The following is a 229504-nucleotide window of genomic DNA, read 5'->3' as shown; positions in this document are numbered from 1 at the left end:
GGCACTCCATCGCAGGCCTCGGTGAAATTCACCGCTGACTACATCAAGGCCTTCGACATCGAGACCGCCAAGGCCAAGGATTCTGCCGCCCTGATCGCGGCCATGAAACAGCGTTATCCCACCCTCGCCGACGAGAGCTCGCTGGAACTGAGCGCCAAAGTCGCCAAGGGCGAAATGAAGTGGTGATTGGTTTGAACCCTTAACCCTGTTGGAGAACGTCATGAGCAAGATCGCAATCATTGGGGCCACCGGCCGTGCCGGTAGCCAACTGCTGGAAGAAGCGCTGCGCCGTGGGCATAGCGTCACCGCCATCGCCCGCAACACCGACAAGCTGGGCGTACGCCCAGGCGTCACGGTCAAGCAGGTCGATGCCCTGGACGCCGACGCCCTGCAACACGCCATCAGCGGCAGCGACGTGGTGATCAGCGCCGCACACTTTGCCACCTTGCCTGCCAGCGCCGTGATCGGCCCGGTGAAAAAGGCCGGGGTCAAACGCCTGCTGGTGGTGGGGGGTGCAGGTTCGCTGCTGCTACCGGACGGCAGCCGCGTCATCGACAGCCCGGGCTTCCCGGCAGAGTACAAGGCCGAAGCCAGTGCCGGGGCTGAATTCCTGGAAACGTTGCGTCAGGAAAAAGAGCTGGATTGGACATTCCTGTCGCCCTCTGCCCTGTTCGATGGAACCGAGCGCACCGGTAAGTTCCGTCTGGGCCAGGATGATCTGCTGGTGAGCAGTGACGGTAACAGCTCGATCAGTTTTGCCGACTACGCCATCGCCATGATTGATGAAGTTGAAACACCTAGACACTCGCGTCAGCGCTTCACCGTTGGCTACTGACACCACGCGGTAAAAAATGTGGGAGGGGGCTTGCCCCCGATAGCCATAGGTATCTACACAACTGTGTAGCAGCCGACGGTAACCACGATGCGAAGCGAGCCGCTCTTGATCTTGATCTGCTTTTGATCTTGATCTGCTTTTGATCTTGATCTTAGGCGCCCCGTCAAACCACGCTGGCCGGAATTCGACGTGGATTTGGGGGGTAAACCGGCAGGGATGCCGGTTTAGCCGCCTCGCGCCATGGATGGCGCGTGGCGGCGGCCCCCCAAATCCATGTCGGATTACGGGCACACCGAGCCTAGGCGAGGTGCCGAGTGGTGGGGCAAGAGCCCCCGGTGTCAGGATAGTTGTCGCCTCTCCTGATTTACCCCCAAAAAAGCATACCGAGGGCGGAAAGAGACAGGTTGTGACGTACTATTCACCCGAACGTAAAGCCACATTGCTTAAGATGTTGCTTCCCCCGCTGAACCTGACGGTAGCCGAAGTTTGTCGCCGTGAAGGGGTCAGCGATGTATCGCTGTATACCTGGCGCAAGATGGCCAGTGTCCAAGGAAGCAAAGTGCCAGAAGATATATCGCTTTCTGATAAATGGTCTGCTGAGGCCCGGTTGACCGCTGTCATTGAAACAGCCAGCCTGACGCAACTTGAATTAGGTGAGTACTGCCGTCGAAACGGCCTTTACCCCGAGCAGATCAATGCTTGGCGTCAAGCCTGTATTAGCGGTCAAGAGGCGGTGCAGATCCAAAAAATGGCTGACCATGAGCAGACGCGTAAAGACAAAAAACGCATCCTGGAGCTGGAGCGCGATCTGCGCCGTAAAGACGCTGCATTGGCCGAAACCGCAGCGTTGTTAGTGCTGCGAAAAAAGCTCAACGATTACTGGGGGACCGACGGCGAGGACAACTGACTTCTTTGCCGGAACGGCAGTTGTTGGTGGGTTGGTTGATTGAAGCCATCGTCGCAGGCGCCCGAAAATTACGCGCTTGCCAAGAGGTTGGACTGTCGCTGCGAACCTTGCAGCGCTGGACTCAGGCGCCAGAGTTACAGGCCGATGCGCGCACCACCACCTTGCGGCCCAAGCCGCGTAATGCGCTGAGTGAAATTGAAAGACAAGCCATCGTAACCCTGTGCAACAGCCCGCTATACGCCCATTTACCTCCCAGCCAGATCGTTCCGCGCCTGGCAGACGAAGCACGGTATCTGGCGTCGGAAGCTACGTTTTATCGCATCTTGCGAGCAGCCGGCCAACAACACCACAGAGGTCGTAGTCGACGACCTCGGCGCGTAGTAATGCCGACAACGCACGCAGCTCAGAGGCCTAATCAGGTGTGGTCGTGGGACATCACGTATCTTCCTTCGCCCATACGCGGTAAGTATTTTTACCTGTATTTGATCGAAGATATTTACAGCCGCAAGGCGGTAGGTTGGGAAGTTTATGATGAAGAAAGTGGTGAAAAAGCTGCTGCGCTGTTGCAACGTAGCGTGATCAATGAGAAGTGCCTGCGTGAGCCCTTGGTATTGCACTCTGATAACGGAGCGCCAATGAAATCGGTGACGCTGTTAAGCAAAATGTATGAGCTGGGTATCACGCCTTCTCGCGGTCGTCCACGTGTAAGCAATGACAACCCGTATTCGGAATCACTGTTTAGAACATTGAAATACTGCCCGCAATGGCCCTTGGAAGGCTTCGCCAGCTTAGACGCTGCACGGACTTGGGTGAGGGATTTTATGCGGTGGTACAACAGCGAACACAGGCACAGCCGGATCCGCTTCGTCACCCCATCAGAGCGCCATGGAGGGAAAGATCATCAGATACTGGCGCTGCGTCATGAGCTGTATGAGCGGGAGCGCCGGAAAAGACCTGAACGGTGGTCAGGACAAACACGTAACTGGGAACCAGTAGGAACGGTGCTGCTGAATCCGGATAGGGAACAGCAGACCGAACAAAAAGCGGCATAGCAGACGGTTGACGCGACAACTACCTTGAAAAACGCCGAGAGCCCTTTGGTTACTTTGGGGCTCTTTTCCAAAGTGACCCGCCGTCAGGGCGGAACCAATAGCCGCTGTTACCGCAGGAATGGATATGTACTCGGTCTGATCCAACATCCTGGTCGGCCCTGAGGCCGCCATCGGGAGCAAGTCGAATCGTCGCACCGCCCCACCTTTGGACCTTCAGTGCTGTGACTGCTGTGCCTGGCTGACCAGCCAATCCATCAGGGCCAACAAGCCAGCAGAAGGCACTTTCCCCGGCGGATACACCAGGTAATAGCCCATCCCCGTCGGCACCCGCAATTCAAACGGCATCGCCAGGCGCCCGGCCTTCAAGTCCTCGCCGATCAACGCACGATCACCGATCGCCACGCCTGAACCTTGTGATGCCACCGTCATCGCCAGGTCCAAAGTTTCGAAATGAGGCCCCTGGCTCAGGTGACTCAAGTGCGTACCCGCCGCCTTCAACCACAACGCCCAATCGCGCTCGTCCCGCGTGGGATGCAACAGCACTTGTTGCTGCAGATCAACCGGGGTGTGCAAGCCTGCCAGCAACGTCGGCGCGCAGACCGGGGTCAGTTGTTCGTCGAACAAATGCCGTGCCTCGGCGGCCTGCTCGGCGATGGGTGCGTAGATCACCGCCGCGTCGAATCGCTCGCGATGAAAGTCCACGGTATAGGCCACGGTGGTGGTGAGTTCCACCGGCACATCCGGGCGCTCCTTTTGCCATTGCAACACGCGCGGCAGCAGCCAGCGTATGACGCAGGTGGGCGCCTTGAGTTGCAGGACCTCGCGGCGCCCGCCGATTTGCTCCACCGCCTCGTTGATCAAGCCGAACACCTGCTGTACCCGCAACGCCCACTCGCGCCCCTCCTCGGTCAGGCTCAAGCCCCGAGCCTGGCGCAGGAACAAGGCATAGCCCAACTGGCTTTCCAACCCGGCGATCTGCCGGCTCACCGCCCCCTGGGTAATGTGCAGTTGCTCGGCGGCACGGGTGAAGTTGCAACACTGGGAAGTGACCCAGAAGGTGTGCAACGCGGGCAACGGTGGAAGGCGTTTCATCGCGGTTTAGCCATGACGTGAGGACATGGCGAGTATGACTTTTTATCGATTGTTGCCGCTACCGGCCTGCCGCTCCAATAGCGTCTCGAATCCATCACAAGAGCGACCTCTATGGCGACCTGCGGCGAAGTGTTGGTCAACCTCCTGGAAAGCTACGGCGTGGACCAGGTGTTCGGCATCCCCGGCGTACACACCGTGGAGCTGTACCGTGGCCTGGCGCGTTCCAGTATCCGTCACATCACCCCGCGCCACGAACAGGGCGCCGGTTTCATGGCCGACGGTTATGCGCGCACCCGTGGCAAGCCCGGCGTGTGCTTCATCATCACGGGCCCCGGCATGACCAATATCACCACGGCCATGGGGCAGGCCTATGCCGACTCGATCCCGATGCTGGTGATTTCCAGTGTGCAGGCGCGCAGCCAACTGGGGGGCGGGCGCGGCAAGTTGCATGAGCTGCCCAGCCAGAGCGCGCTGGTGGCAGGCGTGGCGGCCTTCTCCCATACACTGATGTCGGCGGCAGAATTGCCCGGCGTGCTGGCGCGGGCGTTTGCGCTGTTCCAGGCCGGTCGGCCGCGGCCGGTGCATATCGAGATCCCGTTGGATGTGTTGGTGGAGAACGCCGATGCCCTGCTGGGCAGTGCACCGGTCAACGTGGCCCGCGCCGGCGCGGCACCGGCGACGGTCAGGCAGATGAGCCGCTTGCTCGCCGCCGCCAAGCGCCCGCTGATCCTGGCCGGTGGCGGTGCTATCGATGCAGCGCCAGAACTGGCCCGCCTGGCCGAAACCCTCGGCGCCCCCATGGCCCTGACTATCAATGCCAAAGGCCTGCTGCCTGCCGCACATCCTTTGTTGCTCGGCTCGACCCAAAGCCTGGCGGCCACCCGCGCCCTGGTCGCCGAGGCCGATGTGGTGCTGGCCATCGGCACGGAACTGGCGGAGACCGACTATGACGTGACCTTCGCCGGCGGTTTCGAGATTCCCGGCGCGTTGCTGCGCATCGATATCGACCCGGACCAGACCGTACGCAACTACCCACCCCAGGTAGCGCTGGTGGCCGACGCGACAATCGCCGCCGAGGCCTTGCTCACCGAGCTGAACCGCCAGCCACTGCCACCGCGCCACGCCGAGTGGGGCGCAGCACGCGTCGCCCGTTTGTGGGCCGAACTGGCGCCCACCTGGGATGCCGCCACCCGCGCACAAACGCTGCTGCTCCATACCGTCCTGGAAGAGCTGCCCGGCGCCGTGCTGGTAGGCGACTCCACCCAGCCGGTGTACAGCGCCAACCTGACCCTGAACCTCGACCACCCACGCCGCTGGTTCAACTCCTCCACCGGCTACGGCACCCTCGGCTACGCCCTGCCCGCCGCTATCGGTGCCTGGCTGGGGCGCGGCGACGGGCAACCGGTGGTGTGCCTGATCGGCGATGGCGGCCTGCAATTCACCCTGCCGGAACTGGCCAGCGCCGTGGAAGCCCGCATACCGGTGATCGTGCTGTTGTGGAATAACCAGGGTTATGAAGAGATCAAGAAGTACATGCTCAATCGCGCCATCGAGCCGGTGGGCGTGGACATCTACACCCCGGATTTCATCGGCATCGCCAAGGCAATGGGGTGCGCGGCAGAAAGCATCGATGGCATCGAACAACTGCGTGCGGCATTGCGTGCGGCTGCTGAGCGCCCGGGGCCGACACTGATTGAAATCGATCAGGGGCGGTGGCAGCAGGCGAACATTTGAGCCGTGGATCACGCCAACCACCCTGTCGATTCTGACAGTAGACGCACGAGTACGACCCCGTAATATCCAAGCCATGCACAACGTTGATGCACAAGGAGGCTGCATGGCTAAGGCATCGATATTTTCCGGCAACCTGGTAGTGATTGGCTTTGGCTCGATCGCCAGGGCCACACTGCCGCTGTTGCTGCAACAGGACACACTGATCCTGCGCACCATCACCGTGATCGCGCCCGTACTTGACCAGACATCATGGTTCGAAGCCCACGGCATCACCTTTATCAAGGCGCACTTGGACGAGGACAACTACGAAGCCTTGCTGGATCGGTATATCGACCCCGGCGACTTCCTGCTCAATTTATCCGTGGACGTCAGTTCCATCGCCCTGATGACCTATGCCGCCAATGCCGGTGTGTTGTACCTCGACACCTGTATCGAACCCTGGGCCGGTGGTTACACCGACCCGACACTGTCGAGCGAGCAACGTACCAACTACGCCTTGCGCCAGCAAATGCTCAAGTTGCGCAAGAAACTCGGCAAGGGGCCCACGGCGGTGGTGGCCCATGGCGCCAACCCCGGGCTGATCTCACACTTGCTCAAGGCGGGACTCATGGGGCTGGCAGACGAACTGAAGCACCCAGTACCCGTCGCCAACGCTCACGTGGATTGGGCACGGCTGTCGATGCAAATGGGGGTCAAGGTGATTCATATCGCCGAGCACGACACGCAGCGCTCCACCCAGCCCAAAAAAACCGGAGAGTTCGTCAATACCTGGTCGGTCGACGGTTTTATCAGCGAAGGCGGACAGCCGGCAGAGTTGGCGTGGGGGACCCATGAGAGACACTGGCCGCCAAATGCGCGACGTCATCGTAACGGTGAAAAAAATGCTATTTATCTGGATTGCCCCAGCGCGACGGTGCCGGTCAAGACCTGGACACCTGTAGAGGGTAGCTGCCTGGGCCTGTTGATTACCCACCATGAAACCTGTTCATTGGCCGATTGCCTGACGCTGCGCGAAAACGGCCATGTGATATATCGGCCCACGCTGCACTACGCCTACCGCTGTTGCGACGACGCATTGTTGTCGATCCACGAATTGATCGGCAACAACTGGCAGCATCCGCGCAGCAAACGGGTAATGGGCCATGAAGTGGCCGACGGCGGCATTGATGCGCTCGGAGTATTGCTCATGGGGCATGCATTGAATGCCTATTGGTTTGGCTCAATGCTGTCGGTTGACCAGGCGCGGGCCCTGCTGCCGTTCAACACGGCCACCAGCCTGCAAGTCGTCGCGGGGGTGTTCGCGGGAATGGTCTGGGCGGTGCGCAACCCCGACCAGGGCATTGTCGAAGCCGAGGATATGGACCATACGCATGTCCTCGACGCGGCGTACCCGTACCTGGGCCTCGTGCTTGCCCGGCAGACCGACTGGCGGCCGGCCATTACGGCCCTGCCGGACCAACGCGACGGCATTGAATACCCGTGGCAATTTGCACAGTTCACAGAGGCATGAATCGTTTTTTTCAATAGCCCCTGCGACTTTCTGATTTGCCCTGCTTCCCCATCCGTGGCCTGATTCGCCCTTCTTCACTCAAGGCAGGCCCATGGAAAACGTTCAGGCAAAACCCACCACCGCCGTCTGGCTGATGATCAGCGTGGTGCTGGTCGCCCTTAACCTGCGCCCGTCGATGGCAGCCGTGGGGCCGTTATTGTCGTCGATCCGCTTGGATGTGCCGTTGAGTTTCAGCAGCGCAGCCTTACTGACCATGTTGCCAGTCATGGCCATGGGCCTGGCAATGTTCTTTGGCATGGGCCTGGCCAAGCGCCTGGGCGAGCATCGCAGCATTGTGCTGTCGCTGCTGGTGATTGGGTTGGCAACCTTGTCGCGGTTGTTCCTGGATTCGGCATCGGAGCTGATCGTCAGCGCCATCGCAGCGGGTGTCGGCATTGCGCTGATCCAGGCGTTGATGCCGGCGCTGATCAAGTCGCGGTTCGGCACTAATGTTTCGTTATTCATGGGCCTGTATGTCACCGCGATCATGGGTGGCGCAGCGCTGGCGGCCTCGTTCTCACCGTTTGTACAAGTGCAGACCGGCAGTTGGCGCATCGGCCTGGCAATCTGGGCAGCGCTGGCGTTGCTGGCCCTGGTGTTCTGGTATGCCCAGCGCGCAGTGTTGCCGGCTTTACCCCAAGCCGGTTCAAGCGCGCAGGCCTCCTTTTTCGGCAACCGCCGCGCCTGGTTGCTGGCGATCTTTTTCGGCCTCGGCACGGCGTCCTACACCTGTGTGTTGGCGTGGCTGGCGCCGTATTACGTCGAGCAGGGCTGGAGCGAACAGAATGCCGGCTTGCTGCTGGGCTTCTTGACCGCGATGGAAGTGATCTCGGGCCTGGTCACCCCGGCCATCGCCAACCGCCGCCAGGATAAACGCGCGGTAGTCGCGGTGCTGCTGGTGCTGATCATCCTGGGGTTCTGCGGCCTTATCCTGAGCCCCGGACATTGGAGCCTGCTGTGGCCATGCCTGCTCGGCCTGGGTATAGGCGGCCTGTTTCCAATGAGCCTGATCCTGTCTCTTGACCACCTCGATAACCCGCGACGCGCCGGTAGCCTTACCGCGTTTGTACAAGGTATTGGCTACCTGATCGCCGGCCTGTCGCCACTGATCGCCGGCATGATCCGCGACCAACTGGGCAGTTTTGAATGGGCCTGGTGGTCATTGACGGCGGTGATGGTGGTGATGGTGGTGATCGTCATACGTTTCGACCCGAAGCATTACGCGCGACATATTCATTAACACGCTCAACATCAACGCTGTTACGGAAAAGACAGAATTGATGTTATTACATTGATCGATGCTGACGCCTGAGCGATAACAACAGGCCCGTTGGCCTGACGCTGACCTATCAGCGATATTTGTCTAGATATACCTGTGTCATAGAACGGTACGTCAGTCTATTGTCACCTGCCCCCCCGTGAAGATGGCTCATTAAATGACCGTCTCCACTGATAAGGTGGTCGTCACCGTTCTCACCGTAGGCATGGCCGCCCTTCTTACCTAAACGCACAGTGTCATTGCCATTACCAGCCCTTACCCTGGGAAAGGTGGAACCACCGGTTGACACGCTATCATCATCGTCCCCCGTATTAATGAACGCCATGACATCAACATCATCGTCTATTTTGACGTTGTCATTTCCAGCCCCCGTATTGATTGTCAACAGGTTATATTCGGGCACTCGACCAAACTTAAACCCATACAACTCCCCATTAATGTCAGCAACAGTCCTTCCTTGGCGATCTTTGTAGATATGCACATTATCGTCGCCGCTCCCGGTATTAATTGTCACTTCAGTCCCAAGAAGATTTCCGCCCGCATCCGGCATTTCAAGCGATCGAACGCTGACGTCCTTGTTCTTGACTTCCGTAATAACATCAGTTGGTCGTACATAGGGAGGAGGGACAGGCAGCCCCGTTACATTAAACATACTAAAACTCCTTCTTCAAACAACCGTAAAGTTAAACGCTAAAAATCTAGCCGCGTCAAATAAGTGGCTATTGCATATCAGCGGTTCCATCTACGCCTGTTACATGAAATTTATCGGTAGCAATGCCCAAAAACATTCCTACGGGCAGCCTCAAGTCGCATTAAACAAATTATTTGTCCCACGCAAAACATAGAAATTGCCTACAGATCTTTCTATTGGTACGCTCGTTCCGTTAAGCTTTTAGCCTTGTCGTGCGCTGCCTCAGTGCCAAGGCTTATCGGACGGAACGGATGTTAAACAGTAATTTGCTCAGAAAGCTCGATATGCAAGACTTGATGGTGTTTATCGCCGTCTACGACCAGAGCAGCGTTACCGATGTATCCGAGACGCTGTTCGTCAGCCAGTCCACCGTGAGCTATAGCCTGAAGAAGCTGCGTACCAGCTTTGAGGATGAGCTGTTTATCAACACGCGGGCGGGCATGCGTCCCACGTACAAGGCCACCACCATGTACGGGCATGTGCAGAAGATCCTGGAAAGCATCAACCTGTGTCACGCTGGTGGCCAGGCTTTCGACCCGACCCAACAGGCGGTGACCTTCAATGTGTGCGCCCCGGAATATTTCGAACAACTGATCCTGCCGCGCCTGCTCAAGCACTTCGACCGCGCCGACTTGCCGGTGATCGTCAATGTGCAAAAACTGGAAGCCGATATCCCCGCCGACGATCTGCGTGAAGGTCGCCTCGACCTGGTGATCTGCTTCGGTCCGCACTTTCACCGCGCGCATAAAGACTTCAAGACACAGATGCTGCTCGAAGACGACCTGGTCTGCGTATTTGACCAACGCTCGGCGCCCCGGGAGCCGGCGTTCAGCCTGCAATCCTACGTTGAGCGACGCCATGTATTTCCCACGCCGTGGACTTCCGACACCAACATGATCGACGGCTGGCTCGCCCGCCAGGCCCGCAAGCGCCAAGTGATCGCGCGGGCCAACAGCTACAGCGCGGCGTTAAAGATGATTGCCGGCACCGACTTCATCCTCACCCTGCCCCGTCGCGTGCAGAAATTGCTGGCACCGGCGCCGGCGTTCGGTGTTTGCGAAGCCCCGAATGGCTTGCCGGGTTTCACTCTGGATATGCAATGGAATGAAACCAGTGGGCAGGACAGGGCCAATACCTGGTTTCGTGAGCAAGTGGTGAGGGTGTGTGAGGAACAGAGCCTTTTGTAGGAGCGAGCTTGCTCGCGAAAACTCGCAGGCGCCGCGCTCATTCAGGAATCCCGAGTTAACGTTGACGCTTTTCGCGAGCAAGCTCGCTCCTACATTGCACCTGCAGGCCCTCGGTCGCTCATGAATGCCTCCAGCCGCGAGCGCATCCAGCGCTCCGCCGGGTCAGTGTCGACATGGCTGAGCCAGACCATCGACAAGTCCAGGGTCGGGGTCTGGAACGGAAACGGCTCGCAGAACAGGTTCCCGCTGGCGGCCATGGCCTGGGCAGTGTAGTCCGGCAGGCTGGCGATCATATCGGTGCCGGCAAGCAACGCCGGCAGCGAGCTGTATTGCGGCACCGAGAGCACCACATGGCGCTTGCGACCCACCTCCGCCAGCCACTCATCGGCAAACCCGGCCACGTTGGCGGTGTGGGACACCAGCACATGGGGCCGTGCGCAATATTCGTCGAGTGTCAGCGGCGTATCCGAGGCATCGGCGCGCAGCAGGCACGGGCGGATATGCCGCAACAGCTTACGCTTGGCGTTTGCCGGCAGGCCGCGGGTCTGGGTGATGCCGACGGTGATATCGCCGGAAGCCAGCAGGTCGGGAATACGCCAGTAATCCACATGCTGTACCACAAACACTACCTGGGGTGCTTCCTGGCGCAAGGCTCGCAGCAACGGCGGCAGCAGGCCGAACTCAACGTCGTCGGACAGGCCGATACGAAAGGTCATGGTGCTGATAGAGGGGTCAAAGTCGTGGGTCAGGCTCAGGGCCGATGACAGCGAATCCAGGGCCGGCGACAGGTGCTGGATAATTTCCTCGGCGCGGGCCGTGGGTTCCATGCGATGGCCGACGCGAATAAACAGCGGGTCATTGAACAGGGTGCGCAAGCGATTGAGGGCCGAACTGATAGTCGGCTGGCCAAGAAACAGCTTCTCGGCCACCCGCGTCACATTGCGTTCGAGCATCAGCGCTTCGAAGACCACCATCAGGTTGATGTCAGCCTTGCGTAATTCATTGCGATTCATCGGCGCCTGCCCCTTTCTCCAAGACAAGCCGCAGTTTAGAAAGGCAGCGGGGCTGCGTCTATGTGCGCACTGTTCATCCGCAGGCTTTGGGACTATAAATCAGCTCTTGAAGGTCACAGGTACACCGCCGTGCTGGTCATTTTCGCCTTAAGCATCCTGCTCAGCGGGGTTTTGCTCTGGGCTATCAAATTCATCGTCCACCCCACCGCCAGGACTTTGCTACGCGTTTTTGTCGGTTTATGCCTGGCGGCGGTGGTGGCTTACCTGGTGCTGGCTTCCGGGTTTCCGACCTCGTTGCTGGTGTGAGGAGCCTCCTGGCCCTGGCGCAGGCGTAATGCCGACACTGCGGCCACCACCAACACCACGGCAATCACTTTCAAGCCGTTCATGGCATTACCGGTGCTCATCTCAATGGCGCCCATCACCGACGGCCCGACAAAACCGCCCAACAACCCACACGCGTTGACGAAGCCCAATCCGCCCGCCAACGCCACGCCTTTGAGGCGCGAGGCCGGGTACAGGAACACGATCGACTGCACCACGAAGAACATCACCGCCGACAAGCAAAAGCCCAGCAGACTGAACACCGGCCCCGACACCGACGCAATGCCCAGTCCCAGCGCCATGGTCAGCAGCCCCGTGACCAGCAATCGACGGCAACGCCCGGGGGTGGTGGCAAAGCGTGGGATCAGTACCGCACCGAGTGCCGCCGCTATCCACGGCAACGAAGTCAGCAGGCCGACGCTCATGGTGCTCAGTTCACCGTATCGGCTGATGATGCTCGGCAGGAAAAAGATCACGGTATAGATGGTTATCTGATGGCAGAAGTACACGAAGATCGCTAGGAGAATTTGCGGTGTCAGCCAGTTTTTCAACGAATGACCGCCCTCCCCGGCACCTTCCTCGGTTTCAACAGCGATCCGTTGCTCGATGCCGCGCGCTTCTTCGACCGACAGCCACGGCGCCTTGCTCGGGCGATCCGGCAACTTGCGCCACACCACCCAGGCAAACGCCACGGCGGGCAAGCCTTCGAGCAGGAACATCCACTGCCAGCCGTGCCAGCCGAGCAGGCCGTCCATGCGCATCAAGGCCGCGCCCACCGGGCCGCCGATGATGTTGGCAAAACACACGCCGAGCAGGAAATAACCCGTGGCTCGCGCCCGCTGTTCACGGTTGAACCAGTAGGTCAGGTACAGCATCACCCCGGGAAACAACCCGGCTTCGGCGATGCCCAGCAACAAGCGCAAGACATAGAACGAGGTTTCGCCCTGCACAAACGCCATCGCCGCCGAAATCAGGCCCCAGGTCACCATGATGCGGGCGATCCAGAAGCGCGCCCCGACTTTGTGCATGATCAGGTTGCTGGGAATTTCCGACAGGGCATAGGTCAGGAAAAACAGCCCGGCGCCCAACCCGTACGCGGCGGCGGAAATCCCCAGATCGACGTCCAGATGATGCTTGGCCAGGGCGATGTTGGTACGGTCCAGGAAGCTCAGGATGTAGGCGATGATCAGCAGCGGCATCAGCTTGGCGAACATCAGTTTGTTCAGGGCCTGCGGTTCGCGGGCCGGGGTAGTGGTATTCATCGGGCACTTCCTCTTGGCGCCCCGCCAGGCTGGCTGGGGGGCGCATCAATGTTGTTCTAGGGTTCCAGTTGTACGGCCATGGCCTGGGAACGATGGGAAAACAGTTGCAGCAACGCGCCGCCCAGGGCGCAACCGGCCATCACGAAGAAACACACGGTGTAGCCATGCAAGGTGCTCCAGCCACCGCCCATGGCGATCAGGCTGCCCATCAATACCGGCGCCAGGCCGCCGCCGATAAACATCGCGGTGGTGATGATGCCGTTGGCGGTAGAGGTGGCCGAGGGCTCGGCCGAATCGCAGGCCACGGCGTAGTAGATCGGCCATACCGCATTGGCCACCAGGCCGAACAGCAATTGCACGACGATGATCAGGGTCAGGGTATTGGCGAAATAGAACGCACCGACACTCGCCGCCATCCACAGGCCGCAAATGATCAGCGTGGTGCGCCGGCCAATGATGTCCGACAGCGACGGCCACACCAGTTGCCCGAGAATACCGGTGAGGGTGAACACCACGCTCATCCCCGCCGACTCCGCCAGCGACAGCCCGACGATGTTGTAGAGGTAGGCCGGCAGCACGATATTGACGCCCATGTACACCACCTGGGTGAGCAGGGTATTGCCCGCCGTCAGCGCGATATTGCGGTTGCGCAAGGTCGCGACAAAGGTGCGCCAGGCCTCGCCCTTGACCGTACTGGCTGCGGTATTGTTGGGCGGGGTCATGCCCTTGGCGGCGATGTCGACATACAGCGCGGTAATGCGCTCGGCCGTGGAATACCGCGCCCAGAAGATCATCAGCGGCAAGGCCACCACAAAGGCAAAGAAGAACACGTAGCGCCAGTTGTCCTCGCCAAACACCGTGATGACAAAGCTGGCGACGATGCCGCTGAGCATCGCGCCAATCGGGTAGCCGGTATGGTGCGCACCCAGGGCAAAGCCACGACGCTCCACCGGCCACCATTCGGCGGTATTGCTCACGCCCACCGGTTCGCCCCAACCCGCCCCCAGGTTGACCCCAACCCGCAAGGCGATAAAAGTGGCGAGGTTACCGCTCAACGCCTTGAAGCCGGACAGGAACGAGATTGCGGTGTAACCCAGCACCAGCGGCACCTGGAAGCGCGCACGCTTCCAGCCGCCACCGTAACGGTCGCTCCACATCGAACCGGGAATGTCCAACAGGGCCAGGGCGAGCATCACCACCGTAGCCACACTGCCCCATTGATCGGCGGATAAATCGAAATGCTTGGAGATGGTCGGCCCCAGGCGCAAGACGATCTCGCGGTCGTAGGCGTTGAGGATCCAGATCATCCAGCAGACCAGCAGCGATACCCAGGAATGCCGGTGGATATTGCGCAGCGACGCTTTCTTTAAACTTGCCATGGGCCTCTCCAGGCGCGCGAGGGCGCGCACTGATACAGGTTGCGAAAGGAATGTGCCTTGTTGAAAAAAACGCGCTAGCTGGCGAACCGTCGCTCGGCTATTCCTTGCACGCCCAGACCGCTGATGGCGAATAACGCACCGCGCTGCTGGCCGTCGCCTGGGAAGCGCGGCAGCGGTGGCTTGGCCATTGAAGTCACAAACAGGGTGTCGAGGTTGGGTCCGCCGAAGGTCAGGCTGGTGACCTTTTTCACCGGCATCTGGATGATGCGGTCGACGTGGCCGTCGGGGGTATAGCGCACCAGTTGCCCGGCGTAGACCAATGCCTGCCACAGGCACCCCTCGGCATCCACGGTGCACCCGTCGGCGGCGCCACCGCTGCTGGTGTCGACCTTGGCGAACGTGCGACGGTTGCTCACGCTGCCGCTGGTACTGTCGTAGTCATAGGCCCAGATTTCGCCGGACCAGGTATCGCAGAAGTACAAGGTTTCCCCGGATGGGCTCCAGCACGGGCCGTTTGAGACGATGATGCCTTCGTCCAGGGTGTGCAGGCCCAAGTCGGCATCCAGGCGGTAGAGCTTGGCGCTGGCGTTATCCTCCAGGGTGTCCATGGAGCCGAAAATGAAACGGCCCTGGCGATCGACCTTGCCGTCGTTGAGGCGGTTGTTCGGTAGATGGGGTTCCGGGTCGATGACCAGCGTGAGGTCGCCGCTGTTCAAGTCGAGGGTGTGCACGCCATTTTGCAGGGCGACGATGGCCGTCCTGCCATCCTTGCGCAGCGCCATGGAGCCGATCTTCTGGCCAACGTCCCAGGCGCGCAGCTCGCGACCGTCATCGGTGCAGCGCAGGATGCGGCCGTCGGCACTGTCGATCCAGTACAAGCGTTGTTGTTCGACGTCCCACACCGGGCCTTCGCCCAGGGTGGTCTTGACGTCCACAAGCACTTCGATACGCATGGTGTTATCCCCTTATTGTTGTTGTGCGGGATGCCGGCCACGCCAAGACGCGGCCGTTCTTTGGATAAAAGAGCAGGGTTAAAAATTGACCTGGTCACGCCCCTTGAGCCCGAGGATCTCCCGCGCTTCATCGGGGGTGGCCACCCGATGGCCCAGGGCTTCGACCACCGTGCGGATGCGCCTCACCTGGTCGGCATTCGACGCTGCCAACTTGCCTGGGCCGTCCCACAATGAATCCTCAAGGCCAACACGGGCGTTGCTGCCCATGGACAGGCCCATGGTCGCCAGCGGAATCTGCCCACGCCCGGCACCGAGGATCGACCACACGTAGTCGTCGCCAAACAGGCGGTCGGCGGTACGCCGCATATGCGCCAGGTCTTCCGGGTGCGCGCCGATGCCGCCTCGCAGGCCGAACACCGACTGGATAAACAGCGGCGGCTTGAGCAGGCCGCGCTCCAGGAAGTGGGCGGCGGTGTAGAGATGGCCGATGTCGTAGCACTCGATTTCAAAACGGGTGCGGTTCTCGGCGCAGGCATTGAGGATGTGGGTAATGTCGCGGAAGGTGTTGCGAAAGATCCGGTCGTCACTCTCCTCCAGGTAAGGCCGCTCCCAGTCGTGCTGGAATTCAGTAAAGCGGTTAAGCATTTCGTACAGGCCGAAGTTCATCGAGCCCATGTTCAGCGAAGCCAGTTCCGGCTTGAACTGCATCACCGGCTGCAGGCGTTCTTCCACGCCCATGGTCGGTGCGCCGCCGGTGGTGATGTTGATCACCACGTCGCTGGCCGCCTTGATTTGCGGCAGGAATTCGGCGAACAGCGCTGGATCCTGGCTGGGGCGACCGTCAAGTGGGTCACGGGCGTGCAGGTGGACAATCGCTGCGCCGGCTTGCGCGGCACCTATGGCGGCGTCGGCAATTTCCTGCGCGGTAATAGGCAAGTGCGGTGACATCGACGGCGTATGAATGGCACCGGTAACGGCGCAAGTAATGATGACAGGACGATTTTTGGACATGACGATTCTCCGACTTTTATTCTTATGAAAAAAATCCTGGGTACAGCGCGATGTGTTCTTCCTTGGCCTATAGGTACTCGACGTTACCGTCGACACTGATCGCCTGGCCGGTCACGTTGCGTGCGGCGGGCGAACAGAGGAACAAGGCCATGGCTGCCACGTCTTCGGCGGTGACCATGCGTTTGAGGGAAATTTTGTTGAGGTACTCCTGGCGCATTTCGGCCTCGGGCACGCCAACCTGTTCAGCGCGGGCGCGGATCACGCCGTCCATGCGCGGGCCTTCGACAATCCCCGGCAGCAAGGCGTTGACGCGGATGTCGCTTTCGCCCAGCTCCGAGGCCAGGGATTTCATCAGCCCGACAATGGCCCATTTGGTCGCCGCATAAGGGGTACGCCATGCGTAGCCGAGGCGCCCAGCCACCGAGGCGATATGCAGCAAATGGCCGTGGGACGATTGCTTGAGCATCGGCACCGCGTGGTGGGCAAAGCGGTATTGCGCAGTGAGGTTGATGTTGATCGTGGCTTGCCATTGCGCGTCGCTGATCGTATCAATCCCACCCGTCGGCCCGGCGATGCCCGCGTTGTTGACCAACACATCCAGACCACCGAACTGCTCGCCCTGCACCTTGAACACCGCCTCGATCTGCGCGGCATCGCTGACATCGGCGCGGGTAGCGACGGTGCCCGGATATTTATCGCGAAACGCCGCCAGGGCCGGCTCACTCACATCACACACATGCACCTGGGCGCCGGCTTCCAGATACGCCGCGGCCAACACTTCGCCGATGCCGGCAGCCCCACCGGAAATCAACACACGTAACCCGGGATAAGGCTGCAGCCGTTGTAGGACACTCATGCACGTTTACCTCCTGAAACAGACGACCGCGCGCGGTCGTTCTTGACGAGCAGGCGCGCCAGGGAATCGGCTGCCTGCATGATGTCATCGGTCACCGCTGCCCGTGCGCCGGCGCCATCGCGGGCGGCCAGGGCGTCGACGATGCGCGTATGCGCCTCCATCGAGCGTTGCAGGTGGGCTTTATCCGGGGCGACCAGGGCAAAACACGGGCCCATGTGCAGCCAGAAATTCTCCACTGCGGCCATGGTCAATTCGGCCTGGGCCACCGCATAAATGCGCCGGTGAAAGGCGAAGTTGGACCACAGGTAGCGGGACACGTCGACCTCATCGGCGGCATGTTGCATCTGGCTGCACAAATCGGTGATTTCATCCAGATCGTGTTTCTGCAGGAGCAGCACGGCCTTTTCCGCCAGCAAACCTTCAAGCGCCACCCGCGTATCACGAATTTCACGCAGACGTTCGACCGTCATCAGGCGTACCCGCAGACGGGAGGTTTCGGTGACTTCAAAGGCGTTTTCGGCGCTCAGGCGTTGCAGTGCTTCGCGTACCGGCATGGGGCTGGAACCCAGGGCTTCGGCAAGACCGCGGATAGTGAGTTTCTGGCCGGGTTGGAAGCGGCCACTCATCAGCGCTTCGCGGATCTGGCGATAGACCTGGTCTTGCAAGGTATCGCGTGACACCTGGCGCAGGGTGGGCAGGAGGAGCGGACCATCAGTCATGAGGCAAAACCTGTGTTGTGGTTCTTATGGCCCCAATATGTGATCACAAATCAAATATGTCAAATGGTTTCCCGTTGAAAGAGTACACATGCGAATGTGGGAGGGGGCTTGCTCCCGATGGCGGTGTATCAGCTAACACAGGGTTGACTGACACACCGCCATCGGGAGCAAGCCCCCTCCCACAATTTTTTTGTCCGCGTTGTTAACGAGGTTCAGCGCTTGAGCGGACGCTCCTGGTCACGCTCTGAAAGCTCCGTTCCATCATCGGGGTGCTTCCAGGTCTGCGGTTTTTCTTCCTCCCGCTGCCGGGACTGTTCACGCGTTTGTTCCTCCGGTCTTTTCTGTTCGTTACTCATTCCCACCTCCCTCCATAAGATTGGTCACACCTCCCAGCATAGAACAGGCCGGTTTTTTTGGAGGGAGACCGCCAATTGATAGCCCGCACACATTAATCCATCCAAATTTGTCACTTATCATTTCTAAATGTGTCAGCCACTATCCCAAGTCTTAAGCGAAACAAGCACTTTAAAAAGAACGCTGGAGACACAAAACCATGACTAGCCCTTCCCGGCCCGACGCTGCCAGTTCGAAAGTGGGCGCGGTATTGCGCGTTACTTCGGGCAACTTCCTCGAACAGTTCGACTTCTTCCTGTTCGGTTTCTACGCCACCTATATCGCTGCCGCGTTCTTCCCGGCGGCTAATGAGTTTGCGTCATTAATGATGACCTTTGCCGTGTTCGGCGCGGGTTTCCTGATGCGTCCCCTGGGCGCGATCATCCTGGGGGCCTACATTGATGATGTGGGTCGCCGTAAGGGCCTGATTGTGACCTTGGCGATCATGGCCAGCGGCACCCTGCTGATCGTGCTGGTGCCGGGTTATCAAACCATCGGCCTGTGGGCCCCGGCGCTGGTGCTGGTGGGCCGCCTGCTGCAAGGCTTCTCCGCCGGTGCGGAATTGGGCGGTGTGTCGGTTTACCTTTCCGAAATGGCCACGCCGGGCCGCAAAGGCTTCTACACCAGCTGGCAGTCGGGCAGCCAACAGATCTCCATCGTGGTGGCCGCCGCGCTGGGCTACGGCCTGAACGTGTGGATGGAGCCGGCGGTAGTAGCCGATTGGGGCTGGCGCATTCCGTTTGCCCTCGGCTGCGTGATCATCCCGTTCATCTTCGTGCTGCGCCGCAACCTGCAGGAAACTGAAGAGTTCGCCAACCGCAAGCATCGCCCAACCATGCGCGAAGTGCTGGCGACCCTGGCCTCGAACTGGACCATGGTGATTGGCGGCATGCTGATGGTGGCCATGACCACTACGGCGTTCTACCTGATCACGGTGTACGCGCCAACCTTCGGCAAGACCGTTCTGCACCTGAGCACCTCCGATGCCCTGCTGGTGACGCTATTGGTGGCTGTGTCGAACTTTGTCTGGCTACCGATCGGGGGCACCCTGAGCGACCGCTTCGGCCGCAAGCCAGTACTGGTGGCGATGACCGCACTGACCTTGATCACCGCCTACCCGGCATTGTCGTACGTGGTCAATGCACCGAGCTTTGTGCACATGCTCGAAACCCTGTTGTGGTTCTCGTTCCTGTACGGCATGTACAACGGCGCTATGATCCCTGCGCTGACAGAAATCATGCCAGTGGAAGTGCGCGTGGCCGGCTTCTCCCTGGCCTATAGCCTGGCAACGGCGATCTTCGGGGGGTTCACGCCGGCGATTTCCACCTGGTTCATTCACATCACCGAAGACAAGGCATCGCCGGCTTACTGGATGATGTTCGCCGCGCTGTGCGCCCTGTGCTCCACCCTGGCGTTGTATCGCCGCGCCAATACCCGTGGTCAAGTCATGCAGGAGGCTGTGCAATGAAGCTTTTCAATACCCTGGCCGCACTGGCCCTCCTCGGTACCCTGACGCTGGCGGCCCAGGCCGAAGAACTCAAGGTAATGACCTCTGGTGGCTTCACCGCTGCCTACAAGTTGCTCGGCCCGCAATACGCCAAGCAAAGCGGTGACACCCTCGACACCATCCTCGGCCCCTCCATGGGCAAGGCGCCGGAAGCGATTCCCAACCGCCTGGCCCGTGGCGAACATGCCGATGTGGTGATCATGGTCGGCTACGCACTGGACGAGCTGATCAAACAGGGCAAGGTCGACCCCGCATCCCGCGTCGAACTGGCGGATTCGCGGATTGGGCTGGTGGTGAAAGAAGGCGCGGCGAAACCTGCAATCAATACCGATGCCGAACTCAAGGCCGTGCTGAGCAAGGCTAAATCCGTGGCGTATTCGGACAGTGCCAGCGGTGTGTACGTCGAGAACGAGCTGTTCAAGAAACTCGGTATGCCGGCCAAAGGCACCATGATCGAGCGTGTACCGGTGGGCGAACAGGTGGCCAAGGGTGACTACGAAGTCGGCTTGCAACAGGTGGCTGAATTGTTACCGGTCAAGGGTGTGACGTTTGTCGGCAAGATTCCGGAAAACGTGCAGTCGGTGACACGCTTTGCGGCGGGCATTCCGGTCAACGCCGAACACCCCGACGAGGCCAAGGCGCTGCTGCAGTTCATGGCCTCGCCGCAAGCTCAACCGGTGGTGCAATCCACCGGCCTGGACTCGGTCTCACGCTGACCGAAACGGCATTTCCCGCACCAATCGCTCCAACTCCAGCGCCGCTGGCGGCAATGTCCGCCCGCGGCGCTTGATCAAGCCTACGTTGCGCATCACCTGCGGCTCCACCAGGGGCACACTCACCAGGATCGGGTGCTCACACGCCGGCATCGCAATCGACGGCACCATCGCCACGCCCAACCCCGCCTCTACCAGCCCGATCATCGTGGTCACGTGGTGAGTCTCGCAGATACTCGGCTTTTTCACGCGCACGCCACGCAGGGCCTGGTCGAGCAGGAAACGGTTGCCCGAGGTTTTGTCCACGGTGATGTAGTCGTGTTCGTAGGCTTCGGTCCACGTCACGCTCTCACGTGCGGCCAGCGGATGGTCACGACGACAGGCGAGCACATAACGCTCCTGCAGCAATAGTTCGAACTCCACTTCATCGGCCAGACTGCCACTGAAACTCACACCAAAATCCGCTTCGCCACTGGCCACCGCATTGCTCACCTCACCAGCACTGGCATCCAGCACCCGCAGGCGAATCTTCGGATACAGCTTGTGGAATTCGGAGATCACGTGGGGCATGAAGTAATACGCGGTGGATGGCACACAGGCGATGGTGACGTTGCCCATGCGCGTCGACGCGACGTTACTGATGCCCATCAGGGCGATGTCCAGGTCATCGAGCATGCGCTCCACCTGGGGCAAGAATGCACGACCGACCATGGTCAAGCTGACCCGGCGCGTGGTGCGCTCGAACAGCTTTACATCAAGGGCAGATTCAAGCTTCTCGATACGCCGGCTGAGGGCCGGCTGCGAGATACGGATGGCCTCTGCGGCGCCACGAAAACTGCCCTTGTCTACCACGGCGCGGAAGGCTTGGAGGTCGTTGAGGTCGAAATTGATGATCACGGGAGACAGGCCAAAGTGGTCGGGATGGCGAGCATTATCGTATGGGAGCCGATGGGATGCCATGCGAGCCGGAGCCGGTTTGCCGAGATAACCCTGTTACAGATATCAAGTCATACATTTCAGCAGCTTATCGGCCACCTACGGCCACGCGGTCGCCAAAACGGGTCAATACTTGCGGCCTGACCCACACAAATGGAGACGCAGCCACTTATGCAAACCTACCCCTTCTGGATGGACGACGAGGCGCCGGATATCGGCATTGATCAGTTGCTTCTTGCATCGCGCCAATGGTCAAGTAGGATTGAATCCTACTCACTTCTGGCGGACATCCCAATGCGCTCAACCCAGCAAATGAGCATCACCTTGCCCCTTGAAATGGCGGCCCTGGTCAAAGCCAAGGTGGCTGCCGGCGAATATGCCAGCGAAAGCGAAGTGATTCGCGACGGATTGCGGGTGCTGCTGGCACGTGACCGTGCCATGGAAGATTGGCTGAGGGACGAAGTCATCCCGGCAGCGACCGCTCTTGAGGCACAGCCTGCGCGCGGGTTACCCGCAGAACAGGTTCGCGAGCATATGGCAGCCAGACGTCAGCGCAAAGGCACCGGGAACGCGTGAGCTACTCGGTAGTTTTTTCGCCTGAAGTCCTGGCGCAACTCGATGCCCTTGAAGACTACATCAGCGATGTCGGCTCCTCCTCGGTAGCGGCGCGATTTATCGACAACCTCGTCAACTACTGTGAAAGCCTTGGCCTGTTCCCCTTGCATGGCGCGCGCCGTGACGACCTGCTTACCGGCTTGCGCATCATGCACTATCGTCGCAGCACCATCATCGCGTTCAGGGTGAGGCCTGAATGCGAAACGGTGTCGATAGTGGGTGTGTTTTATAGCGGGCAAGACTACACGGCATTGTTGTAGGGTGAAGGAAGCGAGCGCCCACTGACGGATGAGAAGCCTGCTGAAAACTGATTGGCAGGCTTTTAGCGCTTAATCGCCTGATAACTTCTCCCAAGCCGCTGGCGCACTGAAAAACGCCTGCGCATTACTGTCCAGCGTCTCCAGGTGATACCCCCCCTCCTGCACGATCAAGCACGGCAACCCCAGCCCTCGAATGCACTGCCCCAGCCGCGCAAAGCCTTCCCGCGTCACCGCGACCTTGCTTTGCGGGTCCAGCTCATAAATATCGAAACCCAGTGACAACACCAGCACATCCGCCGAGAAGTCCTTCACCGCTGTCAGGGCCAGTTCCAGCTTTTCGAAAAACAGCGCTTCGCTGGCACCATGGGGCATGGGCAGGTTGAGGTTGAATCCTATGCCTGCGCCATCGCCTTTTTCCTCGGCAAAGCCGGCCACCCCTGGATAGAAGTTAGTCGGATCGCCATGGATAGACACGTAGAGCACGTCATCGCGCTGGTAGAAAATCTCCTGGATGCCTTGGCCGTGGTGCATGTCGGTGTCGAGCACCGCGACGCGCTGCAAGCCCTGACGCAACGCTTGCGCAGCCACCGCCGCGTTATTGATGTAACAGAAGCCGCCTGCCGCATCGAAGCGGGCGTGATGACCCGGTGGGCGGCACAAGGCGTAGGCGGCAGGTGCACCATCGAGGATGGCCTGGGCAGCGGCAACGGCGCTTTGGGCTGACCAATACGCCGAGCGCCAGGTCAGCTCACCGATCGGGCAACTGCCATCGGCCAGGTAACGTGCCGCCTGGGCAAGAATGCCGCGCAGGGCGTTTGGCTCGCGTACGAAGATGTTGGACATGACTTCGTCGCCCCAGTCTTCGGGAATTTCCTTCCAGCGCTGGTGAGCCTCCTGGAGAAAATCCAGGTAAGCCGCGCCGTGTACGGCGAGCAGCGGCGCCATGCCGTAGTCGACCGGTTGTTGGATATCAAAGCCCAGGGTTTGCGCGGCCAGCAGCAAATTGCGCGCACGCTCGGGGACCTCCTGTGGCGTGCGCATCTGGCCACGAGAGTAGTAGCTGCGTGGGTGATGCAGCAGTTGTTCGGGATGAAAGAATGTACGCATAAGAATATTCCTTACTGAACCTGGCCGGCGCGTTTCAACACGGCGTTGAGCAATACATCAGTGCCCTGGCGCACGTCTTCAGGCAACACGTCTTCGGCTTCGTTGTGGCTCAGGCCACCGACGCAGGGGATGAAGATCATCGCAGTCGGGCAATAGCGCGCCAGGTGAATGGCGTCGTGGCCGGCGCCGCTGACAATGCTCTGCTGGCTGTAACCCAAGGCGTCCACCGACGCTTGCACACAGGCCACGCACTCAGCATCGAACGGCGTGGCCGGGCTGATCCAGTGCGGTGTGATGGTTACGCTCAGGCCACGGTTGTCGGCTATCGCCTGCAGGCGTGCGCGCACTTGCTGCTCCATGGCGTCGATAGCGGCGTCGCGGTGATGGCGCAGATCCACAGTGAAGTCGAGCACACCAGGAATGGTGTTGCGCGACGACTTGGCGATGTTCAGCTCACCCACGGTGGTCAGGCCATGCGGGGCAAAATCGGCAGCGAGATTTTCCAGAGCCTGGATCATTTTTGCGGCGCCGTACAACGCGTCTTTGCGCAACGCCATCGGCGTGGTGCCCGCATGGGCTGCCATGCCTTCGACTCGCACATCGAGCCAACGAATCGCCTGGCCGCCGGTCACCACGCCGATGGTTTTGGCGTTGTCTTCCAGGATCGGGCCTTGCTCGATATGCGCTTCGAAATAGGCGTCCACCGCCCCACCCAATGCACGCTCACCGTTATAGCCGGTGGCGCGCAACGCCTCGGCCACGCTGATGCCATCGCCATCGGTGGTCGCCAACGCCTTGTCCAGCGCGAGGGTGCCGGTGAAGACCGCCGAGCCCAGCATCGCCGGGGTGAAACGCGCGCCTTCTTCGTTGGTCCACACCGCAATTTCCAGGGGCTTGCGCGTCTGGATGCCGTGGTCGTCGAGGCTGCGGATCACCTCCAGGCCAGCCAATACGCCGTACACGCCATCGAAGCGCCCGCCTTCGGGCTGGGTATCGAGATGGCTGCCGATCATTACCGGGGCGGCGTCATTGTCGGTACCCGCGCGACGGGCGAACAGGTTGCCGATGGCATCCACGCTCAACGTCAGGCCAGCGGCTTTACACCAGTGACTGAACAGCTCGCGACCGGCCTTGTCTTCGGCGCTCAACGCCAGGCGGCAGCTGCCGCCGCGTGCGGTAGCGCCGATCTCGGCCATGGCCATCAGGCTGGCCCACAGGCGCTCGCCATTAATCTTCAACATTGCTGACTTCCTCAACTGTGTGCCATTTCCAGGCGGTGGGCCGTAGCATGGCGGCGGGACAAGGCCAGCACGCACACCAACGAGACCGCCGCGATCACGCTGTAAAACACTGCCATCGGCCACCATTGACCTTGGTACTGATGGGCCAGCCAGGTGCCGATCAACGGTGTCAGGCCACCGGCCAACGCACCGCATACCTGATAAGCCAGGGAGATCGCGGTGTAGCGCACGCGCGTTTCAAACAGGCCGCTGACAAAACCTGCAATGACGGCGTAGAACGACGCCATGCACACCACCGCCAGGGCAATGCCAAGGATGATCAAGGACGCCTGGCCGCTGCTGACCAATACGAACATCGGGTACGGCGAGGCCATTGCCAGCACGCACATGGCGCACAGAAACCGCGTAGCGCCGACCTTCTCCGCCACCCAGGCGGCCAGTGGCTGAACGCAGAACTGGATAATGGCAACGAAGAACAGGCATTCCAGAATCAACGAGCGCGGTAGGCCCAATTGTTGAGTGGTGTAGGCAATCATGAAGGTGTTGGTGAAATACACGCCGGCAATCCCCAACGTGTTGGCGCCAATGCACAACAACAGTGGGCGCCAAGCGGTTTTCAGCACTTCCAGCACGGGGGCTTGGTCCTTCTTGATCGCCCGCGCTTTTTCCGCCAGGGCTTTGTCTTCGAGGAACTCCGGCGACTCGTTCACACCCAAGCGAATCGCCAGGCCAACGACCAACAACAAGGCACTGGCCAGAAAGGGCAGGCGCCAGCCCCAACTGAGCAGGTCTTCTTCGGGCAAACGGGTCACCGCACTGAACGCCAGCAGGGAAAGGATCAAACCCGCCGGGCTACCCAACTGCGCGAAGGACGCAAAGAAGTTACGCCGCCCCTTTGGCGCATGCTCGCCAGCCATCAACACCGCCCCGCCCCACTCGCCACCGACCGCAATGCCCTGCACTACCCGCAGCAGTATCAGCAGCACCGGAGCGGCAGCACCGATCTGTGCATAGGTCGGCAACAGGCCAATGCACACCGTGACCACACCCATCATGACCAGGGTGATCACCAGGGATTTTTTGCGGCCGATACGGTCGCCGATATGGCCGAACACGATGCCGCCCAATGGCCGGGCGAAAAAGCCTACGGCGAAAGTGCCGAACGCAGCCATGGTGCTGAACAGCTTATCGTCGGATGGGAAAAACAGCTGACCGAACACCAGCGCCGCAGCGGTGGCATAGATGTAAAAGTCGTACCACTCGATCATGGTGCCGATAAAAGCGGCGGCCGCTGCACGGCGGGGCTGCGGCGAAGCGGAAGGCTTCATGGGGCTGGCTCCTTTGGTTATTTTTTTGGCAGGAGAAGGTCGAACCGGTGCGCTCTGGTGGCGCTTGTTAAGCCCGATTTTTCGGCTCCGGGCTATGATTAGTCAATTTTCTATTTATTATCTTGATTATAAATCCTGCTTATTATCGAACGACACCATGCCCGAATCCCGTCGCGATATTCATCCGCTGCTCAACGACCGCCTGGACTGGAACCTGCTGCGCACCTTCCGCGTGATCGGCCAGGAACTGAGCATCAGCCGCGCCGCCGCGCGCCTGCACCTGACGCAACCGGCCATCAGCCAGGCGCTCAAGCGCCTGGAAGAGCAACTCGACTGCCAGCTCATCGTGCGCCGTGGCCCGCGCTTCGTGCTCACCGAGGCGGGTGAACAGATCTTCGCGATTGCCGGTGAGATGTATGGCCAGGTGTCGCAGATGAGCAACGCACTGCAAAAGCCCGGTGATGAAGTGATCGGCAAGGTGCGTTTGCTGATGATCAGCCGGATTAATTGCGACACTTTCGATGACTTCCTCGCGGGCTTTCATCGCGACCATCCGCGGGTCGATCTGGAAGTCGAAGTGATGCGCAGCTCCGACATCGTCGCCGCCCTGCTGGAAAAAACCGCGACCCTGGGGCTCAGCCTCAATCGCCGGCCGCAACCGCGCCTGGAACAGCATCTGTTTCTGCGTCAGCGTTATGCGTTCTTTTGCGGAAAACATCACCCATTGTTTGGGCGCAAAGGGCTCGCCGAGGGGGATTTGCAGTCGGAAAACTTCGTGAGTTTTACCAGCGACCAGATTGGCGGGATGCTCTCGCCGCTGACGATTTTCCGTGATCAGCAAGGGTTCAGCGGACGGATCGTGGCGTCATCCTCCAGCCTGGAGGAAGTGCGGCGTTTGGTGATCGCCGGGTTTGGCTTGGGGTGTTTGCCCATTCATGTGGTGGCGCAAGATGTGAAGGACGGGCTGCTGTGGCGGTTGCCGCCGGACGAGGGGATTGCGGATGTGGATATTCACTTGCTGTGGAACCGGGAGCAGAAGATGAGCCGGGCGGAGGGGGTGTTTATTGAGTGTCTTTTGGGGCGGTTGGCGCATTGAATGAATAGGCGGACTTCCCGTCACATCGATAGCACTGATGATTACTATCGAAACGAGCGCCTGAACGCTTGCCGCTACTGATTCCTATAATCGCTCCAAATTCCCTCCCCGCCTGGCTTCAGGCGGCATTCCTCTCGGAACCCAATCCCATGCCAAGCGCGAGCCAGGCCCCTAGCGGGCTTCCCGAACATAATCAACAAAGCGTCAAACAGCAGTGGCTGGCGATTCTTTCGGTCGCCGTGGGTGCCTTCGCCCTGGTGACCAGTGAATTCCTGCCGGTGGGCGTACTCAACGACGTCGCCAGCGATTTGGGCATCAGCGCCGGCCACGCCGGATTGATGGTGACATTGCCCGGCATCATGGCCGCCCTCGCCGCGCCGTTTCTGTCGGTCAGCATTGGCGCCATGGACCGTCGCTATCTGCTGATTGGCCTGACACTGGTGATGATCATCGCCAACTCGGTGGTGGCCTTTGCCACCGATTTCAGCCTGCTGCTGTTCGGCCGCGTATTGCTCGGCATCAGCATCGGCGGCTTCTGGGCCACGGCCATTGCCCTCAGCGGGCGGCTGGCGCCCAAAGGCGTTGGGGTTGCGAAAGCCACCTCAATTATCATGATGGGCGTGACCCTGGCCACCGTCTTGGGCGTGCCGGTGGGTACATGGCTCAGCGGTCTGATGGGCTGGCGCATGACCTTCCTGGTCACGGCGTTGGTGGGCATTCCGGTGCTGTTGGCGCAGATCTTCCTGCTACCGCGACTGACCCCGGAAAAGGCCATTGAGATTCGTGACTTGCCAGCGTTGTTTATCAACCCACAGGCGCGAGTCGGCTTGATCGCGGTATTGCTGATCGGCCTGGCGCACTTTGCTGCGTATACCTATGTCGCGCCCTTCTTCAAAAACAGCTCCGGCTTTGACGGCCCGACAATTGGTTCATTGCTGCTGCTCTATGGCGTAGCCGGGGTAATGGGCAATGTTTTTGCCGGTTTCGCCGCTAACCGCAGTGTACGTCACACCCTGCTGCTGGTTGCTCTGATGATTGGTACCAGCACCGCACTGTTCCCCTACTTCGCCACCGGCCTTTCCGGCGCCTCGATGTTGATCGCACTCTGGGGTTTCGCCTTCGGCGCCTTCCCGGCCTGCGCCAGTATCTGGATGTTTGTGGTGGCGCCCAAGGATGTAGAGCGCGGCATGCCACTGTTTGTGGCGCTGTTTCAGGTGATCATTGCGTTAGGCTCGTTCTTTGGCGGACGCATCGTCGACCAGATGGGCAGCTCGGTGTTGTTGAGCCTGGCCACGGTGTTGGTAGGGTTCGGGTTTGCGACCGTGCTGGTGTTGGGGCGCAAGGTCAGTAATAACCTGGTGGCACAGCCTGCCTGACCGGGTTGTATGCGCAAAAAAGCCTGCTGAGCGTTGAGTTCAGCAGGCTTTTTTCGTTTCAGGGAGCAGGTATTTATTTGGCCGTGGGGAAATCACGCTCGAGGACAGCATCCACCAAGGCTTGCGCGTTCTCGATCAATTGAGCCAGGGCCATGATCACGGGCGACTGCGTGCTGTCTGGATCTTCGGCGCATTGGTAGGCGGTTTGAAGGGCGGATGAGAGGATTTCGGTGGCGTTGGTGAGGGCTTCTTCGGTGCGGACATCATCGGCTACGCAAAAGATTTTGCGTGCTTGCCCTTCGGTAGAATCAGCGGTGCTCTTCTTCATGATGTAACTCCACGTTATGAAAAGAAGCTACCACTCCCTGCTGTCAAACAGGATTGGGTGGCAGCTGTACGCGGGTTGACAGACCGGAAACGTGGAAACCCGGCGCACCCGAAGATGCCCCACGCACAGCCGCCATAACAAATGGGCACAGACAGACGCCTGGAACCAGTTTGGGGATGCACAGAGATCGCACGTTATTCGGCCTGTCAAAACCGGTCGCCATGAGGGCGACGGCGGAAGGTTAGCGCCCTACCCTAGCCAACGCAACCCTGCTCGAAAACTGCCGAACCTGCATAGCGTAAGCACCTGTTTCGGAAACGCTTGGTAACCAGAATCCCCACCAGGAACCTTGTGTGCATAAGCCTGCAAGCTAGCCTCAAAAGGTCGCCGCCGTGGCGACATACTGTCAAGGGTGCTGATATGCCAACGAGATATCGCGATGCGGTCACAGGTGAATACGTAACAGAGCAAGAGGCAAAGAGAAGACCAAGGGAAACGGTGAAGGAAACCGATAAAAAGCGCCCGGCAAAGCCGACGGCCAAGAAATAGGATTAACAGATGAGAGCGACTGCCGTATGTCCAGACAGACTTGCCAATGAGACCCGATTGCTCCAATGTAATGACCAACGTCATTACACAAGGAGCTATCCCTTGGCATCTATCAACATCCGTATCGATGACGACCTGAAAGCTCGCGCCTACCTTGAGTTGGAGAAACTCGGTGTCACCCCTTCCGAACTGATACGTCAGGCGTTGCAATATGTTGCCGAACGCGGCCAGTTGCCATTTAAGCCTGTCCTCATGACTGAAGAGGATGAAGCCTTGATGGCGACCGTACGTGAGCGCCTTGCGTCGCCTCAACGCGTGAGGGTTTCTTTGGATGACCTATAGCCTTGATTTTGATGCGCGTGCATTGAAGGAATGGCAGAAACTCGGCGACACCCTCCGTCAGCAACTCAAGAAGAAGCTGGTCGAAGTCCTGGACAACCCACGTATTGAGGCTAACCGCCTACATGGGCTGCCTGACTGCTACAAGATCAAACTGCGTAGCAGCGGGTACAGGCTGGTGTATCAAGTGATAGATCAGGAAGTTACGGTGTTCGTGGTTGCCGTAGATAAACGTGAACGAGATCAAGCTTATCGCAAAGCGTCTGAGCGCCTTGTTCAGCGCTAGGCAGGACTACAACAATTCCCTGAAGCCGCCGTTAATAAAGGCTGAAAACGAAAAAGCCCCGCAGCTTATTCAGTTACTGGGCTTTTCCTATGTAATTACCGTCCCGACGCAGCAGTGCCATTGGTCAGTCCGAATAAACCTTTTGAAGATTGCGTACCTCAACCGGGAGGCAAATATTCGTAGCGTTAGCGACGTTCGAGGCATGCTTCTGCACGCAGTTCTCAGCTATATTTCATTTTTTGTTCAGCCCTCGTCCTCGCTTAAATTGTTCCCTCCACGCTCTTCTCGTGCGCAGTTAACCAAGGTTGGTATTTATGAAGTCTGCCCCCCCGCGGTCTCCTGACGTTCCGCAACGCAAGGATCTGATCCCCAGCAATTTGGATTTTCCTGTGGTGGGTATCGGCGCGTCGGCGGGCGGGCTGCAGGCAGTGAAGGCGTTTTTTGAGCACATGCCCAAAGACTGCGGCATGGCATTTGTAGTGATCCTGCACCTGTCCCCCGATCATCAAAGCGTGGCGGACAAAATTATTCAAGAGTCGACCCGAATACCGGTGTCACAGGTCAATGGCACGACGCCCATCGAAAAGAATCACGTGTATGTCATTTCACCGGCCCTCCATCTGAAAATGAATGACGGCTATTTAGCGGTGTCCTCATCAAACCGCGAGGGCGGCTCGCACATAGCCATCGACCTATTCTTTCGGGATTTGGCAGACGCTCATAAGGAGCGAGCGTTTTGTCTGATTCTTTCTGGGACCGGCTCAGACGGCGCGGTGGGCCTTTCTCGAATAAAAGAGCAAGGCGGCGTTACCTTGGTGCAAACACCGGAAGATGCAGAATTTGACGGCATGCCCCTTGCGGCGATGGAAACCCAAATGGTTGACCTGATTCTCCCTGTGGTGGAAATGCCGCAAAAACTGCTTGAGCTGTGGCGCAACGCCCAATCAATCATCCTGCCCACCGCCAATGACCCTGAGATCAACACCACCCCACCCACAACTGAGCGCGATGCTGCAGTGGCGGAGCAGTTGTTGCTGGACATCCTGATACAATTACGAGCCAGTACGGGGTACGACTTTAAGCATTACAAGCGGGCCACGGTGTTGCGACGTATCGAGCGGCGCTTGCAAGTGACCGCGCAGCCGGACCTGGCGGCCTATTACAACTTCCTCCAGCTACATCCGGAAGAAACCAAGGCCTTACTCGGTGACATGCTGATCGGCGTGACCAACTTCTTCCGCGACCGCGAGGCCTTTGAAGCGCTTGAACGTGACGTGATACCTAATCTGGTGAAGTCACTCGAAGACAGCGTGCCGCACCGTGAGGAGGTGCGTATCTGGTCAGCCGGCTGCTCGACTGGCGAAGAGGCCTACAGCCTCGCGATGTTGGTGGCCGAGCAGTTGGCGCTGGACGCCAGCGGCGCGAAGATGCAGGTGTTTGCCACTGATATTGACGAGCGCGCAATCACCCGCGGCCGTAACGGTGTGTATCCCGAGGCGATTATCACCGACGTCCCGCCGCCGCGCCTGCGCCAGTACTTTACCAAAGAGAAAAACCAGCATTATCGGGTGCGCAAGGAAATTCGCGAGAAGGTCTTGTTCGCCAAACACAGCTTGCTGGCTGATCCGCCGTTCTCCCAGATCGACCTGATCGTGTGCCGCAACCTGTTGATCTACCTGGACCGCGAAGTGCAGCGCGACATCCTGCAGATGTTCCACTTTGCGCTGCGCCCCGGCGGCTATCTGTTTCTCGGTTCCTCAGAATCGGCCGACGGCTGCCTGGACCTGTTTGTGCCGGTAGACAAACGAAACCGCATTTTTCGGGTGCGCGCCGGCTCCTCCGCTATCCGCCGCGCGCCAACCATGCCGCGAGGCGGCTATTTGCGCCCCAGCACCGCGTCGATTGCGACTGAGATCAAGGCGCCCAGCAAAGTTTCGTTCGCGAATATCCATCTGCGCGCCCTGGAAAAAGCCGCGCCGCCCAGCGTGATCGTCGATATCAACGCCGACATCCTGCACATGAGCGAAGGTGCCGGGCGGTTCCTGCGTTATGTCGCCGGGGAAGTCACCCACAATCTGTTGGCCCTGGTTCATCCCGACCTGCGCCTCGACATCCGCACCACACTCTTCCAGGTCCAGCAATCGAATATGCCTGTGACCTCCCGCAAAGTTCGCGTCCAGCGCGATCAGCGTTCGTTCATGGTGGATGTTACTGCCTGCCCCTATCGCGATGACGCGACCGAAAGCGACTACGTGCTGGTGATCTTCCAGGAAAGCGAAATCGACCCACAACAGGCCGATACCACGCTTGTCAGCCATGCTGAGAACGCCATCCTGCGCAACCTGGAGCGCGAGCTGCAACGCACCAAGCTGCACTTGCAGGACACCATCGAACAATCGGAAGTCTCAAGTGAAGAGCTCAAGGCCTCCAACGAAGAAATGCAGGCGGTCAACGAAGAGTTGCGCTCGGCCACTGAGGAGTTGGAAACCAGCAAGGAAGAGCTGCAGTCGATCAATGAAGAGCTGTTGACCGTCAACTATGAACTCAAAACCAAGGTAGAAGAGACGGACAAGGTCAATGACTACCTGACCAACCTGATCGCCTCCACCGACATCGCCACCGTATTCGTCGACCGCAATATGCGCATCCGGTGGTTCACGCCACGCGCCACCGATATTTTCAGCATGCTCCCGGTGGACACTGGACGCTCGTTGATGGACATCACCCACCGCCTGGATTACCCGGCAATCACCGAAGACGCTACGACGGTGTTTGAGTCACTCAGCATGATCGAGCGGGAAATCAGCAGTAAGGACAACCGCTGGTACATCGCACGGTTGTTACCCTACCGCTCCAACGAGGATCACATCGATGGCACGGTGCTGACCTTCATCGATATCACCAAGCGGCGTCAGGCCGAGGAAGAGCTGCGCCTGGGCGAAGAGCGCATGCGTCTGGTGGCCGAGAGCACCCATGACTTTGCAATCATCATCCTTGATGACCACGGCGCCATCACCGATTGGAACACGGGTGCAGAACTGATCTTCGGCTACACCAAGGACGAAGTGCTGGGCGCTTATTACGACTTGATTTTTTCACCGGAGGACCGCTCCTCCGGTGTGCCGGAGAGCGAACTGCGCGCGGCCCGCGAACATGGTCGCGGTGAAGATGAGCGCTGGCATGTGCGCAAGGATGGTAGTCGGTTCTACTGCAGCGGTGAGATCACGCAGCTCAAGAGCGACAGCTTGCAGGGCTACGTCAAGATCGCCCGCGACCTGACCGGCCACAAACGCACCCAGGATGAGCAGAGCCAGCGCCTGATGGAAACCCAGACGAAAAACCATCTTAAGGACGAGTTTTTCGCCGTGATGTCGCACGAACTCAAACATCCACTGAACCTGATCCAACTGAACGCGGAGTTACTGCGTCGCTTGCCCGCGACCAAGGCGGCGGGGCCAGCAATCAAAGCCGTGAATACGATCTGCGAGGCCGTGTCCAGCCAGGCGCGGATCATTGACGACCTGCTGGATGTCGCCCGGGTGCGCACGGGCAAGCTCAAGCTGAAAAAACAACGGGTTGATCTGATTCGCACGCTGACGGAGATCCATGGCGTAGTGCTCGCCGACGGGCATCGTTGTCAGGTGACGCTGCAAACGCCTTCGGATCATGCATCACTGATCGTCGACGTCGACCCGACGCGCATTGAGCAAGTGATCTGGAACCTAGTCAACAACGCCCTGAAATTCACCCCGGAGGGTGGTCAGGTGCAGTTGGTGCTGAGCCGCACGGAGGGGCACGCCCAGTTGGACGTGATCGACAGTGGCATCGGCCTGGCAGATGACAGCCTGGAGAAGATCTTTGATCTGTTCGGGCAGGCCGAAAACCAGCATCAGACGCATCAACGCGAGGGCCTTGGCATAGGCTTGTCCTTGGTACGCCAGTTGGTGGAGGCTCACGAAGGCTCGGTCAGTGTTCATTCCAAGGGGCTGGGTTTTGGCTGCACCTTCTCGGTATGGCTGCCGCTGTGCGAACAACAGGATCATCTACCACTTTCTGGCGCTGAACAGGACGAGGATGAACGCCTCCATGGCGTTAAGGTGTTGCTGGTGGATGACTCTGCCGAGGTGCTTGAAGTGCTGAATTTGTTGCTGGAGATGGAGGGCGCCCAGGTTAATGCCTTCAATGACCCGCAGACTGCGCTGGAAACAGCCCGCGATGCACAGTATGACTTGATCATTTCGGACATTGGCATGCCGAAAATGAATGGCCATGAGCTGATGCAGAAACTGCGCACGATAGGCCATCTGCGCCAGGTCCCCGCCATCGCCCTCACAGGTTACGGGGCCGGCAGTGACCAGAAAAAGGCGGCTGAGTCGGGCTTCACCAGCCATTTGAGCAAACCGGTCGCCCACGAATCGTTGATTGATCTTATTGAAAAATTGTGTCGTTTACGTCGTTAGTTGGGCCCTTCCCAGTAGGAATAAGGGGATTATCCCGTTCCGCTCAAGGAACGGGGGGCTTCCCCTGCAGATGGACGACCAATCATCAGAAGCGCCATTGCTCAAGAGCCATCGGTATCAGGCATCTACCGGATATGGTTAGAGGTCACCTATATACTTGGCATACAGCAGCCAAAATTCCGTGATGTAAGTTCAGTACTCGAACAGTACAAGAGTCTTTGGTTAAAGTATTTTCAACTAAGCGAAGCGGCAACCAACGCTATTAATTTAACATCACTCCCGCCCCACCTTGAGTAAAAACTTATACGAAGCGGCGCGAACACCGCGTGGCTGTACAAATTCCTCCAGCCAAAGACCGTTCATCGTCCTTTTGAAAAAACCTCGAAACATTTCGAAGGCCGCCCATATCGGAAACTATGTCCGTTGCAATAAACGGGCGTAAGCGAAACCTCAATTACAGTTGGAGTAACATTATGACGACCAGTAATAAAAACCCAGGTAACTTCGCCAACGATCACGAAAAAGCGTCCGAGGCGGGAAAGAAAGGCGGCTAGGCATCTGGCGGCAACTTTGCCAATGACCGTGAAAAGGCTTCGGAAGCTGGCCGTAAAGGTGGCCAGAATAGCCATGGCGGCGGCCGCAAGTAGTAACGGTAGACACAAGGGGGGGGGGCAGCAATGCTGCCCCTTCTCTTAATTGCAAAGGAGAACTAAGCATGCGTCCATCAGCAGTCTATCAGCGATAGCGTTTTTACATCACACCCCGAGTACGCGAGTGCGAACTGAAGCGGGGACAAGCTACTATCACCGACATAACGATGAGATTACTGAGATGACTATTAACGACAAGCGGAACAGGAGCATCACAATGGACGAAGAAACGATTCGACTCACCGCTTACCGTATTTGGGAACAGCAAGGTAAACCTGACGGTCAGGATTTTGTGCATTGGCTGCAAGCCAGGGAAGAACTGGCGCCCGGGCAAAGAGATAGCTCTTCGGGCTCGGCCGAAAGCAGTGTTACTCAGCCTGTACCGGCCCAATCAAAACGCCAGGCGGCACCCTCATCCACAACGCGAAAAGCACGCAGCAAAAAGCTCGAAGCCTGAGCAGGCCAGATCAGGCGTGCGTACGCGCTCGTTGTGACACGTGCCGACAGTCGTCCGCACGCCCTCCCTTTGAAGCTCCAATATTGGCGCTTTGATATCAATTAAGCGCTTGTTTGAAACTCCTCCTTTTTTTTTGTTGAAACTATTCACCTCATCATGGATTGTGAGTGAGCTTTTTTAATTCAGGGAGGAATCGAAGATGTCTGGTCCACAAGCGAACGGCCAGTGCGTCCAATGCAAACAGCCCTTGGAGCCGACGACGGACGAACCCTCCTACCTAGTGTCCACAGCCGCTGAGATGCTCTGCCCGCAATGCAGGCAACCGTATCTGGCGGACTTGATGATGGACGCACTTCAGCGCAGCGCCCTCAAGTTATGCATGCTGCGGGAACGTCGACAAAACAGTAAGGTTTAACTTAAACCAACACCACATTCAAATGAACAAACTTTTTAAAGTCCATACTCATTCGGGGGGTGGTGGTACATAGGGCTGTGCAATAAACGGAATATTGCTGGAAGGACGCCACTTGACATTCTCCAAGCCGTAGCGTTCTGCAATGGGTTTGCTGACCCGCTTGACCTTTTCATGGCGTGACCGAGGAATTATACCGATACCAGCATCGCACGATGCCCAATGCCATGCCTCTGCATTATTCATAAACTCAGCTCTTATAATGAAAGATCTTGGCTTATGATGGTATTCGTACTCGATAATGTATAAAGGATTTTTCATATGCACTCCTTCTGATTTTTGTTATTTGAGCAGCGCGAAGGTTCAGATTTTTCCTCTTGATATGTATTTTTTAGTTGCGCCAACTTGCGGCCCTCTCGGGATAAGACCATTCGTCGGCGCCTGATGAAAAAAATAAAACCGTTTTCGCTTTATCGCTTCTTACTAGTGAGTCTGTTCCCTCCAGGCTCTGGTAAAACTCCTGTCTTGCCCGCACTCAGTGCGGGCTTTTTTTCGAGCAGTTCATAGGGTCGTAACGCTGTTCGGCGAGTCGTTGACCAATGCGCCGCACTTATATACGCAACGGCGGCTTATTTCGCAGCGTCTGAATGCGCTGCGGTGAGTAACGTTAACTTCAAGGGCGGGGAACCTTTCCATCTCTAATCCTGAAGTGCGGTGGAACTCAACCTGCGCAGGGTCTTCCATCGCAGAGCACTGCAGGGATTTTTCAGCCGCAGATATAGATCGGATGAGTGGTTAGCCTGGCTCCACAGCCGGAGTCGCCAAGCGGTTGCACGCGTACAGCGCCGTGCCCAGCAGCATCAGCGCGCCACCGCGCAGCCAGGTGTCCAGGCTTTGCTGGCTGAGCAGGATCAAGCACGAAACAATCGCCAGCACCGGCACCCAGGTTGGCACGCGAAAATGCTGTTCGGTGATGGTGTCGCGGCGCAGTACCAGCACCGCCAGGTTGGTGCTGAGGAACACGAAGAGCAGCAACAGCACGACCGTCCCGGCCAGCGCCGCGAGGGTACCCGTCAAGGTCAGGGCGATGGCCATCAGGGTGCTGGCGATGATCGCGACCCAAGGCGTACGCCGCTTGGGCAGCACGCGCGAAAGTGGCTCCGGCAACAGGCCCATGCGGGCCATGCCATAGGCCAGGCGGCTTGCCATGACCATGGTCAGCAGCGCACCGTTGGCGACCGCCACCAGCGCGATGAAGGCGAAGAGCTGGGGCGGGATGCTCAAGCCCGAGGCACGCACCACTTCGAGCAACGGCGCGGATGTGGCCGTCAGCTTGTCCATCGGCAGCACCACCGACGCGGCGACACCGACCGCCGTATATACGACGCCCGCCGTCACCAGCGCGGCAAACAGCGCACGCGGATACACCTTGCGCACGCCGCGTATTTCTTCGGCCAGGTTGGCCGACGTTTCAAAACCGACGAACGAATAGAACGCCAGCAATGCGGCGCCCAGTACGGCAAGCATCGGGTTGACCCCGGCCTTGAACTCCAGCGCGCGGCCGAGGTTGGCTTCGCCGGACTCTATGCACCAGGCCGCGGCCACCACCACCAACAGCAGCCCGGACAGTTCGACGCAGGTCATGACCATGTTGGCGCCAAGCGACTCCTTGATACCGCGCGCATTCAGCAGCGCTATCACTGCCAGGAATATCAGCGCGCCCAGGTGCGGTGATACGTCGACGAACGCCGCCAAATAGTCGCCGGCAAACGCCAGTGACAGCCCCGCTGCGCTGGTGACGGCGGCCGCAAGCATGCTGAAGCCGACCAGGAATGAGATCAGCGGTGACTTGAATGCCTTCTCGGCGAACACCGAAGCGGCGCCAGCATAGGGGTACTTGGTCACCAGTTCCGCGTACGAGCCTGCCGTGAGCATGGCAAAGAACAACGCCACCAGCAGCGGCACCCAGATCGCCCCACCCACCTCGCCGGCGATGGTGCCGGCCAGCGCGTAAACGCCGGCGCCGAGCACATCGCCGAGGATGAACATGAACAACATCGGACCCGTCACGGCGCGGCGCAGGGCCGGTTTGGAGGGGGCGCCTTGGTTCAAGCTGGATACGGACATGGGCGGCTCGGGTGTGGGTTGCAATGAGCGATCATCCGGCGCGGGCCGACTGACGCAGGGCTATCTACAATGGAAAATGCCCGCGCCGCCAAAGTTCCGTTTTCCGCTGGGAGACCAACGCAGCGCCTGCGTCAATCGTCGTCGTGCACATGCGCGTCGGCGCAGGGCAAGCGTCCCGATTCCCCGCCGGCAATCCGCTCCGCCTGATCAATGCCGCGCTTGAGCGCGTCGTGCACGGTCCATTCCGCGCCGGGCAGTTGCCTTGTGCGTTCGACCACGCATTGCCCCGTCGCGGTATAGACGCTGACCAACACTTCGATATCGGCGTCTTCGCGCTCCCGGGCCCTGACTTCGATATGGCAACCGTTTTCCACTTCCTGGGTAAAGCACTCTTCTTCCAATGCCTTTTCGGCCCAAGCCTTATAGGTATTACCACGAATAAACATGACTGTTCTCCCAAACCGTTAGTGGGTTGGCCTTCAAGTAAGACCTGAATGCTTTAGCAGGGATTCCGTCTTTTTTCCAAGGCCAAGTGCATCGTGCGCCTATAAAACGCCCGTACCGTTTCGCTTGTTAAACCGTTCGTCAGGCGAAGTTACAAATCGTTAAACCAACCCAGGGACGACTATTCAAAATGTTCGGGAGCGCGATGAACACGCCCCGCAAAGCGGCAGCGAAAGCCAACAGATCCGGGCAGTGGATGCGATTTTTCCATTGGCGGCGACGTATTGCCTGGCGTTAAGCAATTGACTGCACCAAGCACTAACAAGCGCAGCGCCAGCGTTTTTCTCAAGTAACTTTGCGAATACTGTCGCCGCCATTTGGGCACCGTCAAAACGGAAGTTTTCAATACAGGAGCAAGGCATGAAACGAGCGATTGGTTATTGCCTGGTATATATCGCCAGCATTTTCCTATTAACCGGCTGCAACCTGATTGTGTTCAACCCCAAGGGCCAGGTGGCAACCGATGAGCGCGACCTGATTCTCCTTGCCACCGGCCTGATGCTGCTGGTGGTCGTTCCGGTCATCGTGCTGACGTTCGTCTTTGCCTATCGCTACCGCGCAACCAACAAGAAGGCCCGTTACTCACCGCGCTGGGCCAGCTCGCACAAAATCGAAGCGGTGGTGTGGGGTGTTCCTCTGCTGATCATCATCGCCTTGGGATGGGTGACGTGGAAAACCACCCACGCACTCGACCCCTATCGTCCGCTCGACTCGCAGACGCCACCGATCAATGTGCAAGTGGTGGCGACTGACTGGAAATGGCTGTTCATCTACCCCGACCTGGGCATCGCCAGCGTCAATGAACTCGCCCTGCCGGTGCATACACCGGTGAGTTTTACCGTCACCTCCGACGCGGCGATGACCTCGTTCTTCATTCCGGCCCTGGGCGGGCAGATCTACGCCATGGCCGGCATGCAGACCAAGTTGCACCTGATCGCCAACGAGACCGGCGAGTTCAGGGGGATTGCCGCCAATTACAACGGCCCCGGTTTTTCCGACATGCATTTCGCCACGCTGTCCCTGAGCCCAGCCGACTTCCAGGCATGGGTGGCCAAGGTCAAGGGCGCCGCCGCCCCGCTCGACCAGGCGCGTTATGCGCAGTTGGCCAAGCCCACCATCCGGCATCCGGTGGCCTATTACTCGACGGTCCAGGAGCGGCTGTTCCTGGACATCGTCGACAAATACGAAGGCATGAACAAGGCCAGGAAACCCCAGCGCAACCAAGCCCAGTCGAATGGTGCTGAATCGAACGGCACCGGCACGCGCACCGATCAACACCCCAGTCTGCTGACCGAGGAGCAATAACAATGTTCGGAAAACTGTCATGGGACGCGATTCCAACCACTGAACCCATTGTGATGTACACGCTGGCCTTCATCGGGCTGATTGGCGCGGCGATGGTGGGCGCCATTACCTGGAAACGCAAATGGGGCTATTTGTGGCGCGAGTGGTTCACCTCCGTGGACCACAAGAAGATCGGCTGCATGTACATCATCGTCGCGCTGGTGATGTTGCTGCGCGGTTTTTCCGACGCGATCATGATGCGCACCCAGCAGGCCATGGCCGCCAGTGGTGGGCCGGGTTATCTGCCGCCGGAACACTACGACCAGATCTTCACTGCCCACGGCGTGATCATGATTTTTTTCGTGGCCATGCCCTTCGTGGTCGGCCTGATGAACGTTGTGGTGCCGTTGCAGATCGGCGCACGGGATGTCGCCTACCCGTTTCTCAACGCGCTGAGCTTCTGGCTGTTCGTGGCCGGTGCCGCGCTGGTCAATGTGTCACTGGGAATCGGTGAGTTTGCACGAACCGGTTGGGTCGCCTATCCGCCGTTATCCGGGTTGGCCTACAGCCCCGGGGTCGGGGTGGATTACTACATCTGGTCACTGCAGATATCCGGCATCGGTACGTTACTGACGGGGCTGAATTTCTTCGTCACGATCCTGAAGATGCGCACCGAAGGCATGACCTTGTTCAAAATGCCGGTGTTCACCTGGAACGCATTGTGCACCTCGGTGCTGATCCTGGCGTCGTTTCCGATCCTGACCGCCACCCTGCTGATGCTGTCCCTGGACCGTTACCTGGGCATGCATTTCTTCACCAACGAAGCCGGCGGCAACCCGATGATGTACGTCAACCTGATCTGGGCCTGGGGGCATCCGGAGGTGTACATCCTGATCCTGCCGGCGTTCGGGGTGTTTTCCGAGATTGCCGCGACCTTCAGCAGTAAGCGGCTGTTCGGTTACGTGTCGCTGGTATGGGCGACGATCGCAATTACCGTGCTGTCGTTCATCGTGTGGCTGCACCACTTTTTCACCATGGGCGCGGGGGCCAACGTCAACGCGTTCTTCGGCATCATGACCATGATCATCGCGGTGCCGACCGGGGTGAAGATCTTCACTTGGCTGTTCACCATGTACCGCGGCCGGGTGCGCTTCGAGACTCCGATGCTGTGGACCCTGGGCTTTATCGTGACCTTCAGCATCGGCGGGATGACCGGGGTGTTGCTGGCAGTGCCCGGCGCCGATTTCTTGCTGCACAACAGCCTGTTCCTGATCGCACATTTTCACAACGTGATCATCGGCGGCGCGGTGTTCGGCTACATGGCCGGCCTGACCTACTGGTTCCCCAAGGCCTTTGGCTTCCGCTTGAACGACAAGCTGGGCCGTATCGCCTTCTGGTGCTGGCTGATCGGCTTTTATTTTGCCTTCATGCCATCCTACGTGCTGGGCTTCATGGGCATGACCCGGCGCCTCAACCATTTCGACAATCCGGAATGGCGGCCGTGGCTGCTGCTGGAAGTGGTGGGCGTGCTCATCATTCTCTGCGGCGTGGTGTCCCAGGCACTGCAACTGTTTGTCAGCATCCGCAACCGTCACCGCTACCGCGACCTCACCGGCGACCCGTGGGACGGCCGCACTCTGGAGTGGGCCACCTCCTCTCCGCCGCCGCTGTACAACTTCGCCGAGCAACCCAAGGTCAGCGACCTGGACGCCTATTGGGGCATGAAGGAGCGCGGCGTGAGCACCCTCAGCCACACCGACTACCGCAGCATCCACATGCCGCGCAACACCGCCTCGGGCCTGGTGATCAGCCTGTTCGCGCTGATCTGCAGCTTCGCCCTGGTCTGGCACATCTGGTGGCTGGCGGCGTTCGGGCTGGTGGCTTCGGTGATCGCGTTCGTGGTGCGCAGCTACGACGAAGACACTGATTACTTCGTGCCCGCCGAAGAAGTCGCACGCATCGAAACGGCACGTCTCAAAGACCTGGCAGAGGCTTGATCCATGTCCAATATCGTAATTGAAAAAGACGTCGCGCATACCCAGGAACACGGGCATGAAGACGCGGGCTCGCTGAGCGTATTCGGCTTCTGGATTTACCTGATGACCGACTGCATCCTGTTCGCGACCTTGTTCGCCGGCTACGCGGTGTTGCGCGACAGCGTGGCGGGCGGTCCGTCGAGCGTGGACATTTTCGAACTGCCCTACGTGCTCGCTGAAACCATGCTGCTGCTGTTGAGCAGCATCACCTACGGCTACGCGATGCTGGCGATGAACCGTGGCCAGCAAAGCCAGGTGCTGCGTTGGCTGGGGCTCACGTTCGTGCTCGGTGCCGGCTTTATCGCCATGGAAATCAACGAATTCCACCACTTGATCGCGCAAGGCTACGGGCCGGACCGCAGTGCGTTCCTCACCGCCTTCTTTACCCTGGTCGGCACTCACGGCGCCCACGTGCTGACGGGATTGATCTGGATGGCGGTACTGATGATGCAGATCCGCCAGAAAGGCCTGACCAACACCAACGCCACCCGGCTCAGTTGTCTGAGCCTGTTCTGGCACTTCCTGGACGTGGTGTGGATCTGCGTCTTTACCGTGGTCTATCTGTTGGGGGTGGTGTGACATGTACAAGCAAAGTTCGATTCACAGCAGCGCCGGTACCAGCCATGGCAGCAGCCGTTCCTACTTGGTCGGCTTCCTGGTGTCGGTGCTGCTGACCCTGATCCCTTTCGCCCTGGTGATGTTCCCCTCGCTGCCCCGCACCGTCACCGCTTGGCTGGTGGTGGCGCTGGGGGTTATCCAAATCGTGGTCCACCTCAAGTTCTTCCTGCATTTGGATACGGCGCAGGAACAACGCTGGAACCTGGTTGCGCTGATTTTCTCGGCGGTCATCATTCTTTTGCTGGTAGGGCTCTCGCTATGGATCATGGGCAGTATTCACCACAACATGCTGGCTCACTGAGGTACTGGCTGGGGTTGCTCAATGCCGGGGTTCAACTGACCAAGCCGGGGATTATTTTCGGTAATCTCGCGTCGGTGCTGGGGGGTTATTTCCTCGCCGGCGGCGGGCGCCTGGCAGACCCCGCGCATCTGTTGGCCACGCTGCTCGGCACCGCACTGGTGATCGGTTGCGGTTGCGTCATTAACAACTGCGCCGATCGGGACATCGATCGGCGCATGGTGCGGACCTGCCATCGCGCGCTGGCGCTGCGGACCATCGCGGTGCCCACCGCCGCCAGCTATGCCATCACACTGGGCGTCAGCGGTTTCGGCCTGCTCTGGGCAGGCAGCAACCGGCTGGCGTGCCTGCTGGCGCTGGTCGGGCTGGTGATCTATGCGGGGGTCTACACGTTCTGGCTCAAGCGTCGTTCCCACTGGGGCACCTTGGTCGGCAGCCTCTCGGGGGCGATGCCGCCGGTGATCGGCTATTGCGCGGTCAGCGCCAGGTTTGACGCCACGGCGGTGATGTTGGTGGTGGTGTTCTGTTGCTGGCAAATGCCCCATTCACACGCCATAACCGTGATGCGCCGCGAAGACTTTCGCGCGGCGCGCCTGCCGCTGCTGAGCCTGTCCCAGGCCCACCGGCAAATACAGACCTACACCCTGGCGTTCTGCGCCAGCACCCTGGTGTTGGGCGTGGTAGCCCGGATGGACATCCTGTATTTCGCCGTGGTCAGCGCCTTGGGCGGTTACTGGCTGGCGCTCGCCAACAGCAGCGTGCGCCGGGTCGATCCAGCGCGCTGGGCACGCTCGATCTTCGGTTTCTCGATTCTATTGGTGATGGCCCTCAACCTGATACTGGCGCTTTCCAGTCTGTGTCGAGCAACCTGCGAATCTTCCTGGGCAAATCAACAGGCTGATAGGGTTTTGCAATCAGCTCGAATTCATGCACCTGTATATCGGCACGCTCCAGCGAGTCTTTCGCATAGCCCGTCGTGAGCAGGACCCTGGTGTGCGGATACAAGCGCGCTATCTCGCGCGCGAGTACCGCGCCATTCATCTTCCCGGGCATGATCAAGTCACTGAACACCAGGTCGTAAGTCGCGCCGGCGAGCCGGCCCAGTGCCTCGGCGGCCGAGTGCGCAATGTCGGTGCGATAACCGTAGTCGGAGAGAATCTCCTGAGCCAGTTCGGCCACTTCGGGCCGATCCTCCACAATCAGGATGCGCTCGTCGCCTTGAAGCGCCGTGGCCGCGGGTATCTGCTCGACCCAGAGCTGGCTGTCGTCCGCCGGAAAATACAGGCGTACCGTCGTGCCCGCGCCTGGGTTGGAATAAATACGCGCGGTACCGCCCGATTGCTTGACGAAGCCATACACCATCGACAACCCCAGCCCCGAGCCCTTGCCTTCCTCCTTCGTGGTGAAGAACGGCTGCATGACTTTTTCCTGGACGCTCTCGGCAATGCCGTCGCCGTTATCACTGATCGAAATGCCCACGTAACGGCCTTCAGCCAGCCCATCGCGTTGCGCATTGGCATCTTCCGGCACCTGGACGTTGCACGTCTTGACCGTCACTGTCGGCTCGGCATGTCCTTCGAGCGCATCCTGGGCATTGGATAACAAATGCTGCACCGCCAGCTCCGCCTGTGCAGGGTCGATACGGCAGTTCCACAGGTCCTCGGCAAGTTCCACATGCAACTGGACATCCTGCAACGTCTGCGCCATGAAATCGGTGCGGGTAAGCAGGCTGTTGAGGTTGATCACGCGACTGTCGAGGCGTTGCTTGCGCGAGAACGCCAGCAACTGCTGGGTCAAGGATTGGGCTTTTTCGGCAGCGGCCCTGGCGCGGCTGGCGCTGTTGAAGATGCGCTGTGGATCGGCGCCGGGGCGCTTGGCGCTCTGCTGGATCAGTTCGAGATAGCCGACCATGACTTGCAACAGGTTGTTGAAATCGTGGGCGATACCGCCGGTCAGTTGTCCGAGGGACTCAAGGTCCTGGGCGCGGCGCACGCGCAGTTCCGCGTCGTGCCGCCGGCTCACGTCCAACTGAGAGGCGAAGAAGTACACCAACTGCCCCTGCTCATTGAACAGCGGCGAAATGAACACTTCGTTCCAGAACGTCGAGCCGTCTTTGCGATAGTTGAGTACTTCCACACACACCTCATGGTGGTGTGTCATCGCGCTATGCACTTGCTGCAGGGCACGCTTATCGGTCTGTGGCCCTTGGAGCAGCCTGCAATTACGCCCGATGACTTCATCCTGTTCATACCCCGTCAGTCTCAGGAACGCCTGATTGGCGAAGATGATCGGGTTGTCGGGTTGAGCGGGGTCGCAAACGATCATCGCGCTTTGGCTGGTTTCCATAGCCGCGAAAAACAGATCTTTGCGGTTGGAAGAAAGACGCGCTGGATCGACACGGTCGACCACAGGCTTTTTCTTGCTTGCCAAGGTTCACCTCCAGTTTCGTGGTGCGTGTTCCATGGACCGTAAAAACGTCGCGCAGTGCCGCCCTGCGCTGAACAGGCGCCCGCCGTATGCGGTCGGGCGCCGCGCATTGCTTTAGCGCTTAGCTTCTTTGTCGGGGTCGGCTGAGCGGCGCAGGAACGCTTGGGTCAATTCCGGTAAGTGCTCCAGCAGCCACTCGGCCATGGCGATCTCCTGGGGCAGGATCTTTTCGCAGGCCGCTTGAGTTTCCGAATCGCCGGCCTCTTTCGCAGCGGCGATAAGCGCCGTGTAGCTGGCAATTTCCATGTTTTCAAACACGTAGCCGGCCATCGCACCTTTGATGACTTCGTCACTCATCAGCGAGCCACCGACTGCCTGGCCGAAGGCCATCAGCTTGCCGCCCATGTCTTTCAGGGTCGACGAACTGCCGCCCAGGCGCGCCAGGCACTGGTCGATCAGTTGCTGCTGGCCGAGGGTTTCCTCGATGTGCTGGTCGATCCGCGCCTTGAGCTGCGGGTAGTGTTCGAGACGCTCGGATTGGGCCTTGAGCATTTTTTCGGCTTGCTGCTCCATCGCATGGGCATCACGCAGCCAATCAAGCAGGTTTTCCTGTGGAGTTGCCATGTCGTCTGTCCTCTTGATGAAAAAATCATGGGCCGCACGCCCGAAAGCGTGCGGCTGTCCAGCGTCAGATCTCGGGTTTAGGTTGCATTCCCGAGCCCAGGTCAGCGCCCGTCACGGGGTCGCTCGTCGCGTCCGAGGCCGTGCGAATCTTCATCGCGCTCAACGTCGCTTCGTCATCGGCATCCAACTGCACAGTGGCCATACCATCACCGCCATCGACCGCCGGTTGCGGGCTTTCCACGAATTCCCACTCTTCGCCCTGGTTCCAGGGACCACGCAGGCTTTGCGCGCCTTGGGACATGTTGTAGTAGACCTGTGTGAACTCCGGCATGCCCGGCAGCTTGCCTTGAGGGAAGTTCGGCTGAATCGAATGCAGCGCCTTTTCAAAGGACAGCTGATGCGCGATTTCCCGCGTCATCAAAAAGCCCAGCGCCTCTTTTACGCCCGGATCATCGGTGACGTTCATCAGCCGCTCGTAGACTATTTTGGCGCGGGCTTCGGCTGCGATGTTGGAGCGCATGTCTGCGGTGGGCTCACCAATGGTGTCGATGTAGGCCGCTGTCCACGGCACCCCGGCGGAATTGATCAATGGCGCACCGGCTCCGTACAACAGGCTGGTGATATGGGAGTCGTTGCCAGCGCCGTTGAGCGAGCGATACAACTCGCCCTCCTCTTCCACGCCTTCGGCCATGCGCCCCTTGGCGCCCTTGTTGAGCATCACGATGATCGATCCGACGATCTCAAGGTGGCTGAGCTCCTCGGTGGCGATGTCCATCAGCAGATCCTTGCGGCCTGGATCGTCTTCAGCCAAGGCCTGGGTGAAGTAGCGGGACGCTGCGGCCAGCTCCCCTTGTGCGCCGCCAAACTGTTCCAGCAGCAAGTTGGCCAGGCCCGGATTAGGCTCGGCGACACGGACGGTGTATTGAAGTCGCTTGTTATGTAAAAACATGAACAAATCTCCTCAGGCTTATCGAAAAGAGACGGCCTTTGTAAATGCGCGCCTACTTTCATGTGAAATAACCCGCGCTGGAAACTTCAAAAAAAATTACGCATATCTCGACGAGCGGTTTACGCCTGAATGGCCAAGCGAAACGGCCGTGCGCGATGCCTGGCATTCAATCGGCGCGCTCGTTGTCAGAGGGAAGGATGTCTATTTCGGGTGTCCCGTGGGGAGCTGGCCATGGAGAACGTACAACCACCATTTAATGGCGAACGGGGAAAAATCAGGCAAGAGATGGAAAATCGGCTGAAGGAGTGAAGATGATGAATGCAACCACGGTACTGAGCCATGGCCTGCCCAACGATGACTAAGCAGTCATGAGCAACCGCCAAGAGCTTTATGCTTGAATGCGGTATACCCCTTACTCAACTCGCAGAAGGCGAGCATCACAAGAGGATCCCGCCCGGTACAGAAACAAGAAATAGCGCAGGTGCCATCGCAACTAAGCAAGAGCGATAACCAGGGGGGCAAAGCAAACTCTAAAACCTAACGGCGGAACAGATGGGAACAAAATCACCAGATACAAAAAAGTCCTGATCCAGTCACTGAAGACTGGCCTTCGATCCGAAGCCATGACCCTCCGCCTCTCCGTTCTCGCTGGTTGGAAAGACCGTGTTGCGGAGGATGCTCACGACTTCAACAACATAATCCGCCAACTCAAGATCGACACGGCCCTTGGCGAAACGAAAGCACCATTGCTGGACATTGATCCGGCTCTCCTAGAAGAGTTTCGGCAGTTCGTTTTCAGCGATACCGAGACTGGGCGCCGTCGCAAAGCTGAAGCAGAAGCCGTTTACGCCATGCAGGGAAAGGATGGTGAACTAGCTGCTCACGACCTCGCTCATAGGATGGTGCTGGAGATGTGGGGCGGGTTGATTGCTCACAAGAATGACTTCTCTGCGACTGAAGCCGAAGAGGTGCAAGCGATCCTGACTGACCCGACCGCCCATAAGGTCAAGTCTCCGATCACCAAGCCGCGTATCGCCACTTTCCGTCAGCACCGTGAAGCACGGAATGTTGCCACCAAGACGATAGATCAGCAGCAGTCGAAGCTAGAGAAGCTTTCAGCGTATTTAGGTAAAGAAGGGAAACCTCTCGACTTCGATGCCGTGTCAGCGTGGCTCGACTCCCTCAAGTTGGCGAGCAAGACCCTCACCCAGTACCTGTTAACAGGTAACGTATTCTGGAAGTGGGCGATGAAGCATGACAATCGCTGGCGTGAAGACTTCAAGGATAAGGCCAACCCATTCGAAAACCATGAGCTACCGCAAACCCGTGGTAAGGAACGTGCAGACCGTCAGCGAAAAGACTTCCAGCCGAAGGAAATTGCAGAGCTTCACGCTGCCGCGTTAGCCGCTGACCACACGACACTGGCTGACCTGATCCTCTTGGGTGCGTACACAGGCGCCCGCATTGAGGAGCTTTGCCAGTTGAGGGTTGACCACCTGATTGAGCCGGATGGAATCGAGAGCTTCGACATTGTTGATTCGAAGACCGCAGCGGGCATCCGTGTCGTACCTGTACACCCTGCCCTGTCGAGAATTGTCGAGCGTTTGAAGGAGGAGTCGAAAGACGGCTTCCTCATCCCTTCCGATAGCAAGAACAAGTACGGCATACGGTCTGACGCGCTCTCTAAGGCGTTCGGTAGGCTAAAGGAAGCTCAAGGTTACGGTGCCCAACACGTCTTCCATTCGATCCGTAAAACGGTCATCACTCAGCTTGTCAGGGCCGAAGTGCAAGGTACGCTAATCGCTGAACTGGTAGGTCATGAAACTGGAATCGTGACATTCGATGTTTACTCACAAGGTGCGAGCACGGCACAGAAGCTGGCAGCAATCTCCAAGCTCCCTTCCCTGGCAGCTTGAAAACGCCTGTCAACGAACCTCATCACAAAGGCAAGAAGGACATGTCGAAATCCGGGTGAAGTACATATGCCCGACCGTCTGGAGACAAGGAAACGACCCTACCGCCGTAGCTGGCGTAGTACTCATTAACGAGCTTACGTTTCACCAGCACATCAACGGCACCTTCAGTCTGAACCACAGTAAATTTGATCCTTTGGCTGAGACCTATCACATCGCACTCCTCGTTGGAGTTGTCGTAATACGCGACGGCAGCAAGGACGACACGTTGATGCTCAGTTAGAACTTGTTCCTTGGAAGTCTGTAGCTCAGCAATTTTCGCGATGGCTTCAGCTCGCTCCGATTCAGTAGCTTCCAGTTTCTTACGTGTGACTTTCAGCTCCTTCATGGTCGCGTTCAGCGTGGCATCTACGGCGTTTAGCTTCCCGATAGCATCCCTCGCCTTCGCATATGCCTTTTCCTCTTCGGACTTTGCAACGCCCACCGCGAGACGTTTTTCCGAGAGCGCCCATACCCCGAACACGATCGCCAGTGTTGAACCGATCCCCGCAACCCAAAACAACCACAGATGTATCGGTATCGTCTGGCTTAGCCATGCTCCCACCGCCGCGAACATTGAGGTAAAAAACGAAACGTCGAAGTAGCTCTCGACCATCTTTGTCACAGGCACAGCTGCGACGGTTGCGACCGTCCACCCTGCAATTTTCTTCAATCCAGAGCCCTGCTTTGCGTTGTCCGTCTGCATGTCTCACCTGTACCTATACCTGCCCAATGTCGCGGATGTTAACTGAGTCGTTCGTCTGAAAGCCAACCAGAGCAGCGCATCCGGGAAACACAACAATTTGAGCGTCACGAGTGCCCATATCCCACGTGCCCCTCAGAGACAAAAAACTCACCTAAGCAAGGGTTACCGTCGGGCACGATAACTTTTGATGTCTACGGGGGCAGGTGTGCCCGTTGAGACCATCGCGGAGATGCTTCAGAAATTGTTCGTTGGCTCGGGCAGTGACTAATCTGGTCAGGCCGCCAGCCTCGATTAACTGAAAGTTGGATGCCCCAAAAAACTCGTTAGAAACTATCAATAAACGCGAGCATAACCTGCACTGGATTCGTCATGCTCCAACCTCCAACTTCCATTCCGCCCAGTGTTTGCTAAGTTAATTGACACTCTGGGCTAAGCATGGCGCTTTCTCTTCGATGAAAACTGGTTTACGGAAAAATGGCACGGTGCTTCATGGACCCAGAATGGACGTAGCCCGCCAATGAGCGGGCATTTTCATGCCCTCACGCTGTCACAGAGCGTCATACAGCCCCGACAAGATACGTTGATACGTCACTGCACGCGTGTCCAACACCACCTGCTCACACACTGCAAACAGCGTCACAGCCAGCTACAGAAGGCAAGTCGAGCGTAGGGTGCCCATCATTTATTTCTGCTTTTCCCAGCTTTTAAAACAGGGTGGCCGTGTTTGCGTTTAGTAGCTCAGGCGATAACCCCGTTTTCCAAACGCCACCCCCCATCACATTATTTTTGCCAGCTAAATTTGAAGCAGCTCCAACAATGCAAAGTCTCTCCGGGCGGCGGCGGGGTTTTATGCCGTAAAGGTCATTCGCCCGATGGAGACTCTGATGTCATGAATTCACTTTCAAAGAACATAAAACCCTCTATAGCTCTTGAAGAGAAAAGCACCCCCATTCTACTCATCTTTTCGCTATACCCAAGATCACGGACGCTCATGATGAGTTCAATCTGATCTTTAACCTTCTGCGAGAGCAGTGACAATAAATAGGAGATAAACTCCCGAACGATAGAGTAGCTAGCCTCTATATGGTCAAGCTTAACACTTTCGATTCTAACACCAAGAGTGTCCTGCCATAGATCGCCATACTCATACTTTACTGGCACGTTACCATTAAAGTACACATCACCGATTTTTAGCTTATTTACGTTAAAGTTTCCGTGCAGCAAATCGTTTCTGTCATTCATGAGCTGATAGAAGTTCCTACAAGAGACATGCGAATGATCAACGGGCCGCTCAAATCCCATGCAGTTAATGTGCAGAAGTTGCAGTCTATTTGATATGGTGTCTGAGACAAAATCTCTGTACTTGATATCGTCTTCCCTTATCTCGCTTTTGGCTAGTGCGAAGATTAAGAGATTGATGAAGGTTTCTGCCTGTACAGGAAGCATGCATCTCAAGCCGAACGCCAGTCCGGTGCCGAAGGTGTATCTTTCAGCCATTTTTGAGAATCTTTCTTGATAAGTTTTCAACTCATCTGCGGAAGTTGGGGTATGCACTCTATCTACTGCTGGTGATAAGTTAAGCTCTCTCAGCTTGTTGAACTGAATCTCAATCGTTGATTCTATGCTGTGGTAAGGATTAACAAACTCAGTCCACTTTTCAAGCTGCGTGCGAATGGCCGTCATCCGTTTGCCATAAGCACCGAGGTCTGCCTTGATTTGCGATACAAGATTAGCTTTAGTAATCTCTGACCGGTTAAAGTTTCCTAAAAACTGAACCTCGGTCCGGTAGTTATGACCTTGAAACATGACCATGCCGTCATCATTCATCAAAGTCCATTCCCAATGTACCAAGTTGTCAGAGGAATCATTCCTCAAAAAATTCATGAAGCCATTAGGTGGACCATACTTGGCATATAGGTAACAGTAGATGCTTATTGGTCTGATTTCGTTTTTTAGAATCCAGCCCGAAAAGCCTTTTGGCTGACGCTTTTCAATCAGGATTTTAGCCAGCAACTTAGGCGGAATCACTTCGAGCTTTAGGAAGTAGTTCTGATGCTCTTCGTCCAAGGTTAGCTCCTGATTTTATGAAAAGGCGTTAGACCGTCTTGGCTTTTCGGATGTCTCGGCGAAGTACCGCTAAGCAGAACGCCATCTTTGCAGAACGATCAGGCGTTGAAAAGAATGACCCACCTTATACAGAGGTCTAACAGCAACCTTGCTTGATCAGCCGCCCTTTACAGAGGTTGCCGCCAGCTTCTGGGCAGGGCTCGCCCCCTTCGAATACACATCGTGCGTCTCGCACCGATCCTGCCACACTCTCAGGAACACAGCTCTGTTTACCACACAGCTCCCCAAGACCGCCTCATCATGTGCCGTGGAGCCTTCAGGGCAGCAAAGAACTGGGTGATAGACCTTTCGCTTATACGCCATCTCCATAGGAAACCAGTAATGCTTTACATGATGCTACCGCTAGATAGGCATTTTGACTCAGGGTTTGGTGCAGTCGCAGACTCGTTCAGGGACGCTGCTGACGCTCTTGAAGACTCCAGAGAGAGCACCCCAACCTTGAATGCTCATCTGCCAGTGAGCTTTCTCTACCGGCACGCTATAGAGCTTTTCCTGAAGTCAGCGATCATCATTTTCCACAGGAAACTCAACATCCCGTACGGCGCCATACCAGCAAGCGGCGAACCTCAAATCCCTGTCGGGGATAAGTGGAAGCCCATGCATAACGTCCACGGCCTTCAACCGCTTTATCAACACTTCTGCTCGCTTTTTGAAGACCACGCCGAGTACCTAGCTATCCACACAAACACAGATTGGAGCTTACCCACCGAGCTAGGGCAATGGATCAGTGAAATCGAGGCAACGGACTCATCAAGTACGTTCTTCCGCTACCCAGTTACAAAGGACAAGGAAAAAGACAAACAGAAGTCCGTCATCCGGGAGGACGATTACGATGCCCTGCTTTCAAGAATGGGACAGCACCAAAAACCGACCAAGACGCTACTGATGCTTGATCAGCATGACAACCTGGTCGAAACGTTCTCACACGACGACACACAGGCCAAAGAGATCATCCACACGTTGAAGCAGGTGGCAGAGATTTTTTCCAATTGCCACGCGGCATTGGCAGGCGAACTAACCGGAGGAGCCTGAACCTAGTTAGCCTATCGTTCGCCCGTGCACACGCCAGCAATGATTTGACCTGAGACGCCTGAGTCAACACTGTAGGTTAACCGGTGGTGCCGGGAATGCAGTCGTGCCGTTCCACACCCATCGAGCAGTCCAAAGGGTGGTTGGCACATTCTGCCAGAACCAACAGAGCAATCGCCCCAATCCATACCTTCATGATCATTCTTTTGGTGTGTGGTGACACGACGTTATCGGGGCTATGACAGGATCATTGGCGTGCATCAGTCTAAAAGCTTTGACTCTGGCTCATGTCCGATCATTGGATTCTCGGTATCTGATTGCAACTGCTCTGCACGAGCCTGCGACTTCCACCCAATATCGACTATCTCTTTGATCCTATCCACAAATGGCTTGGCGCCCTCGCCCAGCTTGCCTAGAGCCACACCAGCATCCCCCATCAATTCGTAGAAGCGACTGATGTCGGACATTTTCTTGTGTAACTCCGATTGCATCTTCTCAAGGCGCTTGAGCATGCGTTGCTTGTGGCCTTCATCCAACTCGGTGTTTGCACTCACCATCTCACGCAACTCATTTATCAGTTGCTGGATACGCTTCAAGTCACCATCGGTGAACTCGTATCCAAATCCATTCGTCAATGTAACGGCGAATTGCTTCTTCAAGCTATCAAGCTTGCTGGCGGAGGTTTGCCCAATCAGTTCGTGTTGTACATCCTGCAAAAACTTCCGCAGGTTGCCGCATACATACTCCATGCCGCTATCTACATCAGGCGTCGCAACGAGGTGCGAAATCAGAGATTGCTCCTCTAGATGCAGAACAATCGCAGCGGCCTCCATCAAGACGCCATGATCTTCCTCACTCCAACGGCCATCGTAATTTCTGTCCGAATCCGCTGTTTTCAACGCGAAACGGCAGACGCTGATGCCCCCTTCAGTTGGGTTGTCACGCACTTGCTGAAGCACTTCGTTAGGGATTGCCATAACTCATCCGTAGTTTTGGTTGATGGGTATCAATTTGCCACACGTTCGAAGCCTTTAGGACTGAGGCATGGCGAGAGTCAGTGAACGCTCTTCCATACCTCAACAGCGAAATATCCCAACAGCAGCAGCCCGGCCCCTATCCCAAATATGAGAGTAGGCACCAAGAACCACAGCCAAAGCTTATTGATCCTGACATTGTGCAAGGACGAAGCCGCATCGATGATTTGCAGGACATTTGGCCCGCGTACCGTCTTGATAATCATCTTATTGATACGGTTCAGATGTACTGTGCCCCAAGTCATCTTGGTCACTTCCCAAGAGATGAAAAGCAGGAGGGACAGCAGAGCAAGCAGGCCGCTCAGTGCGTACAGCCAGCTTGGAAGCTTGGTCACCAGTGTCGACCAAAACGCAAAATATCCAGCGTACCCAGCAACCAAAATGAGGTTTGTGTAGCTGGTTGACTGCGTCATGTGCTTTTCAGCCATCTGCATCATCATCGCGATATTTTTGTCACGCTCGCAGTCCTGCTGAAATCTCTTGATGTCGTTGATCTCATTCACTACCGACTCCACCGCATCCTCCATGGTCTCATGCCAATTACCCTCACCTCGCCTCATAACGCCCCCTTAACGACTATCGTCCATGTGTAATTTCTTGAGGTTATCCGCAAGCATTGCAAACCGCCATCAGTTGCCCGAATAGCACAGAAAACACTGCTACATTGAAAGCTCATTCACTGGGGAGTACAGGAACAATGCCTATCCGTCGAAGCGGAAATTTTGACCTCAACGCTGGCGTTGTGCAGCTCACACGAGAGAAGCTTGCAGGCTTCCTTGACGAGACAGAGCTTGCTCAGACTGAGGTCAAGCTTGAGGGAGGGAAGATCAGTTTTGTGGCCCCCCAATCCGTACTGGAGAAAATAACTCAGCACTTAGGGCAGCCAGCGGGAAGATTGAGTAGTACACACGAGTAGTACAACCCAAAAAGAAAAACCCCCGTAACTCATTGAATTACAGGGGTTTTCTGAATATGGCGGAGAGATAGGGATTCGAACCCTAGGTACCGGTGAAGGTACAACGGATTTCGAATCCGTCCCATTCGGCCACTCTGGCATCTCTCCAACGGCGCGCATCATAACAGTGTGTTTCACGGAAGCAAACCCCAAAGGTGATTTTTTTCCGTGCTATCAGATGCTTGCGTCGATTACAGCGGTACGCCGAGGCGCTTGGCGACTTCTTCGTAGGCTTCGATCACATCACCGAGGCCCTGGCGGAAGCGGTCTTTGTCCATCTTCTTCTTGGTGTCCTTGTCCCACAGGCGGCAGCCGTCGGGGCTGAATTCGTCGCCCAGGACGATGGAGCCATCGTGGAACACGCCGAATTCGAGCTTGAAGTCCACCAGCAACAGGCCGGCGTCGTCGAACAGTTTGCTCAGCACCTCGTTGACCTTGAGGGACAACTCCTTCATGCGCGCCAGTTGTTCAGCGGTGCCCCAGCCGAAGGCCACGACGTGGGATTCGTTGATGAACGGGTCGCCCTTGGCGTCGTCCTTCAGGAACAGCTCGAACGTGTAAGGGTTGAGCTTGAGGCCCTCTTCCACACCCAGGCGCTTGACCAGGCTGCCGGCGGCGTAGTTACGCACGACGCATTCCACCGGGATCATATCCAGCTTCTTGACCAGGCACTCGTTGTCGCCCAGCAGTTTGTCGAATTGGGTCGGGATACCGGCCGCTTCGAGTTTCTGCATGATGAAGGCGTTGAACTTGTTGTTCACCATGCCTTTGCGATCAAGCTGTTCGATGCGCTTGCCGTCGAACGCCGAGGTGTCGTTGCGAAACAGCAGGATCAGGCGGTTGGCGTCGTCGGTCTTGTACACCGACTTGGCTTTGCCGCGGTAGAGTTCTTCACGTTTTTCCATGATGGGCTCCGCTTTGAGTAAGGTGGGCTAGGCGATGTGTCGCCAGTCGAGCCCTGAATCTTGATCGGCCAGTTGCAGCCAGTCCGGGTCGCACCCAAGGGTGTCGACAAAGCATTGCCGGGCAAGCGTCGGCAGGTTGTTCTTGCTGCTCAGATGGGCCAGGACCAGGTGTTGCAGGTCTTGCCAGCCCAACTCATACACCAGGTACGCCGCCTGGTGGTTGTTCAGATGTCCCAGCTCGCCGCCCACCCGTTGCTTGAGGAAGTAGGGGTAATGACCGCGCGCCAGCAGGTCTCGGCAGTGATTGGATTCGATCATCAAGGCATCGAGGTCCCGGTAACCGTCCAGCACCTTGGCGCAGTAGGAACCCAGGTCGGTCAGCACGCCGAAACGCCGCTGACCGCCACTGAATACATACTGCGTCGGCTCTTGTGCATCGTGAGCGACTGCAATGACATCGATGCTCAGCGCTCCGATTTGCAGTTGCTCGCCACCAGCCAGGAAGCCTGCGGGTTCAACGGGTTTGCGCATCCCGCGCAACGTGCCACGACTCAAGTACACCGGAAGATTGTAGCGCCGAGACAGCAAACCCACGCCATGCACATGGTCGGCATGTTCGTGGGTCACCACAATTGCGCTCAGCTGCGTGGGGTGAACCCCCAGGCGCAGCAGGCGCCGCTCGGTTTCCCGCAGGGAGAAACCACAATCGACCAGCACATACGTGTCGTCATGGGCGACCAGCGTACCGTTTCCTTGGCTACCGCTGCCGAGAACGGCAAAACGCACCGGATCAGCCCAGGTTGTCTTGAATCACGCCCAACACTTTGCGCGCTGTTTCAGCTGGCGCCACGGTGTTGATGTTCTTCTCTACAGTGACCTGCACGCTCTCGCCAACCTTGCTCAAACGAACCTGGTAGCGCTCGGCGCGGGTTTCGACCTCTTCCTTGGTCGGCGCGCTGCCGAACAATTTGCCGAAGAAACCTGGCTCGTCGTCTTTCTTCTCGGCCTTTTCAGCCACGTTGATGTAGTAAAGGCCCAGGCTGCGGTTGATGTCTTCAACGCGCCAAGGGCCCTGCTCCAATGCACGGCCGACACTGGCCCAGGCACGATCGAGGTCTTCACCCAGGTTGAGCACCACGTTACCGCTGCCGTCTTCGGTGAGGCTGACACGGCTAGGGGTGTCGTAATCACGGGCGGCGAGCAGAGAAACGGAACCGCCCTTCTCGGAGATACGGCTCATGCTGGCCAGCATCTCGTCGACCAGCGCGGCATCGACGCCGGTATTGACCGAACGAGGCGTGAAATCAACGTTGGCAGTGCTGCCGGCGGGACGCTCGGCGCTGACCACATAGACCTCACTGGTATTACGCTGCACACCCGGCTCGATGCGCACACGCACACGGGCTTCGCTGTCGGCGGCTACACCGCCGGCCAGCAAGCGCTGAGCCATGTTCGCGGACAACTCACGACCTTGCTGCCATGCCGTGGTGAACTCACCGGTCTGCGGGCGTTGCTGGTCGATGCTAAAACCGTTGTCCTGGAAGAACTGCACCGCAACCGGCCAGACTTCGGCGGGTGGGCGCTGGGCCACGATCCAGCGGTTGTCGCCGCTTTTCTGCAGGCTATAGTCGCTGGCATCCGCCACTGCGGTAATCGGCTGTGGACGCGGCACCACGTATTCGCCCTTGACGGTGTCGTCGGCGACGTTGCGTGGAATCGGCAGCAACGGGTCAAGGCGCTTGGCGACATTGACATCAGGCGGCAGTTGCATCGGTTTGGTTGCTTGCGCTTCCAGGTAATCGCTGCCACGGTCACGGAAGTAGCCTTCCGGGCCCCATACCCAACCGCAGCCACTGGTGCTGGAGATAATCAAGGCAAGTGCGGAAAGTCCGGCCAATCGCTTCATGCGTAGTGCTTCCTCAATTAAACCAGGACGCCGGACTGGCGCAGGGCCTGTCGCAGCGGTTCGTGACAGGCTTCGCTGAGGCGGGTGAGCGGCAGACGGATACCGTCCGGCATCAGGCCCATCTCAGTCAGCGCCCATTTCACGGGAATAGGATTGGATTCGATAAACAGTGTCTTGTTAAGCGGCATCAACTTCTCGTGGATCGCGCGAGCGGTGGCTGCATCGCCCGCAATGGCGGCGGCGCACATGTCGCTCATGGCGCGCGGGGCCACGTTGGCGGTCACGGAGATGTTGCCCTTGCCGCCCAGCAGGATCAGCTCGACAGCGGTGGCGTCGTCACCGGAATACACCAGGAAGTCGCTGCTCACGCCGGCCAGGATGTCCTTGGCGCGCTGCAGGTCGCCGGTGGCTTCCTTGATGCCGATGATGTTCGGCACGGTGGACAGGCGGATTACGGTCTCGGCCTTCATGTCGCACGCGGTGCGACCCGGTACGTTATAGAGGATCTGCGGGATCTGGACGGCTTCGGCGATGGCTTTGAAGTGCTGGTACAAGCCTTCCTGGGTCGGCTTGTTGTAGTACGGGGTTACCAGCAGGCAAGCGTCGGCGCCGGCCTTCTTGGCGTTTTTGGTCAGCTCGATCGCTTCACGCGTCGAGTTGGCGCCCGTACCGGCGATCACGGCAATGCGGCCCGCAACGCGCTTGACGACGAATTCGATCACCTGGATGTGCTCTTCCACATCGAGAGTGGCCGATTCACCTGTGGTGCCGACCGCCACAATGGCGTTGGTGCCCTCTTGCAGGTGGAAGTCCACCAGTTTGCCCAGGCTGTCCCAGTCGAGACGACCTTGTGCATCCATGGGTGTGACCAGTGCCACCATACTGCCCGCAATCATGCAACCGCTCCTGCCGGAAAAAGAGAGCCGTAATGGTACTGGCGCCAAGATGCTTGTACAAGCGAAGTACCGCGTGAGGATGCGTTCTGGACCAACTAAACGTCGGGCAATGCCATCATTGGGCCAAAGCACTGCCGCAAGCCGACCGATCACACAATGAAAACGCCACCTCCTAGCCCTTGGCGACGGTTTTCGCTACCCTTCATCCTTTGATCGATACGGCCCACACGGTATCGACCGCTCATCGCTTTAGGAAGGCTGCATGTCCACCCCCACAGTTCGCGAACAATTCCTTGTTATCAGTGCCCTCGGCGCCAACCCCATGGAGCTGACCAACGTCCTGTGCCGCGCCAGCCATGAAAACCGCTGCGCCGTCGTGACCTCGCGCCTGACCCGCCACGGCGAGTGCAGTGCGCTGGTCTTGCAGATCTCCGGCTCCTGGGACGCCTTGGCGCGCCTGGAAACCGGCCTGCCGGGCCTGGCCAAGAAACACGACTTCACTGTCAACGTGGTGCGCAGCGCCGCCTTGGAAAACCGCCCGCAGGCCCTGCCTTATGTAGCGTACGTCAGCTCGGCCTACCGTTCGGACATCGTCAACGAGTTGTGCCAGTTCTTCATCGACCACAACGTCGAGCTGGAAAACCTGACCTGCGATACCTACCAGGCGCCACAGACCGGCGGCACCATGCTCAACGCTACGTTCACCGTGACCCTGCCGGCCGGCGTGCAGATCAGCTGGTTGCGCGACCAGTTCCTGGACTTCGCCGATGCCCTGAACCTCGACGCCTTGATCGAGCCATGGCGCCCACAGAACCCAATGTAAGGAAACACCCATGCCGGTAGCCATCGACAAACCCGTGGCCGATTTCGAGGCCCAAGCCACCAGTGGCCAGACTTTCAGCCTCGCGGCCCTCAAGGGCAAGCAAGTGGTGATCTACTTCTACCCGAAGGACAGCACCCCAGGCTGCACCACTGAAGGCCAGGGTTTTCGTGACCAGTACGCAGCGTTCAAGGCCGCCAACACCGAGGTGTTTGGTGTGTCGCGTGACAGCGTGAAGTCCCACGAGAACTTCAAGGGCAAGCAGGAATTCCCCTTCGAGCTGATCAGCGATAAAGACGAGGCGGTTTGCCAGCTATTCGATGTGATCAAGCTGAAGAAGCTGTACGGCAAGGAATACCTGGGCGTGGATCGCAGCACATTCCTGATCGACAGCGAAGGTGTGCTGCGTCAGGAATGGCGGGGCGTGAAAGTACCGGGGCATGTGGATGCGGTGCTGGCCGCGGCGCAGGCGCTGAACAAGGCCTGATCTCGCGCTTGCAAGCCTTCAGGCCTTGCGCAGCCAATAGCGGTAAACGCCAGCTACTTCTTCTTCCCGAACCAGCGTATGGCCCGCCAGTTTGGCAAAGGTGCGAAAATCGCGTTGGGAACCTGCATCGGTGGCGATCACCTTAAGCACGGCCCCGCTAGCCAAACGATTGAGTTCCAGCTTGGCCTTGAGCAGAGGCAGCGGGCAGTTGAGGCCGCTGGCATCGAGTTCGGCGTCAAAGGCTGCAGCGTCGGTCATGGTGTTACTCCAGGCAAACATTTGGGTTGCTTAGAATATCTGGTCCCAAGCTCAGTGTCCGGCTACAGTAAGCTCTTTGTCGAAAGGCTTTGTGCATGACTTTTTTGCGCCCTACCCTGCTGACGCTGGCCTGCCTGCTGGCCTCCCCGGCCTTCGCTGACGAGCTGCCGTCACTTGGCGACGCCAGTTCTGCCATTGTCTCGCCCCAACAGGAATACCAACTGGGCCGCGCCTGGCTGGCCTACCTGCGCGGCCAGGTGTCTCAGCTCAATGACCCACAACTCAAGGATTACGTCGAAACCAGCGTGTACAAGCTGGTAGAGACCAGCCAGGTCAACGACCGGCGCCTGGAATTCATCCTGATCAACAGCCCGCAGCTCAATGCCTTTGCGGCACCTGGCGGGATCGTCGGAGTCAACGGCGGCTTGTTCCTCAATGCCCAGACCGAAGGTGAATACGCATCGGTACTGGCCCACGAACTGGCACACTTGTCCCAGCGCCACTTCGCCCGGGGCGTGGAAGCGCAGTCACGCATGCAGCTGCCGATGATGGCCGCCCTGCTCGGCGGTATCATCGCCGCCGCCGCGGGTGCAGGCGACGCGGGTATCGCCGCGATTGCCGGCTCACAAGCCGCAGCGATCCAGGAACAACGCCGATTCTCCCGGCAGAACGAACAGGAGGCCGACCGTATCGGCATCCTCAACCTGGAGAAAGCCGGCTACGACCCGCGCTCCATGCCCACCATGTTCGAACGCCTGATGCGCCAATACCGCTTCGACGCCAAGCCACCGGAGTTCCTGCTGACTCACCCGGTGACTGAATCGCGAATCGCCGATACCCGCAACCGCGCCGAGCAGGCCAAACCCGGCGGCAAGGAAGACAGCCTGCGCTATCAGTTGATTCGCGCACGGGTGCAATTGAAGTACGAAGACACGCCAGGTCTTGCCGCCAAGCGCTTCCAGGCCCAGCTGGACGAGAACCCCAAGAACGATGTGGCGCGATACGGCCTGGCCATCGCACAGATCAAGGGCACCCAACTCAAGGAAGCACGGGAGAGCCTGGCACCGCTGCTGGCCAAGGCGCCCAACGATATCACCTACAACCTGGCGCAGATCGAGCTGGACATCACCAGCAACCGCATGCCGGACGCACAGCAACGTACCGACCGCATGCTCTCCCAGTATCCCAGCAACTACCCGCTGAATCAGGTGCGAGTGGACTTGTTGCTTAAGCAGAACCGCACCGCCGATGCGGAGAAAGCATTGGACGGGCTGCTCAAGTCCCGCCCGGACGATCCGGACGTGTGGTATCAGGTCGCCGAGACCCGCGGCTTGTCCGGCAACATCATCGGCCTGCACCAGGCTCGTGCCGAATACTTCGCCCTGGTGGGTGATTTCCAGCAAGCCATCCAGCAGTTGGACTTTGCCAAGCGCCGCGCTGGCAATAATTTCCCACTGTCCTCGCGCATCGATGCCCGTCAGCGTGAGCTGATCGAACAGGAGCGCTTGGTCAAAGGCATGATGAGCTAAACCCATCGGCCACAAAAAAGCCCCGCTGTCGTTAACCGACAGCGGGGCTTTTTTGTGGGCTAGTAGATTACTCCGCCAGCTTGAAGGTGATGAAGCTGGCTCGACCTTGACGCAGGACGCGCATCGACACCGAACGATTCTTCGGCAACGCCTTGGCGATGTCGGTGAATTCCTTGGTGGAGTCGATCGCCTGGTTGTTCAGATGGGTGATGACGTCGCCAGGCTGCAGGCCGATCAAGGCGGCCGGGCCGTCCTGGACTTCCTTAATGACGACACCGCTCTGCAGGTCGAAGGTTTTCTTCTGCTCGGCGGTCAGCTCAACCACGGCAATACCCAAGCGGTTGCTGCTGCGCTCGGCACCTGGCTTGGCATTGCCCAGGGCATCCAGGGTCGCACCTTCTTCCGGGATGGCGCCGACGGTCAGCTCAACGTTCTGGCGCTTGCCGTCACGGATCACTTCCAGCTTGGCTTTGCCGCCGGCCTTGAGCGCGCCGACCAGATGAGGCAGGTCGGCCGACATGACAATCGGCTGGCCATTCATGCTCAGGATCACGTCGCCGACTTTCAGGCCGCCCTTGGCTGCAGGGCCATTGTCCTGAATCTGTGCAACCAGCGCACCGGCCGGCTTGTCGAGGCCGAAGGACTCAGCCAGATCTTTGTTCACTTCCTGGATGACCACACCCAACCAACCCCGGCTGACCTTGCCACCGCTCTTCAACTGGTTGGATACGTCCATGGCCACGTCGATCGGGATCGCAAAGGAAACGCCCATGAAACCACCGGAGCGCGTGTAGATCTGCGAGTTGATCCCCACGACTTCGCCAGCCAGGTTGAATAACGGACCACCGGAATTGCCCGGGTTGATCGGCACGTCGGTCTGGATGAACGGTACATAGTTTTCATTCGGCAGGCTGCGACCGATGGCACTGACAATGCCCTGGGTTACCGTATGGTCGAAGCCGAACGGTGAACCGATGGCTACCACCCATTGGCCGGCTTTCAAGTCCTGGGATTTACCGAGCTTGAGGACAGGCAAGTCCTTGCCATCGATTTTCAGCAGCGCCACGTCGGAGCGTGGGTCGGTACCGATCAGCTTGGCCTTGAGTTCACTGCGATCAGCCAGGCGTACGAGAATTTCGTCGGCATCGGCAATCACGTGATTGTTGGTGAGGATATAGCCATCGGGCGAGATGATGAAGCCGGAACCCAGCGACTGGGCTTCGCGCTGACCTCCGCCGCCACGAGGGGCGCGTGGTTGCGGCATGCCGCGCTCGAAGAACTCGCGCAGCATGGGCGGCAAGCCTTCCAGATCCGGCATCTGCTGGTTCGATACTTTGCGATCCGGCAGTTTTTGCGTGGTACTGATGTTCACCACCGCAGGCGAGGCCTGCTCCACCAATTGGGTGAAGTCAGGCAGTTCGACTGCTTGCGCAGGCAAGGCCTGACCCAGCACCAGCACCGTGGCGACTATGGATAGGTAAGACTTCAAACGTGGTATCGACATACAGCTCCCGTTACGACGAGCAGGGTTAAGCGACAGGGTTCAATAAATGCCGGAGACTGCGACCGGCACTTTTGTCCCGCGAACAAAACAAGGCCAGGGCCATCAAACCCTGACCTATAAAAAACATAGGGAGTTTTTGCAAGTGAAAATGCTGATCCAGAGATTTCATACACTCAGCACCCAACCAAAGATGGGCACAGATTGAAAGATCAGCATGAACGCAGGATTAACAATTTCATGGCTTGGCAGCAGCCTTTCCACTACGCACCGATAAGGCGATACGCTCAGCAGTGCCGATAGGGATTTCGCCCACCACCGTCACCATCATTTCACCTTCCACCGTATTCAAACGTCGGGATACGGCTACGGTTGGCCCAAGCTGAGCACGAGTTTCATTCACATCAGCACCTTTTGCTGACTCCAGAAACACGGAAAAACGCGCGAGCCCATCGTCATACATCAGGCTATCGACGGTGGATTTGGTCTGGGTATCTTTGCGCGTGACAGCACTGATCTGTTGGAAGCCAGGCGGCAGCCAATCCAGATGCCACACCTGGGGAGCCGGCATGTCGGAGGTTTTAGAGGAGGCTACAGCGACAGGCGAACACTCGCGGCCAGGCTGCAAGTCTTGGTCGGACGGAACGGCGCGGGTATCCAGGCGCGTATACTGAAAGCGCTCCAATAACTGCCCCTGATCATTGAGCAGCAAGGATTTGAGCGGCAGCGCGGTTTCACGATCCAGGTGCAATTCAAAACCATAGCGATATTGATCACGCGGGCTGATCGACACGATCACCGCATTACGACCGGCCACGCGGGATTTGCCGATAACGGCCAATTCGTAGAATTGAGTGAGTTTTTGTGGATCGAGTGCACGCAAAGGTGCATCAGAAGAGTTCGCCAAGCCAGCAACCAGCACACCGCTGACACACTGAGTGCGACCGTCTACCCTGAGGGCTTCCTGGGCAGCGCCATCAAGCTGCAACAAGCGCTCACGTACATGGCCATCCTGGACGCGATGCCAGATGTCATGGGTAGAAAAACTGCCATTGCGTTCGTAGACAAACGTGCCTTCAAAGCTTTGCTGCTGCTCTGCACGCCCAAGTCGAGTCAGCCAGTCTTGGGCTTCATCGGCATGGGCGGATAGTGCAAACCAACTACTGAGCCAAAGCGTAAGGAGCGGTATGGCGCGCATAGGGCTCCTTAGCGGATCAGCGGTTTTCCTGGCTTGCTGCGCGAGCGTATGGCAGAGCACTTTCAGTGCCTTTCGAAGCCGATTCCTGCGCATGTTGACGCAGGTAGCCTGGAAGACGCTGGTCCTGCCAACCGGATTGCCCTTGAAGCACACCGTTAGCCATAGGGCCGGTGGTATCGGAGCTTTCCTTGTAGCCTGCCAGTACAGCCGGACCTTTGACTTGCGGACCGGCCATGACCGGTTGCTGAGTCTGTTGGGCCAACTCGTTGCCAGCAATCTCGTCCTGGTTGTACAGGCGAACACCAGCGAGCACAGCGACGGTGACCGAAGCAGCTACTGCCAGGCGACCCAGGCTACGCCATGGACCCCGTGCAGCTTTTGCCGGAACGGCTTCATCAGCAAGCGCAGCAGAAACGGCCGCAGCAATATCCAGACGAGGGATTAGAAGATCCTTGTGCATCACCGCCCGAGCGACTTGGTAACGAGACCAGGTATCACGGGTTTCGGCATCATCAAATGCATTGAGCACCCGACGAAGTTCCAGTTCATCCGCTTCGTTATCCATCACTGCGGACAGCGATTCCTGCAGGGCATCACGACTCATGGCGGTTCCTCTCTTGGCTGTCGCCGCTGTCTTTAGTTTTCCTGCAACAAAGGTTGCAAGGCTTTGTCGATGGCTTCCCGGGCCCGGAAAATCCGTGACCTTACAGTCCCCACCGGACATTGCATGACGCTCGCAATGTCTTCGTAACTCAGACCATCAAATTCACGTAAAGTTAACGCCGTACGCAAATCTTCTGGCAGTTGCTGAATTGTGCGATGGACGGTGCCTTCGATCTCGTCGCGCAGCAATGCACGCTCCGGCGACTCGAGATCTTTGAGGCCGTGATCACCATCGTAAAATTCTGCATCTTCTGAGCTGACATCACTGTCTGGTGGGCGGCGGCCGCGAGACACCAGATAGTTCTTCGCCGTGTTAATGGCGATGCGGTAGAGCCACGTATAAAACGCACTATCACCGCGGAAATTTCCCAGTGCACGGTACGCCTTGATAAAGGCTTCCTGTGCAACGTCCTGCGCTTCATGGGTGTCGTGCACAAACCGCACGATCAACCCGAGAATTTTGTGCTGGTATTTCAGCACTAGCAGATCAAATGCTCGCTTGTCGCCGCGTTGTACGCGCTCGACCAGCTGCTGATCCTCTTCCTGGGTTAGCATGAACACTCCTCGTTGTACTCGAAGGAGGCTTGCATAACTAAACGATCAGGCTTGCAAACATAGACTCGGGCTTTTCGCAAAAGTTCTCCCCCTTCAAGCAAGTTTCCGGCATGCACTGATTTGGCACACACGAAAAACGCAGCCCGGGCGGCGCCGGCTGCGCGAATAATCTTGTCGCCGGTTTCGTGACGCGTCCAATGCTCCCGACGGGCCAATAAACTCAACGTCTTCCCAGCTTTCGGGCAACCTGCTATTGAGTCGGAACCCATGCAAAAAGTTCCCGCCTCGCCAACCGGCCATTTCCCAAAGCTGCGCAGCATAATCTCACAATGCCACGTGTGCGTGGCTATTGTGCCGCTCCCCCCCTCTATATACTAGTGGCCCGTGTGACCCTTTGATTCGCCGATCCAGGCGTCCTGTTTGCGCCGCTCCTTCGGATCGCTTTTTGCGGAATCCATTCAATGAGCCAACAGTTCCAACACGATGTCCTGGTAATCGGCAGCGGCGCGGCCGGCTTGAGCCTTGCGCTGACCCTGCCCAGCCACCTGCGTATTGCGGTCTTGAGCAAAGGCGACCTGGCCAACGGCTCGACATTCTGGGCCCAAGGCGGCGTCGCCGCGGTGCTGGATGACACCGACACGGTGCAATCCCATGTTGAGGATACCCTCAATGCCGGCGGCGGCCTGTGCCATGAAGAGGCGGTGCGCTTCACCGTCGAGCACAGCCGGGAAGCCATCCAATGGCTGATCGACCAGGGCGTGCCGTTCACCCGCGATGAACATGCCGGCAGCGACGACGGGGGCTTTGAGTTCCACCTGACCCGCGAAGGCGGCCACAGTCATCGGCGAATCATCCATGCCGCCGACGCCACCGGCGCGGCCATTTTCAAGACGCTGCTCGAGCAGGCTCGCCAGCGTCCCAATATCCAATTGCTTGAACAACGCGTCGCCGTCGACCTGATCACCGAAAAACGCCTGGGCCTGGCGGGCGAACGCTGCCTCGGCGCTTACGTACTCAACCGTGCCAGCGGCGAAGTCGATACCTACGGCGCACGCTTCACTATTCTTGCCTCGGGCGGCGCGGCCAAGGTCTACCTCTATACCAGCAACCCCGACGGCGCCTGTGGCGACGGCATTGCCATGGCCTGGCGCTCGGGATGCCGGGTGGCCAACCTGGAATTCAACCAGTTCCACCCCACCTGCCTGTATCACCCCCAGGCCAAGAGTTTCCTGATCACCGAAGCCCTGCGTGGCGAAGGCGCACACCTGAAGTTGCCCAATGGCGAACGCTTCATGCAACGCTTCGACCCTCGCGCCGAGCTGGCGCCGCGCGATATTGTCGCGCGCGCCATCGACCATGAAATGAAGCGCCTGGGTATCGACTGCGTATACCTGGACATCAGCCACAAGCCCGAAGCCTTCATCAAGACCCACTTCCCGACAGTCTATGAACGTTGCCTGACCTTCAATATCGACATCACCAAAGGCCCGATCCCGGTGGTACCCGCTGCGCACTACACCTGCGGTGGCGTAATGGTCGACCAGCATGGCCGCACCGATGTGCCCGGCCTGTACGCCATCGGCGAAACCAGTTTCACCGGCCTGCACGGCGCCAACCGCATGGCCAGCAATTCACTGCTCGAGTGTTTTGTGTATGCACGCTCAGCCGCAGCCGACATCCTTGAACAACTGCCCCGCATCCCGGTACCGGCCGCCCTGCCCCGCTGGGATGCCAGCCAGGTGACCGATTCGGACGAGGACGTGATCATCGCCCACAACTGGGACGAGCTGCGGCGCTTCATGTGGGACTACGTGGGGATCGTGCGCACCAACAAGCGCCTGCAACGCGCCCAGCACCGGGTGCGCTTGCTGCTGGATGAAATTGACGAGTTCTACAGCAACTACAAGGTCAGCCGTGACCTGATCGAATTGCGCAACCTGGCCCAAGTGGCAGAGCTGATGATTCGCTCGGCCATGGAGCGCAAGGAAAGCCGGGGCCTGCATTACACCCTCGACTACCCGCAGATGCTGCCCGAAGCCCGCGACACTATCCTGGTGCCAACCACCTACGGCGGCTGAACTTCAGACGTACCCGCAGGCGCCGATGTACATCGGCAGCCTGTGCGTCCTGCGGCACACAGATCGAACGCACTCGCCGCTCACCCTGCACTCGGTAGCGCAACACAACGATCAGCGGCAACGCGAGGCTGTCGGGACGCAATTGCACCGCGTGCCAACCGTGCGCGGCACTCCATAACTGCCAGCCATCGTCGTCACGGCGCAGGCCACGAATCGATGAACGGTGAGTGAGCAGGATATGGCGCGGCAGCACCCAGGTGCAGTGAGCCAGGCATAGCAGGATGCCAAGGCTTGAATAAGGCAGGTTCAGCACCAGCAAGCTGCCCAGCGCCATCAGCTGGGCAAGCAGATACGCCGCCAGCAACAGGCGTGAAGCCTGCCAGCGGCATTCGAAGCGATTACTTGGGCTGGACACGGTCCAGAATCTTGCGAACCATGCGCTGCAGTTCCGGATCTTCAGATTCGGAGCGCTCCATGAACCAGCCGAACATATCCTGGTCTTCGCACTCAAGCAGCCTGACGTAGAGATCGCGATCGACTTTATCGAGCGTCGCGTACACCTCTTTGGTGAACGGCACCAACAACACATCCAGCTCAAGCATGCCACGACGGCTGTGCCAGAAGAGACGATTGATTTCTACATCTTCGACCATGGAGCCCTCCTCAAATAGAGCGCCAGTATACAGCCCCGGCGACACCGGGACACTCGGCTTTGGTCGCCCATACGGAAACTATCCATTTGCCGGGCGCCCCTCTATGATGCACCCATGACTTTTTGATGTGCGATGACCCATGGCTGACTCTGCGTTTTTCTGTTCACTGACCCACGAAGGCGTGCTTGCCGTCCGTGGCTCCGATGCTGCCAAGTTCCTGCAGGGACAACTGACCTGCAACCTCAATTACCTGAGTGACACCCAGGCCAGCCTGGGCGCGCGCTGTACGCAAAAAGGCCGTATGCAGTCCAGCTTTCGCATCCTGTTGCAAGGCGACGGCGTGCTGATGGCCATGGCCACCGAGCTGCTCGAACCACAGCTGGCGGACCTGAAGAAATACGCGGTGTTCTCCAAATCCAAGCTCACCGACGAAAGCGCCGCCTGGGCGCGCTTCGGCCTGGCAAACGCAGACGCTCCCCTGGCCGCCCTTGGCCTGGCACTGCCGGCCGAGACCGACAGCGTAGTACGCACCGATTCGCTCATCGCCATACGCGTCTCCCCTAACCGTGCCGAACTCTGGGTACCCGTAGAGCAAGCCGACGCCGTGCGCAGCCAACTGGCCGCGCAGCTGCCACAGGCTGACTTGAATGCCTGGCTGCTCGGCCAGATCCGTGCCGGTATTGGCCAAGTGATGCCGCAGACTCGCGAGCTGTTCATCCCACAAATGCTCAACCTGCAGGCCGTGGGTGGCGTGAGCTTCAAGAAAGGCTGCTACACCGGCCAGGAAATCGTCGCGCGCATGCAGTACCTGGGCAAACTCAAGCGGCGCCTGTATCGCCTGAGCCTGGAGGCGGTCGATCTACCCGAGCCAGGCACGCCATTGTTTTCACCCAGCCACAACAGCGCGATCGGCGAAGTCGTCATCGCGGCAAAAGCGGACCAGTCGATTGAACTTCTCGCCGTGCTGCAAGCCGAAGCTGCCGACAATGGCGACGTGCGCTTGGGCACCTTGGAAGGCCCTGGCTTGCGCCTGCTCGACCTGCCCTACCAATTGGACCGTGATCGCGAGATCCAGCGTTAATTGCCGTACCTTTTTGCAGCACCCTAGAGAGCATGAATGAACAAGCTGGCGGAAAAAGTCCAACAGGCTTTGGTGATGGCCATCGACAACGATGACCTGGTTCTGCCGACACTGCCGGAGGTGGCCCTGAGGATTCGCCAGGCCGCCGAAGACCCGGAGATCAGCATCAGCCACTTGAGCAAGGTGATCAGTCGCGACACCGCTCTGTCGGCGCGCCTGATCAAAGTGGTCAATAGCCCGCTGTTGCGGGCCAGCCAGGAAGTCACCGACCTGCACACCGCCATCACGCGGCTCGGCACCAACTACAGCAGCAACCTGGCCATCGGCCTGGTGATGGAGCAGATCTTTCACGCCCGCTCCGAAGTGGTTGCACAGAAAATGCGGGATGTGTGGTGTCGCAGCCTGGAAGTAGCCGGCGTCAGTTATGCCTTGTGCCGCAAGCATAGCCACCTCAAGGCGGACCAGGCGGCCCTTGGTGGTTTGGTACACCAGATCGGCGTGCTGCCGATCCTCACCTACGCCGAAGACCATTACGAACTGCTGTCAGACCCGGTCAGCCTCAACCACGTCATCGAGAGCATTCACCCGTTACTGGGCGACAAGCTGTTGGGCGGCTGGGACTTTCCGGAAATGCTGGCAAAACTGCCGGGCCAGTACCTGAACCTGGAACGCGACTCTGCCAGGCTCGACTACGTCGATCTGGTGCAGATCGCCGTGCTCTACTGCCACCACAACACCGACCATCCGCTGGCGAAAGTCGACATTTCCAGCGTGCCGGCGATGCAAAAGCTGCAGGTTGATCTCTACAGCGAAAAGTCACGCGCCGAACTGGATGAAGCGCGCTCAATGTTTTACTGATCAACCTGCAATAAAACTCACGCGCACTTTCAGCCCAGCCAACTCGCCATCATGCAGGCTGATCTGCGCCAGGTGGGCGCGGCAGATCTCGCCGACAATCGCCAACCCCAAGCCCGACCCCATGCCCTGCTGGCTGCGTCGGTAAAAACGCTCAAAGACCCGGTCCCGCTCATCCAGCGGGATGCCCGGGCCATCATCTTCGACCTCCAGCACCGCCGGTGCCGTCACCCGCAGAATCACATTGCCGCCAGGCGGTGTGTGGGCCAGGGCGTTGTCCACCAGGTTGCTCAGCAATTCGTTCAACAGCGTCGGTTCGCCGCGCAGCCATACCGGCTCGTCCGCCTCCAGCGCCAGGGCCACTCCCCGCGCGTGGGCCAGCGGCGCCATGGCCATGCCCAGCTCACGGGCCAACTGGCTGAGGTCGAGCAATTGCGCACCGCCCTCGGCAATGGCCCGGGCACCGTTTTCAATGCGGGCCAGCGACAACAACTGGTTGGCCAGGTGCGTCAGGCGGTCGGTGCCTTGTGCGGCGCTTTCCAGGGTGCTGCGCCAGGTGGCCGGCTCTTCGGCGCGCAGGCCCAGCTCCAGCCGGGCCTTGAGCGCCGCCAGCGGCGTACGCAGTTCATGGGCTGCGTCGGCAATAAACTGCGCCTGGCGCTCGAACTGCCCACGCAGACGTTCGGTAAAGTGGTTGAGGGAACGCACCAACGGGCCGAATTCATCCTGGACTTCCACCAGCGGCAGTGGCCGCAGGTCATCGGGCTGGCGCTCTTCCACCGCCGTGCGCAGGCGTTCCAACGGGCGCAATGCCGCGCTCACGGCGAACCACACCAGCAACAGCGCACCGATGGCGAGCATGCCCAGGCGCAACAGCGTGTCGGCCATCAAACTGCGGGCCATGGCGACCCGTGCTTCGTCGGTTTCGGCGACGCGGATTTCCGCCATGCCATTCATATTCGGTTCGGAGACGGCCTTGAGCAGGCTCACCACCCGTACAGGCTGGCCTTTATACTTGGCATCGTAGAAGCGCGCCAGGGCCGGGTAATCGTCGGTGCGCGGCGTGCCGGGGGGCGGGCCGGGCAAGTTTTCGTAGCCGGAAATCAGCTTCTGGTCGATGTCATTGACCTGGTAATAAATACGCCCTGCGCTGTCGTAGGCGAAGGTGTCCAAGGCCACGTATGGCACATTCGCGCTAAGGGTGCCGTCGACCTGGGTCAAGCCGGCAGCAATGGTGCGCGCCGAGGCCAGCAAGGTGCGGTCATAGGCGGTGTCGGCGGCTTCGCGGCCATTCCAGTAGGCACTCATGCCGCTGGCGAGCATCAACAACACCAGCAACAGCGCCAGGTTGCACAGCAGGCGCCAGCGCAGGCTGCTGGGCTTATGCATCGCGGGCTTCCAACAAGTAGCCAAGGCCGCGGAACGTCACGATGGCGATGGGCTGGCCGTCGAGCTTCTTACGCAGGCGGTGCACGTAGATTTCGATGGCGTCGGGGCTGGCTTCCTCATCAAGGCCGAATACCTGGGAGGCCAACTGTTCCTTGCTCATCACGCGGCCCGGCCGGGCGATAAGGGCTTCGAGCACGGCTTGCTCGCGGGAGGTCAAGGTCATCAACTCGCCCCCAACCGTGAAGCGCCGTGTGTCGAGGTCATACACCAGCACCCCGCACGCCTGCTGGCGCTCCCCGCCCAGCACGCTGCGCCGTAGCAGCGCCTTGACCCGTGCTTCCAGCTCCGTCAGCTCAAACGGCTTGGCGAGGTAGTCGTCGGCGCCCAGGTTCAGGCCGTGCACGCGGTCTTTCACATCGCTGCGCGCCGTCAGCATCAGCACCGGCAGATTCTTGCCGCGGGCGCGCAAGCGCGCCAGCACCTCGAAACCATCCATGCGCGGCAGGCCCACGTCGAGGATTGCCGCCGCGTACTCCTCGCTGCCCAAGGCCAGGTCCGCGGCCACGCCATCGTGCAGTACGTCGACCGTCAAACCCATGCCCTTGAGCGCCTGGGCGACACTTTCGGCGAGTTGCAAATGGTCTTCAACCAGGAGGACACGCATGGACTTCTACCTCATGAGGAGTGATCGGCGCGGCTTTTTATAGACCCGCTGGCCGGCGAGTTTACAGGCGCAACCTGCCCTGTGAAGCCCGAAAACATTGAAAGGCCATTGAAAGGTTAGTGAAAGCTTCGCCCTTTAGCATCCAGACACGGTGGTCTATGCCTGCCGAGCTACCTGATTCGTAGCACCCGAAAAACGCCTCGACGCGTTTTCGTCAAAATAAAAACAATAACGGAGAAATCCCATGACCTCTTCACTACGTAGAGTTGCCCTCGCCGCTGGCTGCATGCTGTTCGCTGGCCAACTGCTGGCCGCCGACGAACCCAAGCGCCCTGAATGCATCGCCCCGGCCTCACCTGGCGGTGGTTTCGACCTGACCTGCAAGCTGGCGCAAAGCGCGCTGGTCAATGAAAAGCTGCTAAGCAAGCCGATGCGTGTGACCTACATGCCCGGCGGCGTGGGCGCGGTGGCCTACAACGCCGTAGTCGCCCAACGGCCTGCAGACGCCGGCACCCTGGTGGCCTGGTCCAGCGGCTCGCTATTGAACCTGGCCCAAGGCAAGTTCGGCCGTTTCGATGAAACCAACGTGCGCTGGCTGGCGGCGGTGGGCACCAGCTACGGTGCCATCGCAGTGAAAAGCGACTCGCCCTACAAGACCCTCGACGACCTGGTCCAGGCGTTGAAGAAGGACCCGAGCAAGGTCGTGATTGGTTCCGGCGGTACCGTCGGCAGCCAGGACTGGATGCAAACAGCACTGATCGCCAAGGCGGCCGGCATCAACCCCCGTGACCTGCGTTATGTGGCGCTCGAAGGTGGCGGCGAAATCGCCACGGCGCTGCTGGGCGGCCATATCCAGGTGGGCAGTACCGACATCTCCGACTCCATGCCACACATCCAGAGCGGCGATATGCGCTTGCTGGCCGTATTCGCCGAAAAGCGCCTGGACGAGCCGGAAATGAAAGACATCCCGACGGCCAAGGAGCAAGGCTACGACATCGTCTGGCCGGTGGTGCGCGGTTTCTACCTTGGGCCAAAAGTCAGCGATGCCGACTATGCCTGGTGGAAAGATGCGTTCGACAAACTGCTGGCCTCCGAGGACTTCGCCAAGCTGCGTGACCAGCGCGAGCTGTTCCCGTTCGCCATGACTGGCCAGGAGCTGGACACCTACGTGAAGAAACAGGTGGCCGACTATAAAGTGCTGGCCAAAGAGTTCGGCCTGATCCAGTAATCGCCCCCTGTTCGCGCGGCCACGCCTTCGTGCATCGAAGGCGTGGCCCAGGAGTTCTCCATGCTCTTTCAACGCATTTTCGCTGCCGCGATGTTACTGGCCTGTATCGGCCTGGCACTCATGGCCTGGCCGTATCAGGCGGCATTTTCCTACGAACCGGTAGGGCCTCGAGCCTTCCCCCTGCTGCTGATCGGGCTGATGGGCCTGGCGCTGATCTACATGCTGATTCGTCCGCAACCGACCAAGCACACCGAAGATGAGCCGGCGCTGGACCGCCCGACCCTGGTCAAGATCGGGATTTGCGTGGCCTTGCTGCTGGTGTTTGCCGGCACTTTCGAATCCCTGGGCTTCATTCTCAGCAGCATGCTCATCGGTATTCCGATGGCACGGCTGTACGGCGGCCGCTGGTTGCCCAGCGTGGTCATCATCACCTTGATGAGCATCGGTCTTTATCTGCTGTTCGATAAAACCATGGACGTGCCACTGCCCCTCGGTCTGCTCGACGTTCTGGAGAACTGATATGGATACTTTCGGCTATTTGGGCCAGGGTTTCGGCGTCGCGCTGAGCCCCTACAACCTGGTGACCGCCCTGTGCGGCACCCTGATCGGCACCGTGGTCGGCCTGCTGCCGGGCCTGGGCCCGATCAACGGCGTGGCACTGTTGATCCCCATCGCGTTTGCCCTGGGCCTGCCGCCCGAATCAGCGCTGATCCTGCTGGCAGCCGTATACCTGGGTTGTGAATACGGCGGCCGTATCAGCTCAATCCTGCTCAACATCCCGGGCGAAGCTTCCACCGTGATGACCACCCTCGACGGCTACCCAATGGCCCGTAAAGGCATGGCCGGCGTGGCGTTGTCGCTGTCTGCCTGGAGCTCGTTCATCGGTGCGTTTATCGCCACCTGCGGCATGGTGCTGTTCGCCCCGCTGCTGGCCAAATGGGCAATTGCCTTTGGGCCGGCGGAATACTTCGTGTTGATGGTATTCGCGATTGTCTGCCTGGGCGGCATGGCCGGCGACAAGCCACTGAAAACCTTCGTCTCGGCGTTGATCGGCTTGTTCCTGGCCTGCGTGGGCATCGATGCCAACAGCGGTGTGTATCGCTTTACCGGCGACAATATCCACCTGACCGACGGCATCCAGTTCGTGGTGTTGGTGCTGGGCCTGTTCTCCATCAGTGAGATCCTGCTGCTCCTGGAGAAAACCCACCGTGGCCAGGAAGCGGTGAAAGCCACCGGGCGCATGATGTTCAACGTCAAGGAAGCCTTGTCGGTGCTGACCGTAAACCTGCGTTGCGGGGTGTCAGGCTTTATCATCGGTGTTTTGCCAGGTGCTGGCGCGACCATGGCCTCGGCCGTGGCCTACATGACCGAAAAACGTATCGCCGGCGCCAGCGGCAAGTTCGGCCAAGGCGACATGCGCGGCCTGGCAGCACCGGAAACCGCCATCGGCGCTTCGGTCTGCGGCGCCATGGTGCCGATGCTGACCCTCGGCGTTCCTGGCTCAGGCACCACGGCCGTGATGATCGGGGCGCTGTCGCTCTACAACATCACCCCTGGCCCGCTGCTGTTCCAACAGCAACCCGATATCGTCTGGGGCCTGATCGCCTCGTTGTTTATCGCCAACATCATGCTGGTGGTCCTCAACATCCCGATGATCCGCATCTTCACGCGCATCCTTGCCGTGCCGAACTGGGCGCTGGTGCCGGTGATCGCCATCATCACCGCGATCGGTGTGTACGCCGTACATGCCACCACTTTCGATCTGTTCCTGATGATCGCCATCGGCATCTTCGGCTACATCCTGCGCAAGCTGGACTTCCCACTGTCGCCGTTGCTGCTGGGCTTCATCCTCGGTGGCCTGATGGAGCAGAACCTGCGTCGTGCGCTGTCGATTTCCAATGGCGCACTGGAGATCTTGTGGTCAAGCCCGATCACCTTCGGTGTGTGGGTAATGACCGCAATCATGCTGCTCGTGCCGTTGCTGCGTATCTGGCGCAAGCGCTCCTTGCAGCGTCGTGCCGTAGCCGATGCTTGAGGTCACCTTCAAACATTGGTGGGGAACACCGCTGGTCGGCCTGGCCGGCGGTTACCTGGCCAGCCTGGTCGGCTGGCCGTTGCCGTATATGGTCGGCTCATTGCTGGCGATCATCCTGGTGCGCTGCCTCACGCCCTGGCAATTAGCGGAGATTCCCGGCGGGCGCAAATGCGGGCAATGGGTGGTGGGCATCGGCATCGGCCTGCACTTCACGCCGGTGGTGATCGAGCAGGTGATGAGCCATTTCGGCCTGATTTTCTTTGGTGCCTTGGTTACGAGCTTGTCGAGCGTAGTCGGTGTGTGGTTGATGCGCCGCAGCGGCGAAGACCGCGCCACGGCGTTTTTCTCGAGCATGCCGGGCGGCTCCGGCGAGATGGTCAATCTCGGCTCGCGCAATGGCGCAGTGCTTAGCCGGGTTGCAGCAGGGCAGAGTTTGCGCGTGCTGGTGGTGGTGCTGTGCGTGCCGGCGATCTTCAAGTATTTGCTCGGCGGCGGTGCACCGCAGTTTCATCCAGCGCCGGTCGACTGGGCCTGGCTGGCCCTGCTGTTTCCGTTAGGTGCGTTGGTGGCCTGGGGCTGGCAGCGTTTGCGCCAACCCAATCCCTGGCTGTTCGGGCCATTGCTGGTGAGTGCCGTCGCCAGCGTGACCTGGGATTTGCATATCGGCTTGCCCGATGGTGGTAGCCAGATTGGACAATGGCTGATCGGCAGTGGCTTGGGATGCCACTTCAATCGCCAGTTCTTCCGGCGGGCCCCGTCGTTTATGGGCCGCACTTTGATCGGCACGGCTTTGACCATGGCACTCGCCACGTTGGCAGCTGTAGGTTTGAGTGCGCTCACGCACTTGGACTTGCGCTCCCTGACACTGGGGATGATGCCTGGAGGGATTGCCGAAATGAGCCTGACGGCGGAAACCCTGCAATTATCGGTACCACTGGTGACGGCGATGCAAGTCATGCGGTTGTTATTTGTGTTGTTTTTAGCAGAGCCGTTGTTTCGACATTGGAATAGGCAGCCGTAAACCCGTAAAACAGCACTACCACAAATCCCCTGGACATCGACAAGTCGTCAATAGACGTTTGTCAACCTGTCATTTCTGACAGTTGCTGCTTTGAATACCGCCACTAAACTACTCCTAGCAAGGATTGAATCCCTTTGTTGAAGGAATGGAGGCAAGCAAAAATGGCTATTGATGACTATTCAGATTTCCCCGATGTAACGAATGATTGGAAAACCCGCCCGCACAATTGGGATCTCGTCGTAAAAACTGATGGTGCGATGCCGGGTCGTTTGAACTACTACCTTTCGTTCCCCGCAGCACTTCGCTTAGAAGACAAGGTACATGCTGAGATCAGCAAGCGCTTCGACGACATATCAATCAAACAGCCGGTAGAAATCTCATTTAAATTGCGTATGCGCGGAGACCTCCCAGGGGAAGGCTCCATTCGACTTACTTATTGGCCTGATAACGGGGTACATGAGGAAATCAAACATACCCCTACCCTTCATCAATGGGATCAGATCAGCGGAACGCTGCCAGCCGCCGAACTCGACCCCGTAACTGAAATACGCATCGTCTTGGAATACCCAATCGTCGAAGGTGACATCACGTTTGATATCGATGACATTCATGTCGTTCAGCAGGCCAGTTCCCCTAAGTAGAAACTAACAAAGAGCCACTTACCGTGCCTCACATTGTAACGAGTAAATGCGAGGCACATTTTTAGCTGGCCGATAACAGCCAAAAAATTTTCAGCCTGCGCCAGAAACGACTCATATTACTTCAGCTCTGGCCCGCAGGCGGCAAACGCCACTCAATCGGCGTCTCGCCATTCTGCTCCAGAAACTTGTTGGCCCGGCTGAAATGCCCACACCCAATAAACCCGCGATAAGCCGACAACGGCGACGGATGCACCGAGGTCAACACCAGATGTTTGGTGGCGTCGATCAGCTTCTGCTTGCCCTGGGCATGGGCGCCCCACAGCAGGAACACCAGATGAGGCTGGTGCTCACTGACCACCTCAATAATCCGATCGGTAAAGAACTGCCAGCCCTTGCCCGCATGGGCGTTGGCATTGGCGCGCTCCACGGTCATGGTGGTGTTGAGCATCAACACCCCCTGTTCGGCCCAGCTTTGCAGGTAGCCGTGATTGGGGATGTCGATATTCAGGTCGCGCTTGAGTTCTTTATAGATATTGACCAGTGATGGCGGCGCCGGCACGCCAGGTTGTACCGAGAAGCACAGGCCGTGGGCCTGGCCGGGCCCGTGGTAGGGGTCTTGGCCGAGGATCACCACCTTGACCTTATCCAGGGGCGTGGAGTTAAGGGCGTTGAAAATCAGCGGGCCAGGCGGGTAGATCTCTTTGCCGGCGGCGTGTTCCTGGCGCAGGAACTCGCGCAACTGGGCCATGTAGGGCTTCTCGAACTCATCGCGCAGGGCGTGTTTCCAGCTGGGTTCGAGTTTGATACGGTCGCCATCGGTCATAGTTGAATTGTCTTGTAAAAAAGAATGAGGCGAACCCTAGGAAAGCCGACTCCGCTTGTCAATTGATCTGACACACCACCGGCACTTTCCCACGAAGGGATCATACTCATCCTTCACCTTCTCGATTGAGGTCACGATGAACCTGCACTTCGAAGAACTGACCGGCAGTGGCGGCGCCCGCATTGGCATCGCCAGCCTGGATGCGGAAAAGACCCTCAACGCCCTCTCCTTGCCGATGATCCTCGCGCTGGACGACCGCCTGGATGCCTGGGCCAAGGACCCGCAAATCGTCTGCGTACTGTTGCGCGGCAACGGGCCCAAGGCCTTTTGCGCCGGTGGCGAGGTGCGCAGCCTAGCCCAGGAATGCCGTGAACAACCCGGCGAAGTACCGGCCTTGGCTGCGCAATTTTTTGCTGCCGAATATCGCCTCGATTACCGCCTGCACACCTACCCCAAGCCGCTGATCTGCTGGGGCCACGGCTATGTGCTGGGCGGCGGCATGGGCCTGTTGCAAAGCGCTTCCGTGCGCATCGTCACGCCAAGCAGCCGCCTGGCCATGCCCGAAATCAGCATCGGCCTTTACCCCGACGTCGGTGCCAGTTGGTTTCTTTCCCGCCTGCCGGGCAAGCTCGGGTTATTCCTGGGCCTCAGCGGTGCCCATATCAACGGTCGTGATGCGCTGGACCTGGGTCTGGCCGACCGCTTCCTGCGCGATGACCAGCAAGACGAATTGCTCAATGGCCTGCTGCAACTGAACTGGCAGGAACAAACCGCCATGCAACTCAACAGCTTGCTCAAGGCCCTGGCCCAGGAAGCGGTGAGCCAGCAACCCCAAGCGCAATGGCTGCCACACCGCGGGCAGATCGACGAGTGGCTGGATGTGGGGGATGTACGCTGTGCCTGGCGTGCCTTGAGCCTGCTGCGTGAGCACAGCGACCCGCTATTAGCGCGCGCCGGCAAGACCCTCAGCGAAGGTTGCCCACTCACGGCTTACCTGGTGTGGGAACAGATCCAACGCGCCCGGCACCTGTCCCTGGCCCAGGTGTTTCAGATGGAGTACACCATGAGCCTCAATTGCTGCCGTCATCCGGAGTTCGCCGAAGGGGTCCGGGCACGCCTGATCGACAAGGACCAGACGCCTCATTGGCATTGGCCGGATATCAACACGCTTCCGGAAGCAGTGGTGCAGGCGCACTTCAATAAGGCGTGGGAAGGTAGGAATCCTCTGGCGGATTTATCAGACTTTTGACAGCTTTACGTTTTTTGTCGGCTACCTTGAAGGCGCAGTTATCCGGCGGCCCTTCGTCACACAAATAAACCGGTTGGCCGAATACATCTTTGTCTAGCCGCCAATACAATGTATCAGTCAACGACATGCTGGTCGGAACGCCAGGCGGGCTTGGTCTCAAGGCGACAACGGCGCCCCCGCCCGTTCGATAGAGGCACTTGTCCATGTAGCCGCCTTGCCGTTCTTCACCTTTGCCCGGGGTAAATATGGCGCCGATAAACCGGTCGATAAAATCGCGGCTCTCGACTTTCTGGCTCTGCCACAGCACATTTTTATCCACGACTTCAAAATGCTCATCGACATGCTTGATCATCAAGGGATAAGGGCAACCTTGTTCCGCTCTGGCTAGGGCAGCAACGCTGCCCATCATTAAGAGAAGACACATCAATCGTTTGAACATAGCAGGTTCCATTCACCCATTTTCTCTACGGGGCATACACAGCCTCACGTAGTGAAATGCATCTAGAAACCCAAAGATAGCTGTTAAATCTGACAGTACCGACAAACGGTAAAAAAAAGCGGCGCATCAGGCGCCGCTTGTTTTTCAAAACATTTAACGGTGACCGCCTCGGCCACCTCCGTGATCGGAGCCACGGCCATGCCCACCGTTGCCCCAGCGATTGCCCCACCCCTGGTTTTGATAGGGCCGGTAACCGGCCCTCGGGTAATAACGCGGCGCGGGCTGGTAGTAACGCGGCGCGGAATAATAACGAGGCGGTGGCGCATAGTAGCGAGGCGCTGGAGCGTAGTAACTGCGCCCGTACGGGGAGTAACGCGGGCCACCGTAGTAATAGGCCGGCGCAGGTGCGGTGTAGACCTCGGAACGATAGTAAGTAGAGCCTCCTTCGTAGTAGGGCACGCAGGCGCAAAGGGTCAGGCCGAGCAAAGCGATAAGTAGCAGTCGTCGATACATGGCGGCCTCCTGGACCGCGAAAGAGCTCCTCCAGCGACGCTGGGAAGCGGCATTCAGCTTTCACTGAATGACGAAATATCTGACATCAAAAACAGAATCTGGTGCGTTGACGACACAAGTAGAAACATCTGTTTCGGACGAATTGAATACCAGCCTTCAGGCCAGGGAGATGGAACGCGACTGAGCAGCACTGTATCGTGCAAGAAATTGCGCAACCCTGCCCGATGCCTGCCTGAACGACCGATGACCACGCCAACCCTCTGCCCCGCTTGCGGTGCCCGCAACGACTGCACCCTGGCCGACCCGCGTACCGCCGACCAAGCCTGCTGGTGCTACAGCGTCACCATCGACCCGATGGTGCTTGAAGCCTTGCCTGATGAACTGCGCAATCAAGCCTGCTTGTGCCCTCGCTGTGCCCAGGTAGACGCCCAGTTGCGTCAGCGCAATGCGCGTTGACCGTTTCCTCAGCAACCTGCCGCAGTTCAATCGCCAGCAAGTGCGCCTGCTGCTTGCGGAGCGCCGGGTGACCGTCGATGGCGTGGCGGTCAGCGACCCCCATCATGACGTGCGTGAATTCAGCCTGGTCTGCGTTGATGACGCCATACTGCAGGCGGGTAAGCCGGCGCGCTATTTCATGCTGCACAAACCCCAGGGTTGCGTCAGCGCCACTTCGGACCCACAACACCCCACGGTCCTGGACTTGCTGGACGAACCGGACAAGGCCGAACTGCATATCGCCGGTCGCCTGGACTTCAATACCACCGGCCTGATGCTGATCACCAACGACGGCCAGTGGTCGCGGCGACTGACGCAACCACAGACCAAGTTGCCCAAGGTTTACTACGTGCAAACCGAGCAGGACATCGGCCCGGAGTACGCGGCGACGTTTGCCAAGGGTGTGTATTTCGCCTTCGAAGACCTCACCACCCAACCCGCCGAGCTTGAACTACTGGGCTCAAGAACGGCGCGGTTGAGCATCATCGAAGGGCGCTACCATCAGGTGAAGCGCATGTTCGGGTATTTTGATAACAAGGTGATCGGCCTGCATCGTGAGCGAATGGGACCTTTGGTGCTGGATGCGGCGCTGGCGCCGGGCCAATATCGGCCACTGACTGACGAAGAAATCCGACAAGTCTGACGACCGTTGAGCCGATGATGGCAAAAAACCAGTTCCTAATCTTGCGACCTGCCGACTGTACTGCTTGAATCAGGGCATCAGCCAGTTTTATGACTGAAGAGTCACCCTATAACCTCCAAGAAACATCTTGCCTCGCCCGCACTTGATCTACGGGCCCTCCCGGCAAAAAGCCCCCCTGGCGATACCCGTCGGCCAGCCGTCATCGGACCGACAGGGCCGGCCTTCATTTTCCAGGCGTATGCCTACCTGTCACAAAGCTCGTGCAGAGTAATTTGCGCGCACTACCCGCTTGCCAGGAGTCTTACGACATGAGGCCAGAAATCGCTGTGCTGGATATACAGGGGCAGTATCGGGTGTACACGGAGTTCTATCGTGCGGACGCGGCTGAAAAGACCATCGTCCTGGTCAATGGCTCAATGGCGACCACGGCGTCCTTCGCTCAAACCGTTAAAAGCCTGTACCCGCAATTCAATGTGGTTTTGTACGACCAGCCCTACGCTGGCCGCTCAAAAATCCATAATCGTCATGAGCAGATGCTGACCAAGGAAGTCGAAGGCCAGATCCTCCTGGAACTGCTCGACCATTTCGCCGCCGAGCACGTGCTGTCTTTCTCCTGGGGCGGCGCTGCCACTCTGGTCGCCCTCGCGCACCGGCCTCGCCGCGTGGAGAAAGCCGTGATCAGCTCATTCTCGCCAGTGATCAACACCCCCATGCGTGACTACCTCGAACGCGGCGTCGACTATCTCGGCAACCTCGACCGTGACCGCGTCGGCCAGTTAGTCAACAGCACCATCGGCAAACACCTGCCGTCGCTGTTCAAACGCTTCAACTACCGTCACGTCAGCAGCCTGGCCGAGCACGAATACGGGCAGATGCACTTCCACATCAGCCACGTGCTCAACAGCGACCGGCTGTGCTATATCAAGGCGGCCAGGCAGATCGACATTCCGGTGCTGTTCCTGAATGGTGAATGGGACGAATACACCAGTGCCGAAGATGCCAAGCTGTTTGGCCAGCATGTAGCCAAGAGCAGCTTCAGCACCATCCAGGCAACGGGGCATTTCCTGGATATGGAGCATAAAGCCGCGTGCCGGGACAGCCGTGAGGCGGTGGTGGGCTTCTTGAAACCGGAGCGGCAGGTGAGCAGGTTGAGGTATCAGCAGGGTCATGCCCGGCAGGCGTTTGCCATCTGAAATGAAGGCTGGCGGGAGCGGCTTGGGGTGCGAAGCAGAGCCTCTGTCTGTAGGAGCGCTTCGCACTCCGGGGTGAGTGAGCGCCCTCACCACATGCAACCCGCACATTTTTCGAAGAAAAACTTCAAATCCTGGCGGACATCTGGTACAAAGTCAGCCGCTCTGAGCGGGTATAGTTTAGTGGCAAAACGAAAGCTTCCCAAGCTTTAGTTGAGGGTTCGATTCCCTCTACCCGCTCCACTCAGATTTTGCGCTTGCGTCGAGATGGTTCTGGCGCGACTGCATAAGAACCGGCCCTTGGTGGCCGGTTTTTTTATGGGTCATGGTACGCGGATCAGCTCAGGTTTAAGGGGCTTCCAGCCGGCCAGCGCGATCAACAGGGTCATCATCTGGAAACCGATGATCAGCCCCACACAACCGGCCCAACCCCAGCGCTCCCAGATCAGTGCCGGGACGATAGCGCCGCAGCTACCCCCCAGGTAATAACAGGTGAGATAGACCCCCACCGCCCCTGCCTTGTCGGCGCCAGCGGTGGCGGTGGTGAAGGCATTGGCAGTGGCTTGGGCCAAGAACACGCCGGTAGAACTGAGTGCCAGGCCCACCACAATGCACCAGAGGGAAGGCGCCAGGGTCAGGGCCGAACCACAGACGCCCAAGATGGCGGCAACGCTCAGCAATTCGACGTGCGGGCGGGCTTTGCTGAGGCGGCCAGCGATTGGGATCACGATCAACGCCAACAGAAACACCATGTACAGCGCCCCCAAAGCGGCAGGCCCGAGGTTGAATGGCGGTAAGCCAAGGTATAGACCTGCGTATGTAAAAGTAGCGACTTGCGAGAACAATACGCAAAAGCCCACGGCGTAAGCGGCCAGCAACGGCCTGCGCCAAACGCCTGACGAAGCCGCCTGGACTTGCTGCACCCGCGGGCGATTGGCAGGCAGCAGGAACTGAATAAAACCGCCCACCATCAAGCTCAGTACCGCCAGCCACTCAAACGCTTCACGCCAGCCCACATACTCGGTCATCACCCCGGAGATGAAGCGCCCGCCAAGCCCTCCCAACACGGTGCCCGCCACGTAAAGGCTGGTGACTTCGGTCACCGTGCCGCCGTGCCAGCGATCGCCGATGTAGGCCACGCTGGAGGCAAACACAAACGGGATCAACATGCCCTCGACAAAGCGCCACACCAGCACTTGCGCGAAACTGTCAGCATAGGCCGTCATCAACACCGGCCCGGCCAGCAGCAACGCCGCAGTCGAGATCACGGTACGCTGTTCGAAGTGCCGGGTCAGGCGGCTGACAAATGGCGCAGTCATCGCCACGGCCAGTGTGGTCACGGTAATACTCCATCCCGCGGTCTTGGCGCTGATATGAAATTGCGCGGCGAACACCTGCAAGATGCTCTGGGTGGCATAGAGATTGAGAAACGCCGCGCAACCACACAGGAACAGGGCAAGGCGGGCACAGTGCAGGCGCGGTTTCATGAAACTTCTCGTTTTATTTTGTGCGGTCTTTATAGAATGGCCAGAGGGCTTAAAACCAATACCGAATTCCGACCGATTGATACCCAAGGACCAGGATGCTCGACCTACGCAAGCTGCGTTACTTTCTGACGGTCGCCGAAGAATTGCACTTCGGCCGCGCAGCAATTCGCCTGCATCTGGCCCAGCCGCCGCTGACCCGGCAGATTTCCGCCCTGGAAACCGAATTGGGGTTCAAGCTGTTTGACCGCACCAGCCGCACGGTCACCCTCACTGCCCAGGGAAGGGCGTTCCTGCCCTACGCCAGGAGCGTGTTGGAACAGGTGGAGTTGGCGCAGGTGATCGCCGGTAAATTGGCTGCCGGCACGGCGGGTCAGCTGACATTGGGCTACGTCAGCTCAATCGCCCTGTCAGACCTATTCAGCCGCGCCATCCAGGCCTTCGCCCAGCGCTTTCCCGATGTGCAACTGACCTTGGTGGAGTGCGCCTCCGGCGGTCTGGGCGCGCAGGTCGCAGATGGGCGCCTGGATATCGGCTTGAGCCGGCTGTTGCCAAAAAACACTGATGTCCACGTATTGTCACTGGGTGAAGAACGGCTGGTGGCAGCAGTCTCCAGCGACAGCCCGTTGGCGAGCCAGGCGAAGGTCAGCCTGGCGCAACTGAGCACTTACCCGCTTATTCTGTTTCCCGCTGACTATGGGTCAGGCTTGAACCAGTCCATCGAGCAACTTTACCGCAACCATGGCCATCCGTTGCGGCCTGGACCCACCGGACGGCAGATCACTTCGATCATCGCCCTGGTGGCGGCCGGACAGGGCGTGGCACTGGTGCCGGACTGTACGCAGAGTCTGATGAACAGGGGCGTGACCTATAGGCCAATGCAGGAAGTGGATGCGTGTGCAGAGTTGCTGGTACTGACCCCGGCATCAGCAAGAAGTGTATTGGCGGATGCATTTCTTGGCGTACTTGAGCAGTCACTGCATACCCGTTAGCCCTGAAAATCCTTGCAATACCTCTCCAAGGCGCCTTTGCTGCGCGCCCATACACTTCATTCAATGCTTACTGAAAAACTGCACAGCTGCCGCTGGTAGGTAGCGTGTTGATTATTTTTTTTCAGTGGTTATAGTCACCACCAACACACACCACAAGGAGGTGATGTGGACAGTCGATATTTGATCGGTCATATCATTGCAGACGGTTGGTATCTTGTACGCATCAGGGGCAGTCATCACCATTTCAAGCACCCGACGAAGCCAGGGTTGGTAACGATCCCTCATCCAAAAAAGGACCTGCTGGATAAGACCGTAAAGAGCATCTTGAAACAGGCTCTGTTGAGTTAACCGTCCCTGGAGGGCAACACACATGCTTTACCCCATCGCAATTTCAACCGGTGACAAGGACCACGCGTGGGGCGTGGAGGTCCCGGATATTCCAGGTTGCTACTCCGCCGGCGATGACCTGGACGACGCCATGGCGATGGCCCGCGAAGCCATCGAAGGGCACTTCGAGATCCTGGCAGAAGATGGCGCCCCGATCCCCAGCTCCCAGAAAGTCACCCTGCATGCCGCCAACCCACAGTACGCCGGCTGCACTTGGGCAGTAGTGGACATCGATGTCACCAAGTACCTGGGCAAGGCGCAAAAACTCAACATCACCCTGCCGGGGTACCTGTTGAATCGCATCGATGAATATGTGTTGAGTCATCCGGAAGAAAAAAGCCGCTCGGGGTTCCTGGCGTCGGCAGCGCTCAAGGTATTGCAGCAGGACCGGTAATTACCTAAGTAAAATCTTACGGTGGTGACGAATACACATCGTGATGATGTCAGCTCGTCGATTCAGATATCCGGAGCACCCCATGCTTGAAAAACCTATCCTGCGTCAAGTGGTTGGCTGGGTGGTAGTGGTGCCGCTGCTGGTCTCGTTTTTAAGGCTGCCATTTCCCCTTGGCTGGTTACTGATACTCGGATCGATTGCAGCATCGGTTTACGGCGTAAGGTTCGCCTCGCGCCATGCCAGCCGACGCGTGACGTTTTTCGCGCTGATCATGACCGTACTCAATGTGATTTCGTTGGCGACGGGTCATGCATCAGTGCTCGTGGCGCTCTATTGGATCTCATGGCTCTATTGGTACCCGTACTATTCCAGTTGGGTTTACTGGAGCTTCTAGCCTGGCGACGAATTTGACCGCAAGAAACGTAGTTTCCTCGCCAGCAGGTGCAGCTACAGTAGCGTCATCCCCATTAACGCCCTTTCGAGGAGCCTGCTCATGACTTACCACTACAAGCTCATGCCCTCCCCCGTCGGTGAACTTACGCTGGTGGCGCGCGAGGGCAAACTCAGCGCTATCCTGTGGGAAGCAGAACGTGCCAACCGCGTGCGCCTGGGTGAATTGATCGAGGCCAACCACAACCCGGTGTTGTTGGAAACCGAGCGCCAATTGACCGAATACTTTGCTGGAACGCGCAATCACTTCGAGCTGGAACTGGACTTCGCAGGCACCGACTTTCAAAAGCAAGTCTGGAAGGCCCTATTGACCATTCCGTTCGGCGAAACCCGCAGCTACAGCCAGATCGCCCAGCAAATCGGCAACCCGAAGGCCGTGCGCGCAGTAGGCGCCGCCAACGGGCGTAATCCGATCTCGATCATCGCACCGTGCCATCGCGTGGTGGGTGCATCGGGCGGGCTGACCGGGTTTGCAGGAGGGCTTGAGGCCAAACAGTATCTATTGACCCTCGAAGATCGCGGCCAAGTCAAAATGGCTTTCTGATCATAGGCCTGGTACAGCCACGCGAACAAAAGCCCGGTAGTCGAATAAACGCTCGAAACCCAACTTGCGATACAGCGGGACGGCGCCCTCCGATGCCTCGAGAAAGCATCGCTGGGCGCCCAGGCTCGACGCATGATTCAGGGCCTCTTGGATCAAACGCGTGGCATAGCCTCTCCCGCGCGAGTTAATGAGCGTGCCAACATCATTAAGCCGGGCCTCTCCATTGCATAGCGACAAGGTCAACGAGCAGCTCACCTGCCCCTCGGCGGACAGGGTGAAGTGATAAAGGCTTTCACCAGCGTCAAGGGCTCTCTGGTGTCGGGCCTGATAATGCGCAGCCACCTCGGGTAGCATCGCGTACGCATTGCCAAGCGGAACGGCCCACTCATTCAAATCCCGTGTCAGGCGGACCTGCACATCACCCTCACCCTCTGATGGAATAAGCGCTGACAATTGGAGCACCATCGCCGTAGTTTTTTCAGCGGGCTGAAAATCGAGCCCGGCAAGCAATTCGCGCAAGCCCTCGACCTTTTGCTCATGAATCACCAGGCGTACTTCAATCAGGGTGCGTCGGATCAGCTCGAGTGTCGCAGCCATTTCATCTCCCAACGGACCGCTGCCAAGACGAATGAACAGCAAATTCAACAGGAAATCATCCTCGTCAACAAAATACGCGTTGATGGCTGCGCAGTAGCGGTGATGCGTCAGGCAGGTGGCGGCAAAATAGTGGTCTTCGGTCAGGTGATAAAGTGTGTCCAGTTCAAAAGCAGGGTCAGCACGCATGGGCAGTTTCCAGATAAAAAACCCAGTCTTGCTCTGGCCGTTTTAGAACGCCGTAGGTTCATGCCTAAATACCTGGCAGAAAACGCTCAATTTTGTTCACATGCTAAGTTGTAAAAAGAAATTTCAGCGACTGCCCGCGGTCAGTATTTTCATCACCCTTTTTGAGGAAAAACGGTCATGAAATTCTCTGCAGTCTCCCAAACCCTGTCCCGTTGGGCAGGCAGTCCCAGGACCTTCTACGCGGCAGTCGCGCTGATTCTCCTATGGAGCCTGAGCGGGCCGTACTTTCACTACAACGACACCTGGCAACTGATCATCAACACCTCCACCACCATCATCACCTTCCTGATGGTGTTCCTGATTCAGAACACGCAAAACCGGGATAACGACATCCTGCATATCAAGATCGATGAACTCTTGCGCGCATCCAAGGACGCACAGAATGCCGTGCTCAGCCTGGATGGCCTGGACCGCAAAGAACTTGAAAGACTGCGCAAGGAGTACCGCAGCATTGGCAGCAGCGACAAGGTGAGTTTGAACAGCAGTTGCGGGGCCGAGGCCGACGATGCAGCGCAGATCAAGACTGACCTGAACCAGGCCTGAAAAAAACGGCGGTTGGAGTGATCCAATCGCCGTTTTTTATTTCACGTAATAGCCTCAGCCATCACCTTGATGCCCCTTGCCATAGGTCGATGCCAGGGCTCGGGCTTTTTGCAGACGCTCTTCGAGCTTGGGCAGCGTTTCATCCACCAGTGCTTTTATTTCCGGCACATCCGACGCCGCACCTTCTTTTTTGAACAGGGCGATGGCGTCCTCGTTTTCCTTGACCTGTTGCGCGGTATAGGCAGCGTCAAAGGAGTCGCCGTCCTTGAGTTCGGGCATCAGGGTTTCGGCTTTATCAACGATCTTTTCCCGAGGTGCTACCGGCAAGTCGAGCTTCTTGGCGATGGCTGCCAAGTGCTGGTTGGCCAGGGTACGTTCGTTGATGACCTCGATGGTGTAGTCCTTGATCTCTTGGGATGAGGTCTTGGCGTGGGCCATGCGACTGGTTTCGATATCGGCCATGCCTTTGGCCGAAGCCTGCTCGATGAATTCGGCAGGCGACTGGGCGAAAGCATTGCTGGCGCCGAGGCCCAGCAGCATCGCGAAACTGGCGGTGCGTAACCGGATAGCCATGCGGCTCATGATGGGTTCCTCCAGGGCAAAAATAAGTGCGGGGAAAACACGCCCCGCCCTGAGTTCGAATTTTTTGCGCGGCAAAGGTTTAGAAAAAACCTGCCAGTGCGACGAACGGTCGTGGATGCGTCAGGCCGGTTTATTGCCGAACAGGCCCGGCAGCGCGTGCGCCAAAGCATTGATGGCGAAGCCGATAAACATCACGCCACAGAGCCTGGTGATAAGGATTTCATGACGCTGATACACCGTACGCACCCGCTGGGCGCCGACCACGCCGATCAGAATCGCGTAGGCCAGCAGGCCACCGATAAAGCTCAGGAAAATCAGCGAGGGCAGCATCGACCAGGTCAGCAACTCTGCACGGCTGGACAGCAACGCCGTGAAGGTCGCCACGGCAACCGGATACGCCTTGGGGTTGGTCAGGCCGAACAGAATGCCATGCCAGAACGGATGCCGCGCCGCGCCCTGGGGCGCATCGCTGTTGCGGCGCTGGGTGCGGATCGCCCGCCAGCCGAGCCAGAACAGATACACACCGCTGAGCACACCCAGTACATCGAACGCGCTGCTGCCGACTTCCCGCGCACCGACGATGGCAATCAGCGCCGTGCTGCACCACACCACATCGCCGAGCAAATGCCCACACAGGAAACCCGCCCCGGCACGTCGACCACGGGCAGCGCCGATGCCGAACACAGCCAAGACACCCGGGCCAGGGGTAATACCGTAGATAAAACCCGATGCAAGGACGGCGAGCAGCAAGGAGGGGGTCATAGGTAGGCTCTGACAGACGTGTGAAGGTGATTGATTCTGCATGTTTCAGCGCGGCGGGTAAAACTTCATTCCCGCATAAGGCTTGGCGCGACACGCTTGCAGGCGCGAGGCCAAGTCGCCGACATGGGCCTCCAGTTTATGGCCGTCAGGATCGAGGAAATAAAACGACGCGCCTTCGCTGCGGTTGTCGCGCCACTCCTGCACGCCAGCCGCCCGCAGGCGCTCGACCAGCGCGGCGAAAAGAGCGGCCTCGACGTTGAACGCATAGTGGGTATAGTCCGCCGCTGGCACGCTCGGACGCAACGGGTCCAGTGACAGGCAAAGCCACAGGCCGGGTAATGACAGGTAGGCACCGTTGTCCCAGGTGGCGTCAAGCTGGAGGTGCAACAACTCATGATAAAAACTGACGCTGCGCGGCACATCGGTCACGGCCAGGGTCAGGTGGTTAAAGCCGCTGAGCATGTAGATTTCCCGTGGTTATTGGTGACCGTCTGACAATACACTCCGCACCCGCCCAATCAACCACTGCAACCCCGAATCCCCACCCCGCCGCGCATGCCAGGCCAGTTCAAAGGCAAATGACGGAATATGAAAGGGCGGTGGCACGGCCAACAGGCGTGCATGATCGATATCCAGTAAACCCCGGGATGACACCGTCAAAATCAGGTCCGTGCCCTCGATCAACTGTGGCGCCACGCCCCAATGCGGCAAGCTGATCGCCACATGCCGCCGTTCACGTATCGCGTGTAGGGCCCGTTCGATTTCCGGCGTGCCACTGCCACGCATCTCCAGCAGCACATGGGGGCGTGCGAGGTAAGTCGGCAGATCCAGCACGCCGCTGGGTGCAAGGCTGCTGCGGTCGACCAGGCAGGTGTAATGCTCTGCAAACAAAGGCGTAGTACGCAGTTCGGCGGGCATATCGGGGAATACGCCAGCCGCCAGGTCGAGATCGCCATTGAGCACGCCATCGACCATACCTTCACGGCTGGCCTGGATGATCTGCAGATCGATGCCAGGCGCTTCATGGCGTAGGACGCGGACCAAGCTGGGCAGGATAATCGCCGCGCTGTAGTCCGACATCGCCACACGAAACCGGCGCTTGGCCGAAACCGGGTCAAAACGATTCGGTGCCAGCAACGTCTGCACTTGGGCAAGGGCTTCGGTCAACGGCACCGCCAGCTCCAGGGCACGCGCCGTTGGGATCAGCGTCCCGCCCTGGCGCACCAGCAACGGGTCACCGAGCATATCGCGCAAGCGCGCCAACGCATGGCTGACTGCCGGCTGGCTCAGGTGCAGGCGCTCGGCAGCGCGGGTGACATGTTGCTCGCTGAGCAAGGCGTCGAGGATCACCAGCAGGTTCAGGTCGATGCGGCGCAGATCATTCATCAGCTGCATGCTCGGCATAAGAATTTGGAATTTAAATTTGCGTGACGAATAGCCTAGAGTCCAGCAAAACCTCTGGGAGATTTGAAATGACGACGTTGCATTGGCTGGGTTTGTTAGCGCTGGCGGTGATTGCCGGGGCGGTGGTGCCGTTTCAAAGTGCGATCAACGCCAATCTCGGGCGCGGGCTCGGGCATCCGTTGTGGGCCACCCTGGCGTCATTGCTGGTAAGCATCATCGTGCTGCTGCCAGTGATAGTGGCGCTGCGTTTACCACTGCCGAGCCTGGCCTTTATCAGCAAGGCACCCTTGTGGATGTGGGCCGGCGGCGCGTTCGGCGTATGTTTTATTTCGTTGGCGTTGATACTGCTGCCCAAGCTGGGCGCATCGGGGTTTATTGCGTTGGCCATGGCCGGACAGATTCTTGCATCGTTGCTGCTCGACCATTTCGGTTTGTTCGGCCTGGTGGAACGCCAACTGAATACGCCACGGGTGCTGGGGGCGGTGTTGTTGATCGGCGGCGTGGCGTTAATTCAGTTCAGCGCAGCACCCGCCCGGGCGCTGGCAACTACCGGCTGATCAGATCGAACGTTTGTGCAATCTCAACGGCGCTCGGCAGCCAGGCGATTGATCTCGGCCTGCTCCACCACCGGCTGCGGCGCGCCATGGCTGGCGGCTTGCAACATCGCCCGGCCGACGGTCTCGGTGCTTACCACCCAAGCCGGTTTTACCCGACGCACAAACGAGAGCACAGGCCCGAGCACGCTGTAGAAAGATTGGTACAGCGGCGTTTTCGAACGCACGCCATGCAGCGGCTGGATAATCCCCGGACGGAACAGGTACACCGCCTTGAACGGCAGCCGCAGCAAGGCATTCTCGGACTTGCCCTTGACCCGCGCCCACATCGACTTGCCCGCCTCGGAACTGTCCGTGCCGGCACCGGACACATAGATAAAGGTCATCTGCGGATTAAGCCGCGCCAGCGTACTGGCAGCGACCAGGGTCAGGTCATAGGTGAGATGGGTGTACCGCGCTTCGTTCATGCCCGCCGAGGAAACGCCGAGACAGAAGAAACACGCGTCAAAGCCTTGCAACAGGTTTTCCAGGGGTTGGAAATCCAGCATGTCGCTGTGCAACACCTGGTGCAGCTTGCCGTGCTCCTGGGTCAGGGGCATACGGCCGACGGCGACGACTTCCTGCACATCAGCCGCCAGCAGGCATTCGCGCAGCACGCCCTGCCCGACCATGCCGGTGGCGCCGAATAACAGAACTCTCATCAGGGGACCTCAGCGGCAAGCCGCAAGCTTGCTCAAGTTAAACGCATTCAGCGTATAGCTTAACGCTTGCGGCTGAAGGCTGCCCCCTATCAAAACGCGCTACGAAAAATCTCTTCGATCTGACGTTGATCCGCTCGCCGTGGATTGGTCAGCCCGCACGCGTCCTTCAACGCATTGGCAGCCAGCAGCGGGAGTTCGCGCAGGCCAGCGGGAATATCCACGTCCTGGGACAAGCGGCGAATTGCTGCAATGGCCGCCTGCGCGCCCTCTTCCACCGTGATGCCCTTGATATCCGCGCCGAGGGCACGAGCCACGTCGCTCAGGCGTTTGGCACTGACACTGGCATTGAAGCTCTGCACATGGGGCAATAACACCGCGTTGCACACGCCATGGGGCAAGTCGTACAAACCGCCCAACTGGTGGGCCATGGCATGCACAAAACCCAGGGACGCGTTGTTGAAGGCCATGCCGGCGAGAAACTGCGCGTAGGCCATGTTCTCCCGTGCCGCCATGTCACTGCCATCGCGCACCGCCAGGCGCAGGTTGGCGCTGATCAGCTCGATGGCCTTGATGGCGCAGGCGTCGGTGATCGGCGTAGCAGCGGTGGACACATAGGCTTCGATGGCGTGGGTCAGCGCATCCATGCCAGTGGCAGCGGTGAGCCCCTTGGGCATGCCGACCATCAGCGCCGGGTCATTGACCGACAGCAGCGGCGTAACATTGCGATCAACGATGGCCATTTTCACGTGGCGGGTTTCGTCGGTGATGATGCAGAACCGTGTCATCTCGCTGGCAGTGCCGGCGGTGGTGTTGATAGCTACGAGCGGCAGTTGCGGCTTGCTCGATTGGTCGACGCCCTCGTAATCGCCGATACGCCCGCCGTTGGTGGCGCACAGCGCGATGCCCTTGGCGCAATCATGGGGCGAGCCGCCGCCCAGGGACAACACAAAATCGCAGGCATTTTGCTGTAGCAGCGCCAGGCCCTTCTCGACGTTTTCCACCGTGGGGTTGGGCCTGGCGCCGTCGTAGATCGCCGAATCGATATCCTGCATCGCCAGCTTCTCGGCGATCATGCTGGCCATGCCGGCTTTGGCCAGGCCGGCATCGGTGACGATCAAGGCTTTACGAAAGCCATAATTGCGAATGGCGATCATGGCTTCGTCGAGGCAGTCGCTGCCCATGATGTTGACGGCGGGGATGAAGAACGTGCTGCTCATGGTCAATCCTCAGAGGCTTTATGCCCACAGAATCAACCTGTACCGCATGGCGCATCTTGATCAGGATCAACGTCGGCTCGTGATAAAGTCACCGCCCAGCCGATTTCGAGTAGACCCGCCGCAATGAAGGATTTCCAGGATATTGACGCCCACCTTGAAGACTGGAGCGCCCTGCGCGCTGCCCTCGACTTCAGCGGGATTCTGATCGGCAACGGCGCCAGTCGTACGATTTGGGAAGACTTCGCCTACGATTCGCTGTTCGAAAACGCCCGCACCGTTGAAGAAAAACCCCTGAGCCAGTCCGAACTCAGCGTATTTGACGCCCTGCAAACCCGCAGCTTCGAACAGGCCCTGGGCGCCTTGAAGACCACCAGCCGGGTCAACAAGGCCCTGGCGGTGAGTTCGGCGGCGCCGCGTAACCGTTACTACGCGATCAAGGAAGCGCTGATCAACACCATTCATGCCGTGCACATTCCCTGGCGCCTGGTGCAGCCGTCGACGCTGACGACGATCAACGCAGAATTGGCCAACTACGCCACCGTCTTCACCAGCAACTACGACTTGCTCAACTACTGGGCGATCCTGCACACGCCGGGCATTGATGACCTGTTCCGCAGCGCCGACTCAAGCTTCGACCTGCGCAATACCCATACCGATGCCACGCGCATCCTCTACCTGCACGGCGGCCTGCACCTGGTGCGCAACCTCGATGGCACGGCACGCAAACTGCCGTCCACCGACAGCACCTTGCTCAGCAGCTTTGCGATCAACAACACGATCAAGACCCTGGACGATGTGCCGCTGTTCGTCAGTGAAGGCAAGGTAGAAGAGAAGCTCAAGAGCATCCGCAGTTCGGATTACCTGTCGTTCTGTTATGAGCAACTGCTGAGCCATGAAGGCGCGTTGTGCATCTTCGGCCACGACTTGGGACCGCAGGATCAACACCTGGTGGATGCAATTCGCCAAGCCAGCATCAGCACCCTGGCGATCTCGGTGTCGGGGCGCAGCGATGGGTTTATCCGCCAGCAGAAGCGGCGGTATTTGGAGTTGTTTGAGGGCAGTGGGGTGGCGCTGAAATTCTTCGCGGCGCGTACGCATCCGCTGGGTAACCCGGCGCTTTCAGTCCCGGTCGAACGCTGATCCAGTGAACAAAGAAAATCAAATGTGGGAGGGGGCTTGCTCCCGATAGCAGAGAGTCAGCTACAGATGAGCTGACTGATCCACCGCAATCGGGAGCAAGCCCCCTCCCACACTGACCGCATTTCAGGTTGCGGCAAGCGTTACTCCTCCGAGCTGTGCACCACCACCAGCAACTGCGCCTGCACCTCTCCCACCGAACGAAGGCGGTGGGGCTTCTGCGCATTGAAATGCAAAGCATCACCACGCTCCAGCAACACCCGCTCGTTCATGAAATCCACTTCCACCCGGCCTTCATGCACGAACAGAAACTCCTCCCCCAAATGCTCCTTGAAGGTCTTGTCGGTGAACTGGGCCGGTGGGTAGATGATGAATGGCAGCAGGCTGCGCTCGCTGACTTGATGGGCCAGCACCGCATAACCCGGCGAGGTGTCGGGACGTTCGTGGCTGCGCACCAGGCTGTAGCTGTCGAGGCTGACCTTGTCTTCGCTGAACAGCTCTTCGACCTTCACGTTCAACGCCTTGGCCAGTTTCAACGCAGCGGCAATGGAGGGCGTGTTGAGTCCGCGCTCGACTTTCGACAGGTAACTCTTGGTCATCCCGGATTTTTCAGCCAGGGCCTCAAGGGTCACGCCAAGTTTTTTTCTCAATAATTTCAAACGGATAGACATTTGCTGCGGTTAATCCCTGCAGAAAGCGATGAGCCGTGCTTGCTTATGACACATAGTGTCATATAGCATCATTCGTGTCATTTGCATTCACCCAACGACCTTGCGAGCAGCGGGCGAGCAGCAAATCCGACGTCCATTGAACCACCCAAAGGACACCGATATGGCCAAGACATTAGCACTCCCAAAAGAACAACTGGTCAAGCAAGCCCTGAGCCAGATGCAAAACAATCTGGCAGATAATACGTGGACCGACCGGCAAAAGCTGGCGCTGACCTGCCGAATTCTGTTCGAGCACGGTCACGACTCCGGCCTGGCGGGGCAGATCACTGCGCGCGGGCCCACCCCTGGCACCTACTACACCCAGCAATTGGGCCTGGGTTTTGACGAAATCACCGCCAGCAACCTGCTGCTGGTCAACGAAGACCTTGAAGTGTTGGAAGGCCATGGCATTCCCAACCCGGCCAACCGTTTTCATACCTGGGTGTACCGCGGCCGCCCGGATGTAAACTGCATCATCCATACGCACCCGACGCACATTGCCGCGCTGTCGATGCTGGAAGTGCCTCTGCAGGTGTCACACATGGACCTCTGCCCACTGTACGAAGACTGCGCCTTCCTGCAGGCCTGGCCCGGCGTGCCCGTGGGCAATGAAGAAGGGGAAATCATCACCACGGCCCTGGGCGACAAGCGCGCCATTTTGCTTTCGCACCATGGCCAGTTGTCCACGGGCGCCAGCATCGAAGAGGCTTGCGTCATCGCACAGCTGATCGAACGTGCGGCCAAGTTGCAGTTGCTGGCGATGGCCGCAGGCACCGTCAAGCCGATCCTGCCGGAGCTGGGGCGCGAAGCCCATGACTGGATCTCCAAGCCCAAGCGCCATGGCGCCGCGTTCAACTATTACGCCCGGCAGAACCTGCGCACGCACGCCGATTGCCTGAACTGATTGCCCCTTTTTGACCGGAGTTTGCCCATGTCCAACCCAACTATCCACGGCATCATTGGCTACACCATCACCCCGTTCAGCGCCGACGGCCAGCGTATTGACCTCGACGCCCTCGGGCGCTCCATCGACCGCTTGATCGACAGCGGCGTCCACGCCATCGCGCCCTTGGGCAGCACCGGCGAAGGCGCCTACCTGAGCGACGCGGAGTGGGACGAAGTCAGCGCCTACAGCATCAGGAAAGTCGCCAAGCGTGTGCCGACCATTGTCAGCGTATCCGACCTGACCACCGCCAAGGCCGTGCGCCGGGCACGCTATGCCGAAGCGCACGGCGCCGATGTGGTGATGGTACTGCCCGCCTCGTACTGGAAGCTCAGCGAAGCGGAAATCCTCGCCCACTACGCCGCGATTGGCGACAGCATCGGCGTACCGATCATGCTCTACAACAACCCGGCCACCAGCGGCACCGACATGTCGGTGGAGCTGATCCTGCGCATCCTCAAGCAGGTCGACAACGTGACCATGGTCAAGGAGAGCACCGGCGATATCCAGCGCATGCATCAGCTGAAACTGCAGAGTGACGTGCCGTTCTACAACGGTTGCAACCCGCTGGCCCTGGAGGCTTTCGCCGCCGGTGCCAAAGGCTGGTGCACCGCGGCGCCTAACCTGATCCCCCAACTCAACCTGGATTTGTACCAGGCAGTGCTGGCTAATGACCTGAACCAGGCGCAGGAGCTGTTCTACCGCCAGTTGCCGCTGCTGCAATTTATCCTCAAGGGCGGGTTGCCGGCGACGATCAAGGCTGGGTTGCGCTTGACCGGGCTGGAAGTGGGTAATCCACGCCTGCCGGTATTCCCGCTGAGTGAAGCCGGGATCGAGCAACTAAAAACACTTCTGAAGTAAACACCCCGCCCCTGTAGGAGCGAGCTTGCTCGCGAAGAACGCCAACGATAACGCAGCACATCGGGTGTTCGGGTCGCCTGTTCGTTTTTCGCGAGCAAGCTCGCTCCTACAGAAGATGGCACTTCAATAGAGACAAATGACAATAATTCTCGATATCATTCGCGACTTTTCCACGTCGTGCTTCGTCAAGAAGGATATCCATGTCTCGTCCCAAGCCCGACCCGTCGTCGGCCGATGCCTGTCGCGGGTTTTATGCAGATATTCTGTATTTCCTGCGTAAACGCACGGACAACGCCAGCGACGCGGCGGACATGACCCAGGATGTCTTTACCCAATGGCTGGGCTACCGCGACCGGGCCAAGGTCGAGCAGCCACGGGCGTTTCTGTTCCAGATGGCGCGCAACCTGCTGCGCGATCACTGGCGCAAACAGAAGGTACGGCAGACCATCCACTCTGAACCCGCCGAAATGGATGCCGAGCCGGTCACCGACGAGCAGCACGACCCCATGGCCGCCGCCCTGCGCCTGCAACGTCTGGAACAGTTGAAAGAAGTCCTCGCCGAACTCTCGCCCCGCCGGCGAGAAGCCCTTATGCTGCACCGCTTCGAAGGCCTGAGCCAGGTGCAGATCGCAGAGCGCATGGGCATTTCGACCAGCATGGTAGAAAAGCACATCGCCTTTGCCCTGCTGCATTGCAAGCGACGCCTTCAACCCGACCCCGGCACGGAGCAGCCAGAATGAACCGCCTGAGCGACATCGACGCCCTGGACATCGAAGCAAGCGACTCCATCGACGCCCAAGCCGCCAGTTGGTTTGCACGCAACTGCAACGAGGCGAGCCGCGTCGACCGCAAAGCCTTTGCTGCCTGGCAAGCCGTGCCTGCGCACGCGCGCGCCTATGCCGAATTCGAACAGTTGTGGGCCGACCTGGCCCAATTGCAACAACTGAACAAACCCGTGCCATTGGCCCAGCGCAAGCCCAGCCTCTGGCGCCCTGCCCTGGCGGTGGCCGCTGCCCTGCTCTGCGCCGTGATGGCAACGCCTCTCGGCGCGCCCCGCGAGCTGTATCACAGCCAGATCGCCACCCAGGCCAAGGGCATGCGCACGTTGAACCTGCCCGATGGCAGCAGCTTGTTTGTGAATGCCAACACCCGCATCCGTGTGGAGTTCAACGCCCACCAACGCATCCTGCACCTGGACAAGGGCCAGTTGTATATCGAAGCGGCCGCCGACAAGGAGCGCCCACTTTACGTACAGGCCGGCGAGTCGAACGTACGGGTGGTGGGCACCGGTTTTGATGTGCGTCGCGGCCAGCAGCAACTGGTGGTCAGTGTTGCCCATGGCCAAGTGGCGTTCGAAGCGGATGGCAAAAGCCCGGTCACTCTGCTCGGCGCCCGGCAACGCGCTGCTTACAACTACGCCAAGGGCACCTTGCAACAGCAAACCCTCAGCGCCGAAGAAGTGGCCGATTGGCGCAGCGGGCACTTGTCGTTTCGTAATCGCGAGCTGGCCAGCCTGATCGACGAATTGAGCTTGTACCGTCCCCAACAACCGTTGCAGGTCAACAAGGCCGTCGCCCAACTCAAGGTGTCGGGCAACCTTGACGTGAATGACCCGGACGCCCTGCTCAGCGCCCTGCCCGCATTGTTACCGGTGAAAACCGTGGTATCGACCGATGGCATTGTGAGAATCGAGCCAAGCAAATAGCCTGCATAATCCACACATGAGAATATTTTGCATTCGCATGTGTGGATTTTTTTGCCTGCCCCGTCTCCTTCCTGTCTGCGTTTGATACGCACACCTTTTTGGCTACTTAGCCGCACCGGGGGATTTCATGTTTCGCGCGCCTTGCCACGCTTCGCACCTGTTTCTTCGACCGACGCTCATCGCTACCTGCCTGGCCTTCAGCCTCAGCGCCCAGGCCGCGTCGTTCAAGCTGCAACTGCCGGCCCAGTCGTTGGCCACGTCCCTGAGCCAGGTGGCGCAACAGGCTAAAATCCAGCTGCTGTTCGATGAAAGCCTGCTCAAGAACCTGCAAGCGCCGGCACTCAACGGTGACTACACAGCGGAAGCGGCGATTCGCTCCCTGCTCAAGAATGGCGACTTCACCCTGATCAAGGTCGGCAGCACCTATGTCGTGCGCCCGGATGAGGGCAAGACCACCCAAAGCGGCGCGATCCAGCTGGACACGTTAAGCGTGATCGGCACCGGCAACGAAGTGAACTCCAGCACGGTCAACCGCTCCACCCTGACCCAGGCCGATATCGACCGCTACCAGTCCAATAACATCCCGAGCCTGTTGCAGACCCTGCCCGGCGTCAGCCAGGGCGGCTCGCTGAAACCCGGCGGCCAGACCATCAACATCCGTGGTTTCGGTGATGCCGAAGACGTACCGCTGACCGTGGACGGCGCCACCAAGACTGGCTTTGAGCGCTACCAGCAAGGCACCGTATTTATCGAGCCTGAGCTGATCAAGCGCATCGAAGTGGAAAAAGGCCCCAACTCGCCGTTCACCGGCAATGGCGGCTTCGGCGGCACGGTCAACATGATTACGAAGGATGCCCCGGACCTGCTCAAGGACGGCCGCAACAGCGGCGCGATGCTCAAATACGGCTACTCCAGCAATGACCATGAACAGGTCTACAGCGGTGCGGTGTATGGTCGTACCGACGATGGTCGCTTCGACGCGCTGGCCTACCTGACGCAACGGGACGGCGGCGATATGAAGGTGGCCGCCAAGTTGCCCAACGAGAACAACCAGTACCCCATCAACCCCCAGCGCCTGCCCAACAGCGCCCAGGATGTGGACGGCAAGCTGTTCAAGGTCAACGCCCATTTCACCGATGAGCACAGTGTCGGCCTGTCGTACTCGCGCTCCCACAGCAACCGCTGGACGCCGTTTTCCGCCGCGAGCTATCCGACGCCGCCCACCCAGTTCAACATCGACCGCTACGGCTACGAAGGGGCGTTGAGGCGTTTCCTGGCCCACCGTGACACGGTCGACACCACCTGGTCGGGCAAGTACGAATACCAGCCCCTGGACAACCCGCTGGTGGACTTGACCATCAAGTATTCCCAGTCCGACACCGAGCAGACCGACGAGCGTGACGCCACCGCGTTTTTCCAGCTGGCCACCGGCGGGCGCAAGATGGACACGTCCTATACCGACAAGAACCTCGATATCCGTAACGTCAGCCTGTTCGATACCGGCCCCTTGCAGCACGCCGTAACCGTCGGCGGGCAGATCCGCAAGCATGTCCGCGAAACCGAAATGTGGATGCCCGGCGCCACCTACAACACAGCGCGCTACAACTACGGGCACTTCCAGCCGGGCTTTATGCCCCACGGCAAGGTCGACACCAACAGCTTCTTTATCCAGGACGCGGTGACCATCGGCGACGTGACGATTACGCCGTCCCTGCGCTACGACCATGTGCGCAACCGCGGCGAAGGCAACGATGCGCCCTACTACAACAACCCCGACCCGGCCGTTGGCCACGACTACAGCGACCGCACCTACACAGGCTGGTCGCCACGCGTGGCGCTGTTCTGGACCGTGACACCGAATGTCGGGCTGTTCGCCAACTGGAGCCAGACCTGGCGTGCGCCGGTGATCGACGAACAATATGAAGTCCAGGGCCTGGGCAGCCGTACCGCCACCAGCGTGGACCTGGACCCGGAACGCATCACCTCGATCACCCTGGGCAACATCACCAGCTTCGACAACCTGATCGCCCAGGACGATAACCTGCAGCTGCGCACCACCCTGTTCCACAACAAAGTCGAAGACGAAATCTTCAAGGCCACCGGCGTGGGTTGCCAGAACCAGGCCATCAACGGCGGCAGCATTGCCTCTGCGTGCCCGCCGGGACCGATGTCCAACTACCGCAATATCGGTGGCATGACCATCAAGGGCGTCGAGCTGGAGTCGATCTATAACTCCACCTACCTGTTTGGTTCGGTGTCGTTCGCCTATGCCAAGGGCCAGCACCAAGGCGCCTACACCAACCCCTGGGGCTCTGATGTGGCAGCGCGGGATATCCCGCCGACCAAATGGGTGCTGGTCTTGGGTACCCACATCCCCGCCTGGGATGCCCAGGTGGGCTGGATGGGCCAGTTCATCGGTGCCACCGACCGCCTGCCCAGCGACAAATACTCCGGTGGCCCGGGCTCCGGTGTGGGTGACTTGTTCTTCGACCAGTACGGCAACAAGCGCTACAACACCCAGGGCCTGTTCGCCAAATGGACCCCGCAGCAGGCGTACCTCAAAGGCACCGAGGTCAACTTCACCGTGGACAACCTGTTCAACGAAAACTTCCGCCCGGCCTTGAGCGGCGACCGCGCCTACACCAAGGGCCGCGATGCGAAGATCAGCGTGACGCGATTCTTCTGATTGCTGAACCTGTAGGAGCGAGCTTGCTCGCGAAAATCGCCAACGCTGACACGAGGGCACCTGATGCCCCGAAGCGTCCTTATGTTTTTCGCGAGCAAGCTCGCTCCTACAAAAACTCTGTATTCAGGCCAGGTAGCCATCCCCGCGCAGCAGGGTTTCCAGACAATGTTCCGTGATGTGGTAGAACGCCTTGAGCTCCTGGATTTTCACCAGCAACTGCGCGTTGTCCAAAGGCTGCGCACGCTTGACCGCAAGAATCATCTTGTTCTTGTTGGTATGTTCCAACGAGATGAACTCAAACACCTTGGTCTCATAGCCGCAGGCTTCGAGGAACAACGCACGCAAACTGTCGGTGACCATTTCCGCCTGCTGGCCCAGGTGCAGACCGTATTGCAGCATCGGCTTGAGCAGCGCCGGGCTCTGGATCTGCAGGCGAATCTGCTTGTGGCAGCAAGGCGAACACATGATGATCGACGCGCCGGAACGGATGCCGGTGTGGATCGCATAATCAGTGGCAATGTCACAGGCATGCAGGGCGATCATCACGTCCAGTTCGCTCGGCGCCACGCTGCGCACATCCCCACACTTGAACACCAGTCCCGGGTGCTCAAGGCGCGCGGCGGCGGCGTTGCACAGAGTGACCATGTCTTCGCGCAATTCAACGCCGGTGACCTCGCCCTCGGCCTTGAGGGTATTGCGCAGGTAGTCATGGATGGCGAAAGTCAGGTAACCCTTGCCCGAGCCGAAATCGGCAACGCGCACCGGTTGATCGAGCTTCAACGGCGACGATGTCAGCGCATGGCTGAACACTTCGATGAACTTGTTGATCTGCTTCCACTTGCGCGACATCGATGGGATCAGCGCCTGCTTGGCGTCGGTCACACCGAGGTCGGCGAGGAACGGCCGGCTCAGGTCGAGGAAGCGGTTCTTTTCACGGTTATGCTCGGCCGACGGCGCCTCACGCAGTTGTTGCGGCTTGCTTTTGAACAGCGAGCTTTTGTTCCTCTTGCTGTATTCCAATTGGGCTTCGTCGGTCAGCGACAGCAAGTGCGCGTTCTTGAATGACGCAGGCAACAGCTCGGCAATCGCCGCCACGCCGTCGGCCGAGGGGAAATTCTTGGTGATGTCGCGGGTCTTGTAGCGGTACACGAAGGACAGGCACGGCTGGTCTTTGACGGTGACCGGCTTGATGATCAGCCGTTGCAGCTCGGCTTCCTCACCGACGTACTTGGCCAGCACCAGCTTGATAAAGGCGTTTTGCGCAAGGCTTGCGCTCAGCAATTGGATGAACTGGGCGTGATGATCCGGCGCAGGGTTGGCGGGTTGAGCGGTGACGGACATGAACAAAAACGCCTCGGGCAAAGAATGCCGGGCATTTTAGGGGGGATAACCCTCAACGGCACGGAGTTATTTGACCAATGGTCAGTTCCAGCAGCCACAGTAGATCCAAATGCGGGAGGGGGCTTGCCCCCGATTGCAGTGTGTCAGCCAACAGATTCATTGACTGGTGCACCGCCATCGGGAGCAAGCCCCCTCCCACATTTGGAACTGAGTTGGCCGGGCTATTCGAGTACCACCAGGCGATTAGGCAGCTCATTGCGCGTTTGCGTCACCGGCACATGCACCTTGAGCAACTCGCCACAGGCCTCAACACAGGCGATGAACCCGGCCAAGGTCTGGCCCTGCTTCACCTGCTGGGTAAACGCCTGGACGATGGCATCCCAGTTGCTGTCATCCAGGCGCTGGGAAATCCCGTCATCCACCAGGATCTCCACGTAACGCTCCGCCTCGCTGACAAAAATCAGCACGCCGGTGCTGCCCACGGTGTGGTGCAGGTTCTGCTCCAGGAACTGCCGGCGCGCCAGGTTGGACGCACGCCAGTGGCGTACTGAACGCGGGATCAGCCGGGTGGTGACCTTGGGCAAGCGGAACACCAGGCACAACACAATGAAAGTCGCCCACTGCGCCAACAACAAGGTGTACATGGTCAGGTAGCCCGACAGGTAATGCACCACGCCAGGCACCACCAACGCGATCAAGCTCGCCCACAATAATGGGATGTAAGCGTAGTCATCGGCACGCGCCGCCAGCACCGTTACCAACTCCGCGTCGGTGGTTTTCTCGACCCGGGCGATGGCTTCGGCGACTTGGCGTTGCTCGTGTTCAGTCAGTAATGCCATGGTTGTAGATGCTCTTTTCTAGTTATTGTCATTACCAGCCCCCCGAAGCCCCGCCGCCGCCGAAGCCACCGCCGCCGCCCCGGAAACCACCGCCACCGCCTCCCCCACCGCCACCGCGTCCACTGCTGCTGAGAATGGCCAGCAGGATAGCGCCCACCGGCAGGCCCATGCGATTGCACAGCCACAACACGCCGATCAGCAGGATAAACAAGCCGATGGAAAATCCGGGATTATCCTTGGCAAAGTTGGCATCTGCCACATGGGCCGGCACTGCCAAGGGGTCGCCGCCCACCACCTGCACCATCGCGGCCACGCCGTCGCTAATGCCTTGGCTGAAGTTACCGGCCTTGAACTTGGGCAGGATCACCTGATTGATGATCACCCAGGACTGCGCATCCGTCAGCACACCTTCCAGGCCGTAACCGACTTCGATGCGCACTTTGCGGTCATCACGGGAGACGATCAGCAGCGCGCCGTTGTCCTTGCCCTTCTGGCCAATGCCCCACTGGCGGCCCAATTGATAACCGTAGTCTTCAATGGGCACGCCCTGCAGGTCGGGCACGGTGACCACCACGACCTGGTCGCCCGAGCTTTGCTCCAGCGCCTGCAACTGCTGGGTCAGTTGCCCGCGCACCGCCGGGTCGATCATCTGCGCGCTGTCCACCACACGCCCGCTCAGCGCCGGGAAGGTCAACGCTGCCTGGGCCACGCCCACGCAGGCCAACAGCCACAGCGCCAGGCCTATCCGTAATAAACGCATCGACACCTCAGTGTGGCCTTATTTGAACTTCACTTGCGGCGCTTTATCGGCGTCGGCACTGGTGGCTTCAAACGTGGCGCGAATTGGCAGGTCGCTGTACATCACGGTGTGCCACAGACGGCCCGGGAAAGTACGGATTTCGGTGTTGTAGGCTTGCACGGTCTGGATGAAATCACGGCGGGCCACGGCGATACGGTTCTCGGTGCCTTCAAGCTGGGATTGCAAGGCCAGGAAGTTCTGGTTGGCCTTGAGGTCCGGGTAGCGCTCGGACACCACCATCAAGCGACTGAGTGCACCGCTCAGGCCATCCTGGGCTTGCTGGAACTGCTTGAGTTTTTCCGGGTTGTCGAGGGTGCTGGCATCCACCTGGATCGAGGTGGCCTTGGCCCGTGCTTCAATCACCGCGGTCAAGGTGTCTTGCTCATGGGCGGCGTAGCCCTTGACCACTTCCACCAGGTTGGGGATCAGGTCGGCACGGCGTTGGTACTGGTTCTGCACCTGGCCCCAGGCCGCCTTGGCCTGTTCGTCCAGGGTCGGGATATTGTTGATGCCGCAACCGCTCAGCACGGTGCTGATCAGTAACAACGCTGCAGCCTTGAAGCCCCAGCGGTAAGTTTGTGCTGCTTGCATGGTGTTTCTCCTGCCCGATCTCGATGGAATTTGATGACTAACCCTACAAACGACGCGCTTGGGGCATAATCCGCCACCACTGGCATGCATCGAGCCAATCAGCTACAAAGATGCCCAGCGCGAAAAAGAGTTCAGAGTGTGCTGCATTTATCTGAACAACACCCGAACAACAATAGACGCTCCCCACATTTTGGCCGATCAGCGTTATCGCTGTGCAGTGAGCCGAAAAAGGATATTCATGAAGAAGCTGTGTTTGCTCGGCCTTGTTGCCACTCTGGCCACCCACCCCGTCTGGGCAGAAACAAAGCCTGCTGCGCTCAAAGACAAGGACGCCTTCGTCAGCGACCTGCTCAAGCAAATGACCCTGGATGAAAAGATTGGCCAATTGCGCCTGATCAGCATCGGCCCGGAAATGCCCCGGGAACTGATCCGCCAGGAAATCGCCGCCGGCCGTATCGGTGGCACGTTCAACTCCATCACCCGCCCGGAAAACCGTCCGATGCAGGACGCGGCCATGCGCAGCCGCTTGAAGATCCCGATGTTCTTCGCCTACGACGTAATCCACGGCCACCGCACGATTTTCCCGATCAGCCTGGCCCTGGCCTCCAGCTGGGACATGGACGCCATCGGCCGCTCCGGGCGCATCGCCGCCCAGGAAGCCGCTGCCGACAGCCTCGACATCACCTTTGCGCCAATGGTCGATATCTCCCGCGACCCACGCTGGGGCCGCACCTCCGAAGGGTTCGGTGAAGACACCTACCTGGTCTCGCGCATTGCCGAAGTCATGGTCAAGGCGTTCCAGGGCACCAGCCCCGCGAATGCCGACAGCCTGATGGCCAGCGTCAAGCACTTCGCCCTGTATGGCGCGGTAGAAGGCGGGCGCGACTACAACGTGGTCGACATGAGCCCGGTCAAGATGTACCAGGACTACCTGCCGCCCTACCACGCGGCAATCAAGGCCGGTTCCGGCGGCGTGATGGTGGCGTTGAACTCGATCAACGGCGTGCCCGCCACCGCCAACACCTGGCTGATGAACGACCTGCTGCGCAGAGACTGGGGCTTCAAGGGCCTGACCGTCAGCGACCACGGCGCGATCTTCGAGCTGATCAAGCACGGCGTGGCCAAGGACGGGCGCGAAGCCGCCAAGCTGGCGATCAAGGCCGGCATCGACATGAGCATGAACGACTCGCTGTACGGCAAGGAATTGCCCGGGCTGCTCAAGTCCGGCGAGATCGAGCAGAGCGACATCGACAACGCCGTGCGCGAAGTGCTCGGCGCCAAGTACGACATGGGCCTGTTCAAGGACCCGTACCTGCGCATCGGCAAAGCCGAGGATGACCCGGCCGACACCTACGCCGACAGCCGCCTGCACCGCGCCGAGGCCCGGGATATCGCACGCCGTAGCCTGGTGTTGCTGAAGAACCACAACGAAACCCTGCCGTTGAAAAAATCCGCGACCATTGCCCTGGTCGGCCCGCTGGCCAAGGCCCCCATCGACATGATGGGCAGTTGGGCCGCTGCCGGCCGGCCTGCGCAATCGGTGACCCTGCTCGATGGCCTGAACGCGGTGATCGGCGAGAAGGGCAAAGTGATCTATGCCCGCGGCGCCAACATCACCGGCGACAAGGCGGTGCTCGATTACCTCAACTTCCTTAACTTCGACGCCCCGGAAGTGGTGGATGACCCGCGCCCTGCCCAAGTGCTGATCGACGAAGCAGTGAAAGCGGCAAAGAATGCCGACGTGATCGTCGCGGCGGTGGGCGAGTCCCGTGGCATGTCCCACGAATCGTCGAGCCGCACCGATTTGAACATCCCGCAAAGCCAGCGCGACTTGATCAAGGCCTTGAAAGCCACCGGCAAGCCGTTGGTACTGGTGCTGATGAACGGCCGTCCGCTGTCGATTTTAGATGAGAGCCAGCAGGCCGACGCGATCCTGGAAACCTGGTTCGCCGGCACCGAAGGCGGCAACGCCATCGCCGACGTGCTGTTCGGTGACTACAACCCGTCGGGCAAGCTGCCGATCACCTTCCCGCGTTCGGTGGGGCAGATTCCCACCTACTACAACCACCTGACCATTGGCCGGCCATTCACCCCAGGCAAGCCGGGCAACTACACCTCGCAGTACTTCGATGACACCACAGGTCCGCTGTTTCCATTTGGCTATGGCCTGAGCTACACCACGTTCAGCCTGGCGGACATGGCATTGTCGTCCACCACCCTGAACAAGACCGGCAAGCTCGACGCCAGCGTCACGGTGAAGAACACCGGCAAGGTTGATGGCGAAACCGTGGTGCAGTTGTATATCCAGGACGTGGCCGGCTCGATGATCCGCCCGATCAAGGAGCTGAAGAACTTCCAGAAGGTCATGCTCAAGGCCGGCGAAGAACGCACGCTGCACTTCACCATCACCGAGGAGGACTTGAAGTTCTACAACACCCAGCTCAAATTCGCGGCGGAACCGGGTGAGTTCAATGTACAGATCGGGCTGGATTCCCAGGATGTGCAGCAACAGACCTTTGAACTGCTCTAACACCTGACGCGGTCAAAAATGTGGGAGGGGGCTTGCTCCCGATAGCAGTGGGTCAGTCAATGAATCTGTTAACTGAAACACCGCCATCGGGAGCAAGCCCCCTCCCACATTTGACCTCATTGTTCTTGCTAGCCGCGTCGGTCGAGCAGATTGACCACCAACCGATCAATCCACCCCCACACCCGCTGCTTCACCCTCCGCCACAATGGCCGCGCCTTCCAGGCCTCCAGGCTCACTACCTGGCTCTGGGCAAAATCCGCTTCGAAACTGCTCACCACCGCCGCCGTCAATCCCGGGTCCAACGCTTCGAGATTGGCTTCCAGATTGAAGCGCAAATTCCAGTGATCGAAATTGCACGAACCAATGCTCACCCAATCATCCACCAGCACCATTTTCAGGTGCAAAAAGCACGGCTGGTATTCAAAGATCTGCACGCCTGCACGCAGCAGGCGCGGGTAATAACGATGGCCGGCGTAGCGTACTGACGGGTGATCGGTACGTGGCCCGGTGAGCAGCAAACGCACATCCACGCCCCGCCCTGCCGCCTTGCGCAAGGCTCGACGCACGCTCCAGGTCGGCAGGAAGTAAGGCGTCGCCAGCCAGACCCGCCCCTTGCTGCTGTTCAAGGCGCGGATCAGCGATTGCAGGATATCCCGATGCTGACGCGCGTCGGCATACGCCACGCGCCCTAGTCCTGGCCCTGTAGCGGGCACCTTGGGCAGGCGCGGCAAACCGAAATGGGTCGCCGGTTTCCATTCACGGCGCGCCGCGTTGGCGTGCCACTGCCGGTCGAACAGGGCCTGCCAGTCCAGCACCAGCGGGCCGCTGATCTGCACCATCACTTCATGCCAGTCGGCGCTGTCTTGCCCTGGCGTCCAGAACTCATCGGTGACGCCCGTGCCGCCCACCACGGCGACACCCTGGTCGATCAGCAACAGCTTGCGGTGGTCGCGGTACAGGTTGCGCATCCAGCGCCGCCAGTTCAGGCGATTGTAGAAGCGCAGCTCCACGCCAGCATCGATCAAGCGCTTGCGCAGCCCGAGGGTAAACGCCAGGCTGCCGTAATCATCAAACAGGCAGCGCACCTGCACGCCGCGCTCGGCGGCCAGCACCAGCGCCTGCACCATGGCATCGGCACAGGCCCCGGCTTCGACCAGATACAATTCAAGATCGACCTGCTGCTCGGCCCGGGCAATGCCCACCAGCATCTGCGGGAAGAAACTCGGCCCGTCTATCAGCAATTCAAACTGATTGGCGCTGCGCCACGGGAACACTGCGCCGCTCATGTCAGCGCGCCGTGAAGATCAGTACCGCACCCACCGGCACCGACAGGCTGATCGACTTAAGCCCGGCAGCCTTGCGCAACGCCGCTACGCCCGGCGCCAGGTCAAAATCCTCGGCGTGCAACACCACCGGCTCCAGGGTCACCACCTGGAAGCGCCGCTCATCCAGGCGCGTGGCGAGCAATTCGGCGCTGTAGGTCTGGGTCTTGCCGTGCAGGGTAACGCTCAGCGGCAGGCGCAATTCCAACTGCGCGCCGGGCGCCAGGTCGTTGATCGGCTGCAGATTGATCTGCGCGCTGATCAACGCGTCGGGGAAGGTCTTGATCTGGAACAGCTCCTTGCGCATGCGCTCGTCGCGCAGCGGAATGCCACTGTTGATCGACTCCATCTCCACTTGCAACTGCGCCGCGCCTTTGGCGTCGACCTTGCCGTGCAGCACCAGGAAGCGATGCACCTCGGCAATCTCGGTGTTTTTGGTGGTAACGAAAGACAGGCGCGAGGATTCGTTATCCAGGTACCAGTCGGCGTGGGCAGGCACGGTGGCACAGGTCAGCAGGGCGAAGACCAGGGGTTTGACATTGAACATAAAGACTCATGGGGCAAAAAACCTGGGCGAACATTAAGCGCAATCTCACGAACGGCGCAAATCCAATGTGGGAGGGGGCTTGCTCCCGATGGCGGTGGATCAGCAACTCATCCAGTGACTGACACCCTGCTATCGGGAGCAAGCCCCCTCCCACATTGGTCCTGTGGTGAGTGTCTAGGCCAAGGCCTGCTGCACCTCAAGCACAGCCTGTTCAAGGCTGGCCATATGCAGGTTCAACACCCGCTCCACCGGCGCCTGATGCATCGGCCAATGCAAGGCCATGCTGCCCACCAACCGGCCCTGGGCGCGCACCGGTAACGCCACCGCCCGGATCAGAAACGGCAGACGTACCGGGTATTCCCAATAGCCTTCGGTGCGCTGGCCGAAACCCTGGTGCTGGGTGTGCTCGCACGCATGGTATTGCTCATCGGCGGCCACCCGGTCGCGGCCCGCCAGGCGTTGCACTTCATCACGGGGCAGTTGCGTCAGGCAGGCCTTGCCCATCGCCGAGTGAAACAGGCTGGCGTACTGGCCGACGATCTGGCAGTTGTTCGGGTACAGCTTGCGCAACACACGGGGAATCGCGCTTTCCATGACTTCCAGGCGCTCGCCGTCGAAGCAGGACAAGTCCACCACCAAGCCGGTGCGCTCGCTCAACTCCACCAACCACGGCGCCGCGCTTTCCACCACTTGGCGCCTGAAGCGTTGCTGGGTATCGCCGAACAAACGCCGGGCACGCAGGCGGTAGCGCCGATCGCTCAGGCCGCGATAGACCCAGCCCTGTTCCTGTAAGGTCAGCAACATGCGCGACACCGTGGCCTTGGGCAGGCGCGTGAGGTAGTGCAGTTCCTCCAGCCCCAGGGCCTGGTGCTCACCCAGCAATTCGACGATTGCCAATGCGCGCTCAACCGAGCGTACGGTGCCTGTGTCCATGTTCGATCTCCCTGTTGCCGGTGGATGATCATTTTCACAGCAAGATGCAGGCCCGTTGGCATTTCAGCCGGTCGATTCCAGGCACGCCGGCGGTCGGCGCTGCACCCATTGGGTCAACTGTTCGTGGGCATAGGCCAATTGCAGCACGGCGCGGTCCGCCTGGGCCGGGCCGATGATTTGCAGGCCCATGGGCAGGCCTTGGGGGTTGAAGCCCACCGGGATGCTCATGCTCGGCAAGCCGGCCAGGGTCGGGCCGATCACCACTTCCATCCAGCGGTGATAGGTATCCATTTCGCGCCCGGCCACATGGCACGGCCACGCTTGTTGTGCATCGAAAGGGAACACTTGGGCGGTGGGCAGCAGCAGGAAATCGTAACGTTCGAATAACTTGGCCAGGGCTCTATACCACTCGCTACGATCCACCGAAGCCTGGTACACCTGCTGGGCGCTCAAGCCCAGGCCGCCCTCCACTTCCCATTGCGCTTCGGGCTTAAGCAGTGCGCGTTTCTTGGGGGTGGCATAAGCCGCGCCGAGGTTGCCGTGCACCAGCCAATGGCGGTGTACCAACCAGCAGCGCCACAGGCGCGCCATTGAAAAATCCGGCTGGCAGCTTTCTACCTCGCAGCCAAGCTCGGCGAAGTCACCCAGGGCCGTTTCGCACAGGCTCATCAGGCCGTCTTCCATCGGCAGATAACCGTTGTAGTCACCCAGCCAACCGAGGCGCACGCCGCTGAAGTCGCGCTGCAACGGCTGGCCCAGCACAGCGGGATCGTCCTTGGATGACAACGGCACCCGTGGGTCGTAACCGGCCTGGATGCTCAGCAAGCGCGCCACATCCGTCACGCTGCGGCCCATGGGACCTTCGGTGCCCAGCTGCTGCACGAACAGTTCCGGCATCGGCCCGTGGGGCACACGCCCCTGGGACGGGCGCAAGCCGAATACATTGTTGAACGCCGCCGGGTTGCGCAGCGAGCCCATCATGTCGCTGCCATCGGCCACCGGCAGCATGCGCAGCGCCAGGGCCACCGCCGCCCCGCCGCTGCTGCCGCCGGCCGAAAGGCGCGGGTCATAAGCATTGCCGGTGGTGCCGAACAGCGTGTTGTAGGTATGGGAGCCCAGGCCGAACTCCGGCACGTTGGTCTTGCCGATGATGATCGCGCCACTGGCCCGCACCCGCGCCACGCTGATGGCGTCTTCACTCGGCACATGCTCGGCAAACAACGGTGAGCCCAGGGTGGTGCGCAAGCCTTGGGTCGCCGCCAGGTCCTTGATCGCCTGGGGCATGCCGTGCATCCAGCCGCGGGTCTGGCCCTGGTCCAGCTCACGATCACAGGCTCTCGCCTCGGCCAGCACGGCATCGCTGTCGCGCAACGACACCAGCGCATTTACCTTAGGGTTAAAGCGCTGGATCTGCGCCAGGTACGCCTGCATCACCTCTTCACACGACACCTGCCGCCCATGGATCGCCCGCGACAGTTGCGTGGCATCCCAATCAACAATATTCAAGGCTTCACCTCGCTTGAAAACGGCAGCGGTTTCTTCGCCCGCGGTGCCTCGTGCATGCAGTAAGTGCCCAACAGCGTCAGCACGCAAGCGAACAGTACATAAAACGCCGGGGCTACGGGTGTGCCCAGCACCTTGCTCAGCCACGTCACGATCAACGGTGCAAAACCACCGAACACCATCACCGCTACGTTATAGGCCACCGACACGCCGGTGGAGCGCACCTCGATGGGAAACTGTTCGGCCAATGCCGTCGGCGCCGGGCCGAAGAACCCACCGATGGCCGTGCACAGCATCACTTGCATTACCAGCAAGCGTTCGATGGACGGCGCGGCGGCCACCCACACATACAGCGGGTAGACCATCACAAAGAACGCCAGGGTGAACGCCATCAGCACCGGTCGCCGCCCCAGACGATCCGAGAGCAGGCCGGACAATGGGATCACCACGGTCATCAGCGCCACCGCAAACATCTGCACCATCAGCACCTGATCCAACGGCAGGCCGAGGTTCTTGTGGGCGAAGGTCGGCATGTTCACCAGCACCACATAGAACGACACCGTCGCCCCACAGGCCAGCCCCATGGACACCAGGATGCTGCGGCGATGATCACGCAACACATTCATCAGGCTCGGCGCCGGGCCGGTGGCGTTTCTGCGCGCCTCAATGAACTCTTCCGGGTCTTCCATGTGCCGACGAATCCACAACCCCACCGGGCCGATCAGCAAGCCCAGCACGAACGGCAGGCGCCAGCCCCACAGGTCGAGGGTTTCGGGGGAAAAGAAATGCGTGACCAGCGCCACCATCGCCGCCCCACCAAACACCGCCAGGCACTGCCCCACCAGCTGCCATGAGCCGTACAAGCCCTTGCGATGGGCCGGCGCACTTTCCACCAGGAACGCCGTGGCACTGGCGTATTCCCCGCCGGTGGCAAAGCCCTGAAGCATGCGCGCCACCACGATCAGCAGCGGCGCGCCCATGCCGATGGCGGCATAGTTTGGCGCAAAGGCGATCATTGCGATGGACACGGTCATCAGCCGGATAATCAACTGCATCGCCGCTTTGCGGCCTTTGCGGTCGGAGTAGATGCCCAACAGGATGCCGCCCACAGGGCGCATGAAAAAGCCCACGCCAAAGGTGGCCAAGGCCATCAGCAGCGAAGCGTATTCATCCTCGGAGGGGAAGAATTGCCGGGCGATGATACTGGCCAGAAAGCCGTAGACGATAAAGTCATACCACTCCAACGCGTTGCCGATCACGGCCGCCACTACTTGGCGGCTGCGGGAAACGCCGGGTTTTGAAGTCTGCATGAGGAACACTCCATTCAACCGATAAGGGAAAGGGTCCAGCGGCAGAAAAAAAGGTGTTGCTGTAGGAGCGAGCTTGCTCGCGAAAATCGTCAACGATGACGCAGCGCTTTCAGGTAGCCCGAGTCGTCTGTTGGTTTCTCGCGAGCAAGCTCGCTCCTACGGGCATTCGGATCATCCAGCTGGTTTCAACCAGCTCTCGGCCAGCGCGCCCCAATAGGCGGCGCCGGTCAGCAGGATGTCGTCGTTGAAGTCATAGGCGGGGTTATGCACCATCGGCCGCGATACGCCGTTGCCGATGAACAGGTAGCTGCCAGGGCAGCGCTGCAACATCCAGGCGAAGTCTTCGCTGCCCATCAGCGTGCGGGTGTTGCCGTCCACGGCGTCGGCGCCGAGCAAGGCTACGCCGACCTGGCGGGCAAACTCGGTTTCTTCGGCGTGGTTGACCAGCACCGGATAGGCCGGGCGGTGTTCGATCTGCACCGTGCAGCCGAAGCTGGCGGCCTGGGTCTGGATGATCGCGTTGACCCGCTCGAGCATCTGCTCGCGCACCTTGGGGTTGAGTGCGCGCAGGCTCAGGCGCAATAACGCTTGCTGGGGAATCACGTTGGCAGCCTGGCCGGCCTGCAAGGCGCCGACCGTCACCACGGCGGCTTCCTGGGTATCGATATTGCGCGCCACCACGGTCTGCAAGGCCATGACCATACTCGCGGCAGCCACCAGCGGATCGACCGTGAGGTGCGGCATGGAACCATGGCCGCCGACGCCTTCAAGGGTGACCGTGAGCAAGTCCTGGGACGCCATCATCGGGCCAACTCTTAATCCCAGATGCCCCGCCGGCAAACCCGGCATATTGTGCATGCCGAACAACCCATCACAGGGAAAACGCTCCAGCAGTCCATCCGCCAACATCGCCTCGGCACCGCCCTGGCCTTCTTCGGCGGGTTGGAAAATCAGATTCAGGGTGCCGTCGAATTGCCGGGTCGCCGCCAGGTAGCGGGCAGCGCCGAGCAACATGGTGGTATGGCCATCATGCCCGCAGGCGTGCATGCAACCGGCGTGCTGGCTGGTATAGACCGCGCCGGTGTTTTCAATGATGGGCAAGGCGTCCATATCGGCACGAATACCCAGCGTGCGCGAGCTGCTGCCGTTACGCAGCACGCCGACCACACCGGTCTTGCCGATGCCGGTATGCACCTCATACCCCCACTCCCGCAAGGATTGCGCGACCAGTGCCGAGGTACGGTTCTCTTCAAAGCCAAGCTCAGGATGCGCATGGATATCGTGACGCACAGCGTGCAAGTCGCTGGCAACGTCGCTGAGCCAATCCAGGATGTGCTGGTGTGGGCGCATGGTGATTCTCCTCACAGGCGGGTGTTCCCGTTCTTGTTGGCGACACACCGCCAGCTAACCGCGATGTGGGCGCGAGGACAATCAAAGGTGGTTCCACCCAGTGGAACCTAAGGCCAACCATTTTCTTAAAATCTCTGGAGATCAAAATGTGGGAGGGGGCTTGCTCCCGATGACGGACTTTCAGCCAAAACATTTTCAACTGACCCACCGCTGCCGGGAGCAACAGCGAAATGCCACTGGTTGCGAGGCCACGTACATAGCGTTAATCTCCCCACCGTCGCTGCTCATCAACGACCGGGCGTGGAATCCCGAGAAAGAAGCTCATTTTGGTTGTACCAAAGGAGCAAGCTTATGCCGTACGAAATACCCTCAGCCGAAACCATCGGCGCCGCCACCTTCGCAGACTGCGGAGAAAACAAAAGCCACCTGAAACTGTTCCGCGTCAACGCCGGGGTTCCGCTTGTAGAAGCCCTCGAACACGCATCCCACGTGCTCTATTACGCAAAAATGCTCTCCCTTGAAGCTGCCATGGACCCCAGGGCCGAGAGGTTTGCGTTCGCCTCGCATTACTTGGGCGAAATGGGCAAAGCTATCATCGACGACCTGCTGCTGGCGATGCAGCCCGGCACCCCAGAACCGCAGTAAGTAGTACACGCCCGGTGCACTGCACCGGGCGCCTGATACTTCACAGCAACAACCGACAGCCCTGCCTTTCACCCACCCACCTTGCCGTATGCGTACGCCCCAACCCACTCGCCGTCACTTCACTGCGCTCAGGCGTGTCGATCAACGCACTGGTCGGCACGTACTGCTTCACATACCCACGGCAATACTGCGCCGGGTTGTTTTCCACATACCGACACGAGCAATACTCCTTGGCGGTGTACGCCGCGATGATGTCGGGGAAGGCTTGCAGGTTGACGCGTTCAAGCCACACCCAGCCCAGCAGGGCGAGCAACAGCAGCAGAAACAGACTGGTAAACGGCCGACGACGAATCATGGCTGCACCGCCGCCAGTACGCGCTTGAGCAGTTCGTTGTGCCGATAGCTGCCGTCGCGGTCATCGCCGTAACGTACGATCACCAAGTGTTCGTCCGGCAGCACGAACAGCGCTTGGCCCCAGTGTCCCAATGCGGCGAAGGTGTCAGCAGGAGCATCGGGCCAAGGTCTGGACGCGCCTGTGTTGAGCCACCACTGGCCGCCGGGGACGGCTTCATCCTGGCCGCTTTTGTATTTGTCGAACGGCTGACGGTTGAACGCCACCCATTCTTCAGGCAGCAATTGTTGCTCGCCCCAACGCCCGTCGCGTGCCATCAGTAGCCCGACACGCGCCAAGTCGCGGGCGGTGAGGTAGGCATAGGACGAGGCGACGAAGGTTTCATCGGCATCGGTTTCCCAGGTCGCATTGCGAATGCCCAACGGCTTGAACAACGCATCCCACGGATAGCTCATATACGCCTTGTGGCCGAGCATGCCTTTGAGGGCCGCAGACAAGATGTTGCTGTCGCCACTGGAATAACGAAACGCCTGGCCCGGGGCAGCAGCGGCGTCGGTATTGGCGGCAAACTCGGCCATATCGCCACGGCCTCGGGTGTAGAGCATCGCCACCACCGAGGATTTTAACGGCGCGTACTCATAGTCTTCCTGCCAGTCCAAGCCCGAGGCCCAGTGCAGCAGGTCGGCCATGGTCACCTTGGGGTGCTGTTTCATCGGCGGGTAGAAACGTGCGACGGGGTCGGTCAGTTTGAAGCGGTTTTCGGCGTAGGCCACGCCGAGCACGGTGGCCATCAGGCTTTTGCTCACCGACCAGGTCAGGTGCGGCGTGCTGGCGGTGGTTGGCGCGGCGTAGCGTTCGTAGATGATTTCGCCATCACGAATGACCAGCAGCGCGTCGGTGCGGATACCTTCGCGCGTTTCATCATTGCGCGGTGCAAAAGCATAATCTTCCAAAGCTTTGACAGCCGGTCCCGCGAGTTGCGGGCCAAAGGCCCACTCTTTCGCCGGCCATTGTTCGGCGCAGGCATTCGCGGTTAAAGCCAGCAAGGCCGCGCACAACAAACGTTTGACCATATAAGATCACTCAGCGCATTCGAGCCCGCCAGCCTAGCTGAGACAAATGACGGTTTGGCGACGCCGCCACCTTGCCGCTCGCCTTGACGCCCTCTGACTGCCCAGCATCGTTTTTGAACCCGTAGGCCACGTACACCTCGGCTCCCGTAGGTGTCGGCCCGCCCTGCTTGCCCCAACGTTCCTCTTTGCCGTCAACAGATACCGCAACGTGACTGCCAGATTGAAATACGCCCAGGCGCCCTTCTGCCAGTTCCTCAGGAGGCACCTGCTCGACCAACTCCCATAGGCCCAACCGTTTGAAGGCGTATTCGATACTGCCGCCATCGTTCATGATATCCAGCGCGCGAGCGTAATCTGCCGGCCCACTGCCATGGTTTTGCTCCTGAAAACGCTTTGCCGCAACCGCCACGATGAAGTTGGCGTAGATAGCAGTCTGAATGTTCTGGCACTTGAGCTTTGTCGCCTCTGCCGCTTGTTTCAACTCATCCTTGCTCAGGAAAATGGTTTCGCCGTTTTTCAGGGTAACGTAATAGCCATCCGGGGTTTCACGTACCTCCTTGAAAATATCAGTAGGTTTTTCGCCGAACTGCATCATCGCCATCTTGATAACCGCCACGATGGTGCAGTTATTGGTGTTCCATTGACTGAACCCGCCCCAGATGTTCTCGGGTTTTTGCCCTGGGTAGGCGTTTTCAGGCTTGTACTGGTAATAGGGCGACGCCCGCAAGTTTCGTTGTACGCCGATCGTGCGCCCATAGGTGCGCCCGTCTTGTTTGCGAATGCCCGTATAGCCTTCAATAGGCAATGGAGCCAAGACTGGTGCGGGCTGGTAGTTCCATCCAGTGATCGAATCTGAGCTTATAGGCGAGACAGGCATGCATGCTCCCAATGGTCGTTGGGCTCCCAGTAATGGGTTTGTCTGTCTTTTGTGGCACGAGCTGTAATCTGGTTCCATTGGGCTTGTAGGGTAATGAGCGTATGGCGCCGAGGAATAATGACTCCACATTGCCCTCCTCATCCCTTTGGCTTGTCATCCAACCGTCACCGTAACTTCATGGAGATGACACCGAGGCTACATAGCCTGACTTTGGACAACAAAGTCGACTGGCCGTACAACCTGGCCGGCACTCGGAGACTCGCTATGACTCAGATCGCCCGCATCAGCGACAAAGGCAATGAACGCCGTCTGCAAGCCGAACGCCTGGTGGGCGCACAGGCTTTGCAGGAAGCCCAGGCCCTGCGGTTCAACGTGTTCAGCGGCGAGTTCAACGCCAAGCTGAAAGGCGCGGAACTGGGCCTGGACATGGATGACTATGATGTTCACTGCAGCCACATCGGCGTGCGGGATTTGAACAGCGGTCGACTCGTCGCCACCACCCGTCTGCTCGACCACCAGGCCGCCAGTACCCTGGGCCGGTTCTACAGTGAAGAAGAATTCAGCCTGCATGGCCTGCTGCACTTACAGGGCCCGATCCTCGAAATCGGCCGTACCTGCGTCGACCCGGCCTACCGCAACGGCGGCACTATAGCGGTGTTGTGGGGCGAGTTGGCCGAGGTGCTCAACCAGGGTGGCTACAGCTACCTGATGGGCTGCGCGAGCATCCCGATGCACGATGGTGGCGTCCAGGCCCACGCGATCATGCAGCGCCTGCGCGAGCGTTACCTGTGCAACGAACACCTGCGCGCCGAGCCGAAAAAACCACTGCCGGCCCTGGACCTGCCCTCCAATGTCATCGCCGAGATGCCACCGCTACTCAAAGCCTATATGCGCCTGGGCGCAAAAGTCTGCGGCGAGCCGTGCTGGGACGAAGACTTCCAGGTCGCCGACGTATTCATCCTGCTCAAGCGCGATGAGTTGTGCCCGCGTTATGCGCGGCACTTCAAGGCGGCCATGTGATGAGCCGCCTGCGTGTGTACGGGCGCATCGCCCGGGTGCTGCTGGTGGTGGCGCTGGGTTTGAGCATGGCCAGTGCGTTTGGCCTGTTCGAGCGCTTGGGTGTCGCCAACTCGATGGTGCGGCGACAGCGTTGGTCGCGGTTCTTTATGGCGCGCCTGAGCAACGCCCTGCCCTTTCGCGTGACGGTGCACGGTGAGGTGCCGCAACAGCCGATGCTGTGGGTGAGCAATCACGTGTCCTGGACGGATATCCCGCTGCTGGGCATGGTCACGCCGATGTCGTTCCTGTCCAAGGCCGAAGTGCGCACCTGGCCGGTGGCAGGCTGGTTGGCGGCCAAGGCTGGCAGCCTGTTTATCCGCCGCGGCGCGGGCGACAGCCAGTTGATCCGCAAGCAAATGACTCGCCACCTGGAGCAACAGCACCCGCTGCTGATGTTCCCCGAAGGCACCACCACTGACGGGCGCAGCCTGCGTACGTTCCATGGGCGCTTACTGGCCAGCGCGATCGATGCGGATGTGTCACTGCAGCCGGTGGCGATCCGGTATCTGCGCGAAGGTCAGGTCGACCCGTTGGCACCGTTTATTGGCGAGGATGATTTGCTCTCGCACCTGATGCGCCTGTTTTCCAATGATCAGGGCGATGTGGAGATTCATGTGCTCAAGCCAATTGCCTGCGCTGGGCAAGAGCGTGCGGCATTGGCGTTCCAGGCGCAGCAGGCGGTGCAGAAAGCGTTGTTTGGGCCGGTGCCGGAGGTTGAGCCAGTAAATACCCGGCCTGCGTTTGCGGCCTAAAGCGGGCACGGTCAAATGCGGGAGGGGGCTTGCTCCCGATGGCGGTGTGTCAGTCACTGTATGCATTGACTGAACCACCGCCATCGGGAGCAAGCCCCCTCCCACATTTAACTCTGTGTAGCCTGCTGGGTTTGTGCGAATGCCTGTAACTCTGGGTAGAACTCACTGAAGTCTTTGCTCAGTGGCTCATACAGAACCCGCAACTCCTGCATCGCGTACCCCAGCTCTTCGGGCTGCGTCAGCCGCCGCGAAATCCCGCGTAACACCTGCTCCATCACCGCAAACTCGCGGTACGAGCCCAGCCAATCATCCGCCGCCATATACGGCGCAATCTGCGCCAGCCGCCCCGGCAACGCAGGCTCGGCCGCCAGCACGCCATACACCTGCGCGGTAAAACGCTCCAGGGGCTGGTCGGCATACAGCGCCCAATCCCGCGCCAGGCAATGGTCGAAAAACACATCGAGGACGATCCCGGCATAGCGCCTGCGGGTCAGGCTGAAACGCGACAACGCCTCGCCCACCAGCGCATGGCTATCGGTAAAACGGTCAATGGAGCGATGCAGCTGGATCGCCGCTTCGATTTGCGGGCTGAACTGGCCCTGCAGGCGACCTTTGACAAAGTCGCCATAGAGGCTGCCCAGCAGTTGCGCAGGAAGTTGGCCGCCCAGATGCAGATGTGCGAGATAATTCATGGCGCACAGTCTACCACTGCCTTCAACGTATCGTTATAACCCGATATATCGATTCAGCCTGACCTCAGATCAAATTCATATTGGTATATCGGGATAGACCGATTTAAAGTTCGCCTCATCGCGATATAACGCTTTACGACACCGAGCACCTGCCATGTCCATTGACCTCGACGAAATAATAAAAGCCCTGGCGCACCCAGTACGACGAGACATCCTCACCTGGCTGAAAGACCCGAAGGTGCAGTTCCCCGAGCAACTGCACAACCACGAATACGGCATCTGCGCCGGGCAGATCGACCAGCGCTGCGGCCTGTCCCAGTCGACCGTGTCGGCCCACCTGGCCACCCTGCAACGGGCCGGGTTGATCAGCAGCCAGAAGGCCGGGCAATGGCACTTTTTCAAACGCAACGAGGCAGTGATCCAGGCCTTTCTCGCGGCGCTCACCACTGAACTCAGCGCTGATATGAGCGCACCGCTGTAATAAAGGAAACGTAGATGCCCCTCTCGCTACTCATACTGGCCCTCAGCGCCTTTGCCATCGGCACCACCGAGTTCGTCATCATGGGGCTGCTGCCCGATGTGGCGGCGGACCTGGGCGTGTCTATTCCCGGCGCCGGCTGGCTGGTTACTGGCTACGCCCTGGGCGTGGCCATCGGCGCCCCCTTCATGGCACTGGCCACCGCCAAGCTGCCACGCAAGGCGGCGCTGGTCGCGTTGATGGGCATCTTCATCGTCGGCAATCTACTCTGCGCCCTGGCCAGTGACTACAACGTGCTGATGTTTGCCCGCGTCGTCACCGCGCTTTGCCACGGCGCGTTCTTCGGGATTGGCTCAGTGGTTGCGGCCAACCTGGTGCCAGCCAACAAGCGCGCTTCGGCCGTGGCCTTGATGTTCACCGGCCTGACCCTGGCCAACGTGCTCGGCGTACCGCTGGGCACCGCCCTGGGCCAGCAAGCTGGCTGGCGCTCGACCTTCTGGGCGGTGACCGTGATTGGCGTGATCGCCTTGATCGGCCTGATCCGCTTCCTGCCGGCCAAACGTGACGAAGAAAAACTCGACATGCGCGCCGAATTGGCAGCCCTCAAAGGTGCCGGCATCTGGTTGTCGCTGAGCATGACAGCGTTGTTTGCCGCTTCCATGTTTACCCTCTTTACCTACGTCGCACCGCTGCTCGGCGATGTCACCGGCGTGTCGCCCAAGGGCGTGACCTGGACCCTGCTGCTGATCGGCCTGGGCCTGACCGTAGGCAACATCATCGGCGGCAAGCTGGCGGACAAGCGCCTGGCGGCCACCCTGATCGGCGTGTTCATCAGCATGGCGGTGGTTTCCACGGTGTTGAGCTGGACCAGCGTCGCGCTGATACCGACCGAAATCACTCTGTTTCTGTGGGCCACCGCTTCGTTTGCCGCCGTACCGGCGCTGCAAATCAATGTGGTGACCTTCGGCAAAGCAGCACCGAACCTGGTGTCCACCTTGAACATCGGCGCTTTCAATATCGGCAACGCCCTTGGCGCCTGGGTCGGTGGCAGCGTGATTGCCCACGGTTTCGGCCTGACCAGCGTGCCGCTGGCCGCCGCAGCACTGGCGATCCTGGCCCTGCTGGTGACCCTGATCACTTTCCGTCAGAGCGGCGATGCCGACCTGGCCCCTGCGACCAACTGATCAATCCACTTAAAGAGAAGGGTGTTATCCCATGACGACTATTTTCGATCCGATCAAACTGGGCGACCTGGAACTGTCGAACCGCATCATCATGGCGCCACTGACCCGCTGCCGCGCCGACGCCGGTCGCGTACCCAATGCGCTGATGGCCGAGTACTACGTGCAACGTGCCTCCGCCGGGCTGATCCTCAGCGAAGCCACCTCCGTGACGCCCATGGGCGTGGGCTACCCGGACACGCCGGGCATCTGGTCCAACGACCAGGTGCGTGGTTGGGCCAACATCACCAAGGCCGTGCATGGCGCGGGCGGCAAGATCTTCCTGCAACTGTGGCATGTGGGTCGCATTTCCCACGAGTCCTACCTGAACGGCGAAACCCCGGTGGCGCCAAGCGCGATCCAGCCTAAAGGCCACGTCAGCCTGGTGCGCCCACTGGCCGACTACCCTACCCCGCGCGCCCTGGAAACCGCCGAAATCGCCGACATTGTCGACGCTTACCGCGTGGGCGCCGAAAACGCCAAGGCCGCAGGCTTTGACGGTGTGGAAATCCACGGCGCCAACGGCTACCTGCTCGACCAGTTCCTGCAAAGCAGCACCAACCAGCGCACCGATCAATACGGCGGTTCCCTGGAAAACCGTGCGCGCCTGCTGCTGGAAGTCACCGACGCCGCCATCGAAGTCTGGGGTGCCGGCCGGGTGGGCGTGCACCTGGCACCGCGCGCCGATGCGCACGACATGGGCGACGCCAACCTGGCCGAAACCTTCACCTACGTCGCCAGCGAACTGGGCAAGCGTGGCATCGCCTTCATCTGCTCCCGTGAAAAAGAAGGCGCGGACAGCCTCGGCCCACAGCTTAAAAAAGCCTTCGGCGGCGTGTACATCGCCAACGAACGCTTCACCAAGGACAGCGCTAATGCCTGGCTGGCCGAAGGTAAAGCCGATGCCGTGGCCTTCGGTATTCCCTTCATTGCCAACCCAGACCTGCCGGCGCGCTTGAAGGCGGATGCAGCGCTGAACGAGCCGCACCCGGAAACCTTCTATGGCAAAGGCCCGGTGGGTTATATCGATTACCCGACGCTGCCGATCTAACTGACTGAAACCAAAAAACAAAGTGGGAGGGGGCTTGCTCCCGATAGCGGTGTGTCAGTCAATGATGGGTTGACTGAGCCACCGCTATCGGGGGCAAGCCCCCTCCCACATTTTGACTGCATGTAGGCCCTTGGAAACATCGCTTCACAGAACCGCAACAATATCGCTACAAAATACTTAGCCGGCTACCTATCAACCACAGGCCAGCCCGTATATAAAGTCACCCCGCCAATCAGGCAAAGGGACGATTGACTGTCTCTGGTCTTTACTATTGACACAACTGGACGCAATTACGCATTTTGTCTCAATTGCGCAGGCTGGGGCTCAGGCGCAGCATGTCCAGCCCTATGTCAGCCCAGCGCTCGGCATCTTGATGCAGTTGAAAACTGTCAGGCACCAACAGCCACTGACCGATCAGACCGTGGATAAACGCATGTATGCATATGGCTCCGCGGGTGGTATCGAGCGTTTCCGGGAGCTGCCCGCGATGGACTGCGTTACGCAACGTCAAGCCGATTCGCAGGTTGCATTCGAGAGTGTGGGTCTGGCGTTGGCGGCGCATGTCACACATTTCATCGGTGAACTCGCACTTATGAAACAGGATTTCGTTGATGCGCCGGGTTTTCGGGTCCAGGGCCACTTCATGGTAGAGATGAATCAGCAACTTGCGCATACAGCCCAGCGGGTCGACTTCGTCCTCGCTTTCACTGGCGCGGGCCAATTCGTCCAAGGGCTCGTGCAGCGTGTCGAGCAGTGCCTGAAGCAAGTCGGACTTGTTGCTGAAGTGCCAGTAGATAGCACCGCGCGTCACACCGGCCAGCGCGGCGATGTCCGCCAGGGTGGTGCGCGCCACGCCACGCTCATAGAAGGCTTGCTCGGCGGCTTGGAGAATCTGGCTGCGCGTTTCCTGAGCTTCCTCTTTGGTGCGACGAACCATGGCAGTAAAACCTCAATCGGGACACTGTGGATGGTGCTTGACCATCATCTGAATAATTGTGGGACGACGCCGTCATGGGCGCCGAACGTACTAGAATCGAGGCTTGGGGCGCTGCTTTGTCAACATTGCGCACGGCCTGTCAAGAGTTTACAAACAACCATGAACGTAAGTATATTGCGTAGCAAGCTACTTATCCACTCGCAGCCTGTTTTTTACCCTTCCACACTTCTTGTGCGCACTCTGCGCGCCTGACCCGAGGATCTTCATGCAACTTAAGCCAGCTGTTACCGCTCTGGTCACTGCCGTCGCCCTGGCATCGCTGCTCAGCGGATGTAAAAAGGAAGAAGCGGCACCGCCCGCTCAAACCCCTCAGGTCGGCGTGGTCACCATTCAACCGCAAGCCTTTACCTTGACCACCGAGTTGCCAGGCCGCACCACGGCTTATCGCATCGCGGAAGTCCGGCCTCAGGTCAACGGCATCATTCTCAAGCGCTTGTTCAAGGAAGGCGCGGATGTGAAGGAAGGCCAGCAGTTGTACCAGATCGACCCGTCGGTCTATGAGGCGACACTCAAGAGCGCCCAGGCCAAGCTGACCCAGACCAAGTCGATCACCGACCGCTACAAGCAACTGGTCGATGAACAGGCCGTCAGCCGTCAGGAATACGACACCGCCGTCGCCGACCGCATGACCGCCGAAGCCGACCTGCAGAGCGCCCAGATCAACGTGCGCTACACCAAGGTGTTCGCACCGATCTCCGGGCGTATTGGCCGCTCTTCGGTCACCGAAGGCGCACTGGTCAGCAATGGCCAGGCCGATGCCATGGCCGTGATCCAGCAACTGGACCCGATCTACGTCGACGTTACCCAATCCTCGGCTGAAATGTTGAAACTGCGTCGCGACCTTGCCAGTGGCCAACTGGAGAAAGCCGGCGACAACGCGGCCAAGGTCAAGCTGACTCTGGAAGACGGCACGCCTTACGCCCAGGACGGCAAGCTCGAATTCTCCGAAGTGTCGGTCGACCAGACCACCGGCTCCGTGACCCTGCGTGCCGTGTTCCCCAACCCTGACCATGTGCTGCTACCGGGCATGTTCGTGCACGCCCAGTTGCAAGCGGGTGTGAACAGCAAGGCCATTCTCGCTCCGCAACAAGGCGTGACCCGTGACCTCAGGGGCATTCCGACGGCGCTGATCGTGAACAAGGACAACAAGGTCGAGCAACGCGAACTGGTTGCCAACCGCACTGCCGGTGCCTACTGGCTGGTGGAAAAAGGCCTGGACGCCGGTGACCGCGTGATCACCGAGGGCCTGCAATTCATCAAGCCGGGTATCGAAGTCAAGGTCAAGGACGCCGACAACGCCAAACCCGCCGGTACTGCTGCAGCGCCTGCTGCCGCTGCTGGTCAAGGGGAGTAATCCATGTCGAAATTTTTTATCGACCGTCCCATTTTTGCCTGGGTAATTGCCCTGGTGATCATGCTGGTCGGGGCACTGTCGATCCTGAAGTTGCCCATCAACCAATACCCGGCCATTGCGCCGACGGCCATTGATATCCAGGTGACCTACCCAGGCGCGTCCGCACAAACCGTGCAGGACACCGTGGTACAGGTCATCGAGCAACAGCTCAACGGTATCGACAACCTGCGTTATGTCGCCTCGGACAGTAACTCCGACGGCAGCATGACCATCACCGCGACGTTCAACCAGGGTACCAACCCGGATATCGCCCAGGTCCAGGTGCAGAACAAGCTGAACCTGGCCACCCCGCTGCTGCCGCAAGAAGTGCAGCAACAGGGTATCCGCGTGACCAAGTCGGTGAAGAACTTCCTGATGGTGATCGGTCTGGTGTCGGAAGACGGCAGCATGACCAAGGACGACTTGTCCAACTACATCGTGTCCAACATCCAGGACCCGATTTCCCGTACCTCGGGTGTAGGTGACTTCCAGGTCTTCGGTTCGCAGTACGCCATGCGTATCTGGCTCGACCCGGCCAAGCTGAACAACTACCAGCTCACCCCGGTGGATGTCAGCAACGCCATCAAGGCGCAGAACGTGCAGGTGGCCACCGGCCAACTGGGCGGCCTGCCTGCCCTGCCCGGCACCCAGCTGAACGCCACCATCATCGGCAAGACGCGCCTGCAAAGCGCTGAAGAGTTCGCCAAGATCCTGATGAAGGTCAACACCGACGGCTCCCAGGTTCGCCTGGGTGACGTCGCGCGTATCGAACTGGGCGGCCAGAACTACAGCATCAGTGCGCAGTTCAACGGCAAGCCGGCCTCGGGTATGGCCATCAAGCTGGCGGCAGGTGCCAACGCATTGGACACCGGCAAGGCCATCCGCGAAACAGTCAAGTCCCTGGAGCCGTTCTTCCCGCCGGGCATGAAGGCAGTGGTGCCGTATGACACCACCCCGGTGGTGACCGAATCGATCTCCGGTGTGGTTCACACTCTGGTCGAAGCGATCGTGCTGGTGTTCCTGGTGATGTTCCTGTTCCTGCAGAACTTCCGCGCCACTATCATCACCACCATGACCGTACCGGTGGTATTGCTGGGCACCTTCGGGATCCTGGCCGCGTGCGGCTTCACCATCAACACCCTGACCATGTTCGGCATGATCCTGGCCATCGGCTTGCTGGTGGACGATGCCATCGTGGTGGTGGAAAACGTCGAACGGGTAATGGCCGAGGAACACCTGTCGCCCAAAGAAGCGACGATCAAGTCCATGGGCCAGATCCAGGGCGCCCTGGTGGGTATTGCGTTGGTACTGTCGGCGGTATTGCTGCCGATGGCGTTCTTCGGTGGTTCCACCGGGGTGATCTACCGTCAGTTCTCCATCACCATTGTTTCGGCGATGGCGTTGTCGGTCATGGTTGCCCTGATCTTCACCCCGGCCTTGTGCGCCACCATGCTCAAGCCGATCGATCCGGAAAAGCACGGCCAACCCAAGCGCGGCTTCTTCGGCTGGTTCAACCGCACCTTCGACAGCGGCGTACTCAAGTACGAGCGCGGCGTGGGCGGCATGATCAAGCACAAGATCCCGGCATTCCTGGTGTATGTACTGATCCTGGCCGGCATGATCTGGATGTTCACCCGTATCCCGAGCGCGTTCCTGCCTGAGGAAGACCAGGGCGTAATCTTTGCCCAGGTGCAGACACCGGTCGGCTCTTCGGCTGAACGTACGCAAAAAGTCATCGATGACATGCGGGCCTTCCTGCTGCATGACAAGAAAGGCGAGCCAGGCGAAGGCAAGTCCGTGAACTCGGTGTTTACCGTAAACGGCTTCAACTTCGCCGGCCGTGGCCAGAGCTCGGGCCTCGCGTTTGTGATGCTCAAGCCGTGGGATGAGCGTGACTCTACCCAATCGGTATTCGAAGTCGCCAAGCGGGCCCAGGGTTACTTCTTCGGAGCCTTCAAGGACGCAATGGTATTCGCCATCGTGCCACCTTCGGTTCTTGAATTGGGTAACGCCACCGGTTTCGACGTGTTCCTGCAAGACCAGGGTGGCGTCGGCCACGACAAGCTCATGGCTGCACGTAACCAGTTCCTCGGTGCGGCGGCGCAGAGCAAGGTACTGGCAGGCGTACGTCCCAACGGTGTGAACGATGAGCCGCAATACGAGCTGACCGTCGACGACGAGAAGGCCAGTGCCCAGGGCATCAGCCTCGCCGATATCCAGCAGACCCTGGCCATTGCCCTGGGTGGCAGCTACATCAACGACTTCATCGACCGTGGTCGTGTGAAGAAGGTGTATGTGCAAGGTGACGCTGCCAGTCGTATGGCGCCGGAAGACCTGGACAAATGGTATGTGCGCAGCGAGTCCGGGAAAATGGTGCCTCTGTCGGCCATCTCGTCGGGCAAGTGGATCTATGGTTCACCGAAGCTCTCGCGATACAACGGTGTAGCGGCGATGGAAATCCTCGGTACCCCGGCGCCGGGCTACAGTACCGGTGACGCGATGGCGGAAGTCGAGCGCATTGCCAAGGAACTGCCGGCCGGCATCGGCTACTCCTGGACCGGCCTGTCGTATGAAGAACGCCTGTCCGGCTCCCAGGCACCTGCGCTGTACGCACTGTCGCTGCTGGTTGTATTCCTGTGCCTGGCGGCACTGTACGAAAGCTGGTCGATCCCGATTGCGGTGATCTTGGTTGTGCCATTGGGTGTAATCGGTGCGCTGATCGCTACCAGCATGCGTGGCTTGTCCAACGACGTGTTCTTCCAGGTGGGCCTGTTGGTGACGGTGGGCCTGGCGGCGAAAAACGCCATCCTGATCGTGGAATTCGCCAAGGAGCTGCATGAGCAAGGCAAAGGCATCGTCGAGGCGGCGATCGAAGCTTCGCGGATGCGTCTGCGCCCGATCATCATGACGTCCATGGCGTTCGTGCTCGGCGTACTGCCGCTGGCGATTTCCAGTGGCGCCGGCTCAGGTAGCCAACACGCAATCGGTACCGGCGTAATCGGCGGTATGATCACCGCCACCGTGCTGGCGATCTTCTGGGTGCCACTGTTCTATGCAACCGTGTCCTCGGCTGGCGAACGCAAAAAGAAAGACACTACTGAAACTCCTAAAGAGGCTGGCCAATGAGCAAGTCGCTACTTTCCCTAGCCGTCACGGCATTCGTGCTCAGTGGCTGCTCGCTGATACCTGACTATCAGCGCCCCGATGCGCCGGTGGCCGCGCAGTTCCCGCAGGGGCCGGCGTATTCGTCGGCCCAGGCGCCGGGCCAGGCCGCTGCCGAGCAAGGCTGGAAGCAGTTTTTCCATGACCCTGCCCTGCAGCAGCTGATCCAGACCGCGTTGGTGAACAACCGTGACCTGCGTGTCGCGGCCTTGAACATCGACGCTTATGCAGCGCAGTACCAGATCCAGCGTGCCGACCTGTTCCCGGCCGTGTCGGCCACCGGCAGCGGCAGCCGCCAGCGCACCCCGGCCAAGCTGTCGCAGACCGGCGAAGCAGGCATCACCAGCCAATACTCGGCCGGCCTCGGAATCAGCTCCTATGAGCTGGACCTGTTCGGTCGCGTACGCAGCCTGAGTGAAGAAGCGCTGCAAAAGTACTTCGCCACTGAAGAGGCGCGGCGCAGCACCCAGATCAGCCTGGTGGCCAGCGTGGCGAATGCCTACCTGACCTGGCAGGCCGACAAGGAACTGCTCAAGCTGACCCAGGACACCCTCGGTGCTTTCGAGCAGAGCTTCAAGCTCACCTCGCGCAGCAACGAAGTCGGCGTGGCCTCGGCGCTGGACCTCAGCCAGGCACGCACCTCGGTGGAAAATGCCCGGGTCCAGTTGGCCCGGTATACCCGCCAGGTGGCCCAGGACGAGAACAACCTGACCCTGCTGCTGGGTACCGGCCTGCCGGCGAATATCGTCAGCAAGCCGCTGTCGGATAACCTGCTCAGCGAAGTACCTGCCGGGTTGCCATCGGACCTGCTGCAACGTCGTCCCGACATTGTGCAGGCCGAGTACAACCTCAAGGCGGCCAACGCCAATATCGGCGCGGCTCGTGCAGCGTTCTTCCCGAGCATCAGCCTGACCGCCAGCGCCGGCACCGCCAGCCCTACCCTGGGCGGCCTGTTCAAAGGCGGCTCGGGCACCTGGGCGTTCGCCCCGCAGATCAACATCCCGATCTTCAACGCCGGCAGCCTGCGCGCAAGCCTGGACTACTCGAAGATCCAGAAAGAGATCAACGTGGCCAACTACGAGAAGGCGATCCAGACCGGCTTCCAGGAAGTCTCCGACGGCCTCGCCGCACGGGCGACCTACAAGCAGCAACTGGACGCCCAACGTGGCTTCGTCGAGGCTAACCAGGACTACTACCGCCTGGCCGAGCGTCGCTATCGCATTGGGGTCGACAGCAACCTGACCTTCCTCGACGCCCAGCGTCAGCTGTTCAGTGCCCAGCAATCGCTGATCACCGACCGCCTGGCTCAACTCAACAGCGAGGTCAACCTGTACAAGGCCCTCGGCGGTGGCTGGAACGAGCAGACCGCGCAGAATGAGCCGTTGAAAGAAGAAGCACCGCCCTTGAAGTTGTTCTGATAGTGCGGGTGTAAGAAAACCGCTTCCCTCACCGGAAGCGGTTTTTTTATGCCTGGATGATTACCCCGCCAAGTTGCGTTCGATCATCGCCCACAACCCGCCCTGCCCCGATTGAATCGACCCCACACCGCCGCGCACCATGGCCGCCACCTGCATAAGCCCAATAACAACAGGTCCAACGCCATGAGCACTTTCCAACCGCGCCAGCTGTTGCTGGCGACCGCTGTCGCCAGCCTTGCCCTTCCCGCTATCGCCGAAGAACACGGCTTTCTCGAAGACGCCAGCGCCAACCTCAACCTGCGTAATTTCTTCTTCAACCGCAATTACACCAACCCGACCAAGGCCCAGGGCGGTGCGCAGGAGTGGACGCAGAGTTTTATCCTCGACGCCAAGTCCGGGTTCACCCAAGGCACAGTAGGTTTTGGTGTGGACGTGCTGGGTTTGTACTCGCTCAAGCTCGATGGAGGGCGTGGCACGGGCGGCACTCAGTTGCTGCCGCTGGACCATGATGGCCGGCCGGCGGACGAATTCGGACGCCTGGGCGTGGCCTTCAAGGCGCGGTTTTCCAAGACGGAACTCAAGGTAGGCGAATGGATGCCAGTGTTGCCGATCCTGCGTTCGGACGATGGCCGCTCCCTGCCACAGACCCTACGCGGCGGGCAGATCACCTCCAAGGAAATCGACGGCCTGACCCTGTATGGCGGCCAGTTCCGCGCTAACAGCCCGCGTGATGACGGCAGCATGGGCGACATGTCGATGGTCGGTAAAGCTGCGTTTACTTCCGACCGTTTCAACTTCCAGGGTGCCGAATATGCCTTCAACGACAAGCGCACCCAGGTCGGCGTATGGAACGCCCAGCTCAAGGACATCTACAGTCAGCAATTCGTCAACCTGATCCACAGCCAGCCCGTCGGCAACTGGACACTCGGCGCCAACCTGGGGTTTTTCTACGGCAAGGACGATGGCAGCGCCCGCGCAGGCAACCTGGACAACAAAACCTGGTCCGGCCTGTTCTCCGCCAGGTACGGCGGCAACACGTTCTATGTCGGCCTGCAAACACTCACCGGCAACAGCGCCTGGATGCGCGTCAATGGCACCAGTGGCGGTACCCTGGCCAACGACAGTTATAACTCGAGTTACGACAACGCCGAGGAAAAATCCTGGCAAGTGCGCCACGACTACAACTTCGCCACCCTCGGCATACCCGGTCTGACGCTGATGAACCGCTATATCAGCGGCAGCAATGTGCACACAGGCACTATCAGCGACGGCAAGGAATGGGGCCGTGAGAGTGAAATCGGCTATACGGTGCAGAGCGGCGCACTGAAGAACTTCAATGTGCGCTTGCGCAATTCAAGCATGCGCCGGGACTACAGCAACAATGAGTTTGATGAAAACCGGTTGATCGTCAGCTACCCGATAAGTCTGCTGTGAAACCCAAAAAACTTGATAACAAAACGTTCAAGCGCAAAGGGTGCAACCATTATGCGCCTGTCCGCGCTTCGCCAGCCCACCCGCCATCGCAGGCACCGTACTTCCTCCAATGCCTGCTATGCGGGGCTTCCCTGCCCCACGACGAAAACCCATTTTACGTACGTGATAAGGCCTATCAATCTAAAAAAACCGATACGTGCGCCCACTTACCACCCCATGTAGTACTCAACCTCAATTGGGCACGGAACCATTACTTTCACCAATGCCACCCATGGGTCTAATTACTTCAAGCCAACTACAAGCTTGGTGAAGCCACTACAGTTAACTCAAGACAGGTAACGGTTCATGGATTCGATAGCCCCCCAATCCGCACCATCAGCCACTGTGCCTTCCGCAACTGCCGATAAACCTCCATCTCCCGAAAACAACCCCATTCGCCCAAGAACCCAGATGCTCGTGGATGACGGCAACCTCAAAGCCACCGAGGAAAGCGTCGAATACCATGGAGACCCCAAGAAGCCTGTGCTCATAGGCCGTACCCTGACGCTCGAGACGGGTGATAAATCGGACACCGTCCATATCAGCCAGGCCTCGAATGGCCGACTGCACGTAAAAATCAATGACCGGGAATACACCTTCAACGGCGAAAACCGCTCCGCAAACACTTCGCCATCCGAAGGCAAGCTGCCTCCACTGCTCCTGCACATCAAGTCCGGCGCGGGTAACGACAATATAACCGTGGATCCCGACGTCACCGTGGCCATGAATATCGAAGCAGGCGACGGGGATGACACCGTGCAAGCCGGAGGGGGGAATACTAACGTTTTTGGTGGACGCGGGAACGACCATATTCGCTTGGGTAATGGCGTCAGTTACGCCGAAGGCAACGATGGTGACGACACGATAATCGGCGGTACCGGACACACAGTGATGTACGGGAACAAGGGTAACGATCGTTTGTATGCCGGGGCCGGACCTGCCAGCAAAAACAGTCACCTGGATGGAGGTGAGGGCGACGACCTGATGTACGCCGGCGACGGGCACACGGTGATGAATGGCGGTGACGGTAACGACCACATGATTGCCCACGCGGATAGCACCATCTATACAGGGAAGGGGTCCGATATTGTGTGGGGCAACCTCACCAAAGCGCGAATTTACGCCGAGAACGGAGATCGCCTTTCAGGCGCAGAGCAATCGACGATCACCAGGGTGGAGTCGAACGATGCGGGTAAGAAAGCTTTTAAAATCGTAGGTTCGGATGCGTTCAAACAACGGGTCGAAGATGATCTGGCACTACTGCGTGCCTCACCTGTGGGAAGGCAGATGCTGGAGGAAATGGATAACGTTGCTGAGCGAAATGGTGCGCCGGTCACCATCGAGGAAACCGAAGGTGGGGGCACCAGTTACCTCTTCAATAGCAGTGAGCTGCAAAAACTGAGTGAGCAAGAGCGGAATAAAATCCCACTGGACGACCCGAGAAAAGGCGGGATAAAAGATGGAGTACCTGGTGCACGTGCAGATCTAGGTCATATTTTTTATAACCGGGCCATGATCTTTAAGCATGAAGAAGGGAACATGACCTCTCCAATTGTCATGCTCTACCATGAGATGGCACATTCCTGGAACGGAGCCAACGGTACATTTTTGCCGGGTTTTACTGATCCAACACCCGATAACCCTGAACGTCCAGGCGCGCCTAGAGCCGAACTCCAGGCTATGGGCTTGCATACCAACGCCACACCCTACGATTTTGACAACGATCCCACCACTCCGCCGACAACCACGAACCCCAGCCCGCACCACGAGAATGCGATACGCAAGGAAATGGGTATCAAACCGCGAACGAAGTACCCTTGATACAAGAAGATAGCCTTAGGTATTTATTCGCGCAGCAAGGATGCTGCCTATCAACTTGATTGATGGCCCGCTCCAACGGGCATTCCAAGGTCACATCGGGAAAGCAGCACGCACGCTACTTCGCTTTCCCGACCTTGAATCTCAATATGCACTAGCGCAATTCCAGAATTCGCCGGACTACAGCAACAATGATTTCGACGAAAACCGGTTGATCATCCGTTATCCAGTTTCACTGCTCTAAATTCATTACGGGTGATGAAACGGCTCGTTCGCTCGAGGCTCATGCCCCCTTCACAACGTAGGAAAACGAAACAAATACTATATGAACCATAGTCATCGCTGCGCCATTAAGAATGTCCGAGACGCTAAGAATTCTTTTCGTACTCGAACTTTTCGCATTTCTTAAAATATGGAGCATCTCATGAATATAGTCACTTCTGATAACCCAGCCCTGCACACTTGGAATAACTGGAAACAACAATTAGACGAGAAGAGCACGCCCAAAGAACAAAACGCGACGATCACTTTGGCAGATGCCGACCGAACCAATGAGGCGCCGGCGGCCCATACCCGCAAAGCAGGTGACCGTGATCGGTTTCACCATGCCTCTCACTTGACTCGCCACAAGCACGATTCGCGCCGTCCAAGCCCAGGTCAAACTCCGATTCAGGCTCCTGCTCAACCCCCAGTTCAGGCTCAAGCACCAGTTCAAAACACGGCTGGCACGACACCGCCTGCCCAGAATGTCATCTGGACCACACTTACCGAGGTGCCAAGATCTCCAACTGGAGCGCCTGTTACCCACGAATTTGAGAATGGCAACGTCAAGATAACTTCTTCTCCCCTGCATCAAGGAAGTTTTAATGGCACACCGACCACGCGCAATAAAGTCACCATAGAGACCGGAATCCAAGATGATCACATAGAGATCAAGACACTTCAGTCAGGAGCTGTTGTTGCTGAAATCAATGAAAAGGCCTATGCGCTCCCCATCGAAAACCACGGTGCAATCCTGGGGCAGCTTGAAATAAAAACCAATGGCGGAAACGATCAAGTCAACATCGATAAAAAGATCTGGTTCGAAACTTCGATCAGCCTCAACGATGATCATCATATATCGGGCCGAGATCACTACACATCAGCACCTGAATCCGCGAACAAAAAAACTTTTTTTGAACCGGGCGTCATTCCAGTGCCTTTCTACATGACAAATGAGGGTGACAGCCAAGTATTCAACCAAGGTGATGTCACCATCAGCTTCACTCAAAACAATCACTCTGACTATCCCGGCGACGGCGTCACGGTAATCAAAACAGGCGACGGTGACGACAAGGTCCGCATCAGTGCGGCCGACGATGGTTCATTAATAGCCGACATTAATGAAGAAAAATTCTTACTGCCGGTCAAAAATGACCCTACCGGCCGTTCACGCTTGTTTATACAAACCCGGGAAGGTAACGATAGCGTGATCATCGACTCCAACGTCAAGAATTTCTCCTATATCAATCTGGGAGCGGAGGTGTCGGGGACGGTCTACATGGGCGGCGGCTTTGTCTCGGGCCCGGAAGAAGCAAAACAGGACCAGCAATACAGGAACCAGAACTACAACCCGCTTCAAGCCCGCTGAGTTGGCGGACCAGGCGCGCACTCGTCAGCTGATCGTAGACTCACGACAAACTTGCTGTATGGTGCGCGCCTGCCGCTGTTGATCCTCCCCAGCGGCGGCCTTTTCGAGCCAGGCCTACGCCATGAAATTCCTCACCCTTGCATGCGCACTCCTGACCCTGAGCCTCACCGGCTGCATCGGTGCGCCTGTGGCCCTGACACCGCAAACTGAGCAGCGCCTGGAAGCCCAGGCACCGATCCGCTTCCTGCTGACCTTCGACGACGGCCCCAGCGCCTCGGGCTACAACAACCCGAGCCGTTCAGTGATTGCCGACCTGGCGCACAACCCGGTACTGCCGGGTATCAAGGCGGTATTTTTCCTGCAGACCGAAGCCGCCCGCTCTGGCGGCAGTTCCCGGGGGCGCAAGACCATGGAGCGCGAGCATGTCGCTGGCCACATCCTGGCGTTCCATACGGCAACGGCGTTTCACACCAACCACCGCTGGCTGAACGATGCCGAACTGGAACGTACCCTGACCGAAGGTGCCGCCGATATCGCCAGCATCACCGGCACGCCTCCGGCGCTGGTACGCCCGCCCTTCTGGAACTATGACAAACGCACCTTCGCCGCCTACCAGCGGCATGGCATGCAGGTGTTGCTGACGGACCTGAGCGCCAACGACGGCAAGATCTGGGGTTTCAATGGCAGCCCGCGCCGACGGGCCAATTTGTACCGGCAGTTGTCACTGGTACGTGAACGCATTGCCCTGGGCGAATTACCGACGGTGGCCGGCGTTATCCCCGTGGTGGTGACCTTCCACGATATCAACCGCTATACCGCGCGGCATATGCAGGAGTACCTGCAGATCCTGATGGACAGTGCGCACGTCAACGGTTTGAACACCGCTGTCGAGCCTTTCTACACCGACACCACCCAGCTTCAACAGGCGGCGCTGGCACGTACGGTGAAGGTCGCAAGCGAGCCCGTGCACCTGCCAGGCGTGTGGAATTGGGTATGGGATGCCGACTCACGCTGATCTGCAGGTTGTAAAGATCAGAAATGTATTTCAACTCAGGTTTCTCGAGACTCAACCCCCAATTCGTCCCACACCGATTCAGCCAGGTGAAAGGTTGCATTTGCCGCCGGAATCCCGCAGTAAATCGCACTCTGCATCAGCACTTCCTTGATCTCGGCGCGGGTCACGCCATTGCTGGCGGCGGCGCGCAGGTGCAGTTTCAGTTCTTCACTGCGGTTCATGCCGATCAGCATCGCGATAGTGATCAGGCTGCGGGTATGCCGAGGCAGGCCGGGGCGGGTCCAGATATCGCCCCAGGCGTGGCGAGTGATCATTTCCTGGAACTCGCTGTTGAACTCGGTCAAGGCATTGAGGCTGCGGTCGACATGGGCATCGCCCAATACGTCGCGGCGCACTTGCAGGCCATCGGCGTAACGTTGTTTCTCGTCCACGAAAAGCTCCTCAGTGGGCCAGCAGGAATTTAATCACCCGGTCGCTGAATACAGCACCGGCTTGCACGTTGGACAGGTGCGCTGCATAGAACTCGGCATATTCGGCGCCCTGCACATGATTCTGGATGAAGTGGCCGCCGGCTGGCGGCGTCACGGCGTCTTCAGTACCGGCAATGACGAGGGTCGGGACCTTGATCGACGATAATTGCTCACGCAAATCCGCATCGCGCACCGCACCGCAGTTGGCGGCATAACCCTCAGGCGAAGTAGCCGCGAGCATGTCGGTGATCTGCTTGGCCTGATGCGGGTTGGCGGCGGCGAAATCCGCAGTGAACCAGCGCGCAATCGACGCATCGCGCAGGGCCACCATCGCAGCGGCACCATCGCGCAGGACCATTTCGATGCGTGGGTTCCAGGTGTCTGGCGTGCCGATCCTGGCGGCGGTATTGCATACCACCAGGCGTTGCAGGCGTTCGCCGGCGTGAATGCCCAGCCATTGGCCGATCAACCCGCCCATGGACAGGCCACAAAAATGCGCGCGTTGAATATCCAGCGCATCCAGCAGGGCAATCACGTCTCGGCCCAGTTGCTCGATGCTGTACGGCCCTTCGGTCACCAGGGATTTTCCATGGCCACGAGTGTCGTAGCGCAACACGCGAAAATGCTCGGTGAATGCCGGGATCTGGATGTCCCACATATGCAGGTCGGTGCCCAGGGAGTTGGACAGCACCAGCACCGGTGCATCCACCGGGCCCTCCAATTGGTAATGCAGTTCGCCCTCGGCGAGTTGTACAAAAGCCACAGCAGTCTCCTCAGGCAGTCAAGGCAAAGTGTTCGGTCACTGCACGGGTGACCCAGGTGAGCGACTGGCCCAGGTAATGGGCCGGGTCGAGCAAACGATCCAGTTCAGCCGCGGATAGCTCGGCGGTGACTTGCGGTTCATCCGCCAATACTTCACGCAAGTGGCGCCGCTCGGTCACGGCGCGTTTGCAGCACTGCTCCAGCAGATGGTGGGCGGCGTCGCGGCCCAGGCGCTGGGCAAGCACGATGCTGACGGCTTCGGCCAGCAGCAGGCCTTGGGTCAGGTCAAGGTTGCCTGCCATGCGCTCGGGGTCGACCTCCAACCCTTCGCAGACCAGCAGTGCCTGTTGCAAGGCGCCGGACACCAAGCGGCAAATCTCGGGCAGGGTTTCCCATTCGGCGTGCCACAAGCCCAGGCTGCGTTCGTGCTCCTGGGGCATGGCGCTGAACATCGTCGCCACCAGGCCCGGTACGCGGGTGGCGGCGCTGATCAGTACCGCGGCGCCCACAGGGTTGCGCTTGTGGGGCATGGTCGAGGAACCACCCTTGCCCGGCGCCGCAGGCTCAAATACCTCCGCCGCTTCTGTTTGCATCAACAGGCTGATATCACGACCCAGCTTGCCGAGGCTGCCGGCGATCAGGCCGAGCACGCTGGCAAATTCCACCAGGCGATCACGCTGGGTATGCCAGGGTTGTTCGGGCAGGCCTAGCTGCAATTCAGCGGCCAAGGCTTCGGCGACGGGCATGGCGTGTTCGCCGAGCGCTGCAAGGGTGCCGGACGCGCCGCCGAACTGCAGCACCAGCAGGCGCGGCTTCAACTCGGCAAGGCGCTGGCGAGTGCGCGTCAGGGCGCCCAGCCAACCAGCGATTTTCATCCCCAGGGTGACCGGTGTCGCGTGTTGCAACCAAGTACGCCCGGCCAATGGCACGGCGGCGTAACGCTGGGCCTGGGCAGCCAGTACATCGCCCAGGCGCGCCAGGTCCGCGTCGATCAACCCCAGTGCCTGGCGCAACTGCAGCACCAGGCCAGTGTCCATCACGTCCTGGCTGGTCGCGCCCAGATGCACATAGCGCTCGGCGCCGGGATCTTCACTGGCAATCAACTTGCCCAGTGCCTTGACCAATGGGATCGCCGAGTTGCCTGCCGTGGCAATCGCCACGCCGAGGGCGTCCACATCGTAGAGCGAAGCCAGGCAGGCCTGGGCAATCGGCGCCACGGCGGCCTGCGGAATCAACCCGACCCGGGCCTCGGCCCGGGCCAGCGCGGCCTCGAAATCCAGCATGCCCTGCAAGCGCCCCTGGTCACAGAACACTTCGGCCATGCTGCCGGCGGTGAAGTAGGCGTCGAACAGTTGATTGCTCGTGCGCAGCGTCATAACTCGTCCCTTACAGATCGTGGTGCAGGTACGCCGCCTGTTTCGGCAAGCGCAAGCTGAACAGGAAGGCCACCGCCATCATCGCAGTGACGTACCAATAAAAGGTGTTTTCCATGCCGATGGATTTCAGGCTCAGCGCGACCACTTCCGCGGAGCCGCCAAACACCGCATTCGCCACGGCATAGGCCAGGCCCACACCTAAGGCACGTACTTGGGGCGGGAACATCTCGGCTTTGACCAGGCCGCTGATGGAGGTATAGAAGCTGACAATCGCCAGGGCCAGGGTAATCAGCACAAAGGCCAGGAACGGGCTGGTCACGGTTTTCAGGGTCAGCAGGATCGGCACGGTGAACAGGGTGCCAAGGCCGGCGAACCAGAGCATGGAATTGCGGCGGCCGATCTTGTCGGCCAGCATGCCGAACAGCGGCTGCATGCACATGTACAGGAACAGCGCGCCGGTCATGATGTAGCTGGATGTCTTGGCGTGCATGCCGACAGTGTTCACCAGGTACTTCTGCATGTAGGTGGTGAAGGTGTAGAAAATCAGCGAGCCGCCAGCGGTGTAACCAAGCACGGTGATGAAGGCTTTGCCGTGGTCGCGAAACAGCGCGACGATACTGCCGGCGTCCTTGTCTTCACGGATTTCCTTGCTGGTGGTTTCTTTCAGGGTGCGACGCAGCAGCAGGGAAATCACCGCCGCGATGGCACCGATCACGAACGGAATGCGCCAGCCCCAGGCACGCAATTCCTCCTCAGTGAGGATCTGTTGCAGGATCACCACCACCAATACCGCCAGCAACTGGCCGCCGATCAGGGTCACGTATTGGAACGAGGCAAAGAAGCCACGCTGGCCCTTGAGCGCGACTTCACTCATGTAGGTAGCCGTGGTGCCGTACTCGCCGCCCACCGACAAGCCCTGGAACAGCCGCGCCACCAACAGCAGCGCCGGCGCCCAGGCACCGATATCGTTATAGGTGGGCAGGAAGGCAATGACCAGAGAACCGGCGCACATCATCAGCACCGAGATCATCATCGAGTTCTTGCGCCCGTGCTTGTCGGCCACCCGGCCAAACAACCAGCCGCCGATGGGCCGCATCAAGAACCCGGCGGCGAACACACCGGCGGTGTTGAGCAGTTGCACCGTGGGGTCGTCGGAGGGGAAAAACGCCGGGGCGAAATAAATCGCGCAGAAGGCGTAGACGTAGAAGTCGAACCATTCGACAAGGTTGCCGGATGAGGCACCGACAATCGCAAAAATCCGTTTGCTGCGCTCTTCTCCGGTGTAGTGGCTGGTTGTTGTTGTCATGTTTTTTCACTCAGTGGGAACGGTTATAGCCTAGACATACTTTGCAACAACCATGTTCCGCAAGCAGACTTTTGGATATGCAGTGACTGTAAGGGCCTCATCGGGGGCAAGCCCCCTCCCACATTTGAATGTATTCACAAGTCCAAGTGTAGGAGGGGCGGTGCGACGATTCGACTTGCCCCCGATGAGGCCCTACAGCCAACTCAGTAATCGAAGAACACCGTTTCCTTATCTGTCCCCTGCAAAATCACATTCCACTGATGCACACCCTGCGCGTCCGCCTTGGCAATCAAGGTACCGCGACGCTCTGCCGGCACACACGCCAACAGCGGGTCATCGCCATTGAGCGCCTCACCGTCAAAATAAATCCGCGTCAGCAAGTGCTTCACCAGCCCCCGGGCAAACACCAGTACCACCAGATGCGGCGCCTGGGTCGTGCCTTTCAGTCCCGGCACACTGCCTGGCTTGATGGTGGTAAAGCGAAAGCGTCCTTCGGCATCCACGGGCACCCGGCCGAAGCCTTCGAAGTTGGGGTCAAGCGCCTTGTCCTGATCATCCTCAGGGTGGTCGTATTTGCCGGCGGCATTGGCCTGCCAGACTTCCAGCATGGCGTCGTTGACGACATCGCCGTTGCCGTCCAGCACTTGCCCGCTGATCGCCACGCGGTCGCCGAGGGTCGCGGCTACGGTGAGGTCTTCGCGATTCAGCCAGGTCAGGCCGATGTGGTAATACGGCCCGACGGTGTGGGACGTGGTTGCGTAGAGTGTCATCTCATTTCTCCATCGGCGTGGCGTCGCGGCCGCGCAGGACGATGTCCCAGCGGTAACCGAGGGCGTAGGACGGAACGGTTTTTTCCAGGTCGAATCGCGCGATCAGGCGCTCCTTGGCACTGGTATCCGGCACGCAGTTGTAGATCGGGTCATATTCCAGCAGCGGGTCACCGGGGAAATACATTTGCGTCACCAACCGCGTCAGCACACTGGGGCCGAACAGCGAAAAGTGGATATGCGCCGGGCGCCAGGCGTTGTGGTGGTTGCCCCACGGGTAGGCACCGGGCTTGATGGTCTGGAACTGGTACCAGCCATCGGCGTCGGTGACGGTACGCCCGGTGCCGGTGAAGTTCGGGTCCAGCGGTGCGTCGTGCAGGTCGCGCTTGTGGTTATAGCGACCCGCGGCGTTGGCCTGCCAGATCTCCACAAGGATGCCCGGCACCGGCAGGCTGTTCTCGTCCAGCACCCGGCCATGAATGATGATGCGCTCGCCTTGGGGCTCGCCTTCATGCTGGGCCGTCAGGTCGTTGTCCTTGTCATTGATACGCTCGGCGCCGATGGTCGGGCCGGTGATTTCCGACAGGGAATGGGGCAGGAACACCAACGGCTGGGACGGCGAACGCAGGTTCGTCGACTGATAGGCCGGGTGCAGGTAATCAGGTTGAGTGCCCGCTTGCGGGCGCCGGTAACCGGGCTTGTCACTCATGGAGCAATCCTCTCTTATTAGACGCGTTCAATCGCCAGGGCCAAACCTTGGCCTACACCCACGCACATGGTCGCCAAGCCTTTGCTGCCGCCGGTTTTTTCCAGCTGGTGCAGGGCCGTCAGAACCAGCCGCGCACCGCTCATGCCCAGGGGGTGGCCGAGGGCAATGGCGCCCCCGTTCGGGTTGACCTGAGGCGCATCGTCGGCAAGCCCCAGTTCGCGCAGCACCGCCAGACCTTGGCTGGCGAAGGCTTCGTTAAGTTCGATCACGTCAAAGTCAGTGACCGCCAACCCCAGGCGTTCCACCAGCTTGCGCACCGCTGGCACCGGGCCGATGCCCATCACACGCGGGGCGACACCGGCACTGGCCATGCCCAGTACGCGGGCGCGGGCGGTGAGGCCGTGTTTCTTTACCGCTTCGGCAGACGCGAGGATCAATGCCGCAGCGCCGTCGTTCACGCCCGAAGCATTGCCGGCAGTGACGGTCTTGTCCGGACCGTTGACCGGCTTGAGCTTGGCCAGGGCTTCCAGGCTGGTGTCCCGTGGGTGCTCATCGTGCTCCACCACAGTTTCACCTTTTTTATGGGCGACTCGCACCGGCACGATTTCCTCGGCAAAGAAGCCGGCCACTTGCGCGGCGGCGGTGCGCTGCTGGCTGCGCAGGGCGAAAGCGTCCTGGTCGGCGCGGGAAATCTGATAGTCGTCGGCGACATTGTCGGCGGTCTGCGGCATGGCATCCACGCCGTACTGGGCCTTCATCAGCGGGTTGATAAAGCGCCAGCCGATGGTGGTGTCTTCCAGCTTCATGTTGCGCGAAAACGCCGCATCAGCCTTGCCCATCACGAACGGAGCGCGGGACATCGACTCGACGCCACCAGCAATCGCCAGCTCCATTTCGCCGCTGGCGATGGCGCGAAAGGCCGTGCCGATGGCATCCATGCCCGAGGCGCACAGACGGTTGAGGGTCACGCCCGGAACGCTTTCCGGCAGCCCCGCCAGCAACAGTGCCATGCGCGCCACGTTGCGGTTGTCTTCGCCGGCCTGGTTGGCGCAGCCGAGGAACACCTCGTCCACTGCATTCCAATCCACCGAAGGGTTGCGCTCGATCAGGGCCTTGATCGGCAGTGCCGCCAGGTCATCGGCGCGTACAGTCGACAAGCCGCCGCCGAAACGGCCGATAGGCGTGCGAATGGCATCGCAGATAAATACGTCGCGCATCAGGCTTCTCCCGGCGCTTGGCCGTGGGCCGCGGCGGTGCGAGCTTCGAGATCACGCAGGGCGGTCAGTTCTGTCTCGGTGGGCTCAGCAGTGACGCTGACCTGATTGGCAAAGCGAATCGCCCAGCCGGTTGCGGCCACTACCTGTTCACGAGTCACACCGGGGTGCAGCGCAGTGACCACGAATTCATGACTGCCCTCCTCCGGCTCCATGATGCACAGGTCGGTAATGATGCCTACGGGTCCTGCGCCGGGCAGGCCAAGACGCTTGCGTGAGTCGCCGCCTTCGCCGTGACCGACAGAGGTAACGAAATCCAGCTTGTCAACAAACGAACGGGACGATTGCTTCAGGATGATCAGCACGCTCTTGGCCGAACCGGCGATCTCCGGCGCGCCACCGGCACCGGGCAAACGCACCTTGGGCTGATGATAGTCACCGACCACGGTGGTGTTGATATTGCCGAAACGGTCGACCTGGGCCGCGCCGAGAAAGCCGACGTCAATGCGCCCGCCCTGCAGCCAATAGCGAAAGATCTCACCGGTGGGCACCACGGTGTCGGCGGTCTCCGCCAACTCGCCATCGCCGATGGACAGCGGCAGCACGCTGGGCTTGGCCCCAATCGGGCCGGACTCGTAGATCAGCACCACGTCGGGCGATGAAGTCAGGCGCGCCAGGTTGGCGGCCTTGGACGGCAGGCCGATACCGACGAAGCACACCGAGCCGTTCTGTAGGCGACGCGCGGCGGCGACGGTCATCATTTCATTGGTGGAGTAAGCCATTACTTGGCCTCCTGCGCGGTAGCCAGCTTGGCCTGGAATTCATTGAAATCGGCGGTGCCGTGGATGTATTCGTCGATCCAGGCGGTAAAGGTTTCACGGTCGCGGGCAATCGGATCCCACGCCTGGTAGAAACGGTTATCGCGCTCGTTGTAGCCGTGGGCGTAGGACGGATGTGCACCTCCGGGTACGTGGCACACCGCCGTCAGCGCCCAGGTCGGCAACACGCAGCTGTTCATCGGCGCATTCAGGTCATCGACGATTTCCTCGACGGTGACGATGCAGCGCTTGGCTGCCAGGGCCGCTTCCTTCTGCACGCCAAGAATGCCCCAGAGCAGCACGTTGCCCTTGCGGTCGGCTTTCTGCGCGTGGATCACGGTGATGTCCGGACGTACCGACGGTACCGCCGCCAGCACTTCGCCGGTGAACGGGCAGGTAACGCTCTTGATCAGTGGATTGACCTTGGGCAAGTCAGAACCGGCGTAGGCACGCAGCACCGCGAACGGTAGGCCCGATGCCCCGGCAACGTAGGCATTGGCCAGGTCGGCGTGGCTGTGTTCTTCAATCTCCAGAGGCTGCGGCCATTGCTTCTCGACCGCGTCGCGCAGCCGATGCAGGGAGCCCACACCCGGGTTGCCGCCCCAGGAAAAAATCAACTTGCGCGCACAGCCGGCACCGATCAATTGGTCGTAGATCAGGTCAGGGGTCATACGTACCAGTGTCAGGTCTTTCTTGCCCTGACGAATGATTTCATGACCTGCGGCCGTAGGGATCAGGTGGGTAAAGCCTTCGAGGGCGACGGAATCGCCGTCGTTCACGAAGCGCTTGACCGCATCACGCAGGGTGAGGACTTCAGCCATGGGGTTGGGCTCCCGGTGTTGATCGAAAAAGGCGCTGAGAGGGCGCCGAAGTGCTTGAAGGTTAAGCCGGGGATAGGGGCCAAACAATCCGATAATCGACTCAGCGTTCGATTATCGAACGGATTGTTACCTGGCTAACCTCCCACATTTGGATCCCACCAAGGCTTAAGTGGCATCGGCATGGCTGACCATGCCTTTGATCAACACCGCTGCCGTGGCCAACGCCGCCGGGATCACCAGTGCCGTAAGCACCTGCTCGAAATTCCAACCAAGGCCCAGCAAGGTGGCGCCCATCCATGCACCCAGAATGGCGCCGAAGCGACCAATGCCAAGCATCCACGACACACCGGTGGCACGCCCTTGAGTTGGGTAGAACCGTGCGGCCAGGGACGGCATCGCCGATTGCGCACCGTTGACACACATCCCGGCGATCAGCACGAGGGTCGCCAGTAGCGTGATATTGCCCAGGCTCTGCCCGACCGCGTAGGCAAACACCCCTGCCAGAAGATAGAAGGTACCGATCACTTTGTGAGGGTTGAACCGGTCCATCGCCCAGCCCACACCCACTGCACTCAACACTCCGCCAAACTGGAACAGCGCACCGATAAACGCGGCTTGTTCCATGCTGGCGCCGCTGTCGCGCATCAACGTGGGCAGCCAACTGGTCAGCAGGTACACAATCACCAGGCCCATGAAGTAGGTGAGCCACAACAGCAAGGTACCGGCGCTGTAGGTGCCCGAGAAGATCACCGCGAACACATTGCGGGCCTTGACGGTTTTTTGCTCCGGCACGCTGAAAGCGCTGGCTTGGGCCACGATACCGGGCTCGATGGGTGCAAGGGTCTTGCGCACCTTGTCGGTGCCGCGATTGCGTACCACCAGGTAACGCGCCGATTCCGGCAACCACAGCAACAGCACCAGCGCCAGGATCAATGGCAGGATGCCGCCAATCAGCAACAGGCTGTGCCAGCCGAAGGCGGGAATCAGCTTGGCCGAAATAAACCCACCGCCAGCCATGCCCAGGTTGAAGCCGCAGAACATGCTGGTCACCAGCAACGACTTATGGCGCTCGGGGGTGTACTCGGAGAGCAAGGTAGTGGCATTCGGCATGCCGGCGCCCAGACCCAGCCCGGTGAGAAAGCGCAGCACCAGCAACTGATCGACATTACTGCTGTAGGCCGACGCCAAGCTGAAAGCGCCAAACACCACCACCGCGCCCACCAACACGACCTTACGACCAAAGCGGTCGGCCAGCGGGCCGGAACCCAATGCGCCGAACACCATGCCGATCAATGCGGCGCTCATCACCGGGCCGAGGCTGGCGCGGTCGATGCCCCAGTCCTGGGACAATGCAGGCGCGATAAAGCCCATGGCCGCCGTATCGAGGCCGTCAAGAAAGACAATCAGGAAACATAGAATGACCACGCGCCACTGATAGCGTGACAGTGGCTGGGTATTGATGAAGGACTGCACGTCCAGGGTGGTACCGACAGAAGGCTGATTCATTATTTTTATTCCACACCGATGGCGGGCTGACGACCTCAGGTCATCATTATTATTGGGCAGCTCCTCAGAGCGCTGCCGCACATTAATAAGCCAGGGGAAACACCGTCAATCGAGCCAACCGGGATCTGTGCGGTCACCGAACAGCTTAGGCAAACAACTGCGCACTCAACTCGCGGCTGGCGCTGAGCATGCTCGGCAAAAAGCGCTGCTCCAACTCACTGCGGCTAACCCGCCCGGCATGGGTGCTGACATTGAGCGCGGCCAGTACCTGGCCAGAAGCGTCGTACACTGGTACCGCAATAGAACGCAGGCCTTGCTCCAGTTCCTGATCGACAATGCACCAGCCTTGCTGACGCACCTGTTGCAGGCATTCGAACAGGGCTTCAGGCGTGGTCAAGGTACGGCTGGTCTTGGTTTGCAGGTCGGCATGCTGGAGATAGTCCTGCAACGAAGCATCGTCGAGGGCGGCCAACAGGATGCGGCCCATGGATGTGCAATACGCTGGCAAGCGCCCACCCACCGACAAATCAACCGAAATCAGCCGCTGGGTGGTGGCCGAACGGGCGATATAGAGGATGTCATCACCTTCGAGGGTGGCCATATTGCAGGCTTCATGCAGCTGCTCGCTCATGCGGTCCAGATAGGGTTGAGCCGACACGGCCAACGGTGTGGACGACAGATAGGCGTGACCAAGGGTCAGGACCTTGGGCAGTAACGAGTAGGTGCGCCCATCTGTGGTGGCATAGCCAAGCTTGATCAGGGTATGCAGGCAACGACGCACGGCGGCGCGAGGGATTTCGGTGCGATGGCTGATCTGGGCGATGGTCAGGTGCCGCTTGCGCTCCTGAAACGCTTGCACCACGGCCAAGCCACGGGCCAGGGAGGTCATGAAATCCGGATCACCGGTGAAGGCCTGGATGCGCTTGGCCGGTGATGCCACGATCGGCGGCGCCACTGATGCAAAGGAGTTGCGCAATTGATCGTTCATTTCAGGGGTCCTTTCTCTTGTTTTCACCACGGGAGGGTTGACCGCCATTACAAGCCGTGCCGGTCGCGATGCACAAGACAGCACCGGCAACATTGGGCGATTATCGGACGATCATGCGATTATCGCAATTTGGCCAGCACTGCACGGACCCTGTGGTCAACGTTTCAGCTTTGCCTGATAAATCTGAAAAATGTGGGCGTTTACCCTGCCATTTAGAATTAACGTAGAAAATCAGGATGACGGTGTTCACACATACTGGCACCCACATGTAATAAAACCCTCACACAGCATTGACGCTTTTTAACTTCGTAGTGATAGTGTTATTCAAATGCGCCGCTATAATGCAACCTGTGCAGAGGTCAGCCCGGTATCACTATCGGAATTGGAGCTCGCCAGGCGCTGCGGATGTATGCAGCGACGGTCACAATACCCGCTTAAAAGAACTGCCCTCAGGTCTGCGTTCCAAGTTGAACAGTTCGACTGTTCAACCTGAAACCATCCGAGGACGACTTTCAGGCATGACACTGCGCAATCAATAAACTTAACTCAATTAGGTAACACTGTGACGAAAGATGAACTGCGCGCGGAACTTGAGCGCCAGGAGCAACGTTACAAGGACGTCTACGGCGGGGAAGTCACCACCTACGCCGCGCAACCTGAGCCAGAACGCAAGCCATGGCGCAAGCGAGCCAGCCTGCTCGACCAAGCCTTTGCCCAGGAAATCCAAAAGATAGAACAGGAACTCAAGACGCAGGAGCCATAAGCACTTGCGGTCGAGCTTCCAGGGTCTGCTGTCTCTGCCGGTCCACCACTGGCAGAGGGCTCCATGGCGCAACGCCCGCTGGTCAGTAACCTACAGCCTCCAACGAAATTTCATACAAATGTTTCAGGCATGACATTTTCATGACCAATGCCGGTCTTTTCCTGCCTGAGCTTTATAAATCAAAGACTTGCCAAAGCCCCGAAAACCCTGGGATGCGCCCGCCCTGGCAGCGGTTTTTCAATGAAGATTGTTACCGATGAGCAGCTAATGCATCGATTACCGATGTTTTCTGGCATAATCGCGCCCCCTTACGACCGGGTCAGAAAACCTTCATGATCGATTTATTCAGCGGACTGGATGCTTGGGTTCTAGTGAGCCTGTTGCTCGCCCTGGCCTTTGTCCTCGCCTTCGAGTTCATCAATGGCTTTCATGACACCGCTAACGCGGTGGCCACAGTCATCTATACCAAAGCCATGCCGCCACACCTGGCCGTGTTCTTCTCCGGGGTGTTCAATTTCCTCGGCGTATTGCTCGGTGGTGTCGGTGTCGCCTACGCCATCGTGCATTTGCTGCCGGTAGAGTTGCTGATCAATGTGAACACCGGCCACGGCCTGGCGATGGTCTTCTCTTTATTGGCTGCGGCGATCACCTGGAACCTGGGCACTTGGTACTTCGGTATCCCCGCCTCCAGCTCCCATACCCTGATCGGCTCGATCCTCGGTGTTGGCCTGGCCAATGCCCTGATCAACGACATCCCCCTGGCTGACGGTGTGAACTGGCAGAAAGCCGTGGATATCGGCGCGTCCCTGGTGTTCTCGCCGATGGCCGGCTTCCTGGTCGCAGCCCTGGTGCTGATCGGCCTGAAGTGGTGGCGCCCGCTGTCGAAGATGCACAAGACTCCGGACCAGCGCCGCAAGCTCGACGACAAGAAACACCCGCCGTTCTGGAATCGCCTGGTCCTGGTGATTTCGGCCATGGCCGTCAGCTTCGTGCACGGTTCCAACGATGGCCAGAAAGGCATCGGCCTGATCATGCTGGTGCTGATCGGTATCGTGCCGGCGCAGTTCGTCCTTGACCTGGGCAGCACCACCTACCAGATCGAGCGTACCCGCGACGCGACCCTGCACCTGAACCAGTTCTACCAGCGTAACCATGAGACCCTGGGCGAGTTCCTGGCCCTGGGCAAAAGCGTGAAGGATGACCTGCCTGGCAAGTTCCGCTGCAACCCGCAGCAGACCGAACCGACAATCAACGCGCTATTGGGTACCTTGAAAGGCGTTTCGGACTACCACTCGCTGACTGCCGACCACCGCATTGAAGTACGTCGCTACCTGCTCTGCCTGGACGACACCGCGAAGAAAGTCGGCAAGCTGCCAGGCCTGGATTCCCGTGAGAAGTCCGACCTCGACAAGCTGCGCAAAGACCTGACCGCCACCACCGAATACGCCCCGTTCTGGGTGATCCTCGCGGTCGCACTGGCCCTGGGCCTGGGCACCATGGTGGGTTGGAAGCGCGTGGTACTGACCATCGGCGAGAAGATCGGCAAGCAGGGCATGACCTATGCCCAGGGCATGTCGGCCCAGATCACCACCGCCACCATGATCGGCTTCGCGAATATCTTCGCCCTGCCGGTGTCCACCACCCACGTGCTGTCCTCGGGCGTGGCGGGCACCATGGTTGCCAACAAGAGCGGCCTGCAGGGCGGCACCGTCAAGACCATCCTGATGGCCTGGGTATTGACCCTGCCAGCCACCGTGGGCCTCTCGGCCGGGTTGTTCTGGTTGGCATCCAAGGCATTGGGCAACTGATAGCCAGCCGGCAGTAAAAAAGGTGCGATCCGCGAGGGTCGCACCTTTTTTTATGATCGTTCCCACGCTCCGCGTGGGAATGCCGCCACGGACGCTCCGCGTCCCACTGCCGCACGGGTGACGCGGAGCGTCACGGGATGCGTTCCCACGCGGAGCGTGGGAACGATCCAAAAGCAGAGCAAAAAAAAGGGCGACCGAAGTCGCCCAAAATGCCTTGCGTGCCCATGTAATCCGGAAAAACCTAAGGTTTTTTACGCTTGTTCGCGTCCTTCCAGATAAAAAATCCAAACCCTACAAAAAACAGCACCATGAGGCTTACAGTCAGCACTCCGGCAAAAACCACATTATCGATAAACATGACCGGCCTCCTGCACTTGCCCTGTTGCGATAGGGCTAAGTTAATGGAGAAGGCGCAGTGGGAAATTGATCAGGATCAATGTCGCCCGTAACGGGGCGTAAAGAAGGGTAATAACTGACCTGCATCAATGGATGCAGGCCGTTTCAACGCTTTTTCGGTTTGTTTTTCGACTTCTTCTTGGTTTTTCCCAAGGGCATGGCTTGTTCAAAGGCTTGGCGCACTTCATTCAAGCGTTTGTCATTGAGATCGTGTACGCGCTTGGCGCGTTCGGCATTCAGGTCAATCAGCTTGTCATCATCACTCATGGCTTGGCTTACGTCGTGGCGGGAATGCCCCAATAATGCGGCCTGCCCCGCTCGACGGCAAATCAGCGGGCGACAAAATGCAGGGCATCGACCAAAATCGGCACCTTCCACTCCACCCAGGAGGCGCATCCAGGTGGCCTTGCACAACGACCTTCCACCGCTGCTGGCCCTGCGCGCCTTCGAAGCCGTGGCACGGCACTTGAGCTTTATCAAGGCGGCGGACGAGTTGTCTGTGACCCAAAGCGCGCTGAGCCATCAGGTGCACAAGCTCGAACAGCATTTGGGCAAACCGCTGTTTATCCGGCGTACCCGTGCGATTGACCTGACGTTGGACGGGCAACACTACTACGATCAAATCCGCCCGGCACTGGTAGCCATCGGCGCGGCGACTCGCAGCCAACGGGTTGCCCCGAGCGCCTGCGTACTGCGCATCGGCGTGCTGGCATCGTTCGCCACGCTATGGCTGGCACCGCGCCTGGCCGACTTTCTCCAGCGCTACCCGCACATCCAGGTGGAGTTGCTGCCCGCGATCCAACTGGCCAACGTCGCCACGGCCGAGGTTGACCTCGCCATCCGTTACGGCAAGGGCGACTGGCCCGACGTGCAAGCCACACGCCTGATGGCCGAAATCCTGTCCCCGGTGTGCAGCCCGGCTTTCAAGACCCGGCGGGTATCCCATGGCGCCTTGTTGATGGCGACTTCGCACCGCCCTTTCGAATGGACGGACTGGTCTGCCCATTACCAGGTCGACCTCGGCCCCTACCCCCGCGTCATGCTGCATGACTACAACATTGTGGTCGAAGCCACCGTGGCCGGCCAGGGTATCGCCATGGGCCGCCATCGCCTGATCGAGCGCAGACTTCAGGACGGGAGCCTGGTCCAGGCGTTTGACTGGCCGCCCTATCACAATGAAATCGGCTATTGGCTGATCGCCCCCCAAGGCCCGCTCAGCCAAGCGGCCGAGTGTTTCAGCCAATGGCTCAAGCAAGCCTGCGCCAACGCGTGAGTTTTTTCGATACGTCGGTTGAGATCTATCCGTTTGTCGGCCGCCGCGTCGACCGACATGCTCAAACCTCCTGAACCCGGAGGCTTCACCATGACCGACTCCATCCGCCAACGCGTACACGCGCTCGGCCTGATACTGCCAACGCCCAGCCAGCCGGCGGCCAACTACATCAACCATGTCATCAGCCAACACCAACTGTTTATCTCCGGGCAAATTCCCCTGGTCGATGGTAAACCGGCCTACATCGGGCGCCTGGGCGACTCCGTCAGTGATGAACAAGGTACACAGGCGGCGGAATTGGCAGCGCTGGGCCTGCTGGGGCAATTGAGCGATGCGCTGGGGGACGATCTGTCGCGTGTGACGCGCACCCTGCGTCTGGGCGTATTCATCGCCAGCACTGGCGAATTCCAGCGCCAGAGCGTGGTCGCCAATGGCGCCTCGAACCTGCTGGTCAATGCTCTGGGCGATAAGGGCCGACATGTGCGCACCGCCATAGGCGTCTGCAGTTTGCCTGCCTGCGTCGCCGTCGAGGTGGATGCCATTTTCGAGCTGCAACCGTGAGCCCGCTGTACATCCAGCAATTGCGCGACACCACGCCTGGCTGTCAGTCGGGCATTGTGCATTTCAACCACGCCGGGGCGTCCTTGCCCAGCCAGGCGACCCTGGACGCCATCATCAAGCAGTTGCACCACGAAGCTCGGGACGGCCCGATGGAAGCCGGCGAACGGGGCGCCGTGCTGGTGGAAAAAGCCCGCCGTGCCGCCGGGCAGTTACTCAATGCGCCGGCGTCGTCGATTGCCTTCACCAGCAGTGGCTCCACGGCCTGGAGCATGGCGTTCCAGGCGTTGGGGCCTTGGCAGCCGGGCGACCGCATCCTGGTGGGCCGCCATGAATGGGGCGGCAACCTGGCGAGCATGGCGCTGGCCGTGCAGGCGGGCGCGCAGGTGGAGGTGATCCCCTGTGACGCAGCCGGCGCGGTCTGCCCGGTGGCACTGGAGGCGATGCTCGACGCCCATGTGAAGCTGATCGACCTTACCTGGCTACCGGCCAACGGTGGACTGATCAACCCGGCCCAGGCCATCGGTGCGGTAGCTCGGCGGCATGCCATCCCCTTCTTTATCGATGCGGGCCAAGCCGTCGGCCAGGTGCCAGTGGATGTGCAAGCGTTGCAGTGCGACGTGCTCAAGTCCGCCGGTCGCAAACACCTGCGCGGGCCTCGCGGTACCGCACTGCTCTATATACGGCCTGATTTTCTCCAGCATCTGAACCCCGTCCAGCGCGACGTGTTTTCAGCGCCATGGACTGCCGACGGCTTCGACTTGCGCAATGACGCCCGGCGTTTCGAAACCAGTGAAGTGTCCTTCGCCTTGCTGGCGGGCCTGGGCAATGCGTTGCAAGAGATCAATCAATGGGGGATCGAGCGGGTGTGGGAGAGGGTCTCGCAGACCAGCACACGAATCCGCGAAGCACTGCGTCAGCTACCGCAGATTACCCTGCACGACTTGGGCACCACGCATTCAGGCTTGATCGCTTTCAACCTGGCTGGCTGGGATAGCTTTGAACTCAAGCGACGCCTGGGATTGAAGCGCATCAACATCGGCGCCAATGGCATCGCCTATACGCCGCTGGATATGCAAGCACGCGGGCTGGCAAGCATTGCACGGATATCCGTCAGCCCGCTCAACACCGATGACGACATCGAGCGACTGATGACGTCCCTGGGTGAACTGAGCGACTAAACCTCGATATCCACCCACAGACCCTGGCGCGGCGCGTCTTCGATCAGCGGCGCCACGGGAACGGTGTTGTCAGCATTGAGCAGGTCGCCGGGAATGGGCAAGTGCTGCTGCGTCTCATCGTCGGCTTCGCGCCGGCGTTTCTGCTGTTCCTGCTGGCGGCGTTGTTCTTCGCGCAGCAAAAAGGTCGATTGCTCGGCATCGCCCTTCTTCAGGTCGATGGTGCTCTCGTTGGAGCCCGGTTGAACGGGTACCACCGGCGGAATATCCGGCTTCTGGCGTGCCGGATCGAGTTGCGACGTGACCGGCACAACACTGACGGGCAGCATGGGTGGCAGCATGATAGTTATTCTCCTGATCAACAGGCTGTCGGCGGGTGGCAGGGCGACTTGAGCACCGGCGTGCCAAGCTGTGACCCAGTCGACACTCGCAAGTGCCCGCCACCCGTCGATTCAACTCCCGGCGCACCTCACAAACAGCGTAGTTTTTGTCAGAGTCCTTGGGCGCAGGGGCTTGTTCCGTTAAGATAGTCGGCTTTTTCACGGCGGGAGTCAGGCAGCATGGCGCAGCAGTATCAACCGGGGCAACGCTGGATTAGTGACAGCGAAGCAGAGCTGGGGTTAGGCACCGTTCTGGCACAGGACGGGCGCTTGTTGACCGTGCTCTATCCGGCCACTGGCGACACCCGCCAGTATGCGCTACGGAATGCGCCCCTCACTCGCGTGAGGTTTTCGCCGGGTGACACCATCACCCATTTCGAAGGCTGGAAAATGACCGTACAGGAAGTCGACGACGTCGATGGCCTGCTGGTCTACCACGGCCTGAATGGGCAGAACGAGCAGGTCACCCTGCCGGAAACCCAGCTTTCCAACTTTATCCAGTTCCGCCTGGCCAGCGACCGTCTGTTCGCCGGGCAGATCGACCCGCTGGCCTGGTTCTCGCTGCGCTACCACACCCTGGAACACACCAGCCGCCAGTTGCAGTCCTCGTTGTGGGGCCTGGGGGGCGTACGCGCGCAACCTATTGCGCACCAACTGCATATCGCCCGTGAAGTCGCCGACCGTATCGCACCACGGGTCTTGCTGGCTGACGAAGTGGGCCTGGGCAAGACCATCGAAGCGGGCCTGGTGATCCATCGCCAACTGCTCTCGGGCCGTGCCAACCGCGTGTTGATCCTGGTCCCGGAAAACCTGCAGCACCAGTGGCTGGTGGAAATGCGCCGCCGCTTCAACCTGCAGGTCGCGCTGTTCGACGAAGAGCGCTTTATCGAAAGCGATGCCACCAACCCGTTCGAAGACACCCAGCTTGCACTCGTTGCGCTGGAATGGCTGGTGGATGACGAGAAGGCCCAGGATGCGCTGTTCGCGGCCGGCTGGGACTTGCTGGTGGTCGACGAAGCCCACCACCTTGTGTGGCATGAAGACAAGGCCAGCGCCGAATACAGCCTGGTCGAGCAGCTTGCCGAGGTTATTCCAGGCGTGCTGCTGCTGACCGCCACCCCGGAACAACTCGGCCAGGACAGCCACTTCGCGCGCCTGCGCCTGCTCGATCCAAACCGTTTCCACGACCTGCAGGCCTTCCGCGCCGAGAGCGAGAACTATCGCCCGGTGGCCGAGGCCGTGCAGGAACTGCTGGACAAGGGCCGCCTGTCACCGGCCGCGCACAAGACTATCCAGGGTTTCCTCGGTGACGAAGGCGAAGCCCTGCTCACCGCCGTCAACGATGGCGACAGCGAAGCCAGTGCCCGCCTGGTGCGTGAACTGCTCGACCGCCACGGCACCGGCCGCGTGCTGTTTCGCAACACCCGCGCCGCCGTGCAAGGCTTCCCCGAGCGCAAGCTGCACGCCTACCCGCTGCCGAACCCGGATGAATACCTCGAATTGCCTTTGGGCGAACACGCCGAGCTGTACCCGGAAGTCAGCTTCCAGGCGCAACCGGACATCGAGGAAGAAAACCGCTGGTGGCGCTTCGACCCACGGGTCGAGTGGCTGATCGACCAACTGAAAATGCTCAAGCGCACCAAGGTCCTGGTGATCTGCGCCCACGCCGAAACCGCCATGGACCTGGAAGACGCCCTGCGCGTGCGCTCCGGCATCCCCGCCACGGTATTCCACGAGGGCATGAACATCCTCGAGCGTGACCGCGCCGCCGCCTACTTCGCCGATGAAGAGTTCGGTGCCCAGGTGCTGATCTGTTCGGAAATCGGCAGTGAAGGCCGCAACTTCCAGTTCTCCCACCACCTGGTGCTGTTCGACCTGCCGTCCCACCCCGACCTGTTGGAACAGCGCATCGGCCGTCTGGACCGGATCGGCCAGAAGCATGTGATCGAGCTGCACGTACCGTACCTGGAAACCAGCCCGCAACAGCGCCTGTTCCAGTGGTATCACGAAGCACTGAATGCCTTCCTCAACACCTGCCCGACCGGCAACGCCTTGCAGCATCAGTTCGGCCCACGCCTGCTGCCATTGCTGGAAGCTGCCGACGACGGCGAGTGGCAAGCCCTGATCGACGAAGCCCGTGCCGAGCGCGAACGCCTGGAGCAGGAGCTGCACACCGGTCGTGACCGCTTGCTGGAACTCAACTCCGGCGGCGCCGGTGAAGGCGATGCGCTGGTCGAAGACATCCTCGAGCAAGACGACCAGTTCGCCCTGCCGATCTATATGGAAACCCTGTTCGACGCCTTCGGCATCGACAGCGAAGACCATTCGGAAAACGCGCTGATCCTCAAGCCGAGCGAAAAAATGCTCGACGCCAGCTTCCCCCTGGGTGACGACGAGGGTGTGACCATCACCTACGACCGTAACCAGGCACTGTCGCGCGAAGACATGCAGTTCATCACCTGGGAACACCCGATGGTGCAAGGCGGCATGGACCTGGTGCTGTCCGGCTCCATGGGCAACACCGCCGTGGCGTTGATCAAGAACAAGGCGCTCAAACCTGGCACCGTGTTGCTGGAACTGCTCTACGTCAGCGAAGTGGTGGCGCCGCGCTCGCTGCAACTGGGCCGCTACCTGCCACCGGCCGCCCTGCGCTGCCTGCTGGATGCCAATGGCAACGATCTGTCCGGGCGCGTGTCGTTTGTGACCTTGAACGACCAGTTGGAAAGCGTGCCACGGGCCAGCGCCAACAAGTTCGTACAGGCCCAGCGCGACCAGCTCACACCGCGCATCAACGCCGGTGAAGAGAAGATCGCCCCGCGCCACGCCGAGCGTGTGGCCGAGGCCAAGCGCCGCCTGGCGGCGGACACCGACGAAGAACTGGCGCGCCTGACCGCGTTGCAAGCGGTCAACCCCACCGTGCGTGACAGCGAACTGGTTGCCTTGCGCAATCAACGCGAGCAAGGCTTGGCCATGCTCGATAAGGCGGCGCTGCGACTGGAAGCGATTCGGGTATTGGTGGCCGGCTAATCATTCGCTGCCAATTAGGAGGCCCGCTTAGTGCGGGCCTTTTTTATTGGTCTTGAGGGCCTCATCGGGAGCAAGCCCCCACATTTGACCGAGTTGTCTGCACTCTACTCGGTCGGTGTGGGAGGGGGCTTGCTCCCGATAGCGTCACCTCGGTCTCATGCCGTTACCGCAGAAGCCGGCACCTCAACCCCACTCAACCCATCCTTCATGCGCTTGGCATCGCGCACAAAACTGCGTGACGCCTGGAACAGAAACAGCATGGTCAAGAACAGCGCCACCGGGATCAGGTACATGGCGTCATGCAACCCCACGGCCTTATAAGCCTCAGTCATCTGCTCCGCTCCCGCCGCATACATTGCCGAATGGGCAAAGTGATCAGACAGCCCGCCCACCACGATCGGCCCCATCCCGCCGCCCAGCAAATACAACCCGGCAAAGAACAGCGCCATTGCCGTAGCGCGCAGGCGCGGTTCGACCACATCCTGGATCGCCGTATAAACGCAGGTGTAGAAGTTGTAGGCAAACAACCAGCCCACACTGAACAGCGCGACAAACACGCCAATCTCGATACGCCCGGCATGCAGGGCCCAGGCGGTAGTCACCGTGGAGATGATCAAGCTGCACGCGGCAAACAGCAGGCGACCATTGGCGACCCGCTGATGGATCTTGTCGGCAATCCAGCCACCCAGGGTCAAGCCCACCAGGCCGGTCAAGCCGACAATCACACCAGTCGCGACAGCCGCATCCTGCAATGGCATCAGAAAATAACGCTGCAGCATCGGCACCAGGAACGAGTTGCACGCGTAGGTGGCGAAGTTAAAACACAACCCGGCCAGCACCAGCCACAGGAAAGTCGGTACCGCCAGCACGCGACGGATCGGGCGGTCAACGCGCTCCTGGGAGACTTGCACGGTTTCCGCCGCGCCGCGCTTGGGTTCTTTTATATAGAACATGAACACCGCCAGGATCAGCCCTGGCACCGCCGCAATAAAGAACGGCGCGCGCCAGCTGTCGAATGCCTTGACCATCCAGCCGATGGTAAAGAACGCCAGCAACAGCCCCAACGGCAAACCGAGCATGAAAATGCCCATGGCGCGCGCGCGGCGGTGGGCGGGAAACAGGTCGCCAATCAGCGAATTGGCAGCCGGCGCATAGCTGGCCTCGCCAATACCAATGCCCATACGCACCAGCAGGAAGGTCCAGAAACTGCCGACCAAGCCGTTGACCGCCGTCAGCCCGCTCCAGGCGAACAGGCCCCAGCCCATCAATTTGCTGCGTGAGCCAGTATCGGCCAGGCGCCCGAGCGGCAGCCCGGCGATGGCGTAGACAATGGTAAAGGCGGTGCCGATGATCCCGAGCTGGAAGTCGCTCAGGTGCCATTCCATGCGAATGGGCTCGATGATGATCGCGGGGATGGTGCGATCGAAGAAATTGAACAGGTTGGCGAGGAACAGCAGGAACAGAATGCGCCAGGCATTCGCCGCTTGGGTCGAGTTCTGCATGGGTCCGTCTCTTTTATTGTTATGAGAGCTGCGATGCCCGACGCATCCTGCCCGGTACCTGCAACATAATCAGGCTGGCAGCGGTTGTCTGTAATGATTCGTAAAGCTGATAGGGCATGATTTCGCCCGGTAACGCGGGATTTCACCCACAAAAATATAAGTGCTTGCCCCCCTTCCCAATGGCCTTGGCACGGATAGAATGGCGAGCCTTCCGTAGCACCCTCCTCTTACCTTTTTATCGATGACGCCCATGTCCGAAGCCAGTCCGTGTCTGAATTGCGGTGCCTGCTGTTCACACTTTCGTGTGTCTTTCTTTTGGGGTGAATGCGCCTCTTCCGGGGGCACGGTGCCCGATGATCTGGTGGTGCAGATCAACCCCAGCCGCGTGGCGATGATCGGTACCGACCAGAAGCCCGCACGGTGCTGCAGCCTTGAAGGCGAGGTAGGACAGGCAACCAGTTGCTCGATCTATGAACAGCGTTCCAGCGTATGCCGCGAGTTCGATTCTTCCTGGAGCCAGGGGGTGCAAAACATCGACTGCGATGCAGCCCGCGCCGCGTTCGGCCTGGCGCCCCTTGAAGAGCAACACTTCGAACTGCAATTGCCCATCAGCGCTTAGCACCAAATGCTATGTGTCGCATGCCAAAATCATTGGAAGCAAAGTGCCATTATTCATGGCAAATACCACGAAGCTTCTATACTCGACGTCATAGGTCATCGCCTCTGGCAGTGACGTGGCTCCATGACGGGATAAGCTATGGAATGGCTGGGTCAGCATTTTTTTACCGACCTTCCAGACAGCGGGCATTTATTACTCAACTGCAGTCATAACCCGTTTCTGGTGCTACTCGCGTACCTGGTCGCCTGCGCAGCGGGTTTCGGTACGCTGGACATGGCTGAACGCGTCGGCCATGTCGAAGACCCCACCGCCCGCCGTCATTGGTGCTGGCTGGGAGCGGGTTGCCTGGCAGGTGGGATCTGGTCGACCCACTTTATCAGCATGCTGGCCTTCCAGGCCCCTGTCGCCATTCACTACGAATTGCTCACGACCTTCGCTTCGCTGCTGATCGCCCTGATCGCTGCACTATTGGCCATGCAAACCCTCAGCCATGCCCACCTGCGGCTCCATCAATACCTGGTGGCCTCAGTGTGGATGGGCCTGGGCATCGCACTGATGCACTACGTGGGCATGGCGGCCATGCGCTCCCAGGCCCAGGTGTACGTTGAATCGCGGCTGTTCATGGCGTCGGTGGCGATAGCCATCGGTGCCAGCCTGGCAGCATTACTGCTGTCGAGTTATTTGCGCAACGGTGCCGGAGTCTTTCACCAATTACTCAAATACGCCGCCAGCCTGGTGCTGGGCGCCGGGATCCTGAGCATGCACTTCACTGGCATGGCCGCCATGCAAATGCTGGTACCCAATGATGCGGACCTGTCGCTGCCGGCAGATAACAACCCGATTCAACTGGGCCTGTCGGTGGCTGTGATTACCTTGTTGGTAATCGGCAGCAGTATCAGCGCAGCCCTGGCGGACAAAAAACTGCAACACAAGGAGCATGACCTGCGCCGGGTCAACGCGCTGCTCAGCGAACTGGACCAGGCTCGCGCCTCACTGCAGCAGGTGGCCCACTTCGATGCATTGACCAATTTGCTCAACCGCCGCGGGTTCAATCAGATTTTCGCGGAAAAAATCGTCGAAAAAACACGAAACAAAGGGATGATGGCGGTTATATTCCTCGATATAGACCACTTCAAGCGCATCAATGACAGCCTTGGGCATGACGCCGGCGACCAGCTGCTCACAGTTTTGGCCGGGCATATCAAAAGCTCGGTACGCAGCCATGAGGACGTGGTCGCCCGGTTTGGTGGCGACGAGTTCTGCATCCTGATCAATATCCATCACCGCGACGAAGCACGGCACATGGCCATGCGCATCATGCAGAAAATGAAAGAACCCATCGAACTGGCCGGCCGGCGCATGGTGATGACCACCAGCATCGGCATCAGCCTGTTCCCGGATGATGGCCAGTCCTGCGAAGAGCTGCTTAAAACAGCGGACCTGGCGCTTTATCAATCCAAGGACGCCGGGCGCAACAGCCTGCACTTCTTCAGCTCCAACCTGAAAACCCGCGCGTTCCTCGAACTGCAGCTGGAAGAAGAACTGCGCGCTGCCCTGCGCGCACGCAGTGGGCTGGTGCTCTTTTATCAACCGATCTTCGACATGAAACTTGCCAAGGTCACGCGCCTGGAAGCCCTGGTGCGCTGGCAGCATCCGCAGCACGGGCTATTGGCACCGGACCGCTTTATCGGCATCGCCGAGAATAACGGACTGATCGCCGAGCTTGATCACTGGGTACTGCGCCAGGCCTGTCATGATCTGAGCCTGCTGTCTGACCGAGGCTATACCGAGCTGACCATGGCGGTGAACTGCTCGGCGCTGAACCTGGCCCGGGACGAGTTGGCCGATGAAATCGAAGCCGCCCTGCGCTTCGCCGCTGTGGCTGCCAACCGCCTGGAACTGGAAGTCACCGAAAATGCACTGATGGGCAATATCAGCAGCACCCTGGCGCTGTTGCGGCAAATCCGTGCGTTGGGTGTCTCCCTGGCGATCGATGATTTCGGCACTGGCTATTCATCCCTGGCCTACCTCAAGCGCTTGCCGCTCAACACCTTGAAAATCGACCGCTCGTTTATCCAGGACATCCCGAGGTCCAGAGCCGACAGCGAAATTGTCCAGGCGATTATCGGCATGGCCCACACCCTGCACTTGCAGGTGGTCACTGAAGGCGTGGAAACCCAGGAGCAATTCGAGCTGCTGCTCAAACATGGCTGCGACTATATCCAGGGGTACCTGCTCAGCCCGGCGGTGCCCTTCAACGAGATCATCGGTGTGATTCAAGGCATTGCACTGCGCAACCCGATTTACCCATTCAGCGTGGAAGGCGCCACGGACACCCCACCGCCGAACGACTCTGCGCCGGCGCGCATCGGCCCGCCTTCTATCGTCAGGCCAATCCGCTGAGATCGAGCGTTCGAATGGACAGTCCAGTTGCTGGCCTCCAGCGCCGTGGCACACCCGGAAACAATTCATCCTCGGTTTCCCCTCGGTATCAACTGTTCCCGTGACGTTTACGTCACCCTCGGCTGTGACCTTTCTCTACGGCAAGGTGCCATCACCGGCCGGGCGGTTACTCCGCTACACACTTACAGAGGTTAAAAAGACGCACCTTTTTCGTGCAGGCAATTCTCAAGCCGCCCTTTCCTGGATCAAAATCCAAGGCGAGACCACCACCGCCCACAGGTTCGGATCCCGCTCCACCAAGTCTAACGCCCGCGTTGCAGACACTTCGCCAAGGCTCCCCGCAGCCAGCCAGGCGGCGACTTTCTCACGGTTGTCCTCGGCCATTCCCTCAGCCGCTTCTATCAGATCCAGGCCGGCGTCGACCCACAATAGGGCACCCTTGGCAAAGAACGGCTCGAGCTCCTTCCAGGAAATTTCGGCGGTTTCACCGAGCAGCTTGGCATAGAGGGTGCTAGGTTCTTGCGTCATGGGAGTTCACCTGAGAAAAAAATCGGCGCAATCATAGCCTCGTAACCCAGGCAGAAAAACCCAGTAGCAAATGAAGTAGCGATTGAAAGTGCCAGGAAAGCCAAGGAATGCCTTGAGAGTGGATATGAACCCGCCGCAATTCTGTCTTTTTCTTTCATTTAAGCGACATAGCAGTGGTATGCCCCCAGCTGCCAGCTTTTCAAGCGATCAACCGGCGCTCTACACTGTACCGGTACAGTTGCCAGGGCAATGCCGGGGGATATCCGCGATATCTGATCCGGTTCTGCAGCTCACAAGGCCGCTAGAACTATAAAAAATACAACAGTAAGAGTGGAGCACTATGAATAAGGCTACTAAGCAGATTTCCAAACTGTTTGCCGCTATGGTCCTGGCTGGGGTTGCCGGCCATTCGTTCGCAGCCGACACCATCAAGATCGGCATTGCCGGTCCCAAGACCGGTCCGGTGACGCAATACGGTGACATGCAATTCATGGGTGCCAAGCAAGCCATCAAAGACATCAACGCCAAAGGCGGCGTCGATGGCAAAATGCTTGAAGCCAAGGAATACGACGACGCCTGCGATCCGAAACAAGCCGTGGCCGTCGCCAACAAAGTGGTCAACGACGGCGTCAAGTTCGTAGTCGGTCACCTCTGCTCCAGCTCCACTCAGCCAGCGTCGGATATTTATGAAGACGAAGGCGTCATCATGATTACCCCTGCCGCCACCAGCCCGGAAATCACCTCCCGTGGCTACAAGCTGATCTTCCGCACCATCGGTCTGGACAGCGCACAAGGCCCGGCAGCCGGCAACTATATCGCCGACCACGTGAAGCCGAAGATTGTTGCCGTGCTGCACGACAAGCAGCAATACGGTGAAGGTATCGCCAGCGCCGTGAAGAAGACCCTTGAAGAAAAAGGCACCAAGGTTGCCGTCTTCGAAGGCCTGAACGCCGGTGACAAGGACTTCTCCTCGATCATCCAGAAACTCAAGCAAGCCAACGTCGACTTCGTCTACTACGGCGGCTACCACCCTGAGCTGGGCCTGATCCTGCGCCAAGCCAAGGAAAAAGGCCTGAACGCCAAGTTCATGGGCCCAGAAGGCGTCGGCAACGACTCCATCTCGCAAATCGCCCAGGGCGCTTCCGAAGGCCTGCTGGTGACCCTGCCGAAATCCTTCGACACCGACCCTGCCAACAAAGCCATCGTTGAAGAGTTCGCCAAGAACAAACAGGACCCAACCGGTCCGTTCGTGTTCCCGGCCTACTCTGCTGTTGAAGTCATCGCTGGCGGTATCGCTGCGGCGAAGAGCGAAGACACCGCCAAAGTGGCCGAGGCCATCCACGCGGGTACCTTCAAGACCCCTACCGGCGACCTGAGCTTCGACGCCAAGGGCGACCTGAAAGACTTCAAGTTCGTGGTCTACGAATGGCACTTCGGTAAACCAAAAACCGAAGTCTCCCCTCAGTAAGCCAGGCGTTACTGGTCAACAAGCCCACTGTGCAAGCAGTGGGCTTTGTTTTACGAGGTTTATGGGCCATGTCACCCGCGATCCGGGCGCTGGCTCACCTGAAAATCTTAAAACCGTCACCAGCGGTTCGCTGGCAAACGCTTTGTGCAACCTGGTCACAGAACAGGGCACCGAGCCGGAAATGACTCCACCAGTGAAATGCGTATCGGGTTTTTAGGAGCGCTGTAATGCCTGAGATCTATCATTTTTTCCAACAGCTGGTTAATGGCCTGACCATTGGCAGCACCTATGCCTTGATAGCCATTGGCTACACAATGGTTTACGGCATCATTGGAATGATCAACTTCGCCCATGGCGAGGTGTACATGATTGGTTCCTACGTGGCCTTCATCGCCCTCGCCGGGCTGGCCATGATGGGGATCCACTCCCTGCCGCTGTTGATGACCGCTGCGTTCCTGGCGTCGATCATCGTGACCAGTGCCTATGGCTACAGTATCGAGCGGGTTGCCTATCGTCCCTTGCGTGGCAGCAACCGTTTGATCCCGCTGATTTCCGCCATCGGCATGTCGATTTTCCTGCAGAACACCGTATTGCTGTCCCAGGACTCCAAGGACAAGTCCATTCCCAACCTGATCCCGGGGAGCATCTCCTTCGGCCCGGGTGGCGCACAAGAAGTGCTGATTTCGTACATGCAGATCCTGGTCTTCGTCGTCACCCTGGTGGCCATGCTGGGCCTGACCCTGTTCATCTCCCGCTCCCGTCTGGGGCGCGCCTGCCGGGCTTGCGCCGAAGATATCAAGATGGCCAACCTGCTGGGCATCAACACCAACAACATCATCGCCCTGACCTTCGTCATCGGTGCCGCACTGGCGGCCGTGGCGGCCGTGTTGCTGAGCATGCAATACGGCGTGATCAACCCCAACGCCGGTTTCCTGGTGGGCCTCAAGGCCTTTACCGCAGCGGTATTGGGCGGCATCGGCAGCATTCCGGGCGCCATGCTCGGCGGGCTGGTGCTGGGAGTGGCCGAAGCCTTTGGCGCCGATATCTTCGGTGACCAGTACAAGGACGTCGTGGCGTTCGGCCTGTTGGTTCTGGTGTTGTTGTTCCGTCCGACCGGCATCCTGGGTCGTCCGGAGGTTGAGAAAGTATGAGCAGATATCTTAAATCGGCGTTTTTCAGCGCCTTGCTGGTATGGGCCGTGGCCTTTCCGGTACTCGGTCTCAAGCTGAGCATTGTCGGCATCAACCTGGAAGTGCATGGCACCGGGCCGCTCACGCTGAGCGTGATTGCCGTGTGCTCGGTGCTGATGTTTTTGCGGGTACTGTTCACCCACCAGCTTGGTGCGTTGTTCAAGCGTAATCGTAGTCCGTTGGTTCCACCCAAGGTGAGCGAATTCCTGACTCTCCCGCGTACGCAGCGTTACATCATCATCGCCCTAGTCGCCGCCGCCCTCGTATGGCCGTTTTTTGGCTCCCGAGGCGCGGTGGATATCGGTATCTTGATCCTGATTTACGTGATGCTTGGCTTGGGGTTGAACATCGTAGTAGGTCTTGCGGGTTTGCTCGATCTGGGTTACGTAGGGTTTTACGCTGTTGGTGCTTACACCTATGCACTCCTATCGCACTACCTCGGTTGGGGCTTTTGGATCTGCCTACCAATCGCCGGAATGATGGCCGCAACTTTCGGTTTCCTCCTGGGTTTTCCAGTGTTGCGACTGCGCGGCGACTACCTGGCAATCGTAACGCTGGGCTTCGGTGAAATCATTCGTCTATTTCTTCGCAACCTGACGGACCTCACCGGAGGGCCAAACGGCATAAGCAACGTTCCCAAGCCAACGTTTTTCGGTCTTCCACTCGATAAAACCGCGCCTGATGGCGGGCAGACGTTCCATGAGTACTTCGGGTTGGTTTACAGCGGATCTGACAAGATAGTGTTTCTCTATCTAATTGCCCTGCTACTGGTGCTGGCGACGTTGTTCGTAATCAATCGCTTGCTGCGAATGCCGATCGGCCGAGCCTGGGAAGCACTACGGGAAGATGAGATCGCCTGTCGGGCTTTGGGTATGAACCCGACAGTCATCAAACTCTCGGCATTCACCCTCGGGGCGACATTCGCCGGTTTTGCCGGCAGCTTCTTTGCTGCACGTCAGGGGCTGGTTACACCGGAGTCGTTTACCTTCCTCGAGTCGGCGATCATTCTAGCAATTGTCGTATTGGGCGGGATGGGTTCACAACTGGGCGTTATTCTGGCTGCCGTGGTAATGACACTGCTCCCCGAACTGATGCGCGACTTTAGTGAATACCGCATGTTGATGTTCGGCGCCTTGATGGTGCTGATGATGATCTGGCGCCCTCAAGGCCTGCTGCCCATGCAACGTCCACACATGGAGCTGCGCAAATGAGCCGCGAGATCCTGAAAGTCGAAAACCTGAGCATGCGCTTCGGCGGTTTGCTGGCGGTCAATGGCGTGGCCCTGACCGTCAAAGAGAAACAAGTGGTAGCGCTGATCGGCCCCAACGGCGCCGGCAAGACCACGGTGTTCAACTGCCTTACCGGCTTCTACAAGCCGAGCGGTGGCAGCATCCTGCTGGATGGCCAGCCGATCCAGGGCCTGGCCGGCCACGAAATCGCCCGCAAAGGCGTGGTGCGTACCTTCCAGAACGTGCGGTTGTTCAAGGACATGACGGCGGTCGAGAACCTGTTGATCGCCCAGCACCGTCACTTGAACACCAACTTCTTCGCAGGCCTGTTCAAGACCCCGGCGTTCCGCAAGAGCGAGCGCGAGGCCATGGAGTACGCGGCGTACTGGCTGGACAAGGTCAACCTGACCGAGTTCGCCAACCGCCCGGCCGGCACCCTGGCCTATGGGCAGCAGCGTCGCCTGGAAATCGCCCGCTGCATGATGACCCGCCCGCGGATCCTCATGCTCGACGAACCTGCCGCCGGCCTGAACCCCAAGGAAACCGAAGACCTCAAGGCGTTGATCAGCGTACTGCGTGAGGAAAACAACGCCACGGTGCTGTTGATCGAACACGACATGAAACTGGTCATGAGCATTTCCGACCACATTGTCGTGATCAACCAGGGCACGCCGCTGGCCGACGGGACGCCGGAGCAGATCCGCGATAATCCTGAAGTGATCAAAGCCTACTTGGGGGAAGCGTAAAATGCTGCAATTCGAAAACGTTTCCACGTTCTACGGCAAGATCCAAGCCCTGCACGATGTCAATGTGGAAGTGCGCCAGGGTGAGATCGTCACCCTGATCGGCGCCAACGGTGCCGGCAAATCGACCTTGCTGATGACGTTATGCGGTTCACCCCAGGCCCACAGTGGCAGCATCCGCTACATGGGTGAAGAGTTGGTGGGCAAGCACTCCGCCGAAATCATGCGCAAGAGCATCGCCGTGGTACCGGAGGGTCGTCGGGTGTTCTCGCGCCTGACCGTGGAAGAGAACCTGGCCATGGGCGGGTTCTTCACCGACAAGGGCGACTATCAGGAGCAAATGGACAAGGTGCTGCACCTGTTCCCGCGCCTCAAGGAACGCTTCAGCCAGCGCGGCGGCACCATGTCCGGCGGCGAGCAGCAAATGCTCGCCATCGGCCGGGCGCTGATGAGCAAGCCCAAGCTGCTTCTGCTGGACGAACCGTCCCTGGGCCTGGCACCGATCATCATCCAGCAGATCTTCGACATCATCGAACAGCTGCGCAAGGACGGTGTAACGGTGTTCCTGGTGGAGCAGAACGCCAACCAGGCGCTGAAAATTGCTGACCGTGCCTATGTGCTGGAAAACGGCCGGGTGGTGATGCAGGGGACTGGCGAGCAACTGCTGACGGACCCGAAGGTGCGGGAGGCGTACCTTGGCGGCTAAGACCGGTAACTGAGTAAACCGGATCTAAATGTGGGAGGGGGCTTGCCCCCGATGGCAGGGTGACAGTCACTGCATCTGATGACTGAACCACCGCTATCGGGAGCAAGCCCCCTCCCACATTTTTTTGTGTGTACTGAAAGATTTTCGAATTATTTTCGAACTCTTTGTAACGAACTCACCCCCCCTCTCTCTAGTGGTGCAAGCAGGCAATCAAGCCCGCTCATTCAACCCACTGCTGGAGTTATACCCATGACCACCAAACTGTCCGCCGCCTCCCTCATCCTGGCCCTGGGCTCGGCCCTGAGCCTGTCCGCCCTGAGCACCACCGCCCATGCGGCCGACGACATGCAGAAGTGCTTCGGCGTGGCTGAAGCCGGCAAGAATGACTGCGCCGCGGGTGCAGGCACTTCCTGCGCTGGCACCTCCAAGACCAAAGACCAGGCCAACGCCTGGAAACTGGTGCCCGCCGGCACCTGCACCAAGACCCCAAGCACCACCTCGCCGACCGGCTTCGGCCAGGAAGCCGCCTTCACCGCCAAGTCCTGATCCCCCCGCAAGCCTGAGTACTGATGATGACGCCAACACCCGACTCCATGGTCTCACCGGCTCAGGCACCTGGCCTGCCCTTGCGGACCGGGCTTGGGCTGAAGACCCAGCACTTCACCCATGTACTAGAGACCTGCCCTGACATTGGTTTTTTCGAAGTACACGCCGAAAACTACATGGTGGCCGGCGGCCCATTTCATCACTACCTGGGCTTGATCCGCGCGCAGTACCCGCTGTCACTGCACGGCGTGGGCCTGTCCATCGGCGGCGAAGGCCCACTGGACCGCGAACACCTGGCGCGCCTGGCCATGCTGATCGAACGCTATCAACCCCAGTCTTTTTCCGAACATCTGGCCTGGTCCAGCCACGGCCCGGTGTTTCTCAATGATTTGCTGCCCCTGGCCTACGACGCCAGCACCCTGAGCCGGGTATGCGACCACGTCGACCAGGTACAAAGCACACTCAAGCGGCCGATGCTGTTGGAGAACCCCTCGACCTACCTGCAGTTCCAGCGCTCCACCCTGGACGAGACCGACTTCATCGGCGAGATCATCCGCCGCACCGGTTGCGGCCTGCTGCTCGACGTCAACAACGTCTATGTCTCCTGTATCAATCACCAGCGCGACCCACTTGCCTATATCGATGCCCTGCCATTGCGCGCAGTCGGTGAGATTCATCTGGCGGGCTTTGCTGAAGACACCGACAGCCTGGGTGACCGCCTGCTGATCGATGATCACGGCGCGCCTATCGATAACGCCGTGTGGCAGTTGTACGAACAGGTACTGGCACGGACCGGGCCGGTAGCCACGCTGATCGAACGGGATAATCAGGTCCCGGCGTTCAGCGTGCTGCAAGCCGAGGCGCAGCAAGCCCAATGGTATTTGTCGCAGGTAGCCCGATGAGTATTCAACAGGCATTTGCTCAGGCTTTGCTGACGCCCGCCGCAGCCTGTCCCGAAGGTGTGTTCAGCAGCAACGGTGCCGACCCGGCGAGCCGCTTCGCGGTGTATCGCAATAACGTTCACAGCTCCTTGATCAATGGACTGGCGGCTGCTTATCCGGTGGTGCGGCGATTGGTCGGCGATGAGTTTTTCCACGCCATGGCCGGCCTGTACGTCCAGGCTTATCCGCCCACTAGCCCGTTGATCAGCGAATACGGCAACTTTTTGGCTGACTTTATCCAAGGGTTTGAGCCGGCTTCGAGCGTGCCTTACCTGGCAGATATAGCGCGATTGGAACGCCTGCGGGTCCGCGCCTACCACGCGGCGGATCGCCAGGTGCTGCACCAGCCCAGCGTTCTTCAACAACTGCAAGGCGCAGAGCAACTGGGGCATCTGCGTGTGCAACTGCACCCGTCGCTCGCCACGCTGAACTCCCCCTACGCAATCGTCGCGGTATGGGCCGCGCACCAGGCCGAGGACGCTATCGCCACGTTGAACCCCTGGCATGCCCAGGGCGCACTGGTCTTGCGCCAAGGGCTGGCGGTCAAGGTTTTCGCCATCGACAGTGGCTCGGTCATCTTTATCAATAGCCTCAAGCACGGCGCCAGGATAGAGGTGGCCGTTACCAATGCGCTTGAAAACGCGGCCGAATTCGACCTGCACCAATGTCTCACGCTGTTGATCAGCCACGACGCCATTACTCATTTGCATCTGGAACAAAAGGTATCGTCATGAACACGCCCGCTCCCTGCCTGGTAAAACGGGCCGTCGCCCTGTTCGAAAACATCCCCTACAGCCTGATCGCGTTTATTGCGCGATTTTCCATTGCGGCAGTGTTCTGGAAATCCGGGCAAACCAAAGTCGAAGGCTTTGCCATCGACCTGGTCAGCGGCACATTCCAATGGGGCGAGCCCAAGCTTGCTGCGTCGGCGTTGTGGCTGTTTCGCAGCGAGTACCACGTGCCGTTGCTGTCGCCGGAAGTGGCCGCGCATCTGGCGACCTTTGCCGAGCACTTTTTCCCGGTGCTGATCCTGCTGGGGTTGGCCACGCGCTTCTCGGCCCTGGCCCTGATCGGCATGACCTTGACCATCCAGTTGTTCGTCTACCCGGATGCCTATCCGACCCACGGCACCTGGATTGCGCTGCTGTTGCTGTTGCTCGCCAAGGGGCCGGGCAGCCTGTCCATCGACCACTGGATTGCCCGTCGCTTGCGTTAAAGTCGATCCAACGCCTCGCCGCTGCGCCTGAACCAGTCCACCAGGTAATCGACCAATACCTGGGTGCGCCGCGGCAGGCCACCCTGGTAGGGATGCACCAGGTACATCGGCATGCTGCGTGTCTGATAGTCGCGCAGCAGCCAGCGTAACCGGCCGTCAGCCAGTTCCTTCGGTAATACGTAGGACGGCAGACGCGCGATACCGGCGCCCACCAGCGCGGCTTTTTTCAGCAGGTTGTAGTGGTTGGAGGCAAACGTGCCGCTCACCCGTACCCGCAGCAATTCGTGTTGCTGGTGATACAGCCATTCCTCGCGGCCGCTGTAGTGACTGTTGAGCAAACAGATGTGTGTCGCCAGGTCCGCCGGGGTCAGTGGTTCACCGTGCTGTTCCAGATAGGCCGGGCTGGCGCAGGTCATCTCGCGCCACGCCAGCAGAGGCTTGGCCACCAGGCGTTCATGTTCGATGGCGCCGGAGCGTACGCCCAAATCAAAACCATCCCGGGCCAAGTCGCGGTAACTGTTGTTAAGCTCCAGTTCGACCTGCACCTGCGGGTATTGCTTGGAGAACTCCAGCAATAAGCCATCAAAGAAGGTCTCACCCAACGAGACCGGAACGGTCATGCGCACAGGGCCGGTCAAATCATCTTTGAGCCGCGCCAATGCCTGGCGCGCGCGCTCCACCTGCACCACCAACGCTTGTGCCTGGGGCAGCAACGCCGCGCCGGCGGCGGTGAGGCTCAGTTTGCGCGTCGTACGGTGCAGCAGCACCACGGCAAACTGCGCTTCCAACTGGCTGATGCGCTTGGACAGCTGCCCCTTGCTGCAACCCAGTTGCTCGGCGGCCAGGGTAAAGCTGCCTGCTTCAATCAGCACCGCGAAGGCCGCCAGATCATCCATTTCGCTCATGGATTGTTTCCATTTGAAAACCAAAGGTTGCCTATTAGCTCGTTTATCCGCTGAAAAAGCCACACTAGACTCAATGCAAATCCCAACTCCTGTAGGAGCGAGCTTGCTCGGGAAGAACGTCAACGATCACGCGGTAAGCCTGATTGCACGCCGGCGACCTTGAGCTTTTCGCGAGCAAGCTCGCTCCTACAAGTAATTAGCCCAGAGGAACAGCATGATGAAAATCCTATTGATTGGTGCCAGCGGCACAGTCGGTTCGGCAGTGAAGGCGCAGCTGAGCCAGCGTCACGAAGTGATCAGCATCGGACGCACCAGCGGCGATTTCCAGGTGGACATCAGCGACAGCGCTTCGATTCGTAAATTGTTTGAGCAAACCGGCAAGTTCGACGCACTGGTCTGCGCAGCGGGCAACGTCAACTTCGTAGCCTTGGGTGAGATGAGCGAAAGCGACTTTGAACTGGGCCTGCGTGACAAACTGATGGGCCAGGTCAACCTGCTGCTGATCGGTCGCGAGTATGCCAACGACGGCGCTTCGTTCACCTTCACCAGCGGCATCCTGAACCGTGATCCGATCCGCACCGGCGCCTCGGCGGCGTTGGTCAACGGTGCACTGGATGCGTTCGTCAAAGCGGCCGCCATTGAATTGCCACGCGGCTTGCGCATTAACTCGGTGAGCCCGACGGTGCTGTTGGAGGCCATGGGCAGCTATGCACCGTATTTCCGTGGCTACAAACCAGCCCCAGCTGCCGATGTGGCACTGGCTTACGCAAAAAGCGTCGAGGGCCTACAAACCGGCCAGACCTTTATCGTCGGCTGAATTTGATGTCTGTCAGAAACCCCTGAAGCCGGCGAGCGGGCTTGTGATGCAGCGCCAGGCTGCGTAACGTGGCGGCACTTGTTTGGAGACCCAATATGCGTGCCGCCCGTACCCTCGCCCTGTGTGCCTTGCTTCCTTTGTTCACCGCTTGCCAGCTGTTTGAAAGCGAGCCAGCCAAACCGTCTACCGTCGGGCTGACCCGGATGCAGGGTGAATTGACCGCGGTGGACGGCAAGCTGTTGTTCCAGCCGTGCGGCGACCAGCGTAACTACGTGGTCAAGGATACCGGCGGCACCAGCATCCTGCAGGAAGCGGCCTCCCTGGCCGGCCAGCAAGGCGCACTGTTTGCCGACCTGCGCGGCAAGTTTTCCGGGGTTGCCACCGGCACCCAGGGCGAAGTGGACCTGCAACAGCTGTACCGCGTCGAACGCTCGACCTCTGCCTGTACCGACCCGGACTTCAAGCGCATGATCCTGCGCGCCAACGGCCATAAACCGGCCTGGGCGATGAATGTCACGGCCAAGGGCATGGTGCTGGAACGTGAGGGCCAACCGCCGCTGGCAGTGCCGTACGTCGAAGAACAGCTGGGCGACGGCCGCTTCAACCTGATGACCGAAGCCAATAACCAGCACATCGAACTGTGGGTGGCACCCCAGCGCTGCGTCGACAGCGTGAGCGGCAGCCTGCAACACATGAGCGCCGAGTTGCGGGTTAACGGTCAGGTGCAGCGTGGTTGCGCAGCGTTTGGCGGCTCGCGGGACGACTGATTCGACCCTGCGCTGTTTTAACCTGACGGAAAGTCGCCATTGGGGCTTATAATCGCCGGTTTGCAAAACAGCCGGCCTTCTCGCCCGCCGCCTACCGGATCCTGTCATGTTACGAATCACCGAACTCAAGCTGCCCATCGACCATCCCGAAGAAGACCTGCGGCCAGCCATCGTGCAGCGCCTGGGCATCGCCAGTGATGACCTGCTCGATTTCACCCTGTTCAAACGCAGCTACGACGCCCGTAAAAAATCGTCGGAGCTGTGCTTCATCTACACCATCGACTTGAACGTGAAGGGCGAAGCCGCCCTGCTGCTCAAGTTTGCCGACGACCGCAACGTCAACCCGGCTCCCGACGTCAGCTACAAGGTGGTGGGCCAGGCGCCGGCAGACCTGGTCGAGCGGCCGATCGTGGTGGGGTTTGGGCCCTGCGGGATCTTCGCCGGGCTGCTGCTGGCACAGATGGGCTTCAAGCCGATCATCCTCGAGCGCGGCAAGGAAGTGCGTCAACGTACCAAGGACACCTGGGGCCTGTGGCGTAAAAGCGTGCTCAACCCCGAGTCCAACGTGCAATTCGGTGAAGGCGGCGCCGGCACCTTCTCCGACGGCAAGCTCTACAGCCAGATCAAGGACCCGAAATTCCACGGCCGCAAGGTGCTGCACGAGTTCGTCAAGGCCGGCGCGCCGGAAGAGATCCTCTACGTCAGCAAGCCCCATATCGGCACCTTCCGCCTGACCGGCGTGGTGGAAAACATGCGCGAGCAGATCATCGCCCTCGGCGGTGAAGTGCGCTTCGAGCAACGCGTCACCGACGTATTGATCGAAGAGGGGCAGTTGAACGGCGTGGTCGTCGACGGCGGCGAGCAGATTCTCTCCAGGCATGTGATTCTTGCCCTGGGCCACAGCGCCCGCGACACCTTCCGCATGCTCCATGGCCGCGGCGTGTACATGGAGGCCAAGCCGTTCTCGGTGGGTTTCCGTATCGAGCACCCGCAGTCGCTGATCGACGCCGCACGCCTGGGCAAATACGCCGGCCACCCGAAACTGGGCGCGGCCGACTACAAGCTGGTGCACCATGCCAAGAACGGCCGTTCGGTCTATAGCTTCTGCATGTGCCCGGGCGGCACGGTGGTGGCCGCGACCTCGGAACCCAATCGCGTCGTGACCAACGGCATGAGCCAATACTCGCGTAACGAGCGCAACGCCAACTCCGGCATCGTGGTCGGTATCACGCCCGAGGTGGATTACCCAGGTGGCCCGCTGGCCGGTATCGAGTTGCAGGAGCGCCTGGAGTCCCACGCCTACATCCTCGGCGGCAGCAACTACGAGGCCCCGGCGCAGTTGGTGGGCGACTTTATCGCCGGCAAACCATCCACTGCCCTCGGCAGTGTAGAACCGTCCTACAAGCCCGGCGTGTCATTGGGCGACCTGGCCCTGGCCTTGCCGGACTTCGCCATCGAGGCCATCCGCGAAGCCTTGCCGGCGTTCGAGAAGCAGATCAAGGGCTACTCGCTGCACGATGCGGTGTTGACGGGGATCGAGACCCGCACCTCGTCACCGTTGCGCATCACCCGCGATGAGTCGATGCAGAGCCTGAACGTAAAAGGCCTGTTCCCGGCCGGGGAAGGCGCGGGTTATGCCGGCGGGATCCTGTCGGCGGGGGTTGACGGGATTCGGATCGCCGAGGCGTTGGCGCGGGATATGTTGGGCATCGAAGCCTGAGAACACTGCAGTAAAAAATGTGGGAGCCCCCATCACATCTTCGATGTGACGCTGTCGCGCAGCAAACTAGGGAGCTAGCTCCCGTGGCGGCCTGACAGCCGAGCAGGATGTTGGTTTTCGGCCTGGGTACATATCCGTTATTTGGGCAACGGCCACTTATGGTTCCGCTTTTACAGCGGGTCACTTTCGAAAAGCGCGAAAGTAACCAAAGCGCTTTTGCCCCACCACTCGGCACCTCGCCTAGGCTCGGTGTGCCCTCACTCCGGCTTGAATCCGTGGGCCGCCGTCATGGGCCATCCCTGGCCCAGGACGGCTAACCCGGCGTCCTGCCGGGTTACCCACGGCTTCAAGCCTGCGTTCGGCCAGCGTGGTTTAACGGGGCGCCTAAGATCAAAAGCAAGATCAAGAGCGACTCGCTGCGCATCGTAGATACGCTGGCGGCGCGTCTGCTTTACTGTAGGAGCGAGCTTGCTCGCGAAAAACCTGAGAACGCCGCGTTCTGTCTGGTTTCCAGCGTCATCGTTAACGACCTTCGCGGGCAAGCCCGCTCCCACAGGGGTACGCGCACACTTCAACGATCAGGTCGGCTATAAGGCCGCCTCGCTGTGTTTTTGATCTAAGGCGCCCCGTTAAACCACGCTGGCCGGAATTCGACAGGGATTTGGGGGGTAAACCGGCAGGGATGCCGGTTTAGCCGCCCCGCGCCATGGATGGCGCGGGGCGGCGGCCCCCCAAATCCATGGCGGATTACGGGCACACCGAGCCCGAGCGAGGTGCCGAGTGGTGGGGCAAGAGCGTTTTGCTTACTTTGCCGCTTTTGCAAAGTGAGCCGCCGTAAGGGCGGAACCTATAGTGGCCGTTACCTAAGCAACGGATATGTACTCGCCCCAACAACCCAACAACCCGGTCACATCGTCGACGTGGCGCCGTCGCGCAGCAACCCAGGCCGCCTCCAAAATATCCGGTGTTAAGACTAAATTTTAACTCTATAAAATCAGTAGTTTACTTGTAGTTTGATAAGAGGGGGCTTGCTCCCGATAGCAGTGGTTCAGTCACAGTATTTTTGACTGACACACCGCAATCGGGAGCAAGCCCCCTCCCACATTTTGATTTGCGGTGGGTCAGATATTGGCGCGCAGGATGGTGTTGGGCAACGGTTCACCGCGCTCGACACTCGCCGCCACCGCCGCAATCAACCCTTCCAGCTCATACCCCTGCCCCGCCAACCACGCCTGATCATAATAGGTGGTGGCATAACGCTCGCCGCCATCACACAAGATCGCCACGATCGACCCCGACTCCCCGGCCGCTTTCATCTGTTGCGCCGCTATCAAGGCGCCGATCAGGTTGGTCCCGCTGGAACCGCCAACCCGTCGCCCCAGACGCTCGGCCAGATAATGCATGGCCGCCAGTGACAACGCATCTGGCACCTTGACCATCGCATCAATCACCGCAGGCAGAAACGACGCTTCCACTCGCGGCCGACCAATCCCTTCGATCCGTGAGCCACACTCCAGGCGCAGGTTGGCGTCGCCGCTCTGGTAGAAGTCGAAGAACACCGACCGTTCGGCATCGGCACACAGCACGCGGGTACAATGCTGGCGATAACGCACATAACGGCCCAGGGTCGCGGTAGTGCCGCCGGTGCCGGGGCTGGAAATCAACCAGCTGGGCTCCGGGTGCTGTTCAAAGCGCATCTGTTGGAAGATCGACTCGGCGATGTTGTTATTCGCACGCCAGTCGGTAGCACGTTCGGCATAGGTGAACTGGTCCATGAAATGACCACCGCTTTCCCTGGCCAGGCGTTCGGATTCAGCGTAGATCTGCGTCGGATCCTGAACCAGATGACTCTCTCCACCATAAAAGGCGATTTGGGCGATCTTCTCCTGGGATGTAGTAGCAGGCATGACCGCGATAAACGGCAAGCCCAGCAGGCGAGCGAAGTAGGCTTCGGAGATCGCCGTGGAACCACTCGATGCTTCAATCACCGGTGCACCAGGCTTGAGCCAGCCATTGCACAGTGCGTACAGGAACAGTGAACGGGCCAGCCGGTGTTTCAGGCTACCGGTGGGGTGGCTGGACTCGTCCTTGAAGTACAACTCGATGCCGGGCAACCCGGGCAGCGGCAATGGAATCAGGTGGGTGTCGGCGCTCCGCTGGAAGTCCGCTTCGATGATGCGAATGGCTTCGCGGGCCCAGGTACGGGGGTCGCTCATGATGAGTTCTCTAAAGGTTTTCAGTCTCGATCTTAGGATGTTTCCTACACTCCACACAGATACAGTAACGACTCAATTGGACACACAATTGCTAGTCTTTGGCGCGTCGACAACTCGGCCAGTTTCTTATAACAAATAAGAATATAACTTTTGTTTTAACAACTAACAGTACGGGTTAGGGTACCCACCTATTGAACCTGGAATGGAGAGCATCCCTTGCCTCTGCGTAGCACTTTCACCCGTTTCTTCCAGCTGGAAGCCGCCAGTGGCCTGTTGCTGATCGCCGCTGCCGCCTTGGCGCTGATCATTAACAACTCGCCGTTGTCGCACCTGTACAACGCCTTCCTCGAGACCCCGGTGGTCACACAGGTGGGAGCGTTGACCATCGCCAAGCCGGCGCTGCTGTGGATCAATGACGGCCTGATGGCCCTGTTCTTCCTGTTGATCGGCCTGGAGGTCAAGCGCGAACTCCTCGACGGCCACCTGTCCAAGCCCTCCCAAGTGGTACTGCCCGGCGCAGCAGCCATCGGCGGCATGGTGGTGCCGGCACTGATCTACTGGGCGCTGAACAAGGACAACCCCGCCGCCCTCGCCGGCTGGGCGATCCCCATGGCCACGGATATTGCGTTCGCCCTGGGTGTCCTGGCCCTGCTGGGCAAGCGCGTACCGGTGTCGCTGAAGCTGTTCCTGATGACCCTGGCAATTATTGACGACCTCGGTGCCATCATCGTCATTGCGTTGTTCTATTCCGCCGACTTGTCCGGCGCATCCCTGGCTGGCGCGGGTGCTTGCCTGATTGCCTTGATTGCGATGAACCGCCTGGGCGTGATCAAGCTTGGGCCCTACCTGATCATCGGCCTGATCCTGTGGGTGTGTGTACTCAAGAGCGGTGTGCATGCCACGCTGGCCGGGGTGACCCTGGCGTTCTGCATTCCACTGCGTACCAAAAATGCCGAAACCTCACCGCTATTGACGCTGGAACACGCCCTGCACCCCTGGGTGGCCTACGCCATCCTGCCGCTCTTCGCATTCGCCAATGCTGGCGTCTCCCTCAGCGGCGTCAGCCTGGACAGCTTCACCCACCACGTGCCCATGGGCATCGCCGCCGGCCTGTTGATCGGCAAGACCGTCGGTGTGTTCGGCCTGACTTGGCTGGCGATCAAGACCGGTATCGCCTCGCTGCCCACCGGCGCCAACTGGGGCCAAGTGCTTGGCGTGGCGATCCTGTGCGGGATCGGCTTCACCATGAGCCTGTTTGTCGGCTCCCTGGCGTTTGTGCCGGGAGCCAGTGAGTTTGCCGGTGAAGACCGCATGGGCATTCTGACCGGGTCGATCCTGGCGGCCTTTATCGGGTACGCGGTGACGGCAATGGCGAGTCGCAAGAAAGCCTGACCCTCTGGGAAAACAGCATAAAAAAACCCCAACCGGTCACCCGGCTGGGGTTTTTCTTTGCCTGTTCGCTAGCGCTTAGCGGGTAACACGGCTGGTACCGTCAACGGTCATGATGCGTACGCGGTCGCCGATGCGGAAGATTTCATTTTCCTGCACGGCTTGTACGTAGGCACGCATGCTGCCGTCGTCTTCGCGAACGGTGATTTCCACGCCCTGGGTACGGGTCAGGCCTTCTTCAGTGGCCGAGCCCAACAGACCACCAGCGACCGCGCCGATCACTGCGGTGACGATGCTGCCACGGCCGCCACCGATGGCGCTGCCGCCAACGCCGCCGATGACTGCGCCTGCGGCGCCGCCGATTGGGGTCTTGGTGCCTTCGATTTTCACCGGACGCAGGGATTCGATGGTGCCCATGCGCACGGTCTGTACACGACGCGCCTCATCGCGAGAGTACGAGTCGCCGGTCAGACTCGAGGCGCAGCCACCCAGGAGCAACGACAGGGTGGTAAAGCAGGCAACTAGTAAAACGGACTTACGCATAGCATCAACTCCAAAGGACAGGTATTCATTAAACGCTCTGGCTTGGCGCCTGTCACGGCAAGCCAGGCAAAAAATTGTTTTCATTCAGCCTGAGTACAGACTGCAAGCACCAGAAAACTCGACGAACGGTAACCAAGGTTATGGCACCGAACGATGCCATGACCTGTTGATCAGTGTAGCCGCGCAGCCGAAAGCACCGAGGTCTCTTGATCAGGGACTCCAGCGCAATAGCTTTGATTCAGGCGGGATGACGAAAGGTGAGGCTCAGGGCGCCAGGCGCTCGCGGGACCATTGAGCCCCTTGCAGACGATAGTTGAGGCGGTCATGCAGGCGGCTGGCGCGGCCTTGCCAGAACTCGATGCGCTCGGGCAGCAAACGGTACCCACCCCAATGCTCAGGGCAGTCGGGCTGGGTATCACTGAAACGCTGTTCCGTGGCCTTGAGCAGTTCCTGCAGTTCCTCGCGGTCACGAATGACCTGGCTCTGTGGAGAAGCCCAAGCCCCCAGGCGGCTGCCCAAAGGACGTACCTGGTAATAGGCGTCCGACTCTTCAGGGGTGACCTTGACCACGCGCCCTTCAATGCGCACCTGGCGTTCCAGGGTCGGCCAGAAGAAGGTCATGGCCGCAAACGGCCGCGCCGCGAGTTGTTCACCCTTGGCGCTCTGATAGTTGGTGAAGAAGGTAAAGCCCTGTGCATCCAGGCCCTTGAGCAACAGGATACGACAGTGCGGGCGACCGTCCTGGTCGACCGTCGCCAGGGTCATGGCATTGGCCTCCACCGGCGGCTGTTCGGTTTTCACCGCGTCGCCAAACCACTGGTGGAACAATGCAAACGGTTCGTCCGGGGCCTGGGCCTCGCTCAAACCGTCCCGTGTGTAGTCACGGCGCATATCGGCCAGTGCCTGGGTCATGCGGCTTTATCCTCGTGGTTCAACGGCTCAGTTCTTCGCCTGGTCGTTCGAAGCGGGTGCAGCAGCCTTGGCTTTGGCCGCAGCGGGTTTCTTCGCTGCCGGTTTGGCTGCGGCCTTTTTAGCCGCGGGCTTGGCAGCAGCTTTCTTGGCCGGGGCCTTTTTGGCTGGCGCTTTTGCCTTTGCCGCGGGTGCCGGGGCTGGAACATCTTGCACGGCAACCATTTCAGCAACAGGCGGGGTCTTGCCCGAGTTGTACTTGCTCAGCAGTGCCAACATCGTTGTACGCTGAGTGAACATGATTTCCATGCGACGGTTCAGCGCACGGCCCTGATTGCTGTCGTTGGCGGCACGCGGCATAAGGTCGCCCATGCCACGCAGCATCAGGCGATCCTGCTTCAAACCACTGAGGCTGAAAATCGACGCAATCGACTGCGCACGTTCCTTGCTCAACGCCTGGCTAGCCGGCGCGCTGCCAGTGGCGTCGACGTGGCCCAGGACCAGTACGGCAGTCTTTGGATCAGCCTCGACAGCCTTGGCTACACGGGTGAACGGGCCCAGGGTCACCGGCAGCAACATCGCCGGGCGCTTCGGGTTGTAGGAACCGTCGACAGGGGCAATCACTACCAGCACGTTGTCGCGACGCTCAAGTTGCAGGGTACTGCCCTTGATGGCCTCACGCAGGCGTGGTTCGTAGTCATCCAGCCAGGCTTGGGTGATTTTCGGGTCAGGCATCTGCACGTTGGTCACGTCGACCTTGGCCAAGGGCTTTGGCTTGCTTTCGAACGGCCACCACCAGTGGGGCCCGGTGTCGGTCTTGGCGACCACAGGCGCCGCGTCCGACGTCGGGGTGGCGGCCTTGAGGTCGGCTTTCAGGTCAGCCTTGGCATCGGCGGCCTTTTCTTCGGCACTCTTGGTGGAGAACGGCCACCAACTGTAACCGGTGTCAGCCTTGGCAGCTGGAGCGGGTGCAGCAGCAGCGGCGACGGGCTCAACAGGCTTGGCGCCCGCGGCAGGCTTGGCATCGGGCTTGGCGTCGGTTTGGGACACTGCGTCCTTGGTCGCAGTCTTGTCCGATCCGAATGACCACCAATGCCCACCTTCGGCATCATTTTGGGGAGTTTGTGCGCAACCCGTAATAGTGAGGCACAGCGCCAGTGCCAAGGACTTGTTCGATAACATGAGATATCCACAAAATGAGAAAAAACCAGGGGGGTCTCGTGACCCGTTAAACCGACGCTTAAGAACATTCAAGTTACAACGTGTCGTTCAGCATCTTTCTTATACTTGCCTTTGTAACAAAAAATTGTGAAACAGCAAGGGGTTTATAGACAACCGGCCAATATTCCGACCAACTTCTGTGCACGCGGGTCCATAAGTACGTAAGGGCCCAGGGTATTAGTCACAAAACCGAATGCGACATCATGTTCAGGGTCGGCAAATCCGACTGAGCCGCCTGCCCCGGGATGCCCGAATGCGCGTGGCCCCAGGCCGAACGTGGCATTGGACAACTGCGGTTGATCCAACATGCAGCCCAGGCCGAAACGGGTTTGGGTCAATAAGGTTTTATCCAGCCCGATACTGTGTTCACGGGTCAATTGTTCGAGCATGTCGCTTTCCAGCAAACTACCGTCCAACAATCCGCTATAAAACCCGGCCAGGCTGCGTGCATTACCGTGACCATTAGCCGCGGGCTGCTGCATGCGTCGCCATTCAGGCTTGTTAGTGCTGGTCAGAATAGACGGTGGATTGGCAAATGCACGTGTGGTCATTGCCGCAGGTTCGCGCATCATTACTTGAAGTAACCGTTGTGCCGCTTCATCGCCCATATTGCCTTTACTGCGAGCTATGTGGGCAACACGATAAAACTCTTCATCCGCCAGGCCCACATGAAAATCCAGCCCCAAGGGCCGTGCGACCCGCGCCACGATGGACTCCCCCGGCCCGCGCCCATCGGCACGGCGCAGCAATTCGCCGACCAGCCAACCATAGGTAATCGCCTCATAGCCATGCCCCTCGCCCGGTGTCCACCAGGGAGCCTCGGCCGCCAGGGTATCGACCATCAATTGCCAGTCGTAGAGGGCTTCGGTGGGCAGCATTTCGCGGATGGCCGGCAGCCCGGCCTGGTGACAGAGCAACTGGCGCAGCGTAATCGCTTCCTTGCCCGCCGCGGCAAATTCCGGCCAGTAATCGGCCACAGGCGCATCGAGCTTGAGCTTACCTTCGGCCACCAGCTGCAGGGCGGTAACGGCCGTGAAGGTCTTGGTGCAGGAGAACAGGTTAACGATAGTGTCGCTGTGCCAGGCTTCGGCCCCGTCCTTGTCGGCAGTACCGGCCCACAGGTCGACGACGGTTTGCCCGCCGATCTGGATGCACAACCCGGCACCACGCTCCTGGGGGTCATCGAACAGCGCGGCGAAGGCTTCGCGTACCGCTTCGAACTGGAGCTCGTAATGACCCTGAATCTGCACCTAAGCCGCCTTGAAAATACTGTAGGAAATGGTCGACATTGTTCCAGTCATTGTCGGTTTTGTGAACCCGTCAACGATGAATCAATGGCCATTTCCAGAGTGCCCACCGGCCTGCCCGGCGCCCTGCCCCGCGCCTTTGCCCGCTTGGGCTGATCGGCCACCTTCGTGCTCACGCACGGCACCGGCCGCCTTGGCTTTTTCGGCTGCCTTGCCCAATTGGTCGACTGCCGCAAGATTGCTTTTACGGACGCTGTCGACGAAGCCCTGGAACGGCACATCGGTGATACCGACAAGGCCGAAGTGGCCGTTTTCGCCATCCAGCAGACGCCCGGTCACCGGCTGGTCGAGGTACTGGAACCAGTGCACGCCGACAATCGACGGCTCGGCCATGGCCTGCTTGAGAAAAGCGCTGTAAGCGGCGCCGCGGTCTTCTTCGCGGGCCAGTTGCGTCACGCCGCCCCAGAACGGGCCACGGTCGGCGGAGCCAAAGTTGAATTCGGTGATCAGTACCGGTTTGTCCAATGCGCGCAGGGCGCCAAAGTCATAACCGTCCTGGGGCTTGAGGGTATACATGTTGAAGCTCAACACGTCGCAATACTGTGCGCACGACGCCACCGCTTCCGGGGTGCTCACTGCAAAACGGCCGCCCAGCAACAGCTGGTTGGGCGCATGCCACTTCAGCGAGTCAGAGAGGGTCTTGAAGTAGGCATCGGCAAACGTTTTCTGGAAATACTTGAAGTCGGCTTCGATTTCCGGGTGCTCCGGGTTGGGCATCGGTGGCTCGAAGCCTGGATCTTCCATCAGCTCCCAGCCCGCCAAATGAATGCCCCAGGCTTTGGACAGGCCTTCTTCGTTGCGGTATTTATCGCGCAGTTGCTTGAGGAAGGCGCGCTTGGCCGGCACATCGGTAGTCATGCGCAAGGTGCCGTAGGCCAGGGCGTAGCGGGACTTTGGATCGTCGCCGGGGCCGGCCCAGGCCAGCTCGTTGTCGGCAAAGAAGCCGATCAACCACGGGTCATCGCGGTGATCGCGCGCAGCGATGGCCACGGCGCGTTCGGTGGCCATGGCAAAGCGTGGGTCGAACGGGTCGGGCATGCCGCCCCACCAGTCGGTGCCGGTGCTGATGCTGGCATAGTCACCCACAATCGACAGCGGCAAGGTGTACGGCACGCGGTCGGCCGTGGCCAGGTCCGCATCGCTCCAGTTGCCCACAGTGTTGAAACCCCAGGCTTGCAGGCGGTCGAGGGTGTGGGTAACCCAGCGCTTCTGGTCCAGACCTTCACCGCCATAAGTGCGTTGCAGGTTGGCGCCATAGAAGTCGTACCAGCGGCCCGAGCCAAAGCCACGTCCTTCGCCGGCACCGTTGCCGCTGCGGTTGTCGCCGCTGCCGTAATACTTGTCGAATGGTTCGCCGGCCTTGGGCAGCGCCGCGAACATCCATTCACGCCCCGCCACGTAGGTCTGGCTGTTGTCCGGTGCCACGGTGTTGACGCCCAGGGAATAGAACGGATGGCCGTCGGGCGTCACCAGGTACCAGCGGCCGTCGCGTTTCTCGGTGCGGAAAAAGCCGCTGGCGTCGAATGCCGGGCCTTTGTTCCAGCCGCCATATGGGTCCAGGGAGGATTTGTCTCGCTCGGCCAGCCAGGTCTTGAGCTGCTGCTGCTCCTTGGCGACCAAAGCCTTGAGCTGGTCATCGCTGCTGACCTTTTCCGGCCAGCGCGTACGTGTCGACTGCCCATAAGCGTCGACCAATTCGCTGTAGGCGGCTTTCAACACCGGCTCGCTGTCCTGCACGCCGAAGCGCTCCAGCAGGATGCTTTGGGCCGCGTTGGGCTTGATCATCGACAGGGTCACCGAGACCACTTGGCTGCGGTCGATTTCTCCGGCGCTGGCGGCCAGCAACACCCGCTGGCCGTCCACGGTGATAGGCATCGGCGGGCCGGCCTTCATGCCCTGGCTCAGTGGCGAGTTGGCTTGCAGCGGCACCAAGAGGGTCTGGGCCGGGCCGGCCGGCAGGTCGACGCGGCTGACCAGGGTCTTGCCGTCGGCGCTCTGCACCTTGATGTAGAGGGTCAGCGCCCAGTTCATGGCGCTTTGGATACGCAGGCTCATGGCGCTGGATTGCGACCAGTCCCAAGCGCCGGTTTGCGGGCTGAGCACCAGGCTCGGCTCGGCCGCCGGGTTGAAGGTGATGCGGCGCAGCACCTCGCCTTCGGGCGTTTGTTCGGCGTTGTATTGCGGCAGGCTGGCGTCCTGGGTCGCCACCTTGACCACATCGGCAGGCCTGACGAAGTTGAACAGCGTTTGTTGCCCGGCAGGCGCGGCCATCAACGGCGCAGCGAACAGCAAGGCAAACAGGGCGGGCAGCGTGCGAATCATACGAACAAGGTTCTCCCAGACGGCCGATGAATGGCCCGATGATAGTAATGAGATAGACCACGAAGTGGGCGAATTCGCCCACGGTGGCTTAAGAAATTTCGCGCCTGAACGGCGGCAACGCATTGAGGATAGCCTTGCCATAGCGCTGGGTGACCAGGCGTCGGTCGAGCAAGGTGATGGTGCCCCGGTCTTCCTCGGTACGCAGCAAGCGCCCGCAGGCCTGCACCAGCTTCAGTGAAGCATCCGGCACCGAGATTTCCATGAACGGGTTGCCGCCCCGGGCTTCGATCCATTCGGCCAGCGCGGCCTCAACCGGATCATCGGGCACCGAGAACGGGATCTTGGCGATCACCACGTGTTCGCAGTAGGCCCCGGGCAAGTCCACGCCTTCGGCAAAACTCGCCAGGCCGAAGAGCACGCTGGAATCACCACCATCGACCCGCGCCTTGTGCTTGTTCAGGGTTTCCTGCTTGGACAGGTTGCCCTGGATAAACACCTGCTTGCGCCAGTCGCGGTCAAGGCCATCGAACACGTCCTGCATCTGTTTGCGCGACGAGAACAGCACCAGGGTGCCGCGGGAGCCTTCCACCAACGACGGCAGGTCGCGAATGATCGCCGCCGTATGCGCCGCTGCATCCCGAGGATCGGCCTTGAGGTCCGGCACCCGCAGCACACCGGCGTCGGCATGATGGAACGGGCTCGGCACCACGGCGGTAACAGCCTTTTTCGGCAGGCCGGCGCGCATGCGGAAGCGGTCGAAGGTGCCCAGGGCGGTCAGCGTGGCCGAGGTCACCAGGCAGCCGTAGGCCACGTTCCACAGGTTGCGGCGCAGCATTTCGGCGGCCAGGATCGGGCTGGCGTTAACCTCGATATCGAACAGCGCACCGCTTTCCGACAGGGTCAGCCAACGGGCCATCGGCGGGTTGTCTTCCGGGTCTTCGACGGTGAAGGCGGTCCACAGCTCCCAGTTGCCCTGTGAGCGGGACAGCAGACTGCCGAACAATGGGTACCATTCTTCGGCCTGGTTGCTGGCGATGCCGATATTGACCTCGCCATCCATGCCTTCCTTGAGCAAGTCGGTCAGACGGGTGAACAGGTCAGTCAGGCGTGAAAAGCCCTTTTTCAACTCGATGCCCATTTCGCGCATATGCTCGGGAATCATCCCACCGACAAAGCGATGGCGCGGGCGCTCACGGCCCTCGACGTCTTCACCGGGCTTGAAGTCTGCGACCTGTTCGCAGGCGCTGAACATGAACTGCTGCTGGGTCTTGATCTCGCGCGCCAGTTCCGGCACCTGCTCGATCAGCTTGCCAAGGTCACCGGGCAGCGGATGCTGGGCCAGCAACTTGGTAAGGTTCTTGGCGGTGGTTTCCAGCCAGTCGGCGGTGGAACGCAGGCGTGTGTAATGGGCGAAGTGGCCGATGGCCTTGTCCGGCAGGTGGTGACCTTCGTCGAATACGTAAAGGGTGTCGCGCGGATCGGGCAGCACGGCGCCGCCGCCCAGGGCCAGGTCGGCCAGCACCATGTCGTGATTGGTGACGATCACGTCGACCTTGCCCATGCCTTCGCGCGCCTTGTAGAAGGCGCATTGCCCGAAGTTGGGGCAATGGCGGTTGGTGCACTGGCTGTGGTCGGTGGTCAGGCGCGCCCAATCGGAGTCTTCCAGGGCGGTGGGCCAGCTGTCGCGGTCGCCGTCCCATTTATTACCGGCCAGTTTCTCGATCATGCTGGTAAACAGCTTCTGGCTGGCTTCATCGACTTCGATCTTGAAGCCTTCTTCCTCGAACAGCGACGCCGTGGCGGTTTGCGCGTGGCCTTCCTGCAGCAGGACGTCGAGCTTGGACAGGCACATGTAGCGGCCACGCCCCTTGGCCAGGGCGAAGGTAAAGCTCAAGCCGCTGTTGCGCATCAGGTCGGGCAGGTCTTTGTAGACAATCTGCTCTTGCAGGGCGACGGTGGCCGTGGCAATCACCAGGCGCTTGCCGGCGGCCTTGGCGGTGGGGATCGCGGCGAGGCTGTAGGCCACGGTCTTGCCGGTACCGGTGCCGGCCTCGACGGCCACGACCGCGGGCTCACCCTCGCGGCGACCTTCGTCGTCGGTGTCGATATCCCCGAGGACTTTTGCCACTTCGGCGATCATCAGGCGTTGGCCGTAGCGCGGTTTCAAGCTCTTGGCTTCGAGAAAACGCGAATAGGCGCCCTGGATCGTGGTTTTGAGTTCAGTGCTGATCATGGATAGTCGGGCGCAAAAAACGCTGGATAAATTTTCAGTGGTTCGGATCGGCCGCTATCATACCCCGCTAATTAATCCCGCGCAGAACGGAGTACCACAATGACCGCGTTTAGCTTCGCTTACACCCTGCATGTACTGGCTGCCCTGATCTGGGTCGGCGGTATGTTTTTCGCCTGGATGATCCTGCGCCCCGCCGCCATGGCGGCCCTTGAGGGCCCTGCCCGGCTCAAGCTGTGGGCGAATGTGTTTCAACGTTTTTTCGTATGGGTATGGGTGACAGTGCTGGTTTTGCCGATCAGCGGCATAGGCCTTTTGCACCTGCGCTTCAACGGATTTGAGACAGCACCGCGCTATGTGCAGGTGATGATGGGTTTGTATCTGGTGATGACGGCGCTGTTTATCCGCATCCAGGCGTTGAAGTTCCCGGAGCTTCGCAAGGCGGTGGCCGCTGAGGATTGGCCGGCGGGCGCGGCTGCGCTGGGGCAGATTCGCAGGTTGGTGGGAATTAATTTGATCGTGGGGTTGGTAGTGGTGGCGATCGCTTCGGCTCGGCCGATGTTCTGAGGCGCGCTTATATCGCTATCGGGGCGTAGGTATCTACACAACTCACGATGCGAAGCGAGCCGCTCTTGATCTTGATCTGCTTTTGATCTCAGGCGCCCCGTTAAACCACGCTGGCCGGAGTTCGACAGGGATTTGGGGGGTAAACCGGCAGGGATGCCGGTTTAGCCGCCCCGCGCCATGGATGGCGCGTGGCGGCGGCCCCCCAAATCCATGGCGGATTACGGGCACACCGAGCCTAAGCGAGGTGCCGAGTGGTGGGGCAAGAGCGTTTGGTTACTTTGCGCTTTTCAAAGTGACCCGCTGTAAAAGCCAGCCCTTTCAAGGTCTTTGGAAAAAGCCCCAAAACATGATCGTTTTTTGACCAAAAGAGATGCTGGCTGAGCCAAATTCAACTCGTTTATTTCTTAATTTCAGCCTGGAATTGGCGTAGGACGCGATTTAGGCAAAGACCTTGAAAGGGCTGGCTGTAAAAGCGGAACCAATAGTGGCCGTTGCCCAAATAACGGATATGTACTCGGTCTGATCCAACACTCTGGTCGGCTGTCAGGCCGCCATCGGGAGCAAGCCCCCTCCCACATTTGGAATGCATTCCAAAATGTGGGAGAGGGCTTGCTCCCGATAGGGGTCAGACCAGGCGACTCAAAGCCGCTGAATAGTCACAGAGCCTGCAGGCCCAGCCGGCCCCGGCTGCCCTTCCAACCCGGCCCGGCCCTTGTCGCCGCCATCAGCACGGTACACCAGGCACCCCTTCGACTGCCCCCCCTTCCCGGGTTTGCCCGCTATACCGGCCAAACCGCCGGCGCCACCATCAACCCAGACCTTGATCTTGTCGCCGGGAAAGTCTTGCGGCAGCTCCAACCGCACACTCGCCCCCGAAGCACCCGGCAGACCGTCGCCGCCGTTATCACCGTTGGCCCCGCGCCCAGCCGAACCCCAGGTACATCCCGGGTCCTCGCCGTTGGCACCATCGAGCCCCGCATACCCTTGGGCACCGGCACCGCCGCGGGCGTCCACGGACAATTCTTCAGCACTAAGGTCGTTGATCCGCAAGATCAGGTCACGCCCGGCCTTGGCCGGTTTTTCATGGGTGCCGGGGGCCCCGCGTGAAGTGATCTGGCTACCGTGCTCCAGTTGCGCCTGGCGCACTTGCATTTGCAACGCAGTATTGCCGGGGACAATGGCGATGCGTGCGTCGCGCCCCAGGTGCAGCTCATCCACCGTGACCTGGCTGATGGTGGACGGAATCAGCAAAGTGCCGTAGTCCGCCACCTCCAGGCGCTCCAGTTGCAGCACGCTGGTGCTGCTGGGCAGGCGCATCAACGAGTTGGTTTCGACACTGACGCTCTGGGCCAGGGCAACGGGGCTGACCAACAGGGCCAACAGAAAAACCTTACGCATCATGGGGCTCCTGAGTGTTTTCAAATTTTTCTTTGAGCGCACAGTAACGACTTCTACCGGCGATTTGCCAGTGAAGGATCAAAAAACTTACGCAGATACGGTACAAGCCCTCTTGCCCTTGACCGCAATGTCCTAGGCTCCCACGTCCAGCCGCGCTAGTCTCTACGGTCCTGATGTGAGGATCTGCAATGACCGCTGGCATTTCTACCCGTACACCCCAGCAAGCCCTGGCTGCCCTGCTCGACCTGCACCAACCCAAACGCCTGCTGTTAGTGGGCACCAGCCAGTTTCCGGCGCTGGAGGCATTTAAAACGGCGCACCCTGATGTGCACGTCAGTGTCGCGGCACCTGGGCCACTGCCGGCTGAACTGGCAACGCAGCGTTTCGATCTGGCACTGGTAGTCGATTGCCTTGAACACTTGCCCAAGCCCCAAGGTCTCACGCTTCTGGGCGGTATTAGAAACCTCAATGCCAGCCGGATCGCGGTGCTGGTCGACTTGGGCGCCTGCGACTGGAAGGAAACCGATTTCTTCTCCCTGGCCCTTCAAGCCGGCGAACGCTTCCAGCGTGATGAGCAGGTCCTGACGCTGTTTACCTATGATCTGCTTGACTATAAACAGGTGCCGGACTGGCTCAACGCCCGCTTCTGGGCCAACCCGGAAAACTTCGGAAAGTATTGGTGGTAACCCGATGAGTACATCCATTTGCCCGTGCGGCAGCGGCAATCTGCTGGATGCCTGCTGCGGCCACTATCACGCCGGCCACCCGGCACCCTGCGCGAGCGCATTGATGCGCTCGCGCTACAGCGCCTACGTGCTGGGCCTGGTCGATTACCTGGTAGCCACTACCCTGCCCGCCCAACAGGCCGGACTGGACCGCGAAGCCATTGCCGCCTGGAGCGCCCAGAGCACCTGGCTGGGCCTTGAGGTGGAAAGCTCAGAAGTGTTCGGCGGCCAGCCGGAACACGCCTTCGTCACCTTTACGGCACGCTGGCATGACAGCACCGGTGAGCACAGCCACCGCGAACAATCTTCTTTCGTACAGCATGATGGGCGCTGGTACTTCATTGATCCGACAGTGGACGTGACGCTCGGACGTAATGATGTATGTTTGTGTGGCAGTGGTCAGAAATTCAAGAAGTGTTGCTCCAGCTACCTCTAATCACTTGAAAGGGATAACGCCATGCTTCGGATGTACAGCTTGATGCTGGCGTTGACCCTGGGCCTCACCGGCTGCGCGTCCTGGTTCGAAGACGATTCGCCCCCGCCCCACGTGTCCCTGGTCAAGGTCGAAGTGGTGCGGGCCAAGCTGCTGGAGCAGAAGTTCAAGCTGTACTTTCGCGTAGACAACCGCGACGACGCCGACCTGACGGTGCGTGGCCTGGTCTATAAGATCAGCCTGGGCAACCTGCTGCTGACCGAGGGCGAGTCCAACGAATGGCTGACCGTACCGCCGCGCAGTCATAAGTTCTTCCGGGTTTCGGTACGCACCAACCTCTGGCCGCAGGTGCGTGACGTGGTGCAGATGCTGAAAAATTCCGACACGCCTGTGCCTTATCGCCTGGAAGGCGAGTTGAAAACCGGATTATTCATCGGTAATGACGTGCAGGTCGCGCACAATGGCGAGATAATCCCCGGCGATTTTATTCCGGAGCAACATCGATGACTCAGCAACCCCATGTCCATGGTCCTGACTGCAACCACGAGCATGAGCACCATGATCACGACCACGGCCATGTCCATGGCCCGAACTGCGGCCACGCTCACCAGGAGCCCGTGCGCAATGCCTTGAAGGATGTGGGTCGCAACGATCCTTGCCCGTGCGGCAGTGCGAAGAAATTCAAAAAGTGCCATGGTGCATAAGCCACACTGAAGACCAAAATGTGGGAGGGGCAAGCCCTATATACCTGTAGGAGCGAGCTTGCTCGCGAAAAACCCATAGGCGCCGCGTTTATTCAGAAGACACGCGTTATCGTTAACGTTTTTCGCGAGCAAGCTCGCTCCTACAAGGCATTACACAACTCCCGCTTGCGTCGTTTCGCCGCGCTCACTAACGTAGCGCCTTTACTGACGCTACCCCCCGCAGGAGCTTTGCCATGGCCTCGCCAGCCCTCTTACACTTTATTCCCCGGTTCGGCGTTGCCGCGGCAGTGGCCAGTGCCTTGGGCCTGGCCGGTTGCCAGCTCCAGAGCACCCAGGACACCCTTCCCCCCGTTGCAGGCGTACAGCCGATCAAAGGCCTGGCACAAAATGTGTCGGTGCGCCGCAATGCCCAGGGCATGCCGCTGATCGAAAGCAACACCTTCCATGACGCACTGTTCAGCCTCGGATATGTGCACGCCAGCGATCGCATCACCCAGATGGTCACGCTGCGCCTGCTGGCCCAGGGTCGCCTGGCGGAAATGTCCGGGCCGCAAGTGTTGGATGTCGACCGTTTCATGCGTGCGGTCAACCTCAAGAAAAGCGCGGGCGAGTTGTACAACTCCTCGTCGCCGCGCCTCAAACGTTTCTTTGAGGTGTATGCCCGGGGCGTCAATGCCTACCTGTTCCGCTATCGCGACAAACTGCCGGCGGACCTGGCCCAGAGCGGCTACAAACCGGAGTACTGGAAGCCGGAAGATTCGGCGCTGCTGTTCTGCCTGCTGAATTTCAGTCAGTCGGGCAACTTGCAGGAAGAAATTTCGTCCCTGGTGCTGGCGCAAAAAGTCGGCATCGACAAACTCGCCTGGCTCACTCCGAGTGCGCCGGACGAAGCGATCCCGCAGGCCGAAGCCGACAAGCTCAAGGGCGTGAACCTGGGTCAGATCACCGGCCTCGCCGGCCTGGACACGGTCAGCCAGCAATTGAACAGCCTCAACGCGCTGGCGGTCACCACGTCCAGCAACTGGGCCATCGGGCCGCAACGCAGCCGCAGCGGCAAGAGCCTGTTGGCCAATGCTATCGCCGCCTGGCCGCAAGCGCCGTCACCGTGGAGCTACGTGCAGATTCGTGCACCGAAATACCAGGCCGTCGGGGCTTCAATCGCCGGCCTGCCGACCCTGCTGTCCGGCTTCAACGGCAAGGTTGCGTGGAGCATGAGCGCGGTCAAGGGCGACACCCAGGACCTGTTCCTGGAAAAGGTCAAGCGCCAGGGCAGCGCGTTGTACTACGAGAACAACGGCAAATGGCTACCGGCCGGCGTGCGTAACGAAACTTTCTTCATCAAGGGTCAGCGCTCGATTCGCGAGGTGGTGTACGAAACCCGCCACGGCGTACTGCTCAACAGCAGCCAGGCGCTTACCAGCGGGCTTGGCCTGGCTTTGCAAACCGCCGACTTCAAGGACGACAAGAGCCTGGACGCGTTCTTCGACCTGTCCCGTGCGCAGAACGCCGGCAAGGCGTCAGATGCCACCCGTGAGATCCGTGCCATCGCGTTGAACATGATCTTCGCCGACGCCAGCAACATCGGCTGGCAGGTCACCGGCCGCTTTCCCAACCGCCGCGAAGGCGAAGGCCTGTTGCCATCGCCTGGCTGGGATACGCGCTTTGACTGGGACGGCTACGCCGACGCAATGCTGCACCCCTACGACCAGGACCCGGCCCAAGGCTGGATCGGCACCGCCAACCAGCGTACTGCGCCGCGTGGCTACGGCATGCAGTTGTCCAACTCCTGGGACGCACCGGAACGTAGCGAGCGCCTGGCGCAACTGGCCAATGCCGGCAAGCATGACAGCCGCAGCCTGATCGCCATGCAGTACGACCAGACCACTACCTTCGCCGCCAAGCTCAAGGGCATGTTCCAGGCGCCAGGCATGGCCCAGCCGCTCAAGCAGGCCATCGACGCCCTCCCGGCGGCGGATCGCGCCAAGGCTCGCGAAGCACTGGACCGCCTGCTGGCCTTCGATGGCCGTCTTGCGCCTGCTTCGGCTGACGCGGCAATCTACGAGCTGTTCCTGCAGGAAAGTGCCAAACAGATCTTCCTCGACAAACTCGGCCCGCAGAACAGCCCCAGCTGGAACGCCTTCGTCAGCAACGCCAGCCTGTCCTACTCGGCCATCGCCGATCATTTGCTGGGGCGTGAAGACAGCCCGTTCTGGGACGACACGCGCACACCGCAAAAAGAGGACAAACCCGCGATCCTGGCCCGCACCCTCGCCGCCGCCATCAGCAACGGCGACAGCCAACTGGGCGCCGATCACAAGGCCTGGCAGTGGGGCAAGCTGCACAGCACCCGCTGGAAAAACACTCACGGCCAGGTTATCCGCGGCCCCTTTGCCAGCGGTGGCGACCACAACACCCTGAACCCGGCACCGTACAGCTGGGGCCAGGATTTCGACACCACCCAGGTGCCGGCGCTGCGCATGATCATCGACTTCGGCCTGGCGGAACCAATGCTGGGCCAGGGTGGCATCGGCCAATCAGGCAACCCGGCGAGCCCGAACTATGCCAACGGCATCGACCCATCGCTCAAGGCGCAATACCTGAGTTTCCCGATGCAGCCGCAGAACTTTGAAAAGGTGTATGGCAAGACCAGATTGACCCTGACGCCTGGCAAGTAACCCGGTTTTCCCAGCAGAAACCGAATCCAAATGTGGGAGGGGGCTTGCTCCCGATAGCGGTGTGACAGTCAACACATTCATTGACTGAAGTACTGCTATCGGGAGCAAGCCCCCTCCCACATTTGGATCCCATGCATTCAGATAGAACTTCTACACCCAGCCCCGCCTCATAACTAACAAGCCCATTGCCCACGGCAACCCCATGGACCTTGTCATCGCCCGCCCCGAAGGCCTCTATTGCCCTGCAGGTGATTTCTATATCGACCCCTGGCGTCCGGTGGAGCGCGCCGTGATCACCCATGCCCATGGCGACCACGCGCGCACCGGCAACCAGCATTACCTGGCTGCCGCCCCAGGCGAAGGCATCCTGCGCTGGCGCCTGGGCCAGGACATCAACCTGCAAACCCTGGCCTACGGCGAACGCTTGGAGCATCACGGCGTGACCTTGAGCTTTCATCCGGCCGGGCACGTGCTCGGTTCGGCCCAGGTGCGCCTGGAATACCAGGGCGAAGTGTGGGTAGCGTCCGGGGACTACAAGGTTGAACCCGATGGCACCTGTGCGCCGTTTGAACCGGTGCGTTGCCATACCTTTATCACCGAATCCACGTTCGGCCTGCCGATCTACCGCTGGCAGCCCCAGGCGCAGATTTTCGCGGGGATCAACGACTGGTGGCGGGCCAATATCGCCAACGGCAAGGCGAGCGTGTTGTTCTGCTACTCCTTCGGCAAGGCCCAGCGCATTCTCCATGGCCTCGACGCCAGCATCGGCCCGATCCTCAGCCACGGCGCAGTCGAGCCCTTGAACCGGGTCTATCGTGAAGCCGGCATCTACATTCCCGAGACGCTGTATGCCGGCGATTTCAAGAAGACCGACCCGCTGTTGCGCCAAGCACTGATCATCGCCCCGCCCTCCGCCGGCGGCAGCACCTGGATGCGCCGCTTCGGCGACTACAGCGACGCCTTCGCCAGTGGCTGGATGCGTCTGCGTGGTACCCGTCGGCGGCGTGGCGTGGACCGTGGCTTTGTGCTGTCGGACCACGCCGATTGGCCCGGACTGTTATGGGCCATTGAACAAACTGGTGCCGAACGGGTGATTGTTACCCACGGCTCGGTCGGCGTGCTGGTCCGTCATCTGCGGGAAAAGGGCTTGGACGCCCAGGGTTTCACCACCGAGTACGGTGACGACGAAGAAGAGGCTACGGCATGAAAGCCTTCGCCGAGTTGTACGCCAACCTCGATGCCACCACCTCCAGCAATGCCAAGCTCGCGGCGCTGCAAACCTACTTCCTGCAAGCGCCGCCAGCGGATGCTGCATGGGCGGTGTACTTCCTCTCCGGTGGACGGCCGCGGCAACTGGTGCCCACGCGCCTGCTACGGGACATGGCCACCGAAGCGGCCGGCATCGAACCCTGGCTGTTCGAGGAGAGCTACCAGTCAGTGGGTGACTTGGCCGAGACGATTTCCCTGCTCCTACCCGAATCAACCTACAGCTCCGAGGACGGCCTGGCGGTGTGGCTGGAAGACAAATTGCTGCCACTGCGTGGGCTTTCGCCCATGGACCTGGCCGAACGACTGCCGGCACTCTGGGCGCAGTTGGACCAGCCGAGCCTGATGGTGTGCATCAAGCTGATCACCGGCAGCTTCCGCGTCGGGGTGTCCAAGCTGCTGGTCACCCGCGCCCTTGCCACCATGGCCGACCTCGATAGCAAGCGCGTGGCCCAGCGGTTGGTGGGCTACACCGACTTGTCGAATCGCCCGACGGCTGCGGGCTATCTCAAGCTGATCGCTGCCGAATCATCCGACGAGCATGCGCAACGAGGTGGGCAGCCGTATCCGTTTTTTCTTGCCCATGGGTTGGCGCAACCGGTGGAGCAATTCGACACGCTGCTCGGGTCGCCCACCGATTGGCAGGTGGAATGGAAGTTTGATGGCATTCGCGCGCAACTGGTCAAGCGCGAGGGGCGCCTGTGGATCTGGTCCCGGGGCGAAGAGTTGGTGACTGAGCGCTTCCCCGAGCTGCACAGCCTGGTGAGTGGCCTGCCCGACGGCACGGTGATCGATGGCGAAATCGTGGTGTGGAAAGACTCGGTGCAACCCTTTGCGTTGCTGCAACAGAGGATTGGCCGCAAGACCCTGAGCAAAAAAGTCCTGGAGGACGCGCCGGTCGCGGTTCTGGCCTACGACCTGCTGGAATTTCAGGGCGATGACTGGCGCAACCACATCCAGGCTGAGCGTCGCACACAGCTGGAACGCGTGATCGCTCAGTGTAACCAACCCGTGTTGCTGCCCTCACCACTGCTCGAGGGGCCGACCTGGACAGCGTTGGCCGAGCAGCGCGAAGCCTCGCGCAGCCTTGGTGTCGAGGGCATGATGCTCAAGGATCGCCAAGGCCTCTATGGCGTGGGCCGCACCAAGGACATGGGCCTGTGGTGGAAGTGGAAAGTCGACCCCTTCAGCGTCGACGCCGTGTTGATCTATGCCCAGCGTGGCCATGGCCGGCGCGCCAGCCTGTACAGCGACTACACCTTCGCGGTGTGGGATGGCCCGCCGGGCAGCGAGCGCACCCTGGTGCCGTTCGCCAAGGCGTACTCCGGCTTGACCGACGCAGAAATGCGTAAGGTGGACGCCATCGTGCGCAAAACCACGGTGGAAAAATTCGGCCCGGTCAGCAGTGTGACGCCAAGCATGGTATTTGAGCTGGGCTTTGAGGGTATCGCCCTGTCCAAGCGGCACAAGAGCGGGATCGCGGTGCGGTTTCCGCGGATGTTGCGCTGGCGGCAGGATAAGACGGTGGATGAAGCTGACAACCTTGCCACACTGCAAGACCTACTGACTTGACATAAATCCCTGTGGGAGGGGGCTTGCTCCCGATAGCAGGCTGTCAGCCAAGCATGTATTGACTGACACACTGCTATCGGGAGCAAGCCCCACATTGGAATCTCCACACGACCTGAAACAGTGCACCCATTTTTTGATGCCCATTTTCGGGCGTCTCCTACGCTCAGCCTTGCCTTATCCCACCTTTTAAAAAGCCCATCCGGAACTATGGTGCAGAAATTGCTACTTGTGATCCGTCTGACACCGCTCAGTAACAGTCCTAAACGCGCCAAAAGCGCTTATCTTGGTTTCCAGGGATTACCTAATGAAAAAAGCATTGCTGACCCTTTCTGCACTGGCTCTGTGCATGGCTGCTGGTGTTGCCAGCGCCAAGGAATACAAGGAATTGCGTTTTGGTGTAGACCCCTCCTACGCACCGTTCGAATCCAAAGCCGCCGACGGCAGCCTGGTGGGCTTCGATATCGACCTGGGCAATGCGATCTGCGCGGAGCTGAAGGTCAAGTGCAAGTGGGTCGAAAGTGACTTTGACGGCATGATTCCCGGCCTGAAAGCCAACAAGTTCGACGGTGTGATTTCTTCCATGACCGTGACCCCGGTGCGCGAGAAGGCGATCGACTTCTCCAGCGAACTGTTCTCCGGTCCGACTTCGCTGGTGTTCAAGAAAGGCGCAGGGTATTCGACGCCCGAGTCCCTCAAGGGCAAATCCGTAGGCTACGAGCAAGGCACCATTCAGGAAGCCTATGCCAAGGCCGTGCTGGATAAAGCCGGTGTGACCACCAAGGCGTACGCCAATCAGGACCAGGTCTACGCTGACCTCACCTCCGGACGCCTTGATGCTTCCGTGCAGGACATGCTGCAAGCCGAGCTGGGCTTTCTCAAGTCGCCAGCCGGTGCCGGCTACGAAGTCAGCGCTGCCATCGACGATCCGTTGCTGCCGTCGAAAACTGCCATCGGTATCAAAAAAGGTAACACTGAGCTGAAGGCCCTTTTGGATAAAGGTATCAAAGCGTTACACGATGATGGCACCTACGCCACCATCCAGAAAAAACACTTTGGCGATCTGAACCTGTACAGCGGCAAATAATGCCTGGGGCGCCCTGCCTCTCCGGGGCGCTTTCTTATCGCCATAGGTCCTGATTTATGTTCGAAGATCTGTTGCAAACCCTCGGGCTGGGCGCGTTCAGCTTGAAGGGTTTCGGCCCGCTGTTGCTGCAAGGCACCTGGATGACCATCAAGTTGTCGGTGCTGTCCCTGGCCGTCAGCGTCTTGCTGGGCCTGCTCGGCGCCAGCGCCAAACTCTCCAGCCTGCCATTCCTGCGTATCCCCGCCCAGCTCTACACCACGTTGATTCGCGGGGTGCCCGACCTGGTGCTGATGCTGTTGATTTTCTACAGCCTGCAGACCTGGCTCAGCGGCTTCACCGACTTCATGGAATGGGAATACATCGAGATTGACCCCTTCAGCGCCGGGGTGATTACCCTCGGCTTTATCTACGGTGCCTATTTCACCGAGACGTTTCGCGGCGCGATCCTCGCGGTGCCCCGTGGTCAGCTGGAAGCCGCCACCGCCTACGGGCTCAAGCGCGGTCAGCGGTTTCGCTACGTGACCTTCCCGCAGATGATGCGCTTTGCCCTGCCGGGCATCGGCAATAACTGGATGGTGATGCTCAAGGCCACCGCCCTGGTATCGATCATTGGCCTGGCGGACTTGGTCAAGGCGGCCCAGGACGCGGGCAAGAGCACCTATCAACTGTTCTACTTCCTGGTACTCGCCGCGCTGATCTACCTGTTGATCACCAGCGCCTCCAATTTTGTCTTGCGCCGTCTTGAACGTCGCTACTCCGCAGGCGCCCGGGAGGCAGTGCGATGATCGAACTGTTGCAGGAATACTGGCGCCCCTTCCTTTACAGCGATGGCCAGCACATCACCGGACTGGCCATGACGATGTGGCTGCTCAGCGCCGCCCTCGTCATCGGTTTCCTGGTGTCGATCCCGCTGTCCATCGCCCGCGTCTCGCGCAAGCGCCTGGTGCGTTGGCCGGTGCAGTTCTACACCTACCTGTTTCGCGGCACGCCGCTCTATATCCAGTTGTTGATCTGCTACACCGGCATCTACAGCATTGCGGCAGTGCGCGCTCAGCCGGTGCTGGATGCGTTCTTTCGCGATGCAATGAATTGCACCATTCTGGCCTTCGCCCTCAACACCTGCGCCTACACCACGGAGATTTTCGCCGGGGCGATCCGCAGCATGGCCCACGGCGAAGTCGAGGCGGCCAAGGCCTACGGCCTCAGCGGCTGGAAGCTGTACGCCTATGTGATCATGCCCTCGGCACTGCGCCGCTCGTTGCCCTACTACAGCAATGAAGTGATCCTGATGCTGCACTCGACCACGGTGGCGTTTACCGCGACCATCCCGGACATCCTCAAGGTGGCACGGGACGCCAACTCCGCCACCTTCATGACCTTTCAATCGTTCGGCATCGCCGCGCTGATCTACCTCGCGGTGACCTTTGCCCTGGTCGGCCTGTTCCGCCTGGCGGAGCGCCGCTGGCTGGCCTTCCTCGGGCCGAGCCATTAAGGAGCTGCATGCGACATCAGCGACATGATCTGCTTGCGCCGCTGCCAGGCACGGCGCGACAGATTCACAGCTTCCACTTCGGCCCGGAACAGGCCGAAGGCAAGATTTACATCCAGTCATCGCTGCACGCCGACGAATTGCCGGGAATGCTGGTGGCCTGGCATCTCAAAGCGCGCCTGGCCCAGCTGGAGGCGGCCGGCCGTTTGCGCAGCGAAATCGTGCTGGTGCCCGTCGCTAACCCGGTGGGCCTCGAACAAGTGTTGATGGACGTCCCCTTGGGCCGCTACGAACTGGAAAGCGGGCAGAACTTCAATCGTTGGTTTGTCGACCTCAGTGACGACGTCGGTAACCAGGTCGAAGGCCTGCTGGGCGATGATCCCCAGCACAACACCGGTTTGATCCGTACCGCACTGGCCGCCGCTCTGGCCGCGCAAAGCGCCTCGACCCAACTGCACTCCCAACGCCTGGTGCTGCAACGCCTGGCCTGTGATGCCGACATGGTGCTGGACCTGCATTGCGACTTCGAAGCCGTGGCGCACCTGTACACCACCCCCGAAGCCTGGCCGCGGGTGGAACCGCTGGCACGCTACCTCGGCTCGGAGGCCAACCTGCTGGCCACCGATTCCGGCGGGCAGTCTTTCGATGAGTGCTTCACCCTGCTGTGGTGGCAGTTGCAGCAACGTTTTGGCGAGCGCTTCCCGATCCCCATGGGCAGCTTTTCGGTAACCGTCGAATTGCGCGGCCAAGGCGATGTAAACCATGGCCTGGCCGCCCTGGACTGCCAGGCCATCCTCGATTACCTGACCCACTTCGGCGCCATCAGCGGCGACCTGGCGCCACTGCCCGCTCTGGCCTACCCGGCGACGCCGCTGGCGGCCGTGGAGCCAGTGGCAACCCCGGTGGGCGGCCTGCTGGTGTTCAGCGCCCTGCCCGGTGAATACCTGGAGGCTGGGCAACTGATTGCCGAAATCATCGACCCTATTACTGACCGCGTAACGCCCGTGCACTGTCAGCACGCGGGCCTGCTTTACGCCCGCTCACTACGCCGCATGGCCACTGCCGGCATGGTCATCAGCCATATCGCCGGCACGCAGGCCTACCGCAGCGGCTATCTACTTTCGCCTTGAGGATGCACGCCCCATGTACAAACTGACCGTTGAAGGCCTGCATAAAAGCTATGGCGACAATGAAGTGCTCAAAGGTGTGTCGCTCAAGGCCAGGACCGGTGATGTGATCAGCCTGATCGGAGCCAGTGGCTCGGGCAAGAGCACCTTCCTGCGCTGTATCAACTTCCTGGAAACCCCCAACGATGGCGCCATGACCCTGGACGGCCAGACAATCCGCATGGTCAGCGACCGCCACGGCATGCGCGTGGCCGACGATGCCGAGCTGCAACGCCTGCGCACACGATTGGCGATGGTGTTCCAGCACTTCAACCTGTGGAGCCATATGAGTGTGCTGGAAAACATCACCATGGCCCCGCGCCGCGTGCTGGGGTGCAGCAAGCAAGACGCCGAAGACCGCGCCCGTCGCTACCTGGACAAGGTCGGGCTGCCGGCACGTGTAGCTGATCAGTACCCGGCGTTCCTGTCCGGCGGCCAGCAACAGCGGGTAGCCATTGCCCGCGCCCTGGCCATGGAGCCGGAGGTGATGCTGTTCGATGAACCCACCTCGGCCCTCGACCCGGAACTGGTGGGTGAAGTGTTGAAGGTAATTCAGGGCCTGGCCGAGGAAGGCCGCACCATGATCATGGTGACCCACGAAATGAGCTTTGCGCGCAAGGTCTCAAGCCAGGTGCTGTTCCTGCACAAGGGCCTGGTGGAAGAGCAAGGCCCCCCGGAGGACGTGCTGGGCAATCCGAAAAGCGAGCGCCTGCAGCAATTTCTAAGTGGCAGTTTGAAGTAGGAGCGAGCTTGCTGTGGCGAGGGAGCTTGCTCCCGCTGGGGCGCGAAGCGGCCCCGCTCTTTGTTCAAAAAGACTGGGACTGCTGCGCAGTCCAGCGGGAGCAAGCTACCTCGCCACAGTGCAACGCTCCCGCTTAACTGACTGGCATTAGGCAGTTGAACGTCGGCGGTGCCTGAGAGGTCTTTGAACTAAGCCCGCCAGAGCGTCAGTTGCCGAATGGCAAAAACCCACGATTTCGCCAAACAATGGTTTGCCGCCAAAGGCTGGAAACCGTTCGCCTTTCAGAAAAACGTATGGGCAGCGGTCAAGGCTGGCCAGTCGGGGTTGCTGCATGCCAGCACCGGCGCAGGTAAAACCTATGCCTTGTGGTTTGCCGCCCTCAACCGTTTCGCCATCACCCGCCCGCCCGCCACGAGCAAGCGTAAACCGCCCGCAGAACCGCTGACGGTGCTGTGGATCACGCCGATGCGTGCCTTGGCCGCCGACTCCGCACGCGCCTTGCAAGCCCCCTTGGACGCCCTGCAAATTCCCTGGAGCGTGGGCCTGCGTACCGGCGACACCAGCAGCAGCGAGCGCGCACGCCAGACCCGCCGCCAACCCACCGCTCTGGTCACCACCCCGGAAAGCCTGACGCTGATGCTCGCACGGGCCGACAGTGAGACGAGCCTGGCGCACCTGCGCATGGTGATCGTGGATGAATGGCACGAGCTGATCGGCAATAAGCGCGGCGTGCAGTTGCAACTGGCCCTGGCACGCTTGCGGCGCTTGCATCCTGAGCTGATGGTGTGGGGCATCTCGGCGACCTTGGGTAACCAGGCCCACGCGTTGGAAGTGCTGGTGCCACAGGGTGGCGGAGTCAATCTACAGGGGCAAACAGCCAAGGAATTGAGGGTCGACACCTTGTTGCCGCCCGTCACCGAGCGTTTTCCCTGGGCCGGGCATATTGGCTTGAAGATGTTGCCGCAAGTGGTCGCCGAGGTGGAGGCCAGCAGCAGTTGCCTGGTGTTTACCAATACCCGGGCACAATCGGAGATCTGGTATCAGGCGATACTCGACGCCCGCCCGGACTGGGCTGGATTGATTGCCCTGCACCACGGCTCGTTATCGCGGGAAACCCGGGACTGGGTGGAGCGCGCCTTGAAAGACGGCCAGCTCAAGACGGTGGTGTGCACCTCAAGCCTGGACTTGGGCGTGGACTTCCTGCCGGTAGAACGGGTGCTGCAGATCGGTTCCGCCAAGGGCGTGGCGCGGCTGATGCAGCGCGCCGGGCGCTCCGGCCATGCGCCCGGGCGGCCATCACGGGTGACACTGGTGCCGACACACAGCCTGGAACTGGTGGAAGCCGCGGCGGCCCAGGAGGCGATTGCCCAACGGCGCATCGAAGCGCGGGAATCGCCGCGCAAACCGCTGGATGTGCTTGTACAACACCTGGTCAGCATGGCCCTGGGCGGCGGATTTACCCCGGATGCATTGCTGGCGGAAGTGCGCGGCGCCTGGGCCTATCGCGACCTCACCGACGCGGATTGGGCCTGGGCTCTGGGGTTCGTGCGCCACGGCGGCCTGTCACTCACCGCGTACCCGGATTACCGCCGTGTAGAGCCCGACGAGCACGGCATCTGGCGTGTCCCGGACGCACGCCTGGCGCGTCGCCATCGCATGAGCGTGGGGACCATCGTCAGCGATGCCAGTATCCAGCTGAAATTCTGGAGCAAAGGCGGCGGCGGCAAGCATCTGGGCAGTGTCGAGGAGGGTTTTATTGCCCGGCTCAAGCCAGGAGATGGCTTCCTGTTCGCCGGGCGCTTGCTGGAGTTGGTACGGGTCGAAAACATGACCGCCTATGTGCGCCGCAGTAACGCCAAAAAAGCCGCCGTGCCCCGCTGGAATGGCGGGCGCATGCCGCTTTCAAACGAGCTGGCCCAGGCGGTGATCGAGCGTTTTGACGCCGCGGCGCAGGGGCACTTCGACGGCCCGGAGATGCAGGCGGTACAACCGTTGCTGCAAACCCAGCTGCGTTGGTCCGGCCTGCCGACACGGGAGAATTTGCTGGCTGAAACCTTGCAATCGCGGGAGGGCTGGCACCTATTTCTCTATCCCTTCGCCGGGCGCCAGGTGCACTTGGGGCTGGCGAGCTTGCTGGCGTGGCGCGTCAGCCAACAGCAGCCGCTGACCTTTTCGATTGCCGTGAATGATTATGGCCTGGAGCTATTGAGCGCTACCGAGGTGCACTGGCCAAGGTTGCTGAATGCAGCATTGCTGAGCCCCGAGCACTTGCTCAACGACGTGGCCGCCAGTCTCAATGCCGGCGAGCTGGCCCTGCGCCGCTTTCGCGAGATTGCGCGCATTGCCGGGCTGGTGTTTGCAGGGCATCCCGGCGCGCCAAAGAGTACGCGACAGGTACAGGCCTCCAGCGGTTTGTTCTTTGAAGTGTTCAAACAATATGACCCGCAGAACCTGCTGCTGGCCCAGGCAGGTGAAGAAGTGCTGCGCGATGAGTTGGATATTCGTCGGCTGGAACAGACCTTAAGCCATTTATCGGCATTGAAGCTCGACTTGCACCAGATCCAACGGCCTACGCCCCTGGCCTTCCCGCTGCTGGTGGAACGCATGCGTGAGAGCATGAGTTCGGAAAAACTCTCGGAACGCATTGCGCGGATGGTCAAGGATCTGGAAAAAGTCGCGGACAAGGGAAAAGGTTGATGCATTGTGCTCTGACAGTGGAAGGCGAAGATCTGTGGTTATTGGCCGATAAGGCGGTGTACTGGCCCGCCCGCCAATGCCTGCTGGTTGCCGATGCGCATTTTGGCAAGGCATCGGCCTACCGCAGCCTCGGGCAACCTGTGCCCCAGGGCACCACCACGGCCAATCTGCAACGCCTGGACAAGCTGATAGCGGCCCTGCCTTGCACGCAGTTGATCTTTCTAGGCGACTTCCTACACGGGCCTGGCTCCCACGCCAGCGGCACCCTCAGCGCGATCCGGGCCTGGCGTGCACGCAATCCGACACTGGTCATGACCCTGATTCGCGGCAATCACGATAAACGTGCGGGCGATCCCCCTGGGGACTTGAGGATCGAGGTGGTCCCTGAGCCGCTGCTGATGGGCCCTTTCGCCTTGCAACATGAACCGGACAGCCACCCCACCCATCACGTGCTGGCGGGGCATGTGCACCCCGTGTATCACCTGCGCGGCAAAGGGCGCCAGCGTCTGCGCTTACCGTGCTTCCAGATCGGCCCACGGGTCAGCCTGCTGCCAGCGTTTGGCGCATTTACGGGCGGGTATGCCGTGGAGCAGGACGATGACCGCCGAATCTTTGTGATCGGCGATCACGCGGTCTGGCCGATTCAGTGAAGTGCTGACCGGCCATCCAGGTATCAGGCGACAGGTGCCGGTGGCGGCTCGTCTGGCAGGGTCGGCTCACCGGGTTCGGTAGGCTGTGGATAATCGGGTTCGGGTTGGCCCGGAATGCCGCCGGCATGGGCGGGATTGGCCATCAGGGACCAGGCCAGAACGCCAATCTGGTTGGGTTCAAGCCGGGCAAGTTCTGCGCTGATTCGCGGGTCGATCTTCATAAGGTACTCCTCAAGCGTGGCCCGGCGCGTTTTGCACGCGCCGAGGCAGTACACCTAGATAGAGTCACTTTGCGCAGACTAATTCCCTTTACCGGTACGAGCTTTCGATCAAGCGCGTGGAAGCGTAACGCCACGCTGGCCCTGGTACTTGCCGGCGCGGTCTTTATAGGACACTTCGCAAGCTTCGTCGGACTGCAGGAACAGCATCTGCGCCACGCCCTCATTGGCGTAGATTTTCGCCGGCAAGGTCGTGGTGTTGGAGAATTCCAGGGTCACGTGGCCTTCCCACTCCGGCTCAAGCGGCGTCACGTTGACGATAATGCCGCAGCGGGCGTAGGTACTTTTACCCAGGCAGATGGTCAACACGTCACGGGGAATACGGAAGAACTCCACGGTACGCGCCAGGGCGAAGGAGTTTGGCGGGATGATGCACACGTCGCTCTTGACGTCGACAAAGCTCTTCTCATCGAAGTTCTTCGGGTCGACGATTGCCGAATTGATGTTGGTGAACACCTTGAATTCATCGGCGCACCGCACGTCGTAGCCATAGCTGGAAACCCCGTACGAAATCACCCGCTCGTCGCCTTCGCCACGAATCTGGCGCTCGACGAACGGCTCGATCATGCCGTGTTCCTGCGCCATGCGGCGAATCCACTTGTCCGATTTGATGCTCATGGCGGTGTCCTGAATAGCGAGGTAGAAAAAACTGTGGGCCATCTTACCGGGGCCGGCGTTGGGGTTCAAAGGCCGCAGGGGTTTTCTTATTGAATAGGCTGCTGTCTATAGGCCGCAGCCAGCGGGGCCGGGACCCGGATTGCCGTCAGGGTTGACTGTAAATACCACCGCCAGTCACGAAAATAGAGAAACCTTCGGAAATACCATTGGCACGTTCCGGAAAAAGGGTTAAGGTGGCGCCACTGTGCTGCTTGTGTCACTGAGAATCTCTACACGATATGTTGAATTTCGATCCAACCATCTCCAAGAATTTTTCCTGCTCTTTGCACTCAGTCTCGGCCAGGGCTTTTCCTGAGTCGCAGTTAACTTTGTCCAAGGAGATACACCATGTCTAATCGCCAAACTGGTACCGTTAAGTGGTTCAACGATGAAAAAGGCTTCGGCTTCATCACTCCACAATCCGGTGACGACCTGTTCGTTCACTTCAAAGCTATCCAATCCGACGGCTTCAAAAGCCTGAAAGAAGGCCAACAGGTTTCTTTCATCGCTACCCGCGGTCAGAAAGGCATGCAAGCTGAAGAAGTTCAAGTTATCTAACTTGTACTGACTTAGTCGAAAAAACCCCGCCCTTAAAAGCGGGGTTTTTTTATGCCTGGGATTTGGCGTTAGTACTCATCCACTGCCAGGCACAAAAAATGTGGGAGGGGGCTTGCTCCCGATAGCGCTATGTCAGTCGATATATCTAGCGACTGTGGCACTGCTATCGGGAGCAAGCCCCCTCCCACATTCAAGCATTCAAGCGGCGTCGCTTACTGGAACAACGACTCACTCGACAAACCATTTTTCTCCAGGATCTCACGCAAGCGCTTGAGGCCCTCTACCTGGATCTGCCGCACCCGCTCACGGGTGAGGCCAATCTCCAGGCCCACATCTTCCAGGGTGCTGCTCTCATGGCCGCGCAGGCCGAAGCGGCGAATCACCACCTCACGCTGCTTGTCGGTAAGCTCCGACAGCCACTGGTCAATACTTTGGGAAAGATCATCGTCCTGCAACAGCTCACAAGGATCCGTCGGACGATCATCTGTCAGTGTATCCAGCAGGGTTTTATCCGAGTCCGGCCCCAGCGAGACATCAACCGAAGAAACGCGCTCATTGAGGCCCAACATGCGCTTGACCTCCCCTACCGGTTTTTCCAGCAGGTTGGCGATCTCTTCAGGCGAAGGTTCATGATCGAGTTTTTGCGTCAGCTCACGCGCCGCCCGCAGGTAGACGTTGAGCTCCTTGACCACGTGGATCGGCAACCGGATCGTGCGGGTCTGATTCATGATCGCCCGTTCGATGGTCTGGCGAATCCACCAGGTGGCATAGGTTGAAAAGCGGAAGCCCCGCTCAGGGTCGAACTTCTCCACCGCCCGGATCAAGCCCAGGTTGCCCTCCTCGATCAGGTCCAGCAACGACAGCCCGCGATTGACGTAGCGTCGGGCGATTTTCACCACCAGACGCAGGTTACTTTCAATCATGCGTTTACGCCCAGCCGGATCGCCCTTTTGCGACAGACGCGCAAAATGGACTTCTTCTTCGGGGGTCAGCAGAGGGGAAAAACCGATTTCATTGAGGTACAGCTGGGTGGCGTCGAGCGCCCGCGTGTAATCAATGTATTTGTGTTGCTTCAACGCGGTGGAGTTCTTGGATTTGGTGCGAACTGAAGGTGGTGTCGCTCCTTCATTATCTGACATCGAATCCATATCGATACTGGCCTCCATAAGGAGAACCTCATCGTCGATGTCAAACTCCGGCGCTTCTTTACTGAGAGCCATTGTTATAGTCCTTTGGTGAGTTCGACCTCAAGCTCAAGCGACGCCTTTATCCTTGGCAACGCTGGAGCCTGTTCCTTCTACGCTAGGAACAGGCTGTGCAACATATCAACGACGGGGTAGGAATTGCAGCGGATCTACAGGCTTCCCTTGGCGGCGAATCTCAAAGTGCAGTTTCACCCGGTCTGTACCCGTTGAACCCATCTCCGCAATTGTCTGTCCGACCTTGACCTGCTGCCCCTCCCGAACCAACAGCCTGCGGTTATGACCGTAGGCACTGACGTAGGTATCGCTGTGTTTGATGATGACCAGCTCGCCGTAGCCCCGTAAACCACTCCCGGCGTACACCACTGTCCCATCAGACGCAGCTAAAACAGGCTGTCCCAAATCCCCGGCGATATCAATGCCTTTATTCAAACTACCGTTTGAAGAGAATTTTCCAATCAACACTCCGTTTGAAGGCCACCCCCACCCCGTCGGCGCAGGCCCGGCAGGTGGCAATGGCGCGGGTGGCGACTTGCTCGCAACCGTAGGCGCAGCGCTGCCTGCCGGCCGGGTGATGACGGTGGTTTTGCTCGAAGACGATGGCGAAGAACCGGATTTTGTCACAACTGCCGTAGGCGCCGAACCGCTGCGACCATCGAAACGGATGGTTTGCCCAGGATGTATGGTGTAGGGCACAGGAATGTTGTTACGGGCGGCCAGCGCCTTGTAGTCCCAGCCGTAGCGGAAGGCAATAGAGAACAGGGTGTCGCCTTTGCGTACCACGTATTGGCCGGTGGTCACCGTCGGTCTTTGCGGCGCGGCCTTGGTGCGGTCAACGACACGCGCACCGCCGGATGGCGTGCTCGAGCAGGCTGCCAATAAGGAACTCAAGACAAGGCCAAGCACCAGTCGCTGAAAGCTTGTTTTACTCATTCGCTGCGCAGGACCTGTGAGACTCACCCGCCGCTCCCTTTGTGGTGGCTGAACATTAACGCCTGTATCAGGCTTGAAATATGACGCAAGTATAACTGGGCATTGGCCTTTTACTGGCACATGACTGAAACGAAAAATTCATCATGTTTAATACCGATCGCCAGGCATGTTGATTCAATAGACCCCGCCGTAAGACACATACCCGCCAACAGAATTCACTGTTTGCAAATAAATGATCAGGCCAGCGGACCATTGAGCAACGGCACGAAGCGCACGGCACCCAGCACATGCCGGGAAAAGCCTTCATCTTCACGGATGATAAGCATCAACTGTTGCACTTCGCCGGAGCCCACCGGGATGACCAGCCGCCCGCCAGGTGCCAATTGATCCAACAAGGCTTGCGGCACATCGGTGGCCACTGCAGTGACGATGATACCGTTGTACGGCGCCAACGCCGGCCAGCCTTCCCAACCGTCGCCCCACCGGAACACCACATTGCGCAGGTTAAGCTCGACCAGACGCTCCTTGGCACGGTCCTGCAGCACCTTGATGCGCTCCACCGAGAACACCCGCTCCACCAGTTGCGACAGCACGGCCGTCTGGTAGCCGGAACCGGTACCGATCTCCAACACCTTGTCCAGTGGCCCCGCCGCCAGCAGCAGCTCGCTCATGCGCGCAACCATATAGGGCTGGGAAATGGTCTGGTTGTGGCCGATGGGCAACGCCGTGTCTTCATAGGCGCGGTGCGCCAAGGCCTCATCGACAAACAGATGCCGCGGCGTACGCCGGATGACTTCCAGTACCTGGGCGTTGGACAGGCCTTCTTCATAGAGACGCTGGATCAATCGTTCCCGAGTGCGCTGGGAAGTCATGCCGATGCCACGACGCAGCAGGTCGTCTTGTTCACGAGCCATCAACGCAGTCCCTCCAGCCAGCCATCGAGACCACTGAAGGCATCACTGAAGGTGCGATCAAACTGCAACGGAGTAATGGATACATAACCTTGCATCACCGCATGAAAGTCCGTGCCCTCGCCACCATCCTCGGCATCCCCGGCCGCAGCGATCCAATAGCCTTCCTTGCCACGCGGATCGACCACCTTCAAGGGCACCTTCGCACGGGCACGATGGCCCAGGCGCGTCAGCTGGATACCGCGGATATGGTCGAGGGGCAGGTTGGGGATATTGACGTTGAGTACAGTACGCGGCGGCAGGTCCAGGGAACCATGGGCCTGCACCAGCTTGCGCGCGAAATAGGCCGCCGTCGGCAGGTTATCCAACTGCCGCGAGGCAAAGGAAAAAGCGAACGCGGTGCGCCCGAGAAAGCGCCCCTCGAGGGCCGCCGCCACGGTTCCGGAATACAGCACATCATCGCCCAGGTTGGCGCCCAGGTTGATACCCGAGACCACGAGGTCCGGCTGATGCTCCAGCAGACTGTTGATCGCCAGGTGCACGCAGTCGGTGGGAGTACCGTTCACGCTGATAAAGCCATTGGCCAGGACCTGCGGGTGCAGTGGACGATCGAGCGTCAACGAACTGCTGGCGCCGCTTTTGTCCTGGTCGGGGGCAACCACCACACACTCGGCATAATCTTGCAGCGCAGCATAGAGCGCGGCAAGACCGGGTGCGGTAGCACCGTCATCGTTTGATATCAGAATACGCATGGGCTGTCCGTCTGCCCCACCGGCACCAGATCAACAAGCTCGCGCACCAAGACAGTGGCGAAGCATCCGGCCGGCAGGACGAATTCCAATTGCAGAATGTCAGGCCCGGGATAATGCCACGTCAACCCGCCAATGGGCAGTCGTAGAATGCGACGTTCCTGGCTCATGCCCGCATTCACCAGCCAATCACGTAGGTCGGCTTCGCTGCCGGCGACAGATTGTTCCAATTCATGTGTAGGACCTGTCGCTGGCGAGTCACCCTCACCCCATAGTGGGCCGGTTGGATGCAGGTCCAGGATCGCCAGGCGCGGATCGCTGCATTCAGCCTCCCCGGCCGGGAAAAAACTGCGACTGTCGGTAAACGCCAGCAGGTCACCCACCTGGGCGCGCTGCCAGGAGCCGTCGGCGACACGCGCTGCCAGCACTTTGTTGAACAAGTAGCTGCGGGCAGTGGACAGCAGCCGCGAGCGTACATTACGTTGCTCCGGCAAGGCCTTGCGCGCTGCCCATTCGCGGGCATCCACCACATTGCCGCCGTTGTGGCCGAAACGCTGGGCACCGAAATAATTGGGTATGCCGTGCTGGGCAATCAACTGCAAACGTGCGTCGATGGCGGCGGTGTCGCTGGCCAGCTGGGTCAGGCGCAAGGTAAAGCCATTGGCCGAATGCGCGCCACGCTGCAACTTGCGTTTATGACGGACGGTTTTGAGGATCTTGAGGGTGTCGTTTTGCGCGCTGCTCAGGTCCGGGTCGGCCTTGCCGGGCAGCTGCACGCTGAACCACTGGCGAGTCAAGGCCTGGCGGTCCTTGAGCCCGGCATAGCTGACGGTGCGCAACGGCACGCCGGCAGCCTTGGCGATACGCCGTGCAGCCTCCTCGGTATTCAAGCCGCGCTTTTCTACCCACAGCCACAGGTGTTCGCCCTCGCCTGCCAGCGGGATGTCCAGCACCTCATCCACCTGGAAGTCTTCAGCCGTCGCCTTCAGCACCGCGCTGCCCAGGGCCTCGCCATAGGCCCGAGGACCCAGCAGTTGCAAGTCGTTCATGCGCGCAGCAACAAGGCGACAGAGTGCACCGCGATGCCCTCTTCACGACCGGTAAACCCGAGTTTTTCGGTGGTGGTAGCTTTCACGTTGACTTGATCCAATTCAATTTGCAGGTCTGCGGCAATCAGTGCGCGCATTGCCTCGATGTGCGGGGCCATTTTCGGCGCCTGGGCCACGATGGTGTTATCGACATTGCCGACCTTCCAGCCCTTGGCGTGGATCAAGCCAACCACATGGCGCAGCAATACTCGGCTGTCCGCGCCCTTGAAGGTGGGGTCGGTGTCCGGAAAGTGCTTGCCGATATCGCCCAACGCCGCCGCGCCGAGCAAGGCATCACTCAAGGCATGCAGGACAACGTCGCCGTCGGAATGGGCCAGTAACCCATGGTGATGTGCAATGCGCACGCCGCCCAAGGTGATGAAATCGCCCTCAGCGAAACGGTGCACATCATAGCCGTGGCCAATACGCATAAAAAAACGCCCCGATTTAATTCAGGGCGTGATTCTACCTACTTTTGCCTGATATTAACCGAGCAAAGCACGAGCATGATGTCGCAAATGGTCTTCGATGAAGCTGGCGATAAAGAAGTAGCTGTGGTCGTAGCCGGGTTGCAGGCGCAATTCCAGCGGATGGTTGGCCGCCTTGGCCGCTTGCACCAGGGCCTGTGGCTTGAGCTGAACCTCGAGGAAGTCGTCACGATCGCCCTGGTCCACCAGCAGCGCCAGCTTTTGCGAGGCTTCGCTGATCAGCACACAGGCGTCCCATTCACGCCACTTCGAACGCTCTTCGCCGAGGTAACGGGAAAAGGCTTTCTGGCCCCACGGGCAGTCCATCGGATTAGTGATCGGCGAAAACGCCGATACCGATTGGTAACGCCCGGGGTTGCGCAGCGCGCACACCAGCGCACCGTGCCCGCCCATGGAATGTCCGCTGATGCCACGTTTATCCGACGCCGGGAAATGCGTCTCCACCAGTGCCGGCAATTCCTGCACCACGTAGTCATGCATCCGATAATGCTTGGCCCAGGGTTCCTGGGTGGCATTCAGATAGAAACCGGCACCGAGGCCGAAGTCCCAGGCGTTATCCGGATCGTCCGGCACACCCGGGCCACGAGGGCTGGTGTCCGGCGCGACGATGATCAGGCCCAGCTCGGCAGCCATGCGCTGGGCGCCGGCCTTCTGCATGAAGTTTTCATCGGTGCAGGTCAAGCCGGACAGCCAGTACAACACCGGCAGCTTGCCACCCTGCTCCGCTTGCGGCGGTAGGTAGACGGCGAAGGTCATATCGCAACCGAGTACATCGGAATGATGCTTGTAGCGTTTATGCCAGCCGCCGAAGCTCTTCTGGCATGACAGGTTTTCCAGACTCATGGCCGACCTCAGAAGTGAATGACGGTACGAATGCTCTTGCCTTCATGCATCAGGTCAAACGCTTTGTTGATGTCTTCCAGGCCCATGGTGTGGGTGATAAAGGTGTCCAGCGGAATTTCTCCGGTCTGGGCCATTTCCACGTAGCTTGGCAATTCCGTACGCCCACGCACGCCACCGAACGCCGAACCGCGCCAGACGCGCCCCGTGACCAGTTGGAACGGACGTGTGGCGATCTCCTGGCCAGCACCGGCCACACCGATGATCACCGATTCGCCCCAGCCCTTGTGGCAGCATTCGAGGGCGGCCCGCATCAGTTGCACATTACCGATGCACTCGAAGGAAAAGTCCACGCCGCCGTCAGTCAGGTCGACAATCACGTCCTGGATCGGGCGGTCGTAGTCCTTCGGGTTGATGCAATCGGTAGCGCCCAGTTGCTTGGCGATTTCGAACTTGGCCGGGTTGATATCGATGGCGATGATGCGCCCGGCCTTGGCCTTGACCGCACCAATCACCGCCGACAGGCCGATACCGCCGAGGCCGAAGATAGCTACGGTATCGCCAGGCTTGACCTTGGCGGTGTTGAGCACCGCGCCGATGCCGGTAGTGACGCCGCAACCGAGCAGGCAGACTTTTTCCAATGGTGCTTCTTTAGGAATCTTGGCCACGGAGATTTCCGGCAGCACGGTGTACTCGGAGAAGGTCGAGGTGCCCATGTAGTGGAAAATCGGTTGGCCCTTGTAGGAGAAACGCGTGGTGCCATCCGGCATCAGGCCTTTACCTTGGGTAGAACGAATGGCCTGGCACAGGTTGGTCTTGCCCGACAGGCAGAATTTGCACTTGCCGCATTCCGGGGTGTACAGCGGGATCACATGATCGCCGACTGCGACGGAGGTCACGCCTTCGCCGATGGCTTCCACCACTGCACCGCCTTCATGGCCGAGGATCGACGGGAAAATGCCTTCCGGGTCTGCGCCCGACAACGTATAGGCATCGGTATGGCACACGCCGGACGCAACCACCCGCAACAGCACTTCGCCGGCCTTGGGCATGGCGACATCCACTTCAACAATCTCAAGGGGCTTCTTGGCTTCGAAGGCTACGGCGGCACGGGACTTGATCATCCGGGTTTCTCCATCGGGTTAAAAACTGAGAGAGGGAGTGTAAAACATCACCCGCTGATTAATAATCCAGGCAAAAGCAAAACATTATTGCTGTACAGGGACAATGACCATGCTGGAGAACCGCTGGGAAGGCATCGATGAGTTCGTTGCGGTGGCCGAATGCAGCCAGTTCACGGCAGCAGCGGAGCGGTTGGGGGTATCGTCCTCCCACATCAGCCGGCAGGTGGCGCGCCTGGAAGAACGCCTGCAAACCCGTTTGCTGTACCGCAGTACGCGCAGGGTGACGTTGACCGAAGCCGGCCAGACCTTCCTGCAGCATTGCCAACGCCTGCAGGACGGTCGCGAAGAAGCTTTGCGCGCGGTCGGCGACCTCACCAGCGAACCCAAGGGCATGTTGCGCATGACCTGTGCCGTGGCGTACGGCGAACGCTTTATCGTGCCCTTGGTCACGCGGTTCATGGCGCTCTATCCGCAGTTGCGCGTGGATATCGAGTTGACCAATCGCCCGCTGGACCTGGTCCATGAAGGAATCGACCTGGCCATCCGCCTGGGACGCCTGCAAGACTCGCGCATGGTTGCCAGCCGTCTGGCGCCGCGGCGCATGTACCTGTGTGCCTCGCCTTCCTACCTCGAACGCTATGGTCGGCCACATAGTCTGTCGGAACTGAGTCGACATAATTGCTTGATTGGCAGTTCGGATATCTGGCAACTGGCCCAGGACGGGCGGGAATTTTCCCAGCGTGTGCAGGGCAATTGGCGCTGTAACAGTGGCCAGGCGGTATTGGATGCTGCCCTATTGGGCGTGGGTTTGTGCCAGTTGCCGGACTATTACGTGCTGGGGCATCTGCACAGTGGTGCGCTGGTGTCGTTGCTGGAGGCCCATCAGCCGCCGAATACGGCCGTGTGGGCGATGTACCCGCAGCAACGGCATCTGTCGCCAAAGGTCAGGAAGCTGGTGGATTTTCTCAAGGAGGGCCTGGGTGACAACCCGGTCTATCGAGCATAAACAATTACCGCCCGTGCATTGCCTGGCTACCGGTAAATAGCCGCTTCCACTGCAAAACCAGGCAAGCCCATGACGTCCAACGCCGAACAACTCCAGCATATCAATCATTTTGTCCGTAAGGTCCTGGCCGACTTTCCGGTGCCCAGCGCCATTGCCGCCCAATTGCTTTGCGAGCATCTGCAACCGTTCAGCCAGGAGCCATTGGACCCGGACACCACGTTCCTGACCACCCTTGAATACAACATCGACAACCCCAACGCGGCCTACAACGCTCAGATCATCCAATCCATGAGCCTGACCGATGCCATGATCTGCAATGCGCCCCACCCCCCCGGCGGCATGATCAACACCACGGGCTTTTCCACCACCGCGCCATACTTCAATATCGTTGATGAACTACCGCGCCTGATGGATAACCGCATTCCGCAGATGTTCAACGAAGAGTTCATTACGTCCGGCTGGATCCCGCCCAGGCGCTATGAAGCGCTTTACCGGCAAAGCGAACCTCAGGTCTACGACCCGACCACGCAATTAGAGATCGCGCCGGCTGTTCTTAGAAAGGTCATTGAATCAAGCAACTTCGAACAAACCTATGATGAGGCCATCACCCTGTTCTGGGGCGAACATCGAGACAATTACACCGCCCTGATGCGCATCGCGTTCACCAAGGCTTACCTCAATCAGTACGAGGAATTCACCCTCACCCAAGCAGAACGGCAACTGGCCGCCCGGGCGGCAGGTATCGACGTCGACAAGGACGCCAGCAGCCTGACCCTCGAAGACTTCCAGGCGCCCTATTCACCGGATGAAAACCTGTCCGTGCGCATGCTGCGCATTCATCAATCCGAAGCCACCGACATCCTCACGATTACCGACAACCAGAGCCAGATCACCCTGCTGTACATCCCGGGCAATTCCTCGCCCATCCATGGTTTCAACACCCCGGCGGACATGCGCAATGCGCTGGTGAAACTGGCCAGGGATCCGACCCAGCGCAAAGCCCTGACCAACCACTTTGAACCCGACTCGATTGACTCCGGACTGCTTTACAGTGGTGTCGAGGAAGCATTGATCGGCATGGCGATGTACCCGGAATCTTCCAGCCCTCCCGGTTTTTTCAATAGTTTGTTGCACAACGGTTACTGGGACCCCGAGCAATACATCAACAATCCGATGTATCCGGCACTCAGAAGCAATCCATTTGCCTATATCGCGCGGCAAATCCGCGCTCGCATTGCAAAGCTGGCAGCCAAAACCATTGTTTCGCCCCTGGACACGTTCAAGGCCGATACCCTCGACGCCTTGGATAAAGCCTGCCTGCTGGCGATACCCGTGGCGCTGACCATGGGGATGGCGTTGCTGGCGGAGTTTTGCTTCGTGACGTCGGGCTTGACTGGAATGGCTATCGGCGTCGATGACGTGCTCAAAGACAAACCCCACGCCGTTGAGCGCATTGTGTTCGGCGCCTTGAACGCACTCCCGGTGGTTATCCACGGCATCAGCAAAGGCGCGAACAGTCTTGAGGCCTTGCGCCCTGTGCTTGGTCCGGCCACACGTGCAGAGGAGGGTCAGATCAGTGCCAGGGTCATCACTGAGCCCCCCGCATCGATCCAAACCGAGACTCGCCCCTTGGTCGCTGCAACAGCCCCCAGCGGTTTGCAGACCGTCAAGATTCAGGGGGAGACCTTCCTGACCTACAAAACCCCGAATGCCTGGGGCTTTTTTGAACTCTTCGTGAACAACCCAGAAGCTCCCGAGACGCTTCAATCCACGGGTCTCTACGCCATTCAGAGCTCCGACCGGCAATGGCGGCGTGCCGGCCTGGCCGGAGGTGGGGCATTTCGCAATGCCTGGCAACGGGTTTACAAGCTGTTCGGCGGCACTGAACAGTCAAGCTTGTTCAGCACCTACCAGATGCCAGCGCCAGTGCGCGAGACGCTCGTGCAGATGCTCACCGACACCAGTTCATTTTCGGAAGACTTCGAACCCTTCGGCATGGATGCACAATCGATCACCAACGCCCGCCAACTGTTCTTTGAGAAAAGAAACCAATTAAACCAGGATTCAGCGATCTTCTTTAACCACCTGCCCTATTCGCCCCTGCAGCCGGTACTACCCCGCTTGAGCTTGAACGAATCACAGCAAAGTATTATCGAGAAACTGCTACGTGCCAGTGACGGCCTCGTGGTCGGCGAAAGCCATAGCGCCGAATCGAGCAAAGCCTTTCTGATTGACAACATGCAGCTACTCGCCAGCCTAGGTGTCAAACGCATTTACTTCGAACATCTGCTGACAGATGTGCATATTCCAATGTTGAAGGCATTTTACCGGTCCAAGAGCGCCCCCATGGCCGAGGCGCTGACGAACTTTCTAAACGGGATCTACCCACTGCCCCGAAACCACTATTACTCATTCAGAAATGTCGTGACCAAAGCCCGCGACGCCGGGATCAAGATCCAGCCGATCGACTGTACCGTGAGCTACGTACTTCGCGATATGCGCGACAGCGCAGGAACCCTGCGCCAGCGAATGATGAATTATTACGCCACCGAGGTGATCCAGTGGGTCCAGACCTCCAAGCGCCAACCAGGTAAATGGGTGGCGTTGGTGGGCGATACCCATACCAATACCTTCAAGGACATCCCCGGGGTGGCCGAACTCACCGGCAGCATCGGCTTGCGGATAGAAGATAGAGTGGGCACCCACCCCTTGGGCATCGAAGTCGATCCGGGGCGCACTGCCAGCCTGGGCCTCAACAAAGGGGAAGCCACGGTCAAAGCCAACCTGGTCTTGCGCGTCGATCCTGCCGTGTTGCAGCACTCAATGGAACCACAGCCCGGCCCTTCCCATAGTCGAGTGGTGAAGTCGGCCCAGACACTGCTGACACGGCCGGGCCAATTCATGCTCACCGAGGCCACCCACATTGACTATCGGTCCCGACGCGGGGACCTGCGCAGTTTCAGGATCAACAACCAGGAGGGTCGGTACTTCATCAACGTTGCCGGCTGGCCTATTGATGAGAAGCCATTCGACAGCATTGAGGCATTGGTGAGCGAGCTGAAAACCCTGCCCGGGTTGAAGCAAGTCTACGGCTGAGGGTCAGGAGGCCTGATAAGCCCGGCGCTGACGCAGCCATTCTAGGTCTTCGGGGCGGGTGACCTTGATGTTGTCCGCACGCCCTTCGACCAGCCGCGGCGCCTGGCCGGACCATTCCATGGCTGATGCTTCGTCGGTGATCACGGCGTCTGCTACCAGGCTGTCGGCCAAGGCGCGGTGCAAGGCCCCCAGGCGGAACATCTGCGGCGTATAAGCCTGCCAGATCAGGCTGCGGTCGATGGTTTCGACCACGCGGCCATGCTTGTCGACGCGCTTGAGCGTGTCGCGAGCCGGCACCGCCAGCAGACCGCCGACCGGGTCGTCCGCCAGTTCAGCCAGGAGTTTGTCGAGGTCATCACGACTCAAGTTAGGCCGCGCCGCGTCATGCACCAGTACCCAATCATCATCGCTGGCGCCCAGGGCATTGAGCTGCAGCAGTGCATTAAGCACCGAGCCTGAGCGTTCGGAGCCGCCGTCCGCACGTTGGATACGCGGGTCAGTGGCAAACGCCAGGGTCGGCCAATAGGGATCATCCACAGCAAGGCTGACTACCAGGCCCTTGAGCGATGGATGGTCGAGGAAACAGCCGAGGCTGTGTTCGAGAATAGTGCGCCCGCCCAGTTGCAGGTATTGCTTGGGACGGTCCGCAGCCATACGGGCACCAACGCCCGCGGCAGGAATCACGGCCCAGAAGGCCGGGAGATCACGGTTCATTGGGCCAACTGGTAGAGGGTCTCGCCCTCCTTGACCATGCCCAACTCATGGCGAGCCCGCTCTTCAACGGTCTCCGTACCTTTCTTCAGCTCAAGCACTTCGGCGTCAAGGACGCGGTTGCGCTCCAGCAGGCGTTCGTTTTCGGCACGCTGGTCGGCAATTTGCTGGGTCAGCTCTTCCACCTGCGCAAAGCTGCCATTACCGACCCATAGGCGGTACTGCAGGCCAGCCAGCAACAAGAGCAAGACGAGGAACAACCAATTGGGACTGCGCATCGAAATCCGGATATCCAGTGAAAAAAAACAGTCATGCAAACCTTTTGCAGCAACTGATAGCACAAAGCCTGGAAAAACCAGGCTTGCGCTTGTCAGTCAGCAGATTAGCGCCGAAATTCACACTTTCGTGAAATTTCTGACGCAATCCGCCGACTTTTTACCATTTACTGCTTAGCCGCGAAACTCGCCGCGACCGTTGTACTTGGCTTTACCTGCCAATTGCTCTTCGATGCGCAGCAATTGGTTGTACTTGGAAACGCGATCGGAACGGCACAGGGAGCCGGTCTTGATCTGGCCCGCCGAAGTGCCAACGGCCAGGTCGGCAATGGTCGAATCTTCGGTTTCGCCGGAGCGGTGGGAGATCACCGCGGTGTAACCGGCGGCCTTGGCCATCTGGATGGCTTCCAGGGTTTCGGTCAAGGTGCCGATCTGGTTGAACTTGATCAGGATCGAGTTGGCGATCTTCTTGTCGATGCCCTCTTTCAGGATCTTGGTGTTGGTCACGAACAGGTCGTCGCCCACCAGCTGGATTTTCTCGCCGATCTTGTCGGTGAGGATTTTCCAGCCATCCCAATCGGACTCGTCCAGGCCGTCCTCGATCGAGATGATCGGGTAGCGCTGGGTCAGACCCTTGAGGTATTCAGCGAAACCTTCGGAGTTGAACACCTGGCCTTCGCCGGACAGGTTGTACTTGCCATCCTCAAAGAACTCGCTGGCAGCGCAGTCCAGGGCCAGGGTCACGTCGGTGCCCAGCTTGTAGCCAGCGTTGGCCACCGCTTCGGAAATGACTTTCAGGGCGTCTTCGTTAGAGGCCAGGTTCGGTGCAAAACCACCTTCGTCGCCCACGGCGGTGCTCAGGCCACGGGCCTTCAGTACAGCCTTGAGGTGATGAAAAATCTCGGTGCCCATGCGCAGGCCTTCGGAGAAGGACTTGGCACCCACCGGCTGCACCATGAATTCCTGGATGTCGACGTTGTTATCAGCGTGCTCGCCACCGTTGATGATGTTCATCATCGGCACCGGCATCGAGTAGACGCCCGGGGTACCGTTCAGGTTGGCGATGTGCGCGTACAACGGCAGGTCCTGGTCCTGGGCTGCGGCCTTGGCGGCAGCCAGGGACACGGCGAGGATGGCGTTGGCGCCCAGGCTGCCTTTGTTTTCGGTGCCGTCGAGCTTGATCATAGCGTGGTCCAGGGCTTTCTGGTCCAGCGGGTCCTTGCCCAGCAACAGGTCGCGAATCGGACCGTTGATGTTGGCTACAGCCTTGAGTACACCCTTGCCCAGGTAACGGCTCTTGTCGCCATCACGCAGTTCCAGCGCTTCGCGCGAACCGGTGGAGGCACCGGACGGCGCGCAGGCGCTGCCGATGATGCCGTTATCGAGAAGCACGTCGGCTTCGACGGTGGGGTTGCCACGGGAGTCGAGAACTTCACGACCTTTGATGTCGACGATTTTTGCCATTGTTGTAAACACTCCAAAGTTGACGAAAACGACGCAGCTGAAGGAAATCTTTGACCGACCGCAAGGGTGGAACAACGGGGCAGGCTTGCAGAGGGCAAGGCCCAGGCCCGCAGGCCTGAGCGTAAAGCGTGGGAAATTCTACCGGAGAAATGGCAGTTACGCGGTCTCTACCGTCGGAAAACTCTTGACCAGCTCGTCCAACTGCTTGAGCTGGGCGAGGAATGGCTCCAGCTTGTTCAGGCGCAGGGCGCATGGGCCGTCGCACTTGGCGTTGTCCGGGTCCGGGTGGGCTTCAAGGAACAGGCCAGCCAGGGACTGGCTCATGCCCGCCTTGGCCAGGTCGGTGACCTGGGCACGGCGCCCGCCGGCAGAGTCCGAGCGACCACCGGGCATTTGCAGCGCGTGGGTCACGTCGAAGAATACCGGGTATTCGAACTGCTTCATGATGCCGAAACCGAGCATGTCCACCACGAGGTTGTTGTAGCCGAAGCTCGAACCACGCTCGCACAGGATCAACTGGTCGTTACCCGCTTCCACGCACTTGCTCAGGATATGTTTCATTTCCTGGGGCGCGAGGAACTGGGCTTTCTTGATATTGATCACAGCGCCGGTCTTGGCCATGGCGACCACAAGGTCGGTCTGGCGCGACAGGAAGGCCGGCAACTGGATGATGTCGCACACCTCGGCGACCACGGCAGCCTGCTCAGGCTCGTGGACGTCGGTGATGATCGGCACGCCGAAGGCTTGCTTGATGTCCTGGAAGATCCGCATGCCTTCTTCAAGGCCCGGGCCGCGATAGGAGGTCACGGACGAACGGTTGGCCTTGTCGAAACTGGCCTTGAACACGTATGGGATGCCCAGCTTCTGGGTAACCCGCACGTATTCTTCACAGACCTGCATCGCCATGTCGCGGCTTTCCAGCACGTTCATGCCGCCGAACAGCACCATGGGCTTGTCGTTGGCAATCTCGATATCGCCTACGCGAATGATCTTCTGGGCCATCAGGGTTACGCCTTCTTCTGATGTTGCGTCAGTGCTGCTTTGACGAAACCGCTGAACAACGGGTGACCGTCGCGCGGCGTCGAGGTGAACTCAGGGTGGAACTGGCAGGCCACGAACCACGGATGATCCGGCGCCTCGACCACTTCAACCAGCTTGCCGTCACCGGAGCGACCGGAAATCTTCAGGCCAGCCTCTTTGATCTGCGGCAGCAGGTTGTTGTTCACCTCATAGCGGTGACGGTGACGCTCGACGATTACGTCTTTGCCGTAGCAATCGTGTACCAGCGAGCCGGCTTCCAGCAGGCAATCCTGTGCGCCAAGACGCATGGTGCCGCCCAGGTCGGACGTTTCGGTACGGGTTTCAACGGCGCCGGTGGCGTCTTCCCACTCGGTGATCAGACCCACGACCGGGTGGCCGCTGCTGTGATCGAACTCGGTGGAGTTGGCGTCTTTCCAGCCCAGCACGTTACGGGCGAACTCGATAACGGCCACTTGCATGCCCAGGCAGATACCCAAGTACGGCACCTTGTTCTCGCGAGCGTATTGCACCGCGGTGATCTTGCCTTCCACGCCGCGCAGGCCGAAACCGCCGGGAACGAGGATCGCGTCGACACCTTCGAGCAGCGCAGTGCCCTGGTTCTCGATGTCTTCGGAGTCGATGTAGCGCAGGTTGACCTTGGTACGGTTGCTGATGCCGGCGTGGCTCATCGCTTCGATCAGCGACTTGTACGCATCCAGCAATTCCATGTATTTGCCGACCATGGCGATGGTGACTTCATGCTCGGGGTTGAGCTTGGCGTCGACCACGGCTTCCCACTCGGACAGGTCCGCGCCATTGCACTGCAGGCCGAAACGCTCGACCACGAAATCATCCAGGCCCTGGGAATGCAGGATACCCGGGATCTTGTAGATGGTGTCGGCGTCTTCCAGGGCAATCACCGCACGTTCTTCAACGTTGGTGAATTGCGCGATCTTGCGGCGCGAGGAAATGTCGATCGGGTGATCGGAACGGCAAACCAGTACGTCCGGCTGCAGGCCGATGGAACGCAGCTCCTTGACCGAGTGCTGGGTAGGCTTGGTTTTGGTTTCGCCAGCAGTGGCGATGTACGGCACCAGTGTCAGGTGCATGAGCATCGCGCGCTTGGCGCCGACTTCGAAACGCAGCTGACGGATGGCTTCGAGGAACGGTTGGGATTCGATGTCACCCACGGTGCCACCGATCTCGACCATCGCCACGTCAGCATCGCCTGCACCCTTGATGATGCGGCGCTTGATTTCGTCGGTGATATGCGGGATCACCTGGATGGTTGCACCCAGGTAGTCACCACGGCGCTCTTTGCGCAGCACGTGCTCGTAGACACGGCCGGTGGTGAAGTTGTTGTTCTGGGTCATGGTCGTGCGGATGAACCGCTCGTAGTGGCCCAGGTCCAGGTCGGTCTCGGCGCCGTCGTGAGTGACGAACACTTCACCGTGCTGGAACGGGCTCATGGTGCCCGGGTCGACGTTGATGTACGGGTCCAGCTTGAGCATGGTGACTTTAAGCCCCCGCGCCTCCAGGATGGCCGCCAATGAAGCGGAGGCAATGCCTTTCCCCAATGAAGAAACAACACCGCCCGTGACGAATATGTAGCGCGTCATGAAAAACCCTAGAAGTCTGCGTTAAAGCGGTCCGAGCCGCCGGGGAAAGCGAAGGAAGGCCGAAGCCCCCGATCACCTGCATTAATCACAGTGCACCTTTCAAAAAAACCGCCGCGTTGTGACAGACCAGCAATGGAACACCGGTACGTTGATCGCTACACATTTTTTGGAATCGCCCAGCAAAGACTGCTTGGTAATCGGCAACTGCTGCGATTCAGTCGAATCCACAGAAGTTGTATCAAGAAGGGAGCGTAGTCTACCGGAAAGGCTCTATCAGCTCAAACCTTGATCGCAGGTCTGTGGCAACCAATGTAATTGGCCCCCATCCATCGAGCGGGTCCAAGTCCCCGCGACGGTTGGGACTGCCAGCAATTGCTCGCCCCGATAGACCAGCGGCAATCTGCCACGCACGAAGCCCGGCAGACCACTTTCATTCAGCAGGCGCTTGAGATCACGCCGGCCTCGACCTGGCACTTCGACGATTTCGCCACCCTGGCGATAACGAATCGACAAGGGTCCCTCGGGAGCCTTGCCGGCAAACATCAATTGGCCGTTCCCAGGTAACTCTAGTGGATTTCGCGGATCGGGCCAGCTCACCGATGCGTCGGAAAATTCCGACCAAATGGAAGGCAACCACCAAATGCGTTCGCCGCAACGATGAAGCTGACCGTCTGCCAGGCGCCATAATGGCTGTGCGTCCACCTTGGCATCGCGCAGGGCGTACCAACTGGCCCAGTGGTCACTGTCGGGCAGTCGAGTCAGCGGATTCAACCAATGACGCAAGGCATTGCGCTGGCGCGCATCGGAAAGGTTGCGCAACGGAGCAAGGGCCAGGGAGGACAAAGGCAACCACGGAAACGCTGAAGGCTGATCAGCGGCGGTCAGATCCATGTGCGCCAGCTCATCGAGCAGGCCCTGGGCTTCACTCAGGTGCTCGGCAGTGCGTGCCAGGCTCGAGACTGCCTGTGGCCAGCGCTGCGTCAGCGCTGGAAAGACCTGATGGCGCAAATAATTGCGCGAAAACCGTGGATCGGCGTTCGAAGGGTCTTCAATCCACTTCAATTGGTGTTCGTGGGCGTAGGCCTCCAGCGCTTCCCGGGAGACTACCAGCAGTGGTCGCACCAAGTGCCCCGTCGCCAACCGGCGACACTCGGGCATTGCCGCCAACCCACGCACTCCGGCGCCGCGCAACAGGCGCAACAGCAGGGTTTCGGCCTGATCGTCGCGATGCTGGGCGGCGAGCAGCACCTCCCCTGCCCCGATCACCTCGGCAAACGCCTGGTAACGCGCGTTACGTGCGGCACGCTCCAGGCTGGCACCGGGTTGCACCTGTACACGCAAAACCTGCAAAGGTATGCCCAGGCTGTCACATAACGCTTGGCAATGACCGGGCCAGGCGTCAGCGGCCGCTTGCAGGCCATGATGGACATGCACAGCGCTGAGGGGCGGCAGGCCTTCGGTGTTTGCCAGGGAGGCCAGAAGGTGCAGCAGGACGGTGGAATCAAGGCCACCGGAGAACGCGATGTGCCAGACCGGGGCATTGCGCCAGGGGGCAAGGGTTTTCAGGAGTCTGGCGGGTAGAGCCGGTTTCATCAGATGTCACCGCCACAAATCTGGAATACGTAGGCTGAGCATACACAAAGCAAATGTGGGAGGGGGCTTGCTCCCGATTGCTGAGTGTCAGTCACTGCATCGGGTGACTGATCCACTGCTATCGGGAGCAAGCCCCCTCCCACATTGAGTTACGGCGTCGACTTTAGAGACCGTAGCTCATCAAGCGCTCGTAACGACGGGCCAGCAGCGCTTCGTTATCCAGCTTCTTGAGCATCGCCAATTGCGAGCCCAATTCAGCACGGATGGTCGCGGCGGCCGCAGCCGGGTCGCGGTGAGCGCCGCCCAGTGGCTCGGCGATGACTTTGTCCACGATGCCGAGACCCTTGAGGCGATCAGCGGTGATGCCCATGGCTTCAGCAGCATCCGGCGCCTTCTCTGCGGTTTTCCACAGGATCGAGGCGCAACCTTCCGGTGAGATCACCGCGTAGGTCGAGTATTGCAGCATGTTCAGCTGGTCGCAGACGCCGATGGCCAGTGCACCGCCGGAACCACCCTCACCGATCACGGTGGCGATGATCGGGGTTTTCAGGCGCGCCATGACCCGCAGGTTCCAGGCAATCGCTTCGCTCTGGTTACGCTCTTCGGCATCGATGCCCGGGTAGGCACCCGGGGTGTCGATGAAGGTCAGGATCGGCATCTTGAAGCGCTCGGCCATTTCCATCAGGCGGCACGCCTTGCGGTAGCCTTCCGGGCGCGGCATGCCGAAGTTGCGGCGCACCTTCTCGCGCACTTCACGGCCTTTTTGGTGACCGATCACCATCACTGGCTGGTCGTCCAGGCGAGCGATACCGCCCACGATGGCTGCGTCGTCGGAGAAGTGGCGGTCGCCGTGCAACTCGTCGAACTCGGTGAAGATGTGCTCGATGTAGTCCAGGGTATACGGACGGCGCGGGTGGCGAGCCAGGCGCGCGATCTGCCAGCTGGTCAGCTTGCCGAAAATGTCTTCGGTGAGCGTGCTGCTCTTGTCTTGCAGGCGAGCGATCTCATCGCCGATATTCAGCGAATTGTCATTGCCGACCAGGCGCAGCTCTTCGATCTTGGCTTGCAGGTCAGCGATCGGCTGTTCGAAATCAAGAAAATTCGGGTTCATAAGCGTCCGTCTTGGGTCGACGGCCAAGGGGTGCCTGGCCAGCCGGTTGTCTATTCGCGCCCTACCTTAAGGGAGAGGCGCGTTTAGGTCGAGATTAAATGTTCAGCCGAGGTCAGGGGCGCTGACCGTCAACGGTATTGGAGGAAGACGTTGTCTCGCCCGAACTGGTCACGCAAAGCTTGAATCAAGCCATCGGCGGGATCAATTCGCCACGTCTCGCCAAACTGCAACATGGCCTTGGCGTCGCTGCCGGTGTACTCCATGGTCACCGGGCACGCGCCGCGGTGACGTTTGAGCAGGTCACCCAACCAGCGTAGCTGATCGCCTTTGAGTGCTTCGGTCTTGACCTTCAAGCGCAGGCTCTCGGCGAGGTTGGTACGGGCATCTTCCATGCTCATCACCCGCTTGATGCGCAGGCGCAGGCCGCCGGAGAAGTCGTCGTTGCTGACCTCCCCTTCCACCACCACCATGGCGTCGGTCTGCAGCAGTGACTGGGCGGAGTGGAAGGCGTCGGCAAACAGCGACGCCTCGATACGGCCCGAACGGTCGTCCAGGGTGATAAAGCCCATCTTATCGCCCTTCTTATTTTTCATCACCCGCAGGGCGATGATCATGCCGGCGACGGTCTGGGTATCGCGCGCCGGTTTCAGGTCGATGATGCGCTGGCGGGCGAAACGCCGGATCTCGCCCTCGTACTCGTCAATCGGGTGACCGGTGAGGTACAGGCCCAAGGTGTCTTTCTCACCTTTCAGGCGTTCCTTGAGAGTCAGCTCCTTGGCCTTGCGATGGTTGGCGTAAACATCCGCATCTTCTTCAACGAACAACCCGCCAAACAAGTCAGCGTGACCGCTGTCATGGGTACGGGCGGTCTGTTCGGCGGCCTTGATCGCCTCTTCCATGGCAGTCAGCAGCACCGCCCGATTGCGGTCGATATTGGCCTGGTAAGCCTTCGGCTCATCATGGAAATACGGGCCGAGCCGGTCGAGTGCACCGCTGCGGATCAAGCCATCGAGGGTACGTTTGTTGATGCGTTTGAGGTCAACCCGTGCACAAAAATCGAACAGGTCCTTGAACGGCCCATCCTGGCGCGCCTCGGTGATGGCTTCCACCGGGCCTTCGCCCACGCCCTTGATCGCGCCGAGGCCATAGATGATGCGGCCTTCGTCATTCACCGTGAACTTGAACTCCGAGGCGTTCACGTCCGGCGCGTCGAGGCGCAGCTTCATGGTGCGCACTTCCTCGATCAAGGTCACGACCTTGTCGGTGTTGTGCATATCCGCCGAGAGTACCGCCGCCATGAACGGCGCCGGGTAGTGGGCTTTCAGCCAGGCAGTCTGGTACGACACCAGGCCGTAGGCGGCGGAGTGGGATTTGTTGAAACCATAACCGGCGAACTTCTCCACCAGATCGAAGATGTTACCCGCCAGGTCGGCGTCGATATTGTTAGTTGCGCAGCCCTCAATGAAACCGCCACGCTGCTTGGCCATTTCCTCGGGCTTTTTCTTACCCATGGCGCGACGCAGCATGTCCGCACCACCAAGGGTGTAGCCCGCCATCACCTGGGCGATCTGCATCACCTGTTCCTGGTACAGGATGATGCCGTAGGTCGGCGCCAATACGGGCTTGAGGCCCTCGTACTGGTAGTCGGAGTGCGGGTACGCCAGTTCGGCGCGGCCGTGCTTACGGTTGATGAAGTCATCCACCATGCCCGATTGCAGCGGGCCCGGACGGAACAGGGCCACCAATGCGATCAAGTCTTCCAGGCAGTCGGGCTTGAGCTTTTTGATCAGCTCCTTCATGCCCCGGGATTCAAGCTGGAACACCGCCGTGGTTTCGGCTTTTTGCAACAGGCTGTAGGTCGGTTTGTCATCCAGCGGGATAAACGCGATATCCAGCGGTTCTTCGCCAACCTTGGCACGGTCGCGATTGATGGTCTTGAGCGCCCAGTCGATGATGGTCAGGGTGCGCAGGCCGAGGAAGTCAAACTTCACCAGGCCGGCCGCCTCCACGTCATCTTTGTCGAACTGGGTAACCAGGCCGTCGCCTTCTTCATCGCAATAGATCGGCGAAAAGTCGGTCAGCTTGGTCGGCGCGATCACCACGCCACCGGCGTGCTTACCGACGTTACGCACCACGCCTTCAAGCTTGCGCGCCATGTCCCAGATTTCTGCGGCCTCTTCATCGACCTTGATGAAGTCGCGCAGGATCTCTTCCTGCTCGTAGGCTTTTTCCAGGGTCATGCCGACTTCGAACGGGATCATCTTCGACAGGCGATCCGCCAAACCGTAGGACTTGCCCTGCACCCGCGCCACGTCACGGATTACCGCCTTGGCGGCCATGGAACCGAAGGTGATGATCTGGCTTACCGCGTTGCGGCCGTATTTCTCGGCTACGTACTCGATGACCCGGTCACGGCCGTCCATGCAGAAGTCGACGTCGAAGTCGGGCATGGATACCCGTTCCGGGTTCAGGAACCGTTCGAACAGCAGGTCATATTCCAACGGATCGAGGTCGGTAATCTTCTGCACATAGGCCACCAGCGAGCCAGCACCTGACCCCCGGCCCGGACCGACCGGCACGCCGTTGTTCTTGGCCCACTGGATAAAGTCCATCACGATCAGGAAGTAACCGGGGAACCCCATCTGGATGATGATATCCAGCTCGAAATTCAACCGGTCAACATAGACCTGGCGCTTGGCTTCGTAGTCTTCGGTGGTGTCCTTGGGCAGCAGGACGCTGAGGCGCTCTTCCAGGCCATCGAACGACACCTTGCGAAAGTATTCATCGATGGTCATGCCATCGGGAATCGGGAAGTTGGGCAGGAAGTGCTTGCCCAGCTTCACTTCAATGTTGCAGCGCTTGGCGATCTCGACGGAGTTTTCCAGGGCCTCGGGCAAATCGCTGAACAACTCCGCCATTTCTTCGGCGCTTTTGAGGTACTGCTCTTCGCTGTAGTTTTTCGAACGGCGCGGGTCATCCAGAGCCCGGCCTTCGCCGATGCACACGCGGGTTTCGTGGGCTTCGAAATCTTCTTTCTTGATAAAGCGCACATCGTTGGTCGCCACCAGTGGCGCGCCCAGCCTGTCGGCCAGGGCCACAGCGGCGTGCAGGTGCTCTTCATCATTGGGGCGGTTGGTACGTTGGACTTCCAAATAGAAGCGGTCCGGAAAAACCTGCATCCATTCGCGGGCCAGCACTTCGGCTTCCTGGGGATTACCGCCCAGCAGCGCGATACCAATTTCACCCTCCTTGGCCGCCGAGAGCATGATCACGCCTTCGCTGGCTTCGGCGACCCACTCGCGCTCGATGATGATCGAGCCGTTGCGCTGGCCGTCGATAAAACCACGGGAAATCAGTTCGGTGAGGTTGCGATACCCCACCCCATTCATCGCCAGCAGACTGATGCGGCTAAGGGGGTTATCCGGGTCTTTGTTGGACAGCCACAGGTCAACACCGCAGATCGGCTTGATGCCGGCGCCCATGGCATTTTTGTAGAACTTGACCAGAGAGCACATGTTGTTCTGATCGGTAACCGCCACCGCAGGCATGTTCATGCCCACCAGGGTTTTGACCAGTGGCTTGATCCGTACCAGGCCGTCGACCAGGGAGTATTCAGTGTGCAGGCGCAGGTGAACGAATGAAGCCGGCATAGTGATCCTGTCTTGATACATGAAAACAACAAGGCCCGGATTGTACCGGGCCTTGGTAAAAACATCAGCCTTGCCGCTAAACCTCGATCAGGCTCTCACGCGCCTCATAAGCCTGGCGCACCGGGGCAAAGGAGCGACGATGGATGGGCGTTGGGCCGAGGCGGGCCAGGGCTTCCAGATGAACGGGCGTCGGATAGCCTTTATGACCGCCCATGCCATAGCCGGGGTAGATCAAATCGAACGCAGCCATTTCGCGGTCGCGACTGACCTTGGCCAGGATCGACGCCGCAGCAATGGCCGGAACCTTGCCATCGCCCTGGACCACAGCTTCAGCGCGCATCGCCAGCTTCGGGCAACGGTTACCGTCGATCATCGCCAATTTCGGGGTGATATGCAGGCCTTCCACCGCACGCTGCATGGCCAGCATGGTAGCGTGCAAAATGTTCAATTCGTCGATTTCTTCTACTTCTGCCCGGGCAATATGCCAGCTCAGGGCTTTATCACAGATCTCGTCGAAGAGTTTTTCACGACGGGCCTCGGTGAGCTTTTTCGAATCGTTGAGCCCCAGGATCGGGCGGTTCGGATCAAGGATCACCGCTGCCGTGACGACTGCGCCGCACAGCGGACCGCGTCCCACTTCGTCAACGCCGGCCACCAGCTCATGGGCTTGGGCAACCAGGCTGAAATCCAGGCCCATTTGCGTGATCATAAAGCTCCCTGTTTTTGGCCGATCAAGGTCAATACGGCGTCGGCCGCCTGGTTCGAGGCATCACGTCGCAGGGTGCGGTGAATGTCGTCGAAACCACGGGTCTGCTCTTCGCCGCCGTCGATCAAGGGTAGTAGAGTTTGCGCGAGCGCTTCGGGCGTTGCATTGTCCTGCAATAACTCCGGCACCAGCAGACGCTGGGCCAGCAGGTTGGGCAGGGAGATGTAGGGGCTCTTGACCATGCGCTTGAGGATCCAGAAGGTCAGCGGCGCCAAGCGATAGGCCACGACCATGGGGCGCTTGTACAGCAAGGCCTCCAGGGTGGCAGTACCCGACGCGATCAGCACGGCATCGCAGGCTGCAAGGGCCAGGTGGGACTGGCCGTCGAGCAGGGTCAGCGGCAGGTCGCGGCCTTCCAGCAAGGTTTCGATCTGCGCGCGACGTTGCGGGCTGGCGCATGGCAATACAAAACGAACGCCCGGTTTTTGCGCTTGCAGACGTTCGGCGGCGTCAAAAAACAGCGCACCCAAGCGCCCGACTTCACCGCCACGACTGCCCGGCATCAACGCTACCAATGGGCCATCAGGCAAGCCCAATTCAGCACGCGCCGCAGCACGGTCAGCGTGCAGAGGGATGGCATCGGCCAGGGTATGACCGACAAACCGCACCGGCACGCCCTGCTCTTCGTAGAACCGCGCCTCGAATGGCAACAGGGTCAACATCAAGTCGCAGCCTTCGCGAATCTTCAACACACGCTTCTGTCGCCACGCCCACACGGACGGGCTGACGTAGTGCACGGTCTTGATTCCGGCCTGACGCAGCTTGAGTTCGATATTGAGGGTGAAATCCGGCGCATCGATACCGATAAACACATCGGGCTTTTCTTCAATGAGCGTCTTGATCAGCAGTTTGCGACGAGCGAGAAGCTCGCGCAGGCGTCCCAATACCTCCACCAGGCCCATGACCGACAGACGCTCCATGGGAAAATAGGAAGCAAGACCTTCGGCCTGCATCAAGGGGCCACCCACCCCGATAAATTCTACCGCGGGATGCTGGGCCTTGAGGGCACGCATCAGGCCTGCACCGAGGATATCGCCGGAAGCTTCACCGGCCACTAGCGCAATACGCAGGTTCGCCATGATCAGCGGGTGATGCCGCGAGTCGACGACTGGATCGAGTCACGGAACACCGCGACTTCCGGGAACAGCGTAGCCGGCTCGGTCAGTTCGGTCAGGGCCTGCTCAACCGTCAAACCCTGACGGTAAACGGTCTTGTAGGCGCGGCGCAGGGCGTGGATCGCATCCTCGCTGAAACCCCGGCGGCGCATGCCTTCGAAGTTCATGCTACGGGCTTCGGCAGGATTGCCGAACACCGTAACGAATGCCGGGACATCCTTGCCGATGGCAGTGCCCATGCCGGAAAAGCTGTGGGCGCCGATATGGCAATACTGATGCACAAGGGTGAATCCGGACAGGATCGCCCAGTCGTCAACGTGAACGTGGCCTGCCAACGCGGTGTTATTGACCAGGATGCAATGGTTGCCGATCACGCTGTCATGACCGATATGCGCATAGGCCATGACCAGGTTGTGATCACCCAAGGTAGTTTCGGCACGATCCTGTACAGTTCCGCGGTGAATGGTGACGCCTTCACGGATGATGTTGTGGTCACCGATTACCAGGCGTGTTTCTTCGCCCTTGTACTTCATGTCCGGGGTGTCTTCGCCTACCGAGGAAAACTGGTAGATACGATTGTGTTTGCCAATGCGGGTCGGACCCTTGAGGATCACGTGCGGCCCGATGACAGTCCCCTCGCCGATTTCCACACCTGCGCCGACGATCGACCAAGGGCCGACCTCAACGTCGGCGGCCAGTACGGCCGACGGATCGATGATTGCGCGAGGGTCAATCAAACTCATAGTTTGCGTTCCGCACAGATGATCTCGGCAGAGCACACTGGCTTGCCATCTACCGAGGCCTGGCATTCGAACTTCCAGATCTGGCGCTTGCAGCTGATGAACTTGGCTTCCAGGATCAACTGGTCACCCGGAGTGACCGGGCTGCGAAAACGCAGTTTGTCGGAACCCACGAAATAGTAAAGCGTACCGTCGGCAGGCTTGAGGTCGAGCATTTTAAAACCAAGGATACCGGCAGCCTGGGCCATCGCTTCGATGATCAACACACCCGGCATGATTGGATGCGCAGGAAAGTGACCGTTGAAGAATGGTTCGTTGATGCTGACATTCTTGTAGGCACGAATGCGCTTTTCCTCGACGTTGAGGTCCACTACACGATCCACCAGCAGGAACGGGTAACGGTGAGGCAGGTATTCGCGAATCTCGTTGATGTCC

Annotated in this window: 217 protein-coding genes, 2 tRNA genes and 3 pseudogenes (2 of these 222 only partly in view); 108 read left to right on the top strand and 114 right to left on the bottom strand. The window is 59.6% G+C overall.

The window, feature by feature from the left end:
• The 3 genes from QYQ93_RS08465 to QYQ93_RS08455 all read left to right on the top strand — a co-directional run.
• Positions 1-186, top strand: the 3' portion of a protein-coding gene (locus tag QYQ93_RS08465; protein ID WP_338476715.1) for an MBL fold metallo-hydrolase. The gene continues 681 nt to the left of window position 1, outside the view; 186 of the gene's 867 nt are visible here — the last part of the coding sequence; the start codon falls outside the window, past its left edge; it ends in the stop codon at positions 184-186.
• A gap of 34 nt (positions 187-220) precedes the next feature.
• A complete protein-coding gene (locus QYQ93_RS08460; RefSeq protein ID WP_043046459.1) occupies positions 221-835 on the top strand; it encodes an NAD(P)-dependent oxidoreductase in 615 nt (204 codons plus the stop codon).
• 406 nt (positions 836-1241) lie between these two features.
• Positions 1242-2794 (top strand): IS3 family transposase gene (locus tag QYQ93_RS08455; protein ID WP_124421718.1). Its coding sequence is split into 2 segments (ribosomal slippage): positions 1242-1704 and positions 1704-2794, totalling 1554 coding nucleotides; the frame shifts between segments, so codons are not numbered across the junction.
• A gap of 213 nt (positions 2795-3007) precedes the next feature.
• Here the strand turns inward: QYQ93_RS08455 and QYQ93_RS08450 are convergent.
• On the bottom strand, positions 3008-3886 hold the full coding sequence (locus QYQ93_RS08450) for a LysR substrate-binding domain-containing protein (RefSeq protein WP_338476714.1): 879 nt from the start codon (positions 3884-3886) through the stop codon (positions 3008-3010).
• 111 nt (positions 3887-3997) lie between these two features.
• Here QYQ93_RS08450 and QYQ93_RS08445 point away from each other — a divergent pair, with 111 nt between their 5' ends.
• The 3 genes from QYQ93_RS08445 (at position 3998) to QYQ93_RS08435 (ending at position 8409) form a co-directional block, all read left to right on the top strand.
• Positions 3998-5620, top strand: a complete 1623-nt coding sequence (locus QYQ93_RS08445) for a 5-guanidino-2-oxopentanoate decarboxylase (protein ID WP_338476713.1) — start codon at positions 3998-4000, stop codon at positions 5618-5620.
• Between the two features lie 103 nt (positions 5621-5723).
• On the top strand, positions 5724-7130 hold the full coding sequence (locus QYQ93_RS08440) for a saccharopine dehydrogenase NADP-binding domain-containing protein (RefSeq protein WP_338476712.1): 1407 nt from the start codon (positions 5724-5726) through the stop codon (positions 7128-7130).
• Positions 7131-7221: 91 nt separating this feature from the next.
• Entirely contained in the window at positions 7222-8409 is a 1188-nt protein-coding gene (locus tag QYQ93_RS08435) for a cyanate transporter (protein ID WP_338476711.1), read from the top strand.
• Between the two features lie 109 nt (positions 8410-8518).
• Here QYQ93_RS08435 and QYQ93_RS08430 read toward each other — a convergent pair whose 3' ends face one another.
• Positions 8519-9100, bottom strand: coding sequence for a hypothetical protein (locus QYQ93_RS08430; RefSeq protein ID WP_043046451.1), 582 nt, complete (start codon positions 9098-9100; stop codon positions 8519-8521).
• Positions 9101-9390: 290 nt separating this feature from the next.
• Here QYQ93_RS08430 and QYQ93_RS08425 point away from each other — a divergent pair, with 290 nt between their 5' ends.
• Entirely contained in the window at positions 9391-10326 is a 936-nt protein-coding gene (locus tag QYQ93_RS08425; RefSeq protein WP_043046450.1) for a LysR family transcriptional regulator, read from the top strand.
• 89 nt (positions 10327-10415) lie between these two features.
• Here the strand turns inward: QYQ93_RS08425 and QYQ93_RS08420 are convergent, their stop codons facing one another.
• Entirely contained in the window at positions 10416-11339 is a 924-nt protein-coding gene (locus tag QYQ93_RS08420; RefSeq protein ID WP_043046449.1) for a LysR substrate-binding domain-containing protein, read from the bottom strand.
• 129 nt (positions 11340-11468) lie between these two features.
• Here QYQ93_RS08420 and QYQ93_RS08415 point away from each other — a divergent pair, with 129 nt between their 5' ends.
• Positions 11469-11645 carry a hypothetical protein gene (locus QYQ93_RS08415; RefSeq protein WP_164486643.1) on the top strand — a complete coding sequence of 59 codons (177 nt, stop codon included), beginning with the start codon at positions 11469-11471 and terminating at the stop codon, positions 11643-11645.
• Here QYQ93_RS08415 and QYQ93_RS08410 read toward each other — a convergent pair.
• The 7 genes from QYQ93_RS08410 to QYQ93_RS08380 all read right to left on the bottom strand — a co-directional run bounded on the left by QYQ93_RS08410 (position 11600) and on the right by QYQ93_RS08380 (position 18199).
• On the bottom strand, positions 11600-12925 hold the full coding sequence (locus QYQ93_RS08410) for an MFS transporter (protein WP_043046448.1): 1326 nt from the start codon (positions 12923-12925) through the stop codon (positions 11600-11602). The genes QYQ93_RS08415 and QYQ93_RS08410 overlap by 46 nt on opposite strands.
• Before the next feature lie 56 nt (positions 12926-12981).
• Positions 12982-14304, bottom strand: coding sequence for an MFS transporter (locus tag QYQ93_RS08405; RefSeq protein WP_124399822.1), 1323 nt, complete (start codon positions 14302-14304; stop codon positions 12982-12984).
• A gap of 74 nt (positions 14305-14378) precedes the next feature.
• Complete coding sequence (locus QYQ93_RS08400) at positions 14379-15257, bottom strand: SMP-30/gluconolactonase/LRE family protein (RefSeq protein WP_338476710.1); 879 nt, start codon at positions 15255-15257, stop codon at positions 14379-14381.
• Between the two features lie 78 nt (positions 15258-15335).
• Entirely contained in the window at positions 15336-16268 is a 933-nt protein-coding gene (locus QYQ93_RS08395) for a 3-keto-5-aminohexanoate cleavage protein (protein ID WP_043046445.1), read from the bottom strand.
• Positions 16269-16335: 67 nt separating this feature from the next.
• The gene (locus QYQ93_RS08390) at positions 16336-17124 is read right to left on the bottom strand and encodes an SDR family oxidoreductase (protein ID WP_043046444.1); all 789 of its coding nucleotides are present in this window, start codon (positions 17122-17124) and stop codon (positions 16336-16338) included.
• Positions 17121-17843 carry a GntR family transcriptional regulator gene (locus tag QYQ93_RS08385; protein ID WP_043046443.1) on the bottom strand — a complete coding sequence of 241 codons (723 nt, stop codon included), beginning with the start codon at positions 17841-17843 and terminating at the stop codon, positions 17121-17123. The genes QYQ93_RS08390 and QYQ93_RS08385 overlap by 4 nt, the downstream gene beginning before the upstream one ends.
• A 212-nt stretch (positions 17844-18055) precedes the next feature.
• On the bottom strand, positions 18056-18199 hold the full coding sequence (locus QYQ93_RS08380) for a hypothetical protein (RefSeq protein ID WP_338476708.1): 144 nt from the start codon (positions 18197-18199) through the stop codon (positions 18056-18058).
• A gap of 197 nt (positions 18200-18396) precedes the next feature.
• On the opposite strand from QYQ93_RS08380, the gene QYQ93_RS08375 reads away from it, so the two are divergent.
• Positions 18397-19704 carry an MFS transporter gene (locus QYQ93_RS08375; protein ID WP_043046441.1) on the top strand — a complete coding sequence of 436 codons (1308 nt, stop codon included), beginning with the start codon at positions 18397-18399 and terminating at the stop codon, positions 19702-19704.
• On the top strand, positions 19701-20459 hold the full coding sequence (locus QYQ93_RS08370; protein ID WP_338476707.1) for a substrate-binding domain-containing protein: 759 nt from the start codon (positions 19701-19703) through the stop codon (positions 20457-20459). Before QYQ93_RS08375 ends, QYQ93_RS08370 begins: the two co-directional genes overlap by 4 nt.
• Here the strand turns inward: QYQ93_RS08370 and QYQ93_RS08365 are convergent.
• On the bottom strand, positions 20451-21353 hold the full coding sequence (locus tag QYQ93_RS08365) for a LysR family transcriptional regulator (RefSeq protein WP_043046437.1): 903 nt from the start codon (positions 21351-21353) through the stop codon (positions 20451-20453). The genes QYQ93_RS08370 and QYQ93_RS08365 overlap by 9 nt on opposite strands.
• A 210-nt stretch (positions 21354-21563) precedes the next feature.
• Here QYQ93_RS08365 and QYQ93_RS08360 point away from each other — a divergent pair, with 210 nt between their 5' ends.
• Positions 21564-21968: a ribbon-helix-helix domain-containing protein gene (locus tag QYQ93_RS08360; protein ID WP_422394041.1), complete on the top strand. Its 405-nt coding sequence runs from the start codon at positions 21564-21566 to the stop codon at positions 21966-21968.
• The gene (locus QYQ93_RS08355; protein ID WP_338476706.1) at positions 21965-22267 is read left to right on the top strand and encodes a type II toxin-antitoxin system RelE/ParE family toxin; all 303 of its coding nucleotides are present in this window, start codon (positions 21965-21967) and stop codon (positions 22265-22267) included. The genes QYQ93_RS08360 and QYQ93_RS08355 overlap by 4 nt, the downstream gene beginning before the upstream one ends.
• A gap of 69 nt (positions 22268-22336) precedes the next feature.
• Here QYQ93_RS08355 and QYQ93_RS08350 read toward each other — a convergent pair whose 3' ends face one another.
• Genes QYQ93_RS08350 through QYQ93_RS08340 form a run of 3 tightly spaced genes read right to left on the bottom strand, consistent with a single transcriptional unit; the run spans position 22337 to position 25943 of the window.
• Positions 22337-23374, bottom strand: a complete 1038-nt coding sequence (locus QYQ93_RS08350; RefSeq protein ID WP_338476705.1) for a histone deacetylase family protein — start codon at positions 23372-23374, stop codon at positions 22337-22339.
• 11 nt (positions 23375-23385) lie between these two features.
• On the bottom strand, positions 23386-24615 hold the full coding sequence (locus QYQ93_RS08345) for a Zn-dependent hydrolase (protein WP_338476704.1): 1230 nt from the start codon (positions 24613-24615) through the stop codon (positions 23386-23388).
• Positions 24616-24626: 11 nt separating this feature from the next.
• Positions 24627-25943 (bottom strand): MFS transporter, encoded by a 1317-nt coding sequence (locus tag QYQ93_RS08340; protein WP_338476703.1) that lies wholly within the window; start codon positions 25941-25943, stop codon positions 24627-24629.
• Positions 25944-26100: 157 nt separating this feature from the next.
• Between QYQ93_RS08340 and QYQ93_RS08335 the strand changes: the two genes are divergently transcribed.
• Both QYQ93_RS08335 and QYQ93_RS08330 read left to right on the top strand, forming a co-directional pair.
• Entirely contained in the window at positions 26101-27039 is a 939-nt protein-coding gene (locus QYQ93_RS08335) for a LysR family transcriptional regulator (protein ID WP_338476702.1), read from the top strand.
• A 149-nt stretch (positions 27040-27188) separates the two neighbouring features.
• Complete coding sequence (locus QYQ93_RS08330) at positions 27189-28415, top strand: MFS transporter (RefSeq protein WP_032877262.1); 1227 nt, start codon at positions 27189-27191, stop codon at positions 28413-28415.
• Positions 28416-28488: 73 nt separating this feature from the next.
• Here QYQ93_RS08330 and QYQ93_RS08325 read toward each other — a convergent pair whose 3' ends face one another.
• A complete protein-coding gene (locus QYQ93_RS08325; protein WP_032877263.1) occupies positions 28489-28743 on the bottom strand; it encodes a DUF6124 family protein in 255 nt (84 codons plus the stop codon).
• Between the two features lie 651 nt (positions 28744-29394).
• Here QYQ93_RS08325 and QYQ93_RS08320 point away from each other — a divergent pair.
• The 5 genes and pseudogenes from QYQ93_RS08320 (at position 29395) to QYQ93_RS08300 (ending at position 35484) form a co-directional block, all read left to right on the top strand.
• A complete protein-coding gene (locus tag QYQ93_RS08320; RefSeq protein ID WP_014717442.1) occupies positions 29395-29634 on the top strand; it encodes a type II toxin-antitoxin system RelB/DinJ family antitoxin in 240 nt (79 codons plus the stop codon).
• Positions 29624-29917: a type II toxin-antitoxin system RelE family toxin gene (locus QYQ93_RS08315; protein ID WP_043046426.1), complete on the top strand. Its 294-nt coding sequence runs from the start codon at positions 29624-29626 to the stop codon at positions 29915-29917. The genes QYQ93_RS08320 and QYQ93_RS08315 overlap by 11 nt, the downstream gene beginning before the upstream one ends.
• 314 nt (positions 29918-30231) lie before the next feature.
• On the top strand, positions 30232-34377 hold the full coding sequence (locus QYQ93_RS08310) for a CheR family methyltransferase (RefSeq protein WP_338476701.1): 4146 nt from the start codon (positions 30232-30234) through the stop codon (positions 34375-34377).
• A gap of 497 nt (positions 34378-34874) precedes the next feature.
• Positions 34875-35024 (top strand): annotated as a pseudogene (locus QYQ93_RS08305) (general stress protein); the annotation flags it as partial.
• Positions 35025-35244: 220 nt separating this feature from the next.
• Positions 35245-35484, top strand: a complete 240-nt coding sequence (locus QYQ93_RS08300; RefSeq protein ID WP_080888981.1) for a DUF2934 domain-containing protein — start codon at positions 35245-35247, stop codon at positions 35482-35484.
• Positions 35485-35947: 463 nt separating this feature from the next.
• Here the strand turns inward: QYQ93_RS08300 and QYQ93_RS08295 are convergent, their stop codons facing one another.
• From QYQ93_RS08295 to QYQ93_RS08285, 3 genes are all read right to left on the bottom strand, one after another.
• Entirely contained in the window at positions 35948-36217 is a 270-nt protein-coding gene (locus QYQ93_RS08295) for a DUF6555 family protein (RefSeq protein ID WP_080888980.1), read from the bottom strand.
• Positions 36218-36691: 474 nt separating this feature from the next.
• Positions 36692-38023 (bottom strand): APC family permease, encoded by a 1332-nt coding sequence (locus QYQ93_RS08290; protein WP_338476700.1) that lies wholly within the window; start codon positions 38021-38023, stop codon positions 36692-36694.
• Between the two features lie 131 nt (positions 38024-38154).
• Positions 38155-38469, bottom strand: a complete 315-nt coding sequence (locus QYQ93_RS08285; protein WP_043046419.1) for a hypothetical protein — start codon at positions 38467-38469, stop codon at positions 38155-38157.
• 418 nt (positions 38470-38887) lie between these two features.
• Here QYQ93_RS08285 and cyoA point away from each other — a divergent pair, with 418 nt between their 5' ends.
• The 5 genes and pseudogenes from cyoA to cyoE all read left to right on the top strand — a co-directional run.
• Positions 38888-39832 carry a ubiquinol oxidase subunit II gene (cyoA, locus tag QYQ93_RS08280; RefSeq protein ID WP_043046417.1) on the top strand — a complete coding sequence of 315 codons (945 nt, stop codon included), beginning with the start codon at positions 38888-38890 and terminating at the stop codon, positions 39830-39832.
• A 2-nt stretch (positions 39833-39834) separates the two neighbouring features.
• A complete protein-coding gene (gene cyoB, locus QYQ93_RS08275) occupies positions 39835-41808 on the top strand; it encodes a cytochrome o ubiquinol oxidase subunit I (RefSeq protein ID WP_338476699.1) in 1974 nt (657 codons plus the stop codon).
• A 3-nt stretch (positions 41809-41811) separates the two neighbouring features.
• Positions 41812-42426, top strand: a complete 615-nt coding sequence (locus tag QYQ93_RS08270) for a cytochrome o ubiquinol oxidase subunit III (protein ID WP_124376868.1) — start codon at positions 41812-41814, stop codon at positions 42424-42426.
• A 1-nt stretch (position 42427) separates the two neighbouring features.
• Entirely contained in the window at positions 42428-42766 is a 339-nt protein-coding gene (gene cyoD, locus QYQ93_RS08265) for a cytochrome o ubiquinol oxidase subunit IV (RefSeq protein WP_043046412.1), read from the top strand.
• A pseudogene (gene cyoE, locus QYQ93_RS08260) lies at positions 42724-43611 on the top strand (heme o synthase); the annotation flags it as partial. The gene cyoD and the pseudogene cyoE, both read left to right, overlap by 43 nt.
• Here the strand turns inward: cyoE and QYQ93_RS08255 are convergent.
• The 3 genes from QYQ93_RS08255 to QYQ93_RS08245 form a co-directional block, all read right to left on the bottom strand.
• The gene (locus QYQ93_RS08255) at positions 43592-45193 is read right to left on the bottom strand and encodes a histidine kinase famiy protein (protein WP_338476698.1); all 1602 of its coding nucleotides are present in this window, start codon (positions 45191-45193) and stop codon (positions 43592-43594) included. The pseudogene cyoE and the gene QYQ93_RS08255 overlap by 20 nt on opposite strands.
• 111 nt (positions 45194-45304) lie before the next feature.
• Positions 45305-45814 carry a ferritin-like domain-containing protein gene (locus QYQ93_RS08250; RefSeq protein WP_043046410.1) on the bottom strand — a complete coding sequence of 170 codons (510 nt, stop codon included), beginning with the start codon at positions 45812-45814 and terminating at the stop codon, positions 45305-45307.
• Between the two features lie 64 nt (positions 45815-45878).
• On the bottom strand, positions 45879-46763 hold the full coding sequence (locus QYQ93_RS08245; RefSeq protein WP_043046408.1) for a manganese catalase family protein: 885 nt from the start codon (positions 46761-46763) through the stop codon (positions 45879-45881).
• 623 nt (positions 46764-47386) lie between these two features.
• On the opposite strand from QYQ93_RS08245, the gene QYQ93_RS08240 reads away from it, so the two are divergent.
• Entirely contained in the window at positions 47387-48679 is a 1293-nt protein-coding gene (locus QYQ93_RS08240; protein WP_338476696.1) for a tyrosine-type recombinase/integrase, read from the top strand.
• A gap of 22 nt (positions 48680-48701) precedes the next feature.
• Here the strand turns inward: QYQ93_RS08240 and QYQ93_RS08235 are convergent, their stop codons facing one another.
• Positions 48702-49421 carry a hypothetical protein gene (locus QYQ93_RS08235; protein ID WP_338476695.1) on the bottom strand — a complete coding sequence of 240 codons (720 nt, stop codon included), beginning with the start codon at positions 49419-49421 and terminating at the stop codon, positions 48702-48704.
• An 861-nt stretch (positions 49422-50282) separates the two neighbouring features.
• On the bottom strand, positions 50283-51488 hold the full coding sequence (locus tag QYQ93_RS08230; RefSeq protein ID WP_338476693.1) for a hypothetical protein: 1206 nt from the start codon (positions 51486-51488) through the stop codon (positions 50283-50285).
• A 381-nt stretch (positions 51489-51869) separates the two neighbouring features.
• Between QYQ93_RS08230 and QYQ93_RS08225 the strand changes: the two genes are divergently transcribed.
• Positions 51870-52580: a hypothetical protein gene (locus tag QYQ93_RS08225; protein WP_338476692.1), complete on the top strand. Its 711-nt coding sequence runs from the start codon at positions 51870-51872 to the stop codon at positions 52578-52580.
• 257 nt (positions 52581-52837) lie between these two features.
• On the opposite strand, the gene QYQ93_RS08220 is transcribed toward QYQ93_RS08225, so the two are convergent.
• The 7 genes from QYQ93_RS08220 to dapA form a co-directional block, all read right to left on the bottom strand.
• Positions 52838-53554, bottom strand: coding sequence for a hypothetical protein (locus QYQ93_RS08220; protein ID WP_338476691.1), 717 nt, complete (start codon positions 53552-53554; stop codon positions 52838-52840).
• A 77-nt stretch (positions 53555-53631) separates the two neighbouring features.
• Positions 53632-54114, bottom strand: a complete 483-nt coding sequence (locus tag QYQ93_RS08215; protein ID WP_338476689.1) for a hypothetical protein — start codon at positions 54112-54114, stop codon at positions 53632-53634.
• 470 nt (positions 54115-54584) lie between these two features.
• Positions 54585-54674, bottom strand: a tRNA-Ser gene (locus QYQ93_RS08210).
• A gap of 83 nt (positions 54675-54757) precedes the next feature.
• Positions 54758-55471 carry a phosphoribosylaminoimidazolesuccinocarboxamide synthase gene (gene purC, locus QYQ93_RS08205; RefSeq protein ID WP_338476688.1) on the bottom strand — a complete coding sequence of 238 codons (714 nt, stop codon included), beginning with the start codon at positions 55469-55471 and terminating at the stop codon, positions 54758-54760.
• A gap of 27 nt (positions 55472-55498) precedes the next feature.
• Positions 55499-56257 (bottom strand): MBL fold metallo-hydrolase, encoded by a 759-nt coding sequence (locus QYQ93_RS08200; RefSeq protein ID WP_124376864.1) that lies wholly within the window; start codon positions 56255-56257, stop codon positions 55499-55501.
• A gap of 4 nt (positions 56258-56261) precedes the next feature.
• Complete coding sequence (bamC, locus tag QYQ93_RS08195; protein WP_338476687.1) at positions 56262-57377, bottom strand: outer membrane protein assembly factor BamC; 1116 nt, start codon at positions 57375-57377, stop codon at positions 56262-56264.
• Positions 57378-57394: 17 nt separating this feature from the next.
• Positions 57395-58273, bottom strand: a complete 879-nt coding sequence (gene dapA, locus QYQ93_RS08190; protein ID WP_043046403.1) for a 4-hydroxy-tetrahydrodipicolinate synthase — start codon at positions 58271-58273, stop codon at positions 57395-57397.
• 262 nt (positions 58274-58535) lie between these two features.
• Here dapA and QYQ93_RS08185 point away from each other — a divergent pair, with 262 nt between their 5' ends.
• Positions 58536-59096 carry a glycine cleavage system protein R gene (locus tag QYQ93_RS08185; RefSeq protein WP_003189463.1) on the top strand — a complete coding sequence of 187 codons (561 nt, stop codon included), beginning with the start codon at positions 58536-58538 and terminating at the stop codon, positions 59094-59096.
• A gap of 10 nt (positions 59097-59106) precedes the next feature.
• Positions 59107-59580 carry a peroxiredoxin gene (locus QYQ93_RS08180; protein ID WP_043046400.1) on the top strand — a complete coding sequence of 158 codons (474 nt, stop codon included), beginning with the start codon at positions 59107-59109 and terminating at the stop codon, positions 59578-59580.
• Between the two features lie 18 nt (positions 59581-59598).
• Here the strand turns inward: QYQ93_RS08180 and QYQ93_RS08175 are convergent, their stop codons facing one another.
• Positions 59599-59838 carry a sulfurtransferase TusA family protein gene (locus QYQ93_RS08175; protein WP_338476686.1) on the bottom strand — a complete coding sequence of 80 codons (240 nt, stop codon included), beginning with the start codon at positions 59836-59838 and terminating at the stop codon, positions 59599-59601.
• 95 nt (positions 59839-59933) lie between these two features.
• Here QYQ93_RS08175 and QYQ93_RS08170 point away from each other — a divergent pair, with 95 nt between their 5' ends.
• Complete coding sequence (locus tag QYQ93_RS08170) at positions 59934-61367, top strand: M48 family metalloprotease (RefSeq protein WP_043046396.1); 1434 nt, start codon at positions 59934-59936, stop codon at positions 61365-61367.
• A 67-nt stretch (positions 61368-61434) separates the two neighbouring features.
• On the opposite strand, the gene QYQ93_RS08165 is transcribed toward QYQ93_RS08170, so the two are convergent.
• The 4 genes from QYQ93_RS08165 to rpoE form a co-directional block, all read right to left on the bottom strand.
• Positions 61435-62871, bottom strand: a complete 1437-nt coding sequence (locus tag QYQ93_RS08165; protein WP_043046394.1) for a DegQ family serine endoprotease — start codon at positions 62869-62871, stop codon at positions 61435-61437.
• Between the two features lie 235 nt (positions 62872-63106).
• Positions 63107-64066: a MucB/RseB C-terminal domain-containing protein gene (locus tag QYQ93_RS08160; protein ID WP_338476685.1), complete on the bottom strand. Its 960-nt coding sequence runs from the start codon at positions 64064-64066 to the stop codon at positions 63107-63109.
• Between the two features lie 16 nt (positions 64067-64082).
• The gene (locus QYQ93_RS08155) at positions 64083-64670 is read right to left on the bottom strand and encodes a sigma-E factor negative regulatory protein (RefSeq protein ID WP_043046391.1); all 588 of its coding nucleotides are present in this window, start codon (positions 64668-64670) and stop codon (positions 64083-64085) included.
• A gap of 32 nt (positions 64671-64702) precedes the next feature.
• Positions 64703-65284 carry an RNA polymerase sigma factor RpoE gene (gene rpoE, locus QYQ93_RS08150; RefSeq protein WP_003172477.1) on the bottom strand — a complete coding sequence of 194 codons (582 nt, stop codon included), beginning with the start codon at positions 65282-65284 and terminating at the stop codon, positions 64703-64705.
• A 461-nt stretch (positions 65285-65745) separates the two neighbouring features.
• Here rpoE and nadB point away from each other — a divergent pair, with 461 nt between their 5' ends.
• Positions 65746-67362 carry an L-aspartate oxidase gene (gene nadB, locus QYQ93_RS08145; RefSeq protein ID WP_043046390.1) on the top strand — a complete coding sequence of 539 codons (1617 nt, stop codon included), beginning with the start codon at positions 65746-65748 and terminating at the stop codon, positions 67360-67362.
• On the opposite strand, the gene QYQ93_RS08140 is transcribed toward nadB, so the two are convergent.
• Together QYQ93_RS08140 and QYQ93_RS08135 are read right to left on the bottom strand one after the other, a co-directional pair.
• Positions 67331-67777, bottom strand: a complete 447-nt coding sequence (locus tag QYQ93_RS08140) for a protein YgfX (RefSeq protein ID WP_043046388.1) — start codon at positions 67775-67777, stop codon at positions 67331-67333. The genes nadB and QYQ93_RS08140 overlap by 32 nt on opposite strands.
• Positions 67761-68015 carry a succinate dehydrogenase assembly factor 2 gene (locus QYQ93_RS08135; RefSeq protein WP_043046387.1) on the bottom strand — a complete coding sequence of 85 codons (255 nt, stop codon included), beginning with the start codon at positions 68013-68015 and terminating at the stop codon, positions 67761-67763. Before QYQ93_RS08135 ends, QYQ93_RS08140 begins: the two co-directional genes overlap by 17 nt.
• 139 nt (positions 68016-68154) lie before the next feature.
• On the opposite strand from QYQ93_RS08135, the gene QYQ93_RS08130 reads away from it, so the two are divergent.
• Entirely contained in the window at positions 68155-69096 is a 942-nt protein-coding gene (locus QYQ93_RS08130; RefSeq protein WP_043046385.1) for a YgfZ/GcvT domain-containing protein, read from the top strand.
• A gap of 36 nt (positions 69097-69132) precedes the next feature.
• Positions 69133-69954, top strand: a complete 822-nt coding sequence (locus QYQ93_RS08125; RefSeq protein ID WP_043046383.1) for an HDOD domain-containing protein — start codon at positions 69133-69135, stop codon at positions 69952-69954.
• Here QYQ93_RS08125 and QYQ93_RS08120 read toward each other — a convergent pair whose 3' ends face one another.
• Entirely contained in the window at positions 69955-71340 is a 1386-nt protein-coding gene (locus QYQ93_RS08120; protein ID WP_338476684.1) for a sensor histidine kinase, read from the bottom strand.
• Positions 71333-72004, bottom strand: a complete 672-nt coding sequence (locus QYQ93_RS08115; RefSeq protein ID WP_043046381.1) for a response regulator — start codon at positions 72002-72004, stop codon at positions 71333-71335. The genes QYQ93_RS08120 and QYQ93_RS08115 overlap by 8 nt, the downstream gene beginning before the upstream one ends.
• Positions 72005-72248: 244 nt before the next feature.
• On the opposite strand from QYQ93_RS08115, the gene QYQ93_RS08110 reads away from it, so the two are divergent.
• The 5 genes from QYQ93_RS08110 (at position 72249) to QYQ93_RS08090 (ending at position 76929) form a co-directional block, all read left to right on the top strand.
• Positions 72249-73232, top strand: coding sequence for a Bug family tripartite tricarboxylate transporter substrate binding protein (locus QYQ93_RS08110; protein ID WP_043046380.1), 984 nt, complete (start codon positions 72249-72251; stop codon positions 73230-73232).
• Between the two features lie 60 nt (positions 73233-73292).
• On the top strand, positions 73293-73751 hold the full coding sequence (locus QYQ93_RS08105) for a tripartite tricarboxylate transporter TctB family protein (RefSeq protein WP_043046379.1): 459 nt from the start codon (positions 73293-73295) through the stop codon (positions 73749-73751).
• A gap of 1 nt (position 73752) precedes the next feature.
• Entirely contained in the window at positions 73753-75267 is a 1515-nt protein-coding gene (locus QYQ93_RS08100; protein ID WP_043046378.1) for a tripartite tricarboxylate transporter permease, read from the top strand.
• Positions 75260-76288 carry an AbrB family transcriptional regulator gene (locus QYQ93_RS08095; protein ID WP_043046376.1) on the top strand — a complete coding sequence of 343 codons (1029 nt, stop codon included), beginning with the start codon at positions 75260-75262 and terminating at the stop codon, positions 76286-76288. Before QYQ93_RS08100 ends, QYQ93_RS08095 begins: the two co-directional genes overlap by 8 nt.
• A gap of 161 nt (positions 76289-76449) precedes the next feature.
• Positions 76450-76929 carry a hypothetical protein gene (locus tag QYQ93_RS08090; protein WP_043046374.1) on the top strand — a complete coding sequence of 160 codons (480 nt, stop codon included), beginning with the start codon at positions 76450-76452 and terminating at the stop codon, positions 76927-76929.
• A gap of 121 nt (positions 76930-77050) precedes the next feature.
• Here the strand turns inward: QYQ93_RS08090 and ung are convergent, their stop codons facing one another.
• Positions 77051-77752, bottom strand: coding sequence for a uracil-DNA glycosylase (ung, locus tag QYQ93_RS08085; RefSeq protein WP_043046373.1), 702 nt, complete (start codon positions 77750-77752; stop codon positions 77051-77053).
• A gap of 136 nt (positions 77753-77888) precedes the next feature.
• On the opposite strand from ung, the gene QYQ93_RS08080 reads away from it, so the two are divergent.
• On the top strand, positions 77889-79001 hold the full coding sequence (locus tag QYQ93_RS08080) for an enoyl-CoA hydratase/isomerase family protein (RefSeq protein WP_338476683.1): 1113 nt from the start codon (positions 77889-77891) through the stop codon (positions 78999-79001).
• Here the strand turns inward: QYQ93_RS08080 and QYQ93_RS08075 are convergent.
• Complete coding sequence (locus QYQ93_RS08075) at positions 78949-79440, bottom strand: DUF3757 domain-containing protein (protein ID WP_338476682.1); 492 nt, start codon at positions 79438-79440, stop codon at positions 78949-78951. The genes QYQ93_RS08080 and QYQ93_RS08075 overlap by 53 nt on opposite strands.
• Positions 79441-79593: 153 nt before the next feature.
• Positions 79594-79953: a hypothetical protein gene (locus QYQ93_RS08070; RefSeq protein WP_080888979.1), complete on the bottom strand. Its 360-nt coding sequence runs from the start codon at positions 79951-79953 to the stop codon at positions 79594-79596.
• A gap of 243 nt (positions 79954-80196) precedes the next feature.
• On the opposite strand from QYQ93_RS08070, the gene QYQ93_RS08065 reads away from it, so the two are divergent.
• The 4 genes from QYQ93_RS08065 (at position 80197) to QYQ93_RS08050 (ending at position 82524) form a co-directional block, all read left to right on the top strand.
• Positions 80197-80409 (top strand): cysteine-rich CWC family protein, encoded by a 213-nt coding sequence (locus QYQ93_RS08065; protein ID WP_338476681.1) that lies wholly within the window; start codon positions 80197-80199, stop codon positions 80407-80409.
• Positions 80399-81091 carry a 16S rRNA pseudouridine(516) synthase gene (locus tag QYQ93_RS08060; protein WP_043046369.1) on the top strand — a complete coding sequence of 231 codons (693 nt, stop codon included), beginning with the start codon at positions 80399-80401 and terminating at the stop codon, positions 81089-81091. The genes QYQ93_RS08065 and QYQ93_RS08060 overlap by 11 nt, the downstream gene beginning before the upstream one ends.
• Positions 81092-81399: 308 nt before the next feature.
• Positions 81400-82284, top strand: a complete 885-nt coding sequence (locus tag QYQ93_RS08055; RefSeq protein ID WP_043046368.1) for an alpha/beta fold hydrolase — start codon at positions 81400-81402, stop codon at positions 82282-82284.
• Positions 82285-82450: 166 nt separating this feature from the next.
• Positions 82451-82524 (top strand) — tRNA-Gly (locus QYQ93_RS08050).
• An 80-nt stretch (positions 82525-82604) separates the two neighbouring features.
• On the opposite strand, the gene QYQ93_RS08045 is transcribed toward QYQ93_RS08050, so the two are convergent.
• Entirely contained in the window at positions 82605-83768 is a 1164-nt protein-coding gene (locus QYQ93_RS08045; RefSeq protein ID WP_043046367.1) for an MFS transporter, read from the bottom strand.
• A 95-nt stretch (positions 83769-83863) separates the two neighbouring features.
• Between QYQ93_RS08045 and QYQ93_RS08040 the strand changes: the two genes are divergently transcribed.
• The 5 genes from QYQ93_RS08040 (at position 83864) to QYQ93_RS08020 (ending at position 86532) form a co-directional block, all read left to right on the top strand.
• Positions 83864-84757, top strand: a complete 894-nt coding sequence (locus tag QYQ93_RS08040) for a LysR family transcriptional regulator (RefSeq protein WP_338476680.1) — start codon at positions 83864-83866, stop codon at positions 84755-84757.
• Positions 84758-84922: 165 nt separating this feature from the next.
• Positions 84923-85105 (top strand): type II toxin-antitoxin system HicA family toxin, encoded by a 183-nt coding sequence (locus QYQ93_RS08035; protein ID WP_338476679.1) that lies wholly within the window; start codon positions 84923-84925, stop codon positions 85103-85105.
• Between the two features lie 22 nt (positions 85106-85127).
• Positions 85128-85538, top strand: a complete 411-nt coding sequence (locus QYQ93_RS08030) for a type II toxin-antitoxin system HicB family antitoxin (protein WP_338476678.1) — start codon at positions 85128-85130, stop codon at positions 85536-85538.
• A gap of 82 nt (positions 85539-85620) precedes the next feature.
• Positions 85621-85932: a hypothetical protein gene (locus tag QYQ93_RS08025; RefSeq protein ID WP_043046362.1), complete on the top strand. Its 312-nt coding sequence runs from the start codon at positions 85621-85623 to the stop codon at positions 85930-85932.
• A gap of 99 nt (positions 85933-86031) precedes the next feature.
• On the top strand, positions 86032-86532 hold the full coding sequence (locus QYQ93_RS08020; protein WP_338476677.1) for a methylated-DNA--[protein]-cysteine S-methyltransferase: 501 nt from the start codon (positions 86032-86034) through the stop codon (positions 86530-86532).
• On the opposite strand, the gene QYQ93_RS08015 is transcribed toward QYQ93_RS08020, so the two are convergent.
• The gene (locus QYQ93_RS08015; RefSeq protein ID WP_043046359.1) at positions 86533-87315 is read right to left on the bottom strand and encodes a GNAT family N-acetyltransferase; all 783 of its coding nucleotides are present in this window, start codon (positions 87313-87315) and stop codon (positions 86533-86535) included.
• 177 nt (positions 87316-87492) lie between these two features.
• On the opposite strand from QYQ93_RS08015, the gene QYQ93_RS08010 reads away from it, so the two are divergent.
• Entirely contained in the window at positions 87493-87918 is a 426-nt protein-coding gene (locus tag QYQ93_RS08010) for a low affinity iron permease family protein (protein WP_338476676.1), read from the top strand.
• Positions 87919-87972: 54 nt separating this feature from the next.
• On the opposite strand, the gene QYQ93_RS08005 is transcribed toward QYQ93_RS08010, so the two are convergent.
• The 4 genes from QYQ93_RS08005 to QYQ93_RS07990 all read right to left on the bottom strand — a co-directional run bounded on the left by QYQ93_RS08005 (position 87973) and on the right by QYQ93_RS07990 (position 90657).
• Positions 87973-88500, bottom strand: coding sequence for a DUF4142 domain-containing protein (locus QYQ93_RS08005; protein ID WP_005785958.1), 528 nt, complete (start codon positions 88498-88500; stop codon positions 87973-87975).
• Between the two features lie 120 nt (positions 88501-88620).
• Positions 88621-89262, bottom strand: coding sequence for a LysE family translocator (locus QYQ93_RS08000; protein WP_338476675.1), 642 nt, complete (start codon positions 89260-89262; stop codon positions 88621-88623).
• Between the two features lie 45 nt (positions 89263-89307).
• Entirely contained in the window at positions 89308-89724 is a 417-nt protein-coding gene (gene fos, locus QYQ93_RS07995; RefSeq protein ID WP_043046353.1) for a fosfomycin resistance glutathione transferase, read from the bottom strand.
• Between the two features lie 15 nt (positions 89725-89739).
• Positions 89740-90657 carry a LysR substrate-binding domain-containing protein gene (locus QYQ93_RS07990; RefSeq protein ID WP_419178661.1) on the bottom strand — a complete coding sequence of 306 codons (918 nt, stop codon included), beginning with the start codon at positions 90655-90657 and terminating at the stop codon, positions 89740-89742.
• 77 nt (positions 90658-90734) lie between these two features.
• On the opposite strand from QYQ93_RS07990, the gene QYQ93_RS07985 reads away from it, so the two are divergent.
• On the top strand, positions 90735-91223 hold the full coding sequence (locus QYQ93_RS07985) for a DMT family transporter (protein WP_043046351.1): 489 nt from the start codon (positions 90735-90737) through the stop codon (positions 91221-91223).
• 23 nt (positions 91224-91246) lie between these two features.
• Here the strand turns inward: QYQ93_RS07985 and QYQ93_RS07980 are convergent, their stop codons facing one another.
• Complete coding sequence (locus tag QYQ93_RS07980; RefSeq protein WP_338476674.1) at positions 91247-91921, bottom strand: NAD(P)H-binding protein; 675 nt, start codon at positions 91919-91921, stop codon at positions 91247-91249.
• An 89-nt stretch (positions 91922-92010) separates the two neighbouring features.
• Positions 92011-93138, bottom strand: a complete 1128-nt coding sequence (yiaY, locus tag QYQ93_RS07975) for an L-threonine dehydrogenase (protein WP_338476673.1) — start codon at positions 93136-93138, stop codon at positions 92011-92013.
• A gap of 123 nt (positions 93139-93261) precedes the next feature.
• Between yiaY and QYQ93_RS07970 the strand changes: the two genes are divergently transcribed.
• A complete protein-coding gene (locus QYQ93_RS07970; protein ID WP_338476672.1) occupies positions 93262-94278 on the top strand; it encodes a DUF4917 family protein in 1017 nt (338 codons plus the stop codon).
• A 140-nt stretch (positions 94279-94418) separates the two neighbouring features.
• On the opposite strand, the gene QYQ93_RS07965 is transcribed toward QYQ93_RS07970, so the two are convergent.
• A complete protein-coding gene (locus tag QYQ93_RS07965; RefSeq protein WP_043046345.1) occupies positions 94419-94946 on the bottom strand; it encodes a helix-turn-helix domain-containing protein in 528 nt (175 codons plus the stop codon).
• Between the two features lie 160 nt (positions 94947-95106).
• Here QYQ93_RS07965 and QYQ93_RS07960 point away from each other — a divergent pair, with 160 nt between their 5' ends.
• From QYQ93_RS07960 to QYQ93_RS07940, 5 genes are all read left to right on the top strand, one after another.
• Complete coding sequence (locus tag QYQ93_RS07960) at positions 95107-95889, top strand: aldolase (RefSeq protein ID WP_043046343.1); 783 nt, start codon at positions 95107-95109, stop codon at positions 95887-95889.
• Positions 95890-95916: 27 nt separating this feature from the next.
• Positions 95917-96789, top strand: coding sequence for a dihydrodipicolinate synthase family protein (locus QYQ93_RS07955; RefSeq protein ID WP_338476671.1), 873 nt, complete (start codon positions 95917-95919; stop codon positions 96787-96789).
• Positions 96790-96989: 200 nt separating this feature from the next.
• A complete protein-coding gene (locus QYQ93_RS07950; protein WP_338476670.1) occupies positions 96990-97529 on the top strand; it encodes an RNA polymerase sigma factor in 540 nt (179 codons plus the stop codon).
• The gene (locus tag QYQ93_RS07945) at positions 97526-98494 is read left to right on the top strand and encodes a FecR family protein (protein ID WP_338476669.1); all 969 of its coding nucleotides are present in this window, start codon (positions 97526-97528) and stop codon (positions 98492-98494) included. The genes QYQ93_RS07950 and QYQ93_RS07945 overlap by 4 nt, the downstream gene beginning before the upstream one ends.
• 127 nt (positions 98495-98621) lie before the next feature.
• Positions 98622-101180 (top strand): TonB-dependent receptor, encoded by a 2559-nt coding sequence (locus tag QYQ93_RS07940; RefSeq protein WP_338476668.1) that lies wholly within the window; start codon positions 98622-98624, stop codon positions 101178-101180.
• Between the two features lie 123 nt (positions 101181-101303).
• On the opposite strand, the gene QYQ93_RS07935 is transcribed toward QYQ93_RS07940, so the two are convergent.
• The 4 genes from QYQ93_RS07935 to QYQ93_RS07920 all read right to left on the bottom strand — a co-directional run bounded on the left by QYQ93_RS07935 (position 101304) and on the right by QYQ93_RS07920 (position 104750).
• The gene (locus QYQ93_RS07935) at positions 101304-102521 is read right to left on the bottom strand and encodes an SAM-dependent methyltransferase (protein WP_338476667.1); all 1218 of its coding nucleotides are present in this window, start codon (positions 102519-102521) and stop codon (positions 101304-101306) included.
• A gap of 221 nt (positions 102522-102742) precedes the next feature.
• Entirely contained in the window at positions 102743-103360 is a 618-nt protein-coding gene (locus QYQ93_RS07930; protein WP_043046333.1) for a TPM domain-containing protein, read from the bottom strand.
• 31 nt (positions 103361-103391) lie between these two features.
• Positions 103392-104120 (bottom strand): TPM domain-containing protein, encoded by a 729-nt coding sequence (locus QYQ93_RS07925; protein WP_338476666.1) that lies wholly within the window; start codon positions 104118-104120, stop codon positions 103392-103394.
• Positions 104121-104138: 18 nt separating this feature from the next.
• Positions 104139-104750, bottom strand: coding sequence for a LemA family protein (locus QYQ93_RS07920; protein ID WP_043046330.1), 612 nt, complete (start codon positions 104748-104750; stop codon positions 104139-104141).
• 238 nt (positions 104751-104988) lie between these two features.
• Here QYQ93_RS07920 and bglX point away from each other — a divergent pair, with 238 nt between their 5' ends.
• The gene (gene bglX / locus QYQ93_RS07915; RefSeq protein ID WP_043046328.1) at positions 104989-107280 is read left to right on the top strand and encodes a beta-glucosidase BglX; all 2292 of its coding nucleotides are present in this window, start codon (positions 104989-104991) and stop codon (positions 107278-107280) included.
• 128 nt (positions 107281-107408) lie between these two features.
• Here the strand turns inward: bglX and QYQ93_RS07910 are convergent, their stop codons facing one another.
• The 6 genes from QYQ93_RS07910 to QYQ93_RS07885 all read right to left on the bottom strand — a co-directional run bounded on the left by QYQ93_RS07910 (position 107409) and on the right by QYQ93_RS07885 (position 114245).
• Entirely contained in the window at positions 107409-108566 is a 1158-nt protein-coding gene (locus QYQ93_RS07910; protein ID WP_043046327.1) for a phospholipase D-like domain-containing protein, read from the bottom strand.
• A gap of 1 nt (position 108567) precedes the next feature.
• Positions 108568-109149, bottom strand: a complete 582-nt coding sequence (locus QYQ93_RS07905; protein ID WP_338476665.1) for a YceI family protein — start codon at positions 109147-109149, stop codon at positions 108568-108570.
• 174 nt (positions 109150-109323) lie between these two features.
• Positions 109324-110082 carry a helix-turn-helix domain-containing protein gene (locus QYQ93_RS07900; RefSeq protein ID WP_338476664.1) on the bottom strand — a complete coding sequence of 253 codons (759 nt, stop codon included), beginning with the start codon at positions 110080-110082 and terminating at the stop codon, positions 109324-109326.
• 63 nt (positions 110083-110145) lie between these two features.
• Positions 110146-111588 (bottom strand): amidase, encoded by a 1443-nt coding sequence (locus QYQ93_RS07895; RefSeq protein WP_338476663.1) that lies wholly within the window; start codon positions 111586-111588, stop codon positions 110146-110148.
• Positions 111585-112895 (bottom strand): citrate-proton symporter, encoded by a 1311-nt coding sequence (locus QYQ93_RS07890; protein WP_043046322.1) that lies wholly within the window; start codon positions 112893-112895, stop codon positions 111585-111587. Before QYQ93_RS07890 ends, QYQ93_RS07895 begins: the two co-directional genes overlap by 4 nt.
• A 171-nt stretch (positions 112896-113066) precedes the next feature.
• Positions 113067-114245, bottom strand: a complete 1179-nt coding sequence (locus tag QYQ93_RS07885; protein ID WP_338476662.1) for a M20 aminoacylase family protein — start codon at positions 114243-114245, stop codon at positions 113067-113069.
• Positions 114246-114596: 351 nt separating this feature from the next.
• Here QYQ93_RS07885 and QYQ93_RS07880 point away from each other — a divergent pair, with 351 nt between their 5' ends.
• A complete protein-coding gene (locus QYQ93_RS07880) occupies positions 114597-114890 on the top strand; it encodes a DUF3077 domain-containing protein (protein WP_338476661.1) in 294 nt (97 codons plus the stop codon).
• 40 nt (positions 114891-114930) lie between these two features.
• Here the strand turns inward: QYQ93_RS07880 and QYQ93_RS07875 are convergent, their stop codons facing one another.
• From QYQ93_RS07875 to QYQ93_RS07865, 3 genes are read right to left on the bottom strand one after another with little or no spacing between them, the layout of a single operon-like run.
• Complete coding sequence (locus QYQ93_RS07875; protein ID WP_338476660.1) at positions 114931-115245, bottom strand: amidase; 315 nt, start codon at positions 115243-115245, stop codon at positions 114931-114933.
• Positions 115242-116315 carry a serine hydrolase gene (locus QYQ93_RS07870; RefSeq protein ID WP_338476659.1) on the bottom strand — a complete coding sequence of 358 codons (1074 nt, stop codon included), beginning with the start codon at positions 116313-116315 and terminating at the stop codon, positions 115242-115244. Before QYQ93_RS07870 ends, QYQ93_RS07875 begins: the two co-directional genes overlap by 4 nt.
• Before the next feature lie 10 nt (positions 116316-116325).
• Complete coding sequence (locus tag QYQ93_RS07865) at positions 116326-117192, bottom strand: hypothetical protein (protein WP_124421690.1); 867 nt, start codon at positions 117190-117192, stop codon at positions 116326-116328.
• Between the two features lie 264 nt (positions 117193-117456).
• On the opposite strand from QYQ93_RS07865, the gene olsB reads away from it, so the two are divergent.
• Both olsB and QYQ93_RS07855 read left to right on the top strand, forming a co-directional pair.
• On the top strand, positions 117457-118212 hold the full coding sequence (gene olsB / locus QYQ93_RS07860) for an L-ornithine N(alpha)-acyltransferase (RefSeq protein ID WP_043046314.1): 756 nt from the start codon (positions 117457-117459) through the stop codon (positions 118210-118212).
• Positions 118212-119003 (top strand): lysophospholipid acyltransferase family protein, encoded by a 792-nt coding sequence (locus tag QYQ93_RS07855; protein ID WP_043046313.1) that lies wholly within the window; start codon positions 118212-118214, stop codon positions 119001-119003. Before olsB ends, QYQ93_RS07855 begins: the two co-directional genes overlap by 1 nt.
• Before the next feature lie 107 nt (positions 119004-119110).
• Here the strand turns inward: QYQ93_RS07855 and QYQ93_RS07850 are convergent, their stop codons facing one another.
• Positions 119111-119695, bottom strand: a complete 585-nt coding sequence (locus QYQ93_RS07850) for an ACP phosphodiesterase (RefSeq protein WP_043050014.1) — start codon at positions 119693-119695, stop codon at positions 119111-119113.
• A 154-nt stretch (positions 119696-119849) separates the two neighbouring features.
• On the opposite strand from QYQ93_RS07850, the gene QYQ93_RS07845 reads away from it, so the two are divergent.
• Genes QYQ93_RS07845 through QYQ93_RS07835 form a run of 3 tightly spaced genes read left to right on the top strand, consistent with a single transcriptional unit; the run spans position 119850 to position 122444 of the window.
• Positions 119850-120176, top strand: coding sequence for an ArsR/SmtB family transcription factor (locus tag QYQ93_RS07845; RefSeq protein ID WP_043050013.1), 327 nt, complete (start codon positions 119850-119852; stop codon positions 120174-120176).
• Between the two features lie 14 nt (positions 120177-120190).
• On the top strand, positions 120191-121357 hold the full coding sequence (locus QYQ93_RS07840) for an MFS transporter (protein ID WP_043050012.1): 1167 nt from the start codon (positions 120191-120193) through the stop codon (positions 121355-121357).
• 31 nt (positions 121358-121388) lie between these two features.
• On the top strand, positions 121389-122444 hold the full coding sequence (locus QYQ93_RS07835; RefSeq protein ID WP_043050011.1) for an alkene reductase: 1056 nt from the start codon (positions 121389-121391) through the stop codon (positions 122442-122444).
• A gap of 304 nt (positions 122445-122748) precedes the next feature.
• Here QYQ93_RS07835 and QYQ93_RS07830 read toward each other — a convergent pair whose 3' ends face one another.
• On the bottom strand, positions 122749-123381 hold the full coding sequence (locus tag QYQ93_RS07830; protein ID WP_043050010.1) for a TetR family transcriptional regulator: 633 nt from the start codon (positions 123379-123381) through the stop codon (positions 122749-122751).
• Between the two features lie 265 nt (positions 123382-123646).
• Between QYQ93_RS07830 and QYQ93_RS07825 the strand changes: the two genes are divergently transcribed.
• The 7 genes from QYQ93_RS07825 to QYQ93_RS07795 all read left to right on the top strand — a co-directional run bounded on the left by QYQ93_RS07825 (position 123647) and on the right by QYQ93_RS07795 (position 135350).
• Positions 123647-124795, top strand: coding sequence for an efflux RND transporter periplasmic adaptor subunit (locus QYQ93_RS07825; protein WP_043050009.1), 1149 nt, complete (start codon positions 123647-123649; stop codon positions 124793-124795).
• Positions 124796-124798: 3 nt separating this feature from the next.
• Positions 124799-127960, top strand: coding sequence for an efflux RND transporter permease subunit (locus tag QYQ93_RS07820; protein ID WP_338476658.1), 3162 nt, complete (start codon positions 124799-124801; stop codon positions 127958-127960).
• Positions 127957-129414 carry an AdeC/AdeK/OprM family multidrug efflux complex outer membrane factor gene (adeC, locus tag QYQ93_RS07815; protein ID WP_043050007.1) on the top strand — a complete coding sequence of 486 codons (1458 nt, stop codon included), beginning with the start codon at positions 127957-127959 and terminating at the stop codon, positions 129412-129414. The genes QYQ93_RS07820 and adeC overlap by 4 nt, the downstream gene beginning before the upstream one ends.
• A gap of 183 nt (positions 129415-129597) precedes the next feature.
• A complete protein-coding gene (locus QYQ93_RS07810; protein ID WP_338476656.1) occupies positions 129598-130848 on the top strand; it encodes an OprD family porin in 1251 nt (416 codons plus the stop codon).
• Between the two features lie 345 nt (positions 130849-131193).
• Positions 131194-132708 (top strand): M91 family zinc metallopeptidase, encoded by a 1515-nt coding sequence (locus tag QYQ93_RS07805; RefSeq protein WP_338476655.1) that lies wholly within the window; start codon positions 131194-131196, stop codon positions 132706-132708.
• Between the two features lie 421 nt (positions 132709-133129).
• Complete coding sequence (locus tag QYQ93_RS07800; RefSeq protein WP_338476654.1) at positions 133130-134335, top strand: hypothetical protein; 1206 nt, start codon at positions 133130-133132, stop codon at positions 134333-134335.
• Between the two features lie 121 nt (positions 134336-134456).
• Positions 134457-135350, top strand: a complete 894-nt coding sequence (locus QYQ93_RS07795) for a polysaccharide deacetylase family protein (RefSeq protein ID WP_338476653.1) — start codon at positions 134457-134459, stop codon at positions 135348-135350.
• 35 nt (positions 135351-135385) lie between these two features.
• On the opposite strand, the gene pcaC is transcribed toward QYQ93_RS07795, so the two are convergent.
• From pcaC to pcaR, 11 genes are all read right to left on the bottom strand, one after another.
• Positions 135386-135781 carry a 4-carboxymuconolactone decarboxylase gene (gene pcaC / locus QYQ93_RS07790; protein ID WP_338476652.1) on the bottom strand — a complete coding sequence of 132 codons (396 nt, stop codon included), beginning with the start codon at positions 135779-135781 and terminating at the stop codon, positions 135386-135388.
• Between the two features lie 10 nt (positions 135782-135791).
• Positions 135792-136583 carry a 3-oxoadipate enol-lactonase gene (gene pcaD / locus QYQ93_RS07785; protein WP_338476651.1) on the bottom strand — a complete coding sequence of 264 codons (792 nt, stop codon included), beginning with the start codon at positions 136581-136583 and terminating at the stop codon, positions 135792-135794.
• A 10-nt stretch (positions 136584-136593) separates the two neighbouring features.
• On the bottom strand, positions 136594-137958 hold the full coding sequence (locus QYQ93_RS07780; RefSeq protein ID WP_338476650.1) for a 3-carboxy-cis,cis-muconate cycloisomerase: 1365 nt from the start codon (positions 137956-137958) through the stop codon (positions 136594-136596).
• Between the two features lie 10 nt (positions 137959-137968).
• On the bottom strand, positions 137969-139264 hold the full coding sequence (locus QYQ93_RS07775; protein ID WP_217880404.1) for an MFS family transporter: 1296 nt from the start codon (positions 139262-139264) through the stop codon (positions 137969-137971).
• Positions 139265-139467: 203 nt separating this feature from the next.
• Complete coding sequence (pcaG, locus tag QYQ93_RS07770; protein WP_217880403.1) at positions 139468-140034, bottom strand: protocatechuate 3,4-dioxygenase subunit alpha; 567 nt, start codon at positions 140032-140034, stop codon at positions 139468-139470.
• A 1-nt stretch (position 140035) separates the two neighbouring features.
• Positions 140036-140740 (bottom strand): protocatechuate 3,4-dioxygenase subunit beta, encoded by a 705-nt coding sequence (gene pcaH / locus QYQ93_RS07765; protein ID WP_043049997.1) that lies wholly within the window; start codon positions 140738-140740, stop codon positions 140036-140038.
• 17 nt (positions 140741-140757) lie between these two features.
• Positions 140758-141960, bottom strand: a complete 1203-nt coding sequence (pcaF, locus tag QYQ93_RS07760) for a 3-oxoadipyl-CoA thiolase (protein WP_338477241.1) — start codon at positions 141958-141960, stop codon at positions 140758-140760.
• Complete coding sequence (locus QYQ93_RS07755; protein WP_338476648.1) at positions 141957-142736, bottom strand: CoA-transferase subunit beta; 780 nt, start codon at positions 142734-142736, stop codon at positions 141957-141959. Before QYQ93_RS07755 ends, pcaF begins: the two co-directional genes overlap by 4 nt.
• Positions 142736-143593, bottom strand: coding sequence for a CoA transferase subunit A (locus tag QYQ93_RS07750; protein WP_338476647.1), 858 nt, complete (start codon positions 143591-143593; stop codon positions 142736-142738). Before QYQ93_RS07750 ends, QYQ93_RS07755 begins: the two co-directional genes overlap by 1 nt.
• Positions 143594-143758: 165 nt before the next feature.
• The gene (locus tag QYQ93_RS07745; protein WP_043049993.1) at positions 143759-145099 is read right to left on the bottom strand and encodes an MFS transporter; all 1341 of its coding nucleotides are present in this window, start codon (positions 145097-145099) and stop codon (positions 143759-143761) included.
• A gap of 145 nt (positions 145100-145244) precedes the next feature.
• Positions 145245-146087, bottom strand: coding sequence for a pca regulon transcriptional regulator PcaR (gene pcaR / locus QYQ93_RS07740; protein WP_043049992.1), 843 nt, complete (start codon positions 146085-146087; stop codon positions 145245-145247).
• Between the two features lie 562 nt (positions 146088-146649).
• On the opposite strand from pcaR, the gene QYQ93_RS07735 reads away from it, so the two are divergent.
• A complete protein-coding gene (locus QYQ93_RS07735; protein WP_043049991.1) occupies positions 146650-146850 on the top strand; it encodes a hypothetical protein in 201 nt (66 codons plus the stop codon).
• A 332-nt stretch (positions 146851-147182) separates the two neighbouring features.
• A complete protein-coding gene (locus QYQ93_RS07730; protein WP_003189291.1) occupies positions 147183-148658 on the top strand; it encodes an inorganic phosphate transporter in 1476 nt (491 codons plus the stop codon).
• 241 nt (positions 148659-148899) lie between these two features.
• Here the strand turns inward: QYQ93_RS07730 and ccoM are convergent, their stop codons facing one another.
• Both ccoM and QYQ93_RS07720 read right to left on the bottom strand, forming a co-directional pair.
• Positions 148900-149016, bottom strand: coding sequence for a cytochrome c oxidase subunit CcoM (gene ccoM, locus QYQ93_RS07725; protein WP_017530457.1), 117 nt, complete (start codon positions 149014-149016; stop codon positions 148900-148902).
• A gap of 143 nt (positions 149017-149159) precedes the next feature.
• Entirely contained in the window at positions 149160-149450 is a 291-nt protein-coding gene (locus QYQ93_RS07720; protein ID WP_338477305.1) for a hypothetical protein, read from the bottom strand.
• A 4-nt stretch (positions 149451-149454) separates the two neighbouring features.
• Between QYQ93_RS07720 and QYQ93_RS07715 the strand changes: the two genes are divergently transcribed.
• The 3 genes from QYQ93_RS07715 to QYQ93_RS07705 all read left to right on the top strand — a co-directional run bounded on the left by QYQ93_RS07715 (position 149455) and on the right by QYQ93_RS07705 (position 152066).
• Entirely contained in the window at positions 149455-150327 is an 873-nt protein-coding gene (locus QYQ93_RS07715) for a LysR substrate-binding domain-containing protein (protein WP_338476646.1), read from the top strand.
• A 90-nt stretch (positions 150328-150417) separates the two neighbouring features.
• Entirely contained in the window at positions 150418-150888 is a 471-nt protein-coding gene (locus QYQ93_RS07710) for a RidA family protein (protein WP_338476645.1), read from the top strand.
• Complete coding sequence (locus QYQ93_RS07705; RefSeq protein ID WP_043049988.1) at positions 150885-152066, top strand: aminotransferase class V-fold PLP-dependent enzyme; 1182 nt, start codon at positions 150885-150887, stop codon at positions 152064-152066. Before QYQ93_RS07710 ends, QYQ93_RS07705 begins: the two co-directional genes overlap by 4 nt.
• Here QYQ93_RS07705 and QYQ93_RS07700 read toward each other — a convergent pair.
• Positions 152063-152404, bottom strand: a complete 342-nt coding sequence (locus tag QYQ93_RS07700; RefSeq protein ID WP_043049987.1) for a hypothetical protein — start codon at positions 152402-152404, stop codon at positions 152063-152065. The genes QYQ93_RS07705 and QYQ93_RS07700 overlap by 4 nt on opposite strands.
• A gap of 219 nt (positions 152405-152623) precedes the next feature.
• On the opposite strand from QYQ93_RS07700, the gene rapA reads away from it, so the two are divergent.
• Positions 152624-155470 carry an RNA polymerase-associated protein RapA gene (gene rapA, locus QYQ93_RS07695; protein ID WP_034118519.1) on the top strand — a complete coding sequence of 949 codons (2847 nt, stop codon included), beginning with the start codon at positions 152624-152626 and terminating at the stop codon, positions 155468-155470.
• A gap of 155 nt (positions 155471-155625) precedes the next feature.
• Here the strand turns inward: rapA and QYQ93_RS07690 are convergent, their stop codons facing one another.
• Positions 155626-156972 carry a spinster family MFS transporter gene (locus QYQ93_RS07690; protein ID WP_043049986.1) on the bottom strand — a complete coding sequence of 449 codons (1347 nt, stop codon included), beginning with the start codon at positions 156970-156972 and terminating at the stop codon, positions 155626-155628.
• 250 nt (positions 156973-157222) lie between these two features.
• On the opposite strand from QYQ93_RS07690, the gene QYQ93_RS07685 reads away from it, so the two are divergent.
• Both QYQ93_RS07685 and QYQ93_RS07680 read left to right on the top strand, forming a co-directional pair.
• On the top strand, positions 157223-157591 hold the full coding sequence (locus QYQ93_RS07685) for a YkgJ family cysteine cluster protein (protein ID WP_043049985.1): 369 nt from the start codon (positions 157223-157225) through the stop codon (positions 157589-157591).
• 138 nt (positions 157592-157729) lie between these two features.
• Entirely contained in the window at positions 157730-159994 is a 2265-nt protein-coding gene (locus QYQ93_RS07680) for a putative bifunctional diguanylate cyclase/phosphodiesterase (protein ID WP_043049984.1), read from the top strand.
• A gap of 225 nt (positions 159995-160219) precedes the next feature.
• Here QYQ93_RS07680 and QYQ93_RS07675 read toward each other — a convergent pair whose 3' ends face one another.
• Positions 160220-160522, bottom strand: coding sequence for a DUF2288 domain-containing protein (locus tag QYQ93_RS07675; RefSeq protein WP_043049983.1), 303 nt, complete (start codon positions 160520-160522; stop codon positions 160220-160222).
• Between the two features lie 340 nt (positions 160523-160862).
• Here QYQ93_RS07675 and QYQ93_RS07670 point away from each other — a divergent pair, with 340 nt between their 5' ends.
• From QYQ93_RS07670 to QYQ93_RS07630, 9 genes are all read left to right on the top strand, one after another.
• Positions 160863-161990, top strand: a complete 1128-nt coding sequence (locus tag QYQ93_RS07670) for a branched-chain amino acid ABC transporter substrate-binding protein (RefSeq protein ID WP_003193533.1) — start codon at positions 160863-160865, stop codon at positions 161988-161990.
• Between the two features lie 227 nt (positions 161991-162217).
• Complete coding sequence (gene livH, locus QYQ93_RS07665) at positions 162218-163141, top strand: high-affinity branched-chain amino acid ABC transporter permease LivH (protein WP_003193535.1); 924 nt, start codon at positions 162218-162220, stop codon at positions 163139-163141.
• Complete coding sequence (locus QYQ93_RS07660) at positions 163138-164391, top strand: high-affinity branched-chain amino acid ABC transporter permease LivM (protein WP_338476644.1); 1254 nt, start codon at positions 163138-163140, stop codon at positions 164389-164391. The genes livH and QYQ93_RS07660 overlap by 4 nt, the downstream gene beginning before the upstream one ends.
• On the top strand, positions 164388-165155 hold the full coding sequence (livG, locus tag QYQ93_RS07655; RefSeq protein ID WP_005785832.1) for a high-affinity branched-chain amino acid ABC transporter ATP-binding protein LivG: 768 nt from the start codon (positions 164388-164390) through the stop codon (positions 165153-165155). Before QYQ93_RS07660 ends, livG begins: the two co-directional genes overlap by 4 nt.
• A gap of 1 nt (position 165156) precedes the next feature.
• The gene (locus QYQ93_RS07650; protein WP_034118512.1) at positions 165157-165858 is read left to right on the top strand and encodes an ABC transporter ATP-binding protein; all 702 of its coding nucleotides are present in this window, start codon (positions 165157-165159) and stop codon (positions 165856-165858) included.
• Positions 165859-166107: 249 nt separating this feature from the next.
• The gene (locus QYQ93_RS07645; protein WP_043049981.1) at positions 166108-166404 is read left to right on the top strand and encodes a DUF2282 domain-containing protein; all 297 of its coding nucleotides are present in this window, start codon (positions 166108-166110) and stop codon (positions 166402-166404) included.
• A gap of 23 nt (positions 166405-166427) precedes the next feature.
• Entirely contained in the window at positions 166428-167306 is an 879-nt protein-coding gene (locus tag QYQ93_RS07640; protein ID WP_338476643.1) for a DUF692 domain-containing protein, read from the top strand.
• A complete protein-coding gene (locus QYQ93_RS07635) occupies positions 167303-168079 on the top strand; it encodes a DNA-binding domain-containing protein (protein WP_338476642.1) in 777 nt (258 codons plus the stop codon). Before QYQ93_RS07640 ends, QYQ93_RS07635 begins: the two co-directional genes overlap by 4 nt.
• Positions 168076-168561: a DoxX family protein gene (locus QYQ93_RS07630; RefSeq protein WP_124376785.1), complete on the top strand. Its 486-nt coding sequence runs from the start codon at positions 168076-168078 to the stop codon at positions 168559-168561. Before QYQ93_RS07635 ends, QYQ93_RS07630 begins: the two co-directional genes overlap by 4 nt.
• Here QYQ93_RS07630 and QYQ93_RS07625 read toward each other — a convergent pair.
• A complete protein-coding gene (locus tag QYQ93_RS07625) occupies positions 168558-169466 on the bottom strand; it encodes a LysR family transcriptional regulator (RefSeq protein WP_043049977.1) in 909 nt (302 codons plus the stop codon). The genes QYQ93_RS07630 and QYQ93_RS07625 overlap by 4 nt on opposite strands.
• Positions 169467-169683: 217 nt before the next feature.
• Between QYQ93_RS07625 and QYQ93_RS07620 the strand changes: the two genes are divergently transcribed.
• From QYQ93_RS07620 to QYQ93_RS07610, 3 genes are all read left to right on the top strand, one after another.
• On the top strand, positions 169684-170283 hold the full coding sequence (locus tag QYQ93_RS07620; protein WP_043049976.1) for a short chain dehydrogenase: 600 nt from the start codon (positions 169684-169686) through the stop codon (positions 170281-170283).
• A 95-nt stretch (positions 170284-170378) separates the two neighbouring features.
• Entirely contained in the window at positions 170379-171050 is a 672-nt protein-coding gene (locus QYQ93_RS07615; protein WP_124376783.1) for a COG3650 family protein, read from the top strand.
• 106 nt (positions 171051-171156) lie between these two features.
• Entirely contained in the window at positions 171157-172770 is a 1614-nt protein-coding gene (locus QYQ93_RS07610; protein WP_124376782.1) for an NAD(P)/FAD-dependent oxidoreductase, read from the top strand.
• A 452-nt stretch (positions 172771-173222) separates the two neighbouring features.
• Here the strand turns inward: QYQ93_RS07610 and QYQ93_RS07605 are convergent.
• Both QYQ93_RS07605 and QYQ93_RS07600 read right to left on the bottom strand, forming a co-directional pair.
• Positions 173223-173345 (bottom strand): annotated as a pseudogene (locus QYQ93_RS07605) (outer membrane lipoprotein carrier protein LolA); the annotation flags it as partial.
• A gap of 546 nt (positions 173346-173891) precedes the next feature.
• Positions 173892-174986 (bottom strand): PLP-dependent cysteine synthase family protein, encoded by a 1095-nt coding sequence (locus tag QYQ93_RS07600; protein ID WP_043051585.1) that lies wholly within the window; start codon positions 174984-174986, stop codon positions 173892-173894.
• A gap of 216 nt (positions 174987-175202) precedes the next feature.
• Between QYQ93_RS07600 and nhaA the strand changes: the two genes are divergently transcribed.
• Entirely contained in the window at positions 175203-176378 is a 1176-nt protein-coding gene (gene nhaA, locus QYQ93_RS07595) for a Na+/H+ antiporter NhaA (protein WP_338476641.1), read from the top strand.
• Positions 176379-176453: 75 nt separating this feature from the next.
• Here nhaA and QYQ93_RS07590 read toward each other — a convergent pair whose 3' ends face one another.
• From QYQ93_RS07590 to dinG, 6 genes are all read right to left on the bottom strand, one after another.
• Positions 176454-176918 carry a glycine zipper 2TM domain-containing protein gene (locus tag QYQ93_RS07590; protein ID WP_003189251.1) on the bottom strand — a complete coding sequence of 155 codons (465 nt, stop codon included), beginning with the start codon at positions 176916-176918 and terminating at the stop codon, positions 176454-176456.
• A 264-nt stretch (positions 176919-177182) separates the two neighbouring features.
• Positions 177183-177830, bottom strand: a complete 648-nt coding sequence (gene pdxH, locus QYQ93_RS07585; protein ID WP_043051583.1) for a pyridoxamine 5'-phosphate oxidase — start codon at positions 177828-177830, stop codon at positions 177183-177185.
• Positions 177831-177857: 27 nt separating this feature from the next.
• On the bottom strand, positions 177858-179009 hold the full coding sequence (locus tag QYQ93_RS07580) for an OmpA family protein (protein WP_217880385.1): 1152 nt from the start codon (positions 179007-179009) through the stop codon (positions 177858-177860).
• A gap of 143 nt (positions 179010-179152) precedes the next feature.
• Positions 179153-180298: an EstA family serine hydrolase gene (locus QYQ93_RS07575; protein WP_043051581.1), complete on the bottom strand. Its 1146-nt coding sequence runs from the start codon at positions 180296-180298 to the stop codon at positions 179153-179155.
• 81 nt (positions 180299-180379) lie between these two features.
• Positions 180380-182677 (bottom strand): beta-galactosidase, encoded by a 2298-nt coding sequence (locus QYQ93_RS07570; protein WP_338476640.1) that lies wholly within the window; start codon positions 182675-182677, stop codon positions 180380-180382.
• 88 nt (positions 182678-182765) lie between these two features.
• A complete protein-coding gene (gene dinG, locus QYQ93_RS07565; protein WP_014717263.1) occupies positions 182766-184910 on the bottom strand; it encodes an ATP-dependent DNA helicase DinG in 2145 nt (714 codons plus the stop codon).
• Positions 184911-185009: 99 nt separating this feature from the next.
• Here dinG and QYQ93_RS07560 point away from each other — a divergent pair, with 99 nt between their 5' ends.
• A complete protein-coding gene (locus QYQ93_RS07560; RefSeq protein ID WP_043051578.1) occupies positions 185010-185474 on the top strand; it encodes a CopD family protein in 465 nt (154 codons plus the stop codon).
• Positions 185475-186113: 639 nt separating this feature from the next.
• On the opposite strand, the gene QYQ93_RS07555 is transcribed toward QYQ93_RS07560, so the two are convergent.
• Entirely contained in the window at positions 186114-186872 is a 759-nt protein-coding gene (locus QYQ93_RS07555; RefSeq protein ID WP_043049653.1) for a hypothetical protein, read from the bottom strand.
• A 188-nt stretch (positions 186873-187060) separates the two neighbouring features.
• Here QYQ93_RS07555 and QYQ93_RS07550 point away from each other — a divergent pair, with 188 nt between their 5' ends.
• The 14 genes from QYQ93_RS07550 (at position 187061) to pdeM (ending at position 202075) form a co-directional block, all read left to right on the top strand.
• Positions 187061-187558, top strand: a complete 498-nt coding sequence (locus tag QYQ93_RS07550; protein ID WP_124411693.1) for a DUF6231 family protein — start codon at positions 187061-187063, stop codon at positions 187556-187558.
• 4 nt (positions 187559-187562) lie between these two features.
• Complete coding sequence (locus QYQ93_RS07545) at positions 187563-188033, top strand: YchJ family protein (RefSeq protein WP_124399641.1); 471 nt, start codon at positions 187563-187565, stop codon at positions 188031-188033.
• Between the two features lie 21 nt (positions 188034-188054).
• Positions 188055-188537 (top strand): LEA type 2 family protein, encoded by a 483-nt coding sequence (locus QYQ93_RS07540; RefSeq protein ID WP_124399640.1) that lies wholly within the window; start codon positions 188055-188057, stop codon positions 188535-188537.
• Positions 188534-188734 carry an SEC-C metal-binding domain-containing protein gene (locus tag QYQ93_RS07535; RefSeq protein WP_043049649.1) on the top strand — a complete coding sequence of 67 codons (201 nt, stop codon included), beginning with the start codon at positions 188534-188536 and terminating at the stop codon, positions 188732-188734. Before QYQ93_RS07540 ends, QYQ93_RS07535 begins: the two co-directional genes overlap by 4 nt.
• 233 nt (positions 188735-188967) lie before the next feature.
• Positions 188968-191409 carry a penicillin acylase family protein gene (locus QYQ93_RS07530; RefSeq protein WP_338476639.1) on the top strand — a complete coding sequence of 814 codons (2442 nt, stop codon included), beginning with the start codon at positions 188968-188970 and terminating at the stop codon, positions 191407-191409.
• Positions 191410-191611: 202 nt separating this feature from the next.
• A complete protein-coding gene (locus tag QYQ93_RS07525) occupies positions 191612-192616 on the top strand; it encodes a ligase-associated DNA damage response exonuclease (RefSeq protein ID WP_338476638.1) in 1005 nt (334 codons plus the stop codon).
• A complete protein-coding gene (locus QYQ93_RS07520; RefSeq protein ID WP_338476637.1) occupies positions 192613-194247 on the top strand; it encodes an ATP-dependent DNA ligase in 1635 nt (544 codons plus the stop codon). Before QYQ93_RS07525 ends, QYQ93_RS07520 begins: the two co-directional genes overlap by 4 nt.
• A gap of 304 nt (positions 194248-194551) precedes the next feature.
• Positions 194552-195331, top strand: coding sequence for a transporter substrate-binding domain-containing protein (locus QYQ93_RS07515; protein WP_043049645.1), 780 nt, complete (start codon positions 194552-194554; stop codon positions 195329-195331).
• 56 nt (positions 195332-195387) lie between these two features.
• Positions 195388-196116, top strand: coding sequence for an ABC transporter permease (locus QYQ93_RS07510; RefSeq protein ID WP_057021932.1), 729 nt, complete (start codon positions 195388-195390; stop codon positions 196114-196116).
• Entirely contained in the window at positions 196113-196823 is a 711-nt protein-coding gene (locus QYQ93_RS07505) for an ABC transporter permease (RefSeq protein WP_043049643.1), read from the top strand. Before QYQ93_RS07510 ends, QYQ93_RS07505 begins: the two co-directional genes overlap by 4 nt.
• 8 nt (positions 196824-196831) lie before the next feature.
• Positions 196832-197950: a succinylglutamate desuccinylase/aspartoacylase family protein gene (locus QYQ93_RS07500; RefSeq protein ID WP_338476636.1), complete on the top strand. Its 1119-nt coding sequence runs from the start codon at positions 196832-196834 to the stop codon at positions 197948-197950.
• Between the two features lie 13 nt (positions 197951-197963).
• Positions 197964-198728, top strand: a complete 765-nt coding sequence (locus QYQ93_RS07495) for an ABC transporter ATP-binding protein (RefSeq protein WP_338476635.1) — start codon at positions 197964-197966, stop codon at positions 198726-198728.
• Positions 198729-198944: 216 nt separating this feature from the next.
• Positions 198945-201425, top strand: coding sequence for a ligase-associated DNA damage response DEXH box helicase (locus QYQ93_RS07490; protein ID WP_338476634.1), 2481 nt, complete (start codon positions 198945-198947; stop codon positions 201423-201425).
• Positions 201425-202075, top strand: a complete 651-nt coding sequence (pdeM, locus tag QYQ93_RS07485; RefSeq protein ID WP_338476633.1) for a ligase-associated DNA damage response endonuclease PdeM — start codon at positions 201425-201427, stop codon at positions 202073-202075. Before QYQ93_RS07490 ends, pdeM begins: the two co-directional genes overlap by 1 nt.
• 23 nt (positions 202076-202098) lie before the next feature.
• On the opposite strand, the gene QYQ93_RS07480 is transcribed toward pdeM, so the two are convergent.
• Both QYQ93_RS07480 and dcd read right to left on the bottom strand, forming a co-directional pair.
• Entirely contained in the window at positions 202099-202296 is a 198-nt protein-coding gene (locus QYQ93_RS07480) for a hypothetical protein (protein ID WP_005785769.1), read from the bottom strand.
• Positions 202297-202404: 108 nt separating this feature from the next.
• Positions 202405-202971, bottom strand: a complete 567-nt coding sequence (dcd, locus tag QYQ93_RS07475; RefSeq protein WP_003189215.1) for a dCTP deaminase — start codon at positions 202969-202971, stop codon at positions 202405-202407.
• A 387-nt stretch (positions 202972-203358) separates the two neighbouring features.
• On the opposite strand from dcd, the gene QYQ93_RS07470 reads away from it, so the two are divergent.
• Entirely contained in the window at positions 203359-203568 is a 210-nt protein-coding gene (locus tag QYQ93_RS07470) for a cold-shock protein (protein WP_002554837.1), read from the top strand.
• 212 nt (positions 203569-203780) lie between these two features.
• On the opposite strand, the gene rpoS is transcribed toward QYQ93_RS07470, so the two are convergent.
• The 8 genes from rpoS to QYQ93_RS07430 all read right to left on the bottom strand — a co-directional run bounded on the left by rpoS (position 203781) and on the right by QYQ93_RS07430 (position 210903).
• The gene (rpoS, locus tag QYQ93_RS07465) at positions 203781-204788 is read right to left on the bottom strand and encodes an RNA polymerase sigma factor RpoS (protein ID WP_043049638.1); all 1008 of its coding nucleotides are present in this window, start codon (positions 204786-204788) and stop codon (positions 203781-203783) included.
• A 105-nt stretch (positions 204789-204893) separates the two neighbouring features.
• On the bottom strand, positions 204894-205730 hold the full coding sequence (locus QYQ93_RS07460; RefSeq protein WP_043049637.1) for a peptidoglycan DD-metalloendopeptidase family protein: 837 nt from the start codon (positions 205728-205730) through the stop codon (positions 204894-204896).
• A 209-nt stretch (positions 205731-205939) separates the two neighbouring features.
• A complete protein-coding gene (locus tag QYQ93_RS07455; protein ID WP_169850588.1) occupies positions 205940-206575 on the bottom strand; it encodes a protein-L-isoaspartate(D-aspartate) O-methyltransferase in 636 nt (211 codons plus the stop codon).
• Between the two features lie 41 nt (positions 206576-206616).
• Positions 206617-207366 carry a 5'/3'-nucleotidase SurE gene (gene surE, locus QYQ93_RS07450; protein ID WP_338476632.1) on the bottom strand — a complete coding sequence of 250 codons (750 nt, stop codon included), beginning with the start codon at positions 207364-207366 and terminating at the stop codon, positions 206617-206619.
• Positions 207354-208412 (bottom strand): tRNA pseudouridine(13) synthase TruD, encoded by a 1059-nt coding sequence (gene truD, locus QYQ93_RS07445; protein WP_338476631.1) that lies wholly within the window; start codon positions 208410-208412, stop codon positions 207354-207356. The genes surE and truD overlap by 13 nt, the downstream gene beginning before the upstream one ends.
• Positions 208409-208882: a 2-C-methyl-D-erythritol 2,4-cyclodiphosphate synthase gene (ispF, locus tag QYQ93_RS07440; RefSeq protein ID WP_032877363.1), complete on the bottom strand. Its 474-nt coding sequence runs from the start codon at positions 208880-208882 to the stop codon at positions 208409-208411. The genes truD and ispF overlap by 4 nt, the downstream gene beginning before the upstream one ends.
• 54 nt (positions 208883-208936) lie before the next feature.
• Entirely contained in the window at positions 208937-209782 is an 846-nt protein-coding gene (fghA, locus tag QYQ93_RS07435; protein WP_043049633.1) for an S-formylglutathione hydrolase, read from the bottom strand.
• An 8-nt stretch (positions 209783-209790) separates the two neighbouring features.
• Positions 209791-210903 carry an S-(hydroxymethyl)glutathione dehydrogenase/class III alcohol dehydrogenase gene (locus QYQ93_RS07430; protein ID WP_005785751.1) on the bottom strand — a complete coding sequence of 371 codons (1113 nt, stop codon included), beginning with the start codon at positions 210901-210903 and terminating at the stop codon, positions 209791-209793.
• A gap of 109 nt (positions 210904-211012) precedes the next feature.
• Between QYQ93_RS07430 and QYQ93_RS07425 the strand changes: the two genes are divergently transcribed.
• Both QYQ93_RS07425 and QYQ93_RS07420 read left to right on the top strand, forming a co-directional pair.
• Positions 211013-211909, top strand: coding sequence for a LysR substrate-binding domain-containing protein (locus QYQ93_RS07425; RefSeq protein WP_217880369.1), 897 nt, complete (start codon positions 211013-211015; stop codon positions 211907-211909).
• A gap of 288 nt (positions 211910-212197) precedes the next feature.
• Positions 212198-215005, top strand: coding sequence for a membrane-targeted effector domain-containing toxin (locus QYQ93_RS07420; RefSeq protein WP_338476630.1), 2808 nt, complete (start codon positions 212198-212200; stop codon positions 215003-215005).
• A 3-nt stretch (positions 215006-215008) separates the two neighbouring features.
• Here QYQ93_RS07420 and ispD read toward each other — a convergent pair whose 3' ends face one another.
• From ispD to fabZ, 12 genes are all read right to left on the bottom strand, one after another.
• Complete coding sequence (gene ispD / locus QYQ93_RS07415; protein WP_338476629.1) at positions 215009-215719, bottom strand: 2-C-methyl-D-erythritol 4-phosphate cytidylyltransferase; 711 nt, start codon at positions 215717-215719, stop codon at positions 215009-215011.
• Positions 215716-215994, bottom strand: coding sequence for a cell division protein FtsB (ftsB, locus tag QYQ93_RS07410; RefSeq protein ID WP_003189195.1), 279 nt, complete (start codon positions 215992-215994; stop codon positions 215716-215718). The genes ispD and ftsB overlap by 4 nt, the downstream gene beginning before the upstream one ends.
• Positions 215995-216165: 171 nt before the next feature.
• Complete coding sequence (gene eno / locus QYQ93_RS07405; protein WP_032877366.1) at positions 216166-217455, bottom strand: phosphopyruvate hydratase; 1290 nt, start codon at positions 217453-217455, stop codon at positions 216166-216168.
• A gap of 156 nt (positions 217456-217611) precedes the next feature.
• The gene (gene kdsA, locus QYQ93_RS07400) at positions 217612-218457 is read right to left on the bottom strand and encodes a 3-deoxy-8-phosphooctulonate synthase (protein ID WP_043049629.1); all 846 of its coding nucleotides are present in this window, start codon (positions 218455-218457) and stop codon (positions 217612-217614) included.
• A 5-nt stretch (positions 218458-218462) separates the two neighbouring features.
• Positions 218463-220094 carry a CTP synthase gene (locus tag QYQ93_RS07395; protein ID WP_005785740.1) on the bottom strand — a complete coding sequence of 544 codons (1632 nt, stop codon included), beginning with the start codon at positions 220092-220094 and terminating at the stop codon, positions 218463-218465.
• 273 nt (positions 220095-220367) lie between these two features.
• Positions 220368-221687, bottom strand: coding sequence for a tRNA lysidine(34) synthetase TilS (gene tilS, locus QYQ93_RS07390; protein WP_338476628.1), 1320 nt, complete (start codon positions 221685-221687; stop codon positions 220368-220370).
• 163 nt (positions 221688-221850) lie between these two features.
• Complete coding sequence (locus tag QYQ93_RS07385) at positions 221851-222798, bottom strand: acetyl-CoA carboxylase carboxyltransferase subunit alpha (protein WP_003189182.1); 948 nt, start codon at positions 222796-222798, stop codon at positions 221851-221853.
• 128 nt (positions 222799-222926) lie between these two features.
• The gene (gene dnaE, locus QYQ93_RS07380) at positions 222927-226448 is read right to left on the bottom strand and encodes a DNA polymerase III subunit alpha (RefSeq protein ID WP_338476627.1); all 3522 of its coding nucleotides are present in this window, start codon (positions 226446-226448) and stop codon (positions 222927-222929) included.
• A gap of 76 nt (positions 226449-226524) precedes the next feature.
• The gene (rnhB, locus tag QYQ93_RS07375; RefSeq protein ID WP_338476626.1) at positions 226525-227157 is read right to left on the bottom strand and encodes a ribonuclease HII; all 633 of its coding nucleotides are present in this window, start codon (positions 227155-227157) and stop codon (positions 226525-226527) included.
• Positions 227154-228293 carry a lipid-A-disaccharide synthase gene (gene lpxB / locus QYQ93_RS07370; protein ID WP_043049625.1) on the bottom strand — a complete coding sequence of 380 codons (1140 nt, stop codon included), beginning with the start codon at positions 228291-228293 and terminating at the stop codon, positions 227154-227156. The genes rnhB and lpxB overlap by 4 nt, the downstream gene beginning before the upstream one ends.
• A gap of 2 nt (positions 228294-228295) precedes the next feature.
• Complete coding sequence (gene lpxA / locus QYQ93_RS07365; protein WP_338476625.1) at positions 228296-229072, bottom strand: acyl-ACP--UDP-N-acetylglucosamine O-acyltransferase; 777 nt, start codon at positions 229070-229072, stop codon at positions 228296-228298.
• A protein-coding gene (gene fabZ, locus QYQ93_RS07360; protein WP_034118457.1) for a 3-hydroxyacyl-ACP dehydratase FabZ crosses the window boundary here: on the bottom strand, positions 229069-229504 show its 3' portion. The gene runs 5 nt beyond the window's last position; the window shows 436 of its 441 coding nt (coding positions 6-441); its start codon lies off the right edge, out of view; its stop codon occupies positions 229069-229071. Before fabZ ends, lpxA begins: the two co-directional genes overlap by 4 nt.

The organism is Pseudomonas khavaziana (assembly GCF_036704165.1).
Taxonomy (GTDB): Bacteria; Pseudomonadota; Gammaproteobacteria; order Pseudomonadales; family Pseudomonadaceae; genus Aquipseudomonas; species Aquipseudomonas khavaziana.
The sequence above is the reverse complement of the archived record's forward strand: the minus strand, read 5'-3'. Positions and strand labels throughout refer to the sequence as shown.

Coding starts and splice junctions, on each gene's coding strand:
- QYQ93_RS08025 (WP_043046362.1), top strand. CDS start 85,621: ATGCTTGAAAAACCTATCCTGCGTCAAGTGGTTGGCTGGGTGGTAGTG.
- QYQ93_RS08395 (WP_043046445.1), bottom strand. CDS start 16,268: ATGTCCAAAAATCGTCCTGTCATCATTACTTGCGCCGTTACCGGTGCC.
- QYQ93_RS07395 (WP_005785740.1), bottom strand. CDS start 220,094: ATGACGCGCTACATATTCGTCACGGGCGGTGTTGTTTCTTCATTGGGG.
- QYQ93_RS08110 (WP_043046380.1), top strand. CDS start 72,249: ATGACCTCTTCACTACGTAGAGTTGCCCTCGCCGCTGGCTGCATGCTG.
- QYQ93_RS07625 (WP_043049977.1), bottom strand. CDS start 169,466: ATGAGCGAAATGGATGATCTGGCGGCCTTCGCGGTGCTGATTGAAGCA.
- QYQ93_RS07700 (WP_043049987.1), bottom strand. CDS start 152,404: ATGCTGCCACCCATGCTGCCCGTCAGTGTTGTGCCGGTCACGTCGCAA.
- QYQ93_RS07535 (WP_043049649.1), top strand. CDS start 188,534: ATGACTCAGCAACCCCATGTCCATGGTCCTGACTGCAACCACGAGCAT.
- bamC (WP_338476687.1), bottom strand. CDS start 57,377: ATGAAGCGATTGGCCGGACTTTCCGCACTTGCCTTGATTATCTCCAGC.
- cyoB (WP_338476699.1), top strand. CDS start 39,835: ATGTTCGGAAAACTGTCATGGGACGCGATTCCAACCACTGAACCCATT.
- QYQ93_RS07630 (WP_124376785.1), top strand. CDS start 168,076: ATGAACACGCCCGCTCCCTGCCTGGTAAAACGGGCCGTCGCCCTGTTC.
- QYQ93_RS07720 (WP_338477305.1), bottom strand. CDS start 149,450: ATGCGCCTCCTGGGTGGAGTGGAAGGTGCCGATTTTGGTCGATGCCCT.
- QYQ93_RS07710 (WP_338476645.1), top strand. CDS start 150,418: ATGACCGACTCCATCCGCCAACGCGTACACGCGCTCGGCCTGATACTG.
- QYQ93_RS08315 (WP_043046426.1), top strand. CDS start 29,624: ATGACCTATAGCCTTGATTTTGATGCGCGTGCATTGAAGGAATGGCAG.
- QYQ93_RS07960 (WP_043046343.1), top strand. CDS start 95,107: ATGGCCAAGACATTAGCACTCCCAAAAGAACAACTGGTCAAGCAAGCC.
- QYQ93_RS07755 (WP_338476648.1), bottom strand. CDS start 142,736: ATGGCTTACTCCACCAATGAAATGATGACCGTCGCCGCCGCGCGTCGC.
- QYQ93_RS07980 (WP_338476674.1), bottom strand. CDS start 91,921: ATGAGAGTTCTGTTATTCGGCGCCACCGGCATGGTCGGGCAGGGCGTG.
- QYQ93_RS07955 (WP_338476671.1), top strand. CDS start 95,917: ATGTCCAACCCAACTATCCACGGCATCATTGGCTACACCATCACCCCG.
- QYQ93_RS07845 (WP_043050013.1), top strand. CDS start 119,850: ATGTCCATTGACCTCGACGAAATAATAAAAGCCCTGGCGCACCCAGTA.
- QYQ93_RS07610 (WP_124376782.1), top strand. CDS start 171,157: ATGTTACGAATCACCGAACTCAAGCTGCCCATCGACCATCCCGAAGAA.
- QYQ93_RS07495 (WP_338476635.1), top strand. CDS start 197,964: ATGTACAAACTGACCGTTGAAGGCCTGCATAAAAGCTATGGCGACAAT.
- QYQ93_RS08335 (WP_338476702.1), top strand. CDS start 26,101: ATGCCCGAATCCCGTCGCGATATTCATCCGCTGCTCAACGACCGCCTG.
- QYQ93_RS08095 (WP_043046376.1), top strand. CDS start 75,260: ATGCTTGAGGTCACCTTCAAACATTGGTGGGGAACACCGCTGGTCGGC.
- QYQ93_RS08175 (WP_338476686.1), bottom strand. CDS start 59,838: ATGACCGACGCTGCAGCCTTTGACGCCGAACTCGATGCCAGCGGCCTC.
- QYQ93_RS07670 (WP_003193533.1), top strand. CDS start 160,863: ATGAATAAGGCTACTAAGCAGATTTCCAAACTGTTTGCCGCTATGGTC.
- QYQ93_RS08340 (WP_338476703.1), bottom strand. CDS start 25,943: ATGAAGCCTTCCGCTTCGCCGCAGCCCCGCCGTGCAGCGGCCGCCGCT.
- QYQ93_RS08125 (WP_043046383.1), top strand. CDS start 69,133: ATGAACAAGCTGGCGGAAAAAGTCCAACAGGCTTTGGTGATGGCCATC.
- QYQ93_RS07925 (WP_338476666.1), bottom strand. CDS start 104,120: ATGCGTTTATTACGGATAGGCCTGGCGCTGTGGCTGTTGGCCTGCGTG.
- QYQ93_RS07835 (WP_043050011.1), top strand. CDS start 121,389: ATGACGACTATTTTCGATCCGATCAAACTGGGCGACCTGGAACTGTCG.
- truD (WP_338476631.1), bottom strand. CDS start 208,412: ATGAACGACTTGCAACTGCTGGGTCCTCGGGCCTATGGCGAGGCCCTG.
- QYQ93_RS07950 (WP_338476670.1), top strand. CDS start 96,990: ATGTCTCGTCCCAAGCCCGACCCGTCGTCGGCCGATGCCTGTCGCGGG.
- QYQ93_RS07780 (WP_338476650.1), bottom strand. CDS start 137,958: ATGACGCTGCGCACGAGCAATCAACTGTTCGACGCCTACTTCACCGCC.
- QYQ93_RS08105 (WP_043046379.1), top strand. CDS start 73,293: ATGCTCTTTCAACGCATTTTCGCTGCCGCGATGTTACTGGCCTGTATC.
- QYQ93_RS08165 (WP_043046394.1), bottom strand. CDS start 62,871: ATGTCGATACCACGTTTGAAGTCTTACCTATCCATAGTCGCCACGGTG.
- QYQ93_RS08015 (WP_043046359.1), bottom strand. CDS start 87,315: ATGCGTGCTGACCCTGCTTTTGAACTGGACACACTTTATCACCTGACC.
- QYQ93_RS07615 (WP_124376783.1), top strand. CDS start 170,379: ATGCGTGCCGCCCGTACCCTCGCCCTGTGTGCCTTGCTTCCTTTGTTC.
- QYQ93_RS08410 (WP_043046448.1), bottom strand. CDS start 12,925: ATGAATACCACTACCCCGGCCCGCGAACCGCAGGCCCTGAACAAACTG.
- QYQ93_RS08040 (WP_338476680.1), top strand. CDS start 83,864: ATGCTCGACCTACGCAAGCTGCGTTACTTTCTGACGGTCGCCGAAGAA.
- rpoS (WP_043049638.1), bottom strand. CDS start 204,788: ATGGCTCTCAGTAAAGAAGCGCCGGAGTTTGACATCGACGATGAGGTT.
- QYQ93_RS07730 (WP_003189291.1), top strand. CDS start 147,183: ATGATCGATTTATTCAGCGGACTGGATGCTTGGGTTCTAGTGAGCCTG.
- QYQ93_RS08005 (WP_005785958.1), bottom strand. CDS start 88,500: ATGAGCCGCATGGCTATCCGGTTACGCACCGCCAGTTTCGCGATGCTG.
- QYQ93_RS07850 (WP_043050014.1), bottom strand. CDS start 119,695: ATGAATTATCTCGCACATCTGCATCTGGGCGGCCAACTTCCTGCGCAA.
- rpoE (WP_003172477.1), bottom strand. CDS start 65,284: ATGCTAACCCAGGAAGAGGATCAGCAGCTGGTCGAGCGCGTACAACGC.
- cyoA (WP_043046417.1), top strand. CDS start 38,888: ATGAAACGAGCGATTGGTTATTGCCTGGTATATATCGCCAGCATTTTC.
- QYQ93_RS08390 (WP_043046444.1), bottom strand. CDS start 17,124: ATGAGTGTCCTACAACGGCTGCAGCCTTATCCCGGGTTACGTGTGTTG.
- QYQ93_RS08370 (WP_338476707.1), top strand. CDS start 19,701: ATGAAGCTTTTCAATACCCTGGCCGCACTGGCCCTCCTCGGTACCCTG.
- QYQ93_RS07745 (WP_043049993.1), bottom strand. CDS start 145,099: ATGAATCAGCCTTCTGTCGGTACCACCCTGGACGTGCAGTCCTTCATC.
- dnaE (WP_338476627.1), bottom strand. CDS start 226,448: ATGCCGGCTTCATTCGTTCACCTGCGCCTGCACACTGAATACTCCCTG.
- yiaY (WP_338476673.1), bottom strand. CDS start 93,138: ATGAGCAGCACGTTCTTCATCCCCGCCGTCAACATCATGGGCAGCGAC.
- QYQ93_RS07855 (WP_043046313.1), top strand. CDS start 118,212: ATGAGCCGCCTGCGTGTGTACGGGCGCATCGCCCGGGTGCTGCTGGTG.
- QYQ93_RS07690 (WP_043049986.1), bottom strand. CDS start 156,972: ATGCAGAACTCGACCCAAGCGGCGAATGCCTGGCGCATTCTGTTCCTG.
- QYQ93_RS08245 (WP_043046408.1), bottom strand. CDS start 46,763: ATGTTTTTACATAACAAGCGACTTCAATACACCGTCCGTGTCGCCGAG.
- QYQ93_RS07620 (WP_043049976.1), top strand. CDS start 169,684: ATGAAAATCCTATTGATTGGTGCCAGCGGCACAGTCGGTTCGGCAGTG.
- QYQ93_RS08380 (WP_338476708.1), bottom strand. CDS start 18,199: ATGAGTAACGAACAGAAAAGACCGGAGGAACAAACGCGTGAACAGTCC.
- QYQ93_RS07680 (WP_043049984.1), top strand. CDS start 157,730: ATGGAATGGCTGGGTCAGCATTTTTTTACCGACCTTCCAGACAGCGGG.
- QYQ93_RS07890 (WP_043046322.1), bottom strand. CDS start 112,895: ATGCAGACTTCAAAACCCGGCGTTTCCCGCAGCCGCCAAGTAGTGGCG.
- QYQ93_RS08250 (WP_043046410.1), bottom strand. CDS start 45,814: ATGGCAACTCCACAGGAAAACCTGCTTGATTGGCTGCGTGATGCCCAT.
- QYQ93_RS07805 (WP_338476655.1), top strand. CDS start 131,194: ATGGATTCGATAGCCCCCCAATCCGCACCATCAGCCACTGTGCCTTCC.
- QYQ93_RS08170 (WP_043046396.1), top strand. CDS start 59,934: ATGACTTTTTTGCGCCCTACCCTGCTGACGCTGGCCTGCCTGCTGGCC.
- QYQ93_RS07930 (WP_043046333.1), bottom strand. CDS start 103,360: ATGGCATTACTGACTGAACACGAGCAACGCCAAGTCGCCGAAGCCATC.
- QYQ93_RS08225 (WP_338476692.1), top strand. CDS start 51,870: ATGCTTTACATGATGCTACCGCTAGATAGGCATTTTGACTCAGGGTTT.
- QYQ93_RS07530 (WP_338476639.1), top strand. CDS start 188,968: ATGGCCTCGCCAGCCCTCTTACACTTTATTCCCCGGTTCGGCGTTGCC.
- QYQ93_RS08445 (WP_338476713.1), top strand. CDS start 3,998: ATGGCGACCTGCGGCGAAGTGTTGGTCAACCTCCTGGAAAGCTACGGC.
- QYQ93_RS07540 (WP_124399640.1), top strand. CDS start 188,055: ATGCTTCGGATGTACAGCTTGATGCTGGCGTTGACCCTGGGCCTCACC.
- QYQ93_RS07555 (WP_043049653.1), bottom strand. CDS start 186,872: ATGCGTAAGGTTTTTCTGTTGGCCCTGTTGGTCAGCCCCGTTGCCCTG.
- QYQ93_RS07645 (WP_043049981.1), top strand. CDS start 166,108: ATGACCACCAAACTGTCCGCCGCCTCCCTCATCCTGGCCCTGGGCTCG.
- ispF (WP_032877363.1), bottom strand. CDS start 208,882: ATGCGTATTGGCCACGGCTATGATGTGCACCGTTTCGCTGAGGGCGAT.
- nadB (WP_043046390.1), top strand. CDS start 65,746: ATGAGCCAACAGTTCCAACACGATGTCCTGGTAATCGGCAGCGGCGCG.
- QYQ93_RS08290 (WP_338476700.1), bottom strand. CDS start 38,023: ATGTCCGTATCCAGCTTGAACCAAGGCGCCCCCTCCAAACCGGCCCTG.
- QYQ93_RS07935 (WP_338476667.1), bottom strand. CDS start 102,521: ATGTCCGTCACCGCTCAACCCGCCAACCCTGCGCCGGATCATCACGCC.
- QYQ93_RS08075 (WP_338476682.1), bottom strand. CDS start 79,440: ATGTTCAAACGATTGATGTGTCTTCTCTTAATGATGGGCAGCGTTGCT.
- QYQ93_RS08375 (WP_043046441.1), top strand. CDS start 18,397: ATGACTAGCCCTTCCCGGCCCGACGCTGCCAGTTCGAAAGTGGGCGCG.
- QYQ93_RS07910 (WP_043046327.1), bottom strand. CDS start 108,566: ATGAGCGGCGCAGTGTTCCCGTGGCGCAGCGCCAATCAGTTTGAATTG.
- QYQ93_RS07455 (WP_169850588.1), bottom strand. CDS start 206,575: ATGACTTCCCAGCGCACTCGGGAACGATTGATCCAGCGTCTCTATGAA.
- tilS (WP_338476628.1), bottom strand. CDS start 221,687: ATGAAACCGGCTCTACCCGCCAGACTCCTGAAAACCCTTGCCCCCTGG.
- QYQ93_RS07685 (WP_043049985.1), top strand. CDS start 157,223: ATGTCCGAAGCCAGTCCGTGTCTGAATTGCGGTGCCTGCTGTTCACAC.
- QYQ93_RS07830 (WP_043050010.1), bottom strand. CDS start 123,381: ATGGTTCGTCGCACCAAAGAGGAAGCTCAGGAAACGCGCAGCCAGATT.
- fos (WP_043046353.1), bottom strand. CDS start 89,724: ATGCTCAGCGGCTTTAACCACCTGACCCTGGCCGTGACCGATGTGCCG.
- QYQ93_RS07650 (WP_034118512.1), top strand. CDS start 165,157: ATGCTGCAATTCGAAAACGTTTCCACGTTCTACGGCAAGATCCAAGCC.
- QYQ93_RS08240 (WP_338476696.1), top strand. CDS start 47,387: ATGACCCTCCGCCTCTCCGTTCTCGCTGGTTGGAAAGACCGTGTTGCG.
- eno (WP_032877366.1), bottom strand. CDS start 217,455: ATGGCAAAAATCGTCGACATCAAAGGTCGTGAAGTTCTCGACTCCCGT.
- QYQ93_RS07825 (WP_043050009.1), top strand. CDS start 123,647: ATGCAACTTAAGCCAGCTGTTACCGCTCTGGTCACTGCCGTCGCCCTG.
- QYQ93_RS08060 (WP_043046369.1), top strand. CDS start 80,399: ATGCGCGTTGACCGTTTCCTCAGCAACCTGCCGCAGTTCAATCGCCAG.
- QYQ93_RS07570 (WP_338476640.1), bottom strand. CDS start 182,677: ATGATTCGCACGCTGCCCGCCCTGTTTGCCTTGCTGTTCGCTGCGCCG.
- QYQ93_RS08350 (WP_338476705.1), bottom strand. CDS start 23,374: ATGCGTACATTCTTTCATCCCGAACAACTGCTGCATCACCCACGCAGC.
- cyoD (WP_043046412.1), top strand. CDS start 42,428: ATGTACAAGCAAAGTTCGATTCACAGCAGCGCCGGTACCAGCCATGGC.
- QYQ93_RS08120 (WP_338476684.1), bottom strand. CDS start 71,340: ATGCATAAGCCCAGCAGCCTGCGCTGGCGCCTGCTGTGCAACCTGGCG.
- QYQ93_RS07520 (WP_338476637.1), top strand. CDS start 192,613: ATGAAAGCCTTCGCCGAGTTGTACGCCAACCTCGATGCCACCACCTCC.
- rapA (WP_034118519.1), top strand. CDS start 152,624: ATGGCGCAGCAGTATCAACCGGGGCAACGCTGGATTAGTGACAGCGAA.
- QYQ93_RS08285 (WP_043046419.1), bottom strand. CDS start 38,469: ATGTTTATTCGTGGTAATACCTATAAGGCTTGGGCCGAAAAGGCATTG.
- QYQ93_RS07800 (WP_338476654.1), top strand. CDS start 133,130: ATGAATATAGTCACTTCTGATAACCCAGCCCTGCACACTTGGAATAAC.
- olsB (WP_043046314.1), top strand. CDS start 117,457: ATGACTCAGATCGCCCGCATCAGCGACAAAGGCAATGAACGCCGTCTG.
- QYQ93_RS08055 (WP_043046368.1), top strand. CDS start 81,400: ATGAGGCCAGAAATCGCTGTGCTGGATATACAGGGGCAGTATCGGGTG.
- dcd (WP_003189215.1), bottom strand. CDS start 202,971: ATGAGCATCAAATCGGACAAGTGGATTCGCCGCATGGCGCAGGAACAC.
- QYQ93_RS07510 (WP_057021932.1), top strand. CDS start 195,388: ATGTTCGAAGATCTGTTGCAAACCCTCGGGCTGGGCGCGTTCAGCTTG.
- QYQ93_RS07500 (WP_338476636.1), top strand. CDS start 196,832: ATGCGACATCAGCGACATGATCTGCTTGCGCCGCTGCCAGGCACGGCG.
- QYQ93_RS07990 (WP_419178661.1), bottom strand. CDS start 90,657: ATGCAGCTGATGAATGATCTGCGCCGCATCGACCTGAACCTGCTGGTG.
- QYQ93_RS07750 (WP_338476647.1), bottom strand. CDS start 143,593: ATGGCTGAAGTCCTCACCCTGCGTGATGCGGTCAAGCGCTTCGTGAAC.
- QYQ93_RS07490 (WP_338476634.1), top strand. CDS start 198,945: ATGGCAAAAACCCACGATTTCGCCAAACAATGGTTTGCCGCCAAAGGC.
- QYQ93_RS07875 (WP_338476660.1), bottom strand. CDS start 115,245: ATGATTCGTCGTCGGCCGTTTACCAGTCTGTTTCTGCTGCTGTTGCTC.
- bglX (WP_043046328.1), top strand. CDS start 104,989: ATGAAGAAGCTGTGTTTGCTCGGCCTTGTTGCCACTCTGGCCACCCAC.
- QYQ93_RS08295 (WP_080888980.1), bottom strand. CDS start 36,217: ATGAAAAATCCTTTATACATTATCGAGTACGAATACCATCATAAGCCA.
- QYQ93_RS08440 (WP_338476712.1), top strand. CDS start 5,724: ATGGCTAAGGCATCGATATTTTCCGGCAACCTGGTAGTGATTGGCTTT.
- QYQ93_RS07660 (WP_338476644.1), top strand. CDS start 163,138: ATGAGCAGATATCTTAAATCGGCGTTTTTCAGCGCCTTGCTGGTATGG.
- QYQ93_RS07970 (WP_338476672.1), top strand. CDS start 93,262: ATGAAGGATTTCCAGGATATTGACGCCCACCTTGAAGACTGGAGCGCC.
- rnhB (WP_338476626.1), bottom strand. CDS start 227,157: ATGATCACGCAAATGGGCCTGGATTTCAGCCTGGTTGCCCAAGCCCAT.
- QYQ93_RS08300 (WP_080888981.1), top strand. CDS start 35,245: ATGGACGAAGAAACGATTCGACTCACCGCTTACCGTATTTGGGAACAG.
- QYQ93_RS07985 (WP_043046351.1), top strand. CDS start 90,735: ATGACGACGTTGCATTGGCTGGGTTTGTTAGCGCTGGCGGTGATTGCC.
- QYQ93_RS07480 (WP_005785769.1), bottom strand. CDS start 202,296: ATGAAGATCGACCCGCGAATCAGCGCAGAACTTGCCCGGCTTGAACCC.
- QYQ93_RS08330 (WP_032877262.1), top strand. CDS start 27,189: ATGCCAAGCGCGAGCCAGGCCCCTAGCGGGCTTCCCGAACATAATCAA.
- QYQ93_RS07430 (WP_005785751.1), bottom strand. CDS start 210,903: ATGATCAAGTCCCGTGCCGCCGTAGCCTTCGAAGCCAAGAAGCCCCTT.
- QYQ93_RS08325 (WP_032877263.1), bottom strand. CDS start 28,743: ATGAAGAAGAGCACCGCTGATTCTACCGAAGGGCAAGCACGCAAAATC.
- QYQ93_RS08430 (WP_043046451.1), bottom strand. CDS start 9,100: ATGTTTAATGTAACGGGGCTGCCTGTCCCTCCTCCCTATGTACGACCA.
- kdsA (WP_043049629.1), bottom strand. CDS start 218,457: ATGGCCCAGAAGATCATTCGCGTAGGCGATATCGAGATTGCCAACGAC.
- QYQ93_RS08115 (WP_043046381.1), bottom strand. CDS start 72,004: ATGCGTGTCCTCCTGGTTGAAGACCATTTGCAACTCGCCGAAAGTGTC.
- QYQ93_RS07870 (WP_338476659.1), bottom strand. CDS start 116,315: ATGGTCAAACGTTTGTTGTGCGCGGCCTTGCTGGCTTTAACCGCGAAT.
- QYQ93_RS08160 (WP_338476685.1), bottom strand. CDS start 64,066: ATGCGCGCCATACCGCTCCTTACGCTTTGGCTCAGTAGTTGGTTTGCA.
- lpxA (WP_338476625.1), bottom strand. CDS start 229,072: ATGAGTTTGATTGACCCTCGCGCAATCATCGATCCGTCGGCCGTACTG.
- QYQ93_RS08070 (WP_080888979.1), bottom strand. CDS start 79,953: ATGTATCGACGACTGCTACTTATCGCTTTGCTCGGCCTGACCCTTTGC.
- QYQ93_RS07505 (WP_043049643.1), top strand. CDS start 196,113: ATGATCGAACTGTTGCAGGAATACTGGCGCCCCTTCCTTTACAGCGAT.
- QYQ93_RS08080 (WP_338476683.1), top strand. CDS start 77,889: ATGAACCTGCACTTCGAAGAACTGACCGGCAGTGGCGGCGCCCGCATT.
- livG (WP_005785832.1), top strand. CDS start 164,388: ATGAGCCGCGAGATCCTGAAAGTCGAAAACCTGAGCATGCGCTTCGGC.
- QYQ93_RS08420 (WP_043046449.1), bottom strand. CDS start 11,339: ATGAATCGCAATGAATTACGCAAGGCTGACATCAACCTGATGGTGGTC.
- pdxH (WP_043051583.1), bottom strand. CDS start 177,830: ATGACCCAGGCACTGGCCGATATGCGCCGTGACTACACACGGGACGGT.
- QYQ93_RS07775 (WP_217880404.1), bottom strand. CDS start 139,264: ATGACAACAACAACCAGCCACTACACCGGAGAAGAGCGCAGCAAACGG.
- livH (WP_003193535.1), top strand. CDS start 162,218: ATGCCTGAGATCTATCATTTTTTCCAACAGCTGGTTAATGGCCTGACC.
- dapA (WP_043046403.1), bottom strand. CDS start 58,273: ATGATTGCGGGCAGTATGGTGGCACTGGTCACACCCATGGATGCACAA.
- QYQ93_RS08360 (WP_422394041.1), top strand. CDS start 21,564: ATGCAAACCTACCCCTTCTGGATGGACGACGAGGCGCCGGATATCGGC.
- QYQ93_RS07820 (WP_338476658.1), top strand. CDS start 124,799: ATGTCGAAATTTTTTATCGACCGTCCCATTTTTGCCTGGGTAATTGCC.
- QYQ93_RS08185 (WP_003189463.1), top strand. CDS start 58,536: ATGTCCACCCCCACAGTTCGCGAACAATTCCTTGTTATCAGTGCCCTC.
- QYQ93_RS08130 (WP_043046385.1), top strand. CDS start 68,155: ATGGCTGACTCTGCGTTTTTCTGTTCACTGACCCACGAAGGCGTGCTT.
- QYQ93_RS08460 (WP_043046459.1), top strand. CDS start 221: ATGAGCAAGATCGCAATCATTGGGGCCACCGGCCGTGCCGGTAGCCAA.
- QYQ93_RS07515 (WP_043049645.1), top strand. CDS start 194,552: ATGAAAAAAGCATTGCTGACCCTTTCTGCACTGGCTCTGTGCATGGCT.
- QYQ93_RS07965 (WP_043046345.1), bottom strand. CDS start 94,946: ATGTCTATCCGTTTGAAATTATTGAGAAAAAAACTTGGCGTGACCCTT.
- QYQ93_RS07580 (WP_217880385.1), bottom strand. CDS start 179,009: ATGTTATCGAACAAGTCCTTGGCACTGGCGCTGTGCCTCACTATTACG.
- ftsB (WP_003189195.1), bottom strand. CDS start 215,994: ATGCGCAGTCCCAATTGGTTGTTCCTCGTCTTGCTCTTGTTGCTGGCT.
- QYQ93_RS08270 (WP_124376868.1), top strand. CDS start 41,812: ATGTCCAATATCGTAATTGAAAAAGACGTCGCGCATACCCAGGAACAC.
- QYQ93_RS08345 (WP_338476704.1), bottom strand. CDS start 24,615: ATGTTGAAGATTAATGGCGAGCGCCTGTGGGCCAGCCTGATGGCCATG.
- pdeM (WP_338476633.1), top strand. CDS start 201,425: ATGCATTGTGCTCTGACAGTGGAAGGCGAAGATCTGTGGTTATTGGCC.
- pcaH (WP_043049997.1), bottom strand. CDS start 140,740: ATGAGTGACAAGCCCGGTTACCGGCGCCCGCAAGCGGGCACTCAACCT.
- QYQ93_RS08010 (WP_338476676.1), top strand. CDS start 87,493: ATGAAATTCTCTGCAGTCTCCCAAACCCTGTCCCGTTGGGCAGGCAGT.
- QYQ93_RS08435 (WP_338476711.1), top strand. CDS start 7,222: ATGGAAAACGTTCAGGCAAAACCCACCACCGCCGTCTGGCTGATGATC.
- purC (WP_338476688.1), bottom strand. CDS start 55,471: ATGGAAAAACGTGAAGAACTCTACCGCGGCAAAGCCAAGTCGGTGTAC.
- QYQ93_RS07880 (WP_338476661.1), top strand. CDS start 114,597: ATGCCGTACGAAATACCCTCAGCCGAAACCATCGGCGCCGCCACCTTC.
- QYQ93_RS08045 (WP_043046367.1), bottom strand. CDS start 83,768: ATGAAACCGCGCCTGCACTGTGCCCGCCTTGCCCTGTTCCTGTGTGGT.
- QYQ93_RS07600 (WP_043051585.1), bottom strand. CDS start 174,986: ATGAGCGACCCCCGTACCTGGGCCCGCGAAGCCATTCGCATCATCGAA.
- QYQ93_RS08030 (WP_338476678.1), top strand. CDS start 85,128: ATGCTTTACCCCATCGCAATTTCAACCGGTGACAAGGACCACGCGTGG.
- QYQ93_RS08155 (WP_043046391.1), bottom strand. CDS start 64,670: ATGAGTCGTGATGCCCTGCAGGAATCGCTGTCCGCAGTGATGGATAAC.
- QYQ93_RS08310 (WP_338476701.1), top strand. CDS start 30,232: ATGAAGTCTGCCCCCCCGCGGTCTCCTGACGTTCCGCAACGCAAGGAT.
- ispD (WP_338476629.1), bottom strand. CDS start 215,719: ATGAACCGTGATCTCCCGGCCTTCTGGGCCGTGATTCCTGCCGCGGGC.
- QYQ93_RS08235 (WP_338476695.1), bottom strand. CDS start 49,421: ATGCAGACGGACAACGCAAAGCAGGGCTCTGGATTGAAGAAAATTGCA.
- QYQ93_RS08065 (WP_338476681.1), top strand. CDS start 80,197: ATGACCACGCCAACCCTCTGCCCCGCTTGCGGTGCCCGCAACGACTGC.
- QYQ93_RS08400 (WP_338476710.1), bottom strand. CDS start 15,257: ATGCGTATCGAAGTGCTTGTGGACGTCAAGACCACCCTGGGCGAAGGC.
- QYQ93_RS07920 (WP_043046330.1), bottom strand. CDS start 104,750: ATGCAAGCAGCACAAACTTACCGCTGGGGCTTCAAGGCTGCAGCGTTG.
- QYQ93_RS07865 (WP_124421690.1), bottom strand. CDS start 117,192: ATGCCTGTCTCGCCTATAAGCTCAGATTCGATCACTGGATGGAACTAC.
- pcaG (WP_217880403.1), bottom strand. CDS start 140,034: ATGACACTCTACGCAACCACGTCCCACACCGTCGGGCCGTATTACCAC.
- QYQ93_RS07940 (WP_338476668.1), top strand. CDS start 98,622: ATGTTTCGCGCGCCTTGCCACGCTTCGCACCTGTTTCTTCGACCGACG.
- QYQ93_RS08090 (WP_043046374.1), top strand. CDS start 76,450: ATGGCTATTGATGACTATTCAGATTTCCCCGATGTAACGAATGATTGG.
- QYQ93_RS08135 (WP_043046387.1), bottom strand. CDS start 68,015: ATGGTCGAAGATGTAGAAATCAATCGTCTCTTCTGGCACAGCCGTCGT.
- QYQ93_RS08000 (WP_338476675.1), bottom strand. CDS start 89,262: ATGACCCCCTCCTTGCTGCTCGCCGTCCTTGCATCGGGTTTTATCTAC.
- QYQ93_RS07675 (WP_043049983.1), bottom strand. CDS start 160,522: ATGACGCAAGAACCTAGCACCCTCTATGCCAAGCTGCTCGGTGAAACC.
- QYQ93_RS07945 (WP_338476669.1), top strand. CDS start 97,526: ATGAACCGCCTGAGCGACATCGACGCCCTGGACATCGAAGCAAGCGAC.
- ung (WP_043046373.1), bottom strand. CDS start 77,752: ATGACCGATGGCGACCGTATCAAACTCGAACCCAGCTGGAAACACGCC.
- QYQ93_RS07885 (WP_338476662.1), bottom strand. CDS start 114,245: ATGCGCCCACACCAGCACATCCTGGATTGGCTCAGCGACGTTGCCAGC.
- QYQ93_RS07795 (WP_338476653.1), top strand. CDS start 134,457: ATGAAATTCCTCACCCTTGCATGCGCACTCCTGACCCTGAGCCTCACC.
- QYQ93_RS07840 (WP_043050012.1), top strand. CDS start 120,191: ATGCCCCTCTCGCTACTCATACTGGCCCTCAGCGCCTTTGCCATCGGC.
- QYQ93_RS08220 (WP_338476691.1), bottom strand. CDS start 53,554: ATGGCAATCCCTAACGAAGTGCTTCAGCAAGTGCGTGACAACCCAACT.
- QYQ93_RS07590 (WP_003189251.1), bottom strand. CDS start 176,918: ATGCGTAAGTCCGTTTTACTAGTTGCCTGCTTTACCACCCTGTCGTTG.
- fghA (WP_043049633.1), bottom strand. CDS start 209,782: ATGAGTCTGGAAAACCTGTCATGCCAGAAGAGCTTCGGCGGCTGGCAT.
- ccoM (WP_017530457.1), bottom strand. CDS start 149,016: ATGTTTATCGATAATGTGGTTTTTGCCGGAGTGCTGACTGTAAGCCTC.
- QYQ93_RS08020 (WP_338476677.1), top strand. CDS start 86,032: ATGACTTACCACTACAAGCTCATGCCCTCCCCCGTCGGTGAACTTACG.
- QYQ93_RS08385 (WP_043046443.1), bottom strand. CDS start 17,843: ATGACTGATGGTCCGCTCCTCCTGCCCACCCTGCGCCAGGTGTCACGC.
- QYQ93_RS07525 (WP_338476638.1), top strand. CDS start 191,612: ATGGACCTTGTCATCGCCCGCCCCGAAGGCCTCTATTGCCCTGCAGGT.
- QYQ93_RS07385 (WP_003189182.1), bottom strand. CDS start 222,798: ATGAACCCGAATTTTCTTGATTTCGAACAGCCGATCGCTGACCTGCAA.
- QYQ93_RS08425 (WP_043046450.1), top strand. CDS start 9,391: ATGTTAAACAGTAATTTGCTCAGAAAGCTCGATATGCAAGACTTGATG.
- QYQ93_RS07640 (WP_338476643.1), top strand. CDS start 166,428: ATGATGACGCCAACACCCGACTCCATGGTCTCACCGGCTCAGGCACCT.
- dinG (WP_014717263.1), bottom strand. CDS start 184,910: ATGATCAGCACTGAACTCAAAACCACGATCCAGGGCGCCTATTCGCGT.
- adeC (WP_043050007.1), top strand. CDS start 127,957: ATGAGCAAGTCGCTACTTTCCCTAGCCGTCACGGCATTCGTGCTCAGT.
- QYQ93_RS07545 (WP_124399641.1), top strand. CDS start 187,563: ATGAGTACATCCATTTGCCCGTGCGGCAGCGGCAATCTGCTGGATGCC.
- QYQ93_RS07635 (WP_338476642.1), top strand. CDS start 167,303: ATGAGTATTCAACAGGCATTTGCTCAGGCTTTGCTGACGCCCGCCGCA.
- QYQ93_RS07560 (WP_043051578.1), top strand. CDS start 185,010: ATGACCGCGTTTAGCTTCGCTTACACCCTGCATGTACTGGCTGCCCTG.
- lpxB (WP_043049625.1), bottom strand. CDS start 228,293: ATGGCGAACCTGCGTATTGCGCTAGTGGCCGGTGAAGCTTCCGGCGAT.
- QYQ93_RS07810 (WP_338476656.1), top strand. CDS start 129,598: ATGAGCACTTTCCAACCGCGCCAGCTGTTGCTGGCGACCGCTGTCGCC.
- QYQ93_RS07905 (WP_338476665.1), bottom strand. CDS start 109,149: ATGTTCAATGTCAAACCCCTGGTCTTCGCCCTGCTGACCTGTGCCACC.
- QYQ93_RS07900 (WP_338476664.1), bottom strand. CDS start 110,082: ATGGACACAGGCACCGTACGCTCGGTTGAGCGCGCATTGGCAATCGTC.
- QYQ93_RS07425 (WP_217880369.1), top strand. CDS start 211,013: ATGCTGGAGAACCGCTGGGAAGGCATCGATGAGTTCGTTGCGGTGGCC.
- QYQ93_RS08100 (WP_043046378.1), top strand. CDS start 73,753: ATGGATACTTTCGGCTATTTGGGCCAGGGTTTCGGCGTCGCGCTGAGC.
- surE (WP_338476632.1), bottom strand. CDS start 207,366: ATGCGTATTCTGATATCAAACGATGACGGTGCTACCGCACCCGGTCTT.
- QYQ93_RS07550 (WP_124411693.1), top strand. CDS start 187,061: ATGACCGCTGGCATTTCTACCCGTACACCCCAGCAAGCCCTGGCTGCC.
- QYQ93_RS08405 (WP_124399822.1), bottom strand. CDS start 14,304: ATGGCAAGTTTAAAGAAAGCGTCGCTGCGCAATATCCACCGGCATTCC.
- QYQ93_RS07420 (WP_338476630.1), top strand. CDS start 212,198: ATGAGCCTGACCGATGCCATGATCTGCAATGCGCCCCACCCCCCCGGC.
- pcaR (WP_043049992.1), bottom strand. CDS start 146,087: ATGAACGATCAATTGCGCAACTCCTTTGCATCAGTGGCGCCGCCGATC.
- QYQ93_RS07470 (WP_002554837.1), top strand. CDS start 203,359: ATGTCTAATCGCCAAACTGGTACCGTTAAGTGGTTCAACGATGAAAAA.
- QYQ93_RS08180 (WP_043046400.1), top strand. CDS start 59,107: ATGCCGGTAGCCATCGACAAACCCGTGGCCGATTTCGAGGCCCAAGCC.
- QYQ93_RS08450 (WP_338476714.1), bottom strand. CDS start 3,886: ATGAAACGCCTTCCACCGTTGCCCGCGTTGCACACCTTCTGGGTCACT.